Source organism: Octadecabacter sp. SW4 (genome assembly GCF_008065155.1).
GTDB lineage: Bacteria > Pseudomonadota > Alphaproteobacteria > Rhodobacterales > Rhodobacteraceae > SW4.
This window is the reverse complement of record NZ_CP042819.1, coordinates 1,019,420-1,245,056: the sequence shown is the minus strand read 5'-3', so window position 1 is coordinate 1,245,056 and position 225,637 is coordinate 1,019,420. Positions and strand designations below refer to the sequence as shown.

Sequence of the window (225,637 nt, the reverse complement as noted above, 5' to 3'; positions counted from 1 at the left end):
GTCCGCTTCCAAGGCTGGCTGCTTGAGAACCACCTGATCCACGACAACGATGTGGACCAGATCGAAGCCGAGGCCGATGCCGAGATCGCCCATGCCGTGGCCTTTGCCGAGGACGCAACATGGGAGCCGGTCGAACAGCTGGCACAGAACGTGCATGGACCGGCGCCCGCACCGCCCGAACCAACAAAGCCCGCGGGCGCGCTTGTGGAAATCACCTACCGCGAGGCGGTGAAACAGGCGATCCGCGACGCGATGATCCGTGACGACAGGGTCTTCCTCATGGGCGAGGACGTGGGGGCCTATGGCGGCTGCTACGCGGTCTCGAAAGGCTTGATGGCGGAATTCGGCGAGGACCGGATCCGCGACACGCCGCTGTCGGAAAGCGGGTTCACCGGCGCGGGCATCGGCGCGGCGACGGTCGGGATGCGGCCGATCGTCGAACTGATGACCGTCAATTTTTCGTTGCTGGCCCTCGACCAGATCATGAACACCGCGGCGACGATCCGGCACATGTCGGGCGGCCAATTCGGCGTTCCGCTGGTGATCCGCATGGCGACCGGGGCGGGCAAGCAATTGGCGGCGCAGCATTCGCATAGCCTGGAAGGTTGGTATGCGCATATTCCGGGGCTGAAGGTTCTGGCCCCTGCCACGCTGGAGGACGCGCGCGGCATGCTCTGGACAGCGCTTCAGGACCATGACCCGGTGCTGATCTTCGAGAATGTGATGCTTTACAACATGACGGGCAAGATAGACAGCAACACCGGTGCGGTCGATATCGCGAAAGCCAGATTGCGGCGCGAGGGGCGCGACCTGACCCTGATCACGTATGGCGGGTCGCTGTTCAAGACGTTGCAAGCAGCAGAGGAGTTGGCAAGTGACGGGATCGAGGCCGATGTGATCGACCTGCGCAGTCTTCGCCCGCTGGATGACGCCACGATCATGGCTTCTGTTACAAAGACGCGCCGCGCATTGATCGTGGACGAGGGCTGGCGCAGCGGATCACTGGCCGCCGAGGTGTCGGCCCGGATCATGGAGCAGGCCTTTTGGTCGCTTGATGCACCGGTGGGGCGTGTCTGCTCGGCAGAAGTTCCGATCCCCTATCCCAAACATCTGGAAGACGCGGCGATACCGCAGGTGCCCGGCATCGTGGCGGCCGCACGAGCGATGTTGGGACGGGCCTGATGGGTATTTTCACCATGCCGTCACTCGGGGCCGACATGGAGGCGGGCACGCTGGTCGAGTGGCTGGTGAAACCGGGCGACGAGGTGCATCGAGGCGACGCAGTCGCGGTGGTCGAGACCCAGAAGGGCGCCATCGAAATCGAATGCTTCGACGACGGAAAAGTGCTGGAATTGCAGGCCGATCTTGGTGCGACCCTGCCCGTGGGCGCGCCGCTGGCGCTGATCCTTGGCCCCGACGAGGCCGCCCCCGCACCCAAGCAGCCCGCAGCGCCGACTGTTGCCGCCAAGCCCGAAACCATGCCCGCACCAGCCATTGCCGACAGGCCGAAAACCGCCCCCCATCCGGTGGTTGCCGACAAGCCCGAAGCCAGGCCTGACCCTGCGGTTACGGCCCCACTGCCCGGCGGTGCCACCCCTGCCTCGCCTGCCGCGCGCGTCCGTGCCAGTGAACTTGGGATCGACCTGGCAACGATCACAGGAAGCGGACCGGCGGGCGCGGTTCTGCTGACGGATCTGGAGGCGCGCAAACCGGTCACAGCGACGGTGCAGACCGCCTCGCCGATGGTCGAGATGCGCAAGGCCATCGCCTCGGCGATGGCGCGCTCCAAACAGACGATCCCGCATTTCTACCTGTCAGAGACCATCGATGTGCAGCCCGCCCTCGACTGGATGGACGCCCGGAACGCAGATCGGGCGCCCTCGGACCGGCTGCTCTTGGGTGCGCTGTTCGTGCGGGCCACGGCGCTGGCTGCGGCAAAGGTGCCTTCGGTGAACGGGCAATTCGTCGACGGCTCCCTGCGCCCAGCCGATCAGGTAAACGTCGGCGTCGCCGTGGCCTTGCGGGGCGGCGGTTTGGTCGCCCCGGCGTTGATCGACGCGGGCGCGATGTCGATCGACAAGACGATGGCGGGTATGCGCGATCTGGTTTCCCGCGCGCGGACGGGGCGGCTCCGATCCTCGGAAATGACCGAAGGTACGATCACGCTTTCCAGCCTGGGCGAAACCGGGGCCGAGGCGATGGCCGGCGTGATCTTTCCGCCGCAGGTCGCGCTGATCGGCCTGGGGGCGCCCAAGCTGCGCCCATGGGTCGTGGGCGGCGCGGTCGAGCCACGGACCGTTGTTTCATTGACCCTGTCGGTCGATCACCGCGTGAGCGACGGTCGACAGGCGGCTCACTTTATCAAAGAGTTCCAATCCCTCATCGCTTCGCCGGAGACACTATGACCAAAGATGACATTCGCACCGCTTTCACCGAAGAACTGCTCGCCATCGCCCCCGACATCAACGCCGCGACCCTGGGCGAGGACGATCACCTGCAGGACGATCTGGAACTCGACTCGATGGATGTCCTGAACCTGGTGACCGCGCTGCATCGAAGGCTGAATATCGACATCCCGGAAACGGATTATCCCAAGATCGCCACGCTGGCGCTTGCGGTGTCCTATCTGACCGATCGGGTGACGTGATCGACAACGGTCCGCCGCGCTGGAGATTGATAGCCGTCAATGCACCGAGGGTTTTCCCAGAGCAAGGTGAATCAGGATTTTCAAAACCAAGAAGGAAAGATATCATGATTTATAATTGTGGACATTTCGCGCAAGCTTTTTCAGTGCTTGCGGTTGCGGCGTTCTCTCTTTCGGCCACGCCCGCAATATCGCAGGAAACCGGGCGGCAGGAATACATGAACTATTGCTCGTCCTGCCATGGTGACACAGCCAAGGGTGACGGCGAAGTCGCTCAGTTTTTAAGCGTCAACACCCCTTCTCTGACCTCACTTTCCGAACAGAACGATGGTGAATTTCCGCTTCTCGAGGTCATCCAGATCATCGACGGACGGTCTGGTTTGGGTCCGCACGGCACGTTGATGCCGGTTTGGGGCGACCGCTACAAGGAAGAATCGATCCGCACGTCGGGGGAGTATGGCGCAGAAGTGATCGTGCGCGGGCGGATCCTGTCGCTTGCCACCTACCTGCAATCAATACAGGAATAGGCGGGCGGAAGCGCAACAAGATGCATTGGGGCATTGTTCTGTGAAATGTCCTGAAAATCAGGTGGCAATGCCCGGTTGCCACAACAGGTAGTGGACACCCATGCGCGCGATGGTCTTGGAAAAGCAGAACGCCCCGCTGGTCGCCCGCGAGTTGCCCGACCCCGTCCCGGGGCCGGGCGAAGTGCGGCTCAGGGTAGAGGCCTGCGGCGTCTGCCGCACCGATTTGCATATTCTTGATGGCGACCTGTCCCATCCCATCCTTCCACTGATACCCGGGCACGAGATCGTCGGGCGTATCGACGCGCTTGGCGCGGGTGTGGACAGTCTGACACTGGGCCAACGGGCCGGTGTGCCTTGGCTGGGCCGCACATGCGGGACATGTCCGCATTGCCGCGCACATCGCGAGAACCTTTGCGACACGCCAGCATTCACGGGCTATACCCGAAACGGCGGCTATGCCGAACTATGCGTGGCAGACGCCGCATATGTCTTTCCTCTGCCCGACGATGCGGACCCGGTGCGGCTGGCACCACTGCTTTGCGCGGGGCTGATCGGATATCGCACGCTGAAGCGCGCTGGTTCCGCCGACCGCATCGGGCTTTACGGGTTCGGGGCGGCGGCGCATATCCTGTGCCAGCTCTGCGTCTGGCAAGGCAAAGAGGTCTATGCCTTCACCAGGCCCGGCGACAAGTCGGCGCAGGCCTTCGCCCGTCGTCTGGGCGCGGTCTGGGCAGGCACGTCTGACGCCAGCCCACCCGAACCGCTGGACGCAGCGCTGATTTTTGCGCCGGTCGGCGCGCTTATTCCAAAGGCACTGAAGGCGGTTCGCAAGGGCGGCTGTGTCGTGTCGGGCGGTATTCATATGAGTGATATCCCGACGTTCCCCTACGCCGATTTGTGGCATGAACGGGTCATCCGCTCGGTTGCGAACTTGACGCGCAGCGATGGTGACAAATTTCTGCCGCTGGCCCTCGAAGCCGGCATAGAGACCGAAACGACGGCCTATCACCTTGAACAGGCCAATCGCGCGCTGGATGACCTTCGCTCCGGGCGGGTCACCGGGGCCGCCGTTCTGGTTCCCTGACGCGGGTACATATCTATTTGTTTTCAAGGGTTTTTTACCGGCTTGATCGGTTGGAGCCAACCATAATGAACCACCAGAAGACCCAGGTGGGCCTCACGACAGCATGCGCTGCATGTCGATTTTTTCACGGAAGAATAGGCGTGCCACCGCACCAACATATTGTCAGCATTCCCTTGCTTGGTCGCCGGGTCTCGCGGATGGCTGGCGCGTATCAAACTGCCCGATGCCGTTGATCGGTGGCGGGCCGATACCGAGATGCTTGCCCTCACCCGCATCGCGCTTTCAGGACTCTGTGCCAAGACGTCGCGTGGGATCGTGCCCGGCGCCCCGCATTTATGCAAAGAGTCGGGCGCATTTCATCAGATGGCAGAGCGCGGCGCCGTGGTTCCAAGGCGCGTATACTCCGAAAACGACCTTGACGGCCTGACGAAAGCCTGAGGGTTATCTGGCCCAGTTTTAGGATGGGTCCTGCGTCTGACCGGATGCTTAGACCCAAGAAGGATCAAGGGCCATATCCACAGCAACAGTTGCCTTGACCTGCTCGAGCACTGATCGAGGGTCACCGGACGCATCGATATGCAACCAGGTCATTTCCCCGCGCCAGGCGGTCAGTTGGCGTTTCAGGACGTCGATATCCGCGTCAGAGGCGTCACCCTGCCGTGACCGCAGGCGCCCCTCAAGAAGGTGCTCGGGCGCGGCGAGCCAAAGACCGTGAAAGGGCAGGTTTGCGCGCACGGCCAGGTTTTGGGCAGCGGCGCGCAGCTGCGGGTCCACGAAGGTGGCGTCAAGAACAACCGAATGACCCGCGGCAAGCATTGTCGCGGCGCGCGCGAACAGATCACGATAGACATCGTCGCGGCGGTCCGCGGCATAGGCGCTGGGATCAAGCCGCGTTCCGGCAGGCAAGCCGGCCTTTCGTTCAAGGTCCGAACTGAGCAGGGCCGCCCCGGGCAGTGCGCCCAACGTTGATGCCAATGCGCGGGCCAGAACACTCTTGCCACTTCCCGAATATCCGCCAACGGCGATCAACCGCGGCGCCTTGGGCTGCAAGGCGGCGCAAGCAAGCTCCAGATAGGCTGCCACGTCCTCCCCCGATTTGCCCGACTGCCCGCGTGCCCGGTCGGTCTGCAACAGCACCATCGCGCGGATTGCGGCCCGAACCGACAAGAACAACGGCAGCGTCGCCAGTCCGGCATCCTCATTTCCGCGCGCCGCGCGCAGCCAGGCATCCAGCACCCTGCACCCCTGCCTGCGAAGATTGCGATGACACAGGTCCATGACGAGAAAGGCGATGTCGTAAAACACGTCACAGGTTCCGAGCGTTTCGTCGAACTCCAAGGCGTCATAAAGCACGGGCCTCCCTTCGATAACGACGAGGTTGCGCAGGTGGAGGTCCCCGTGGGCGCGGCGCACATGACCATCCCGGGCGCGGCTGTCCAGAAGCGGCCCATTGGTCGCGAGACGCGCCGCCGCTGCCTTTCCCCATTCCGCCGCCCGGGCGGTTCCCGCTGCACCAGGGAACCCGGCAAAGACACGCCCTAACTCCGCCAGGATATCCGCGATTAGAATGCGGCCCGGGTGCCGTCTCACCGGAGCTGTCGCGTGATAGTCTGCGATCGCTTCCCCGACAGCGGTGGCAAGACGGTCGTCGAGGGCGCCGCGGTCGGCAATGCGCTCAAATTCGTTTTCGGCCGGAAAGCGCCACATCCGCAGAACCCAATCGACGACCGGACCGTCGCCGTTCAGAGCAACCCCCGTGTCACTTTGCGTCACCGGTAACATGTCACGGTAAATCTCGGGGGCGGCCGGTTGGTTCAGTTCCAGTTCGCGGGCAATCAGGCTTTTTCGGAGCGCGACCGTGCTCAGATCCATGTAGTCGTATTTGACGGCACGTTTCAGCTTCAAGGCTGTGTCGCCGCAAAGAAACACATAGGCGCCATGAGTCTCAATGACCTCGACGGGGTCATCAGCGGCGAACGCACGGCCCGAGGAGAGGAATTTGATCGTTTCGGCCTGTTCCATCGAAAGCCCCCGTTGGCAGCACCAGTGTCCCCCACGACCGATCTGTGCCGCATTGACGCCGCGCAATGTTATAGCCCGGGCAACATGCAATGGTCAGACGAAATCTCGCATCAGAGAGGGAGCAAGAAGCAATGGGAGATAAAATCGTCGTAGCCACGGACGGCTCGGATACGGGACACCGCGCAGTCGACTTCGCGGCAGCACTGTCAAACAAGCTTGGTCATTCACTGTGCATTGTTCACGTGTTGATGCACGGGCGGCCCGCCAAGGAATTCGCGAAAATGGCAGAAGTCGAGGGGCTCGCCAAACCGGCCGACGACAGCGGGGGCACGGCCCGCATGATCGCGGCGCTTGGCGAACATGTGGCCGGGTCTGCCCGACAGCGGGCCGAGGAGGCCGGCGCGCGCGATGTGACGACCCGGATTTGCGTCGGTGATATCGCCGATGAAATCCTGGATGTGGCCGAGGCCGAAACGGCAGATATTCTGGTAATGGGCCGCCGGGGACTGGGCCGCGTGCGCGAAGTGCTGCTTGGCAGCGTATCACAAAAGGTACTGCACCACGCCAACTGTAAGGTGGTCATTATTCCCTGAAACAAGCACCGGAGGTAACGTCCGCATGTTTACGCACCGACGCGAGACTGGTCAGAGACTGCTGAATCGACTTGGACAGCTTGATCCCCAAAACACAGTCATTCTGGCGCTGCCGCGCGGCGGGTTACCCGTTGCCGATGTGATCGCACAAGCGCTTGGCGCTCTGCTTGATGCCGTGTTGGTCCGCAAGGTCGGCGTTCCCGGGCAGCCGGAATTCGCGGTTGCAGCGGTGACCGATGGCAAGACCCCGAAAATCACCGTCAAGGAGGATGTGGCGCGGATCGCACAGGGTAGTCCACAATCAACACGGCCCCGGCAAGCCCACGCGGCAGGATCCGGGCACCGGGACGACGACATGCAGCACGTCCGCGCAAGGCGGGCTGCCCAGATGATGCTGCATCTCGCGCAGATGGGCGCGTTGATCCGAGCATCGCGCAAAAGACGATGACAAAACCGAAGGCCGATGCCCGCAGCCCTTCGTTGCTTGCGATGAAAGGTAACCACAAGGTCACCCAAGCTGACGATTTCCGAAAGTCGGGTGACCAGACCGGCCCTCGATCGGCGATCCGGTCTTGAACAACGCCTGCTTGGCCTTCAGCGACATGTCGATAGCTGCCCATACCGTTTGAACAAGGGGCCGACCGGCAAAGACATACGGCCCGGGTCTATTCCCAAAGCTCCTGAACGGGTTTGCGCATGGCGTGCTTGACCTGTTCGAATTCGCCCCAGGATACATGCCGACGCAAAAGGTCGATGACCGCCGCCACGGCCCGATCCGGATCGTCCAACGGCTCCTTTTGAAACCGCGACGAAACCCGCTCGATCAGGTCACTCTTGTTGCGTCGCTTGGCCGGAGTTTTTGAAGGATTCCAGCCTTCGAAATAGACGCCGCGCACCAGCACCGGAAGCTGCGCCGCCAGATCCGCGGCTTCATCAACCGGTAGAAAATCACGAATGGCGTGTAACGTCTCGTGCAGAAGCACGTATGCCCGTGGCTTTGGAAACCCCAGATCGTCGCTGAGTTCGTTCAGCCATTCGGCAAAAACCTGCGGAGCATGATCGAGCGTGGCGATACCGGTTGTGGTCATGAAAACACCTGTCGCTTGAATATCGTTGGACCCCATGATCGCCGATAATCGCGAGCGGTGCATTGATGGCCGTCAATACCGCGCCCCTGCCCGTCTGCGACGAAGGGTGGGCTTTTCCTTGTGTCAACGGATCCGACAGATTGCCCGGATCACGGGATCCGATATCGCCCGACAAAAGGCGCGCGACTTGGACGGTGGGGCACCAGGCGCGACTGCCCGTGGATGTCTGCGGGCAGGATCGCCTCGTGCTGCATTCCCTGACCGGTGATCCGCAGGCATGCGCAAACGACAAGACCAGTGGTCAGGCGACCGTGTCGCCACGATCCGGTGACGACCCACTACGTCGCCCACCTGTTCAAGGCAGCAGGGGTGGTAATGGTCATGACCCGCGACAGTCACATTCTCGCGGCCTTCAAGAACGCTATTCGCCGCCGGACACTCGATCTATCAAACGACAGGCTGTTTGCGATGCGTATCGCCGCGCAAGGTTCGAAACAGCCCCCCGGCAAGCGTGCCCGGATCCCTGTGGTGTGAAACGCGCCCAACTGGTGCGCAACGCGCCGGGGATGTGACGGGGTGTGCGCTCTACGTCCTCACCCTGACCGACAGGGTCGCTGCTGTCGTGTTGGGCAGTGGCGGCCTCGGCGGCTGGACGCGCATTCTGGCCTGTGCCCTGCTGATTGCCGATGCGATCGAACGATTGCACAAGGCGCTTGACGGCAGTCAATGAAACCGAAGCCATGGAGACTATCATGCAGCCAAAGCAACGCTGAAAGGAATCTCGCAAATGGAAATTGTTGCGGCAATGCACGAGCGGGCTGACTGGGCCAGTGCCGACACGCCCGTCAGCGAGGTGGCGAAGATGATGCAAATGAATGATGTTGGCGCGATTCCGGTCGCCAAGGATGACAAACTGATCGGCATGGTCACCGACCGTGATATCGCGCTTCGGGTGGTTGCCAAGCGACGCGATCCGACAAAGACGACCGCCGAGGCGATCATGACCACGGGCATCGTCTATTGCCGGACGACCGAATCGGTGGAAGACGCCATTCATCTCATGGACCAGAAGAAGATCCGCCGTCTTCCGGTTATTGACGATGACAAACGGCTCGTGGGCATGCTGAGCCTTGGCGACATTTCTCACGCGGTCAGCCGGGAATTATCCGGCGAACTCCTGCATGCCGTGGCGGATCACCATCCATGATCCACAGTGCCCGTTTGCTCCATTTTGATGATGTCCGCTGTCCGGGGGCTCAAGATGCAGATTGAACCGATCATCTCCTATCACAATGTCGATCCCTCACCGGCGGTCGAAAATCTGGTGCACCGGCGCATCAAGGTGCTGGAACGACGCGACGACAGCCTCACCGGTTGCGAGGTGACGATGGGGGCGCCGCAGAGAAAGAAGCGGCACGGGCGCGTCTTCAAGGTTCGGCTCAACCTGCACTTGCCCGGCCCTGATGTGTCGATTTCACGGGAAATCGCCCAAGGCAGCGCGCAGGACGATTTGATCCTGGCCCTGAACCGTGCTTTCACCGCCGCCGAGAAAGCATTGAAGAAGCGCAAAAAGAAAATGGACGGCGTTGAGGTAAAGCATCATCCGCCGGTGCTTCACGGCGAAATCGCCGAACTGGAGCCCGAACTTGGATATGGCTGGGTCCAGGCCGATGATGGCCGCAGGGTATATTTCCAGCGCGACAGCCTGACCTCTGACGATTGGAAGCGTCTGAACAAGGGCACCCGGCTCAGGTTCCGCGAGATGCAGGGTGACAAGGGGGCCTACGCCGCGTCAGTGACGATCGCGAATTGAGGCAGATCAGCGGTGGAGGAAACCCAGCCCCCCGATCATCCCAAGCGATCCGGGCTGATCTCTCGACATCGGTCAGCGCTCGGGGCGATGGTTCTTCAAAAGGTCCTGGAGGGTGGCGATCGCCTCGATTTCATCTACGTCGGCCGCCAACGCCAAAGCTTTGGTGTCCCGTATCAAGATGCGGTTGGGCTCGAGAATGTCGATAACCCCCTGATCGCTAAGCGAATGCAGGGAGCGAGAGATTGATTCCGGCCGTGTGCCCAACAGATGGGCCAGATCGGCCCGACTGATCGGTATATTGACCTCGATGCCTTCCGGACTCAGTTGCAGAATATGGTCGATATTGTGAAAGCGCGAACACATCAGCAGCAGGAATCCGGCAATTCGGCCGACGATCTTCTGGTTTGACACAATGATCAACCACTCGCGCGCCCGGTCCAATTCGTTGGTGATATTCAACAGCACAGCGCGTTCAAGGTCCGGCGATTGCGTCAGCAGAGCCTCGAATTGGGCACGGGGGAACGCGCAAATTTCCGCGTCTGTCGCGGCCTCGATGGAAAACTCTGCCGCGCCGTCGAAAACCCTGCCAAACACATCTCCCTCGACAAGAAGCCCGACAATATGCTCGCGCCCATCCACCAGTGTCTTTTGTATACGCAAGATGCCCGACAGAACGCAGCATATGAAATTGGATTTCTCCTGCGCATGAACGACTGTTTGGCTGGCGCGATAGCTTTTCACGCGGCACATCGCGTCCAGCGCGTCCCGTGTTTCCGGACGAATCTGCGAAAACACCTTCTGTCCAGCCAAAGCCAGGCGCGGCCCCTCGCGGGTCTTTCTCGCCATATCTCGCGCGCCCCCAATTGTCTGGCCAAGCTAGCGAATCGCGCCACCTTCGTTTTGATCACCAACGTTTGAGGGCTACCACGCTTTCGCCAGTTCCACCACGGGCGGCAAACCGCTGAGCCGGGACCGGCGTTGACAAATATCAATGACCATCCGCTGCGGATCAGCTTTCATCCCGGGTGTGCAAAGCGTTCAACGTGGGGGATGTAATGCGTCACAAGACATGGGCTTTGGTGAGCGATGGCGTCCGAGCCCGCATTCTGCGGGATTTCGAAGGCGGCGGTTCGCAGGACCCGATAGAACTTGTCAGCAAAGCGAAATCGACCCATCTGCGCGATTATCTCTCTGACAAGGCGGGCCGCAGCTTCGCATCGGGCGCCGACGGGCGGCGCTCGGCGATGGCACCCGGATCCGACCCGATCCTGCGCGACATGCATGATTTCGCGCAGGACACCCTGAGCATTCTGGAAGGCCACTTTCGCAGGGGGCATCTGACCAGACTGGCGATTTTCGCAGCTCCAAAGATGCTGGGGGTCTTGCGCTCTGAAATACCTGCCTCGCTGACCAGGGCAGTGATCCTCGAACGCGATCTCAATCTCATCAACCTGCCCGAGGCGGATCTGCGCGACGCCGTGATCCGGGCGCTTGAACAGGAGCGATAGACATGATTCAAACTGCAAGTGGTTTGGCAGCAGATGTCCGCTGGAACGGTGCCAATGCCCGCAAACCTTTTGCCCAGTGTCACGGATGCGAGTTACGCGGGTCACAGCTCTGCCGCGTTATCCAGGATGAGCGTTTATTCGGCACGCATCCGCCAGTCCTTCGCCGCTTTGGTCGCGGAAAGCGGATCGTCGGGCAAGGCGAGGCCAGCGGCTTTCTCGGAGTGATCCGACGCGGATATGCACGACGGTCGGTGATAAAGGTGAGCGGCAATCGTATCCTGGTTGGACTGGCGATGCCCGGAGACATCGTTGGCGGGCTTGCCGAGCGAGAGCATGACCATGATTTCGAGGCCGCAACTGACGTCGAAATCTGCACTTACGACAGTGCGGCGGTCAAGCAGCAACTGGAAATCAACCCGCGCTTGCGGAGGGTGATGCTGCGAGAGATCGACCATCAGCATCATCGCACGCTAGGACTTCTCTGGCACAATGGCACCTTGACCAGCCGCGAGCGGATCATCGCCTTCCTCGTCAGGGCAGTCGCGTTCATGCCGACCGAGCCGCTCCCCGACGGAGGCCTTGTCCTGAGCATGGAAATCGACCGGGGCGACTGGGCGGACCTGACCAACACCGCCGTCGAGACGATCAGCCGGACGTTGCGATATCTCGAAGAAAAAGGTCTGGTCACCAGCCTTACACCCTACCGGTTCCGGATTCGCGATCTCGACTTGCTCGCGACCATTGCAGGTGTGGAACCGCCCGCTCGTCGCGTGGGCGAGAGTAACCGGTCAAAGCGGATGGAAAACTGCTTCGGCGCACTGAAATCTGACGACCGGATGACCGCCGTCAATGCACTGGCGCGCGGTGCACATAGATTCAACTCTGTCATGAAACCTGTGTCCGTGCAGAAGCGCGGCCTTGCCAGAAGGAGACCTGAGGATGTCCAAGAAGAAGTCCGAGATTGAAGTTCGCACAGAGACGCCACCAGCGACCGTCGAGGGGTGGCCATCGATGCTTTCGCTCAGAAACGAGATCGACCGATTGTTTGACGATTTTGGCGCAGGACTCTGGCGGCAACCGCTGTCACGCCGGGTTCATTCATTGTTCCCCGCAAGTGCTGAATGGGCGCTGCAGCCGGCGACAGAACTTGTGGAATGTGACGGCGAATACCGGATCACAGCCGAATTGCCGGGAATGACCGCCGAGGATATCGACATCAAGCTGAGTGATGGAACGATTACCATTCGCGGTGAAAAATCCGAGGAGAAGAAAGAGGAGAAGGAGGACTACCTCGTGAGTGAACGCCGCTACGGGGAATTCCAGCGGACCCTTTCCCTGCCCTCGGGCGTCAATGCCGAAGCCGTTTCTGCAGATTTCACCCACGGCGTGTTGACCGTGACATTACCCAAGACCCCGGAAGCGAAACAGAAGGAACGCAAGGTGGCGGTGAAATCCGCCGCCTGAGCCGACGGCGCGGCCCAAACCCGCGCGCCTCTACCTCATGGAGGCGCATCCTTGCCCCGGCAGCTTGTCTTTGACCTGTCCCTCAATTGCCTGCTGCCGGGTTTCTTTTGTGATCGCCGCCTTGTGTATCAGGTGGATGTCCATAGTTGCCGTTTAGCCGTGGCCACGCCGAGGTTTTTCTTCCGCAAGGACATTCAGGAAGACCGAACCACCAGATTTTCAAGACCCCCGTTCAGCAGCCAATCCAAAGCAGAGAAAGGCACGACGCATGCCCGCAGCCAACGTCTCGAACGTCAACGATCGACCCGGCAGAACATGCTCCCGTTGCGGCGGGTATGACCTCGTCGACTGCGAAACCACGACCTCGATCTGGAGCGGGGAAAAGCCTTATGTAATAGAGCGGATACCCGCGCTGCGTTGTGCAACGTGCGCGGAAGTCCTGATCGACAGCGAGACAGCAGAAACCTTGAAGCAGATCGGTCATGACGTTCTGAATGGAGGTATGAGCGAGCGCAAGATCGAGGTGCCGGTGATCACCTTCCCGGCGTCCACCTTCTAGGCGGCGCAGGTTTCCGCCACACCAACGACGTCGTTCTTGCCATAGGCTTTTGCGCAGCGCGGGCAGGTTGTGTAGAAGAAATAGACATCGCCCGGCGTTCCGCCGCGCGTGCGGACCGGGTCGTGCATCTCTTGATACCAGTTGCGGGCCTCGCGATAGGGTCCTTCGAAGACCTTGGTGATAAAATCCCCTGACAGCGTCGTCATTTCCTCGTCTTCCACCGGCTTGCCGACGGAAAAATAGTGCTCGCTGGCCCAGGGCGAAATGTCCCGGGTCAGCACGATGCAGTCGTTGGGATCAAGCGCACCGACATCCGCGATGTGGCCTTGCACACGGGACAACACCCGGCCCATGTTCAGCGGCACATGCATGGCCGACATTGTCACCGCCCGCACCATGGGCTTGTCGCGGAAATGCAGATCCTGCCCGTCCCATCCCTCGGGATTGAACCTGGGACAACACCCAGTCGTGTTGATCGACATGTCGTAGCGTGGCAATTCGTTGATCTGCACCCGCCTCTCTCCTCCACAATCTTTTGCGCGAGGGTAGACAGATCAACACGTCCGACATTGATGGCGCGCAATCGGGCGTTCATGACCCCGCGTTGGCCTGTCGCGTGCGCTCGATGCTGCCACGGCGGACTTGCAAGCGAACCTGGCGGGTCGATCCGTCGGTTGGAAACGCGACGATCGTGCCATCTTCGCCGCCCGCATCCTGTGTGTTGGCGGCACCGCCGTCACTGCAATCGACTTGCTCTACCTCAATCGCAATCGATCCGCCCTGCCCCCGCACCGTCGCGCGGTATCCCGTCCAATCGGAGGGAAGGCAGGGGGCGATACGCAAGGCGCCGCCCCGCAGTTCCAGCCCAAGGATTCCTTCGACGGCCAGACGCCACGCCCAGGCTGCCGCACCGGTATACCAGGTCCACCCGGCCCGCCCTTCGAATGGGGCCGCACCACCTACATCTGCTGGTATGACGTAGGGCTCACCGCGGTACGAGTGCATGTCCTCGGGGCGCGCCGTGCGCCGCGCGGGATTGATCAGGTCGAATATCCGGTATGCTTCATCGCCATCTCCGAGCCGCGCGAACGCCAACCCGAGCCAGGTCGCCGCGTGGGTATACTGGCCGCCGTTCTCGCGCACGCCCGGCGGATAGGCGCGGATGTAACCGGGATCGCGTGGCGTCTTGTCGAAGGTGGGTGTCAGGAGCCGCACAAGCCGGTGTTCGGGGTCAATCAGATGGGCGGCGGCCGACCGGAGCGCAGTTTCGGCGCGCGCCCGGTTCGGCGCGCCCGCCAAAACCGCCCAAGACTGGGCAATGCTGTCGATACGACACTCGTCATTCTGCGCCGAGCCCCACGGGAAACCGTCATCGTCAAAGGCGCGAAGATACCATTCGCCGTCCCAGGCGCAGGTTTCCGCAGCCTGCCGCAATTCCTCTGCACGCTTGCGCCAGAACCCCGCCTCATCCGCCCGGCCGGAAAGGTCGGCCAGATCGGCACAGGCATCACCGCAATATGCTGCAAACCATGCCAGCCAGACGCTTTCTCCGCGCCCGCGAGAGCCGACCCGGTCCATGCCATCGTTCCAGTCTCCGCTGCCGATCAGTGGCAGACCGTGTGCCCCCTTGGTCGCGCCACGCTGCATCGCGCGCAGACAGTGTTCAAGCAGCGTTGCCTCTTGCCCGGTCTCGAACGCGGCATAGCGGTCCTCCTCGTCCTCGGCCAAAGGCGGGGCGGACAGAAAGGGCACCTCTTCCTGAAGGATGGATGTGTCACCGGTCGCTCGGACATAGGCATGGGTGGCATAGACCAGCCAGAGCATGTCGTCCGAACACCGGGTTCTGACGCCGCGGTCCTCTGGCGGATGCCACCAATGCAGCACGTCGCCCTCTTCGAATTGATGGCGGGCGCAATCGAGGATGTGGGCGCGCACACGGTGCGGCTCGGACAACAGGAACGCCATCATGTCCTGCAGCTGATCGCGGAACCCGACTCCGCCGCTGGCCTGCTGGAACCCCGCGCGCGCGCGGATACGAGAGGCAAAGGACTGATAGGGCAGCCAGCGGTTTACCATAAGGTCCAAGGCCTCATCCGGTGTCTCGACCCGGATCGCACCAAGACGATGCTGCCAGCCATCCGCCACTGCCTGCGTGGCCGCAGCCGCCTGTTCCGGTGAAGCGAAGGTCTCGGCGAGCGTTTCGATCGCGGCCAGGCTGGTGGCAGCCCCGAGCACGAAGACAACCGTTTCCGTTGCGCCCGGCGCGATATCGAGATGCACCTGGTAGACCGCGCAGGCGTCTTCCACCGCGTCTGTCCGCCCCCAGGGGCTCCAACGCCGCAGGCCTTCGGGCATCGCTGTGCCGCCGGAGCCGAGGAACGCCGCACGGTCACAGGTCATCGCATGTGCCGGTCGGCTGGCAGTCAGAAACGCGATCTGGTCGGCAAATGTCGGTGACCAACTGCTTTGCGCGATCAGCGCCCGGGCCGTGCCGTGATAGCCTGTCCTGACATGTGGCTTGGCGGTCGACGGTGTCGCCCCAAGTTGCCAGTCTGCATAACAGGTCGCTGTGATGCGCCGCTGGCGTGTCGTGGTGTTCGTCAGCTCCAGGCTGATCATCTTGACCGGTGCGTCCTGTGGCACCGATATTGAAAGGCGCTGCGCAAGTCCGTGCGATGACCGCTCCCAAACCGTCTCACCCGCTCGGTGTATGATGCGGCATTGCACCCGATCGCCCCTTGGCAATGGTGTGACTGTCCAGACCTGCGCGGTTTCCTCGTCCCGCAGATAGACCGCTTCACCCTGGGTGTCCGCAACCGGATCGTTTGACCATGGCGTCAGGCGAAATTCCCCGCTGTTCAGGCTCCAGGTGAACCCCAGCCCAGATTCCGTGACGATCGTGCCGAAGTCGTCGTTGGCGATGACATTGCACCAAGGCACCGGGGTGGTCTGGCCGGGGCCAATCTGCATGAGATAATCGCCACTTTCGGGGACAAAGCCCCCGAGGCCGTTGTCGCAAACGAGGTCTTGGGGTCGTTCCAATCGCGCCAAGGCCTCGGTCATCGCTTGGCCGCCGGGATCGAAGACTGGCGGTTTGACGTCGTCTTCCTGCGATGTCGGCAACGCCGCAGCCAGCGTTCGCGCGGCACCATCAAGGGTCACCCGCGCGAGTGTCTCAAGCGCACGCACTTGGAACGGCGAGATTCGGTCAATGCTGTGCAGATGAACCCCGCCGTCGCCGCCAAGACCCTCGGCGAGCCCGGCATCGCGCAGAGCGTCGCGCAGTCTCGCCGCGATCGGCGCTTCGTAGCTTGAGGCCTTCGTGCCGAGAAGCACAAGATCGGACCGCAGGCCATTTCGTCTGAGCCAACGCTGCGCGCGCACGATGGACGGGAGCAGGTCGGCGCTGTCTGCATCTGCGATGCGGACAAGCATAATCGGGTGATCACCGGAAACGCCAAGCCCCCACAAGTCAGGCTGCCCGGGTCCCCCGGTCTCTCCGTTTGCGGCGGTCCTTGCAGGCGGCCTGAGAAGGCGGGTGGCCAGGCGCTGTGCATCGACCATATCCGATTGCGACAGGCCGACACGATTTGCCTCATCCGCTGCCGAGCGGGCTGCATCCTCGAAGGCCCAGTCCAGTGCGGCGACGGTGGCGTAGCGTTCTGCCGTGTCGATTGCCGCCTGCCGCGACCCGGCCGCGATCGTGAGATATGCGAATGTTGTGCGCTGTCCCGGCGCAAGATTGACCCGCGCCCGCAGCGCTGCCACCGGATCGAGAGTCCAGCCTGCCGCACCGGTCATATCCGCATTTGCGGCGGCGAGATACGTTCCGTGACGACCGACCAGCGCCCGCCTGTCCGTTTCGATGCCCGCGGGGGCGACGGCCCGATCCTCACATAACAGCCGGTGCAGCATCACCGGAGGCGAATCCTCTGGCCGACGTGGACGTCGGGTAAAAAGCGCTGCGTCCATATCCGGCAATATCTCGCTCCTGACGAAAAGCTTGCTGAAGGCAGGATGGCGTTCGTGCGCCGCATGTGGCGCAAGGACCGGTTCCGCATATGTCGTGACGTCAACCACCCGGTGACGGTCGTCATGGTTGACCAGCGTCACGCGCCGGATTTCCACGTCATCGGCCGCAGCGACGCAAATCTCCTGGGTTGCGGCGATGTCATGGTGCTGCAGGTGGAAGGACGCTTTTTCAGCGTGAAACATCACATCCACCCATTGTTCCGGCGTGCGTCGGAAGTCCCATGTGGCGCCATCCTCGGCATCGCGCAGCAATAGCCGCGCCGCGGTATTGTCGATGACGTTATCGCCAACCCAACTGGTTAGCGACTGCCCGTGCCGCCAGATACTCCCCGTTGCCGCGCTCGTCAGCCAGACCGAGAGATGACCGTTCCCGAGTGTGTGGACCTGAGGTGCATCCGTGTCCTCGGCAGGCCAGCCGTCCAGCGGGTGCACGCGTCGTTCAATCTGCTTGGGGAGCGTCGAGCCTGCGTCCGGCAACGGCTCGGGGATATACTCCCACGGCACCCGTTCATGCATCAGCAGATCAATGGCTGAAATGCGCGGATCGCGGTGGAAGCGACGCACGAAAACGTTGTCGTTGAGCGCATTGCCGATGGCGGACAGAAGCATGCCCTGATGGTGTGCCATATAGGTGAAAACCGGCACGTGAGTGGCTGTTTGGGGTAACCGCGAAGGTGTGAAGTCAACGGAATCGTAGAATCCGTAGCGCCCCCGGATGCCAAGCGCCTCGAGCCGGTGTAGATTTTCCACGGCTGCGCCCGGTCGGACCGACAGCGCCAGCGCACTGGCGTAGGGGGCAACCACGTAGTCATCGGCGAGTCCCTGACGCATGCCCAGCCCGGCTACGCCGAACGCGCGATACTGATAGTTCTGTGCCGTGTCCCGTGCGGCGAATGCGGCCTCCGACACACCCCAGGGCAAGCCAAGCCGGTCTCCATAGCGACGCTGGATATCGACGGCGGCCTGCTCGCTCTGGCCCAGCAACTGACCCGGGGCGCTACGGATCAGAAGCGCTGGCATCAGGAACTCGAACATCGACCCGTTCCACGACAGGATCGTCAGTGGACCGGAGGAACGCGATATCGGCCGCCCCAGGTGGAACCAGTGTTCTGCCGGAACATCGCCCTTGGCGATGGCGATATAGCTGGCCAGCCGCGCCTCGGACGCGAGCAGATCGTAGCGATGATCGTCCATCCGGTCGAAACTGAGATTGTATCCAATAAAGAACGTCCGGGTTTCCCTGTCGTAAAGGAAGGCGTAGTCCATTTCCATCGCGAGCCTGCCGGCCTTCTCGGCAAGGGCCAACAGGTTGTTGCGCAAAGCCACATGTGCCGTCTTTCCGGCGGAAATGGCAGTCTGCAGCTCCGCGCCTTTGGCCTCGGTTCTCGCGAGGCTTTCAATGTCGTCCTGCATCCGTGAGAACACATCATCAAGCTGCCCGAACGGCATGTCCGGGCACAGTCTTCTAGCGATCTCGGCGACCTGTTCCTCGACCTCAATGAAACCTTCGACTGCCAGCCATGGGCAAAGGGTGTCGAGATCACGCAAGAAACTTGCCACGTGATGGCGGCAGCGCTCGAGCCAGAAATGCAACTCGCCCGGATCGGTGCCGGGCACGGCATCAAGGGATTTCAGGATCGCGCCGGATAGCTCGGGCAGGTCTTCTTCAAGACTGCGACAAAGGGCTCTGCGCCACCCAGCCGGATCATCCCGCGCCGCTTCGGCGCTGTCGCTCAGGACGCGGATGCGCGCCCTTAGCATCTGTGAATGCTCGGTCGGCAGATCTTCCGTTGCCTCGGCCAGAATTCCAAGCGTGTCGATGAACCCGTCCCAGAGGCAACGCGACAGCGCCGGCCCATTCGCGGCCTCGATGAGGCCTTCGCGCAGCGTCAGAAGTGCCACCGCGAGGTTGCCACTGTCCACCGTCGAGATATAGCGCGGCTCGAGCGACAAAAGGGTGCGCGTATCAAACCAGTTCACGAGATGCCCTTGGTGGCGCTCGATCCGCTCCAGCGCCTCAAGTGCATAAGCGGTCCGCTGCGCGAAGTCGCGCAGCCCGATATGTCCCAGATCAAGTGCCGTCATGGACGAGAGGAATTGCATCCCGACATTCGTGGGCGACGATCGGTGGGCGATTTTCGTCTCGGGATCGGTCTGGTAGTTGTCGGGCGCCAGCCAGTTGTCCTCGGGTCCGGCGAAGGTCTCGAAATAGGCCCATGTGCGCCGCGCGATGTGGCGCAGCCACGCAACGTCGGTGTCCGAAAGACTGTCCTCCACAGGGCGCCATGGCCGACATATCAGATACGCGATTTCTGGCGACAGCATCCAGAGCACCAGCAGCGGCAGGGCTCCGGGCAAGGCGGCAGGTGCCAGCACAGCCAGTGTCGCCGTGATGGCGAGACCAAGCAGGGGTGCGCCCGCCATGTCGATCCAGAAGCGGGCCCGCGTATCGGCCCCGGTCGCGGCAACATGGGCGGCAGTCGACCATTCCAGCATGCCGCGCCGCGACACGTTAAGCCGCCACAACGCTCGTGCGATGGCGTCAAGGCTGATCACGGCCTCGTTCGCCATGAAGGCGATTTCCAGAAGCCAGCGGCCGGCGTGGTCGCGCAATTGTCGCCAGCGGTCCTGCACGGCACCGCGGCGACGCCCGCGTGAGATTCCCGTGACGATGTAGGTCACGAGATAGGAGCCGGGGGCCGCCACGGTCAGCAGCGTCCAAACCAGCGCAGCCTCGGGAATCACGAGCCAACCGCAAATGGCCAGCAACACCAGGGACGGAGCGATCAGACTGCGGCGGAGATTATCAACGACCTTCCAACGATCGAGTGCTGACAGAGGATTGCGCAGCCGAGCGCCGCCGCGCCCCGGTGCATGTCGGCCGAGCCAAGGCAGCAATTGCCAGTCCCCGCGAATCCAGCGGTGCATACGGCGTGCGAAATCCGGATAGCGCTCCGGAAATCCCTCGTAGAGCACGATATCGCTTGCGAGAGCCGCCCGCCCGTGCAGCCCCTCGAACAGGTCGTGGCTGACCAGCGCGTTTTCGGGAACCCGGTTCCCGAGGCTGCGCCGAAAGGCCATTGCATCATAAGCCCCCTTTCCGGTGAAAATCCCCTCGCCGAAAAGATCCTGATAAACGTCCGATACCGCGCGGCTGTAAATGTCGATGGCAGTATCGCCGGTGTAGAGCCGCGTGAACGGTGAAATCGCCCCCGCCTCCGGTGATATTTCAATCCTTGGCTGGATGAACGTGTAGCCCGCGATGACACGCTCTCCCTCCCCGTCGAATTCCGCCCGGTTGAGCGGATGGGCAAGCGCGCCAAGAAGGCTGTGCACCGCGCCCGGGGGCGCGATCGTGTCGGCATCGAGCGTCACGATAAACTTCGCGGCGCGCAATCCTGCGACATCCCCTTCGGTCAGGGGGAAAGCATCCGCCGCCTCTTCATGCAGGAAGTCGTTGAATGCCTCGATCTTTCCACGCTTGCGTTCCCATCCCATCCAGATGCCGTCCACCTCGTTCCAGCTGCGTCGGCGATGGAGCAGGACGAAGGGCGCGGTCTTCTCATATCGTCGGTTCAACGCGCGAATCCCATCAACGAGCGCGGCCTCAAGTGCTTCGTCCCGGGCAGTTACTTCGTGCTGGGCATCGGTCGGGTCGCTCAAAAGCGCGTAGCGAATCTGCGGATCCGGGTTCGTCAGCATGTGACGTTCAAGCTGGGCAAGAACGGGAACAACCTCATCGGGACTTCCGAAAATGGCTGGGACGATGACGGCCGCCTTGACGTCTTTGGGCAATCCATTTCGCAAGTCCATCTTTGGCTGAACCCGCGGCGGCACGATCTGCGTGACGAGCCAGTTCGTCACCGTCACCGCAATGATCGAAGCGGGCATCAGCAACAGCAGACCCCCAAGCACGAGAGCAATGCCGCTTGTGTCCCAGGCGACGAGCAGAGCAAGCGGGACGGCAAGCGCCAGTGCGCCAACGCCGACAAGACCCGTCGCGTAGACCCATCCCGGTCGGCGGAGAGCCAGACGGCGCAAGGCGCCGACGCGCTTGCCGCGATAGCCTGTCAGGGTTTCGAACTCGCCACGTCCGCCATCAACCAGCCACCATCCGACATGGCTTTGGCGCGGTGATTCCGGGTGGCCGCGCGACATACGAACCGCCTCGCGCGCGATGTTCGGCTCTGAGGCTCCAGTCCCTTCGGCGAGGTCCTCGATCGCCTGTCGATACCGATCTCGCGTGTCAAAGTCCATCCCGGGGTATAAACCGTCGGGTGACTGGCGCAGGATTGCCTCAACGTGGCTTGTCGCTTCCACGAAGGCTTTCCAGTCGATCCGTTCAATTGCGGCGAGCGCGACGATCGCCCGCGACAGGGCATCGGTTGGGTCACGGTCTTGCCAGTTCTCGGGCCTCTCCAGCCCTTGAAACGGTGGTCCGAGTTCCGGGACAAGACAGCAAAAAGTCGCCACGATTTCTTCGATCGCCACGAGGCGAAGCATCGCAGGGAACGCCCAAAGCTCGGCGAGGGCGAACCCTTCCTCGCCTTGGAACGCACTCACGAAAGCTGTGGCGGTGGCAGCGTCGACCTGCGCATGCGTTTCATCAAAGTAGCTGCATGCCGCCAAAAACGCGCGCGGACTCCCGCGCGCTTCCGGCAAAGCGGATCGGGCAAGGCGGCGATAGAAAGCCGGCGGCATATCCTCGCGCACCTGACGCACCACCCGACGCACATGATACTCGTTGTCAAGGAGCCACTCTGCCCCCTTCGAGGCTTCGGGTGGTGGCGCGCGGCAGATGCGCCGCGCCTCGTCCAGCCACGCGGGAATCCTGTCGAGGTGCTTCCATACCGGTATGGCCCTCGCTGGACCAGGGTGCACGCTATTACGCCGTTTTTGATTTTCAGACGCAGCGGGGACCGGTTCTTGCAGCTGCGCGGAGGGCGCCGTCACGGCAATTGCCGCAAGGCGGCAGGCCGTCTTGGTGCTGCACCGCCAGCGCGATGGCTGCTCGTCTCCGCATTCCGGATCAGCAGGATTGGTGTGACGGCACGGGAAAGGAGATATTCCGCAGTGCTCCCGATGGGCAGATCCGGATCGTTTCCCAGCCCGCGCGCCGAAATGACCACGAGTTCGCCCCGCTCCTCGCAAATCGCCTTCATCAGAGCCCTGCGTGGTTCATCGCCGCTGAGCCGACGGACACGGTTGCCGGGCCGGTGGACCGGGAGCAATCGACGCAAACGCTCAAGCCGATCTTCGGCGGTGCGTGCCGCCTCCTCCCTGATTTCGTGCCAGAGCACCTGATCTCCCTGTTGCGTCCGCCCAGGGTCGAACGCGCCGACATGCGAGAAAGCGTGCAGAATGACGAGTTCCGCCCCCCGGGCCCGCGCGATCGCCGCTGCGAACCGAAGCGCGGCTTCCGAAGCCGACGAACCGTCCATTGGAACTATGATACGGCGGGTCCTGGGCGGCTCGCCTGCAATGTCGTCCGGAACGAGCAGAACCGATCCGTGAAAGACCTCCGCAAGATGTCGGGCTGTGCCTCCGAGGCTCCATCGGCTTGGAGGCCCGAAAGTCCCCGTGCCCAAGACCAGAAGATCCACATCGGATCGAAGCGCCTCGTCGTGAATGCACCGCGCGGGCGAACCGCAAGCCACGATCGCACGGATGTCGGTGGTTGCCCCGACCGTGTCGGACATCCGCAAAATATCTGCAGTTTCATCCCGTTTGGTCAACTCCCAGTCGACGGGATCGGCACACTGAACCGTGGACGACCCGGCGGGCACGACCCGCATGGCCGTCAGGTCGGCCCCCGTTTGGTTCGCCAGCAATACAGCCTCGTCCAGTATGCGCGCGGCATCAGGAGACCGGTCAAGGCAAGCCATCACATGGCGAAACAGGCGCGCGTCTTTCTCGCGCCCATGAGTCCGCTCCACGATGGCCGACCCAGGATGAATATCAGGCATGGCAACCTCCCGTCCACGAGACCCACGTCGTTGCAGCGTTGTTGCTTGAAGCTTGGACCTGCATGGTATCAGCAAGGCGCTTGCGCTCATTGACGGGGCGCAATTCGGTCAGGCCTGATCACGTTCTTGTGTCGTCCAAGTGCTGGTTCAGACCGCTTTCGCTTGAAGGCGACAGCGCTTTTCCCACCCAACGCGGCATATCGGCGTCGCGGATTTCAGACGCCAATGATGTCGTCAAATACTGCCTTCTCAGCCTGTCGGCGCGTGTCGGACGATCTGCGCCTTCGGCTTTGCCTTGATGGTCCTGAGGAACATCTCACCCGCAACAATATCATAGCAGCTGTCATTGCTGCTCGTGGACACTTTGAATCCGTGTTGAGGCAGGATCATCATCATGAATACAATACTGGCTGGCACGATCGATGTGGTAGATGCGGACGTTCTGCAATCCGCCTGTGCTGGCGCCGACAATGTCACTTGGTCGCCTGGCCGCGAAATTGGCCCAGTGTTCTTCAAAAACCTAAATCTCATTGCTTTGGACCCGCAAAGCACTTGGCGGCTTTTCAACCGTGACAGGTCCATTCAATCCTCAAACACCGGATAGGCGCATAACAAAACCCGATGCCTGACCGGGGTGGTGATCTGCTTGCAAGGCCCGGACGACCCGGCAAATGGCAGCGCCATCCGATTCAAGATCGAGCCGTCACTGCACCGCCAGATGATCGATGACATTCGTCACCCCGGGGGCCGCCCACGCCGCGCGCTCCGCGCTCCTGCGTTCGCCCAGATAGCGGACTTTCCCCTCAAGCGTGACGGTCCCGTCATGAACCACCACGCGGATTCCCGAGGCATCGAGTTCGGCGTCACGCACGAGCGTCTTCTTGATCCGCTCAGATACGTCTGAAGCCTTTACCGACGGTCGGACCTTGAGATGGTTGTTGATGTCCGTGACACCTGTTAGCCGACCGATGGACCGCACCGCCGTATCAGCCTGATAGCGCCATTCCACATCACCCTCGAGCGTGACCCGGCCCTTGGCGACGGTAACGTGGATTTTGTCCTCCGGTACCGAAGTGTTCCACGTCAGCGAATTGGCGACACGTTTCGCAATCTCATCGTCAGCTGTGATGTGGGCACCAATTGGCCGGACCTCGATCTGGTCGGCGATCGCACGGACGCCCACGACGTTTTCAACGATGTCCAGCGTCGTGATCTTTTCGCTGTAGCTGCGGACATGTCCCGTCAGCGTCACGACACCCTGATCGACCGCTACGCCGATGTCGGCCGCATCAATGCTTGGCTCGAAATCGAGCTCGTCGATGATGTCCAGTCGTAGTTGCTTGTCAGTCATTTCTTCCTCCACGCTGCAAGCCACGTCAAGGACGATATCTTTGCGGATTTCCGTTGGCATTGACGGCTCGCAACGGCCATTCCAAAAGGCGTTGGACGACGGCCCGACCGATCCGGGTCAGCCTCCTCTCGAGCGCAGAACACGCAACTCTCCTGCATCACTGCTTGTTGCATCTTGGACATGGATTTCCCGAAAAATCAGGAACCCGCCCATTTTCTTTGGTCGGCTGATCTGGTGGCCCGCCACGTCCGATTGCGCCGCTGTCCTGTCACCGCGCCGATCAGACCCCGTGACTTTCTTCGGGCCAGATTGCGCTGAGCGGCAACGCGGCTGGCGCCGGATGTTTTGCGGCTTTGCTTTTCATGGCGATCGATTACAGGTTGCAGCGACTTATGCCAAAAGACGACAAGCACCTTGTGCCTGCCGTCCCCTGCCCTGTGTTGATTGATTTTGGCTCGTATGGACAGCGCCGATCCGGCGCTATCCCTATTGATCAGGCCGGTGCCGAGTCTGATGTGTTTCCCCGCTGCGCGCGGCGGTTCTGGCTGCGGACCGTGCGCACATAGGAGGTGGTGCGCAAGATGAGCACGGCGACCACCAGAATGGCGAAAGGAATTTGCAGGGGGTTTGGGTCAGGCGTTTGCCGATGGAAGCTTAGGAAATGCGCATAAAGGAAATAGGCCACATGCGCGACGGTCAGCCACCATAGTGGCAGCGCGCCCATCTGAATGAACTTCCAGCCCGAGGCGCCCAGCTTGCGCAGTGCGAAATCGCTCGAGGTGGCGGCAAGCAGGAGGGCGAGAACCAGCGCCAGGATACCAATGGCATTGCCAAGCCCAAAGCCGCTTTGGAACATCACATATCTTTGCAACTGCGGATGGAATTCAAAACCGAACAGCCGCATCAGGTCAAATTCGACCCATCCCACAAGGATGATGATGCCATGAACAAGCGCCAAGACGAAGGCGTAGATGCCCAACTCGCGGCGGTATGGAACAAGCCGGACCGAGCGGCGATAGATCCGCGACAACGGTCCGATGCCGAAACTTAACGTGACCAGCACGAGCGAGGCATCGCCAAAGGCGCGGTTCCATTTGTGCATCGCGCTCCATTGCCCGTGGACATATTGGGCGAAAATGCCAACCAGCGCGGCGGCCAGCGCGACAACAATCACATGGCGCCACAGCGTGGCACGTCGAGATACGCGCAGTTGTTGCGGCGCGGCGGTGGACGTCGTTGTGTTCACATCAGTTCTCCTCAGTCATGGCCGACTACTGCGGCGTGTTGTGTTTACCAGAACAGGTAGGTCCTGTGCCGGGTATTTAAACCTGTGTGCGAAACCAGCTTCCTGGTTCCAAAGCCTCAATTGGACGGGGACATGTCCATGTTTGAATGGTCCACCGTGCCGGCCGCGGGCGCGTCTTGGGCGACTTGTGCGGGCAAAGCGCCGGTTCCGTCCGAGTCCAGCAAGTAGGTTGCGATGGCTGTGCGATCCGCGTCCGTCAGAAAGGAAGTGCCATTGGTCACGACCTCGGCCATGCTACCGCCAAAGGCGTCACCGCTGGGAAGAATACCCAGCTTGAGCGCATAGGACAGGTTGGCAATCGTCCAGCCGTTCGCGGCCAGGTCCGGGGCCAGGATCGAGGGGGCACTGTTATCACCGGGCAGATCATCGTTCCCTGCGAAGGCCTCGCTGGCCTTGAGACCACCGGCAAGGTTTCTTCCGGTGTGACAGGCGGCGCAATGGGTCGGCCCTTCCACCAGTTGCCGCCCCCGGTTCCAACTGTCGGACATGCCCATGAGCGCGTCGTCGACCGGTGCTTCCAGATAGCGCGCGCGCCACAGCTTCAGGCCACCGCGAAAACTGAATGGAAAGCCCACATCGTGTTCCTCGGCGGCTTGGGCCACGGCCGGCACATCGCGAAACGCCTCCCAAAGGTCGGCGATTTCCTGATCGGTGAAGTTGGCGTAGAATGAATAGGTGAACACCGGATAATAGGGTTTCCCATCGGGCGAAATACCTTGCCGCACCGCCACCGCAAAATCCTGAATCGTCCAGCTTCCGATCCCGGCATCGGGGTGCGGTGTGATATTGGGGGGCGTGAATGTGCCAAAGGGCGTATCCAGCGGCGCGCCACCTGCCAGCGCCAGGCCGTCTTCTTCGAAATTGGTGTGACACGACACGCAACCGCTTGCCCGCGCAAGGTAGGCACCGCGCACGGCGTCGCCTTTGGGGAAGTATGCCGGGGCATCCTCGCCGATTGGCCAATAATGCAAACTCAGGGCGCCGGTGCCGCCCAAAACGACACCGGTCGCGATCGCCAATCGTATCAAACCCCGCATCGTTCAGTTCCTTCCCGTGCGGAACTTTGCATGGCAGGCCGAACATGTGCCGCTGATCTGGGCAAAGATATCCTCGGCCCCGCCCATCTGCTGCATCGACTGGGCCATCAGAGTATCCGTCGACATCCTGCGGGTGACGCCAACCTCGATTTCAGGGGGGGTGAACCCCATCAGGTTCGCAACCTGTTGCGCGCGCAGGCTTTCCGGTGTCGGCGCGGTTTGCGCCGTCTCGGGCGCGGTGTCGTCCATCACCATCGGCATGGTTTCCGGGGCCTGCAAACCCGTCGAGGCGGCGCTGGACAAGGCCTCTGCGTATGTCCGCAATTCCTCCGACAGGTTCGCGAATTCCTGCCAATCCGACCAGATATCCGGCTTGGCATAGGTCACGCCCATCAGGCTGTCGGTGGGAAACAGCTTTTGCATGGCCTCGCCCGAGTGGGACGCAATCACGTATCCGGCCTCCGAGACAGCCACGGCATCATAAGGCACCGCGCCCTGCATCATCGGCGTCAGGTCGCGCATGACATCGCGCAGCGCGGTCATGCCCTGCATCCGTTCGAGCACCACGCCCGTCGCCCCTGTATGCGCCAGCGCGGCGCTGGCCGCGACTGCTAGTCCTGCCGCGAATAGTCCTGTTTTTTTGTTCATTTTTCTGCCCGTATTTCGTGTTCTTGCGACTGTGGAGCCAGCCCACAGTGATAAAAACCCTCCGACGGGACGCATGGTGATCAGGTTGAATGAAGGCAGCAAAAGCCTTTGATTCACTGCACCCGCGCGCCCGCGGTGGCGATGCTCGTGAAAACTAGGCGGTGGTGCGCGGTGGCGGCAGGTCGATCTGCGGCGACATGAATCGCGGGAACGGCCTGTCGCGCGATACGGCCACAGGTGCGTTCGGCAAGGTCAGAAACGCGCTTCCGGCAAGCAATGACACGATATAGGGCGCACATGTGATGCTGTCATCACAGGCGACATGATCGTTCCGCATGTCCGCAGGTTGATCTGCCCGGGCGATTTCGTCCATTTTTGTGGAGGGCGGCTCGAGCCCGCTGGTGGCCCCGACAAGGGCAAACATCAGACCGACCAGAGCGACGATTTTCACAAGCCCGCCAAGCCCCGCCAAGGACGCGGAGAGCCTGCGACGGACCATCGCAATCGTGTCAGAGTTCGTTGCGTCCATGTCGGACCAACCTCGCCTCGCTAAAAGAACGCCTGCGCCAAGAAGGGCACGCCCACGCCGATATTTCCGCCCGATCCCCTGCCTTGAAATGGCAAGGTTTTTAATTGCGCACAAGATACACGCACAGGCCCCGCAGACAAGGAAAGAATTGACAATTGGCGGCGTGCGCCGATGATTCAGCCGTGGGACGGAGCCACTGGGCGGCTTTTCTGAAATACGCCGCGAAGATGGGGCTGGACGCGATGGAGAAATACCTTTCAACGCAGATGCCTTTTTGGCGTTTTGCCCTGCATACTTTGGTCATCAGCCTTGCCTGCGGGGCACCGCTGCTGGTGCTTTATGTGCTGATCAATCCCGGGCTTGCCAGCCATTTGGTCAGCGGCGGCCCGGCGTTGGCACGTTTTTTGCGACAAGTCGTCACAAACGGCCTGCCCGTGGTCTTTGTGACCAACTACGTCAGTTTCTTTATTTATGCTGTGCTGACAGACAGATATGGGGTGGGCAAGGTTCCGGTCCGCCTGATCCTGTCAGACTTGCCACTGCGGGTGGCGCTGTTTTTGGTGCTGCACGCGCTGACTTACGTTTTGTCCGCGCAATGGTATGGGTCGTTCGGGGGCAGCAAGTCGGTCGCGCTTGGCGTCGTTGCGCCGACCCTGGTGCGATCGGCGCTGTTTGCAAACCTGTCCGGCGTCTATTTCTATGCCGTGGTCCTGAGCGCGCTGCCGCTTTATCTTCCCGCGCTGGAACGCGGCACCGCGTGGTGTCCTGCGCAGCGCCGCTGGCGCGGGTGGCGGTTTCTTGCCACCCTAGCCATTGCGGCATCATTTGCCGCCCTGCTTGCAGGTGTTACGGCGCTGATTATCGCGCTTGGTTCTGGCTAGTTCCCCGTGACCGTCAGGCGATCCCGGTCTTCGGATACAGATAGACACGTGCGCCGATGTCGACCCGTGGATAAAGGTCCATGACATATTCGTTGGTCAGTCTGGCGCAACCGTTGGACACCGCCGTTCCAATCGTGCTGGGAACGTTGGTGCCGTGAATGCGCAGATAGGTATCGTGGCCGTCATCATCATAAAGATAGAGCGCCCGCGCCCCGAGCGGATTGTCTGGTCCACCGGGAACACCGTCGGCAAAGCGTTCGTATTTTTCCGGCTCGCGACGGATCATCGCGTTGGTTGGGCGCCACGACGGCCATTCAGCCTTGCGATTTACCGTAAAAGTGCCCGGCGTATACAGCTTGTCGCGGCCCACGCCGACGCCATAGCGGATCGCCATTCCGTCATTCATCATCAGATAAAGAAAGAAATCATCTGGCGTCACGTGGATTTCACCAGGCAACCAATCCGTGCGCCGCGTGTTGACCAACTGTGGCAGGAACCTTTCCGGCATCACGAAGGGGTGCGCAATCGCCCCGCTTGCCGGAACCAGTGCCGCAGCCCCCGCCATCAACATAAAATTTCTTCTATCTGTAACTCTTACCATCGCCCAGTAACCCCGCTTGAATCAGTGATATGAATATCTGACAGAATGATGCGGCATGTGCCGAGGCGCCCCGGCACACAAGAACGTGAATTCCCACAATATATTGTCGAGTGTTGCCAAGAGTCCGCAATTCCGCGGTGCCGTGATCCTGCGCGGCCAAGGTTAAATGCTGCGTGATTTCAACGCCCGCGGTCGGGGCCTTAGGGTCGGGCCAACCGCCACAGGCCATCAAGGCCGTCACCATTGGTATCGCCGGGTTTCGCGTCACCCGTGAACAGGTAAAGGGGCTGGCCCCGAAATGCCGCCTGCTGCGTGCCGTCGTCGCGCGTGACAAGCGTGTAGTTTTCGCCCAGCGCAGTGCCCGCATCCAACAGGGCCGGCTTCCAGACCGATGTGCAGTCGCCGGTGCAGTTGGACACCCCCGGCTGATCCATGTCGTAGGTATAAAGCGACATGTGATCCTGGAACATCACGTAGACCTGACCGTTGAACGACCGGCTATGAACAAAATCATTGCCGTGACTGCTGGCGCTGGCGGGCGCGGCAAGCATGGCCAGCCCAAAAGCAACGGCAATCGCGCGTTTCGATAGATACATTTGCCTTCCTTCACTTGCGATGATGTGCCCAAGGCACCTGTCTGTGTTCGTTTCCCTGCGATGGGATGTCAGCCCGTGCATTCACGGGCCGGTCTGCGCCATTGGCGCCGGAGCGTTCGCCATCGCCATCCGCGCGGCGATCAGGCTGCCGACCCACAAACCGATACTCGCCCCGATCAGAGCGCCCGAGACAAATTCCGAGAGCCAGTGAAATCCAAAGGTCACGCCAAGCCCTGTAAAGGCGGCAAGGCAGAGGGTGATCAGGTGAAACCTGCGCGCGCGCGGCAGGACCACCATCAGCGAGACCGTGATCGCAAAGGCAACCGTAGCATGGGATGACGGCCAGCCCCCCAGAATTGACAGGTTCATCCAGCCGAAGTTGAACGCATCGCTGTTGTCGGCATTGGCAAGGGCCGCACCGTAAGCGTGATGTGGCGGCGATACCCGCCCCGTAATGGCCTTGAGCGTCATTGACACCGCCAAGGCCAGCGCGACAGAAATCAGCACAGCAAATCCGGCCGCACCATAGCCCTTTTGCGGCGCCCGCCGCGCGGCAAGGAAAAGACCCGCAACATAAAGCACAGGAAAGATGTAGCCAAAGCCGTCGGCCGCAATCAAAGCGCCGAACAAGGGCAGTTTCTGGATCAACACGAAATAGGCCCAGTCCAACCCAGATCGGACAAAGACCCAGGTCAGCACGACAGAGACCGCGATTCCAAGCAGCACCATCGGCCAGCCGCGCAGCCCGGTCGGCGCTGACCAAAAACCGGCCAACAGATCGTTGACAACCTGACGGGTCACCATCGGATGCCCGCTGCGCTATCGGCAAAGGCCCTGGCCAGTGCGGCGTGGTCATCGACGCCGCCCAAGGGTCGCACAGCATCGTCGATGCGCCGCGCCGCATTATAACCGCGCGCGGCCCATTCGCTGGCCGGTTGCCCGTATGCCGCCATGTAACGCGCCGCAAAACCCTGCGCATCCAGCGCCTCATCCCCCGCCCATCGATTGGCGTCATGCAGCCGCCCGGGGCGCAGGACCACAGTGTCATCGCCGATCGTTTCGGCCTCGGCCGCCACGTCCTGTGCCGCGCCGATCACCGCAATGAAATCGGCCCCGCCAGGTGGCACCGGCCTGAGGTCGGGAAAGCGGGCGGCAACTTGCGTGGGGCGCGGCGCGATATAGACATCCAAACCGCCAAGGTGACCGTTTGAGGCCTCGTTGGCGTGGCCGTCCCTTTCGGTTGTTGCCAACAAAAAGCCGCGCAGGGCCTCTGTCAGGATCTGTGCGCGCGCGTCGCCGACCGCCCGCACTTCAACGACAAATTCATGGGCGTATGCCGCGCCGGGGGTAAGCCCGAGAAAAGACAGGGCAGCAAGCAGCGCCGCAATCGGGTGTGACACGAAACGTGAAGATTGGCGCATGGTCATCTCCTGCTGTTCGTTGCGGCCGTTACAGGCGCCGTTGAAATCCATAGTCACGCGACCCCGCCGCCTTGAAACGCGCGCTGGCCACCCCAGTGCAGCGCGTTTTGCCTAACCCAACCCCACCAGAACGGGAAGGTTTGATGGGACAACGGCGATCAAAAGCACGTGAGAGGTCAGTCCTGCTTGGCCTTGGGCCGCGCGCCGCTGACGTATCGGAAATCACAATATGCCCCGCCGCCGACCAGCGTGTGCTGGCGTTCCAGATGCCCGCCCCACATTTCGGCCAGTGGGTAATCAAGGTTGCAGGCCGTGCCCTGACAGAAATCGCGCGCGTCTTCGGGGGGCAGCAGTTTGTGGTGCAATTCCTGATAGGGGCAGCGCGTTACCAGAAATACACCACCGCGGTCGCTGTCGATCCAGCGTTTGCAATAGGACTTCGGGCCGAAGGGGAACAGATCCATGATCAGATGCGTGTCGCGCTGTAACCGTTTGGCGGGATTGCGCGTGGTCAGACGGACCAGCGCATCGGGCAGCACCATCACGCGACGGTAGATGATCCAGGCGGCATCGCCGACCAGTTCAATAGCATAATCGCGCGCCACCCCGCGATCAATTGCCGCCTGAATGGCCCCGATGATCAGCGCGCCGTTCAGCAACCACAGCCGCGCGCCGGCGTCTTTTTCATGGGGTATCTGGGCCGCGTGCGCCTCGAACCGGGTCCAGGCGTCATTCAGGAGCGTGCGGACTTCGCCCCGTGTGAACCGCCCCTTGCTCAGGTCGCCGCGCTGCCGGTTGCGCCCCCTGATGGCCGTCATGGCGGCACCACGCACAAGTGGGCGAAAGGCAAAACGATAGAGACGCTGGCCGGATGTCATTGAAAGCCTCCACCTGTCGTACTTTTCTGTGGCGATATTGACCATCTTCCATTTTGAAGTGGATTTCGGATCGCGATGGCCCGCATTTCTTGATCGGTGCATGGGTCTGTAGTATGTTTAAAATGGGCATGTCCCATTTCAGGGCTGTCCATATCAGGGAGAGACCAATGAGACTCGCACTTCTGATACTCGCCGCCGGGGGCTTGGGCGGCGCAGCGCTTGCCGATGCCGACCCGCTGGAGGCCATCCGAGCCGCAACCGCAAAATACCAGGACGTCAATGTGGCGCTGGCCGAGGGGTTCTTTCCGGCTCCACCGGGCGATTGCACCAGCGCCGCAGCCGAGGGCCTGCCGCCCGAAATGGGCGCAATGGGCATTCACTACGTCCACCCCGGCCTTCTGGGGCTGGCACCCCCGGGCGACGGGCCGGTCAACGGCAACGGCATGAACACAGACTTTGCCGCGCCGTCGGTCCTTCTGTATGAACCGCAGGCCGATGGTTCGCTGGAACTGGTCGGGGTTGAAAACCTGATTTTCCAGGCTGCCTGGGCAGAGGCTGGCAATGATGATCCGCCGATGTATGGTGATCAGCCTTGGGATAGCATGGCCGATGCGGCGGGAACGGACGCCGACGAGGCGCACGGGTTTGCCCCCCACTACGACCTGCACATCTGGGTTCAACGCGAAAACCCGGCCGGGGTTTTTGCGGCCTTCAATCCTCAGGTAATCTGTTCCTGAGCCTTGCTTTGGCCCGGCCGGGCATTCCGGCCGGACCACTTGCCCGGCCCTGATCATTTCAACCACGCGGGGCCAAACGCCTGTCCCGTGTCGGTAAAGGTCATCCAGCCCAGAACCGCGCCGCCGATGGCGGACATGGCGATGCCGTTGGCCATGAACAACAGCCCCGCGCCCTGCGCGCCGAAATAGCCGAATGTCATGTCGAGCCGCAGGCAAAGCGTGTTGCAGAACAGGCCAAGCATCACCGTTGACAGCAGCGCGCTGAGCACCACCGTAGGCCAGCCATCGACCCGGTCCAACAGGCCAAGTGCCACAACCGACCCAAAGGCCCCGCCCATGCCGAGGCCGCAATAGACAATGGTCCACATGAACTTGTTGAACCAACTGCCTTCGGGGAACAGGTAAAAGCCCCATACCAGCAGGATCACCGCCTCGCCCAGCACGGAAAACAGGATCGCCAGTTTCAGCGGGCGGGCAAAGCTTCGGTCGGGGATGATTGTCACATCTGTCATTTGGTATCTCCTCTCGGTTGGGTCAGATCACGCAACAGGCGCACAATGCGCGCCGCGGCGGGGTCTACCTTGTCTTCGGCCATGTCGTCCCAGTGGCTCGCGAACCAGCGGTCACCACCTTCAAGCATCCCAAAGGTCGCATCCAGCAACAGGTCTTGCGGCAGGTCAGTCCGCACCGCGCCCAGCGCCTGCCCCTGCGCGATCATCGCCGACAGCCATTGGCGCATCTGCCCCGCCAAAATATCCAGCGCCGGATGTGGCGTGCCATCGGCGCGGGACTGTATCGCGCTCCAGTTCAATGCCGCCAGCACCGGATCGGCCAACTGGCGGCGCAGAAATCCGCTGTAAATCCCTTCCCACATCAACCAGTATTCATCTGTATTCGTGGGCAGCGAAGGTGGCACCATCGCCGCCAAAAGCTGATCAAGGGCGCGCTGCGTGACTGCGCCGTAAAGGTCATCCTTGCCCTCGAAATAGTGATAGAAGGACGATTTGCTGAGGCCCGCAGCTGCGATCACGCGATTGATCGACGCCCCGCCCAACCCGTGTTCGGCAATCTCGGCCGCGCCCGCATCAAGGATCGCGCTGCGCCTTTCGGGCGCGACATTCTGGAATCGTCTCATTGGTGCCATAACGCATCATACCAGTGGTTGGACTAGGAGTCCACGGCCTTGCAGAACGAGTGCCACCAGACATCACGCCCAAGATGGGAGGATGACAGCTGTGTTTGACAGCGCCAACGACGTCTATAGTCGCCCCCAATCAAACACGAGGAACCCAAATTTGATTCTTTCAATTGTCCTGTCCCTGCTTGCATTTCTGGTGACCGCCGTGATGCATCTGACCGCGCTCAAGTGGTGCAGTGGCGGGATGGCGCGCGTCCCGATGTGGCCCTCGATGCGTGTTCTGGCGGTTTTGACCCTGCTGTTTGTTGTGCATATGCTGCAAGTTGGCGTGTTCGCCATTGCCTTTGCCCTGGCAGAGCGCGGGTTGAACCTGGGAACATTTGCCGGAGAGCCGATCAAGACGATGCTCGACTACTACTACTTTTCGGCAATCACCTATACGTCTCTGGGCATCGGCGACATCTTTCCCATCGGGCATCTGCGGTTTCTGACGGGGGTCGAGGCGCTGATCGGCCTATTGCTGATCGCCTGGTCGGCCTCGTTTCTTTACGCGATGATGAACCGCCTTTGGGTCTGGCAGCCCTGCATGCTTCCGGATGGAACATCGCAGGACATGTCAGGGCAAACGTCTGCGCCGCAACGCCAAGAGCGCGAAGCTGGCAAGGACAGCGGAAACGCTTGACCCCAAAATGACGGCAACCTTTGCCGGGTCGGCGCGCAGGGGATCATCAAGCGCGGCGGTGACGATAAACAGGCTCATCGTGAAACCGATGCCAGCAAAAAACGCAGCACACAGGGTATCCAGCAAGGAGGTCTTGGACGGCAGGGTGCCCAGCCCGGCCCATAGCGCAAGCCCCGTTCCCAGGGCGACACCCAGGGGCTTGCCGATCACGAGGCCCAGAACGACCCCAAGCACGACCGTGTCGGTCAACCAACTTTCGGAGGCGAATGCCAGCGGCACCCCCGCATTGAAGAACGCGAAAATCGGAACGACGACGAAGAGCGCCAAGGGTGCGATGCGATATTCAACCCGTTCGACGGTGCGCTGCTTGAATGCCGAGAGTGGCAGCGCCAGCCCGGTAATGGCCCCCGCCACGGCCCCTTCAAGGCCAGACACGACAAGACCGATCCATAGCAGGGTGCCCAAGAGCAGGTAAAAAGCACCTGTCTTGCTGCCACGCCGGTTCAATATCCCTAGCCCGACAAGCGCGATGGCGACAAGGGCAAGCGACCAGCCCAACTCTGCCTCGCCATAAAACAAGGCGATGACCAGCACCGCGCCCAGATCGTCAAAGATTGCCACGGCCGTGACGAAGGCCAGCAGACCCGGTGACACCGCCGCGCCCAGAAACGACATCAGGCCCAGCACCAGAACCACATCCGTCGCAATCGGAATCGCCCAGCCGCGCATCGCGTCGGGTTCGCCTGCGTTGAAGGCCAGAAAGATCACGGCCGGCACAACCATGCCGCCGAACGCCGCCACCGCTGGCAATATCGCCCGCCCCCGCGCGGCCAGCACACCTGTTGTCATCTCTTGTTTGGTATGAAGACCGATGTGAAAGAAAAAAACGACCAGAAGACCCTGATTGATCCAGTCGATCAGCGGCGCGTCGATCACGATGGGCGCAATGCCCAATCGCAGCGGAAAGTGGTGGATGAAGCCGTAGAGGCCCGACAGAGGCGAGTTTGCAGCGGCCATGCCAAGGGCAATGGCGACAAGCATTGCGATCCCTGCCCGCCGACCCTGATGCAGCGGCAAGCGGCGCGCCGTTGCATCAGTGGTCATGTGCGGCTTCGGGTGCCAACCAGCGCGACAGATATATACGCTCGATGATAAAAACCGCAGCGATTCCGATGGCCGCATAAAGCACAATGGCGGGATCGCGTTCCAGTTTCATCGCGGTAAAGGCCACCAGAACCACGGCGTCCAGTGCAAGCGCCGTCAGCAAGATCGCGGGCGCGGCCCCGACCTCCTTGCGCCGGTAGCGGAAGACACCCCAATGCACGGCCATATCCATGATGAGATAGAAAAACGCGCCCAGCGAAGCGATCCGGCCCAGATCGAAGAACACCGCCAGCGCCGAGGCGATCACGACCGTATAGACCAGCATGTGGCGCTGGATCGCCCCGGACATGCCAAGGTGGCTGTGCGGGATCATCTTCATGTCGGTCAGCATGGTCAGCATCCGCGACACCGCGAACACGCTGGCCAGAACGCCCGACGCGGTGGCCACGGCCGCCAGCAAGACGGTCAGGTAAAATCCGACCTGCCCAAGGGCGGGTTCGGCGGCCTGCGCCAGCGAATAGTCGCGGGCGGCGATGATTTCATCAATTGTCAGGCTCGCGCCCACACCAAAGGCCACCAGCAGATAGACCACGACGCAGATCGCGATCGAGATCATGATCGTGCGGCCCACGTTACGGTGGGGATCGGTGATTTCACCGCCGCTGTTGGTGATTGTGGTGAACCCTTTGAAGGCAAGGATCGCCAGCGCAACAGAGGCGATGAAGCCCACGACGCCAAAGGACTCGGCTGTCTCTGACGCGGCGGCGAACTGAAACCCGCTTGTCCAGAGTGCTGCGACACCAAAAAGCGCGATGCCGCCAATCTTGATCGCCGCCATGATCAGCGAAAACAGCCCGACAGAGCGGTTCCCGGCGATATTGACGAGGAACGCAAACACGATCACCAAGACCGCCAGAACGGGGATCAGCAGCCCCGAGGTGATATCGAACGGGCGCAGGACGTAGGTGGCGAAGGTCCGCGCCACAAGGCTTTGTGCGATCACCATGCTCAGCGCCATCAACACCGCCGCGCCTGCCGCAACCGCCCCCGATCCATAGCATTTCTGCAAGATCATCGCGATGCCCCCGCCGAGGGCCAGGCATTGGACATCTTGATGTAGCTGTAGGCGCTGAAGCTCGTCACGATCGCCCCCAGCACGAAGGCCATGGGAAAGAGCGGCCCGGCAAGCTGCGCGATCTGGCCGGTCAGCGCAAAAATTCCGGCGCCAATCATCACACCCGTGCCCATCGCCACCGCACCGCCAAGGCTGATCGAGCCTTCGCGGTAGTCACTTTTCATTTGGTCTTGTTGCACCGCGATCTGTCCTGCCTGTTTCGGAATTCCGTTTTTGTTGGCCAATGGCCCCTGACGCGAGGCCACCAGCTAACGACAGGCCCTAGTCGTGATCGTCGTCCTCTTCTTCCTCGGCGTGAACCATCATTGCTTCGATTTCTTCGGGAATATCGGCCTCGGAGAATATTGCCTGCTCCTCGGGATCGTGCACGAATGCGATGATGGACGCCAGTTCCTCACCGGTCAGGTAGATCACGTCGCCCAGCTCGTCACGCTGCAATTCCACCATCGATTCCGCACCGGCCCACATCCGCGCCGCAAATTCAAACGGGTTCATCGGCAGGTCCATGTATTCTGCATCCAGCGGCGGGGCATCCACGCCACCGACCCCGTTGATCGCGTGGCACACGACGCAGCCTTTGGATGCAAAAAGCGCGCGCCCTTCGACGGCATCGAACTGCGGTATCACAAGACCGGTCGCAATAGCTATTCCCGTATTCGTGCCGTCGCTATCAGCAATTGCGGGAACCGCGCCGAACAGTGCGGCTGTGGTTGCAAGAATTTGTACGGATAGTCTCATTGGATTCTCCTTCAAGGTGTTTGTTCAATTATCACGCGCACCGCTTTGGCCCTGCGCCTTTTTTCAAGCTTGGGAAGAATTCCAGCGCCGATTGCGTGGGCCGAGTATAGGCCACACGCGATCTGGCGCAACCGTCTGCCTTTACGCAGGAAGGGCGATCACGCCCGCACGCCCCGGGCCGCGAAGGCGTTGTAAAGCCCGCCAAAGATCAGCGCGGCATACCAGCCATAAAGGAAGCTTTCGACCAGCCCAATGAGAAAGCCCGCCGGTGTCAACCAAACGAAACCGGGCAGCAGACCGGACCATGTCTGATACATCGCGTAGCCCGGAAAGATCAGATCGAAGGCGACGCAGACAAGGTAGGTCGCCAACAGGAACAGGCTGAGCGCCCAGCCCAGCGGCACAACGGGGATGCGTGGATGGGTTGATCCGGTATCTGCGCCCATCACGCAGGCGCCGCAGGTCATGCGCAGGGCCAAAAAAAGGATCGCCGCAATGGCTGTGAAATAGAGGAGAGGCAACATGGCTTTTTCCTTTCTTGCCGCCGATCAACCCAGAGCGCGACCGCGCTCTGGGCATTTGCAATTCAGGATGAACGCCCGATCGGCGCAGGACACCCATCCTGCAGTCGCGTCGCCCTAATTCTGGCTACAGCAACAGCCCGACTTTACGGGTTCGCGGTCGTCGTCCTGGGCAACGGGCGGTGTGGCGGTGGCTTGCGGTTGCGCCTCGGCTTTGCCGCCACAGCATCCCGATCCGGCGTGCGTGGTTGTGTCTTGTGTCTGCAACGTTGAACGGTCGTCCATCTGGACCTCCCTTTTGTGGTTTCACTCTATAGACGTGCGCCGGCGCAAAACGTTACAGGGTCTGGAAAAATGGCGGGTATCGCGGCTGGCAAGTGCCGGGTATCGCAGGTTACAGCAGCCGCCGCGCGGCCCATCCGACGGCCTCGAACAGCCGCGCGCGCCAGCCCCGGCGGTGCCAGTCCGCAAGGGTGATTTCCCTGGCAGCCGCAAGGTCGGTCACATATTGCGCCTGCAATTTCCCGGCCAGAACGTGGTCGCGCGCGACCAGAACCAGCTCCTGGTTCACGAAAAGGCTGCGGTAATCAAGGTTCGCCGATCCGACAATCGACCAGGCCGCATCAACCACCGATGTCTTGGCATGCAGGGGGCGGGGCAGATATTCGTAAATCCGCACGCCCGCTGACAATAGCTGCCCATAGGCCGCCCGCGTCGCCCATCCCGCGACCAAGGGATCGCTCTTGCGCGGAACAAGCAGACGGACGTCCACGCCACGGCGCGCGGCAACCTGAAGTGCACGGTCAACCACGCTGCCCGGACCGAAATAGGGGGAGGTCAGATAAACCTCGCTTTGGGCCATGTCGATCAGCCCCGCGTGCAGGCAGGCCAGCCGCTTTTGGCAGTGCCGCGAATAGCTTGGCACCAGCAACCCTTCGATCCCCTCGGCCTCTTCGGGGATGGCACTGGCGGGAAGCGGGCGTGCGTCGTGCCAAAGCCTGTCAAAGTGGCGCGTCGCAAGCGCGGCCAACGGACCCAGCACACGCAGATGCGTGTCGCGCTGACGGGCCGGGCCGTGCAATCGCCGCGAGTTCAGCCGGCGGATGTTGAACCCACCCAGAAACGCGGTCCGCCCATCCACAACCAACAGCTTGCGGTGGTTGCGTTGGAAATATCGCAGCGGATGGCGCATGTCCAAGGGCCGGAACCAGCGAAACTGCACCCCGCCCTGTTCCAGTTCCCGCCTGAATTTGCCGAATTTTCGCTGACCGGCCCCAAAGGCATCGAGATGCACCCGAACGTCCAGACCAGCGCGGGCCTTGGCCGCGAGCGCGGCAACAAAGCGCGCGCCAACCTCGTCGGCGGCAAAGATGTAGGATTCCATCGAGATCGCCTCGGTCGCCTGTTCGATCGCCGCAATCATCGCATCAAAAAGAACGTCCCCCTCGACGAACAGTTGGAACGCGCCGCGGGCGTCGCCCAGCCTTGGCACACAGATCGCCGTTCGCGCCTCTGCCAGCGATGGTCTATCTTCGGACGCTGGGTGAAAGACGTTCATGACCGTGGTTTACCGCCCTGCCCGTCCGGTCGCAATCCGCGCAACCGGGGTCAGATTCCGTAAGCCCAGGCGGGCAACCGGCCCATCTTGATCTCGACGGACTGGACGCCGGGGACATTTTCGACCGCAACGCGGATCGCGTTTTCCTCAAAGTCGCTGTCGGCAACGCCCCAGACGGCGACATGCCCCTTTTCCACGGTGTAGTTGATCAGGTTCACCGCCGCGCCGGGAACCTCTTTCAGGGCTTGGGCAATATCGGTGCGCAGCACGCGATCATCTTCTGTCGGTGTTTGCAGGGCATCATCCGGCAGCGCCGAGAGCGCATGAAGCAGGTTTGCCCGACTGACAATGCCCACCACCTGACCCGCGCGCAGCACTGGAACACGCTTGATCCGGTTCTTTTCCAGAAGGCGCGCGATCTCGCCGACTGGCGTGTTTTCCGCGATGGAAACGACGTCGCGCGTCATCACGTCGTTGACATGGTGGCTGTTGATCTGAACGAAATCCTGCGCGGTTTCGCGCATCCCGCCCAGCACCTCGAGCCACCAGGACCGGCGCTTGTCGTCGGTTTCACGCACGCGCCGCATAAGATCACCTTCGCTGATCAGCCCCTTGAGATTGCCCGCCGCATCAACCACCGGCAAGGCGCTGACGTGATGATCAAGCATCAGGCGCACCGCATCCGCGATCGTGCCATCCAGCGGAACCGAGATGACCGATGTTGTCATGATATCCTTGGCTTGCATGTTGTTCTCTCCTTATTGCGTTCGGGCAGGCCAGTGTTTCAACCGTTGATCACAAGCTGCAAATCCGCGTCCAGCGTGTAGGGCGGAATATCAAGATTGCGCGGGGCTGGCCCCTGCCTGATCCGCCCCGACGTATCATAATGCGATCCGTGACAGGGGCAGAACCATCCGCCGAAGTCACCAACCGTCGACCCATCCTGACCCAGTGGGACACAACCAAGATGGGTGCAGATGCCGATGACAACAAGCCATTCGCCAGCGGCGTCCGCCGTCCGGTTTTCATCCAGCGCCGGCAAGTCGCCGGTTTGGTTGGGATTTTCGCGTGCCCGATCGACAGGGTCGATGTAATCTTCAAGATCAAGATCGTCGGCCCGCGCCCTTTCGATGGCGCTGGCCGACCGGCGCCAGACAAAGACCGGACGGCCCTGCCAGTTTATGGTGATGCGTTGGCCGGTTTCGACCGCAGACAAATCAACCCTGACGGTCCCCGAAGCGGTCACATCGGCCGACGGGTTCATAGAATTGACCAGCGGCCAGACGGCGGCACCGACGGTCACCGTTGCCGCCCCCGCCGTCGCATAATAAATGAAATCGCGGCGCCCGTTCGCCTGGGGTGATTTGGGCGTGCTTCCTGTCTGGCTCATGATATCGCCTCCGATCTGGGCCGCGTCGCGGCCTTGGTGACAGCGCTTTCGATGTGGAGACCTGCATCGACATGCAAGACCTCGCCCGTGATCGCGCTGGTATAATCGCTGGCGAACAACAGGGCGGTCCGGCCCACCTCGTCGGCCTCGATGTTGCGGCGTAGGGGGGCGGCACGCGCCGTCGCCTCAAGGAGTGCCGCAAAGCCGGTCAGACCAGAGGCCGCACGGGTCGGCACCGGCCCTGCCGAAATGGCGTTGACGCGGATGTTGGCGGGGCCCAATTCATGCGCCAGATATCGCACCGTGGCTTCGAGCGCGGCCTTGACCGGGCCCATCACGTTGTAGTTTTCCACCACACGTTCACCGCCCAGATAGCTGAGTGTCATCAGGCTGCCACCCTTTGCCATCAGCGGTTCGGCAAGATGCGCCATGCGGATCAGGGAATGAACCGACACGGTCATCGCCTCGGCGAACCCAGCCGCAGAACAATCGGTCAGGCGGCCATGCAGGTCGGCGGGCGGCACGCTGCCCACCGCATGAAGGATGAAGTCCAGCTTTCCCCAGCGGTCCTTGATCGCATCGAATACGGTATCCAGATCGCGTGGCAGGTTCACATCGCAGGGCAGCAGGATCGGCGCATCCAGTCGCTCGGCCAAAGGGGTCACATGGGGTTTGGCGCGTTCATCGACATAGGTGATGGCAAGTTCGGCACCGGCCTGCCGGAAATGCATTGCGGCGGGCCAGGCTAGGCTGCGTTCGTTTGCAATGCCCACGACCAGCCCCTTGCGACCGGACAGATCCAGCATTTCAGCCGGATCGCAACATTCGACAAAGTCAGGCATCTTTGGGCGCTGCATCAGGGTTTGCAGGGGGGCCGCCTGGCTGGTCGTGCGCTTTATGGCGTTTGGCCGGGGCGGTGCGTTTTTGCCAACCGTAACCGAATGGGTATACGGCCAGCGCCGCGCCGATCAAAAGCAGCGGAAACCCGTTTTCAACAAGCGATTGCATATCGTTTTACTCCTTGCTTGATGCGGCGTCCGAAGGGTCCGCCTGAGTGGTTGTGAAAATGTCAAAGGGGGTGGCAAAAGCCGCGCCAAAAACAAGCGAGACCCATGCATCTCGGCCCTTGCGCCAATTGCCCAGCACCTCGCCCGTGCGGGCAAGTAGCGCGCGTTCGGCAAGAATGGCCGGATCGTCGTCGGGCAACGGCGTGCGGGTCTTGCGAATTGCCGCAGCGCTGGATTGAACCAACGCCATCCAAGGGTTCACCTGTGCGGAAAACATCGTTCGCGTCCAGCGCATCGGATGCAGCGCGCGCAGGGCAGCGGCGCTGGCCGGGGTGGTCGCGGCCTGCAACCAAGGACTGACAAAGCTTGCGTAGGCCGCTTCGTTAATTCGCGAAACGCGGGCGACCTGCTGTAGTGCCGCATCGCCGGATGCAATGCGCAGGTCATCCACCTCGCGCGCCAGAAAGCGCAGGCTGTAATCACCCGCCTTGCAGTCGGGATCACCCGATGGATTATCGATCACCATCTCGTAGAGACCGGGCGCAAGTGCGTCCACTTCATCCAGACTTTCCAGTATCGCGCGATGCTGAAGCCGGGCGACAGAACCGGACACAAAGATACCCAGATGCCCAACATGCGCGTGCGTCATATAGACGATGCGCTGTCCCGCAGCCCTGAGCGCGTTGGTATTGGGATAGAGTTTGGCAATCCAGCCCAAGGCCTGTTCGGGTGGCGTGATATTATCGCCCTCGGAGGCGAATATGATGATCGGATTGGCGATCCGTTTCAGATCGACCGTGCAATGGGCATCCAGTTGCATCTCGCCCTGTTCCAACCGGTTGCCAATAAACAGGTTTTGCGTGATCCCAAGGATTTCCGCACGGCTGAGCGTATAATAGCCATTCCACCAGCGTTCAAATTCAAGGAACCGCGCGGGTTCGGTATCGGCGTGGGCAAAGAGATTGGCATATTTGTCCCAGATCGCCTTTTCGGGTTGCAGGCTTTCGAAATTTTGCGCCAGCCAGGCGCCGTCAAAACGCCCATCGCCCAAATCGGAAATCATATGCGCGGCCCAGGCCCCGCCGGTCAGCGCCCCCATCATCCGCATCGGACTGCTTGCCGCCTCGCCCGACCAATAGCTAAGCGGCGATCCGTTCAGCACGATCGGCCCCGTGAGCCCCTCGCAATCCGCCGCCAGCAGCGTCGCCGCCCAACCGGCCTGACAGTTGCCATAAAGCACAGGCGCGGTGTTGGGGTGGCGGCGCGCGACCTCTTTGACAAAGTCGCGCAGGGCATAATGCACATCCGCAAGGGTCTGATTGGGCATCGGTTCGGGATAAAAGATTACGAAATAGACCGGGTGGCCTTCGTGCATGGCCATGCCGACCTCGCTGTCGCGCTTGAAACCGCCAATGCCGGGGCCATGCCCCGCGCGCGGATCAATGACGATCACCGGCGGTTTCGCCATGTCGACGCAATCATCCCAGCAATCCTCGCCGATCCGCGTAATCCGCAGCAGCGCATAGTTGGCGGGCCTTTCGAAATTGCGCGCATCAAGCACCTGCTCGTAGTCGAAATCCAGCAGCGGCGGCATTCCCTGCCGTTCATGCGCGATCATGTTGTCGGCACGTTCGCGCAGCACATCGGCGAACAGCACCCAGCGTTCAAAGGCATCGCGGGCATATGGCCCTGGCGCGCCCGTCTGCGCGTGATCGAATACTTTTTCGGCGGGTCGTTTCGGCGTCGCCTTTGCGCGACTGAGACTCTTAGTCATCATCTGCATCCCTGTGCGTGGTGGCTTCTTTGAAAGGTTGTGTTTCATTCAATAAAAGTATGAGTTCCTGCACGACATCCCTGCGCAATCCGGCGAGGAGATAGGCAGCATCGCCCGCAGCAATGCCCAAAGCGTCGGCCGCATCCCTGATCGGTTGGCTTTTCCCGTCCACACGCAGGAACAATGCCCGCGCCATCGGTGCGTCTGAATGCCCCGCGCTGTCTGCACAGGCGCAGCTTAGTCTTGCAAACAGTGCGGCAAGATCGGCATCGCTCGATGGTTGCCGTGGCTCGCCTGCGCGCGATTCCGTCGTAATCGGTGGCATGGGTCGGCTACTCCTGCGGTTGCGCGTTTGGGCGCAGTCACAGAACAAGACGCTGGATAGTCGAAATCGTTACAAACCGGAGCGCGCCGCGATCAGGTATTTTGGGAAACGTCTTCGCAGTCGGTTTCGTGGGTGCCGTTTTCGCAGCCCTCGGGCGGGCAGGAACAATCGTCGCGATCACCCTGACAACATGCGCCGCAATGTTGGATCAGGGCATCACGCAAGGACGCGCGGGCGCGGTGTAGCCGGACGCCAAGTGCGTTGCGGTTCAGCCCCAGATCAGCGGCCACGGCTTCGCGCTCTTCTTCGCCAAAATCAATCCGCCGGATCAGTTCTGCCTCTGCCGGGCGCAATTCTGAAATCAGGCCCGAATGGCAGTTGCAAAGGCGCGCCATCTGCGCCGGGGCATCGGCGATCCATTCTTCGGGTTCGCGCGCGGCCGCTGCGGCCAAACGGTTGCGTCTGGTCCCCTTGCGATAGTGGTCGTTCAAGGTAGAGCGCAGGATCGTATAAAGCCAGGCATCCATACGCTCGGCGTCACGCAGTTGATCCTTGCGCGCCAGCACGCGGATGCAGAAATCTTGCAGCACGTCCTCGGCATCTGCGCGATTGCCAAGCCGTTTGACCAGAAACCCCATGAACGCGCCGCGCCCGTCCAGCAGCGCACGTTCTGTAACGGCGTCCGATATCTCGGGCTTGTGTGTGCCTTGCTTTGCCATGATGGCCCAGCCCTTTCCAATAGTTTCGCGGTGGGCGCCAATGTGTCACATATCTAATCATTGACCGATGCGGGTCAATCCCTGCGCCTTCGCGGCGTCACTTGCAAGACCGGCCCTGAAAAATGCGGCAAACTTCCGCTTGGCTGTGCCACGTCCATGGTCGATCCCAAAGGTCGCGACGCACCTGACAATTCTAACAGTTTGCCGCGATTTTTCAATGTTGATCGCCCGCTGCGCCTTTCAGGTTGACAAAAACGATCCCCAGAATAACCAGCGCGATGCCGAAAAACTGAATGCCTGACAGCCGCTCTGCGAAGAACAGCGCACCAATTGTCAGACCGAAAATCGGCGCCAGAAAACTGAACACAATCGCACGATTGAGCGCCACCGCCTCGAGGACCGAAAACCAAAGCCAGTAGACCAGCGCCGACCCAAACAGCGCCAGGCCCAGCAGCGACAAGGTAAACGTCGTGTTCCACACGATCGTGCTTTGATCCTCCAGCAGGGCGGCGGCGATGGCGAGCGGCACGCTGCCCATCAGCAACTGAAGCCCCATCGCATAGATCGCGTCAACCTGACCGGCGATGGATTTGATCGCCACGTTGCTGATCGTCACCCCCGCCGCAGCCAGCACGATATAGGCAAATCCGATGGCAGACCCGTCTTGCCCACCGGCAAGCAAGCGCGGCAACGCGATCACAAGGATCCCCGCAAAGCCGATCAAAAGACCGATCCAGCCAACTCTGGCCAAACGTTCGCCCAGCCAGGCGACACCCAGCATCGCCGCAAGCAGGGGTTGGGTGTTGGCAATCACCGTGGCCAGTCCGGGCGACACGAACTCGGCCGCGTGAAACATGCCCAGAAACCCCAGACTTGTCGCCCCAAACCCCACGACAGCCAATGTCATCCACATGCGCCGCCCACGGGGAAATGGCCGCCCCAATGCCATTGCCAGCCCGACAAGGGTAGCCCCCGCCAGAACCGCGCGCAGTGTCGCAAAGGACAGATGTGGCGCGTATATCAGCCCGACGGTGATCAGCGGAAAACAGGCCGCCCACAAGAGCATGGCCAGAACGATTTTGGTGACGACTGTCGGCGACATCGGACTTTCCTTTTTAAGATCAAAAGCGGGGGGAGCGCGGGTCTTGCGATGTGCCGGCCTGGGACGGTGAATTTGCCTTTGCGTGACGCTGGCCAAGGAAAGGACGGCGCGACCGCGCAGACCTTACACTTGCCAGGACCGCTGGCCGGACGTGCCCCCACGTCAGGCATGGCACCTGTCGGTGTAACGTTTCCAGCATCAGGGCGTCTTGTTCAAAAGAGGTGTTTGATGAAACATATCCAAAGAAATTGCGTGCCCGAATCAGACCGGCCCGACCCAGCCGTCAAGGACACGGATGCTGCTGTGCGCCACGCCCTGACCGAAGGGCGGCAGAAAATCCTGAATTTTCTGCGCCGTCGGCTGGGCGATCCCGAGGCCGCGGAAGATGTCCTGCAAGCCTTCATGCTGCGTGCCATCGACCGGTCCTCGCAACTGCGCGATGTGCATGCGGTGCGTGGCTGGCTTAGCCAGATCCTTGCAACGGCAATCGCCGACCACGGCCGCAAGTCTTTGCGGCAGCGTCGCACCGAGGTGGTGATGGCCCCAACAGACCTGGACGGCATCCAGGATGGTTTTGACGAGGAAATCGATGACGCGGTGTGTGCCTGCCTTTACGCGCTTTTGCCGACACTCAGGCCGGAATATGCCGATGTGATCCGGCGCGTCGATCTAGAGGAACAACCGCGCGACGCCGTTGCCAAAGACCTTGGTATCACGCTGAACAACCTGACGGTGCGCCTTCACCGGGGCAGGCAGGCGTTGAAAACAAGGTTGGAACAGATGTGTCAGACCTGTCCCGTGCATGGCTATCTTGATTGCGACTGTGACACCGCCAAACGCCCTGACGGGTGACAGCGGCATCGTTGCGGTGCGTTGCTGCATGGGGCTTGTTTTACGGTCACGTGCTAATGTGATAAAAATGCGTCCTGTAATGAACCACATCATCGTTCGTCTTTTATGGGTAACGATGGTTTTTGCCGTCATACAAAGGAATTGAAACGGAGCAAGTAATCATGTCCAACAGTGAAACCTCTCCTGACGAAAGCCTTGAACTACAGGGCGGGCACGCGCGCAGCGGGCGTTTTGCGCCGGGCCGGGCAGCGATGTGGTTGCTCGCCAAGTTGCTGCGCCGCATTGTGCACAGCGGTCGTTTGACGGTGAACGACGCTTACGGCGAAACATGGCATTTTGGCCCCGGCGGCAACCCTGCCGTTTCTATCAGGCTGACCGACAGAAAGCTGCCCGCGCGCCTGCTTGCAAACCCCAGTCTTGCCCTTGGTGAAGCCTATATGGATGAAACACTGCGCATCGAATCCGGCAGCCTGCGCGATTTCCTTGCCATGTGCACATCCGATATGGATGCAGTCGATGCATTGCCCGGTAGCCGCCTGCTCCGCTGGCTGGACGCGATCCGCACCCGCAGCCTGCATCACAACCCGATCAAGCGGTCACATGCGAATGTGGCGCATCATTATGACATTTCGACCGCGCTTTATGACCTCTTTCTTGATGCGGACCGGCAATATTCCTGCGCCTATTTCCCCACAGGCACCGAAACGCTGGACGAGGCACAGACGCTCAAGAAAAAGCACATCGCGGCCAAACTGCTGCTGCAACCCGGGCTTGAGGTTCTCGATATCGGGTCGGGCTGGGGCGGGCTGGCGATGGAGCTTGCGCAGCAACACGGCGCCCGCGTTACCGGCCTGAGCCTGTCGCGCGAACAGATTGCCGCCGCCCGCGACCGCGCCGCGCAATCGGGCCTGTCCGATCGCGTCAGTTTCGAACAGCGGGATTATCGCCAGGAAAGCGGCCAGTATGACCGTCTGGTGTCGGTGGGCATGTTCGAACATGTGGGCCGCAGCGGTTTTGGTGCATTTTTCAAGACCGTGCAGCGGTCTCTCAAACCCGATGGCGTCGCGGTTGTCCACGCAATTGGCCGGATGGAACCCATCGGCGGCAGCGATCCGTGGATCCGCAAATACATCTTTCCCGGCGGCTATCTGCCGACACTGTCCGAAACCATCGCCGCTGCGGAACGGTCAGGGCTGTGGGTCACGGATGTCGAAGTTTTGCGCCTGCACTACGCGCAAACCCTGCGCCACTGGTCGGAACGTTTCGCCGCCGAGCGCCAGGCGGCGCGCGCGCTTTATGACGAGCGGTTCTGCCGCATGTGGGAATTCTATCTGGCGGTCTGCGAAATGGCGTTCAGGAATGGGCGCCTGATGGTCTTCCAGATCCAGCTTGCCAAACGCCGCGACACCGTTCCCCTGACCCGCGACTACATCAGCGAAGCCGAAAGCATAACATCCCAAACAGATAGCGAACCCACATCATGACAGACAAAAAACCTATCAAAGTGGCCGTGAACGGCTATGGCGTGATCGGCAAACGGGTGGCAAACGCGGTTGCGGCCCAGGATGACATGGACCTGATCGGCGTGGCGGACGTCACCGCCGACTGGCGCGCCCGGATGGCCACCACCAAGGGTTTCGCGCTTTATGCCGCCGCCCCGGACCGCGCACCGGCGATGAAGGCCGCCGGTCTCGACATCGCAGGCGGGCTTGATGATCTGCTTGCAGCGGCCGATATCGTCATTGATTGCACACCGAAAAAGATTGCCGCGCAAAATGTCGCAACCTATCGGGACAAGGGCATCCGGTTCATCGTTCATGGCGGCGAAAAACATGGCGTGACCGGCCATTCCTTTGTGTCCGAAGCAAATTATGCCAGTGCGGTTGGTCGTGACAGCACCCGCGTCGTGTCGTGCAACACGACCTCGATTGTGCGCACCCTCACTGCCCTGAAAGTTGCTGGATTACTTGGCTCGGCGCGCGGAACGCTGCTGCGCCGTGCCACTGACCCGTGGGAAAGCCATTTGGGCGGGATCATGAATACCCTTGTTCCCGAACCCGAAATCCCCAGCCACCAAGGCCCCGATGCACAAAGCGTCGATCCCGGCCTTGACGTGATCACGATGGCAGTGAAGGTGCCGCAAACGCTTGCGCACCTGCACTACTGGTCGGTCAAGATGCCGCGCAAGGCCACCAAGGACGAGGTGCTGGAGGCGTTCCGCGCATCGTCGCGCATTGCCCTGATACGGATGGCGGACGGGCTGGGCGCGATCAACGCAGTCAAGGAAATGATGGCCGATTTCGGACGCCCCAACGACAGTCTCTATGAGGTCGCCCTATGGGAGGACATGCTGAAAGTCGAGGGCGACGAGTTGTTCTATGCCTACATGGTCGATAATCAGGCCATCGTGATCCCCGAAACCATCGACGCGATCCGCGCCCTGACCAAGGCGGAAGCCGACGGGGCCGCATCAATTTCGCGCACCAACGCCGCACTTGGGATCGGGGCGTTTCTGCAGGGCTGATCGGGATTTGGGGCGCAGGGCAGACCCTGCGCCCTTGCTACAACCGTCCATCGTCGGCGATCGTCGTGCCAGCGCGCCCGTCCAGCATGGCCAGTGCATCATCCAGCCTGCCCACGCAGGCGAAACGGTCCCCACCTGACGCGAATGACGCGGCGGCGGCCACTTTGGGCGCCATCGACCCGTCGGGCAGGTTCAGGCGCGTGGCATCCTCGGGTGTCAGCCGCGCTATTGGCGCCTGCGCATCCGTGCCGAAATCGCGAAACACGGCCTCGACATCCGTCAGCAAGAGCAAAGCGTCGGCATGAAGCTTGTGCGCCAGAAGGGCCGTCGCGTGATCCTTGTCAATCACCGCCTCGATCCCGATCAGCGATCCATCGGCGCGCCGGACGACCGGAATGCCGCCACCGCCCGCGCAGATCAGCGTCACGTCATGACCGATCAGCAGCTCCAGCACCCGCAAATCGGGAATGTCGCTGGGCATCGGTGATGGCACCACGCGCCGCCAATGCGGCCCATCGGCGGCGATGTTCCAGCCGCGCGCCTGCGCCAGCCGTTCTGCTTCGGCCTTGTCATAGACCGGGCCGATGAACTTGGTCGGGGTGTCAAAGGCGGGATCTTTGGGATCGACCTCGACCTGCGTCAGCAAGGTCGCGACCGGGCGGTCATGGCCCAGCGCGTTTTCTAGCGCCTGTTCGATCATATAGCCGATCATGCCGTCGGTTTCCGCCCCCAGCACGTCCAGCGGGAACACCTCATCGGGTTTATAGGCCGCACCCTGCAATGCAAGCAGGCCGATCTGCGGGCCATTGCCGTGGGTGACTACCAATCGATGACCCGCCCTGATGATCTGCGCCAGCGCCTGCGCGGCGGCGGCCACGTTGGCGCGCTGTGCCTGCGCCGTAAGCGGCTCACCCCGGCGCAACAATGCATTTCCCCCCAAAGCTGCAACGACCAGCATGGGTTAGCTCCCCAGCGTGGCGACGAGCACCGCCTTGATGGTGTGCAACCGGTTTTCGGCCTGATCAAACACGATCGAGGCCGGGCTTTCGAACACCTCCTCGGTCACTTCCATCGCCGTGATGTCGAAATGCTTGGCGATTTCGGCGCCGGTTTCGGTCTCGGCGTTGTGGAAAGCGGGCAGACAATGCATGAACTTCGTGCGCGGGTTGCCGGTTTTCGCCATCACGTCGGCATTCACCTGATAGGGTAGCAACTGGCGGATGCGCTCGTCCCACTTGTCCTTGGATTCGCCCATCGACAGCCAGACATCGGTATAGATGAAATCGACGCCTGCTACGGCGGCGTCCACGTCCTCGGTGAGCATAATACGCGCGCCGGTCTGCGCGGCGATGGCATCGGCTTCGTCCCGGATCGCTTGCGCGGGCCACAGGCTTTTGGGTGCACAAAGGCGCACATCCATGCCCATCTTGGCCCCGCCGATCAGCAGGCTGTCGCCCATATTGTTGCCCGCGTCGCCCATGAAGCAATAGGCGATCTCGCGCAGCGGCTTGTCGGAATGTTCCTGCATGGTCAGGAAATCGGCAAGGATCTGGGTCGGGTGAAATTCATCCGTCAGCCCGTTGTAAACCGGCACACCGGCATATTGCGCCAGCGTTTCGACAATCGGGTGCCCAAATCCGCGATATTCGATCGCGTCATAGACCCGGCCCAGCACGCGCGCGGTGTCCTTGACGGTTTCCTTCTTGCCCAGATGTGACCCCGATGGCCCGAGGTAAGTGACATGTGCGCCCTGATCGTGGGCCGCCACCTCAAAGCCGACGCGGGTGCGGGTGCTGTCTTTTTCAAAGATCAGGGCGATTTCCTTGCCGGTCAGGCGCGGCACTTCGGTGCCGGCGTATTTCGCCGCCTTCAGGTCGGCGGAAAGTTTCAGCAAAAAGCCGATTTCCTGCGGCGTGAAGTCACGCAGGGCCAGAAAATGGCGGTTTCTCAGGTTGTAGGACATGGGATTTCCTTGTCGTCGGGTGTTTCAGATTGCGTCGCGGATCGTCGGGCAGCTCATGCAGTGGCTGCCGCCCCTGCCCCGGCCCAGTTCGGCGCCGGGAATGGCCAGCACCTCGATCCCGGCTTGCCTGAGGGCGGCGTTGGTGTCGTCGTTGCGGTCGTAACCGATGACGACGCCGGGGCGCAGCGCCAGCACGTTGTTGCCGTCATTCCACTGCTCGCGCGATTGCTCGGCGGCATCGGCCCCGCCCGTTGGCACCAGATGCAGTTTCTTGTGGCCCAGAATTTCCGCGGTGATCTCGAACAGGTGGCGGGCATCGCGGCGGATATCGAGCGCCGCCTTGCCCTGACCGGGGCGCAGGTCGTAGCAGGTGATGGCATCCGCCACCTCCTTGAACGTGGTCACGACATCGCCGCCGCAATGGGTAAACACCGTGTCCAGATGCATCGCTGCGCGCGAGCTGGGCATCTGGCAGGCGATGACGCGCGTCACATCGCCACCCTCGAACAGCGCTTCGGCCAACTGGCCCACCGCCTGCGGGGTCGTTCGTTCGCCCATGCCGACCATGACGACACCGTGCCCGATGGGCATGATGTCGCCGCCCTCCAGCGTGGCGGTGCCGAACTCGCGCGTCGGATCGCCGAACCAAACGCGCGCCTGACCGGCAAATTTCGGATGAAATCGATAGACGGCCGCCATTAACAGCGTCTCGGGCCGCCGTGCCGCAAAATGCATCGGGTTCAGGCTGACCCCGCCATAAACCCAGGCCGAATTGTCGCGGGTAAAGATGAAATTCGGCAGCGGCGGCAACACGAAACCGTGCGGGCCAAGGTAGCTGCCGAACATGCCGGAGGGCGTGAAGGGCAGATCGTCCACCCGGATGCCGCCGACCAGCAAGCGGGCCAGTTCCGCACCGGGCAGGCCCTCCATCCAGGCACGCAGGTCGTCCCGCATCCCCACGCCGACGTCATTGCGGGTGATGCGGTGGTCAAGAACCCATTTGCACGCGTCGGATATGTCCAGCGTCTCGCCCAGCAGCGTCATCGCGTCCAACACCTCGATCCCTTCGCCGCGCATGATGTCGGAAAAGACGGCGTGATCCTTGATCGCCTGTTTGACCCAGAACACATCGTCAAACAGCAGATGCTCGCGGTTGTCAGGTGTCAGGCGGCGATGCGCCAGACCGGGTGGAGAGACGATCACCTGCCGCAATGTGCCGGTTTCGGAATGAACGCCCAATTTCAGTTCAGACATCTGGGATGCCTCCTTTTTAAGTCAGAGAATGGCGGCCAGGCTGATCCCGGCCGAAATGAAGACGACGAGGATCAGCAGCAGAGGCCAGACGAAGACGACCCAGCGGTCAAACGACACGCGCCCGATGGCCAAACCGCCGATCACCACCGCAGAGGTGGGCGTGATCAGGTTCACGAGGCCACTTGCGGATTGATAAGCTGTCACCACAAGGTCACGGTTGACCCCCGCGAAATCGCCCAAGGGTGCAAGGATCGGCATCGACAGGACGGCAAGGCCGGACGACGAGGGCACAAGAAAACTCATCCCGATTTCAATCCAGAGCATCAGGTTGATGAACGCGATCTGGGGCAGGCCACCCAGCGTGTCGGCGGCACTGTTCAGGATCGTGTCCGCAATCAGGCCCTGTTCCATGATCACAACGATGCCGCGCGCCAGACCGATGACCAACGCCACACCAAGCAGATCCTTGGCGCCATCCACAAAGGTCGACGTCAGCTTCTTTTCACCCATACGCGCGACCAGCCCGACGACGATGGCCATGCCAAAGAACAGCGCGCCCATCCGGGCCATCCACCATCCCTGGCTGGACACGCCCCAGATCATCACGGCAAAGGTCGCGAAAAACAGGACCAGAACCAGTTTCTGTGTGCCGCTCAGCTTTGGTTCGCTGGCCTCCGCATCCGTGTCGTTCAGGAAAAACTGCCGGTCGCTGTCGCGTTGCGCGGCGACGACGGACCGGGCCGGGTCGGCCTTGACCTTCGCCGCATAGCGCATGACGTAGGCGACGCAGATCGCAAGGCCGCCCAGCAGGAGCACCAGACGCAATGCCATACCATCCGTGAACGGGATGCCCGCCGCGTCCGACGCGATCACCGTGGCAAAGGGATTGATCGTCGATCCCAGCGTGCCGATCCCGGCACCGATCAGGATGATCGCCACGCCGGTCACGGAATCATAACCGGCGGCGATCACCACAGGGATCAGCAGCGCATAAAACGCCAGCGTTTCCTCGGCCATGCCATAGGTCGTGCCGCCCAGCGCGAAGAGCGACATCAGGATCGGGATCATCCATATCTCGCGCCCCTTGAGGCGCACCATCGTGGTCTTGATGCCGGTGTCGATTGCACCAGTCGCGTTCACCACGCCCAGAAACCCGCCCAACAGAAGCACGAACAGCGCGACGTCGATGGCATTGGCGCCGTAGCTGTCGGGATCATAGAACCCCGCCACCGGGGCCAGCATCACGTCGATGAACCCCTGCGGATTGGCCTCGACCGTCTGATAGGTGCCCGGCACGGCAATCTCGCGGCCGACCTCTTCGTTCATCGCGCGATCATATTGACCTGCCGGGATGATCCAGGTCAGCGCGGCGACGATGATGATCAGACCGAACAGGATGGAATAGGCGGTGGGAAACCGCGCCGCCATACCCTGCCCGTCCGGTGTTTTGGTTGATGTATCAGACATCTCGAGTCCCCCTCGTTCGATGTGATTTCTATGAATGTGACGCGTGAATCGGGTTCTGGCCCGTCGGTGCAGCGCTGGCACCGCCCTTGACGGCGCCAAGACCTTCGAGCCGTGTGCGTTTCAGCAACAGCGCGTTGACCGCCACCAGCGCCGAGCTGCCCGACATGGCAAGGGCTGCCACCGCGGGGCTGATGATCAACGGATAGAACACGCCCGCCGCCATCGGGAAGGCGATCACGTTGTAGGCCACGGCCCAGAACAGGTTCTGGTGCATCTTGCGCAGGGTGGCGCGCGACAGCTCGATCGCGCCCACGACGTCGTAGGGATCACTTTTCATCAGCACGACGTCGGCGCTTTCCATTGCCACATCCGTGCCCGCACCGATGGCAAAGCCGACATCGGCCTGGGTCAGCGCGGGTGCATCATTGACGCCGTCGCCGACCATGCCGACCTTCTTGCCCTGCGCCTGAAGTTCTTTCACCTTCTCGGCCTTCTGGCCCGGCAGCACATCAGCCAGCACCATGTCGATGCCCAACTCGCCCGCGATGCGGCGCGCGGTGCCTTCGTTGTCGCCGGTCAGCATCGCCACCTCGACGCCGCGTTCGCGCAGCTTGGCCACGGCGGCCATCGCGCTTGGGCGCGGTGCATCGGCAATGGCGATCAGGCCCAGCATCCGGCCCGCCTGCGCCACATGCACCACGGTGCGACCCTCGCCCTTGAGGCGCTCTGCCTCGGCGGTCAGGGGGCCGATGTCGATACCCTCCTCGTCCATCAGACGCCGGTTACCGACCAGCACGGTCTTGCCTGCGATCTCGGCGCGCGCGCCCCGGCCTTCGAGGTTCAGGAACGTCGTGGTCTTTGGCACGTCAAGGTCAACGGCGCGCTCGACAATGGCCAGTGCCAGCGGGTGATCGGAACCGCGATCGACCGCTGCCGCGGCCCGCAGCGCATCATCCTCCACGCTGCCCTCACCGGCCACCACCTCGACCACGCGCGGCTGACCCATGGTCAGCGTGCCGGTCTTGTCGAAGACGATCACATCAAGTTTGGTCGCGTCTTCCAAAGCACCCGCGTTCTTGAACAGGATACCGTTCTGCGCCCCCAGGCCGGTGCCAACCATCACCGCCATCGGCGTGGCCAGCCCCAGCGCATCGGGACAGGCGATGACGAAAACGGTGATCGTCAGCGTCAGCGCAAACAAAAGCGGCGAGCCAATCCACCAGAACCAGACCGCGAAAGTGGCAAGCCCGATCACGATGGCGATCAGCACCAGCCATTGCGACGCCTTGTCAGCCAGAAGCTGCGCGGGTGCCTTGGAGTTCTGCGCCTCCTGCACCAGCTTGACGATCTGCGCCAGCGCGGTATCGGCCCCGACCTTGGTGGCGCGGTAGCGGAAACTGCCGCTCTTGTTGATCGTGGCGCCGATCACGGTATCGCCCACGGCCTTGTTCACCGGCATGGATTCACCCGTCAGCATGGATTCATCCACCAGCGACGTGCCCTCGACCACCTCGCCGTCGACGGGGATCTTGTTGCCGGGGCGGATCAGCACGATCTCGCCCTCCAGCACTTCAGAGGTAGGCACCTCGACCTCCTGCCCGTCACGGATGACAATCGCCATCGGCGGTGCCAGATCAAGCAGCGCCCGGATCGCGGCGGACGCACCAGCGCGCGCGCGCATCTCAAGCCAATGGCCCAGCAGGATGAAGACCAGCAACACCGCCACGGCTTCGTAGAACTGCACGCCAGGAAAAAAGAAGGTCGATCCGACACTGAAGAAATAGCCGGTGCCGACCGATAGCACGACCAGCACCGCCATGTTCAGGATGCCGTTGCGCAAGGCCCGCCAGGCGGCTACAAAGAACGGCCAGCTTGGCCAGACAATCGCGGCACTGCCCAGGATAAACAGCCACAGATCCAGTTCCAGCCCGAAGGGCGGCGCGGGCGGTGTGAACAACCCGCCCATCGGCGAATAGGTGAAGATCGGGATGGTGAAGAGCAGCGCCACCCAGAACCGGTTGCGCATGTCGCGGACCATGCCGGCCATGTCCATGCCGCCGCCGTGGCCCATCTCGTGCGCCATCGCGTCGTGGCCGGCGGGCGCATCCGCGCCGTGCATCTGATGGTCCGTATGGCAGACGTGGTTCGGAACCCGCTCGCCGCCACAGTGGAAACCGCAGGCTTCGACCGCCTTGCGCAATGCGTCTTCGTTCACCGCGGTTTCATCGAAGTGCACGGTCACGCTGGCGGATGCGGGGTTTGCCTCGGCGCGATGCACGCCGTCCAAAGCCGATATATGGCGTTCAACCGCAAGATGATCGAGTTCCTCGAACAATCCACGGACTTCAAGTGTCAGGGTTTTCAATGTAGGCTCCTATCGATTTTCCACGCGATCGGGAACGACCGTTTGGCTTGTAGACGCCAGCGGTCGGTTGACATTACAGCTTTGGAGGTCTGAAATTGTCTCGGCTGAATTGACTGGCGCGCGATGTCTTTGGTGGCGCAGCGACCGCACGCAAAACACGCAGCGATGTAACGAAGTCGGCCATTCGGCGTCCCTAGTGTCGCGGGATGCGCCAGGATGGTTCATCCGCTCTTGAAACACGCGCACCCAACCACGAGACGGAGGCGGACCATTGACAGGCCCAGCAATACCCAGCCGCAACGCACACAAATCTTTTGCTCTGGTGCTCAGCGGCGGCGGCGCGCGGGGTCTTTCACATGCCGGTGTGCTGAAGGCACTGATCACCCGCGGCTATGTCCCCAGCGCTATCGTCGGCATATCGATGGGTGCGGTCGTTGGCTCCACCTATGCGCTGAACGATAACTGGTTCGACGAATTGGTGGGCATGGATACCAGCGGATTTCCCGTCGCACCCGACTTTCGGATGCCGGGTTTCGCGGCGCGGGCACGGGGGCTTCGCACCGCCCTGCTCGCGGCGCGGGACATGTATTTCGGCTGGGGGGTTGGCGCGCGCACCGAAACCTGGGGTCGGCGCGTCCTGACGGGCATGAACCTGGGCAAGAACCTTGAAGATGGCCGTATCCCGATTTTTGTCTGCGCAACCGATATGCTGAGCGGGTCGCGCGTGGTCTTCAGCAAGGGGCGTGCCACGGACTACGTCTATGCCAGCGCGGCGCTTGCCGGAATATTACCGCCGCTGGTCGATGGACCGCACGTGCTGATGGATGGAGCCTATGCCGATATCGCGCCGGTTGATATTGCAAGGGCGACAGGCGTCGAGGCCGTGATTGCCGTAGACCCAAGCCAGCGCGAAAACGCCACCGGCCCGAAAAACGGCATACAGGCGATGATGCGATCCATCGAAGTCTGCCAATATGAACATGCGCGACTGCGGTTCGCGCAGGCGGATCTGGTGATCCGGCCCGCGTTTCGCCAATCCATCGGCACGCTTGAATTTGCGCTGAAACGGCACTGCATTGCGGCGGGGGCCGTGGCCACACGCCGCGCCTACGATGACATCAAAGCTCTGCTTGACCCCGCGTAGCACGATGTGAGCGCTGGTTTGCGACAGCCGCCGCGGATGCACTGTGCGGCCGCTGTCAGGCCTATGTCAGCGTGCAGCCGATATCTTCAAGGGCGGGGCCAAGATCATCGAAGGTGACGATATCCGTCAAGGCGACAACGCCGCGCGGCGTGTTTTGCGGCTGTTCCACCAGCCGTGCCGCGGTCATCGCTGCGACCCGCCCCGTAACGCGCGATTGGTTTTGACCGCGCAGGTGCAACACCGCGCTGCGGTCTTGCGCCCGGGCCCGCACCACGAGGTTGAAACTGTCAAACGGCAAGCGCAGGACACGGGACATGGCATCGACCGGACCCGCGATTTTCGCAAGCAGGCGCGGGTGCCTTGCCAGAAACGGGGCCACGTAAGGCAATACCCGCGACGACCACGCGGGCATCAGCGCCAGGGAGGATGTGACCGTTTCGACTTTCAGGTCGCCAGCCATCTTTTCACGATCCACGAAATCAACCGGGATGACCCAGCGACCGATCTTGGGCAGCGCGGGCGCAAGGGCAATCGCGCGCCCTGCCTCATTGCTGCGCGCAATGGTCCACGCCATCGCCTCGGCGCCATGATCCCCTGCCATCGCAAGCTGTATGACAAGGTCCAGGAACCGCGCATCCGGCTGATCCGCCATGATCCGATGCGCCATCAGATTGAGCAGACCGGGCGCAAGTCCGACCTCGGTCACCAGCGCAACATCGCCCGCGCGTGCGGCCCGGTGCATCGTCGCAATGGCGCGTATGAGCGGGACACTGGCGGCCACGGTAATCAGGGATATCCCCTGTTCAATGCAAATACGTGCCGCAGTTTCGGCCCCCGCCTCGGTATTGAGGATAACCAGTGACGATTGCGCAAAAGCGGCACTGGTCGAACTTTCAGATGTCACATCGACAGTGGCCGCCGTGACGCGATCATCAAAGGTGTCGGCAAATGACTGGGCCTTGGGCAGCGATCGACCCGCGACAATGATCCGGGCCTTGGGCAGCATGTGATGCAGATCAGCGACGATATAGCGTCCAACGGCCCCATATCCGCCGACGACGATGATTGGTTTTTGCGTCTTCATTGCGGACTTCCCTTGTTTTTTTTGAAAGGTCGTAGTGGCTCCAGCAGGGGGCATGTCAACGACAAACTGACCATTTGGAATCGTCGTGGAACCACGCGGACCGTGCATGATATATCCAAGGGCGCGGGTGCAAGACACCTCTGCGGTGCCCGCGCCGAGCCCTGGCGCGATCAACACGCACCGCCTTGCCTTTGGCCATGGTCTTCCTAGCTCAACGCCCAATGACGATCATCGGGCCGGTCATCGCGGCCCGATCAAATCAATACCCGGTGAACCACGCCCAAATTGGACCGGCAGGCGCGGTTTTTGCTTTACACTTTGGCTCTTGGCCCCGAGGTTCGCAAAATGGACGGAAAAGGCACTGCAACGATGAACGGATTTGCGCCACAGGACGATCCGCGGGCCTACCGCGACGCGCTTGGTGCCTTTGCCACAGGCGTGACCGTGGTCACGACCGACAGCGGTGATGGCCCCATCGGGATCACCGCCAACAGCTTTGCCAGTGTGTCGCTTGATCCGCCTTTGGTGCTTTGGTCACCGGCCAAATCCAGCAAGCGCTTTGACTATTTCGCCACTGCCCCGCATTTCGCCATTCACGTCCTTGACGGGCATCAACGCGAGGTTTGCGATGGGTTTACCCGTGACAAGGCGGCCTTTGACGGGCTGGATTGGGATCTGGATGACAACAACACCCCGCTGATCAGCGGCTGCCTTGCGCGCTTTGAATGCACGCTCGAAGCATCCCATGACGCCGGTGATCATGTGATCCTGATCGGGCGGGTCAAACGGGCGGCCTTTCGCAGCGGCATGCCCCTGTTGTTTCAGGCCGGACGGTTTGTCAGCTTCAAGGGATGATGCGCGCAGGGCAATGTCGCCCCGCGCTTATTTCATCTGCGACAAGGACACATTCACCGCCGCGCCACCATATGCAACCTGTGCATCCGCGACCAGCCGTTGCGACACGCCGTTGGAATTTGACGCCTCCGCAGCGGCATTGCCATCAATCAACCCCTGAACAAGCGCCTGGGCATCGGCCCCGCTGATCCGGTTGACGGATGGTGGTGGCGGGCCGGTTTCAGCCTCGCGTGCGGCCGGTTGTGGCGGGCCGTCAGCATCTTGGTGGGGCGGCGACGGGCGTGTAGGTGCGCTGGCCTGCGAGACGAGACCCGCGCCGGGAGGAATCGTAAGCATTCTGCTTGTCCTTCTGGTTGTTTACGGCCCCAACCTGCGGCCAAAACCTTACCAAAAGCCCAACGCCCCTGCTTATTTACGCTTGCGCAGTTTGCGATAAAGCCGGGCATTGCGCGCGATGAACTGCTCGATCATGGCACCAAGCCCGCCAAACTGCCGCCCCCTGAGGTAAAAATACCCCGCCAAGGCCCCCAGAGCGGCCCCGAAAGTATCGATTATCAGATCATACATCGTGTCCATCAGGCCCGATTTCTGCATGTTCAGCCCGAAAATCTGATCCATCGCGAACTCGAAAATTTCCCATTGCACGCCAATCGCGATGGCTACACAGAATGACAGAACCGCGATTGCGGCAGGCGGGGCGGCATATCTGTCGCCTGCGAAAAGCATGAAAATGAACAGGAATCCCAGCAAGCCAAACCCCATCGCACTGCCAAAATGCAGCGCGATATCCCACCAGAAATAACGCTCGTAAAAATCGAACACCTCGCCCAGAAACAGCGTGGCAAAGACAAAGAACACGATGGCCACCACAAAGCTGGCCGGCAATTCGACCCCAAGCCAGCGCGCAAAGCGCCGTGGCGTAAAGGTCAGCACCAGCGTGGCGAGCGCGATAAAGACCATCGACCAGCGCCCTTCGTAGACGCCGCCCGCCATCGCGAGGATCAGAATACCCTGCAACAGGCGGACAACGCGTGGATCACGAGATTGCGGCATGCGCCCCTCTACAACTGGCTGGCACTGCCCCCTATATAGGGTGCATGGATGATGAATTTCAAACAGCCCTGCGCATTGCAAGCTATAACATCCGCGCTGGCTTGGGTACGGATTTGCGCCGCGATCCGGCGCGGACGCTACGTGCAATTGCGACACTCAAGGCCGATATCGTCACCCTGCAAGAGGCTGATTTTCGGATGGGCGCGCGCCCCTCTGCCCTGCCCCGCGATCTACTGCAGGATATAACCGGCCTTGTGCCTGTGGCGGGCGATGACCGCTCGCTTGGCTGGCACGGGATTGCGCTGCTCGTGCGCCCCGAGATCACCGCAGGGGACGTTCACCGTCTTGATCTGCCCAGTGCGGAACCACGCGGCGCGATCGTCGTTGATCTGCAAAGCCCGCTTGGGCCGCTGCGTGTCGTCGGGCTGCATCTGGGGCTGCTGCGCCGCTCGCGCCGCCGCCAGCTTGATTATATCCGCGACTTCATCGCCACGCTGGCGCCGATGCCAACCGTCATCGCCGGTGATTTCAACGAACGGTCGGTCCGTGTCGGGCTGGGCCGGATCGCGCAGGACTTTACGATATTGCCCGCCGCGCGCACCTTTCCATCGGTACTGCCGCTTTTGCCGCTGGACCGGATCGCGCATTGCGACCGGTTACAGGTCCGCATGGAGCCGACACCAAAGATGCCCGCCCCGCATCCGTCCGACCACCGCCCGATTGTCGCAGCGGTATCGCCGCAGCCTAACCCCTGATCAACACGCCAAGATCAGCAACATTCGTCCCTGTCGCCCCGGTGATCAACAGATCACCCGCCTGCGCCAGCGCGGTGTAACTGTCGTTATTGGCCAGCAAGCCCGCCACGTCGCTGATCCGATCCAGAGTTCCGCTGTCGACCAATCCACCTGCCGCATCCGTTGGCCCGTCGCGCCCGTCCGTGCCCCCCTGAAGGCAGACCCAAGGTCCGGTCCAGCCCCGCGCGCGCGCCTCAAGCGCGATCCGCAGCGCCAGTTCCTGATTGCGCCCGCCACGCCCCGTGCCGCGCAACTGCACCGTGGTTTCGCCGCCCCACAGGGTGATGCCTTGACCGGCGGCGTCACAGATCCTGCGGGCGGCAGCGGCGACATCACCCGTGACGGGGTCGGCGATGACACGAGCGTCTGGCGCATGGTCCGCCATCGCACGCAGGCTGATCGGGTTCGCGCCAATCAGGCGATTGTCGGCCTTTGGAGCGGTTACTGTGGTCTCGGCGCGCGACAGGTGGGCGCGCACGGACGCAGGGCATTTTTCCCAGATATCAAGGGATTGCAGTATGGTGCGCGCCTGCGCTCTCGTGCCAAGGGGCGCAACCGTCGGCCCCGACGCCACTGCGCGCAGATCGTCGCCCATGACGTCCGACAGGATCAGCGCCGTCACCACCACAGGGGCCGCGCTGCGCAAGAAACCACCGCCCTTGAGGCGCGACAGGTGCTGACGCACGAGGTTCATTTGCATAATGTCGGCGCCCGACCCCAGCAACAGATCGTTCACCGCCGCCTTTTCCGCCAGCGACACGCCTGCCACTGGCGCGGGCAACAACGCCGACCCACCCCCGGAAATCAGCGCCAGCACATGATCTTGCACGCCCAGATTGCCAAGCGCGGCAATCACCGCATCCGCAGCGCGGGCACCGTTTTCATCGGGCACGGGGTGGCCCGCGGCAAAGACCTGCGCGCCTGCCAGCGGGGTGGCGTTTTCGTAATTCGTCACGATCAGGCAGGGCACATCGGAGCTGGCCGCCATCGCCGCCTGCGCCATGCCACGCGCCGCCTTGCCGACAGCCACGATCAGGGTCGCGGCAACAGGCGATTGTGCCAAGGCGCGCGTTGTCGCGGCAACCGGATCGGCGGCGGCCACACCTGCATCGAACAGGGCGCGGGCTTGTGCACGTTGCGCGGCGATCGTCACAAGATCACCTCTGCCAAGGGCCGTCTTGCGCGCGGTGGAGCCGCCCCCCCTGCCCGCCCGAAACGAATTGCCTGTATAAGTCGTCGATCCGGCCCGATCCCGAAACGCGCGCAGGTTTCGGCCCGCGTGGCATCATCATCGCTGATCGCCGCCATCGGCCAACCCGCCATGCCCAGGCTTGCCGCCTCAAGGCACATCCGCAGATAGGCACGTCCGCTGGTCACAGGGCTTTCGGCGACGGGGCGGTGAAACAGCGCGATAACGGGGGCCGTGTTTGTCGCCTCGGCTTCGGCTGTCAGGGTCTTGGTGCGCCCAAGCAGGTTCAGCAGCGGCCAAAGCGGACCAAGCGCCAGACCGGCACCGCGCCCCTCGGCGGGTGTCATGCGCAGGGCGGCAAGGCTCATCCCGTCATGGGGCGCGCGCGGGTGATTGGGGCGCAGGCGCATCCACTTGCGCAACTCGCGGCGAAACGGGCCCGACTGCATGATCGCAAGGCTGGCGCGGTCGTTGATATCGGCCAAAAAGGCGCGGCCGGGCACATCAGTGACCAAACGCGTGTCCGCACGGGTCCAGCCAAACAGCGCGACAGGGACCGCATCAAACAGCCCGCGCCAGGTAAAGCGGCGTTCAAGCTGGGCGTGCAAGCCGTCCTCGGCCCCCTTGCCCGTCAGGTCCAGGCGGGCAATCAGGCGCAAATGATCGGCCCCGTCATGGCCCAGATGCCAAAGGTCCGTGACCGTTGCGCCGATCTTGTGGGCCGATAGCGCCAGCACCGCCGCCTCGATCGCCGCGCCGCACGACAGCGCGGCCCCGTGGCCAGAGGGATCGGCGCGGGGCAGGATCAGGCGCGTGTCGCAATAGACGTCGGCACCGGTTTGGGTAAACATCCAACGGGTCGGCTGGGTGTTATGGACCGAGGGCGCAAGACTGGCACGGGTCACGACCTGATCAATGACTGCACCGTCAAGCATCCGCCTGCCCCATCAGCCAGGCCATGCGCTGCAGCGCTGCCAGTTCCAGTTCGGTGCGCGGTGCTGCGGTGATAGCGGGCAAGGAGAGCGCGAGCAGGCGCAGGGGCGCATCACCAACCAACAGGAAGTGGCTTGCGCCGAAGCGGGCGAAAAGATGGGCGATATGTTCCGCCTCGGCGCCCGCGTGATTGCCATCAATGCGACGCAGGACGGGTGCGCGGGCAAAGATGCGGGCCAGCACCGGGCCATCCAGATCGTCATGGGCGCTGATGTCGATAAAGGCAGCCCCCTGCACCAGCGGATGCGCGGCCAGCCCGCGCAAGAATTCGGTGGCTGTGCCGCCTTCGCCCTGGGCCATATGGCGCAGCAACGTCTGGCTTTGCAGGTCGCTGTGCAGGCTGCGGGTATCGACGTAGATCATCACCAGCAACATGGTCGCGCCGATAATCGCCAGCGTCAACAGCGCGCCCTGCCAGCCCATACCGGCAGCAATGGCAATGGCCCCCGCCGCAAAGCCCGCGCCAAGCAGTGCCGCGCCAAATCCCAGCAGAGGGGCGCCGTGGCCGGTTTGCGCCCGCGCAAGGCTTATCGCCAGCCAGCATAGAAACAATACCGCAAGGGGCGAGACCTGCACAGGCTGCCCCAGATAATCAATCAGGAAATCCGTCGCCCCCAGGGGCACCAGCAACACCAGCGACAGTGCCAGACGATCAACGGCGCGGTTTTCCGGCACGCTGAGGGTGGTGCGATCGCGTGTCAGCACCAGCCAGCCACCGATGGCAAAGCCGATCAGTTGAAAGGCCAACAGCCCGGCAAGGCGCGCCGGATCGATGCTGTCGCCAACCCAAAAAGCCAATACGGCAAAAAGCGCCGTGCCCGTGCCCACGATCAGCTTGGCCCAACGCGGCGCATGCCAACGCAGCAGCCCTTCGCTCAACAGCAGCACCGCAAGCGGCACCAGCGCAGCACCCAGCAGCACGACAAAGCGAAACGCCTCGATGCCCGTCAAAATGATCAGGGCACGACCCGCAAAGATCAGCATAAGCACACGCAAGGCAAACAGAAACCGGCGGTTCAGTGGATCAAACGGGGCGCGCGCGCGCAGCACAGCGTAAACCAGCACAATCCCGCCAAGGGCCGCCACAGACAGAAACACCTGCCCGATCATGGGGGCGACAGGGGTCATGCGCGCGCCCGCAGGATACCATAGTCCCGCTTGCTATCGGACCAGTAAATCAGTGGCAAAACAAGGCGTTGCAAAGCGACAAGCGCGCCCGCACCCAGCAGGCGGAACCGGGCGGCACGCGGCACTTCGCGTGCCAGAAAGCGGCGCATGGCGGCTGTGTCCATCCGGCCCAGTTGCAGCAGATCATCGCCGCGCCCATAGTCCAGTTGGTCGGCACAAAATGTGTTATAGCTGTCGTCGCGGTGTTTGGGAGCCACATCCCAGGTCTTTTGCAGATCATCGGACCCGCCCGTATAGGCGCGCGCGATCACAAAGCGGGATTCGTCAAAGGCGGCTTCTTTGCCCACGCCAAAAACCGGGCGATGGGAGGCCATGATCGCGCGGGCCAAGAGCAGATGCTGCAAGGGGCAACGCCCGCCATCGGGACGCGGCCAGACATCGGAAAAGACGGTGCTGACCATGCCGACGACCGCAGGCACCTGCGTGACGTTGGACACCCAAAGCGGGCGCATCTGGTTGCGGATAAAGATCAGAAAACAGGTCAGCCCATATAGCACCCAACCCAGACCCTCCTGACGCGCATCAGGGTCGATCATCACAAGACCAAGGTGCAATACCTCGCGCGGGCGCGGGCGGGTCTGGACCTGCATGATGGCAAGGGCATTGAAAGCGACAGGGGTGCCATCCGCACCGTAAACAACTGTAATAACGACATCTTTCATGACATCGGCGTCACCCGAAAACACGCCGTAGGTCAGCGCGCCGGTCAGGGTCCGCGCCGCCACATGGCGCAGATCGGCGCTTAGGTCGGACAGCGCGCCTGGCGGCATCCATGCACCGGGACGTTCAACAATACGCACGTTGCGCGCGCCTGCACGCAGGGTCACATCCATATAGCGCCGCGCGGCGGATTTCAGCAAAGGTCGGAGCATCGGGCCTCGGATCAGCTTTGGCGAACGGTAGGGCGCACGCGGGTGGCATACAAGGGCGTGATGATATGGGGAAACCCGGGTTTTAACCCACCCTATGCGGTGGCGCGCAACTTCTGTGCACCTTCCAGCGCCAATGGCGACAACCCCGCGCCGCCCGCATCCACATGGGCATAAAGCTGGTCCAGCATGCGCGGTTCCCAGAATTCGCGCAGATGGTCGGCGACGCGGCTGGCCTTGTCCGCATCGGGCTGCGTGGCGAAAAAGCTGGCGATCTGGTTGGTCATCATGACCATTTTTTCAGGCGACATGTGGCGTGGCTCCGGTCTTGATACGGGCAGAATGGGTAAATATTTCAAAGGCGTCATCGCGGGCGAGCGCGGCAATGGTGATACCGGCATCCAGCGCCGTTTGCACGGCCAAAGACGTTGGCGCAGAGACCGCGATCAGCACAGGCGCGCCCGCCACGGCGCATTTCTGCACCATTTCAACCGAAACGCGGCTGGTAATGGCAATGGCGCCACCCGCACCGCTGACACCAGCTCGGGCCATCGCGCCGATCACCTTGTCCAGCGCATTGTGGCGCCCCACATCCTCGCGCGCGGCGACGATCCCCTGCCCCGCCACATAAAACCCGGCCGCATGCACCGCGCGGGTCTGGTCATGCAATGGCTGGGCGGCACGCAGGGCTGCCATCGCCGCTGGAATATCATCGGCGGCAAGGGTCAGATCGCTGGTGACAGCGGGCAAGTCGCGCAGCGCCTGATCCAATGAATCGATCCCGCACAGGCCACATCCCACCGGCCCCGCCATAAAACGGCGGCGCGCGGCCAAAGCATCGGCACGATCATCCGACAGCCACATTTGCGCCTCAAGCCCTTGACCATGCTTGACAATTTCAAACTTCTCGATCTGGGTCAGGTCGGTGATGATCCCCTCGCTTAGGCTAAAGCCCAGGGCGAAATCATGCAGATCGTCGGGTGTGGCCATCATCACCGCCTGGGTGCTGCCGTTGTAAACCAGCGCCACCGGCACTTCGTCAGGAAGGGCGCGCGTCACCGCCTGTTCGCGGCCCTTGCGGACCGCGACGCCAGCGACGCTATGGGCGCCCTTTGTCATTCGGCGGCAGGCAGGATACGGCGCGACTTTTCGGCCTGCGCATTGTAATCTTCCTGCCAGTCCGTTGGACCGTTGGATTTCCCGACCTGCACCGCCGTGACCTTGTATTCGGGGCAGTTCGTCGCCCAATCGCTGTAGTCGGTGGTGATCACATTGGCCTGTGTATCGGGGTGGTGGAACGTCGTGTAAACCACACCCGGTGACACGCGGTCCGTGATATGCGCGCGCAGCGACGTATCCCCCGACCGGCTGGCCAGCTTCACCCAATCGCCCTCGGTCACGCCGCGCACCTCGGCGTCATGGGGATGGATTTCCAACACATCCTCGGCGTGCCAGACCACGTTTTGCGTGCGCCGCGTTTGCGCCCCCACATTATACTGCGACAAGATGCGCCCGGTGGTTAACAACAGCGGGAAACGCGCACCTGTGCGTTCCTCGGTGGCGATATATTCGGTGATGATGAACTGCCCCTTGCCGCGCGCGAAACTGTCGATGTGCATGATTGGTGCACCATCTGGGTTGGCATCATTGCAAGGCCATTGCACCGATCCGCGTTCTTCCAGCAACTCATAGGAAACATTGGCAAAACTTGGGGTCGTCGCGGCGATTTCATCCATCACTTGACTGGGGTGCGTATAGGTCCATCCGGCCCCCATCGCATTGGCCAGCAGCATGGTCACTTCCCAATCCGCATAGCCGTTCAGCGGGGCCATGACACGGCGCACACGGTTAATGCGACGTTCAGCATTGGTAAAGGTTCCGTCCTTTTCAAGAAAGGTCGAACCGGGCAGGAACACATGCGCATAATTGGCGGTTTCATTCAGGAACAGGTCGTGGACGATCACGCACTCCATCGCTTCAAGGCCCGCCATGACGTGTTTGGTATCGGGGTCGGACTGCAAGATATCCTCGCCCTGCACATACAGCCCCTTGAAGGTGCCATCGACGGCGGCGTCCAGCATATTGGGGATGCGCAGCCCGGGTTTTGCATCCAGTTCAACCCCCCAAAGTTTTTCGAACACCTCGCGGGTCGCATCATCAGAGACATGCCGATAGCCGGGCAGTTCATGCGGGAATGACCCCATATCGCAGGCCCCCTGCACGTTGTTTTGCCCGCGCAAGGGGTTCACGCCCACACCGGGACGGCCCAGATTGCCGGTCATCATCGCAAGATTCGCAATCGCCATGACGGTGGTTGACCCCTGGCTGTGCTCTGTCACGCCAAGGCCATAGTAAATCGCGCCATTGCCGCCCTTGGCAAAAAGCCGCGCCGCGCCGCGCAGCTCATCAGCGTCGACGCCGCTCAGCAGCGCGGTCGCCTCGGGGGAATGGCGCGGGTCGCTGACAAATTCGGCGTATTCGGCGAATTCATCCCAGTCACAGCGGTCGCGAATAAACGCCTCGTCCATCAAACCTTCGGTCACGATCACATGGGCGATGCTGGTCAACACGGCCACGTTTGTGCCCGGGCGCAGGGGCAGATGATGGCTGGCCGCCACATGCGGTGTTTTCACCAGATCAATCCGGCGCGGGTCAATCACGATCAATTTCGCGCCCGCGCGCAGACGCTTTTTCAGGCGGCTGGCAAAGACGGGGTGACCATCGGTGGGGTTCGCGCCGATGACGATTGCAACGTCAGTATGTTCAACAGAATCAAAGTCTTGCGTGCCAGCGGATGTGCCAAATGTGGTCTTCAACCCATAGCCCGTCGGCGAATGGCAGACCCGCGCGCAGGTGTCGGTGTTGTTGTTGCCGAATGTCGCGCGGATCATCTTTTGCACCAGGAAGGTTTCTTCGTTGGTGCAGCGGCTTGACGTGATGCCGCCAATCGCCTGTTGCCCGTGTCTGGCCTGCAGATCACGCAGCTTTTGGGCGGTGAAACCAATCGCCTCCTCCCAGGATACTTCGCGCCAAGGATCGGTGATCTTGTCGCGGATCATCGGTGATGTGATGCGGTCGGCGTGATTGGCATAACCATAGGCAAAGCGGCCCTTGACGCAGGAATGGCCGCGATTGGCCTTGCCGTTCTTGTAAGGCACCATGCGCACCAATTCGTCGCCATTCAGTTCCGCCTTGAACGAACAGCCGACCCCGCAATAGGCACAGGTCGTGATGACGGACCGTTCCGGCGTGCCCAGTTCAATCACCGATTTTTCCTGCAAGGTCGCCGTCGGGCAGGCCTGCACGCAAGCGCCGCAGGACACACAATCAGAGGCCAGAAAATCATCCGACGCCGTGCCAGCGGCCACGCGCGAATTGAACCCCATGCCTTCGATGGTCAGTGCGAATGTTCCCTGCACTTCCTCGCAGGCGCGCACGCAGCGGCTACAGACAATGCATTTGGCCGGATCATACGTGAAATAGGGGTTGCTATCATCCTTGGGGATGAATTGCGGATTGATGTCGCCACCGGCGTTGCGTGCCTCGAAATGCGTCGCCACAGCCTCGTAGCGCACATCGCGCAACCCGACCATTCCGGCCATATCCTGCAATTCGCAGTCGCCATTGGCTGCACAGGTCAGGCAATCCAGCGGATGATCGGAAATATACAATTCCATAACGCCTTTTCGGATCTTCTTGACCTTGGAAGATTGCGTTTTGACAATCATTCCCTCAGCCACCGGGGTGGTGCAAGACGCCGGCGTGCCCCGTCGCCCCTCGATTTCGACCACACAAAGGCGGCAAGACCCGAAGGCCTCAAGACTATCTGTCGCACAAAGCTTCGGCACGGCAATGCCCGCCTCGGCCGATGCCCGCATGACACTCGTGCCCTCGGGCACCGTCACATCAAAGCCGTCAATCGTCAGCGTGATCACCTTGGTGGATCGCGACGCAGGCGTGCCCATATCTGTGGGGATGATGAAATCTCTCATGGCAAATCCTTCCAAACTTCATCTTGGCCAAAAAACTCTGCGGGGGTCTGGGGGTGCAAAACCCCCAGCCGGTCGGATTTGCGCAGCAAATTCGAAAACATCATTCCGCGGCCTCCTTCTTGGTGGCGAAATCATCGGGGAAATGCGTTAGCGCCGACATGACGGGGAACGGGGTGAACCCGCCCAGCGCGCACAGGCTCCCGTCACGCATTGTATCACAAAGATCGGTCAAAATCTCGACGGCGGCACTGTCGCCGCGCCCGATCCGGTCAATGGTTTCAACGCCGCGCACCGCACCGATCCGGCAGGGCGTGCACTTTCCGCAAGATTCCACGGCGCAAAATTCCATCGCGAACCGCGCCATGCCGAGCATATCGGCGCTGTCGTCAAACACGACAATACCGGCATGACCGATCAAGCCGCCCTGCCCGTCAAATTCCTCATACCCGAAGGGCGTGTCGAATTTGGCGCGTGGGAAATAGGCCCCCAAAGGCCCGCCGACCTGCACCGCCTTGACGGGGCGGCCCGTGGCGGTGCCACCGGCGATCTCGTCAACCAGCTCACCCAGGGGCATGCCAAAGGCGGCCTCGAACAGCCCGCCATGGGCCACGTTTCCGGCAATCTGGATCGGGATCGTCCCGCGCGAGCGGCCAAGGCCGAAATCCTTGTAATGCTGCGCGCCTTTCTCCAAAATCACCGGCACCGTGGCCAGCGAAATCACGTTGTTCACCACCGTTGGCTTACCCATGAACCCTTCGAGCGCGGGCAGTGGCGGCTTGGCGCGCACAACACCGCGCTTGCCCTCCAGCGAGTTCAACAGCGACGTTTCCTCGCCGCATACATAGGCCCCGGCACCAACGCGGATTTCCATATCGAACGCATGATCGCTGCCCAGAACAGCCGCGCCCAAAACGCCGCTTTCACGCGCGATTTCAACGGCCTGCGACATGATCTTAATAGCGTCTGGATATTCGCTGCGCAGGTAGACATAGCCCTTGGTCGCGCCAACGGCGATACCGGCAATCACCATCCCTTCGATCAAGGTGAACGGATCGCCCTCCATGATCATCCGGTCGGCAAAGGTGCCGCTGTCGCCCTCATCGGCGTTGCAGACGATGTATTTCTGATCCGCTCGCGCACCTGCCACCGTGTTCCATTTGATCCCTGTCGGGAACCCCGCGCCACCACGGCCACGCAGCCCGCTTTCGGTGACTTCGGTCACGATCTCAGTGCCCGTCATACCCACCGCGCGGCGCAGGCCAACCAGCCCGCCATGCGCGCGGTAGTCGTCCAGATCAAGCGGGTCGATCACGCCACAGCGGGCGAATGTCAGGCGGGTTTGCTTTGCAAAAAACGGGATATCGGTGGCCGTGCCGTGGCCTTTTAGTTTGCCATCCAGCAGGGCCGGCACATCGGCGACCGAAACCGGCCCAAAGGCCGCGCGGTCCTCGCCGACTTCGACCAGCGGTTCCAGCCAGACCATGCCCCGCGACCCGGTGCGCACTACCTGCACGTCCATGCCGCGCTTTGCTGCCTCGCGCGTAATCGCATCGGCAACCGCGTCCGCGCCCAGCGCCCTGGCCGCGCTATCAAGGGGAACGTAGATTTTCATGCGCCCGCCTCCGCCAGAAGTTCATCCATTTTCGCCCCGTCCACCCGACCCAGAACGCGGTCATCAACCATCGCGGCGGGGCCGCAAGCGCATAGACCTAGGCAGTAGACCGGTTCGACCGTCACCGCGCCATTGGCCGTGGTGCCGTGCCAGTCCACGCCCAGTTTCGCAAGTGTCGCCTCAGCCAATCCATTGGCCCCCATCGCCTGACAGGCCTCGGCACGGCAGATTTTAACGATATGGCGGCCTGCGGGGGCATCGCGGAAATCGTGGTAAAACGTCACCACCCCATGCACTTCGGCCTTCGAAATATTAAGGTGATTGGCGATGATCGGCTGCACGTCTTCCGGGATGAAACCCATCTCGGCCTGCACCGCGTGCAGGATCGGCAAAAGCGGCCCTTCCAGCCCGTCATGTGCGGCCAGAATACGGGCCATTGTATCTTTGGTGGCTTGGCTGGCGGACATGATAGACTCCCTTGCGTGCGCCCGCGAGGTATCGCGCAGGTCACGCCGGTAATCAATATCGCAATTCCGTTGTTTGATAGGAGTAACCTATCATGGCACCCTGTGGTCTGAAATCGACTGGGCTTGCGCCAAAAGCGCCGCCAACACGGGCGTATGCGGTTCGCGATAGGGTGCGATCAGGCCCACGGCGTGGCTGGCGTCGCTGCCAGTCAGCGGCACAGCGGCCAAATCACCGGCTTTCAGGAATATCTGCGCTGCGCGCAGGGGCAGAACGGTTGCCCAATTGGCCTGCAAGACATGGCTGATCAGCACAACGGTCGATGAGGCTTCGACCTTGGGGGCGATGTCGACGCCCGCCTCCGTCAAATGCGCATTGATGATCCGGCGGTTTTGCATATCAGGCGTCAGCAGGCCCAGCGGCAGATCGCCCAGCGCGGCCCAAGCCACCCCCGCCTGCCCGGCCAGCGGATGATCGGCGCGCACAACCAGCACGTAGCGTTCGGCATAAATCGGCACGGTTGTGACGCGCCCAAGTGGTTCGTTTTCCAGATAGGTCACGCCCGCGTCGATCTGCAAATTCTCCAGCATTGTCAGGATCTCGGCCGATGTCCGTGACAGCACCGTAAAACGCACACCGGGGTGTTTCACCGTGAACCCCGCTGTCAGATCCGACACGACCGTCAGTGCCGTGGGGATGACCGCAAGGCGCAGGTTGCCCGACAGGCCTTGACGCGCGGCGCGCATTTCCTCGCGCATGGTGCGCGCATCGCCAACGATCTGGCGCGCCCATTCCAGCACGCGCTGGCCTTCGGGTGTCAGCCCCTGAAACCGCGATCCACGCCAGACCAGCATCACCCCAAGGCTATCCTCAAGCTGCTTGATGGCGGCTGACAGGGTGGGCTGGGTCACACCCATGCTTTGGGCAGCGCGGCCAAAGTGTTCTTCGCGTGCAAGGGCGATGAACATGTCCAGTTTGTCGATCATCAGGGGTGCACCTTTGGCTGTGGTCATGCCAGCCTAGCAGGGCACAGGCGGGCGCACCACTAGATCAATCGCGGTCGGGCATCCGCGATTCCGTCAAGCGCAGCGCGCGCAAGATCGTCGTTCAGGCGCGCGTGATCCTTGGTCGTATCAACCGCCCGCCAAATACCGCGGTGGCGCAGGGCCACCGCCTGTTCGGCCGCGATCAGGCGTGCCATCGGTTCACGCTCCAGCATTTCGTGCGGGGCGTGGATATGGGGCAGAATCGCGGCTGAAACCGCAAAGATACCACCATTCACCCAGCCACGATCGAGCGGGGGTTTTTCTGTGAAATCAGTGATTTTATCACCCTGCAACCTGGCAATTCCCCAGGGCATATCCGGCTGCACCGCCAGCATGGCAAGAGCGGCCTGGCGGGACCGGCGCAGGGCCAGCAGATCGGCCAGGGGTGCATCGCTCAGCACATCTGTGTAAGCCAACAACGCCCCCTCGCCCAGCATGGCGGCGGGCAGGGTTGCCAAACGGCCAGCGGTCCCCAGATCGGGGGCGGATTGGCGCAGGGTGATGTGCGTGGGTGCATGGCCGCGGACCTGCAATTGCCCAGTTCCCAGACCTGCGCAAATTGCAGCGTGAGCGGCACCGGTCAGCACGGTAATCGCGCCCGCACCGCCACGCACCAGCATCGCGGCCACATGCAGAATCAAGGGCGCATCCGCGATGGGTGCAAGTGACTTGTGCAATCCCGTTGCCCCCGCAAACCGCAGGCTGTCGCCGCCCGCAAGGATAATGCCGTGGGGCTTGCTCATGTGGTTGAGCCCCTGTCGGGTGATACGGACGCAAGGGCGCGCAACATCCCCGCGCCGCGCCGCGCAAGCCAGCGCAGAGGGCCAAAGCCGCGGCCCGCTAGTCCTTGCTGGGTATGCAGCAGTTGAAAGCTGGTCAGCGCAAGGCGCGCGCGCAGGGGCCGCGTGTCAAATGCCGGATCATCGCGAAACAACGCCGCCACGTGACGCATGAAAAAGACCCGCCGCCACGGGCCGCGTTCCTGAGTATACATCAGCGCGCGATAGGTCGCGACGGGCGTTTGTCCGCGCGTCATGGCCGGCACGTCAATCCGCGCGCAGTTGCCGCGCAGCGCCAACTTGGCCACGCTGTAATGGTCCCAGCCTTCGGGGGCGGTGGCAGGGATCAACCCGTCAAGGCAATCGGCCCGCAGCAGCCCGTAAATACGACTTGCGTCGTAGCTGCGCATCAATGCCCTGGTCCAGCGCGACAGCGGCTTGCCCGCAATTGGCACCGTGCCCTTGGACAGGCGCCCGCGGCCTTCGCCGTCAACCATCGTGATCTGGCCGCAACAGACCGCAAGCGTCGGATCGGCCTGCATGACGCGCACGGCTTCGTCAATGAACGCCCGGTCCCAGCGATCATCGGCGGGGGCAAACATGAAATAGGCAGTATCGCAGCACATGAGCGCACGCCTGTAACTATCTTGAATACCTACGGAATTTTCGAAACGATGCAGGGTCACCCGGCGGTCGCGGGCTGCGATATCCGCCACGATCGCGGCGGTGTCATCGGTGCTCGCATTATCACATACATGAATATGCAGATGCGGATAGGTTTGCGCCAAAAGGCTTTTCAGGGCCTTGGCGATACCCGCGCCACCGTTGCGCACGGGCATGCCGATACTGACCACGGGCGGGGCAAGGGCGGGGTCCGATTGCGCCGCAAGCACGGCGCGTTCCGCGACCAGATCCAGCCGCCCCGAGGCCGCAACAGCACGCTCCGCCCCTGCCATGGTGATCCCATCATCCACGGCGGCGGCGTTGCGCTGTTTGGGCAAGGGCAAAGCGACGGCGGGAAGGTCAAGCCAGTGCAGCACCCGCGCCATCGTGGCCTGGGGTGCATAGGTGAGCGCATCATGGGTGATCACGTGCAAGCGGTCGCCAAATACGGCCTGCCAGGCGGCCAGGGGTGCCGCGACTTCGCTGTAGCGCAGGTAATCCCAGGTCGGGGCCCAGCCCTTGGCCAGGCGATCGGGTCCAAGCGACAAGGCGGCGGCGAAATCGGTGCTGTCTTCCCATCCGAGCTGGCGAAACAGGCGCATCTGTGACAAGGCGCGCGCCACCGGATCGCGCAGCATGACGATCACGCGAATATCGGGGCCAAGCCGATCGCGCAGGCGCGTGGCCATAGCGGCGCCTTCGGCAAAATAGTTTGGTGTTGCTTCCAACCTGTAGCGCGCGGTCAGTCCGGGCGCGTAAAGTGCGGCATAATCCTGCGGATCGCTCATCAATCCGCCCCAGACCTGCGCCTTTTTGCCTGCCAGATACTGCGCAAGGGGCGCTGTAAATGCTTCGGCTTCGGGGCCACCCAGTGGCCATCGGTCTGCCAGGTGGTAATGCGGCTCTTTCACGGGCGGGGCGAAGATATCAGGATGCTGCCCCAGCCAGCCCCATAAAAACGTTGTGCCAGCACGCGGCGCACCGATGATCAACAGGTTCGGACCAGCCGTGGTGATTTTTGCTTCCGTCATTGTGATCAAGTGGTTAGCATGGTTTTCACAGGGAGCGGAGTTTTTTTGCTGTGAAAGTCATCGTAACTGGGGCGGCCGGTTTTGTCGGTGCCTGCGTTATCGCGGCCTTGCGCGCGCGGGGCCATCAGGTTGTCGCCTGTGATATCGGCTGGTTCAGTGCGGCGCGCACGGATCGGGCCGCATATGTGCCGTGTGATTTTCGCCAACTGCGCAGCGTGCAGCTGGAAGGCGTTGCCGCGATCATCCATCTGGCGGGCTTTTCCAACGATCCGCTGGGTGCGCTGGCCCCTGACGTAACACATGCGTTGAACACCGCTGCGACCCTTGATCTTGCGCGGCGCGCCCGTGCAGCCGGGGTTGGCGCATTTGTCTTTGCCTCAAGTTGCAGCGTTTACGGCGATAGCGGTGCTGCCGCGCTTGACGAGGGTGCGCCGATCGCACCGTTGACCCCCTATGCGCAGGCCAAGACCGATGCGGAAACCGGATTGTTGGCGCTGGTCACACCGCAGTTTCGCGTGGCGGCCCTGCGCGGCGCAACTGCCTTTGGCCCCTCGGCCTGCCCGCGCACCGACTTGTTATTGAACGAACTTTGCGCGCTTGCCGCCTGCGGCAAACCGCTGACGCTGACATCGGATGGCCAAAGCTGGCGCCCCTTCATGCCGGTGCAGGATTTCGCCCGCGCCTTTGTCGCGGCATTGCACCCGCCTGCCCTGCCAACGCCCCGCCCGATCTGGAATATCGCCCCGCCGCAGATGCAGATGACCGTGGCACAGGCGGCCCAGCGCGCAGCCCGGGTCGCGGGCGCTGCCCCGCCCGTGCTCGGCGCGAATGCCGGGCGCGATTTGCGCTCTTATCAGGTTCTTGGATCCGCATTTTCGCGCGCCTATCCGGCGTTTGCCTATAGCGATGATTTTGATGCCGCGGTGCGCGAAACCGTCGCCAGTTTCCGCGCCCTGCCCAATCTTGCAGGCGACCTTGCGGCGCGGCGGTTCGTGCGCCTTGCCAACCTGCCCGCAAGCGCGACCAGACAGGCGCGCGATGCCCTTTAAGCTACGCCAGTGTCGCGCCTGTGGTGGTGCGGTGACGGATATCCTTGATCTGGGGGCCAGTCCGATCGCCAATGCCTTGCTATCTGAGCCCGATGCCGATCCCCCCCGCTACCCGCTTGGGCTGGTGGATTGCGCTGAATGTGGGTTGGTTCAAAACCGCACAGCCCTGCCCGATGATCTGCTTTTTGCACCGGATTATCCCTATTTTGCATCGGTTTCCGCGGCCGTGCGCGCCCACGCGGATGATATCGCCACCGCCCTTGCCAGCCATCTGCCCAAAGGCGCGACCACGCTTGAGGTCGGCAGCAATGACGGGGCGGTGCAAGCGGCGCTGGCCCAGCGCGGAATCACAGCCATCGGCATTGATCCGGCAACCGGCCCGGCACTGGCGGCGCGCGCCAAGGGGCTGACCGTGATCAACGCGGGCTTTGACGCCCGCGTTGTTGATCAGGTGTTAACAGACCACGGCCCCGTCACGGCGGTGCACATGTGCAATGTGTTGGCCCATGTAAATACTCCCAAACAATTGATTAAAAATGCGAAATCCGTGCTGGCGCCGGGTGGTTTCATCATGATCGAGGTGCAGTCATGGCGCGCACTTGTCACGGCGGGCGCGTTCGACATGGTATATCATGAACACCACGCGCATTTCTCGCTGGGCTCCCTGGCGGCCCTGTTGCGCGATGCCGGATTGGGCATCAAAGCCGTCGAAGATATCGCCATGCAGGGCGGTAGTTTGCGGGTCTGGTGTCAGCCTGACACGGCTCACAGCGCTGATATTGCCCCCGCGATCAAGGCCGAGGCCGCCGCCCTTGCCGATGCCCCCGCCCGGTTGGACGCCGCCCTCAAGCGGTTTCGCGGTGATGTGGCGCGCTTCTTGCATGACCTCGGGGATCGCCCGCTTTATGGCTACGGTGCTGCGGCCAAAACGGTGACACTGATCGCCGCATCGGGCTGTGACTGGCCGCTGCAAGCGGTGGCGGATGCTGCGCCGTCCAAGATCGGGCGGTATCTGCCCATGGGCGGCGTGCCAATCATTGCGCCCGCCGCGCTTGAAGCCCGCGCGCCCGCCACCCTGTTCCTGTTTGCCTGGAACATTGCGCGCGAAATCGCGCCCCGTTTTGCGGGCAGCCGGATCATGGTGCCCGTCCCCCATCTGCACGAGTTGACATGACCGCCTGTCCCTGCTGCGCATCGCGCGAGACCGCGCACCTGCTATCCACGCCGCCCGTGCCGGTGCACTCTTGCGTTCTGGTGCGTGATGCACGTGAATCCCTTGCGACGCCGCGCCGCCCGATCGATCTGTGGCACTGTGCAACTTGCGGATTTCTTTGGAACATTTCCTTTGATTCCAGTTTGATCCACTATGGCCCCGACTATGAGGGGACACAGATTTTTTCGCCCGTCTTTCGCGCCTATCTGGCGCAGCTTGGGCGCGACTGGATCGCCAGATATGCGCCCAAGGCGCGCCAGATTGTCGAAGCGGGTTGTGGTCAAGGCGAGTTTCTGGAGGTGCTGGCCAAGGTCACAACAGCCGATCTGCAGGGCTTTGATCCCGCCGCCCGCACCCTAGCGGGGGCGCGTTTTCGCATCACCGCGACGGAGCTGCCCCAGGGCGGCGAGCAGGCCGATCTGGTGATCAACCGCATGACGCTGGAACATGTCCCCGATCCGCTGGCGTTTACTCGGGTGCAGGCGACATGGCTGGCCAAGGGTCGCACGCTGATCAGCCAGGTGCCACACGCGGCGCGGATGATTGCCGATCATCTGACCTGCGATCTGCTTTATGAACACGTCAACTATTTCACGCCCACCGCGTTGTCAGCCCTGATGATCCGCGCCCGATTGGCACCGCTGGCGCCCGAGATCACGTTTGATGGCCAGCATCTGGGGATGGCAGCAACCAAAGATACCCCACCCGCGCGCGCGCAAACCCGCGCACCTGTGCCCACCGATTTTGCCAGTGCCGTCGCCGCATTTGGACCAGAGTGGCGCGCCAGACTGACCGGTTTGCATTCTCAGGGTCGCGCCATATGGCTCTGGGGTGCAGGCTCGCGGGCGACGGCGTTTCTGGCGCATCTGGGCACACCCGGGCTGGTGGCAGGGGTCATCGATATCAACCCCAACCGTGCGGGCAGCTATGTTTTGGGCACTGAAGTGATGACACACACGCCCCAAGCGATTTCAGGCAAAAGTGATATCGCCTTGATTGTAATGAACCCGATTTATAGTGACGAAATCGCCCGAAACCTGCAGGAAATCGGGACAAAAGCCGAAATTTTCGCCATTTAGTTAAATTTTTCTTTCTTTTTCATTTCACGCAACGCAGGCTGACTAACGAGTTGAGATCACTCATTTTTAGCAATCAGACGATATTTCATGACCCCGATTCCAAGCTGTTCCATTGTCATCCCCACGCAAAACCGGCCCAAGCTATTGCCGATCGCTGTTGCCTCGGCCCTTGCTGCGGCCCCGCCCGATGGCGAGGTGTTGATCGTGGATGACAACAGTGCGCCTGCCGCCGCCGCGAACCTGTCCGACATCACCGATCCACGTTTACGCATCATCTTGAACCCGGGCGCGCCGGGCGTGGCAAGGGCGCGTAATCTGGGGCTGCGCAATGCCCGCGCGGATGTGGTGTTCTTTCTGGATGATGACGACCGGATGCACCCTCATTATTGCGCCCATCTCCTGGGCGATATCCTGCCCCGCCATGCCGTCGATTACGGTCACGCGGCTTATGCCCTGATCAAGGATGGTGCCAGGCTGCGCCGGGTGACCAGGGGGCGCACCGACGGGGTAATTGCGAAAGGGGCCAGCTTTCGCCAGCAGGCCTGCGGCTTTGGCATGGGGTTCTGGATCAGGAAATCAACCTATCTGGCCGTTGGCCCGATCGATGAAACGCTCGATACCAACGAGGATACCGAATACCTCCTGCGCTTGCAGGCGGCGGGCAAACGCGCGTGGTTTTCGCGCCGCGTGGCCGTGGATGTCTGCCTGCACAGCGGCGGCACCGATCAGGGCCACCTGACTGAGCGGACCTCGGATTTGCGGCGCGCACGCGGGTTTGCCCATATCCTGACGCGCCACCACGACTATCTCGCGACACAGCCAGCCATGCGGCGCTTCATGCGCAAGCGGATCATCAAAAAGGCGGTGCGCGCACGTTTTCCCGAAATGGCGGAGACAACAATCCGGCAAGAGGCGCTGGCATTGGAGCGGTTGCGCCTGCGCGCCTATTTCATTGTGCATTGCGCGCGTGCCGGGGCCAGTTGGACAAGGCTGTGGCGCCGCGTGATGGCACGCACCTAGGACACCCGAAACCCGGTGCGCTTGATCCAGACATCGCGCCAGTAGCCGGGGCGCAGGAACCGTGGTGACCGCCGCCCTGCCGGCCGTGCCGCCCGCGCCGTCGCCAGCGTTGATCCCGCGTCAGTCGCCGGATGATCAACGATGCGTGGCACCAAGGCAAAAGCCCCAAAAGCAACGATATCGCAGGGCCAGTCGGCAGGACCTCGCAGGGGCAGGCTATCGGCAGCCATGCGCGCGGCCCGTTCAGGCCTGATCATGTAGCCCGTCGTTAGATAGGCGGGTATGCGCAACCGATACGCGCGCGCCTGCCCTACGGTTACACCGGTGCGCCGCACAATCGCGCGCTGATGATCCAGCAGCAACAGGCCGATATCGGGTGGCGTGGCACGGGCAAAGGCGGCCAGGGGCGCGCCAACAATGGCGTCATCTTCCAGGACGATCACCGCAGATTGCGTCACCCCGCGCCAGATTGCGATATGTGACAGCGCGCAGGCGATTTCTCCATCTGTCAGATCGCGGAACAGGGCGGCGCGGATGGCTGCGCGATCGATCGGCGGGTCGTCAACCCCGGCGCGCCCGTCGATGCCGTAATGCAGCTCATAGCGCAGCCCGAGCGCGTCAAGCTGCGCCAAAAGCGGCGCGCGGCGCGCAGCATCACCCTTCAGCGTCAGCACGACAATCGGTATCTGCGTTGTCACAATTCACCCCGTTACCCGGTCAGACCACTAGACTACGGATCAGCGGATCAATTCAACCGCGCCGGTATGATCAACTAAAAAACGCCTTGATTGAAACAGGTTGACGCCCTTTTCCCCTCCGGCCTGCCCAACATCGCAGCATCGCTGTCGCCATAGCAAGCATCCACCAACCGCGACCAAACCCGCCCCACACGCTACTTGTGATAAATGGTGCCCCCACACGGACTCGAACCGCGGACCTACTGATTACAAATCAGTTGCTCTACCAGCTGAGCTATAGGGGCACTGCGCGCGTTGCTACCCAAGCGGCGCGCGGCGCGCAAGCCCTTTTGCGCCAGTGCGCGCGTCATTTTTACGCCAGCCTAAACGAACTGAATATCAGCGCCCAGCGTCAGGATACTCAACCCGCCGCCGTTGATCAGCACAAGTTCATCTGCGCCAAAGTCCAGGGTGATGATATTACCAGTCCCGTTGATCGATCCATAGGTGTCGACGACCTCTTGTTCGCTCAGCCCATTGGTGAAAAGGGTCGCGCTGATCTGGATAACATCGAGCCCCTGTTGATACCCATTCACCTGATCAACCTCGTTCCCGTCAAGGAAAACAAAGGTATCGCTTTGCGCCCCGCCGCTGAGCACATCAAAACCCGCGCCGCCGTTCAGCGTATCCGCGCCAGTGCCGCCATTCAGCGTATCGGCACCATCGCCGCCATAAAGGTCATCGCTGCCCGCAGCCCCTGACAGGAAATCGTCGCCATCCCCGCCATAAAGGGTGTCGTTGTTGCCCTGCCCAAAAAGCCGGTCGTTTTCGACCCCGCCATCAAGCGTATCATCACCCGAACCGCCATAGACCGTGTCGTCACCCTGGCCGCCAAAGATCATGTCATTGTTACCCTGCCCACGGATCACATCGTCGTCGTCTTCGCCAAAGATGCTGTCGTTGCCGATACCGCCGGAAATGTCATCCGCGCCAGTGCCACCGACAATCCAGTCGGTGCCGCCCTGCCCGCGAATGACATCATCGCCATCTTCACCAAATATGGAATCGTTATCGGCGCCGCCATCGACGATGTCATCGCCAATACCGGCATGAATGGAATCGGCACCGGCACCGCCTTGAATGTTGTCATTGCCCGAAAGGCCCCGCAATTCGTCCGCGCCACCATTGCCGGTCAAAAAGTTCTTGGCATCATTGCCCACCAGCAGATCGTCCCCCGACCCACCCGTTGCGTTTTCGATCACCACACCATTGGCGATCGTGTAACCACCCGCGATCCCGTCTGCCGCCGAGACGTATCCGCCGCCACCCGTTTCATAAAGCAGGGTCGCTTCAAGCAGGATAATCTCGATGTCCCTGGTCCCGCCGTAGGTGATCGCGTCGATCCCGCCGGTATCCCAGATCGACATCCAATAGGTGCCGGCCAGGTTCGCATCGGGCAAGACGTAGGTGTCATTGCCTGCGGCCGTTGTGGTGTTGGCTCCGTAAAGCGCCTGCAGCACGGCCATATCCAGCGCCATCGGTCCGGCCTCGTAACCCCAGTTGTTACCGCTATCACCCGTGCTGCCCGATGTGCCTGTAGAATAGCCGCTGTTGTAGGACATCGTGGTGAAGATACCCTGGTTTAGGTCAAAATCGCCGTAGTCGCCAAACGGGCTGGACACACCGTCAAAGATATCCGATGTGCCGCCGCCATCATGCGGGTGTGCCATCCCAAGGCCGTGCAGCACTTCGTGCACGATCGTGATAAAGTCGAAACCGCCCGCATCGGTCGAACCACCACTGGTCCGATCCCAGGCGTCGATATTGAAGACGCCAACGCCTTCGTTCACTTCACCCGGCGGGTTAAAGTAACCAAGATATCCATCGATATCGGCATTGTTTGAGGCAACCAGTTGAAAATCGGTGCCCGCGGCCGTCGTCGCTTCGGTGAACGTCAGCCCCGCGACGGAGGCGATCATGTCAAAGATTACTTCGAATTGGCTCTTTTCGTAGGCGTTGAACCCCTGCGAGGTAATCCCGTCAAACGCCTCACCGCTCGGCGCGAAATAGTAACTGATCGAACTGGTGGGGTTGCCCGTGCCATCATCGACAAAGCTGCCCCATTCAAGGCCGGGCAGGATTGATCCGGGCGGCGGTGGCAGGGCGGCGATCACCGAAAGGGTGTAATCGCCCGCGTAGCTGTCAAGATACGACCCCGCTTCGATGTAGTAGGTGCCTGCGACAGTGGCCGTAAACACCAGTTCGGAGTTCATGCCCGGGCCGCTGTCATTGTCCACATCAAGCTGAGACCCCAACCCGTCATAGATTCGCACATATGGGTCATCGACCGGATTTGCCCCTGTCGCATCAAGATTGATCTGGATCGTTTCGCCCGCCGATAACGTGATTGCAAACCAGTCCCAATCGCCCGCCGTTTCAAGGGAGTCACTAACCGACCCGCCAACGGTGATCGTTGCGCTTGTGGTTGTATCACCAGGAATATCAGGCATCTGAACCTCATCTAGAACGGGCGCTTGGCGCGCGGGATAACACAAACTTTTCGTGAATTAGCACATCAGAAAAGCAGGCCAAAGTGCCAATCGCCCATCGCGGGCGTATTTCAACGATTGGCGCGTGCAAGCAATGCCACTGCCGCAAGTCCCACCAGCGTGATCATCAGTGCTGCGGGCGCGGCCTCGGCGATGTTTTCAAGGCTCGCCTTTTCGTGCACGCGCGTTGCCAGCGTATCATAGTTGAACGGGCGCAAAAGCAGGGTGGCGGGCAGTTCCTTGACGCTATCGACAAACACCAGCAACAGGGCCGACCCGACAGATGCGCGCACCAGCGGGATATACACCGCCCGCAGCGTCCCCCCCGCCGTGCGCCCCAGGGACCGTGCCGCCATCGGCAGGCTGGGGGATACACGGCCAAGGGCGGCATCAGCCGTGCCTTGGGCGATTGCGAAAAACCGCACCACATAGGCCAGAACGAGGGCTGCCGCCGTGCCGGTAAAAATCAGGCCCGGGTCACGGCCCGTGATGGCCAGGACCATATCCGCCAGCGCATTGTCAAACGCGGCCAGCGGGATCAGGATACCCAGTGCCAGCACCGCGCCCGGCGCCGCATATCCGATTGCCGTGACCGGCATCAACAGGGCCGGCAAGCGCCGCCCCGACAGGCGCACGCCGTAAACCATGAACACGCCCCCCGCGACCGTGAGCACCGCTGCGATGCCGCCCACGCCCAAGCTATGCATCAAGGCGCGCAACAATCCTGGTGCGGCCCATTCACGCGCATCCGTCGCATGCTCCAACAGTACCCCGACAGGCAACAGGAACCCCAGCGCAAAGGGTAGCACGCAGGCCAGCGTGGCCAACCACGCAAGTGCTCCGCGCAACTGCTGCCCTTCGATCGGGCGCGGGCCACGCGCGGTGCCAAAAAAGCGGCTTTTGCGGCGGCTGAACTTCTCCAGCGTCACCAAAAGCACCACCAACAGCAGCACGCTGGTGGCGATCTGCGCGGCACCTCCAAGGTTACCGCTTTGTAGCCAGACCGAGAAAATTCCCGTGGTCAGCGTCTGCACCGCGAAATAATCCACCGTGCCAAAATCGTTGACGGTCTCCATCATCACAACGGCGACACCTGCGGCGATTGCCGGACGTGCCAGCGGCAGGCCAACGCGCCAGAACCGCCCGATTGCGCCGACGCCCAGCGCGCGCGCCACATCATAGCCCGCGCTTGACTGTTCGCGAAATGCCGCGCGGGCAAGGATATAGACGTAAGGATAAAGCGAGGCGCTCAGCACCAGAACGGCGGCGCTGCGCGTGCGGATTGCGGGGAACCAGTAATCCTGCGCCGATTGCCAGCCGGTGACATCGCGCAGCAAGGTCTGCACCGGCCCCGCATATTCCAGAAAGTCCACCAGGGCATAGGCGCCCACATAGGCCGGCACCGCCAGCGGCATCAGCAAGGCCCACTGCAACCAGCGCCGCCCGGGAAAGCGATACATTACCACCAGCCAGGCCGCACCCGTGCCGACAGCCGCCGTCAACGCGCCCGTGCCCGCCATCAGGATCAGCGTATTGCGCAGGTAACGCGGCAGGGTCGTGGACAGCAGATGCGGCCAGATATTGTCTTCAGGTGTCAGGGCAAACCAGATCACCGCAACGATCGGCAGCACCACCAAGACGGCAATCACCAAAGCCCCGACGGACCACGGATTCAACCGCAGACGGGGCCATTTGGGAGCACTTATCTGACCAGAAGACTCGGACATATCTTTGGCGTTACCCGATTGCGGTTTCGCTGTCCAGAAAAGCCCCTATAATGCGCCAGAACACACACGGAACGGCGGGCCTACCTTGCAGATTGCCTATCACATCGGAGCTAGCTGCACGGACGGCGAGCGGCTTTTGAAATCCCTTCTCAAGAATGCCGACGCCTTTTCCCAGCAAGGGATCAAGGTGCCGGGCCCCGGCAAATACCGCCGCCTGTTGCGAGAAACCATCCAGAACCTTGGCGATAACGACCCCGCCCCCGATACCCGCGACATCCTGATCGACGCCATTTTGGACGAAGATACCGCGACCCGCCTTGTGATGAGCCATGCAGATTTCATCTGTGTGCCGCGCCGCATTTTCGACAACGGCAATTTCTTTGAACTCATCGAGATGAAGATTACACGCCTGCGCAAGTTGTTTCCCGGAGACGAGATCGAATTGCATCTGGCCCTGCGCGATCCCGCGACATTTGTTCCTGCGGTCTTTCAAAAGGTCAAAGGCGCAACGCTGGCCGAGTTTCTGAACGGCATGGACCCGCGCGATATCCTATGGTCGGATGTGGTGCGCCGTATACAGGCCGTTGCGCCGGAAATGCCGCTGACGGTTTGGTGCAACGAGGACACGCCGCTGCTTTGGGCGCAGTTGATCCGCGAAATTTCGGGCGTTGATCCGCTGACCAAGATCACCGGCGGCTTTGATCTGCTAAGCGCGATCATGAGCGCGGAAGGCATGAAGCGCTTTGTCAGCTACCTCAAGACCCATCCGCCCCAGACCGAAGTGCAAAAACGCCGGATCATCGCCGCGTTTCTGGACAAATACGCCCTTGAGGACGAAATCGAGGAAGAGATCGACCTGCCCGGCTGGACCGCCGAACTGATGGACGAGTTGACCCAGATCTACGAGGATGACGTTTTTGAAATCGCCCGTATGTCGGGCGTGAATTTCATCGCGCCATGATCAGGCCTTTCATGCAGTGCGATGTGTTCAGCACCCATCCGACGGGGGGTAACGGGCTGATCAGGGGCGTGCGGATGCGCCCTACGTGGTGGCGCAGGGCACCTGCATCGGGCGGACGGGGCGCGTGCATGTGGCGCAGGACAGCGCCAAAAACATGCGGATCGGCGGGCACACCAACATCCTGATCAGGGGTGATGTGATCCTTTAGGGATCACATGCCCAGCGCTTCTTTATACATCTCCAATACCGCTTCTTCTTCGGCGATATCGTTCTGGTCGCGCTTGCGCAGGGCGATCACCTTGCGCAACACCTTTGTGTCATAACCACGGCCCTTGGCCTCGGCCATGACCTCTTTTTGTTGCTCTGCGATGTCCTTTTTCTCGGCGTCCAGACGCTCCATACGTTCGACAAACTGACGCAATTCGTCGGCGGTAACACGGTAGCTGGTATCGGTGGAATCGGACATGGGGGCGGCCTTTGTGCAAACGTGACTAAGGCCCCTTCCCTACCCGTGCGCCTGATGCGCTGCAAGGGCCGCCAGCTTGCAATTGCGCACCCGAGCCGTTAGGGCAGCGCCAGTTAGTAAATGGAGCGACGAATGGACTGGTTGATCTGGGGTGGTGCGGGCATTTCGGTGCTGGGATTGATCGGCATTCTGGTGTCGATCGTTCGGGTATCGCAAGCCAAACGCGCAGGGCTGGATGACGCCGCGTTGCGCGCACGCGTGCAGGCGGTCCTGCCGCTGAACCTTGGCGCGCTGTTCCTGTCGGTGATCGGGCTGATGGCCGTGATCGTCGGGATTATACTGGGCTGAAATCGCGCGCTGGCAGGGCATCAAAGCCGTCAGCATATTTGATTGCCTCGTCCACCAGCGCGGGGGTTTGCCAGATTGCGTTGTCCTGCGCCAAAGGGGCCAGCGCGCGGCGCAAATGCAACAGGCCGAGGCTTTGGGCGGCCCGCATCGGTCCGCCGTGACGGCGCGGAAAGCCCATGCCATGCACCGCAATCGCATCTACATCGGCGCTGGTGCGGGCCAGCCCGCTTTCGATGATGCGGGCACCTTCGGCCATCAATGCACCGATCATGGCCTGCTGCACATAGCCTGCCTTGCCGGTCGGCCCGCCGCCGTCGCGCATCCCGAACGGACCTTTGCGAAAGCCGTAATCGACCATGATGCGGCCAATGTCGTCCTGGCTCAGGTCATCGGTGACCAGGGCTTCGGCGGCGCCATGCCAGACCGGGCGCAAGCGATTGAGGATCGCCAGACCGGCAGGATTGACCGGTTTGAAGCTGGCCCCCTCGCGGGTCAAAAACAGCGGTGTGGCGCGGCGTTCGGCCTTGAAAATATGGCGAAAGGCCACAGATTGTGGATGGCGCAGGCAGCTATCAAAGGCGTCCGCCTCTTGGGCTAATCCGGCGGCAAAGGGCAGCAGGGCCGCGCCTTCGACACAGTCGATAATCCGGTGCGGCGCGTATTGCGGATTGCCGTCAAGGGCGGCGCGCGCCTTGGCCAGGATCGCCATATAGGCGCGCCCATCTGCCATGTGATGGCGGCGGCCCGATGTCGGGCGCGGCCCCTGTCCAGCGGCCACCAGCGCCTTGGTGAATGCATAGGCCCCGTCAATCACCGGCGCGTCCACCACGGCGTCAAGCAGTCCGAACCGCTGCGCCAACCCCGCATCAGCCGATTGCGCGGTAATCATCATGTTCAATGCAGCCTCGGCGCCGATCAGCCGCGGCAGACGCTGGGTGCCGCCCGCGCCCGGGATCAGGCCCAGCGTGACTTCGGGCAGGCCGATCATCGCCGTGCTTTCGCCCACGCGGTAATGGGCGGCCAGCGCCAGCTCGGCCCCGCCCCCCAAGGCGCGCCCCTGAATGCCGACGACAACCGGCAGGGCGCAGTCTTCGATCTGCGTGCAAATCTGCGCCAGCGTCGGGGCTTTTTGGACTGGTCGCCCAAATTCGGAAATATCCGCCCCTGCCGAAAACATATCGCCCGTGGCAACCAGCAGCACAGCGGCACCATCCGCCCGTTCGGCAATACGCGAAAAGACCGCGCCCAATCCCGCGCGCGTTGCCGCGTCAAGTGCGTTCACCGGCGGGCGGTCCAGGGTAACGATCGCAATACCGTCACGCACGCGGAATTTAACCGGTCTTGCCATATCGCCCCACTCTACTCACCTGCATAGCATTGGCATACCGGCAGGATAACGCAAGGGCGCAGGGGGCTGATGCGCGCCCGATGACCCGTTAAGCCGGTGCCGCGTCAGGGCAGAATACCTCGTAGAGGCGTTCAAGGATCGGGCCGATGCGCGGGTCTGCAAGGCGATAGCGGATCGTGCGACCATCGCGATCACAGGCGACGAACCCTTCGGCGCGCAGGCGGGCAAGCTGGCCGGATACATAGGACTGGCTCGCGCCCAGCGCCTCTTCCAGGTCGCCGACGCAGCGCTCTCCGGGCAACAGCGCGCAGAGCAGGCGCAACCGCTGCGGGTTGGACAAAGCCTTGAGAACATCAGCCGCTTCGCCAGCGGCAGCGTCCATTGCGGCCAGATCGACTTGGGGTGTGGTCATGGCTGTCATTCGCGCCTTTCATCCGATCGAAGGTCACATTTCAATCTTGCAATGTTTGCGCGTTAACGCGGGACTGTCAAGGGTTCTGGACCTGCCCGCACGGCTGGATTATGACGGCATTATGGATATTCGCCCCCTCAGCCCTACCTATGCCGTGTCCCCCCAGATTGCGCCCGAAGATGTGGCGGCAATCGCAGCGGCGGGATACACCACCATCATCTGCAATCGCCCCGACAGCGAAGTGCCCCCCGCCCTGCAGGCTGCGGCCCTTGGCGCGGCGGCACAGGCGGCGGGCCTTGCCTTTGTCACAATCCCCGTGACCCACCAGACGCTGAACGCCGATATGGTCACCGCCCAGCGCGCGGCGATGGATGCCTCAAGCGGGCCGGTGCTGGCCTATTGCGCATCGGGGACACGCAGTTCGATTGTCTGGTCCCTGGGTCAGGCTGGCGAAATGTCGGCCGATGCCATCCTGAGTGCCACCGCCGAAGCCGGATATGATCTTGGCGGTATGCGCCCTCAGCTCGCGGCGCTTTCCAGGTCCTGACCCGGTGCCGCTGCGTCTTGGGTCATCGCCATGCCCGCTGCGTCTTGGGTCGCCGCCATGCCCGGTGCATCTTGGGTCACCGGCATGCCCGGTGCATCTTGGGTCACCGGCAAGTCCGGTGCATCTTGGGTCACCGGCAAGTCCGGCGCAACGATCACATCGACAGGTGGCGGCACAGGTGCTTCGGCCTGATCGGGGGGCATATCAAGCATGTCGGCGTGTCCGGTTTCCACCCGCACCGCCCGCTGCCCCGCCATTTTGCCAAGGCGCGCGGTGGTAATGACCCGCCCGTCCGGCCCGACCAGCTTGATGGATGTGACCCGTGTTCCCGACAGTGGAATGACCTGCCCCAGCACGAGATTTTCCACCTGCGCCATCGGCATGCGCATCTTGTGCAGCACCGCATTCAGATTGGCCTGCGCGCCCAGCACCTGATCATGAAAGGTGTCGCGCCAGCCCACATTGCCCGGATCATCCTTGGGCACGGCGCGCGGATGGCGGTGTTCGGGTAGCGCCAGGCACAGCTCGCCCTGCCGTTCGCCAATGCCGAAATCAAGTGACAGCCGCACCAGCCGATATGCGCCATCAGGCAACACAAGCCCCGCCGCGCGCGGGCATTCCAGTGGCGCGCCAACCCGCGTTTCGGACGCCCAACCCGCCAGTTGCGTCCCCACCGCCGTTTCATTCAGCATCGCCAGAAAGGCGTCAGCGACAGGCGCCGCTAGGGCGGCATCCGCCGAGGTGACCCTGCGCGGTTCGGCGGCGACGGCTGACAGGTTGCCCATCGTCTGCATTTCAATCAGGCAGGCGCGCAATTCGGGGTCGATGGCCATCAGCCCAAGCAGATCATCGCCCGATGTGACGGAAATCAGCATCTGATCGGCGTTGAGTTCGTCAATCACGCCGTCCAGCGTCAGCACATCGTCCGATTGGCCGAACACGGTCAGGCGCAACCCGACAGTGCGGTCCGCCGCACGGCTGATCGCCAGACGCAGGGCACGCCCCGGCGACATATCGGCGGCGGGGGCCGCCGTTGGTTCACCCTGACGCAGTTTGCGCCGCAGCACTGAATGATCGTCGGTTTCGGGCATTTACGGCCTGATCCTGCACCCGTTTGATTTACAAGATCACTTTACCCCCACAGGGCTTACCAAGACCCTAACGGCGGACCGTGGCAGGCAGTGTCACCCGAAATGCCGCGCCCCCCTGGCCGGGCAGATAGGCAATGGCGCCGCCCAGACGCTCCATGACCTCGCGGCAGATGGCCAGCCCGAGGCCCGCACCGCCAGCCTTGCCCGCGTCCGTAAGGCGCGAGAATTTCTCGAAGATCAGGGTTTGGTATTCCGCCGCGATGCCGCTACCATTATCTGTGAAATCAATGACTTGCACACCATCCACCTGCCGCACCTTGATGCTGAGTTCGGGCTCGGCGGCATCGCAGTATTTTTGCGCATTGGCGATCAGATTGATAAAGACCTGCGTCAGGCGATCAAGGTCGGTGGTCAGGGTCAGATCTTCGTCGCTCAGGCGGCGGTGAATGCGCAGCTTGGCCATATCGCCGCCCACCGCCGATACGGCGCGATCCAGCAGCGTATGCAGATTTCCCGCGCTCGTGTTCAGCTGCACCTGTCCATTTTCAAGCACGCTCAGGTCCAGCAGATCATCCAGCAGGCGGGTCAGGCGCCGGGCTTCGTCATGAATAATTCCGGCATAACGGGCCTGATCATCGGCGCGTATTTTGTCATCACGCAGGATTTCGGAAAACGACCGGATCGAGGTCATGGGCGTGCGCAGCTCATGGCTGATCTGGGACAGGAAAGCGTCCTTCTGGATCGACAGGGCGGTCAGTTTTTCGTTGGCATCACGCAGGGCGCGCGCGGTGCGATCCTGTTCGGCTGACTTGGCCTCAAGCTGGCTGGAATATTCGAGGATTTGCGCGGCTTCATCGGCCACGGCGATCAGATCCTGCACCGACACATTCGCGCCCTGGGTCAGTTGCCCGACCATCGCGTGGGCGGTGGCTGCCCCGACGGACCCGGCCAGTTCCCGTTCCAGTTTTTCCAGAAATTCCGGTGTAACATCAGGCAGGTATCCGTCCTTTCCCTGATTTTTCGCCGCCCCCATGAACAGCGCCTGCGCCTGACCCGCGCCGATGATGCGCTGCGCCATGATCAACAGATCCTCGGCCCCTGCGGCACTTTGCGCAAACCCGCGCCGCGATGTGGAATGGGCAAAGACATTGACAAACTGCGCGCCCTGCAGCCGTTCAATCGGCGTTGGAAAGGTGAAAATCGACACCGTGAAAAACACGACCATATTCAACAGCATCGACCAGACCAGCGCATGCAGCAACGGATCGATCCCGTCCACGCCAAACAGGGCCTGCGGGCGCAACCACCCGATGCCGTAGGGGCCCTGGGCCATGACCGTTTGCGTCATTATCCCGCCATCGCCGAAGCTGGGCAGAAACAGAGTCCAGGCCCAGATCGAAAAACCGGTGATCAGGCCCGCGACAGCCCCGATACGGGTGGCACCACGCCAGAAAATCCCACCCAGCAGCACCGGCAAGACCTGCGCCACCCCCGCAAACGAAATCAGCCCGATTGCCGCCAGCGCCGTGCCCCCGCCCGACAGCCGAAAATAGCCGTAGCCCAGCGCCAGCACGCCCGCAATCGACATGCGCCGCGCCAGCAAGACCACATAGCGCACATCACCTGAAACCGAAGCGCCGCGCGCGGTTGACGACAACCAAAGCGGCACGACGATATGGTTGGACACCATCGTTGCCAGCGCAATCGTCGCCACGATCACCATCGAGGTCGCCGAGGAAAATCCGCCAAGGAACGACAGGACGGCAAGGCCGTTCTGGCCCTGCGACAAGGGCAGCGTCAGCACGAACAGGTCGGGGTTTGACCCGGGCGGCATCAGGTTCAGCCCGACAACGGCGATGGGAACGACAAACAGGCTCATCAGCATCAGATATCCGGGAAAGGCCCATGACGCGGTCGCGAGGTGCTTTTCATCTGCGTTTTCGACCACCAGCACCTGAAACATCCGTGGCAGGCACAAGAACGCAGCCGCCGACAGAAAGGTCAGGCCGAACCAGCGCCCGCCCACCGGTTCCCATTGGGCAATTGCGGATTGGTCGATCAGATCAAGGGTGGCGCTGGGGCCGCCCGCGATGCCCCAAACCACGAAAATGCCCACCGCCAAAAGGGCGCAGAGTTTCACCACGGCCTCGACCGCGATGGCCATGACGACACCGTGGTGGCGTTCGTTGACGTCCAGATTACGGGTGCCGAACAGGATCGTGAAGACAGCCAGACCGGCGGCGATCCAGATCGCGGACGCATTCAGGTTCTCGGATACCCAGGTCTGGCCGCTGCCCTGGGCAAAGACCGCGAACGACAGCGTGACCGATTGCAGCTGCAACGCAATATAGGGTGTTGTGCCGACAACGGCGATCAGGGTCACGATCACGCCCAGCGAGGTGGATTTGCCAAAGCGCGACGAGATCAGATCGGCAATCGAGGTAATCCGCTGCGCCCGCCCGATCCGCACCAGTTTGCGCACAATCCACCACCAGCCGATCATCACCAGGGTCGGCCCCAGATAAATCGTCATGAATTCAAGACCCGAGCGCGCCGCATAGCCGACGGCACCGTAAAAGGTCCAGGCGGTGCTGTAGATCGACAGCGACAGCGTGTAGATCATCGGTGAACGCAGCCAGTTGTCGCCCCCGCGCGCGGCGTGTCGTTCGGCAACAAAAGCCACCGTAAACAGCAGCGCCACATAACAAAGTGCGACGAAAATCAGCAGGTTAAAGGAAATCACTTGAGATCCTCGATATTCGTGGCACCGGGTTCGTGATCGGGGTCGATCAGGCGCGACAGCAGCGCGGCCAAGGCAATCACGACCACCCAAAGCACAAAGAGATAGATCAGCACCACCGAGGTGGGCAGCCCGCTACCATCGCTGCGCGACCACAGCAGCGGCAGCATCATCAACACCCCCGCCACCATCGGCAGCAGCCGCGCGGCGTCACGCAGGCGGCGCTGGCGGTAACTGGCGCGCGCCAGAAAAACGGGTGGTTTGCTGGGGCGGGCCATCTGCCGTTACCCGGCAAGGGCGCGGACGTTCTCCAGCACCTCGGCGTTCGAAAAGGGTTTGGTCATAAAGCGCGTGACGCCAAGGCGTTCGGCCAATTCGCGGTCCTTGGACTGGCCGCGCGCGGTCAGCATCATCACCGGCAACGCTTGGGTGCCTTCATGCGCGCGCAGGTCACGCAGGATATCGTATCCGCTGCGCCCGGGCAGCATCACGTCAAGAATGATCAGATCGGGGGCCACGCTTTGCACCTTGTCCAGTGCGGTGGTGCCATCGGAATGGGTCGCGACGCTCCAGCCGTCGCGCGACAGGATAAAGCGGATCGCCTCAATGATATTGGGTTCGTCCTCGATCAGCAGAACCTGCTTGCCAGTCATCGACCCCTCCCAAGATCAGTGCCCACCCCTATCAGCAAACTATTGCCCGATTGGCGGCGATAGTCAAAGGGGCGCGCCGACCTCGGACAAAATCGACGGCGCGCGCCGCGCCGCGCAGTTTTCGCGCGGACAAATCCGGCAACTTGTGCCCGCAGGCGTGCCTTTGGCGGCCGCCTGATCAGGCGGGGGGCAGACCAGCATCACGGCCTCGGTCACGGGGGGCGTGTCGAAATCGGGCGGGCGAACATGCTGGGCGATTGCGTAGCATTGAAACCGTAGCCCTTCGGGGCGGGGCAGATCGACGATCTGGCGCAGGGGTTGGCCAATCTGGGCGAGGGACTGAAACACCGGCCACATCGGACAGGCGGCGGCACGCGGAAAGGCAAAGCCTGTGACCGGTTTGATCAGGCGCACAACACCGGCACCGTCGGCAATCACCAGACCAAAGGGCGGATGATCGGCATCAGCGGGCAGGCTTGCCAAGCGGCGCAAGACCTGCGGCAGGGACGCACCGGTCTGCTGCACGATCTGCGCCGGATCATAAGCGCAGGCGCGCGCGGTCCGCGAAAATCCATCAAGGGGCAGTGCCTGTGCATCCGCGACATACCGGGTCAGGTGGTCGCGCATCAGGAACGCGGTGCCCGGGTCACGCCCCTGCACCAGCGCATCGATCGCCGCGCCGTCACCGCCTTCCAGCGCGGCCACGTGATAGCCCTGCCCCTCGAGCCACGCCTCGAGCTGTTCCTGCGGCGAGCGCACGGCATTGGCATCCGCGCCCGACAGATCCAGAAACCCGACCAGTGCGCGGCTGCTTTCGGCCAAACGCTGGCTGTCCTCGTAAAGGTTGCGGTGGAAGCGGCGCTGCCAGTCGGCGTCGATCTCGCCGCCGTCCGCCAGAATTGACGAGGTGGCGCGAATCGCAGTGACCGCAGTGATCACCTCATGCAGCGAAGTGGCAATCTGGGGATCGTGAGTCAGCCGGTCGGTCAGGGTTTCGATGCGGGACTTGAGCGTGCCAAGCTGATCATGCTGCGCCGCCAGCACCGCCGCCCAGCCGGGAAAGCGGCCGGCGAATTCTTCGGTGCGGGCCAGTTCGGCGCCGGTGTCGGGCAGGTCGGCTGCGGCACCGCGCAGGCCTTCCAGCAGCCCGCTTTCGGCCCCTTCGGTCAGCAGGGTCGGATCAATCCCCAACACACGGCTGATGTCGTTGACCAGCTTACCGCCGATTCTGCGGCGGTTATGTTCGATCAGATTCAGATACGAGGGCGATATCCCCGCAGCACGCGCCAGATCGGCCTGCCGCATCCCCTGATCCATGCGCCGATCCCTGATCCGGGTGCCGGTAAGCTGACTTTGGGGCATTCAGATTCCGCTAACGATTCCAGTTGGTTTCTGCATCTGCAAGAAAACTGATTTACAACCTAACGGTATTTCCTGTGTAAGTCTTTACAAAAATATTGTTTTAACAAAAGCACTTGTTGCGAAATTTACGGTCTCGACCCGATAATGTAAGAGCATTGTAAAATGCGTGCGACTGCTGGCGAGGAGGCCAGCACCGCGTTTCAAGAAATTGGGAGGATTAAATGTCCAAGAGTAACTTCACACGCCGCGGCCTGCTTAAGACAAGCGCCGTTGCCGGTGCAGGCCTTGCTGTTCCGACGATCTTTACGGCTTCGTCCGCAGCAGCCTTTACCAACGAACCAACCGGCAGCACTGTCACGCTGGGCTTCAACGTGCCACAATCCGGTGCCTATGCCGACGAGGGCGCAGACGAACTGCGCGCCTACCAACTTGCTGTCGAGCACCTGAACGGTGGCGGCGATGGCGGCATGATGAACACCTTTTCGTCCAAGGCCTTGGATGGCACGGGTATCATGGGCAAAGAGGTCCTCTTTGTGACCGGCGACACGCAGACGAAATCTGACGCCGCCCGCGCATCGGCCAAGTCGATGATCGAAAAAGACGGCGCAATCATGATCACCGGCGGGTCTTCCTCGGGTGTGGCGATTGCCGTGCAGGGTCTGTGCCAAGAGGCAGGCGTTATCTTCATGGCCGGCCTGACACACTCCAACGACACAACCGGCAAGGACAAGAAAGCCAACGGCTTCCGTCACTTCTTTAACGGTTACATGTCGGCGGCCGCTCTGGCACCGGTTCTCAAGAACCTTTATGGCGAAGACCGCAACGCATACCACCTGACAGCCGACTACACATGGGGCTGGACACAGGAAGAATCGATCGCCGCTGCAACCGAAGCGATCGGTTGGAACACGGTCGAAAAGGTCCGCACGCCGCTGGGCGCCGGTGACTTCTCGTCCTATATCGCGCCTGTGCTGAATTCGGGCGCCGACGTTCTGGTTCTGAACCACTACGGCGGGGACATGGTCAACTCGCTTACCAATGCCGTGCAGTTCGGTCTGCGCGAAAAGATGGTGAACGGCAAGCAGTTCGAAATCGTTGTTCCGCTGTTCTCGCGCCTGATGGCCCGTGGTGCCGGCGAAAACATCAAGGGTATCCCAGGGTCCACGAACTGGCACTGGTCGCTGCAGGATGAGGGCTCGCAAGCCTTTGTGCGCTCGTTCGGCGAAAAGTATGGCTTCCCGCCATCACAGGCTGCCCACACGGTTTACTGCCAGACACTGCTTTATGCGGATGCTGTGCAGCGTGCCGGTTCGTTCAACCCATGCGCGGTTGTCGAAGCCCTCGAAGGGTTCGAATTCGACGGTCTGGGCAACGGTGCCACACTTTACCGTGCCGAAGACCACCAGTGCTTCAAGGACGTTCTGGTTGTGCGCGGCAAGGAAAACCCAGAGTCCGAGTTCGACCTTCTGGAAGTTGTCGAAGTCACGCCACGTGCGCAGGTCGAATATGCGCCCGATCACCCCATGTTCGCCGGTGGCGCACTGGGCGAGTGTAACGACGGCACCTAAGTCGTGCCCGGGGGCCGCGCCACGCGCGGCCCTCACCCCCACCCCTTTCGATGATGTCTTGCGCAGTCTGCGCGCGCTCTCGAAAGGCACCCTACAACCTACCGCTAAGGACAGGCCGGGATCATGGATGCAATCGTTCTTCAAATTCTCAACGGGCTCGACAAGGGCTCGGCCTATGCGCTGATCGCGCTTGGGCTCACTCTCATTTTCGGCACCCTTGGTGTTGTGAACTTTGCCCACGGGGCGCTGTTCATGATCGGTGCCTTTTGCGCCGTGATCTTGCAGCGTATCTTCAAAGTCAGCTACCTGTCGGACGAACCTTCGGGCACCGATTTCCTTGGCAATCCCAAGTTCGAGGAAGTCTATTATGTGAACAAATGGTTCGGTGACGCCGCCGGAGCCTGGGTTCAGGACTGGTCGGTGCCGCTGGCCATTCTGTTTGCCGCGCCGATCATGGTCTTTGTCGGCTACGCGATGGAGCGCGGGTTGATCAAGCACTTCTACAAGCGCCCCCATGCCGACCAGATCCTTGTGACCTTCGGCCTGGCGATCGTGCTGCAAGAGGTGATCAAGTATTTCTTCGGCGCAAACCCCATTCAGGTCAGCGCCCCTGACGCGCTGGACGGGATCGTCAACATCGGCGAATGGCTGGGTCTGACGGTTGCCTATCCGGTCTGGCGGATCGTGTGGTTCTTCTTTGCCCTGACGATCATTGCCGCCGTTTTCGCCTTCTTGCAGTTCACCACCTTCGGGATGGTCGTGCGCGCCGGTATGGCGGATCGCGAAACCGTCGGCCTGCTGGGCATCAATATCGACAAACGCTTTACGCTGATGTTCGGTCTTGCGGCCGCTGTCGCGGGCCTTGCCGGGGTGATGTATACCCCCACCCTTTCGCCAAACTATAACATCGGCATGGACTTCCTTGTGCTGTCCTTTGTTGTGGTGGTTGTCGGCGGGATGGGGTCACTTCCCGGAGCCGTGCTGGCAGGGTTCCTGCTGGGAATTTTGCAAAGCTTTGCATCCATGAACGAGGTCAAGTCGCTGCTTCCGGGCATTGACCAGATCATCATCTACCTCGTTGCAATTGTCATCCTGTTGACCCGGCCACGTGGCCTGATGGGTCGCAAAGGCGTGATGGAGGATTAAGACCATGAAACTCTTTGGCCTGAACCAAAAAGACACCCGCTTCCTGCTGATCGTCATTGCACTGACAATGCTTACGCCGATCCTGTTGCAACCCTTTGCCGAAGGCACCGCGCTGGCACAGTTCAACGCCGGCTACCCCGACCTGATGCAGCGTTTCGCGATCTTTGGCATCTTTGCCATCGGCTTTAACATCCTGTTCGGCCTGACCGGCTATCTGTCATTCGGACATGCCGCGTTTCTGGGTGTCGGATCATATTCCGCCGTCTGGATGTTCAAGCTGCTCAGCATGAACGTGCTGCCTGCGATCATTCTGGCGATCATCATTTCGGGCCTGTTTGCCCTGGTGATCGGCTATGTGTCGCTGCGGCGCTCGGGGATCTACTTTTCGATCCTCACGCTGGCCTTCGCGCAGATGTCGTTCAATCTGGCCTATTCGGTGCTGACACCGATCACCAACGGTGAAACCGGCCTGCAACTGGCGCTGGACGATCCGCGCATTCTGGACGCCACGCCAACGACGTCATCTCTCCCGGTGACGAACCTGTTTGGTTTGGCGATGAACAGCTCGACGCAGGTGGAATTCCTGGGCCGTGTCTGGACCTTCCAGGTGGGCTATTACTTCTGCGCCGTGATCGCCATTCTGGCCTTCTATCTGTCGCTGCGTATCTTCCGCTCGCCTTTCGGGTTGATGCTGCGCGCGGTGAAATCGAACCAACAGCGGATGAACTACACCGGGCTGAACAGCCGTCCCTATACGCTGGCCGCTTTTGTGATCTCGGGCATGTATGCCGGTCTGGCCGGTGGTTTGCTGGCCTCGATGGACCCGCTCGCCGGTGCTGAACGGATGCAGTGGACGGCCTCGGGCGAAGTTGTGCTGATGACCATCCTAGGGGGTGCTGGCACGCTGATGGGTCCGGTTCTTGGCGCAGGGTTCATCAAATACTTTGAAAACATCTTCTCCAAGATCAACGACACGATCCTGAGCCAGTGGTTCGCCTTCCTGCCCGACGGGCTCGAGGACTTCCTGATCGCGATCATCTACCCCTTCATCGGCAAGGGCTGGCACCTGACGCTGGGCATCCTGTTCATGCTGGTGGTGATCTTCCTGCCCGGTGGGTTGGTCGAAGGTGGGCAGCGCATCGCCAAGATGTTCCGCCGCAAATCCAAGGACGAGGTCGAGGCATCCGCCGACACCACGCCCGCCGAATAGAGAGGACAGAAACCAATGGGTATTCTTGAAGTCAAAGGCGTCAACAAGCGCTTCGGTGGTCTGCAGGCCTTGGGTGACGTGAACCTGAGCATTCAGGAAAACAGCGTGCACGCGATTATCGGCCCGAACGGGGCCGGTAAGTCCACCCTGCTGAATGTGCTGGTCGGCAAACTGATCCCTGACAGCGGGTCGGTCATGTTTGACGGGCAGTCGGTGCTGGGGCGCAAGCCCCACGAGATTTGCCAGATGGGCATTTCCCGCGTGTTCCAGACACCCGAGATTTTCACCGATCTGACGGTGCTGGAAAACATGCTGATCCCCTGCTTTGCCAAGCGCGATGGCGCATTTGCGCTGCACCCCTTTGAAACGGTGCAGCACGAAAAGTCGGTGATCGAAACGGCCGAGGCCATGCTTGAGGAGGTCAAACTGCTCGACAAGCGGCATATGCATGCGGCGGCCATGTCGCGCGGTGATAAACGCCGCCTCGAGATGGCGATGTGCCTTGTGCAGCAACCGCGTCTGTTGCTGCTTGATGAACCTACAGCCGGCATGGCGCGGGCCGACACCAACAACACCATCGACCTGCTGAAGGAAATTCAGGACAAGCGCGATATCACCATGGCGATCATCGAACACGACATGCACGTTGTGTTTTCGCTGGCGGAACGGATCACCGTGCTGGCCCAGGGCACGCCGCTGGTCGAAGAAACACCTGAAAACATCAAAGGCCATCCAAAGGTGCGCGAAGCGTATCTTGGTGAAGCGCAGGTTTAAGGAGCGCGATCATGACAAGCGACAACACACTGCTCGGCACCGAAAAGGTGGAATTCAACAAACACGCCAACAACGCAGCCACCCTGCCCGCCTTTTTGTCGGTCTGGGACATTCAGGCCTACTACGGCGAAAGCTACATCGTTCAGGGCGTCAGCTTTGACATCCGCGAGGGCGAGATCCTGGCCCTTTTGGGCCGCAACGGGGCGGGCAAGACATCGACCTTGCGCACGATTGCCCGGCTTGACGATCCAGCCCTGCACCACGGCGAAATCTGGCTTGATCACCAGCCCTTGCACGAAATGAAGTCCTATCAGGCCTCTGCCGCCGGCATCGCGCTGGTGCCCGAGGATCGCCGGATCATTGCCGGCCTCACGGTCGAGGAAAACCTGCAACTGGCCCAGATCGCCCCGCCCAAGGGGTGGTCGCTGGATCGCGTCTATGACCTGTTTCCGCGCCTGCGCGAACGGCGCAAGCAAGAGGGCGTGACCCTGTCGGGTGGTGAACAACAGATGCTGGCGATCGCGCGCGCCCTGTGCCGTGACATCAAGGTGCTGCTGCTGGATGAACCCTACGAGGGCCTAGCCCCCGTGATCGTGCAGGAAATCGCCAAGACGCTGGGGATTATCCGCGATCAGGGCATCACCACTGTTATCGTTGAACAAAACGCCGTGGCCGCCCTGAAGCTGGCCGACCGCGCGGTGATCCTTGATACCGGTTCTGTGGTCTATGACGGGTCCGCAAAAGAGGTGCTCGAGGACGACAAGCTGCGCGCGCAGTATCTGGCCATCTGAGCCAGCCGCGCCCTGCCCGCGCGCCTGTCGCGCGGGCCAAAACAAACCCGAAATGACACTGACCAGAACGTAAGGGACAGTCATGACCAGCAAGACCTATCCACCATCCGCCAAAACCGTCGCCCGCGCGCACATCAATGCGGAAACCTACCGCGAGATGTATGCCGCCTCGGTTGCGGACCCCGATGCATTCTGGGGTGAACACGGCAAGCGGATCGACTGGATCAAGCCCTACACACGGGTCAAGGATACCACCTTTGAATTTGGCAAGGTCGATATCAACTGGTTCGCGGATGGCACGCTGAACGTGGCCGCCAACTGCGTTGACCGCCATCTGGAAACGCGCGCCGATCAGGTCGCGATCATCTGGGAACCCGATGATCCCGCCGACGAGGCGATGCATATCACCTATCGCCAGTTGCAGAACCGCGTCTGCCGCATGGCCAATATCCTCGAGGATTTGGGCGTGCGCAAAGGCGACCGTGTCGTGCTGTATTTGCCAATGATCCCCGAAGCGGCCTATGCGATGCTGGCCTGCGCGCGGATTGGTGCCGTGCATTCCATCGTCTTTGCCGGTTTCAGCCCCGACGCGCTGGGTGCGCGGATCAACGGCTGTGACGCCAAGGTGGTGATCACCGCCGACCACGCCCCGCGCGGTGGCCGGTCCACCCCGCTGAAATCCAACACCGATGCCGCCCTGCTGCACTGCAAGGACAGCGTGAAATGTCTGGTCGTCAAGCGCACCGGCGGACAGACCACATGGGTGCAGGACCGCGATTACGACTATAACGAGATGCTGCTTGAGGCGGATGACTATTGCAAACCCGCCGAGATGAACGCGGAAGACCCGCTGTTCATTCTTTACACATCCGGATCGACCGGACAGCCCAAGGGTGTTGTGCATACTTCGGGCGGGTATCTGACCTATGCGGCGATGACACACCAATACACCTTTGATTATCACGAAGGGGACGTATTCTGGTGCACCGCCGATGTGGGCTGGGTCACCGGCCACAGCTATATCATCTATGGGCCACTCGCGAACGGCGCGACAACGATCATGTTCGAAGGTGTGCCGACCTACCCCGATGCGGGTCGTTTCTGGGAGGTCTGCGCCAAGCATAAGGTCAACCAGTTCTATACCGCCCCCACCGCCATTCGTGCCCTTATGGGGGCTGGTAACGACTGGGTCGAAAAGCACGACCTGTCATCATTGCGCCTGCTGGGTTCCGTCGGCGAGCCGATCAACCCCGAAGCCTGGAACTGGTATAACGAAGTGGTCGGCAAGGGTAATTGTCCGATTGTCGATACCTTCTGGCAGACCGAAACCGGCGGCCATATGCTGACCCCCCTGCCCGGCGCGACGGCCCTGAAACCGGGGGCGGCGCAACAGCCGTTCTTTGGCGTGCAGCCGGTCGTGCTTGATCCGCAAACCGGCGAGGAAATCACCGGAAACGGCATCGAAGGCGTGCTGTGTATCAAGGATAGCTGGCCCGGTCAGATGCGCACCATCTGGGGCGATCACGAACGCTTCCAGAAAACCTATTTCGGGGACTACAAGGGCTACTACTTTTCCGGCGACGGGTGTCGGCGTGACGAAGATGGTGATTACTGGATCACTGGCCGCGTTGACGATGTGATCAACGTATCCGGCCACCGCATGGGCACCGCCGAGGTCGAAAGCGCGCTGGTCGCCCACGCCAAGGTCGCTGAAGCCGCCGTCGTCGGTTACCCGCACGACATCAAGGGCCAGGGCATCTATGCCTATGTGACCCTGATGAACGATCAGGCGCCTAGCGACGCGCTGCGCAAGGAACTCGAAGTCTGGGTGCGCACCGAAATCGGCCCGATCGCCAAGCCCGACCTGATCCAATGGGCACCGGGCCTGCCAAAAACCCGGTCCGGCAAGATCATGCGCCGCATCCTGCGCAAGATCGCCGAGGATGATTTCGGATCACTTGGCGACACTTCGACGCTGGCCGATCCCTCGGTCGTGGACGAACTGATCGAAAACCGCATGAACAAGCGCTGATCAGCGCACCAAACATCGCAAAAGGCCCGCCACTTCGCGGGCCTTTCGCCGTTAACCACGATGTGCGAAACCTGCGGATATTAACCCATTGGCAAGGGTTTCAGGGCAACACTACAGAGTGGTGGGGGCTTCGTCTGAAACGAGGCCCAAGATGGAACTTCAATCTGTAACCCAGTCATCTGCGACGGCTGCGCCGCGTCATGTGCCCGACCAACGTGCCGTGGCCGATGCGGCGGCAACACGCACCGATCCAAGCCCAGAAATTGCCCTGCCAATCCCGCCGGACAATGGCCAGCGCGGCGCCGTCAGCCAAGCCATGATGCCCGTCGAATCCGGTGTGCGCGCCGCCTTGATGCAGCCCGCTGAACGGGTGCTGAAACCCTATGGCGTGACGATCCTGCCGCAGTCGCAAACCGACGAGGCGATCACACAAACGACCGGTGATACAACGGCCGACGGGCCAGACGACCGCGCCTGACCTGCCTTTGGGTCATTTTCCCCGTCGCGGGTGCTTTCCACATGCCCGCGCTTGGCGTATAACCCGCCCACACGCGTGCGCCATCTGGCCTGCGCCAAAGGACCAAACGGGCAACAGGCCGGGGAATTTCATGACCAAAAAGACGACGCATGACGCAGATGTCAGCTTTATCGAAGCGCTTGCAGAACTGCTGCGCGCCAATGACCTTACCGAATTGCAGGTCAAACGCGACTACGGTGAAAACGACAGCCTGAATGTGCGGGTCAGCCGCCAGCAACCGCAACAGGTCGTCACACAGGTCGCCGCCGCCGCGGCACCAGCCGCCGCGGCCCCTGCCGCAGCTGCCCCTGCCGCCCCCGCCGCAGGCGAAGATCCGGCCAGCCACCCCGGCGCTGTCACATCGCCAATGGTTGGCACCTGCTATATGGCGGGCGAACCGGGGGCCGCGCCCTTTGTCTCGGTCGGCCAGTCCGTCAGCGAGGGCGACACGCTGATGATCATCGAAGCCATGAAAACCATGAACCACATCCCGGCACCAAAATCGGGCACCGTGAAACGGATCATGGTCGAAGACGGCGCACCCGTCGAATTCGGCGCCCCCTTGATGATCATCGAATAGGCGGGCGTGATGTTCGACAAAATCCTGATCGCAAACCGTGGTGAAATCGCGCTGCGCGTCATCCGCGCCTGCCGCGAAATGGGCATCCAGTCGGTCGCGGTGCATTCCACCGCCGACAGCGACGCAATGCATGTGCGTATGGCCGATGAATCGGTCTGCATCGGCCCGCCTTCGTCCACGCAGTCCTATCTGTCGATCCCGGCGATTATTTCCGCCTGCGAGATCACCGGGGCGCAGGCGATCCATCCCGGTTACGGCTTTTTGTCGGAAAACGCGAATTTCGTGCAGATCGTGCAGGATCATGACCTGACATTCATCGGCCCAACCGCCGATCACATCCGCACGATGGGCGACAAGATCACGGCCAAGGACACGATGAAGGCGCTTGGCGTGCCCTGCGTGCCCGGATCGGATGGGGGCGTTGCCTCGCTCGAGGAGGCCGAGAAGATCGGCAAGGACATCGGTTATCCGGTGATCATCAAGGCGACAGCGGGCGGCGGCGGCAAGGGCATGAAAGTGGCGCAAACCGCCAAAGACATGAAATCCGCCTTTCAGACGGCCCGCGCCGAGGGCAAGTCGAATTTTGGCAATGATGAAGTCTACATTGAAAAATACCTCACCACGCCGCGCCACATCGAAATTCAGGTTTTCGGCGATGGCAAGGGCCGCGCCGTGCACCTGGGGGAGCGCGATTGTTCCCTGCAACGGCGCCACCAAAAGGTATTCGAGGAGGCCCCCGGCCCCTCGATCACAGCCGAGGAACGCGCGCGCATCGGCAAGGTTTGCGCCGATGCGGTCGCCAAGATCAACTATATCGGTGCGGGCACGATCGAATTTCTTTACGAAAACGGCGAGTTTTACTTCATCGAGATGAACACGCGCCTGCAGGTCGAACACCCCGTGACCGAAGCCATTTTCGGTGTCGATCTTGTGCGTGAACAGATCCGCGTCGCCGAAGGGCTGCCGATGTCGTTCGGGCAAGACGACCTGACCATCAACGGGCACGCCATCGAGGTGCGGATCAACGCTGAAAAATTGCCGAATTTTTCGCCATGTCCCGGGAAAATCACCCAGTTTCACGCGCCCGGCGGCCTGGGTGTGCGGATGGATAGCGCGCTATATGATGGCTATTCCATCCCGCCCTATTACGACAGCCTGATCGGCAAGTTGATCGTGCATGGCCGCGACCGCCCCGAGGCCCTGGCCCGTCTGGCGCGCGCCCTGGGCGAATTGATCGTCGATGGGGTGGACACCACCGTGCCGCTGTTTCACGCGCTGTTGCAGGAACCGGCGGTGCTGTCAGGCGACTACAACATTCACTGGCTTGAACACTGGCTTGACGAAAACCTGCAAGCCTAGCGACATGGCGTTCGGGATATGCTGACCCCTGCGCTGCTGCTTAATGCCTATGCCAACGGGATATTCCCGATGGCCGAACATCAGGACGAAACCGAGGTGTTCTGGGTCGATCCGCGCCAACGCGGGGTGTTCGTGCTGGACCGGTTCCATATCTCGCGCTCGCTGGCCCGCGCGGTCCGACGCGGTGATTATACGGTCAGCGTCGACACCGATTTCGCAGGTGTCGTGGCCGCCTGCGCCGACCGGCCAACCACATGGATCAACCGCGAATTACTGGGGCTTTATGATGAATTGCACGCGCTTGGCCATGCGCATTCCCTCGAGGTGCATGATCTTGACGGCGCGCTGATTGGCGGCGTGTTCGGACTGACAATCGGCGGGGCCTTCTTTGGCGAAAGCATGTTTTCGCGCCGCGCGAACGGGTCAAAAATCGCGCTGGCCTATCTGGTGGATCGGCTGGTGCAGGGCGGGTTCACGCTGTTTGATACGCAATTCACCACGCCGCATCTGATCAGCCTTGGGGCGCAGGACATTCCGCGCGCGCAATATCACCGCGAACTGGCGCAAGCGATCAAACGACATGCGGATTTCACGGGCCCAAAGGTGCCTGACCCTCAGGGGGTATTGCAGCGCAACGCCCAGACGTCGTAGCGCGGATGGTCCATCGCGTTTAGCGCCGGAGCCGAGGCGATCATCCAGCCGCGAAAGGCCGGATCAGGCAGATCGCGATAGAAAACCGTCAGCAAAACAAAGGCATCACCTGACGGGTTGCCCGACGGAAAGCGGCATTCTTCCATCGTGATCTCAAGCAGGCCATGGCGCTTGGTTTCGCCCGCCATAAAGGCCAGATCACTGACAACGCCCGTGGTTTTGTCAAGCACGCGGATTTCGCCGCCATCGGCGTTGGTCGCTTGCTGGGCCGCGGCAGGCAGCGCAAACAGCGCAAAAACCAGCGCAAGGAGGCGGATCATTCCTGATTCCCCGACACGAATTTCATCAACAGCGAGATCAGGCTGACGGCCCCTTGGGTGTCTTCGATCACCGCGCCCTCGGCAAAGTAGTCAAACGACCCACCGGGCACGATTTCAACGAAGGTGCCGCCCAGCAGCCCTTCCGAGGCCACAACGGCCGCCGAGTCATCAGGCACGAGCACGTCGTTTTGCAAGGTAAACACGGTTTCGGCGCGGTAGGTGTCGGTGTTGAGGGTCATTCCCGTCACCGTGCCGATTTTCACGCCCGCAAGGCGCACATCGGTGCCAAGGCTGACCCCTTCGGCCGAACGAAAATTCGCCCGCAGGTCATAGCCAGCGGTGCTGCGCGAAAAACCGGTGGCCTGCGCGGCGTAGGCCAGGAATCCCAAGGCCAGCGCCAGAACGGCACCACCCACGATCACTTCTGTTGCATTTTCGCGCATCTCGCTCGCCTACTCGGGCCGCCAGGCCTCGTAATCGGCCCGGTCTTTTGGGGCGGCGCGGCGCAGCGACCCCGCAGGCGCATAGGCCGCATCGGTGCCGGTCATATTTGCGATATGCGGCTTTTCCCATGCCTTGTGCGGCAAGGGTTTGTCGGTGGGCGGTTCGTCCCATGTCTTGTGCAGCCAGCCATGCCAATCGGGATTGATGCGGCTACCTTCGATTTCACCGTTGAAAATGACCCACCGGCGGGAATCGTCACGGGTTTTGTAATAGATATTGCCCGCCTCATCTTCGCCCACCTTGACGCCCTTGCGCCACGTCCAGAGCTGGGTGCCAAGCGTCTGCCCGTCCCACCACGTAAAGATGCGCTTGATAAAGTTGAGAACGCCCATGCTCATGCTCCGATAAGGTTGGCTCTGTAATGCCGGATTCTACACGGAAGGTCCAGCGGTGTCGCGGGGCTGTGGCCGGTATGCCGTTACTTCGATTTCGATCAGATCCTGCGGGGTGATCAGGTTGCATTCGATCATTGTGGCCGCTGGCGGATTGTCGCCAAAGGTGGCGCGCAAGATGGGCCAGCAGGGTTCAAATGTGTCGCGGTCGGGCAGCATATAGGTAACGCGGACCACATCGGCAAAGCTGGCGTCCGCCTGCCCCAAGGCTTTTGCGATGATCCGCAAGGCATCGCGGCATTGATCAACCACGGTGTCGCCCGTGCCGCAGGTGCCGGCCACATGCACCCAATCCCCGGCCACCACGGCGCGGCAATAGCCGATTTTGTCTTCGTATTCGCCGCCCGAATGAATGCGCCTCATCGCCATTAGCCAGCGGTCGCCGCTTCCTTGGTCTTGCCTTCGTCGTGGATCATCAGCGGCGCGGCATCGGGGCCGACGGCCTCTTCGTTGACGACCACTTCGGTGACGCTGTCCATGCCGGGCAGGTCGAACATGGTATCCAGCAGGATGTCTTCCATAATTGACCGCAATCCGCGCGCGCCGGTCTTGCGTTCAATCGCGCGTTTGGCAATGGCGACCAGCGCGTCATCGGTGAACGTCAGCTTGGTGTCTTCCAGTTCGAACAGGCGCTGGTATTGCTTCACAAGTGCGTTTTTCGGCTGGGTCAGGATGGTGACAAGCGCATCTTCGTCCAGATCGGTCAGGGTCGCGATCACCGGAAGGCGGCCGACAAATTCGGGGATCAGCCCGAATTTCAACAGGTCTTCGGGCTCGAGATCGGTGAACACCTCGCCCACGCCGCGATCATCGACATCGCGCACATCCGCGCCAAAACCCATCGCGCTGCCCTTGCCGCGTGCGGAAATGATCTTGTCAAGCCCCGCAAAGGCGCCGCCGCAGACGAACAGGATATTGGTCGTGTCCACTTGCAGGAATTCCTGCTGGGGGTGCTTGCGCCCACCCTGCGGTGGCACTGAGGCAACCGTGCCTTCCATGATTTTCAGCAAGGCCTGCTGCACACCCTCGCCCGAGACATCACGGGTGATTGAGGGGTTGTCAGACTTGCGGGTGATCTTGTCGACCTCGTCGATATAGACGATGCCGCGTTGCGCGCGTTCAACGTTGTATTCCGAGGCCTGCAACAGTTTCAGGATGATGTTTTCAACGTCTTCGCCCACATAGCCGGCTTCGGTCAGCGTGGTGGCGTCGGCCATCGTGAAGGGCACGTCCAGAATCCGCGCCAGCGTTTGCGCCAGCAGCGTCTTGCCGCAGCCGGTGGGGCCGATCAGCATGATGTTGGATTTCGCCAGTTCAATGTCGGATTTTCCGGCGTGGTTCAGGCGTTTGTAGTGGTTATGCACCGCCACGGCGAGAACACGTTTCGCATGGGCCTGCCCGATCACGTAATCATCCAGCACATTGCAGATCTCAAGCGGTGTCGGCACGCCATCGGTCGCCTTGAGGCTGGATGATTTGGTTTCTTCGCGGATGATATCCATGCAAAGCTCAACGCATTCGTCACAGATGAATACGGTCGGGCCCGCGATCAGTTTGCGGACCTCGTGCTGACTCTTGCCACAAAAGCTACAGTAAAGCGTGTTTTTGCTGTCCGTGCCTGACGTATTCGCCATTGTTTAACCCCTTGGCGCTTGGCCTTTAGTGTGTCCCGCTCGCTGGTAAAACGGGCCGCTTGCCTGTGACAGTAAAACAGCCCGCCTTGGTCCACAACGCCAAAAGCGGCGCGAAGGCCTAGCTCTCGCTATCGTCAATCTTTGTGCGGTTCTCGACGATCTCGTCGATATGGCCCCAATCCTTGGCTTCTTGCGGGGTCATCCAGCTGTCACGATCCAGCGCCTTTTGCACCGCCTTCATGGTTTGGCCCGTGTGCTTGATATATAGCTTATACATCTGTTCACGGGTGCGTTCGATGTGGTTGGCACGGATCAGAATATCCGAGGCCATGCCCTGCGCCCCGCCCGAGGGCTGGTGCACCATGATTTCAGAGTTGGGCAGCGAAAAGCGCATGCCTTTTTCACCACCCACGGCAATCACCGACCCCATCGAGGCGGCCATACCACAGATCAGCGTGCTGACCTTGGGGCGGATGTATTGCATCGTGTCATAGATGCTCATCCCCGAATGCACAGCGCCGCCGGGGCTGTTGATATACATGCTGATCTCTTTTTTCGGGTTCTCCGCCTCGAGGTGCAGCAGCTGCGCCACGACAAGCTGCGACATGCCGTCATGGATCGGGCCGTTCACGAAAACGATCCGTTCCTTCAGCAAGCGCGAAAAGATGTCATAGGCGCGTTCGCCACGGCTGGTCTGTTCGACGACCATTGGCACAAGGTTCATGTAGGTTTCGACGGGGTCTTGCATATGGGCTGCCTCAATTTGGGGTGTCTTGTCGTTACGCCAGAATGGTTACCAGAGTCTTAGTGGTCCCGGTCGGGGGCTTCAAGGGCGCGCAGGCCAATCACCCCGCGCCGCGACAAGACACGCGCGTTGGCCAAACATTGGGCAGTTCAATGTGGTGCGCACCACCCATCAGGGTGCGCAACCGGTATCAGGGACAGGGGGCGACGATATAAGTGCCGTCACCGCGCGCATAGGCGCATTCCTGCGTGGCGCTGTTTTGTGCCACGATGGTCCCGGCCGCAGCACCTGTCAGTGCCGCGATCAGGCGCCAGTTGTCGTTCGCGTCAAACGCATCAGCGGTGATCAGCCCAACCGCGGCGCCCCCAGCGACCCCGACCACCGTGCGCTGTTCTGGCGTCAGGTTCTCGCAGGCTTGCAGGGACAGAAAGCCCGCACTGGCGAGCGTCAGTGTGATTGCAGTTTTCATGTCGTTTCTCCTTTGCTTTGCGCTATTTTCTGGTTGCGCTATGGGGCAGCCAACCGTGCAAGCGTCAAGCGCAGCACACGCAACGCCCGTCATGCTAGCGCGCCGACATGCGCGGGCATTGACATTGGTCAATCGGAGTTCGGCGCAGGCAAGGCACCGCGCGCGCCTTGCATCGTTGGCGCGTTGATGCGGCGCCCCTACGGTTCGCGCAGCGCCTCGCGCGAGCGATAAAGCGGCTTGGTCAGGTATTGCAGCACGGTCTTTTCGCCGGTGCGCAATTCAACGTCCGCCTGCATGCCGGGGCGGATCTCGATGCGCTGCTGGCGGGCCGACAGTTGCGATAGATTCACCCGCAGGGTCACGCGATAATGGGGCGGCAGGTTGGGGTTGTTTTCATCCTCGAAGGTATCGGCGGAAATAAACTGCACCTCACCGGGAAGACTGCCATAGATCGTGTAATCATAAGCGCTTAGCTTTATCGTCGCCTCTTGGCCCGGGATTACGTTGGCGATGTCCGAGGGTTTTACGCGCGCCTCGATGAACAGTTCCTCGTCCAGCGGGATGATCTGGAAAATCTCCTCGCCGGGGCGGATCACGCCGCCGATCGTCGTCACGCCAAGGCTGTTCACGACCCCGCGCATGGGTGCGGTGATGACGGTGCGGGCAAGCTGGTCTTGGGCAATCCGCAAATCCTGTCGCAGTTTCGCCAGTTCCTGCAAGGTCTCGGAAAACGCCGAGGCCCGTTCCAGTTCCGCTGTCGTGACCATTTCGTTATAGCGGTTCAGGGCATCCGAATGCGCCTTGCGCGCGCCGGTCACTTCGATCACGGCAACAATTTCGCGCGCCAGTAGATCTTCGAGCACGTCCAGTTCGCGGCGCGTCTCGCGCATCACGGCCTGCGCCCCTTCGGTGCGGCTCACGTAATCGGACTGACGGGCATTCAGCAGCGCGCGTTCGCTGGCAAGGATACCGGGGCTGCGCGCGGCAAGGTCGTCTGGAACTTCGAAATCAAACATACCTGCCATTTCCGCCTCAAGGCGTATGCGGCGGATGTCGCGGGCGTTGATCTGGTCTTGCAGGTCATCCACGGCCGTCACGAAACGGGTCGCATGCAGCCGTGCCAACACATCGCCAGTGTCAACAATATCGCCTGCGCTGACCAGCATTTCCGCCAGAATCCCGCCTTCCAGGTTCTGGACGATCTGCGGGCGCGACGAAGATACGACCGATCCGGGTGCGCGCACGATTTCATCAATCCACGCGAATTTGGCCCAGATCAGGAACAGCATGACGGTCGCCCCGACCAACCAGATAATCAGGCTGGGGCCGCGCATCTTGCCAGCAAATTCTGCATCGACTGTGGCCATCAGCCCGCCTTTTTCCTGGTCTGAAGATGGGCAAGCACCTGTTCGCGCGGGCCATCCACACTCAGGCGGCCGTTTTGCAGGATCAGCGTGCGTTCGGTCAGTTGCAGGATCGGCACGCGGTGGGTTGCAATGATCGCGGTGCGCCCCAGCAGCCATGTTTCAAGGCGGCTGACCAGCGTCTTTTCCAGCGTCTGGTCCAGCGCGGCGGTCGGTTCATCCAGCAGGCAAACGGCGGGGTCTTGCAGCCAAAGCCGCGCCCAACCAATGGATTGGCGCTGCCCGATCGACAACCCCTCGCCGCCATCGGCAATTTCAAGGTCCAGCCCCTTGGGGTGGTTGCGCACGAACTGGCCCAGCCCCGCAAAATCAAGCGCGGCGAACATGCGTTCATCGTCGCGTTCCAGCAAGGTCAGGTTCAGGTTTTCGCGCAGGGTTCCGCTGAACAGGCGCACCTCTTGGGACAGATAGCCGATACCACGGCGCAGATCGCGCGGCATCACCTGCCCCATGTCCACGCCATCAATCAGCACACGCCCGCTGGTCGGCTGGTAGATGCCCGACAGGATCTTCAGCAAGGTCGATTTGCCCGATCCGTTGCTGCCCAGGATCGCCACATGCTGGCCCGGCTTGATGGCCACGGCGGGAATATCAAGGGTCTGGCCGTTGTCGTCGCCATAGGAAAAGCCGATCTCGCGCAGCTCGAATGCGCCGCGTAGTTTTTCGCGGCGCAGATAGGTGCGGTCCTGCGATTGATCCTGCGGCGCGTGGGCGATGGTATCCAAAGCCTCGAGTGCGGCCTGCACATTGGACCAGCGCGCCAAGGTGGCGGCCAGTTGCGTCAGCGGCCCCAAGGTCCGACTGGTAAGAATGCCCACGGCGATGATCGTGCCAACGGTAAATGCGCCCGTGAACACCATATAGGTGCCAGCGACGACAGCGGCGACATAGGTCGCCTGCTGCACGCCTTGCGACCAGAAGGTCAGGGTGCTGGCCAGCTTGCGCTGTTCAGATGTGGCCAGCGACGACAGCGCCGTCACCTCGCCCCAGATGCGCTTGAAACGGTCCTCGCCGCGCTGCGCCTTGATGGTGTCGGCCTCGTAGATGACCTCGTGCAGTAGCTTGTTGGATTTCGCACTGGCCCCTTGGGTTTGCTGGGTCAGTGCGATCATCTTCTTTTGCAGAAAAAAACTGGGCAAAACCATCAAGACACCGCCCACGAACAGCACCCAGACGACATTGCCGCCAATGCTTGCCACAAGGGCCAGAAACAGCACGATAAATGGCAGATCGGTCAGGGTGCCGATGGTGGAGGCGGTGAAAAACTCGCGCACCGAGCCAAATTCGCGCACCGCCGAGAACAGACCCGACGGCGTTTGCCCGGGCTGGCCACGCCGCATCCCCAGCAGCCGATCCATCAACAGATTCTGCACCTGCAGCTCGATCCGCCGCCCTGCGCCATCCATCAGGCGGGCACGGGCAATGCGCAAAAACGCCTCGAGCAGCATCGCAAGGCCAGCGCCGATCGCCAGCACCCAAAGGGTCGCGGTGGACTGGTGCGGGATCACGCGGTCATAGACCTGCAGCGAAAACAGGGCCACGGCCACGGCCAGCAGGTTGGCCACGAACGACCCGAGCGCGACTTCGGCGATATGGCGGCGGAACTGGGTAATCTCGCCCCAGAACCAATGGGCCTGCTTGCCCTTTTTGGCGTGACGTTTGGCAAGGTCGGCGAGAGCCACATCGGCACGAATCACAATGCCGCTAAAGAACGGCTGGAAATCGGTGATCGGGACTTCGGCGCGGTTGTCCTTGCAGGTGGTGTCAAAGATCACGAGGCCATCGTCAGACTGCGACAGCACCAGCAGCACCTGCCCCGATGTCATTTCCGCCAAAGCGGGCCATTGATCGGGCGTCGGGTGGCTGATCGTGGCGACGCTGGTCACAAGCCCTGCCCCGCTTAGTGCCTTGGCGATGGCTTGGGGGGTGATCTTGTCATCGGCACCGACGGCCATGTCTTCCAGAAGGTCGGCGCGGATCACATCGGTGCCCAGCAACCCGGCATAGGTTGCCGCAAGATCGGCGCGGGTCTTGGACTTTTCGCTAAAGCGGTCGTCGGCCCTGGGGGCGGCGGCCACCGATGCTGACGTCACACCATTGGCCACCTCTGTGGCAGTGTCCTTTGGGGTGTCATTGCTCACACGTTTGATACGCCCGCCCTTGGTGGCGTTGATATCAAAGGCAAGGACAGGTCCGCTCATATCTGTTCCCCGTCGACCAGCGCGCCGCGCAGGGCTGCGATCTTCAGCTGAATACGGGCAATATCGTATTGCACGATCACGGCCTCGCGTTCGGTTCTGATCTTGTTTTCAAAGACGCCGACCACATCGGTGACCGGACGTCGGCCCGCGCGCATTTGTTGTTCAAACAGGTCGAAATTCGCGGCCGCCTGGGCGGCAAGGGACTGTGCCTGCGCCTGTTGGCGTTGCAGCGATGCAAGCTGGCCTTCCAGCGCGCGCAGGGCGCGGTTGCTGTCTTCACGGGCCTGACCGACGCGCGCGGCGCTGGCTTGTTCTTCGGCTGCGATGGCGCGCAGGTTCGCACCCATGCCAAAGCCGATGCCGTTGGGCGCGCCCACATTCAGACCGGCGCCGCTGCCCTCAGATCCGGCGGTGCCCGACAAGGTGACGCCGGGCAGGAAACCGGCGCGGGCGGCGCGCGCGCCCGCCAGGGCACGGATGCTTTCGGCCTCGGCCTTCATGACCGCCAGCGGATCGGCGGCGGGTTGCGGCGCGGCAATGCCAGACAGTCCGGTGACACCCGCAAGGGGCTGCGCCGACATGGCCGAAAGTTCGGACATGGCCGATTGTGCCGCCTCTTGGTCCGAGGCCAGATCGGCGCGCATCTGGTTCAGTTTTTGCTGCACAATCTGCAAATCGGCGCGATCATTGATGCCACCACGCACACGTTCGCCCATCACATATTCAAAGCGTTCCATGCGGGCCATTGCGGCGCTGTTGACGCCCGCGCGCGCCGTGGCGGCCTGCGCCGTCAGGTAAAGATCAAGCGCGGCCAGCACGCGGTCATTGGTGTCTTCGGCCAGCGCCACAGCGGCCACTTCGACATCGGCGGCGGCGAAATCGCGCTCGGCCCGTTTGCCGCCATTGTCAAACAGCACCTGATCGACGACCAGCGATGTGACGACCGCCCCAAGCGATGTCAGCGACACCTGCGGCCCAAGGGTCGGCAGCCAATTGCGCGAACGGGCCTCGGCGCGCAGGGTCGCGGCGCGCAATTCAGCCTCGGCGGCGCGGGAATTGGCAGCCAGCACCGCATCGGCAACTGACCGGAACGCACCATCTTGCAAGACCGAGCGACGGTTGAGCAGGCTTTCGATGATCTGCGACTGGCTGCCGTCCTGCATTTGCGCGTCCAGCGCGGCGTTAGGTTGGCTTGTGTTCTGGGCCGCTTCGTCAGCGCCACCAAGAAACCCGAAAGCCCCGCGCGTGACACCGGTGCCGCCATTCAGACAGGCCGGCAGTGTCAGCAGGGCCAGCAAAGCCACCGTTGTCATCCCGCCCTTTCGCACCTGTCCCACGCTTTACCCCGATACTCTTTTATTCTTGTTCTTGGGTCGTTCGGGGGGCGGTCCAGCACGCCGCCCCCGATCGTTTTAGTCACTAGTAAGTAACGTTGATGCCCTGCTCGATATAAAGCATGCCGTCCTCGTCACCCATCGTGTAGATGTCATAGGTGGTGCCTTCGACGGTGGTCGACGTGAAGGTGTTGTTCGCACCGATCGCGTTAACCTGATCGTCGCTGCCGCCGCGGACATAAAGGTCGTTGGTGTTATCGGACATCGCCTCAAGCTGGGCCGCCGTGATATTGAGCACGCTGGCCTCGTCAAAGGATAGATCAATCATGCTGATGTCATAATTGCCCAGATCACCACCCAAACTCACCGCAGCACTGCCACCGCCCTGATTGTCCACCTCGGTGACAACCAGCGTCGCGCCCGCGTTGCCGTTGGCGTCAGTTTCGGTGACGATCATATTGGTCCCATCTGACAGGGCGGTGTCAAAGCTGAACAACAGCTCGCTGCCCAGATCAAAACCCTCGCCCGCGGCGTGTGTTTGGGTCGCGTTGCCGTTGGCATCGATGGTGGCAACTGAAATCGCATTGTCACCATCCGCGACAAAGACGTTTTCCACCCCATCCGGCGTGATCGTCAGCTTGTCGATCACGGGGGCTTCGGGTGCCAGGGTGTCGACTACAAAGGTGTCGGTGATCGTGCTGGTGTTGCCCACGTGATCGGTCGCAAGGATCGACACGGTGGTTTCATATTCACCGGCGGGGATTTCGCCAGCGGCAAAGTTCACGGTCCAGTTTCCGTCAGCGGCAACTGTCGCGGCGCGCGTCCTGCCTTCAAAGGTAACCATGACGGTCGATCCCGCCTCGACCATCCCGTTGAGGGTGATGCCATCGCTGGCCTCGGCGGCGCTGACAACATCGTTGCCCTCCACAGGGCCATCGACCGTCAGCGTGCTGACGATCGTGTCGATATCGACGGTGGTGCTGATCGTTTCGACGTTGCCCGCCGGATCGGTCGCCGTGGCCGTGACGGCCACATCGCTGTATTCCCCGTTGGCAATCATCGCATCGGTAAAGGTCGCGCTCCACTGGCCGTTGCTGCCTGCCGTGACGGTGCGCGACGCGCCGCCCATCGTGACAACCACGGACGACCCCGGTTCAACTGTGCCCGTCAGGACAACACTGCCCGCCGCATCGGCAGCGCTGATGATCCCGTCGGCGGAAATGTCGCCACCGGCAAAGGCCAGATTATCGACCTGCGTATCCACTTTGACCACATCGGTGACTAGCTTGGTATTGCCTGCCGCATCGGTGATTTGCGCTGTGATATCAGCGTTATACGTGCCATTGTTAATCTCGTCGCTATAGTAGGTCGTGGACCATTGGCCGGTGGGGCCAGCAAGGGCGAAATGTTCCACCCCGTCCAGCGTCACGGTGACCATCAGGCCCGCCGTGGCGGTGCCGGAAATGACCACGCCGTCGCTTTCTTCGACAAAGTTGATGACATCATCGCCCTCGATCGGTGTCGCACTGAGCGCCAGATCGCCGGCGACGGTATCCACACGCACGCTTTCGCTCAGGCTGGATGTGTTGCCCGCCGCGTCGATGGCCGTGACGATCATTGTGGTCGTATAATCACCCGCAGGCAGGGTGCCCGCAGGATAAGTGACCGTCCAGTTGCCCGTCCCGTCAACGCTGGCGTTCATGTTCACATTGCCAAGTTTGACAGTCACGGTCGAGCCGGGCTCAACCGCCCCCGAAACAGTGATCGCCTGCCCGACTTCGTCAAAGTTGACCACACCATCGGCACCACCGATCTGATCGCCGGTGACATCAAGGGTATTGACGAATGTATCCATCGTGACGCTGCCGGTCGTGGTCGCCGTGTTGCCCGCCAGATCGGTCGCGCTGACCGAAACGGCCACGTCGGCTTCGCCCGTTGGCACGTAGCTTGCAGCGAAATCTGCCGCCCAGGCGCCACCGGCGCCCGCGACAACCGTTTGCGTCCCGGTGCCAAAGTTGACAACCACGGTCGCGCCCGGCTCGGCGGTGCCGCTCAAGGTCACGCCATCGGCATGTTCGACCGCATTGATCACGCCGTCCGCCCCTGCGTCCGGTCCACCAAAGGTAACGCTTGTTTCGGTATCAACCTCGAACGACATGGTCGTCGTGGCCGCGTTGCCATTGGCATCCGTTGCGACGGCTGTGGCTGTGGCGGTGTATTCACCGGCCGCCAATGCGCCCGCGGGCATGTCCACGCTCCAATTGCCAGCCGCGTCGACCGCCGCCGGAAGTGTGACCGCGCCAAGCGTGACCATGACGTTCGATCCGGCCTGCGCCGTGCCGTTCAGGGTAACGCCATTGCTTGCCTCGGACGCGTTGACGGTATTGTCGCCTTCGACCGCATCGCCCGAAAAGGCAACGCTGGTTTCGGTATCAATTTCGATGGTTTGCGTGATGCTGGTGGTGTTGCCATAGGGGTCGGTCGAACTCGCGGTGACCGCCAGATCATATTCGCCGCCTGCAACCACACCCGCGCCAACAACCAGTGTCCACGAGGTGCCCGTGACAACCGCGTCGTAATCGACGCCGTCGATTGTGACGACAACGCTTGAACCCGCCTCGGTCGTGCCGGTGAGGGTGAACCCATCGACCGCCTCGGCCGCATTGATGATACCGTCGCCTTCGACAGTGGATGTGTCAAAGCCAAGACCGGCAATGGTGTCCACGATCAGAACATCCGTGGCCGTGCCGCTACCGTTTTCGTTGGTGATCACGACCGAAACGTCGGTTTCATATTCCCCGGGGAGGATTTCCTGTGGGGAAAAGATCACCTCCCAGGTGCCATCATCGGCAACCGTGGTGGTTTGTGTGACGCCAGCAATCGTGACTGCGACAGTCGCGCCGACATCGCCTTCGCCGCCGATTTCAACGCCGTCGGCGTGATCCGCTTCGTTGACGAAATCGCCAGCACCCTCGGTGCCGCTCGTCAGGGTGACTGTGGGCGCAGGGTTTGACCCGCCACCGCCGCCACCCAGAATGACGCCACCACCGACGACCGCACCACCAAGACCAAGCGCCGACCCAATCCCACCGATCCCGCCCAGAAGCGGGGTCGCCAGCATGCCGACTTCGTCATCGCCGACTTCGTATACGGCTGCATCATAGGCATCTGCCAATTGCACTTCGGGGCCGCGCACGAAATACAGATCGTCGTCGGGGCTCCATTTGCCATACTCTGCCGCATCAACATACTGCGCCTGGTAAATACCGGTGCCATCAGACACCAGATCAACCTCGGCCAAGCGGCTACTGGAAGACACGAACAACCGGTTTTCAATCATGCCTTCGGGGGAAAAGAACCCCTCGATGGTGATGACCGAGCCGTCGATCAGGACCACATTCAATGCCTGCCCTTCACGGCTGTAGGACAGGATTTGACCCCGACTCAGGTTCAAGGAAACATCTTGCCCCGCCCCTACAACCACCGTCGAAGACGTGCCGCCTTCGCCGACAGAACCGCGTTCGATATTGCCCGCTGAATCACGGACAACGAAATCAATCGTTGACATATTACTCGCTCCGCCTCATCCGCGTGACTTTCCGCCACGCTTTTTTCATTACCAAGACGTTAACCGAGGTGATTCGCGTTTTCTAGGGGGAAAATCGCACCCAAACACAACAAATATGCGCCAAGGCCATATTTTGACTGTATTTTAGCCGGTCGGCGGGTCATCGGGTGGCGTTTTTTTTGCGCGCATGCGTTCCAGCGTCACGTTCATCACCGCCCCCAGCAAGATCAGATAGGCGCTGATATAAAGCCACATCAAAAGCGCGATCACCGCCCCGATTGACCCGTAGACTTCGTTATAGCTGCCGAAATTCGTGACATAGAGAGAGAACCCGGCCGAGGCCCCGAGCCATGCCAGCACCACCAGCAAGGCACCCGGTGTCAGCCACGACATGCGCGATCCTCGCCGGTTCGGTCCGTATCGGTAAAGCAGACCAAGTGCCGCCAAAAGTGACACAAGCGCAACAGTCCAGCGGATCACCTCAAGCAATTGTTCGGTTTCGGCCTGCAATGGCAGCAGCGCAATCGCGATGGGCGCGATCACCACCATGAACAGGGCGACGATGGCCATGCCGATCAGCGACACCGTCAGCAAGAGCGCCACAAGTGCGTGGCGCACCCCGCCCCGATTGGGGGTGCCAAAAATGGCGTTCAACCCCAGCACAAGCGCCGCCACACCGGCCCGCGCCGACCAGAGCGCGATCCCCAGTGATACCAAAGTGGCCCAGCCCAGCGTGCCGCTTTGGGTGTTCAGCAGGCCGGTCAACTGCGCCTCGAACAGTGAATAGGCCCCCGCGGGCATGAATTCGGCCAACAGTTCAAGCTGCGCATAAACCACCGTCGGGTCCGCCATCAGCCCGAAAATCGCGATCAACGCGGCCATCGCCGGAAACACCGCAAACAACCCGTAAAACGCGATCCCGGCAGAAATCAGCCCGACATTCTGTTCGCCCGCTGTATCCATCAGCGCGCGACCAAAGCGCCATACGCGGGGGAGCATACTAGTTTGCAAAGACCAGCAATTCCGGCAGACCGGTCAGGGGCGCCTCAAGCAGGCGCATGGCCGCGAGGCTGATCTGGCTGCCCGCGCCAACGACCCCGCCCGAGGGGCGCAGCTCGATGTTGATGGATTTTCCGTTGTCGGGATATTGAACGCGCCCTTGGATCACTTCGCCGACCAAGGGTGTTTTCAGCCAGATTCCGGGGTCGGTGGGTGATCCGAGCGATGCAATCGTGCTCCCTAACGCGCGTTCGCCCACATCTTGGGATGCGGACAGGGCCTCGGCGCGGTCCTCGGCGGTGGTGGTATCAAACTGGTCGACCGTGCGCGCCGTGGGTGGAGGGGGTGGTGTCGGATCAACGGCGGCAGGCTCAAGATCGGCGATTTCGGCGGCTGCATCGGCTACGGCGGCATCGACAGCCGCGTCGCCTGGCATCGCAAAAATCCCTTGCAACGAGGGGGAGGAACAGGCGCTTAACAGCAGCGCCAAAACGGGCACAAGTTTTTTCATGGCGCCAAGGTAGGGTGTCGCAATCGGGCTGACAATGGCTTGATGTGCCCTTGCGCGCACCCTTGCCCGGACTTAGGTTCTGCTCATGGACATGCCCCTGATTGACCCATTCGCCCGCGCGATCCGCTATTTGCGGGTCTCGGTGACGGACCGCTGTGATTTTCGCTGCGTCTATTGCATGTCCGAAAACATGACCTTCCTGCCGAAAAAAGACCTGCTGACCCTCGAAGAACTTGACCGGATGTGCAGCACCTTTATCGGCCTTGGCGTGGAAAAACTGCGCATCACCGGGGGCGAACCGCTTGTGCGGCGCGGGATCATGACGTTTTTCGACGCGATGTCGCGCCATCTGGACAGCGGCGCCCTCAAGGAACTGACGCTGACGACCAATGGCAGCCAGTTGGCGCGGTTTGCCGATGATCTGTTTGCCGCAGGGGTGCGCCGCGTGAATGTGTCGCTTGATACGCTGGATGAAGCGAAATTCGCCGAAATCACCCGCTGGGGCCGCCTGCGGCAGGTGCTGGAGGGCATTGATGCGGCGCAAAGGGCCGGTCTGCGGGTCAAGATCAATACCGTCGCGCTGAAAGGCTTTAACGAAGACGAGCTGTTTACCCTGCTAGACTGGTGCGCGACCCGCGATATGGACCTGACATTCATCGAGGTGATGCCGATGGGCGATATCGGCAACGAAGACCGGATCACGCAATACTGGTCACTTGATGACCTGCGCGCGCGTCTGGCGCAGCGGTTCGCGCTGACCGATCTGGCGCTGAATACCGGGGGGCCGGCGCGTTATATTTCGGTTGGGGAAACCGGCCAGAAAATTGGCCTGATCACCCCGATGACCCATAATTTCTGCGAAAGCTGTAACCGCGTGCGGATCACCTGCACCGGCGAGATTTATACCTGCCTTGGTCAGGACGGGCACAGCGATCTGCGCGCACCCCTGCGCGCATCGGACGACAACGCGCATCTTGAAAACGCGATCCGCGCCGCGATTGCCCTGAAACCCAAGGGCCACGACTTTGACTATTCACGCCAAAGCGTAGACGGGCAGGTCGCACGACACATGAGCCATACAGGCGGCTAGCCGCTAGCCCGGTTTTGTCGCCACGAGATCAATCAGGGCGGATTTACCGCTGTGGCCGCGCCCTTCCTGGACGTCGCGTTCATAGCTGGCGAGCCTGTCAATCCGCCAACCGGCAAAGGCATCGCGCAGCAGGGCGTCGGTATACATATTTGCTGCATGCGGCGGGCCGCCCGTGCCCAGCGCGACTTGTTCGGGGCGATAGCCGTGCAGAGCGATGCGCCCGCCTGCGCGCGTGGCCGCGCGCATATCTGCAAATTGCTGCACGCGCACGGCCGGATCGGCAAACTGGATAAAGATACCCACCACAAGATCAAATTGGCGCGACCAGTCCCATGCGGCCCAGTCCGAAACCGATGTCGCCAGCGTCACACCATGCTGCGTGGCCAAATCACGCGCCCGCGCCACAGCCGTCTGCGACAAGTCAAAGGATGTGACGGCGAGCCCAAGGCGGGCCAGGTGAACCGCATTGCGCCCCTCGCCGTCCGCGACACAGAGGGCAGTGCCACAATCAGACGCAACCCACGGATTTTCCACCAGAAATCCGGCAGGTTCGGTGCCAAACAAATAGTCGTCCTGCTGGCGATAACGATCTTCCCACATCACAAAGGCATCCGTTGTTCGGCGATGCCGACCCACCAGCTACAGCCTGCGGGGATCGCATCATCGTTGAAGTTGTATTCGGGGTGGTGGATTGGGGCGCTGTCACCGTTGCCAACCAGAATATAGGCACCGGGGCGTTCCTGCGCCATGAATGCAAAATCCTCGCCACCCATGACCAGAGGGGCATCATCGCACTGGCCCGACACGCTGCGCGCCACCTCGGCGGCAAACGCGGTCTGTTCTTCGGCGTTGACCATGACCGGATAGCCACGGCGGTAATCAACACGTGCGCGCGCGCCGAAAGCTTGCGCCGTGAGGGTCGCTATTTCCTGGACGCGGCGTTCGGCCATGTCCTGTATGTCGCTATCGAGCGTGCGCACCGTGCCGCGCAGATGCACCCGCTGGGGGATGACGTTGTGGGCTTTGGTGTCGGTCTCGAACGAAGTCACCGATACGACCAGTTGTTTCACCGGATCGGCGTTGCGGCTGGCGATGGTTTGCAGCGCGACAACGGTCTGCGCGGCGACGACCGTTGTATCAATCGCCTCATGAGGCTTGGCTGCATGGCCGCCCTTGCCCTCGATCGCGATGTCAAACTGATCGGCGGCGGCAAAGAACGGCCCCGGCCGGATTGCAAACTGCCCAAGCGGCACGCCGGGCCAGTTGTGCATGCCGTAGACCTCCGCGATGCCGAAACGCGCCATCATGCCATCATCGCACATCTCCTTGCCACCGCCGCCGCCCTCTTCGGCAGGTTGAAATATCACAATAACTGTGCCATCGAACTGCCTGGTTTCACACAAATATTTCGCAGCCCCCAGCAACATTGAGGTATGCCCGTCATGGCCGCAGGCATGCATCGCCCCGTCAACCTTGCTGGCATAATCCAGCCCCGTGGCCTCGTGGATGGGAAGCGCATCCATGTCGGCGCGCAAGCCTATGACCTTGCTCGATTTATTGCTTTTCCCCTTGATCACGCCACAGACACCCGTGCGGCCGATCCCGGTGACGATCTCGTCACAGCCAAAGGCGCGCAGTTTTTCGGCGACAATGGCGCTTGTGCGGTGGGTGTCGAACAGGATTTCGGGGTGCTCGTGCAGGTCGCGGCGCCACGCGGCGATGTCGGGCAGCAGTTCGGCAAAGCGGTTCTTGACGGGCATCTGGGGCCTCCGGTTAATTGGCATGATCCTGTCCCATTGCCGCCCCCGCCACAAGTGTCAGAGGTTGGGTCCGGTTTCCAGTTTCGATCCGTCCGAAAACCGCGACAGGCGAAAACGGCGCATGTCATGCCCCAGATCATCGCCCGCGACCATATCGGCCAGCACGCGGCCAAACCCGGGGCCAATACCAAAACCGTGGCCGCACATGCCCGTGGCAATGATCAGCCCGGGAATGGCATCGGCGCGATCCACGACAGGCACCATATCGGGCATTGAATCGATCATCCCCGCCCATGCCGATTTAATTGTGACCGCACCCGCATCGGGGAATGTCTGCGCGAACAGGCGCGCCAATTGGGCGACCTTGCGCGCGTTCGGGGCGGGATTCAGCACGCGCATTCTCTCAAATGGGGTCGCATCCGTGTCGGCCCATGTGCGCGCCGTGCCCCAGGCATCAGGGTATCCGCGCGGCGCGGCGGGGCGATAGGCGGTGCCCATTGGATCGGCCCAGATTTGCGGCAGGTAGCGGCGCAGGGCGCGAAAGGCATCCGGGCCGACGAACATCTCGTGAAAACCCTCGGGGGCAAGAGAATAGCCGCCGTCTTCGCGGCGGCGAAAGGCAAAGCGGTGATCGACCGCGCCGCCGTCATAGACCTGTGCCAGGGGTTCCGTCGCGGCCACGGTCGCGCGCACGGAAAGCTGCGGAATGTTGATCCCGTGGCGACGCAAAAACAGCGAGGACCACGCTCCACCCGCCAGCACGACCCTGTCGCAAGAAATCGTGCCCCGCTCGGTGACGACACCGCCGACCCGGCCCGCCGCCCTGTCCAGCCCGCGCGCGGCGCAGTTTTCCACGATCTGCACCCCGGCGCGGGCCGCCGCACGCGCCAAGGCCGGCACTGCGACCCAAGGTTCGGCGCGCATATCGCTGGCGGTCCACATCGCGCCCGCCCAGCTGTGCGCGGCGTCAGGAATTTTCGCGGCGACCTGCGCGCTGGTCAACAAAACGGTGTCCAGATCTTGGGCGCGGGCATGAGGCATCCATGCCGCGAACCGGTCCATTTCAGCGGCGTCTTTCGCCAGATAGAGCGTGCCGGTCTGGCGCAACCCGATTTCGGCCTGCACCTGCGGGTCAAGCGCGCGCCAGTGCTGATTGGCCTCGATCATCACCGGCAGTTCCGCCGGATCGCGCCCCTGTTGACGGATCCAGCCCCAGTTGCGGCTGGATTGTTCGCCCGCCACGCGGCCCTTCTCCAGCACAACAGCGCGCAGCCCTTTTTGTGCCGCAAACCACGCGGTCATGACCCCAATCACACCGCCACCGATCACCACAAGGTCAGCTGTGGCAGGCAGTTTCGCTGCGTGTTCAACGGGGCTGCTTTCAGAGATCGGAAAGGGTATGCACATAAGCCCGCCTAACGACGCCGGGTCGACAAAAAGAGCCAAAGCAACGCTATCAAACCAAAGGACAGACTCAACCCCAAGAGCATGGTCTTTTCGAATGGGTCAAGCGCGCTGGAATCGCCGTAATAAAACTGCGAGACGGCCGTCACGGTCGAAATAAATGACAAGCTCGTGAACAAAAGTCCAATAAAAGTAACGGAGCGGTTGAAGCGACTGGAGCGCCTTTCATTTCGTGCGCTTTGGGCGGTGCGCAGGTTCGCGATGTCGCGCTGTAGTCCTGACGTTTCCTCGTCAACGCGATAGTATACCATGTTCGCGTCGAACCATTCTTTTACATCATTGGGAAAGAAAGACCGGTATCTCGGCACACGCGCCAGATACACTCCTGTTTCCGATATGTATTTCAGCACCTCCCCGCTTGCGAGCGCAGGCGTCCCAAAATTTGAGGTCCGCAGTGCAAGGCTTGCCGCGTTTTGGCGATCGAATTCGAGCATCGTGCGTTGAACCTGCGGCAAACTAAATACCATGAGAGCGTCATAAATTTGGTCCATCGTCCGGTTCGGCGTGTCCCAGAGGTATATTGCGTTCAAAGGCTGCAGTTTGCTTACCGACACACGGGCAAGCTGATCATCAGCGTAATGGTTGAATCCACAAGTCTTGGCCTGTTTGCCCGAAACAAGGCTCGCCCATCGATTTGTATCATCAAGGATATGGGTACTACGCCATGCCATTTCCTCGCACATCAGGGATTGGTGCTGAGTCCATTCATTCAGATTGGCGTCATCTTGCGGCGATGGAACCAGGTTAAGCGGCCAAAGCGGGCCGGATTGGTAGGACACATTCGCCTCGAGCCAGCAAGCAACGGCGCGATACAACAACACATCGTTTGGTGAGGTCTGACCGACAATATGGGACAGCGAAATCAGGTCGTCCATCGTTGCGACGGGTGCGTCCGGTGCGAGTTCAAACGCCGTAAGGATTCGCAAGACGCCAAACTCGCCGATACTCGCCCAGACATCGCGCACCAATAGCCATTCAGGGATCGTGTGGCGAGTACCCAGAAACGAGCGCTGGTACTGATCCGCATCAATTGTCATGCAGATTTCCGGCTTGGGGTACCCAAAAAGATCATATGACTTTGGTGCAACATTTATGTCGAGTGCTTGGCCGACGATTTCGAATTGAGCGGGCCCCGCACGGTAGGTCTTAAGCTCCAACCCTACATATCCAAGGTCCACGGCGCGCATGGATACGATTTTGGTCGGCTTTTCCTGTGCCATAACAGTTCCTTGATTTTACAGATCGGGGCGATGAAATATGTTTGCTTGCCGTGACACAAGTCCTTTGGACAAGCCTAATGCATCGCCTTGCGAATACGCCGCACGCCCCACCAGACGGCTGCAATCACAAGCGGGGTGATCAGCGCCGTCAGCAATCCCTTGGACAGGTCCAAAGACGTGGCCAGCGGATAGATCATATAGGCCACGAGGTTCACGCCATAATAGCTGATCGCGACCACGCTCAGCCCTTCGACGGTGGTTTGCAGGCGCAACTGCATATCGGCGCGCCGGTCCATTGACGCCAGCAGCGCCTGACTTTGCGCCGAGCGTTCGACATCGACCCGCGTGCGCAACAGATCGCCCGCACGCAGGGCGCGGTCCGACATGGCTTGCAGGCGGGCCTGCGTTGACGCCACCGTGCGCATGGCCGGATCAAAGCGGCGCATCATGAATTCGGCGAATGTCTGACGCCCCATAAAGCGTTCTTCGCGCAGCACGGCGATACGCTGATTGACGATGGATTCGTAAGCCCCCGTTGCGGTAAAGCGAAAGCTTGAATTATGGACGATGCTTTCCAGCTCTGCGGCGATGCGCAGAAGGTCTGTCAACGTGTCCTCGGGGCGGGACGGTGTGCCCGACATATCACCGACCAGGGCGGTCAGACGATTGTCCATTTCACCCAGTCGCCCCCCCAGATCGCGCGCCCGCGCCAGCCCCAACATCGACATGGCCTTGTAGGTTTCAATCTCGCAGATACGCTGCACCACACGGCCCACGCGGCGGTCCCCCGCCCCGTCACGGGCAAAGACGGCGAAGCGCATGTGGCCCGCGGGATCAATCCGGAAATCCCCCGCGATAACCAGTTGGTCTTCAAGAACACGCGAAATCGCCAGGCTTTCGGGTACGAACCAATCGCGCACCTTGTCGGTGATCACGGCGTCGTCGCTTTCACGCTCGATGTGGATCAGGGCCGAGGTGATGCGCACACCGGGCGCCGCATCAAGCCAATCCGCCGGAAAAACGCCAAAGGTTGCGGCATCGAAAGGGCGGTCGCCGTTCCCCTCGCCAAACAGGGTGTAGGTCACGAATTCGGTGTGGCTTTCCCATTTCAGGAAATGCTTGCCCAATTGGCCGGAATAATGCGTGGCATCAGGCTGCGGATGGGCCGCGCCATAGCGATCCAGCAATGCCAGCAGATGCGCACGATCAAGGGCGCGATCACGCCCCGCGCCGTTTTGCGCAGGCTTGATCGCCAGATAGGCGGCGCGGCTGGGTGCCGCGACCGTCGGGAACGGGCGGGCGTGCAGTTCATTGGCCAAAAGGTAGCGCAAAGGGTGGTCGGCAATCGGCATCGGGCGTCCTGTCATGTCACGCCACCCTAGCTGAAAAGCGCGACCTGTAAACCAGAAAAACCTTTCGCGCACAAAGGGTTAGCGGCACACGATTGTATACCGCGCGCCGCCTTTTGTCAGATGACCATGACATCCAACGGCGGGAAGCCGTTGAATCCAACCGAAGAATACGCGCTGGTATAGGCACCGGTATTGCGGATCAGCACCCGATCACCGGCCTGCAATGACAGCGGCAACATCACAGGGCGCTTTTCGTAAAGCACATCGGCACTGTCGCAGGACGGGCCTGCCATGATGCAGGGGCCGGTTGCATCGCCATCACGGGACGTAATGAATTCATAGCGGATCGCCTCGCCCTCGGTTTCGGCAAGGCCGGAAAAGCGGCCGATATCCAGATAGACCCAGCGGTGCATGTCACGGGCCGACTTGCGACTGACCAGCAGGCATTCAGCCACGATCAATCCGGCTTCGGCAACCAGTCCGCGGCCGGGTTCGGCCATGACGCGGGCAACCTTGCCAAAGCGCGCATCGACCTGCGCCATCACACCGGCGGCATAGGCTGTCGGGGCCTCGATTGCTTCGCCATAAAAGGCAGGAAACCCACCGCCGATGTTCAGGACTGTCAGATCGTGACCGGCCGCAATCGCGGCGTGCCAGATCCCCGCCATCACATCCAGGGTCACGCCCCACATGGATGACTTGCGCGTCTGCGAGCCAACGTGGAACGAGAAACCCACCGGGCGCAACCCAATCGTGCGGGCATGATCCAGCAGGGCCAGCGCCATGTCGCGATCACAGCCGAATTTGCGTGACAGGGGCCAGTCGGCCTCGGAGGTCTCGACGATCAGGCGGATGTAAACCTGCGCGCCGGGGGCGTTGGCGGCGATCTTGTCCAACTCGGCCTCGGCGTCGGCGGCGAACAGGTCAATCCCTGCGGCATGGGCGAATGCGATATCGCCGGCGCGTTTCACGGTGTTGCCAAAGCTGATGTGCGCGGGGTGGGCCCCCAGCGACAGGCACAGCTCGATCTCGCCGCGCGAGGCTGCATCGAAATGGCTGCCCAGGGACACAAGGGTCGAAATGATCTCGCGGGTCGGGTTTGCCTTGACGGCATAGTGGATGTCGGCGTGGCCCAGACCGGCCTTCAACGCGCGATACTGTAACGCCACGCGGGACGCGTCGATCAACAGGGTTGGGCGATCAACCACAACAGTCGCGGCGAATGCCTCAAGACGCGAAGGAACAGGAACGGAAACGGACGCCAGGGCGTCAGCAAACTGCAGTGTCATGGTCATCTCCAATAAGACCCGGCCATATATGACCGCTCACTTCCAAAAGGAGACGTTACCGTCGCTGCATAAACACATCTAGGACCGAGGCCAGAGGCGCGTGCGTTGGCGTCTGTAGGGCGCATATCGGACCAAAGCGCGAGTCGTGCAAGAAAAAAATTCACCCCGTTTGAAAATAATCCCCGCACCCGTTTCATCTAGCCGCAAATACCTGCGGGGGTGAATTGGCGGCACGCCAAGAGGGGGCAAGGCCCCCACCCTGCCCGCCGCAGGCGTATGTCTTGCCAATATCATGCAGACCCCGCTATTTGCAGATCATGGCCACGATCCTGTTCAACAAACCCTTTGGCGTGCTGTGCCAGTTCACCGACACAGGCAGCCCGACGCAGCGCCCTACCCTGTCGGGGTTCGGGCTGCCATCCGGTGTTTACCCGGCGGGGCGGCTGGATCGCGACAGCGAAGGCCTGTTGGTGCTGACAGATGACGGGCGCGAACAGGCGCGTATCGCTGATCCCAGACACAAAATGGCGAAGACCTATCTGGTGCAGGTCGAAGGCGCGCCTGATGAGGACACCCTGGCGCCGCTGCGCAGCGGTATGACCCTCAAAGACGGTCCGACCCGCCCCGCCAAGGCCCGCCTGATCGCCCCACCCACCCTTTGGGCGCGCGACCCACCTGTGCGATTTCGCAAATCCGTGCCCGATACCTGGCTGGAAATCACCATCCGCGAAGGGCGCAACCGTCAGGTGCGGCGCATGTGCGCCGCCATTGGATTTCCCTGCCTGCGGTTGGTGCGCTGGCGGATTGGCGATTGGTCACTGGAGGGGTTAGGCCCCGGGGACTGGCGTAAGGTGGGTGAAAACCCACCCTAGTCAATCATCGGCAGCAGCTTGTCCAAACTCGCCTTGGCATCGCCATAGAACATCCGCGTGTTTTCCTTAAAGAACAGCGGGTTTTCGATGCCGGAATAGCCGGTGCCCTGCCCGCGTTTGGACACGAACACCTGCTTGGCTTTCCAACATTCCAGCACCGGCATTCCGGCGATGGGGCTGTTGGGATCATCCTGTGCGGCAGGGTTCACGATGTCGTTGGACCCGATCACGATAGCCACGTCGGTGTCGGGGAAATCAGCGTTGATTTCGTCCATTTCCATGACGATGTCATAGGGCACCTTGGCTTCGGCCAGCAGCACGTTCATGTGACCGGGCAAACGCCCCGCAACGGGGTGGATCGCAAAGCGCACGTTCTTGCCCTTGGCGCGCAGTTTGCGCACCAGTTCGGCGACGCCTTGCTGCGCTTGTGCCACGGCCATGCCGTAACCGGGGATGATGATAACGCTGTCGGCCTCGTTCAAGGCCGCGGCGACGCCGTCGGCCTCGATCGCGACCTGTTCGCCTTCGACTTCCATCTGCGGGCCGGATGTGCCGCCAAATCCGCCCAAAATCACCGACACGAAACTGCGGTTCATCGCCTTACACATGATGTAGGACAGGATCGCGCCGGACGAGCCGACAAGCGCCCCGACCACGATCAACAGGTCGTTGCCAAGGCTGAACCCGATCGCCGCCGCCGCCCAGCCCGAGTAGCTGTTGAGCATCGACACGACCACCGGCATATCAGCGCCACCAATCCCCATGATCAGGTGGTAGCCGATGAACAAGGCGGCCAACGTCATGATGAACAGCGGGAAAAATGCGCCCGTGTTGAAATACCAGATCAGGGCGAGGACCGAAATCACCGCCGCCGCCGCGTTCAGCATATGCCCGCCGGGCAGCTTTTTGGCAGCGCTGTCCACGCGGCCCGCCAGCTTGCCATAGGCGATGACAGAACCGGTGAATGTCACGGCACCGATAAAGACACCAAGGAACAATTCGACCCGCAGGATACTGATTTCCACGCCGTCCTTTTTCGCCAGCAGGGCGGCAAACCCTTCAAGCCCGGCACGTTCATCGCCACTCATCCCCAGCACGCGGGTCAGTTCGATATGGGCGATCAACCCGACAAAGACGGCCGCCAGACCGACCAGCGAGTGCATCGCCGCGACCAGTTCGGGCATTTGCGTCATCTGCACGCGGGTCGCCAGTTGATAGCCAATTGCACCGCCCCCCGCGATCAGCAGGATCGACAGCAGCCAATAGCCCGCCCCCGGACCGACCAGCGTGGCCGCCACGGCCAGCGCCATGCCAGCAATGCCATACCAGACCGCGCGTTTCGCGCTTTCCTGCCCCGAAAGACCGCCCAGCGAGAGGATGAAAAGAACCGCTGCGACCACATAAGCCGCTGTTGTGAAACCGAATTCCATTGATCCGCCCCCTTAGGATTTCTGAAACATGGCGAGCATCCGCCGTGTTACCAAGAAACCGCCAAAAATATTGATGCCCGTCATGAATACCGCCAAGGCTGCCAGCAGGATCACCAGGAACGACCCCGATCCGATCTGCATCAACGCGCCCAGAATGATGATCGAGCTGATCGCGTTGGTGACAGCCATCAGCGGGGTGTGCAGGCTGTGTGCCACGCCCCAGATGACCTGAAACCCGACGAACACGGCCAGCACGAAGACGATAAAGTGCTGCATGAAGCTGGCAGGTGCCACAAGGCCGACGCCCAGCAACAGCGCCGCGCCCACGGCCAGCAATGTGACCTGATTACGGGTTTGCGTCTTGAAGGCGGCGATTTCGTTGGCGCGCTTTTCCGCGGCGGTGAGTTCCTTTGCGGGCTCTTTCTTTTGCACCGCGATGGCCTGCACCTTGGGCGGTGGCGGCGGGAAGGTGATTTCGTTCTTATAGGCCACGGTCGCGCCGCGGATCACGTCATCTTCCATGTCGTGATTGATCTGCCCGTCCTTTTGGGGGGTCAGGTCGGTCATCATGTGGCGGATGTTCGTGGCATAAAGCGTGCTGGCCTGCGCGGCCATGCGCGAGGGGAAATCAGTGTAGCCGATAATCGTCACGCCGTTGTCGGTGACAATCTTTTCATCCGGCACGGTCAGCTTGCAATTGCCGCCCTTTTCTGCGGCCAGATCCACGATCACCGATCCGGGTTTCATCGCCTTGACCATGTCCTCGGTCCACAGCTCGGGCGCTTCGCGGTTGGGGATCAGGGCGGTGGTGATGACGATATCGACCTCGGGGGCCAGTTCGCGGAATTTAGCCAGTTGCGCTTCGCGGAACTCGGGCGACGAAACTGCGGCGTAACCGCCCGTGGCGGCGCCATCTTGCTGTTCTTCCTCGAAATCAAGGAATACGAACTGCGCGCCCATGCTTTCGACCTGTTCGGCCACTTCGGGGCGCACGTCGAACGCATAGGTGATCGCGCCAAGCGAGGTCGCGGTGCCGATCGCGGCCAGCCCGGCGACACCTGCGCCGACAACCAGAACCTTGGCCGGTGGCACCTTGCCCGCTGCGGTAATCTGGCCGGTAAAGAAACGGCCAAAGTTATTACCCGCCTCGATCACCGCGCGATAACCGGCGATATTGGCCATGCTCGACAGCGCGTCCATCTTTTGCGCGCGGCTGATGCGCGGCACCATTTCCATCGCGATGACATTGGCGCCCTTGGATTTGGCGGCCTTCATCCCGGCGTCATTGGCGGCGGGGTTGAAAAAGGAAATCAGCGTCTGCCCGTCGCGCAACCGCTTCATCTCGGTCGCATCGGGCTGGCGCACCTTGGCCACGATATCGGCGGCCTTCCACAGGGCGGCGGCGGTCTTTGCCACGGATACGCCTGCGTCCTTATAGGCCTTGTCGGAAAAACCCGCTGCGGCCCCTGCACCGGTCTCGATCACGCAGTCATAGCCGAGCTTTTGCAAATCCAGAGCCGAGGCCGGTGTCATTGCGACACGGTTCTCACCTTCATATGTTTCCTTTGGTGCACCGATTTTCACGGATCATCCCCCTTGGTGAAAGCAGTTAGGTTTGGTTAGCGGCTGGTTGGGCGATTCACAAGGCAAAGGCCGTGCAACAGGCTCCCTAAGCGCTAACAGCTGACGTTTTCCTTGCACATCCCCGCACTTAAACCCAGCGACGGGTCTTTTGGGTGTAGCGGTAAAACTCCTGGCGGAACTTGCTGCGCAGGCGGTTTTCCTCGGGGATGATAAAACGGCGCTCGATCACCCAGACAAAGACCGGCACCAGTGGCAGGGCCAATGGCGCGTCCCAGCGCAGGATCAGCCCCAGCAGGATCAGTGCATCCCCCAGATAGATCGGGTTGCGCGAGCGCTTGAATATGCCCGAAGTGACAAGGACATCCGCATCGCGGTGCGGAATGATGGTTGTGCGGCGCTTGCGCATTTCCGTGACCGCCAGCACCAGCAGGATCAGCCCACCACCGATCAGGATACCGCCCGCGAAATCGGACCAGGTGCCGCCGAATGACAAGCCCAAAGGCGCGGCCCGCCCGATGAACCACGTCACAACAGCCGCGGCCAAAAGCCAGACCGGGGGCATATCAATCCATTTCATCGCGGCATCCTATTGCGTGGGGCAAGACCCACCTTACATGGACCTCCCGTAAGGTGGGTTTCAACCCACCCCCTATTCCCATTCCATTTCTTCGTAAACACGACCGGCGTTTTTGGTCGCGAGTTCCTCGAAGGTATCCAGCATCGCCCAGTTGGACTGGTCCACATAATAGGCATCTGTCAAATCCCCGCCCGCGTCGATATGTTCGCCGATCTTGGCGCGCAGATCGACCAGATAATCAAGCGTGTAGCGACGCACCTGTGCCAGATTGGTCGGGTGCCCGTGTCCGGGGATCACATAGGTCGGGGCCAGCGGTTCAAGCGCGGTCTCCCATGTTTCGATCCAGCAGCTTGTGCAGGTATCGGCAAAGATCGGCAGCATACGTTCGTGAAAGGCGATATCGCCTGCGATCATGATATCCCATTGCGGAATCCAGACCTGCGTATCACCCGGACCATGTGCCGGGCCAAGGTGCAGGATCTCGAATGTGACCTCGCCGATGGTCACATCATAGCGGTCCTCGAAGGACAGGTTGGGAATGACGACGCGGGTGCCCTCGGCGCGATCACGGTTATAGGCCTGCATCCCCTGCAGGATAAAAGCACCGTTTTCCGTCACCTCTTGGATGGCATCGACGTGCGCCAGAATATCAACGCCCAGATCCGCCCAATAGGAATTGCCCAGGATCGCGTGCCCCTGCCCGTTTTCGTTGATCACAAGGACAACGGGCTGGTCCGTCACCCGCTTGATTTCGTCGTGGAGTGCTGCGGCCAGTCGTGCCGAAGCGCCGCCGTTCACCACGACCACGCCCGCGCCCGTCACAACAAACGACAGGTTGTTGTTGTGGCCCGCGTTTTCATAGGTCGGCGGGGCGGTCGCGCCGATGGCGGTGAACACATGCGGGATCACCTCGACGGGGCTGTCGTAAAGTTCCGACTGCGGGTATTTGTCGGCGATTTCTTCATTGGCGAATGCGGGTGCAGCGCAGACCGCCAGCGCGACCGTGGTGGCGAATTTCCTCATGACGGATCCTCCGATGTGTCTCTAAACACATTCCATCAAGTGAATACGTTGTCAAATGCCATTGCACCGCCCCCTGTCTTGGCTAGGCTGTCGCCAACACCCGAAAGGACCAAGAATGCCGAGTGATTTCGCCGCGACCAAGGCCATGTTCCACCTGCCTGACGGGGTGATCTATCTGGACGGCAATTCGCTTGGCCCCCTGCCGCGCACGGCCACCGACAAGATGGCGCGTGTCATGCAGGACGAATGGGGCGAGATGCTGATCACCGGTTGGAACAAGGCCGGATGGATGGCCCAACCCACCATCGTGGGCGACCGGATTGCGCGGCTGATCGGGGCCGAGGCAGGCCATGTGGTGATGGGCGACACCCTGTCGATCAAGGTCTATCAGGCCTTGGCTTCGGCCCTGGAGCTGAACCCCGACCGCCGCGTCATCCTGTCTGACAGTGGCAACTTTCCGTCCGATTTGTATATGGCCGAAGGGCTGATCAAATCGTTGGGCCGCGGCCACGAATTGCGCGTGGTCGCCCCCGAGGACATCGCCAATGCGATCGACGAAACTGTCGCCGTGACCCTGATTACCGAAGTCGATTACCGCACCGGCCGCCTGCACGACATGACCGCGCTGACCGCCAAGGCACATGGTGCAGGCGCGCTGACGGTCTGGGATCTGGCGCATACGGCGGGGGCCACGCCAGTTGATCTGGCGGGAGCGGGCGCGGATTTCGCAGTGGGCTGCACCTATAAATACCTCAACGGGGGACCCGGCGCGCCTGCCTTTATCTATGTTGCCCCGCGCCACGCCGATCAGGTGCGCCCGGCCCTGTCGGGCTGGCTGGGCCATGACGCGCCCTTTGCCTTTGATCTGAATTATCGCCCCGGTGCCGGGATCGAACGGATGCGGGTCGGCACCCCGCCCGTCTTGGCGCTGGCAGCGCTGGAAAGCGCGCTCGATATCTGGGACATGACGGACATGGACGACGTGCGCGCCCAGTCGATTGCGCTGTGCGAGCGGTTCATCAGGGGGGTCGAGGCCGCCTGCCCGATGCTGACACTGGCCAGCCCGCGCGATGCGGCCCAGCGTGGGTCGCAGGTGTCGTTCAAATTCGCTGATGGATACGCCGCCATGCAGGCGCTGATCGCGCGCGGCGTGATTGGTGATTTCCGCGCGCCCGATATCATGCGGTTCGGGTTCACCCCGCTTTATATCGACGCCACAGATGTTGACGCGGCGGTCGCCGTGATCGCCGATGTGATGGGCAACAAACTGTGGGACACACCGGAATTTCACGCCCGTCAGGCCGTGACATGAGCACTGACGGCCCCTCGTGGTTCAGCCTTTGGCGCCGGATGGTGAACAGTGCGCGCGACATGAAATGTGGCGGTTAACCCCCTCTCTTGCTTCACGTTTCCCAACTCAAAGGCCAAAACCATGACCATTGACCCCGCCGATCACGGTGCGCAGATGTCGTTTGACGGGCGCATGTCCTATTCGGACTATCTGGGCCTGGATGCGATCCTGACGGCCCAGCGCCCTCTGTCGCATGCCCACGACGAGATGCTGTTCATCGTGCAGCACCAGACCTCGGAACTCTGGATGCGCCTGGCCATTCACGAACTGACGGCGGCGCGCGACCTGATGCTGGCAGGCACCCTGCGCCCCGCCTTCAAGATGCTGGCGCGGGTGACGCGGATCATGGAGCAGCTCAACAGCGCCTGGGACGTGTTGCGCACCATGACGCCCAGCGATTACACCGCCTTTCGCGCGGCTTTGGGCCAGTCGTCGGGGTTTCAGTCGGCGCAGTATCGCCAGATCGAATTCATGCTGGGCAACCGCAACGCCGCGATGCTGAAACCCCATGCGCACCGTGCTGATTTGACGGCGCTGCTAACGGCGGAATTGGCGCAGCCCTCGCTATATCATGTGGCTTTGCGGCGGCTGCATCAAACGATCCCGCTGCCCGATGCGGTGCTGTCGCGCCCGCTGGAACAGCCTCACGCGGAAAATGCTGATGTCATGGCCGCCTGGACCCGCGTTTATCAGGCCCCCGAGGATCACTGGGAGCTGTATGAACTTGCCGAAAAGCTGGTCGATCTTGAGGATTACTTTCGCCGCTGGCGGTTCAACCACGTCACAACCGTGGAACGGGTGATCGGCTTCAAGCGTGGCACGGGTGGCACGGGGGGCGTAGATTACCTGCGCCGGATGCTGGCAGTGGAATTGTTCCCCGAACTTTGGCACCTGCGCACCGATCTTTAGAGGCTGCCGTAAGGTCGCGCTGGCGCGGGCGCGCGGATGATCTAGGGTCCGGGAAAGTGACGACCTGAACGAGCCTACGCCATGTCCAAGACCCTGACGATCAACGGAACCTCCCATGATATCAACCTGCCAGATGACGTGCCCCTGCTCTGGGTGCTGCGCGATGAACTGGGGCTGACAGGCACGAAATTCGGCTGTGGCGTGGCCGCTTGCGGTGCCTGCACCGTGCATATCGACGGCGAAGCGGTGCGCAGTTGCCAGATCGCGCTGGCCGATGTCTGGGGCGACGTGGCGACCATCGAAAGCCTTGGCGAGCCTGACAACCTGTCGATCCTGCAACAGGCCTGGGTCGATCATCAGGTCGCGCAATGCGGTTACTGCCAGTCGGGGCAGATCATGCAGGCGGCGGCACTGCTGGCCGAAACCCCCGCCCCCACGGATAGCGACATTGATGCGGCAATGCAGGGCAATCTGTGCCGCTGTGGCACCTACCCACGTATTCGCGCCGCGATCCATGACGCCGCTGCCAAAATGCAAAGGGCCTGATATGGGACGCGCGAAAACGATCGCACGGCGCACGTTTCTGGTCGGGTCGGTCGCAATCGCGGGCGGGGTGGCGTTTGGCGTCTACCAAGCGCGCAAGACACCTGCCAACCCCCTAAAGCCCGGCCCGGGCGCGGCAACGCTGAACCCCTTTGTCCTGATCAATCAGGACGGTGTGACGATCATCGCCCCGCGCGCCGAGATGGGACAGGGTGTGCAGACGACGCTGGCCGCCCTTGTGGCCGAAGAACTGGACGTGGCTTGGCAGGATATCACCGTGCTGCACGGTCCACCCGCGCAGGCCTATTACAACGGCGCGCTGATCAGTGCCGCCCTGCCCTATCCTGACTACGATTTGACAGGTTTTCAGCGCGGCGTGGCCGACAATCTGGCCGTGATGGGCAAGATTTTGGGGTTGCAGGTCACCGGCGGCTCGACCTCGATGCGGGACGGGTTTGAAAAGCAGCGCCGCGCCGGGGCCAGTGCGCGCGAGGCGTTGAAACAGGCGGCGGCGGATCGGTTGGGCATTAATCCGGGCGATCTGCGCACCGAAAACGGGCGCGTCATTGCGCCCGATGGCACCGCGCTGACCTATCACGAACTGGCCGAGGATGCCGCCCTTCTGGACGTGCCCAAGGTTGAATTACGCCCTGTAAGCACTTGGAAATACGTTGGTAAATCCATGCCCCGCCTCGATATGGTTGGCAAGGTGACGGGCACCGCCCAATTCGGGATCGACACGGTAGCAGAGGGCATGGTTTTCGCCACCTTGCGGATGAACCCGCGTCTGGGAGCGGGCATGGTCCGATTTGACGCGAGTGCCGCGGAACGCATGGCCGGCGTGATCAAGGTCATCGATCTTGGCGGTGGCATTGCGGTTGTGGCACGCAACACCTGGCTGGCGTTTCAGGCGGCCGAAGCGGTCAAGATCGACTGGCAAGACGCACCCTACCCGCCCGAGAATGCCGCCCTGATGGAAGCAATCGCTGCCGCATTCGAGCAAAAGCCAGACTCGACCCTGCGCGATGACGGCGATGTGGACACGGTTGTCGATGGCACTGAAATCACGGCAGAATATCGCGCGCCCTGGCTGACCCACGCCACGATGGAACCGATGAATGCAACGGCCCATTTCACGGGTGACGCGCTGGAAATCTGGGCGGGCAATCAGGCGCCGATCGTCGTGCAACAAAAGACAGCCAAGATATGCGGGCTGGATCAGGATCAGGTGACGGTGCACACCCCGTTCATGGGCGGCGGTTTTGGGCGGCGGGGCGAAAGCGACTTTGCCACCTACGCCGCGCAGATCGCCAAAGAGATGCCGGGCACCCCCGTCAAGGTCACCTGGACCCGCGAAGAGGACATGCGCCACGACTTTTATCGCCCCGCCGCGATGGCACGGTTCCGTGGCGTGGTAAAGGACGGCGAGGCGCTGGTGCTCGAGGGCAGGATTGCCGCACCATCAACGACGCGGCAGGCGGCGCTGCGTATTTCCGGCATGGTCCCGCCCGGCAAGGACAAAGGCCTTGTGGAAGGGGCATTCGATCAACCCTACGGCATCCCGAATTTCCGCATATCAGGTCATATCGCCGATTTGTCGGTACCGATCGGCTATTGGCGCTCGGTCGGGTATTCCTACAACGGGTTCTTTTTTGACAGTTTCATTGATGAAATGGCCCATGCTGCGGGGCGCGACCCGTTGGAATTTCGCTTGCAACTGATCGCGCGCGAACATGGCCCTTCGGCTGGGTGCCTTAGGGCTGTGGCGGAAATGTGCGAATGGACGGGGCAGACGGCAGGCAATGTCGGGCGCGGCGTCGGGTTCACCTATTCGTTCGGAACGCCCGTGGCGCAGGTGGTCGAAGTCGTTGATGAAGCTGGCGAAATTCGCATCCGCAAGGTCTGGATCGCCTGCGATGTCGGCACCGCACTTGATCCCCGCAATATCGCGGCGCAGATGATGGGCGGCGCGATTTTCGGCCTGTCTGCCGCAGCGGGCGAAGAAATCAGCTTTGCCGGTGGTGAAGTGCAGCAATGGAACTATCCCGATTACGATCTGCTGCGGATGCATAATGCGCCCGAGGTCGCGGTGCGCGTGCTGGAAACCAACCCCCATCTGGGTGGCGTTGGCGAACCCGGCACACCGCCTGCAATGCCCGCTTTGGCCAACGCGTTGTTCGATCTGACAGGCATGCGGGCGCGCAGCCTGCCGCTGTCCAAATCCTTCCCGCTTAAGTTGTGACAGGTCAAAAATACTACAAAAGTGCTTGAAAAAATGGCTGTGGCACCGCGAATATTCCCCGCTAATGCGTTGATAAAAATATATAAATTTACGATCTCATTGTGACCATAATCTAACCCCGATTTTCTCATTTTCGCACCGCACTCCTGCCACGCTGGCCACGTAGCAAGGCGCAAAGCGTTGTCATGGATAAAACCGTGACGGCAAGCACGAGCAGGAGATAACGAGTATGCCGACACCAATGTTTCTGAGTTGGGCATCGCAGGGAAGCGATGAACAATCTGTTGCCGGTGGTTTTACCCAAAATGCCGGCGGCGTGAACGTCACCGTCAGCTATGCCGACGACGGGCTTGGCAACCAGTTCGACATCGAAACATCGGTGACGCAATACGTTGGCGCGGGCGAACCGATGGCAACCAATTCGGCTGTGGAAATTCGCGGCGATGCCGGGACCGGTGACACCTCTACGACCACAATCGACTTTGGTTCGGTATCAGGTGCGGGATACAGCAGCGAAGTCGAGAACGTCATTTTTCGCCTGAATGACCTTGATAACAACTCATGGACCGACCTGCTGACCGTGCGCGCCTATGATGCGAACGGCAATCAGATCGACGTGACCCTGACCTATCAGGGCAGTTCGCAAACTGGCACGGACCCAAGCCTTACAGGCACCGGCGGCAATGTGACATCGGCATCGAGTGCTGGGTCGGTTCTGGTGGAAATTGCGGGCCCTGTTGCCTATTTCGAGGTAGATTACGGCAATGACGGCACCGGCGCGCAGGCGCTCTGGATGACCGATGTGCATTTCGACGCAATCGAACTGGACGGCACCGTCGAAGGATCGGCGGGCGACGACCTGATTGATGGCACCTATATTCTGGACCCTGATGGCGACAAAACCGACGATGGCGACGCGATCCTGCCCGGTCATTCCGGCGACGACGACCTGATCGAAGCCTACGGCGGCAACGACACTGTTGTTGCGGGGGCGGGCAACGACACCGTTTATGCCGGCACAGGGGCCGATACCGTATATGGCGGCACCGGCAACGATTCCGTCTTTGGCGAGGCTGGTAGTGACATCCTTGAGGGTGGCGCAGGGAACGATACCCTTTATGGCGGCGCGGGCGCGGACACCCTGACGGGCGATTCCGGCAATGACACGCTTGATGGTGGCACCGGGTCTGATCGTTTCAGCGTCAGCGACGACCACGACAGCGGCACCATCATCGGTGGCGAAGATCTGGGTGACGGCGATATCGATACAGTCGATTTTGGCAATAATACCAGCACGCAGGGCGTCACGATTACCGCCACCGGCGACGAGGCGGGCACCTATGCCTATGACGGCACCACGGCCTCGGGCACCTTTTCCGAGATTGAAGCGATCGTCGGGACCGATTATGCCGATACCATTGACATGTCCGCCGATGGCAGCGGCATGGATATCGATGGCGAAGCAGGCGCGGATACGCTGACCGGTGGTAGCGGTGACGACACCATCAGCCTTGGCGAAGACAGCCCCGGTGTCACGGATGGCGACGCCGATGTGGTCGTTCTGACAGACGGTTTCGGCAACGACACGATCACCAATATCGACGCCCCGACCCCCAATGGTGATGGCACCTTTACGGGGATCGACACATTTGATGTGACCGGCCTGACCGACGGGACCGACCCCGTCAATGTCTGGGACGTGAGTGTGACTGACGATGGCGGCGGCAATGCCGTTCTGTCTTTCCCCAACGGCGAAAGCGTCACGCTGATCGGTATCAGCCCCGTTGATGCCGATGACCCGTTCTATCTGAACGCGCTGGGTATTCCGCTGTCGGACGGCACGGTCGAAGGCACGGCAGGCGCTGATACCATCAACGCCGCCTACACCGGTGACCCGGACGGCGACTTGGTCGATGCGGGCGATGCAATCCTGCCCGGTGACACGGGCGATGACGACCTGATTTATGGCTACGGCGGCAATGACTCGATCACGTCGGGTGCGGGCGACGATGAAGTCTATGGCGGCGCGGACAGTGATATCATTTCGACAGGTGCCGGCGCGGATACCGCCTATGGCGGCGCGGGTGACGACCAAATCGACGGCGGCGCGGGCAACGACGCGCTTTATGGTGGCGACGACTCTGACAGCTTTGCCTGGACGAGTGGCGATGGGTCCGACAGCATTGATGGCGGCGCGGGTGGGGCCGACTTTGACTATCTGCTGGCCGATGGTGCGACTGATGATCTGACGCTGGACCTCAGCGCGGGCGATCCCGCCAATGGCGAGGACGGCACGCTAACCGATGGCACCGATACCGTGGATTTCAGCGAGATCGAGATTGTCGCGCTTGGATCGGGTGATGACAGCGTGATCGGGTCAAGTGGCGGCGATACGGTCGATGCCGGAAACGGGGCCGATACGCTGGACATGGGTGCGGGCGATGATCTGGTAAATCTGGGATCACAAACGCTGATGGGCACCGGCGGTCCGGTCACGACATACGATGGCGTTGCCGACACCTATGTCTTTTCAGACGGCGATGGCAACGACGACATTTATGGCTTTGAACCACCCTCGGCTGATGGCGATGGCACCTTTACCGGCACCGATCAACTGGATGTCAGCGGGCTGACCGACGCAAGCGGCAACCCTGTCAACGTCCATGATGTGACGGTCAGCGATGACGGGCTGGGCAATGCCGTTCTGACATTCCCCAACGGCGAAAGCCTGACGCTGATCGATATTCCCGCAGCCGATGCGACGGATCTGCACTACCTCAACGCGATCGGTATCCCGCTCAGCGATGGGACAGTCAGCGGCACCGCAGGTGCGGATACGATCGATGGGTCTTATGTCGGCGATCTTGATGGCGACATGGTCGATGATGGTGACGCAATTCTGGCAGGCGATACCGGTGACGACGACCTGATCGAAGCGGGCGCGGGCGACGACACCGTCATTGCGGGCGCAGGCGATGATGAAATCTATGGCGGCGCGGACAACGACCAGCTGAACGGTGGCGACGGCAATGATCTGGTCGACGGCGGAACCGGGTCTGACACGATCGTCTTGAATGACGGGTTCGGCACCGACACCATCGTCGGCGGTGAAGACACAGGCCCCGTCGATATTGACGTGGTCGATGCTGGCGCCATGACGGCTGATACCACGCTGAACTTTACCGGCGACGAAGCCGGCACGCTGAGCGACGGAACAAACACCGCCAGTTTCTCGGAAGTCGAGCTTTTCACCCTTGGGTCGGGCAACGATACGGTCGTTGGCGGGGTCGGAAACGAGATCGTCTATGGCGGTGCCGGTGACGACACCATGTCTGGCGGGCTTGGTGCGGATACGCTGTCAGGTGGCGCAGATAACGACACCATCACCTTTGCCGAAGGGGATTCAATTTCGGGCGGCGCGGGCGACGATCTGTTCGTTCTTGAGGATCTGGGCGAATTGTCCAACGGCACGATCACCATTGACGGTGGCTCGGAAACCGGTGGCGACACCTTGCAACTGGGCAGCCTCGCCAACCTGACACAGGCGGTCAAGGATACCTTCGTCGATGACGGCTCGGGCAGCTACAGCGGCTCGGTCACGCTGGATGATGGCACGATCCTGAATTTCTCGGAGATCGAGAATATCATCTGCTTTACCCCCGGCACCCGCATCGCAACACCGCATGGCGCACGTCCGATTGAAACGCTGAAAGTGGACGATATGATCGTCACGCGCGACCACGGGTTGCAGCCGATCCGCTGGATCGAGGCGCGCACCGTGCCTGCCGTGGACAGCTTGGCGCCCGTGCGCATCCGCCGCGGCGTAGTTACCGGGCTGGACCGCGATATCCTCGTGTCACCGCAGCACCGGATGATGTTTCAGGGCTACCGCGCCGAGTTGTTGTTTGGCGAAAGCGAAGTCCTGGTCGCCGCCACCCATCTGGTGGACGGTGTTGATGTCACCCGGGACGCGGGCGGCGAGGTGACCTATATCCACATGCTGTTTGATACCCACGAGGTGATCTATGCCGAAGGGGCCGCGACCGAAAGCTTCCACCCCGGCGACATGGGTATGGCAGCCGTGTCAGACGCGGCGCGCGCAGAATTATTCGCGATTTTCCCCGCGCTGCGCAGCAACATCAACGGCTATGGCCCGACCGCGCGCCGCTGCCTGAAACACCACGAGGCGAAACTGATCCGCGCCTAGGACAGCCATTTCGCGTAATCACTGACCAGCAGGTGGGTCGGGGCTTCGTCCTCGTCCACCTGCGCGAAACGGCCAATGGGTTCGCGAAAGATATTGTCGGTTTCATCGTCGTTGACGGTGCTGACCTCGCCGATCAGCACATCGCCCCCCTCGCCCCAGAATGCGTGCCAGTCACCAGGCATCAGCGTCACGCTTTCACCCGGTGCCAGTTTCAACTTTTCTCCGGGTGCGAAATCGCGGCGCAAGCCATCACACCAGACCGTGCCACCGGCGGTTTCGTCAAAATTTCCATCCGTGTCCGAGCCATAAAGCGCGACCACAAGGGTTGCACCGCCACGATTGATGATATCCTCGGCCTTGATCACGTGGGTGTGCATCGGCGAGAGCTGATCCTGCTTTGAAATCAACAGCTTTTCAGCATAGCACATGCCGCCACCCCGTTGCAGATCGGCCAGGCGACCGTTGCGCAGGGTGAACAGGAACAGCCCCATTTCATCATAGCGCCCTGCCCCGTAATCGGTGATATCCCAGCCATTGCGCGCGCTGATCACAGCCTGCGCCTGTTCTGCGCGGGCCTTGAATTCATCCGGCGTCCAATAGGCCCAAGGTGGGAGGACAAACCCGTAAGAGCGGATCATCGCATCCGCTTCGGCCATGATGGCATTGATACGTGAACGTTTCATTGCAGCCCCCGAAGTGTTTGCGCAAACATGCCCGCCAGCGCGCGCAACCGCAAGAGCGGATCAGGCAACAAGGCGGGCCATTTCGCGCGCAAGAGCGGCCCAGTCAGTGTATTCCTTGTCCGCGCTCGTATCGACGGTTTCGTCTCTTTCGGCGGCAATCCGGCGCATGGCCCAGGCGCGAAAGAAATCGTATTCGCTGAACCGGAAGGCACCGGCGACGTTCAGGGTGCGCGCAGGGGTCCAGCCGGTTTCCTCCTCGAAGCGGGCGATGCATTTGTGCAGGCCTTTCCAGTCTTCTTCGTCGTTGCCCGCCGCCGTCAGGGACACGGCCAGAAACACCGCGTCCATTTCCCCAAGCTTTTCCGCGTGGGCTTCGGCCAGATCGTGCAGGTCTTTCTGAAAGCCGCCCGCGTGCAGCGACCCAGCCAGAACCGCGCGATCGAAACGGGCCAAATCCAATGGTTCGGCGTCTTGTGCGGGGATCAGTTCAACGCTGTGACCCTTGTTGACAAGGTAGTCACTGCAATAACGGGCGATCTTGCGGGTTTGCCCGTCGGTGGTTGCGTAAGCGATGAGGATTTTCATTGTGGCACTCCTTTTCGGTGCCAATGTATCCGCGCGCGGATGTAGTGACTTTGCGCGCAATCAATGAACCTAAAAAAGCGCATCTTCCTAAATTGATTCTAACAAAGATATCCTCGCGTAACGACATAGACCCCCTATCATAAAGCGGTGGTTCGCACCTGACGCGGTTTGATGCCGCTCCTTTGATAGCATTTACTGCAACAAAGGAGATGAACTATGGGACTGAAACGAACGGATGAATTCCGGCAAGATGCGGTGCGGATTGCGCTCACCAGCGGGCTGACGCGGAAACAGGTTGCTGATGATCTGGGTGTTGGGCTGTCGACGCTGAACAAGTGGATCACGGCGCACCGGGACACTGATGTGGTGTCGAAAGAGGATTTGAACCTCGCCCAAGAGAATGACCGACTTCGGCGTGAGAACCGCATTCTCAAGGAGGAGAGGGAGATCTTAAAAAAAGCAACGCAGTTCTTCGCGGGCCAAAAGCCATGAGGTTTAGGTTCATCGAAGAACACACTGGGGCTTTCGAAACGGCGCGTCTCTGCAAAGTCATGGATGTCAGTTCACGTGGTTTGCGTGCGTTCCGCAACCGCCCTGCCAGCCGCAGGCAACGGTCTGATATGGTGACGTTGGCGCACATCAAGGAACAGTCCCGTCTCAGTCTTGGAAGCTATGGTCGCCCACGAATGACAGAAGAGCTGAAGGAGATCGGCTTGGATGTTGGCCACCGCCGTGTTGGCAGATTGATGCGCCAGAACGGCATATCAGTGGTGAGAACCCGCAAACACAAGGTCACGACCGATAGCGACCACAAGTTCAACATTGCGCCGAACCTGCTGGATCGTGACTTCGCAGCGGATCAACCAAACCAGAAATGGGCAGGCGACATCAGCTACGTCTGGACCCGTGAGGGCTGGTTGTATCTGGCATTCGACCATTGTCCTCGGACCAATGGCGGACAAGGTCTCATTCCTGGACCTGCATTCAAGGCGCGTCATTGGCTGGGCGGTCAGCAATCGGATGAAGCGTGACCTGGCGATCCGGGCACTGAAGATGGCGATTGCGTTCCGGTCACCACCCGAAGGTTGCACCCACCACACAGACCGCGGCAGCCAATATTGTTCTCACGATTACCAGAAGATTCTGCGCCAGCATGGCTTCAAAGTGTCCATGAGCGGCAAGGGTAATTGTTACGACAACGCTGCCGTCGAAACGTTCTTCAAAACCATCAAGGCTGAACTGATCTGGCGGCATCCTTGGGAGACAAGACGAAAAGCTGAGATGGCAATCTTTGAATACATCAATGGCTTCTACAATCCGCGCCGCCGTCACTCAGCACTGGGTTGGAAAAGTCCGGTCGCCTTCGAACGGAAGGTGGCTTAAACGAGCACCGGGGGCGGCATCAAACCGTGACAGGTCCAGTTGCCCTATCTGACATCCACGGGTGGCTATGTCCTCGATAAGGTCGAAGGTCTGGCCATCGCAGAAAATGGCACGATGTGGGTTTCCACGGACAACGACGGTGTAGATGACCATTCGGGTGAGACGATGTTCTTCCCTGTCACCATGGAATAACGTTTCGCGCTACGACGTCGTCGGGCCCCGCCGCACTTTGCGCGCGGGGCTCGTTGTTTTCGCCTTTGAAGGCTCGCACCCCTCTTGGAAAAAGGGACCCCAACCGCTGAACAGAGCACGTCGGGTTTGAGGCATCCAAGTGCAAGCAGCTTCGGCAGACTGAGATCGGCATTTTTTGGGGCTGCGGTAAATATACTCTATCCACCAGATACCGCGATTCGCTGCCCAAACGGCAAAATGAGAGCAGCCATAGATTGGAAAGGATTTGACATCCGCCAAGCTGGTACCCTGCGAGATTAGTCCCCAGCACTGAAATGGCAGTTTTGTTTGTCGGCTTGACAGTCAATTTGAATGGCCGTTTTGGTGAAACCTGTTGCGCTAAGTGACCTTCGGCGCATCAACCGCGAGCAAATGCTGCATCAGCAATAGCCGCAGCTGCAAAAGGCCGCATTGTCGCGCGCACCGGACACTGATCCAGACCACACCCAAGGTTTGGGATGGGTGACAGTTGCATGCGGTTTGATCCAGTATCGCGCGACACCGCCCGATTGTGGGTTTCAAAAGATTCTACCGCATAGAGGACATCGTCTTCGACGTTCTTCGACGTTCTTCGGGGCGGTTAATGTTACCGCGCAGCCCAAGCCCGCGCCGCATCGCCAAAGGCCGCGAACAACGGGCGCGATACCGGATCATTGGCCGCGTTCCATTCCGGATGCCATTGCACGGAGAGGGTGAAACCCGGTGCGTCCTTGACATAGATCGCCTCGGGGGTGCCATCGGGCGCGTAACCGTCGATCACGACCCCTGCTCCAGCGGTCTTGATGCCCTGCCCATGCAGGGTATTGGTCATCACCTTTTGCGCGCCCAGAAGGCGGTGAAACGGGCCGTTTTCAGCCAAAGTCACCACGTGGCGCAGGGCAAATTTTTCCGCGAGCGTGCCATCGGGCGGCATACGATGGTTGTCGCGTCCGGGCAGGTCACGGATTTCGGGATAAAGGGTGCCGCCCATCGCGACATTGACCTCTTGAAACCCGCGGCAGACACCGAAAATCGGCTGACCGCGAGCCACGCAGGCGCGCACCAGTGGCAGGACAACTGCATCGCGACCACGATCAAAATCGCCGTGGGCCGGTGTTTCGACCTCGCCGTATTCTTCGGGATGCACATTCGGGCGCCCGCCGGTCAGCAGGAACCCGTCGCAAACCGAAAGCAATTCATCAACGCTCACCAGCGACGGATCGGATGGCACAAGCAGCGGGAGGCAATCCGCGACCTGCGCAATTGCACAGGAATTCATCGTGCCGCCGACATGGGTCGGATAGTCGTCGTTGATCAGATAGCTGTTGGAAATAATGCCGATGACGGGGCGGGACATGCTGGGCCTCATTGTTGGAACCTGTCGTAACCGCAGTTTGATGCGGTGAAAAGCCCCTCAGATTTCGCCGACCAGACCTGCTGCGGCGATCCCCGCCATGGCGGCGACCGCGTCATTGTCGCTTGTGTCACCCGTCACCCCGACGGCGCCAATCACTGCGCCGCGCTTGTCGCGCACCAATACGCCGCCCGGCACGGGGATCACCTGACCGCCATAGACCCCGTTCACGGCGGCCATGAAGTAGGGTTGCTGTTCGGCCCGCGCCATCTGCGCTGTCCCCGCCATGCCCAGCATCACTGCGCCATATGCCTTGCCGTGGGCAATCGCAAAACGGCCCGGTGCGGCGCCATCTTCGCGCTCGAACCCCTTGACGTGGCCACCGGCGTCAAGCACGACAACCGACAGGGGTTTCAGCCCCATCTCGCGCCCTTTTGCCAGCGCCTTTCGCAGGATCATGCGGGTCTTGGTGAGCGAAATTTCGGCCATGAGGTCTCCTTTGCGGCGTGGGTCAAGACCCACCTTACGAAGGAAACCCGCAACTTGTAAGGTGGGTTTTAACCCACCCCCTCCGAGGCCTTGAGCGCCAAGCGATGCTTGTGCAGCAGCGGTTCGGTGTAACCAGACGGCTGGTTGCGCCCTTCAAGAACCAGATCAAGCGCCGCCCTGAAGGCATGTCCATCAAACCCGGGGGCCATCGGCTGATAGGCCGGATCGCCCGCGTTCTGCGCATCGACAACAGCAGCCATTTTCTGCATAGCGTCCGTGATCTGGTCGCGCGTCACAACCCCGTGGTGCAGCCAATTTGCGAGCGCCTGCGCCGAAATCCGGCAGGTCGCACGGTCTTCCATCAGCCCCACGTCGTGGATGTCGGGCACCTTGGAGCACCCCACCCCGCTATCAATCCAGCGCACCACATAGCCAAGGATGCCTTGGGCATTGTTTTCAAGCTCTTGTGTGATCTCAGCGGTCGAAAAATTACGCCCTGTCGCCACCGGAATCGTCAACAAATCAGCCAATGTGCCCCGTGCGCCGCCCGCCGTGATGTCGTCCTGACGGGCAAAAACATCGACCTTGTGATAATGTGTCGCATGCAGCGTCGCGGCGGTGGGTGACGGCACCCATGCACAATTCGCACCCGCCTTGGGGTGCGCGATTTTCGCGGCCAGCATATCGTGCATCAGGTCTGGCATGGCCCACATCCCCTTGCCGATCTGCGCTCGCCCCTGCAAACCGCAGGCCAACCCGATATCGACGTTGCGGTCCTCATAGGCGGCGATCCACGCGGCGTTCTTCATTTCGCCCTTGGGCACCATCGGGCCCGCTTCCATGCTGGTGTGGATTTCATCGCCCGTGCGATCAAGAAAGCCGGTGTTGATGAACGCCACGCGCGATTTCGCCGCGCGGATGCATTCGCGCAGGTTCACGGATGTGCGCCGTTCCTCGTCCATGATACCCAGCTTGACGGTATTGGCAGGCAGACCAAGAGCGATTTCGACAGCCGTGAAAATCTCGTCGGCAAAGGCGACTTCCTCGGGCCCGTGCATCTTGGGTTTAACGACATAAACCGAGCCTTTTGCGGAATTTCCGCCGTCGCGCTGCAAATCATGCATTGCGATCAGGGTGGTGACCATCGCATCCATCAGCCCCTCGCCAATCTCCAGACCCTCCCGGTCGAGAATGGCCGGGTTGGTCATCAGATGGCCAACGTTGCGCACCAGCATCAGGGCGCGGGTCTTGACCCGCATTACGCTGCCGTCGGGGGCGGTAATGTCGCGGTCCTCGTGCAGGGCGCGGGTAAAGGTCTTGCCGTTCTTGGTGACCTCTTCGGCGAGATCACCCTTCATCAGGCCCAGCCAGTTGCCATAGGCCAGCACCTTGTCGGCGGCGTCGACGGCGGCCACGGAATCCTCGCAGTCCATGATTGCGGACATGGCCGATTCAACGCGAATGTCGGAAATGCCGGCGCGGTCCTGTTTCGCGATCGGAGCATCGGCGTCCATGACGATTTCGATCAACAGATGATTGACACGCAAGAAGACTGACGAGGCTGTGGCGCCCGCAAACTGACCGGGATCTTGTAAGGTGGGTTGCAACCCACCCTTGCTGGCCGAGACAGAGGTGATATCGGCCCATGATCCGTTTGCGAGCGGGGCAACCTCATCCAGATGCGCCCGCCCCCAGGCAATCACCCGCGCGCCGCGCGCTGTGTCATAGCCCTTGCCGGTTGGCAGATCGCCCAAGGCATCCGTGCCATAAAGCGCGTCATACAGGCTCCCCCAACGGGCATTCGCGGCGTTCAGCGCAAAGCGCGCGTTCATGATCGGCACAACCAGTTGCGGGCCGGGAATGACCGCAATCTCGGGATCGACATTGGCGGTATCGATGCTGAAATCCGGGCCTTCGGGCACGATATAGTCGATCTCGCGCAGGAAATCGGTATAGGTGGCGGCGTCATGGGGCTGGCCTCGGCGGGCGACATGCCAGGCGTCAATCTTAGCCTGGATATCTTCGCGTTTGGCCAGCAAGGCGCGGTTTTTGGGGCCAAGATCATGCACGAGGTTTGACAACCCCTGCCAGAACTGATCGGGGGTCACACCGGTGCCCGGCAAGGCCTGATCGTTCACGAAGGCTGCCAATTCGCTGGCAACTTGAAGGCCAAAAAAGTCTTGCCGCCTGGTCATGTCGTTGTCCTCATGGATTCTGTATACCTTGGCACACATACTCAAACGCCCGCGCTTGGGCAACGCGATTGGGCGCGTGTATTGTTGCGTTTCGCCATCAGGTTTCTTCGGCTTTTTTGAAAGACCGGCGAGCGGCGCGACAGCGCGCACTGCAATAGCGCAGCTCGTCCCAGACCCTGGCCCATTTGCGCCGCCAGGTGAACGGCCGCCCGCAGACCGCGCAGGCCTTGGACGGAAGATCGGATTTGCGCAGGGGTTTGGCCATGATCCAGACCTAGCGCGGCACGCGGCAGGTCAACCCTTGCGGGTCAGAACGCGCCCGCCTACCGTCCGGCATGAGTAGCAAGAGGTTCCCATGAAAGACGCCGCCCCGCAGACCATTTTTCTGGCCGATTACACGCCGTTCCCCTGGCTGATCGACGCTGTGTCGCTGGAGTTTCACCTGTCGCCCGACAAGACGCGGGTAATCAGCAAAATCGTGTTTCGCCCCAACCCTGCCAGCAAAGGCGGCGAATTTTTCTTGCATGGTGAACATGTTACGCTGATCTGGGCAAAGATTGACGGTGCAACCATAACCCCGACCGTGACCGACAAGGGGCTGACCTGCGCCGTGCCGGATGGTGCCTTTACATGGGAGGCCGAGGTCGAAATTGCCCCTGCGACCAACACCGCACTCGAGGGGCTATACATGTCATCTGGCATGTATTGCACCCAATGCGAGGCCGAGGGGTTTCGCCGCATCACCTATTATCCAGACCGCCCCGATGTGATGGCCGTTTTCACGGTGCGGGTTGAAAGCGCCCTGCCGGTGCTTTTGTCCAATGGCGATCTCGTGGCGCAGGGGGACGGGTTTGCGCAATGGCACGATCCCTGGCCCAAACCGGCCTATCTGTTTGCGCTGGTGGCGGGTGACCTGATCGCCACCAGCGACAACTTCACAACGATGGAGGGACGCAACGTCGCGCTCAATATCTGGGTGCGCCCGGGGGATGAGGGGAAATGCGCCTTTGGTCTTGAGGCGCTCAAATCCGCGATGGCATGGGATGAACAGGTCTACGGGTGCGCCTATGACTTGGACATTTTCAACATCGTAGCCGTAGACGACTTCAATGCTGGCGCGATGGAGAACAAGGGATTGAACATTTTCAACTCCGCGCTGATTTTGGCCTCACCCGCGACATCGACCGATCGCGACTTCGAACGGATCGAGGCGGTGATCGCGCACGAGTATTTCCACAACTGGACCGGCAACCGGATCACCTGCCGCGACTGGTTCCAGCTTTGCCTCAAGGAAGGGCTGACGGTGTTTCGCGACCAGCAATTCACCGGCGATATGCGCGGCCATGCCGTAAAACGGATCGAGGATGCGATCTTGCTGCGCGCGCGCCAGTTCCGCGAGGATAACGGCCCGCTGGCCCATCCGGTGCGGCCTGAAAGTTTCGTCGAGATCAACAATTTTTACACCGTCACGGTCTATGAAAAAGGCGCCGAACTGATCGGTATGTTGAAACGGCTGGTGGGCGATGATGCCTATGCGCGCGCGCTTGATCTTTACTTCACCCGCCACGACGGTGACGCAGCGACGATCGAAGACTGGTTGGCGGTTTTCACAGAGGCCACAGGCCGCGATCTGACCCAGTTCAAGCGCTGGTATGCGCAGGCGGGCACGCCGCGTGTGACCGTTCTGGATGACTTTAAGGATGGCACCTATACCATTCATTTTGAACAGAAAACAAACCCAACGCCAGGGCAGGACGAAAAGCTGCCGCAGGTCATCCCGATTGCTGTGGGGCTGCTGAACCCTGACGGGTCCGAAGCTGTTGCTACGCGCATTCTGGAAATGACCCAAGACCGTCAAAGTTTTGCTTTTACCGGGCTGGATTCGCGCCCGATCCCGTCGATCCTGCGTGATTTTTCCGCCCCCGTGATCCTCGAGCGTGACACCACGATGAACGAGCGCGCCTTTCTGCTGGCCCGTGACACAGACCCGTTCAACAGATGGGACGCCGGGCGCGAACTGGCTCGCGCCGTGCTGCGGGGGATCGTTACCGCCGGCACCCCTGCGCCGCGCGCCTATCTTGATGGATTGGCTGCCGTGCTGCGCGATGACAGCCTTGATCCGGCGTTTCGCGCGCTGGTGTTGTCGCTCCCGAGTGAGGATGACACCGCGCAGGCCTTGTCAGAGGCAGGCCAGACGCCGGACCCCTTGGCGATCTACCATGCGCACGAGGCTTTGCGCGTGCAGATTGCCCAGCATCTGCAAGACATGCTACCGCGTATTTATGCGCAAAATCAGGTGGGTGGCCCCTATTCACCCGATGCCGTTGCGGCTGGCAAACGCGCGCTTGGCAATGCGGTTCTGGCATATCTGGCGCGCCTTGATGGCGGCATGCAGGCTGCACAACAATATGACAGCGCCGCTAACATGACCCAGCAACTTGCGGCTTTTTCCTGCCTTTTAGCCATTGGCAAAGGCGTGGATCAGGTGCAGGCATTCTATGATCAATGGCAGGATGACCGGCTGGTGATGGACAAGTGGTTCGCGCTACAAATCGCCAACGCCGCCCCAGAAGTAGCCGTGCAAACTGCCAAGGCGCTGACCCAACACGCGTTGTTTGACTGGCGCAATCCCAACCGATTCCGGTCGGTGTTTGGCGCGCTTGCCGGGAACGCGGCGGGGTTTCATGTGGCCAGTGGTGCAGGGTATGATCTGCTGGCCGACTGGCTGATCAGGTTGGACCCGGCCAATCCGCAAACCGCTGCCCGTATGACAGCTGCCTTCGAGACATGGCGCCGCTATGGGCCGGACCGTCAGGCCGGGATGCGCACCGCCCTTGACCGGATCAGGCAAACCAAGGGATTATCACCCGACACGGGCGAAATGGTCGCGCGTATTTTGGGTTAGATATGCCTTGTAAACATATGAAATATGGCCACTTCTTGGCGTCCCGCCGCAGCCGATCCGACGCATGACCTATACCTTCACGCGATCAGGCCGGAGCCTGCCCACCGCGCTGATCCTACTGGCGATCTGGCTGGTGGTCCTATGGGCGGTGATCGTGATCGCGCTGGCGTGGTGGATCGCGGCGGCAGTGCTTGTGTTCACCCTGCCCGCGATCTGGGATCTGGTCAGCAATCGGCAAAGCCACATCGGCCTTGATGACACGGGCTTATATTGGCAATCGGGCAAACATGGCGGGACGATCCCCTTGCGCGATATCGCCAAGGTGCGGATCGACCGCCGCCTTGATCTGTCCTACCGGATTGCAGCTGTGATGGTGGACGGGCGCAAGCGGCGACTGCCCCCCGACACGCAACCGCCCGTGGATGAATTCGAGGCCGCCTTGAACGCCAAAGGTATAAAGACCGAACGCAATCCATTTTCATTGCTGGGGGTTTAGCCGCCAAGACCCGCTGGGCGCAGGCGCGGACGAATCGATTCCAGCGGCACGCAATATGATTGTTGGCGGGTCCATGCCGACATCTCCGCGATCTTGCCACGGTTCGTCATCGGCCCCCAATCGGCTGCCACCCCGCGCCAGCGCCCGTCATTGACGGCCACGGCGCGGTCTCGCGGCACGGTCACGGCCATGATGCGGGCGGCGCATGACAGGTTGTCTTCGGGGTCGGTCAGTGCGTCACCGGTGCGGGCGCGGCAACCATAGCGGCGCGCGGTATCGGGGTAGATTTGCAACAGGCCGAACCACAGGTTTCCACCCCCCACCGCATCGGGGCGATAGGTGCTTTCGTGTTTCGCCAGCGCCGACATCATTCCGGCCCAAAAAGCGCGGCGCAATTCGGGTGGATTTTCAGCATAGGCAGGGCACCAGGCCGCAATGTCGCGCGGCACGGTTGTTTCAAGGGACTGACCGTGCATCGCGATTGCCGACATGGCCGCCCGCGTCCAGAGCGCGCCATCGGGGCGAAAATCCCAACGCGCGCGGGGCTGAAACGCGGCGCGCGCGACAGGGCGCACCGAAGGCGGCGCGGTTTCGATCACGACCGGATAGCGCAGCATATATGCGGGGCGCATGACCGGGCGGACCGCGGACAGGCGCGCACGCGCGGCTGCGATGCGTAATTCAACGGCATCGGCGCGTGACAGGGGGCGAACAGGCGCTTGCGGGGACGATTGTGCCACAGCGGACACCCCCAATAGCACTGCGAAAATCCCCCCCAGGATGATCTGCTTGGCGAACATGAGCGGCAGACTGCACTGTTTTGCCATGCGCAGGCAAGAAAAATCGCGCACTCTCGGTGGTTTGCAACCCATCCTTAAGGTTTGCAGTAGGATTGCGCAGAGATCCACGAACGCATATCTTCGCGTTTTCTGGCGCTTTGGAACGGGCCCCAATCGGCGGCCAGTCCACCGCCACCTGCCGCCACGACCCCGTCACGCGGCACCGTGACGGCGGCGATCCGAACAGCGCAGGACAGATTTGCCGCTCCGTCCTGCAGGGCTGCCCCCGATCCGGCCGCACAGCCATAGCCACGCGCCGTGGCCGGGGCGATCTGCACAAGGCCGAACCAGCGCCCGCCGCCGCCCACAGCCGCTGGATTCCAGGTGCTTTCGTGTTTGGCCAGCGTGCTGAGCATGCCCGCCCAAAAGGCTGCGCGCTGATCTTCGTCCGCGTCAGGATATGCGGGGCACCAGGCCGCAATATCGCCAGGCGCCAGCGACAAGAGCGGCGAACCATGTGTTTCCAGCGCCGCAAAGGTTGCGGCGGTCCATTCATCGCTTTGCGCCTTGTCATCCCAACGCATCGCTGCCGGGATGGGATCGACTGTCGGATCGGCGATGGGGGTCGCGGCCTCGCTACAGGCCGAGACAAGCACCGAAAGGGCCGTCAAAAGAATCAGGGAACGTGCAGAAAATGCCATGATTTCCAACCGTGGGCTGTTACTGATCCCGTCAGATGCAAAGGAATCCGGCGCTGCGTCCAGCCCACCACCTGCGCGGCGGGCCGATTTGGGCGGGTTGGCGCGCATCAACGCCTTGAAGCTCTGCGCGCGAACCCCTATTCAATCTGCGTTGACGCCCAAAGGAACGCCCCATGCTTGACCTGACTTATGACGCGCCCAAACCCAAGGTAATCGCCGGGGCAAAGCACGATTGGGAACTTGTGATCGGCCTCGAAGTTCATGCCCAGGTCGCCACCGCAGCGAAACTGTTTTCCGGTGCCTCGACCCTCTTCGGGGCCGAACCCAATTCCAACGTCGCGTTCGTGGATGCGGGCATGCCCGGAATGTTGCCCGTGATCAACGAAGGCTGCGTGGAACAGGCCGTGCGCACGGGGCTGGGGCTGAAGGCGCAGATCAACCTGTTATCGGCCTTTGACCGCAAAAACTATTTCTACCCCGACCTGCCGCAGGGCTATCAGATTTCCCAGCTTTACCAGCCAATTGTTGGCGAAGGTGAAGTGCTGGTGGAAATGGGCAACGGGCTGGCCCGCCTTGTGCGGATCGAACGCATCCACCTTGAACAGGACGCGGGCAAATCCATTCATGACATGGACCCGAATATGTCCTTTGTCGATCTGAACCGCACCGGTGTTGCCCTGATGGAGATCGTCAGCCGCCCCGATATTCGCGGCGCGGACGAGGCGGCGGCCTATGTTTTGAAACTGCGCCAGATCCTGCGTTACTTGGGCACCTGCGATGGCAACATGCAGAACGGCAACATGCGCGCGGATGTGAACGTATCGGTCTGCCGCCCCGGAGATTACGAAAAATATCAGGCGACGCAGGATTTCGGCCATCTTGGCACGCGCTGCGAGATCAAGAACATGAACTCGACCCGGTTCATCCAGATGGCGATTGATCACGAGGCACGCCGCCAGATCGCCATTCTGGAAGACGGCGGTGAAATCGTTCAGGAAACCCGCCTATATGACGCGGACAAGAACGAAACACGTTCGATGCGATCCAAGGAAGAAGCGCATGATTATCGCTATTTCCCCGATCCTGATCTGTTGCCGCTGGAAATTGAACAGGCATGGGTTGATGATATCGCCGCGTCCCTGCCCGAACTGCCGGATGCGAAAAAGGCCCGCTTCATCGCCGATTTCGGCCTGTCCGATTATGACGCAAGCGTCCTGACCGCCGAAACAGCCAATGCCGCCTTTTTTGAACAGGTGGCCGCGGGGCGCGATGGCAAGCTGGCCGCGAACTGGGTGATCAACGAATTGTTCGGTCGCCTGAAAAAGGACGACCGCGATATCACCGACAGCCCCGTGTCCCCTGACCAGTTGGGCAAGATCGTCGGGCTGATCACATCGGGCGATATTTCCGGCAAGATCGCCAAGGACCTGTTCGAAATCGTCTACACCGAAGGCGGCGACCCCGAAACGCTGGTTGCAGACCGTGGCATGAAGCAAGTGACCGACACCGGCGCGATCGAGGCGGCGGTGGACGCGGTGATTGCCGACAACCCCGCGCAGGTCGAAAAGGCCAAGGCGAACCCGAAACTCGCAGGCTGGTTCGTCGGTCAGGTGATGAAAGCCACGGGCGGCAAGGCCAATCCGGCCGCCGTCAACCAACTGATCAGCGCCAAGCTGGGTCTTTGAGCAGGCAGCCGTGACCGTTTGGCGCGCCAACTTACCCTAGACGCACCGCCCCGTGCGCCCTACATAGTTGCCCGGACCCAATGGCAGCCTGATGCTGCCGTTAACCAATTGGAGTTGAGAATGAAGATTTTGAAAACCGCCGCTGCTTTCACAGTGATCGCCGGGTCAGCCTTTGCCGATGCGCATATCTCGGGCGACGCTGCAAGCGGCGAAACCTTGTTCGCGCGCCAGTGTGTTGCCTGTCACGTTGTGGCGAATGCAGAGGGCGACGTGCTTGCTGGCCGTAACGCCAAGACGGGCCCCAACCTTTTCGGGATCGCGGGCCGCGCGCCTGGTTCGGTCGAAGGTTTCCGCTATGGTGACGCGATCATCGCTGCGGGCGAAGGCGGTGCCGTATTCGACGAGACCACATTCGTGGCCTATTCCATGGACCCCACCGGATGGCTGCGCGAAGTGACCGGCGATGCACGTGCACGGTCCAAGATGTCGTTCAGAGTGCGCAGCGACAGCGATGCGGCTGATATCTATGCCTATCTTGCCTCTTTTGAGGACGCCGAAGACGACGACGACATGGACGACGACAACGACGACGCAACCACCGAATAGGTTAGCGGATACGACATCTGGGGCCGTCCCGCATCCGGGGCGGCCTTTCTTGTGGTTTTCAGGTTTTTCCAGGCAGTCGTTGGAATTGGCTGGCGCAGTTGATAAGTTAGTGCAGCCCATCAAAGGATTCTGCCATGACCACCTATGCCTACAAAGTTGTGCCCGCCCCCACCAAGGGCCAGCGCGCCAAAGGCGTCAAGACACGCGAGGGACGCTTTGCCAATGCGCTTGAGGTGGTGATGAATGAACTTGGCGCGCAAGGGTGGGAATACCAGCGCACCGACACGCTGCCTTGCGAAGAACGTGCCGGACTGACGGGACGCACGACCACGTTTCAAAACATGCTTGTGTTTCGCCGCGCAATCGAAGCCGAGGCCGCCCCTGCGCCGCGCGAACTTGACCCCGCACCGGTCGCCCTTGCCGCGCCAGCGCCAGCGATCGCCAAGCCTGAAGAACGCGCGCCCGAGGACGCGACAGAAACTGAGTCTGGGTCCGCAGCCCAAGACGATCCGCCCAAGGACAACGTCAACGCCGACCCCACGCCCGAAAAGCAGCAAAGCACAGGCGTTGCCGCCGAATAATCAGCCGAATAATCAGATGAATTCGATGCTGAGGGCGTGAATGCGCCCGATGATCCCATCACCAAGGGCGGCGTGGACGGCGCGATGGCGGGCTATGCGCGATTTATCGGCCAGTGAGGGCACGGAAATCACGATCCGCCAATGGCTTTCGCCCGACCCGTCATCGCCCGCATGGCCCGCGTGCATGTGGCTTTCGTTAATGACCTCAAGCGTGGTTGGCGCCAGTGCACCGTTCAACGCGGTGCGAATTTCTTGTGCAAGCCCCATTATTTTTCCCTTTGCCCCTTCAATCTGCTGACACACGGCTTAAACTCATGCGTCCGAGTCGAAAAGGTAAGACATACAAATGGCCAAAAGCGATCCCTTCGGTTTCGACATGTCTGTGTCGAGCTCAAAAAAGAAAAACCCGCGTGGACGGCGTGGAATGTCGGGGGCCTCGGAAACGTCCACCCGGGTGTGCGACCATCCGGGCTGCGAGGAATCGGGCAAATACCGCGCGCCAAAATCACCGGACATTCTGGATGACTACTATTGGTTCTGTAAGGACCATGCGCGCGAGTATAATCTGAAGTGGAACTTTTTTGACGGCTCCACCGAAAAGGAATACCTGGAACAGGTCGACAAGGACCGCGTGTGGGAACGCGAAACCAAACCCTTTGGCAAGAAATCCGAAGAACAGCGCGCATGGGCCCGCCTGGGTGTTGACGACCCGCATCAGGTTCTGGGCCAGAACGCCACCCAGAACCCGGGCAAATCCGTCACCGGATCCACCCGCAAGCTGCCCCCGACGGAACGGCGCGCGATTGATATTCTGGAAGCCAAGGATCACTGGACCAAGACCGAAATTCGCAAGGCCTACAAATCGCTGATCAAGGTGCTGCACCCCGACATGAATGGCGGCGACCGCTCGCAAGAGGAACAACTGGCCGAAGTGGTCTGGGCCTGGGATCAGATCAAATCAAGCCGTCACTTTACCAATTAATTCACGCGGCCTGCCATACGCAGACGCTGTGATGACCTGCGCAGGGGCATCGGCGGCACCGGAGCGACAAAGATCGATTCCCGCTCGATGTGCCAGCGGGTCAGCAGCGCATGCACCGACAGCAGGTTGGCAAACCACAGCATCGCAAGCAACGGCGCGCTGGTCAGCGTCACCCCAAGGGTGAACGGCCCGAACATCGTGCCGTAAAACGGCAGCGCCAGCGTGCCGGCAATCAGCGCACCGACAAAACTGACCCAGATCATACCAAAGAGCGCCTGATAGATCCCGCGAAACCCTGGCTGGCCCATTCTGTCACCCGCCAGAAACAGGGCCGCAGCCGCGCCGATCCCGCCGCTGACCACGATCCAGAGGTCATACCACGTCAGCCCCGCGCCAAGCACGCGCGCGCCATACATCCGCGTCACTGTCAGGAACGCGAACCCTGCGCCAAACAGCGCGACGGCAATATAGGCAAGCGCGCGGGCGCGTTCACCTTCGGTCGGGATTTGACGATTACGCCAGCGCTTGCGCATAAGGGCTCCGTTGTGATTTCCGTCCGCAATGCCAAGCGAAGGTGGCATCAACGTGGCATCAGGGCGCTGGATGGGAAATGCTCTGTTTCCGTTCCGAGGACAGGCGCGGCAGATAAAGGCGTAAAATAAGGTGGGTGCAGGCCATCAATGCCAGCCAAACCGACAATAATAACGGGAACTGTACAAGGTAAGCGACAACCGTTGCCGCCCCCATCACCGTGCCAATCCCGGCCATCAGAAACGTCCCGCCAAGCGCCCCTCCCAAGATCGTCGTCATCACTGCGCCGCCCAACGCCCAAAACCAACCCGCAGGTCCGGCCCGACCGAAAGACCATGTGCACAACGCGCCCGCCAGTGCTGCCCCCGGGAATGCGACAAGCGGCACGAGCCACCCCTGCCCCGGCAACCATTCGGCGCGCATCGTGGGGGTTGCGCGAATGACCTCCATGACAACGCCGACGCAACCGCCCGTCAGCCCGATCAACAGCGCTGCCAGCAGCACCCGTTTCTTTTGATATGTCATACCGTCCCTTTCCATTCGCATTTTCCCTTGGCTAGCAGGGCAAATGCAAAGGGGCGGCGCACGATCTGTGCAGCCGCCCCGAAAGGTCGTGCAGGTTTTCAGTAAATCAGGCGGCGCGGAAGACCAGCGACGCCCCGTTCAGGCAGTGGCGTTTGCCCGTGGGCGCGGGGCCATCATCAAAGATATGCCCAAGGTGGCTCCCGCAACGCCGACAGTGGCATTCGGTGCGGGTGACGAAAAGCCTGCGGTCAGGCTTGGTGCCGATTGCACCCGGCAGGCTGGCGTAAAAACTGGGCCAACCGGTGCCGCTGTCGTATTTCGTTTCGCTGGAATAAAGCGGCAGATCACAGCCCCGGCAGACATAGGTGCCTGCATCATACAGTTTGTCCAACGGGCTGGAAAACGCCCGCTCGGTGGCGTCTTCGCGCATGACGCGGTATTGCAGATCGGTCAGCATCGCGCGCCATTCGGCCTCGGTGCGGGTCACCTCGAAGGATTGGGCAAATGCCGCCGCAGGCGCAAAAGGCGCGGCCAGAGCGGCAAGGGCAAATGTGCGGCGTTTCATGTATTTCTCCTCTCTTTCGGAATTTAACAAAATGCGCCGCCCCGGGGACAGACAAAGTGGGGCGGCGCACGATCATGTGATGGTCAGGTGATAGCGCCCTTGCTTATTGCTTGGGCAGCAACACGCGGTCGATCACATGGATAACACCGTTGGACTGTTTGACATCGGCGATGGTGACGGTGGCCAGACGGCCGTTTTCATCCGTCAACGTAATGTCGTCACCGTCCATTTCGGCCGTCAATGTGCAGCCGCCCAGGGTCTCGACGGGGTATGCGCCACCTTCATCGGCGATCATCCCTGCAATCGCGCCCGACATCGCGTCGCCACCAACCACATGGCAGGTCAGGATTTGCGTCAACTGCGCCTTGTTTTCATCCATCATCAAGGCCCCGAGCGTTTCATCGGAAATCATCCCGAAGGCTTCGTCGGTGGGGGCAAAGACGGTGAACGGGCCATCGCCCTGCAGCGTTTCAACCAGACCGGCCTGCGCAACGGCAGCAACGAGCGTGGTGTGGATCGGCGAATTCATCGCGTTGGCGATGATATCCATCTCGGCCATCATTTCGGCACCACCGACCATCGGATTGGCGGCGTGGGCCTCGGCAAAGGCCATACCGGCCAGTGTCAGGGATGTGGTGGCGGCAAGAACTGTTGTGCGGATCATAGTGTCTCTCCTGTGGTTGTTTCGGGCGGTTTTGCCCGAATTACCCCGAAGACACGGGGCCGCGCTGACAGGAGTTTCAGATTAGCTGATCACAGGGCCGTGATCGAGCCAACGGCCAGCACATCACCGGTAGGCGCGCCAGTGGGCGAGCCGCCCAGGGGTTCATCACTGATCGCCAGAACCCCACCATCAAGGGCGGCCACCAGATCAGCGGGCACGATGATATCGCCCGTGGCCGCATCGGGCAGAACGCCCAGCGATACCGGCGCGTTGTCCCCGGCAATCAGCCACAGTTCCAGCACGCGGCCATCGCGGGCCGCACCTGCCGCGCGATTGATGCGCAGGGTGCGCGAGGTGTCGTCAAAGCTGGCGGTGACAACCAGGCTGTGATCCTCGGCGGCGATGTCGGCCGTGTATGTCGGCCCGGGTGCGGGTGCCAAAAGCCCCAGATTGACAACGGCAAACAGGAACAACGCCGCCGCCGCAGCCCCCAGCAGGGCCGGCATCACGCCGATGCGCTGCCACAGGCTGCGCGGTTTGCCAAACAGCACCGTATCAATGGCCGTCTTGGCCGACACCGGCGGCACGACGGGCGCGATCCCATCGGTCACCGCCGAAAAGGCCGTGGCCCAATCGGCGTATTCATCGCGCAGATCGGGGTTGGTTGACATGGCCTCTTCGAACGCGCGCGCTTGAGCATCGTCAAGCAGCCCAAGGGCATACTCGGCGGCCAGAATGCGGCCTTCTTCCATGTCAAACGGTTGTGTCATGTGGACAGACATTCCCTTAGTTTCAACAGACTGCGGCGCAGCCATGTGCGGATCGTATTCAGGGGCTGGGCATAGCGATCGGCCAACTCCTGATAGGTTTCCCCTTCCAGATAGGCGCGGCGCACGGCCTCGGCCCGGTCGGGGGGCAGTTCTTTCATGCAGGCGGCCACGCGCCCGGCCTCGTCCGACGCAATCGCCAAATCCTCGGGGCCGGGCGCGGCGTCGGGTATTTCAGCGGCTTCATCCATGCCTGCTCCGCGATCACGGCGCGCGCGCAGGCGGTCTATCGCGTGGTTGCGCGACAGGGTAATCAGCCATGTCATCGGGCTGAACCCATTGATCTGATAGCGGTCGGCCTTGTTCCATATCTTGACATAAACCTCCTGCAAGGCATCCTCGGCCTCGGCGCGATTACCCAAGACACGCAGGCAAATGCCAAAAAGTTTCGCCGACGTCGCCGCATAGAGCGCATCAAAGGCCGCACGTTCGCCAAGGGCGACGCGGGCGATCAGGTGTTCGATGTCTTGCGGTGTGGTCACGCGCCGCTCCTTCAAGGGGTAACATCGCGCATCCGGCGCAAAAGGCAACACCCCCCTTCCCCTTGCAGGCCAGCGCGATATGTTGCATCCCGAAACCACGCGCATCCCGAAGATTTGAAAGGCACCTGTGATGGCCGACGGCAACACCGACATGCATGCAAAACCCACCGAGGATTTCTCGGTCCGCGAGGTGTTCGGCATCGACACCGACATGAAAATCAAAGGCTTTGCCGAACCCAGTGACCGTGTGCCCGTCATTGATCCGACCTACAAGTTCGATCCCGATACGACGTTGGCGATCCTTGCCGGCTATGGCTATAACCGCCGCGTCATGGTGCAGGGCTACCACGGCACCGGCAAATCCACGCATATCGAACAGGTCGGCGCGCGGCTGAACTGGCCCACGGTGCGCGTGAACCTTGATAGCCACATCAGCCGGATTGACCTGATCGGCAAGGACGCGATCAAGCTGCGCGATGGCAAGCAGATCACCGAATTCCACGAAGGCATCCTGCCTTGGGCGCTGCGCAACCCTGTGGCGCTGGTGTTTGATGAATATGACGCGGGCCGCGCCGATGTGATGTTCGTGATCCAGCGCGTGCTGGAAACCGATGGCAAACTGACCCTGATGGACCAGAACGAGATCATCACGCCGCACAAATACTTCCGCCTGTTCGCCACCGCCAACACCGTGGGTCTGGGCGACACTACGGGCCTTTATCACGGCACCCAGCAGATCAACCAGGCGCAGATGGACCGCTGGTCGCTGGTCGCGACGCTGAACTATCTGTCCCATGACGCCGAAACCGCGATTGTGCTGTCCAAGGCGCCGACGTTCAACACCGACAAGGGCCGCAAGACGGTATCACAGATGGTGACTGTGGCCGACCTGACGCGCACCGCGTTCATGAATGGCGATCTGTCCACCGTGATGTCGCCGCGCACCGTGATCGCATGGGCCGAAAACGCACGAATTTTCCAGGACGTCGGCTATGCCTTCCGTTTAAGCTTCCTGAACAAATGCGACGAATTGGAGCGCCAGACTGTGGCGGAATTCTACCAGCGCTGTTTTGACGAGGAACTGCCGGAAAGTGCGGCGAGCTTGAGCCTTGGTTAATCGTAAGCTGGGTCAGGACCCAGCTTACCCGTTGAATGGCGGATGATGTGAACAAACCAACCGACAACCCTGCTGATCCGTTCAAAAAGGCCCTCGCCGAGGCGACCAAGGTCATGGCGGACGATCCTGAACTGACGGTCAGCTATTCGGTTGATCCGGCGGGGCAGACGGCGGAAACGATCCGCCTGCCGCAGGTGACACGCCGTATGACCCGCGACGAGGTGCTGTTGGCCCGTGGCACCGCAGATGCATTTGCCCTGCGCCACAAATTCCACGACCCCAAGATCGCCGCGAAATACATGCCCCAGGGGCAGATGGCCCGCGACCTTTACGATGCGATGGAAACCGCGCGGGTCGAGGCCGTGGGCGCGCGCCATATGCCCGGCACGGCTGGCAATATCGACGCCAAGATCGGCAACGAGGCCGCGCGCAAGGGCTATGACCAGATCCGCGACAAGGCCGAAGCACCACTGGCCACCGCCGCTGGCTACCTGATCCGCCATCTGGCCACGGGCCGCGATCTCCCCAAGGGCGCCGACAATATCATGGGCCTGTGGCGCGACTTTATCGAGGGTCAGGCGGGCGGCACGCTGAATGCTTTGGAAGACACCCTTGGCGACCAGCAGGCCTTTGCCAAATTCGTCCGCCAGATGATCGAGGATCTGGGGTATGGCGACCAGTTGGGCGACGACCCTGACAGCGGTGACGACGAAGATCAGGCCGATCAAAGCCAAGAGGAAGAAGAACAGCCCGACAGCACCGGCGATGATGATGGCGAGGACGAAGAAGCCGAGGCCAGCCCCGAACAGTCGCAAGACGAACAGCAGGACGCATCCCAGGCGCAGGTGTCGATGGATGACCTTGCCGATGAGGAAATGGCCGACGAGACCGAAATGCCCGAGGGCGAAGCGCCTCTTGATCCGCCTGCCCCCCAGCCAGTGTCGGATGCCGACCCGAACTATGCCGTCTACAAATCTGATTTCGATGAAGAAATTGGTGCCGAGGACTTGGCCGAACCGGCAGAACTGGAACGGCTGCGCGCCTATCTGGATCAGCAGCTCGAACCCTTGAAGGGGGCCGTGTCGCGCCTTGCCAATAAGTTGCAGCGCCGCCTTCAGGCGCAGCAAAACCGGTCTTGGGAATTTGACCGCGAGGAAGGGATACTGGACGCAGGCCGCCTTGCCCGTGTGGTTGCAAACCCGACGACACCCCTGTCTTTCAAGGTCGAAAAGGACACCGAATTTCGCGATACCTGCGTGACGTTGCTGCTGGATAACTCCGGTTCGATGCGGGGTCGTCCGATTTCGATTGCAGCGATCTGTGCGGATGTTCTGGCCCGCACGCTGGAACGCTGTCAGGTCAAGGTCGAGATTTTGGGTTTCACCACCCGCGCATGGAAGGGTGGCTCAAGCCGCGAGGCGTGGTTGGCCGATGGTCGTCCGCAACAGCCCGGTCGCCTCAACGATCTGCGCCATATCATCTACAAAAGTGCCGATGCCCCGTGGCGGCGCGCCCGCGACAATCTGGGCCTGATGATGAAAGAGGGCCTGCTGAAGGAAAACATCGACGGCGAGGCGCTGGAATGGGCGCACCGGCGCATGGCTGCGCGCCGCGAGGCCCGCAAGGTGCTGATGGTGATCAGCGATGGCGCGCCGGTAGACGATTCAACTTTGTCCGTTAACCCCGCGAATTATCTGGAAAAACACCTGCGCGACGTGATCGCGCTGGTCGAGAAACGCAAGATGGTGGAACTGATCGCGATTGGCATCGGCCATGACGTGACCCGCTATTATGACCGCGCCGTGACGATCACAGATGTGGAACAACTGGCCGGCGCGATGACCGAACAACTGGCGTCACTGTTTGACAGCGACCCACGCAAACGCGCACGCGTTCTGGGAATGAAAAAGGTCGGTTAGCCGGGGTCAGATCACGCCAATGCGACAGAGTATTATCTTGAAATCAGGGCTGATTTGGCTAAATTGAATAGAAGGGGCAGAAGGAGAATTCGATGGCGACCAAAGGACAGCACGTCGTTCCCAACGGGGGACGGTGGAGTGTGCGCAAGGCTGGGTCAGACCGCGCCTCGAATACCTACGAGACACAAGGCGAGGCGATTGAAGTTGCACGCGAACGCGCCCGCAACCAACATACCGAGCTTTATATTCATGGCCGTGATGGCCGTATTCGCGCACGCGACAGCTATGGCCGAGACCCCTATCCTCCCAAAGGCTAGGGATGCATGAATTTGACCGCAACGTCTTTATCAACTGCCCATTCGATGAAGACTTTGCGCCGCTCCTTCAGGCGATCATCTTTACAGTTATGACCCTCGGCCTTGAGCCGCGACTGGCCACGGAACGGAACGACTCTGGTGAAACGCGTCTGGACAAGATCAAGGAATTGATCGAACAGAGCCGCTTTTCGATCCACGATCTTAGCCGCTGCATTGCCCAGAAAAAGGGCGAGATGTTCCGGTTGAACATGCCTTTTGAGTTGGGGATTGATTATGGCTGTCGCCAATATCTTGGCGGTGATCACCTTGGAAAACGTTTCCTGATCCTCGAAGAGGAACGCTATCGCTTTCAGGCAGCGCTGTCAGATATTTCAGGGTCGGACATCAAGGCGCATGCAGGCGACTATGAAAAGGCGATCCGAATTGTGCGCGACTGGTTGCGCAGTGAAGCCGAGATCAAAGCCCCCGGTCCTGCGGCGCTTCTTGGACAGTATGTAACCTTTCAAGAATGGCATTACGAGCGCCTGCTTGACGAAGGTTACAGCGACGACGACATTCAGGAATACCCGACCTTTGAATTGCTGGAGTCGATCCGAATCTGGATTTCCCAGGGCAAGCCAGTGCAATACCTACGCCCAAAATCACCCCACCGAGGTTAGCCATGTTCCAGACCTTTGCCGACAGCGCCTCTCCAAAACAAGGTCCGCCGCGTCTTGCGGCGTTGCGCGCGGCGATGGCGGCGCAGCGGGTGCAGGGGTTTCTGGTGCCCCGCGCCGATGCCCATCAGGGGGAATACGTTGCCCCCGGCGATGCCCGCCTTGCTTGGCTGACGGGCTTTACCGGATCGGCGGGGTTTGCCTGTGTCCTGCCTAATGTCGCGGGGGTGTTCATCGACGGGCGCTACCGTGTGCAGGTGCGCGATCAGGTGGCCGATGTGTTCACGCCCGTGCATTGGCCCGAAGTGAAGCTGGCCGACTGGCTGAGTGACCACCTGGGTGACGGTGCCAAAATCGGGTTTGATCCGTGGCTGCATACCACGCGCGAGATCGACGCCCTGCGCAAGGATCTTGCCACCACGGCCATCCAGATTGTCGCGACCACCAATCTTGTCGATGAAATCTGGGATGATCGCCCTGCCCCACCCGGTGCCGCCTTTACCGCCTACCCCGATGATCTGGCTGGAAAATCCCACGCGACCAAACGCGCCGAGATTGCAGAAGCCCTGACCAAGGCCGGGGCAACGTCGGCTGTGCTGACCCTGCCTGACAGCATCGCCTGGCTGCTCAATATTCGTGGCACGGATGTGGAGCGCAACCCGGTTCCGCAGGCCTTTGCCGTGGTTCATGCCAGTGGTCAGGTTGATCTGTTCGCGCGCGCGGGCAAGGCGGACGGGATTGCGCAACACCTTGGGCCAGACGTGAACGTGCAAGATGAGGGCGCTTTTCTAGGCGCGCTGGCGGCCCTGCAAGGCCCCGTGCAGATTGACCCGAAATCGGCGCCGCAGATCGTGGCCGATACGCTGGAACAGGCGGGGACCAAGGTGATCCACAGGGATGATCCCTGCCTTCTGCCCAAGGCGATCAAGACCGTGGCGGAAATCGCCGGGGCGCGCGCGGCCCATCTGCGTGACGGTGCGGCAATGGTAAATTTCCTGGCCTGGCTCGACGCAAAGGCGCCAAAGGGCGGCCTGACGGAAATTGATGTGGTCAAGGCACTGGAAGGGTTCCGCCGCGCCACCAACGCGCTGCTGGACATCAGTTTTGAAACGATCAGCGGCGCGGGCGAACACGGCGCGATCGTGCATTACCGTGTGACTGACTCTACGAACCGCCCTGTGCGCCCGGGCGAAGTGTTGCTGGTCGACAGCGGCGGCCAATATATCGACGGCACCACGGATATCACCCGCACAATGGCTATTGGCGCGCCCACGAAGGACCAGCGCGCCTGTTTCACACGGGTCTTGCAGGGGATGATCGCGATCAGCCGCGCGCGCTTTCCGACGGGCGTGACGGGTGCGCATCTGGACGCTTTGGCGCGCTATCCGCTGTGGCTGGCGGGGCAGGATTACGACCACGGCACCGGTCACGGCGTCGGTGCCTACCTGAGCGTTCACGAAGGTCCGCAAGGCATTTCGCGCCGCGCCGCGCCTGTGCCGCTGGAACCGGGCATGATCCTGTCAAACGAGCCGGGCTATTACCGCGAGGGTGAATTTGGCATCCGCATCGAGAACCTGATCACGGTGGTGGATGCGCCCGCCCTAAAAGGGGGCGACGACCGCGCGATGCTGGCCTTTGACACCCTCACCTATGTGCCGATTGATCGCCGTCTGATCGACGCGGCGATGCTGACGCTGGACGAGCGCGCCTGGCTTGATGACTATCACGCCAAGACACTGACCCTGATTGGCCCGCGCGTGGATGGTGCGGCATTTGCGTGGCTCGACAAGGCCTGTGCGCCCCTGTAATCAATGCGCAACAGCATTCGGGGGACCCATGAGCGACCATATCAAGATCAGGCCTGCAAAAGGCACCTTTGTCGTGCGTGCTGGCGGGGCCGTTCTGGGGGAAACCATCCGCGCGCTGGAACTGACCGAGGGCAGCTATCCCGCCGTGGTCTATATCCCGCGCGAGGATATCGCGATGGCGTTCCTTGATCCGTCAGACACCACGTCCTCCTGCCCCCATAAGGGGCTGGCAACATATTTTGATATCGAAGCCAAAAGCGGCACGATCAAGGATGCGGCCTGGTCCTACGAGGCCCCGCATGCGGACGTGGCCGCAATCGCCGGCCACCTGGCGTTTTATGGCAACAAGGTCGCGGTCGAACAGATCTAGGAATGTTCTTCGGCTGACCTGTCAGCCAAGGCGCGGTTCATTGCCCGCAGCGCATCGACCTGAAACAATGCACCCCAAAGCTCGGGCGGGCTGTCTTCGCCCCCCAGTGTCACCACCGGAATATAGGTCGCATTGGTCGCCTCAAAAATCGGCATGGCCTGTTCCAGCGTGGCGTTACCGTCGATATAGGTGCCTTCCCCGATCAAGTCCCAACAGCGGTCCTCGGGGCGGCGCGTTTGGCATCTTTGGCGCGCATGACCGATGCGACCTTGAAAGTAGCCAGCAAATAGGCCTGCGGACCAGCGGCCAGACGAATGCCCTGCCGTTCCAGCATGGTCAAAAAGAATGAACGATCCACAAGTCGCGACGACAGCGAGGTCGACATCGATACCGCCACCATCACCGCCAGCCCGGTTTGCCAATCCCCGGTCATTTCAAACACGATCAGTGTCGTGGAAATCGGCGCGCCCAACACGGCCGCCGCCACCGCCCCCATGCCCGCCAGCGCATAAAGTGTCTGTTCACCTGACACGTCGGGAAAGATCGACGTGGCGACAATGCCAAAGGCCAGCCCCGTCAGCGCCCCGACCAACAACGAGGGCGAGAATATCCCCCCGCCCATGCGCCCGCCCATGGTGATCGCCACGGCGATGATCTTGAGGCAGACAAAAATAACCGCCTCCTGGAACAGCAACTGCCCGGTCAAAGCTTCGGATGTCGTCCCGTAGCCGACGCCAATGATATGCGGGAAATAGATCGCCAACCCGCCCAGCAAGGCCCCCGCCACCGCTGGGCGCAGCCCCCGTGGCAACCCGGTGCGGTCCTGCACGTAATTGGCGATATCATCGGCCCAGAAAATCGCCCGCATCAAGATCACGGCGACCAGCCCGCACAGCAGGCCCAGTAACAAAAAGGCGGGGAGTTCGACATAGAACGACAGCGTATTGCCCACAGGCAGGATAAATTCGGTAACATCGCCAAGCGCCATGCGACTGATGATCGTGCCGGTGACGCTTGCAATCACGATGGGCGCAAAGGCGTGCACGGCAAAGTGGCGCAGGATCACCTCGAGCGCGAAAAGCGCCCCCGCGATGGGGGCGTTGAAACTGGCAGACACGGCGGCGGCCACAGCGCAGCCCAACAGATCGCGCCCGGTAATCCCGTCAGCGCGGATCAGGCGGCAGATCATCGTCGAAACCACGGCCGCGAGATGCACAACCGGACCTTCGCGCCCCGTCGATCCCCCCGATGACAGGGTGATAAAGCTGGCAAGTGCTGACACGGCACCGCGCCGCACCTCGACCCGACCATCATTCAGGGCCGCGCCTTCGATCACATCGGCAACTGAGCGCACCCGCGCATCATCGGTAAAGCGGTCCAGCAGAATACCAACCACCAGCCCGCCGCTAATCGGGATGGCCAGCACCCAATACCACTCCAGCGAGGCCGCGAAATTGTGCAGGCGGGTCACATCGTTGGTGCCGTAAAGCAGCGCTTGCAGCCTTTCGATGCCAAAACGAAACAACACCGCCGCAACGCCTGCCGCGATCCCGATGACAAGCGCGATGAACCAGAACTGTATCTGCGAGGGGCCGCGCGTGCGCACCAGGTGCCACCCATCGGACAAGGAATTGCGCAGTTCGGCCCGCGCCCGCACCATCCAGTGTTCGTTCTGCTTGGCCATTGATCCCCTTGCCCGTCCCGACGGTTTGGCGCCTAGCATGGCCGTATCACACCAAAGGGCAAGGGGGATGCGGTGTGAAACGGTCATATCTTTGCCCGATTGGCGCGGCGCAGAGATTTGTTCGCTTTTTCCGATTGCTAGCGTTAGAATGACCCTAGGGAAGTGAATGCTGCTAAAATGACTTCTGACCGCGACACACCAAAAGACGATCCCGATGATAGCGGGGTGATTGATCGCCTTTACGAGGTGGCGGTCAATCCGATGCGCTATGAGGAATTGCTGGACCACTGGGAAGCGATGATCGCCCCGCAGCGCGCCGCGACCGCCAACGATAGCGGCGCGCCAGCCCTTGGGGTTGATGCGTTCACCGGGCATTTTCTGCGCGCGGACAAGGTGCTGGACCGCTTTATCGCTGAATCACAAAACGACACGCCACAGGCGATGATTGCCCAGATCCGGCAGACGGCGGCGCTGGCTGTGGATAAGTCCCTGCGCCTGATTGCCGTCAACGCTGCGGCGGCGCAGGTGTTTGGTGTGACCAGCGGCGCGCATCTGCGTGAATTACCGCTGGCGGCGGGCGAAGCGGCGATGCTGACCGCACAGGCCGACCGGTTGATCAATGGCAACGCGCATGAACCGGTGATTCTGAGGTTGCGGATGGCCGAAACTGACCGGCTGATGGTCGTGCACCTACGGTTCGTGACCCCCGCGGACCAGCCTCCTTTCGTGATCCTGCTCAGCTCGCAAGTGCAATGGCCTGCCGCCTTTGGCGATATGCTGCACACCGCTTTTGATCTGTCGCCCGCCGAAATCGAGGTGGTGCGCGCCCTGACCCTTGGCCAATCCCTGAGCGATATCGCGGATGCGCGCGAGCGCAGCATTGATACGATCCGCGCGCAGTTGAAATCGGTGATGGGCAAGACCGAAACGCGCAGCCAGTCCGAACTGGTGCGCCTGACCCTTTCTACGATGGACATCGCCCAGTTTTCCGAGGATGCAGCGGCGCGCACGTCGGAAACATCTCAGGGCTTTGATACGCTTGAACCGCGCCCGTTCCAGACAATGAAAACGGCCGATGGGCGCCGCCTTGACTATCTGATCCTTGGCGATCCGGCGGGCAAGCCCTGTTTTTTCTTTCCGCTGGATTACGGGCTGGTGCGCTGGCCCGCCAGTGCCGAGGCCGAGGCCGCGCGCCGGGGCATCAAGATTATCGTGCCGGTGCGGCCCGGGTATGGGCAGTCGACCCCGCTGCCCAAGGGTGTGCCCTATGTGGTGCAACTGGCCGATGACATGCGCGCGCTGCTTGATCATCTGGGGATTGACCGCCTGCCGCTGGTCACTTTGGGCGGCGACAGTTTCATCGCCATCGCCTTTCACGCCGCCTATCCCGAACGGCTGACGGGATTGATCTGTTGTGCGGGTGTACTGCCCCTCACGCGGGCCGAACAATACGAACGCATGGACAAATGGCACCGCTTTATTCTGGCGGGCGCGCGCTATACGCCGCACCTGCTGCCGTTCATGGTCAAGGCGGGGTTTGCCCTTGCGCGCAAGCTGGGCAAGCGCGGTTTCGTCAATGCCGTTTACGGCAAATCGCCGGCGGATGTGGCGACCTTTGGGATCGAGGAAGTCTACGAGGCAATCGTCTGTGGTTCCGAAGTCGCGCTATCAGAGGGGCATTCGGCCCATGATGCGTTCTCGCGCGAGGTGATCGCCCATGAGACCACGAACTGGGCGGCCGAAGTCGCGGCGCTGCGCGGCTCGGTGCCGGTGATATTCCTGAACGGGTTGCAAGACCCGCAGGTGCCGCCCGCGACCCTGGCCGAGTATCAAAACGATCACGACTGGATCGATTTTCGTATCTATCCGGACGCCGGGCAGTTGCTGTTTTTCCTGAAATGGCGCGATGTCCTGCCTTTAATCGAGGAATTTCAAGAGGGTTAACCGTGGCTTACCCCAAATGGGGTAAGACGCCCCGCATGCCAATGTGGTATGATTTTTATCATAGAGACGCTGCTTTTTCCAAACCGCCGAAAGGCATCAGAATAGATTTTCACCGTGCCGCGTGAAGGTGAGTGGTCACAACGCACATTTTCAGAACAGCCGCTTGTGCGGCGCAATGACAGGCCGGATGGTGGCAATGGCACAAACGTATTCCCGTGCAAAACACCGTCCGGCCGTTCTTGTTTGTCGGCGATGGGGACGCGCTGAACTGGTCGCGATGGGCTGCGATATCCCCGTCACGGTGTTGCAGCGTTTGTCAGGCATCCATAAGGGCGCGGGCCGCCGCGCGGGCCTCGTCGGTGATGCGATCACCCGACAACATGCGCGCGATTTCGTCGATCCGCGCGGGAGCATCGAGCGCCACGACAGTTGACAGTGTGACGCTGTCGTCCTGCTGCTTTTCCACCCGCCAGTGATGCCCGCCAAAGGCCGCAACCTGCGGCGAATGGGTCACCACAAGCACCTGCCCGCCCTGCGCCAGATCGGCCAATCGCCGCCCCACCGCATCGGCCGTAGCCCCGCCAACGCCGCGGTCAATTTCATCAAAAATCAGCGTGAGGTTGCTGTCCTCGCCCGTCAGGCAGACCTTGAGGGCCAGCAAGAACCGGCTCAGTTCCCCGCCCGACGCGATTTTGCCAAGCGGCCCCGCAGGCGCGCCCGGGTTGGTGGCGACCGTGAACGACACCTCGTCGGTGCCGTCGGGTCCGGCATCGGCGGCTGTGATTTCTGTTGCGAAAACAGCGCGTTCCATCTTGAGGGGCGCGAGTTCCGTCGCCATCGCACGATCCAGACGGGATGCGGCGGCGCGGCGCGCATCGCCCAGCGTTTGCGCCGCCTTGTCGTATGTCGCCCGCGCCTGCACAACCGCCTGCGTCAATGCCGCCAGATCCGCCGCACCGCTGTCCAGGACCGTCAGGCGCGCGCGCAACCCATCGGCAAAACCGCCCAGATCGTCGGGCAACACGTCATGTTTGCGCGCCAAAGCACGGATCGCAAACAGGCGCTCTTCGCAATCTTCCAGTTCGTGCGGGTTGAAGGCCAGCGCGTCCAGACAGGCCTCGACCCCCTGCTGTGCGGCGTCCAGATCAAGCAGCACCCGTTCCAAGGCGGCCATCGGCGCGTCCAACTGTCCTTCGGCGCGATCTGCAACGCCGCCAAGCCAGCGTGAGGCATCGGTGATCATCCCTTCGGCCCCTTGCAGGCCAAGGGCCTCGCGGGCGCGGGCGATATCCTCGCGGATTTTCTCGGCCGCTTGCATCAGGCGGCGTTCGCCGTCCAGTTTTGCTTCTTCGCCCGGTTCGGGGGCCAATTTGTCCAGTTCGGCGACCGCGTGACGCAGATAATCTTCTTCGGCGCGGGCCTCGGCGAGTCTGCCTTCGGCGGCACCCAGCGCCTTTTGCGCGGCGGTCAAGGCCCGCCATGCCGTGCGCGTTGCTGCCAGCAAGGGGGCGTTGGCCGCGAAATCATCCAGCAACTGGCGATGGCCGCGCGGGTTCAGCAAGCCGCGATCATCGTTCTGGCCATGCAATTCGATCAAGGTATCGGACAAGGCGCGCAGCACCTCGCCACTTACCCTGCGGTCATTGACCCAGGCAGTCTTGCGCCCGTCAGTCGTGTTGATGCGGCGCAGGATCAGCTCAGCTTCGGCTGCGATCCCGGCGTCTTGCAGCACATCATGGGCGGCGTGACCTGCGGGCAAATCGAACACCGCTGTCACTTCACCCTGATCGGCCCCGGCGCGCACAAGTTCGGCGCGCCCGCGCCAACCCAGCACAAACCCCAATGAATCCAGTAAGATAGATTTTCCGGCCCCGGTTTCACCGGTCAGCACATTCAGCCCCGGCTGAAAGGCAAGATCCAACCGGTCAATGATCAACATGTCGCGGATTTCAAGGTGACGCAGCATAGGAAACCGTCAGCTGGAGTTTTGCCTCACCACCCGTTAAAGCCATTCGCCCCGCACCACCTGACGGTAGATCGCCGACAGCCAGTTATCGCCGATGTCGCGCGCCTCGAGGCCACGTCCGGTCAGCAGCGCATAGCCCTCCTGATACCATTCGGTCGATTGGTAGTTGTAACCCAGAATGGCCCCTGCGGTCTGCGCCTCGTCCGTCAGGCCCAGCGACAGATAACTTTCGATCAGACGATACAGCGCCTCGGCGGTGTGGGTGGTCGTCTGAAAATCCTCGACCACGATGCGGAAGCGGTTGATCGCGGCGGCATAGTGACCCCGACGCAGATAATAGCGCCCGATCTCCATTTCCTTGGCGGCCAGATGGTCAAAGGCCAGATCGAATTTCAGGATCGAGGAGCGCGCGTATTCACTGTCGGGATAGCGTTCGATCACGACGCGCAGGGCTTGTAGCGCCTGAAAGGTCAGTCCCTGGTCGCGGCCCACTTCGTCAATCTGGTCGTAATAGGACAGGGCCAGCAGATACTGGGCATATGCCGCGTCCTCATCGGCGGGATAGAAGTCGATGTAACGCTGCGCGGCGGCGCGGCTGTTGGGATAGTCGCGGTCGCGATGATACGAGAACGCCTGCATGATCAGCGCGCGTTTGGCCCATTCGCTATAGGGATAAAGCCGTTCAATTTCACCAAAGTAAAAGGCGGCATCATCGGCCTGCCCACGTTCCAGTTCATATTCGCCGCGCTGGAAAATTTCCTCGGCCGTGTAATTATCAAGGGCGCCGGGCGCGCGCGTATCAAGACCGCCACATGCCGCCACGAAAGTCATGGCAAGCAAGGCTGCACCCAAGAGAACCCGCGACTTTGACAAACTGCTGCGACCTGACATCAAGACGCCCCCGATTAGGATCCTGTGAGGGTCATGTGCCCTCCTCTTGTTATTGGTCTAGCATAGAAAAATCGGGGGCAAAATGCCTTTTGCACCCTTTGGCGCATCCAAGCCCTAGGCGACAGCGTAAAGATCGGCGCGGCTGACACCCACGCCGGGCAAACGCGCAGCACTAGCGGCGTCCACCGTGACCCAGCGCCAGGCATCAGGCGTATCGAACAACGCGCGCAACAGGCGGTTTGTCATGGCGTGACCGGCACGCACACCGGTATAGCGGCCAAGAATCGGCGCGCCGGCGGTATAAAGATCGCCCAATGCATCCAGCATCTTATGGCGCACGGCTTCGTCCTTATGGCGCAAACCGCCGGGGCTGAGGATGGCATCGCCATCCACCACGACCGCGTTTTCATAGGTGCCGCCCAGGGCCAGCCCGTTGGCATGCATCGCGTCCACATCCGCCTTGCGGCAAAAGGTGCGGCTGTCGCACAGTTCGCGCACAAAGGTGCCGTTGGCCATGTTCAGCGCCTTGGCCTGATGGCCAATGGCCGCATCGTCAAAATCGATGGCAAAGTCGATTTGCAGGCTGGTCGCGGGATCAAAGCGGGCGATGCTGCCATCGCGCACAACCTCGATCGGGGTCAGAATTTCGATGGCGCGCAGCGGGCTGGACTGCGCCAGAATGCCCGCATCGACAAAGGCGCGCACAAAGGCGGCGGCGCTGCCGTCCATGATCGGCACCTCGGCGCTGTCGATATCAATGCGCGCGTTGGTGATACCGCAGCCGGCCAGCGCGGCCATCACATGTTCGATGGTCGACACGACGACGCCGTCACCGTTTTCAATCCGTGTATTCAGCGGCGAAACGATCACATGGTGCCATAGCGCGGGTATCACGGGGTTACGCCCCAAAATATCCGTGCGGCAAAATACGACCCCGGTGCTGGCCAGCGCAGGGCGCACGGTCATCGTCACAGGACGGCCTGAATGAAGGCCGACGCCTTGAAACGTAACTGATTTGTTCAACGTAGACTGCACAGAGTCGTCCCTTAGCTTTTTGTTGACCATCAGGTAAGGCGTGGCGCGCCGATGCTCAACTCACACTTTGCAACGTTCTGAAACATCCCCGTAACAGGCGCGCGGAATGCCGCCCGCGCCTGCACAAAGCGTTGTTTTAAAAGAAAAAGGGCCGCATCACAGCGGCCCTTCCATTGTCAAAATGTGACGCGTTTTAGTTCGCCTGACGGCGCAGGAAGGCGGGAATTTCGATCCGTTCCTGTTCCGGGTCAGCGGCTGGCTCCTCGCGCAGGGCCGTGACTTGCGGCTGCGGGCGGGCCTCGGCCTGCTGTTCAGCGGCGTGGCCGGTCATGCGATTGATCAGCGAATTGATCCCGAAACGCGGCTTTTCCTCGGCGTCCAACGGTGCTGCGGCGGCAGGTGCTGCATGCGCGGGACGGGGCGCTTGGCGCTGTTCGGCCGCGGCCTTCAGGCGGGCCATTGTCTCGGGCGAGGGTGTGCCAGCGGCAGGCGCGCGGGGCGCGACAAAGGTTTCAGGCTCGGCCTCGAAGCTGGGTTCGGGGCGGGGCTGATAGGCGGGTTCAGGCAGACCGTCATCGGCAGCGACCTCTTCCTGCACGGGTTCAAAGATGTCCTCGGCCTGTTCGGCGGCGGTGTATTGCTCGTCATCAAACAGGTCTTGCGCGGGTGCCTCGGCGGCGCCTTCTTCAACCCGGGCAGCGACAGGCGCTGGCGCAGGTGTTTCAACATGGTCTTCGGCGGCGACATGCTGTGCCAGCGGCTGCGCCATCGTGCGGCGCGGCACGGGCATGGCTGTCTGGCTGGTCACAGCATCGATTCCTGTGGCCACGACGGATACGCGCATCCGGCCTTCCATGCCGGTATCCAGCGTCGAGCCGACGATGATATTGGCATCGGGATCGACCTTTTCGCGAATCTTGTTGGCGGCTTCGTCAAGTTCGAACAGCGTCAGATCGTAGCCGCCGGTGATGTTGATGAGCACGCCGCGCGCGCCTTCGAGGCTGATTTCGTCGAGAAGCGGGTTGGCGATGGCCTTTTCGGCGGCCTGCACGGCGCGGTCCTGCCCTTCGGCTTCGCCAGTGCCCATCATCGCCTTGCCCATCTCGTCCATCACGGCGCGAACATCGGCGAAATCAAGGTTGATCAGGCCGGGGCGAACCATCAGATCGGTCACACCCTTGACGCCTTGGTAAAGAACATCATCGGCCAGCGCGAATGCTTCGGTGAAGGTGGTGTTTTCCGTCGCCATCCGAAACAGGTTCTGGTTGGGAATGATGATCAGCGTATCGACGACCTTTTGCAGGGCTTCGATGCCCTCATCGGCCTGCGCCATGCGCTTGCCGCCTTCAAACTGGAACGGCTTGGTGACGACGCCGACGGTCAGCACGCCCAATTCGCGGGCGGCCTGGGCGATGATGGGCGCAGCACCTGTTCCAGTGCCCCCGCCCATGCCCGCGGTGATGAAACACATATGCGCACCGGCCAGATGATCGACGATCTGTTCGATGCTTTCTTCGGCGGCGGCGGCCCCGACTGTCGCGCGGGCGCCTGCCCCCAGACCTTCGGTGACTTTGACACCCATCTGGATTTTCGCATCCGAGCGTGACTGCTGAAGCGCCTGTGCGTCGGTGTTGGCAACGACAAACTCAACCCCCTCGAGCGCTTGCTCGATCATGTTGTTCACCGCGTTGCCACCTGCACCGCCAACACCGAATACGGTAATGCGGGGCTTCAGTTCTTCCTGCCCGGGCATGGAAAGGTTCAATGTCATTGCTCTGTCCGCCTGTTTGTTGGCCCGTCCCATTGGGCAAATTCACCTATATTTCGCCGATCCTAGCGGGATAGGTCCGGATCGTCACGGAAAAAACACAATTCAACCGCAAAATGTGGCCCTAAACTGTGCGTTTTCCGCCGGATTTCGGGCAATCGGCAATATCTTGCGTATTACCAGTTGTCCTTAAACCATTTCACCGCCCGTTTCAGCGAACGCGCGGGGTATTTTTCGGCGGGAATCTCGAAGTCCCACCATTCGTCTTGTGGATTTGCCGCAAACAGCGACAGACCGACCGCGCTGGCGAATGCCGGACCGGTCGCGGCCTGTGGCAATCCATGCACGCGCAGCGGGCGGCCAAGGCGCACCTGCTGGCCCAAAATCTTGCTCGCCAGGCCATCAAGGCCCGGGATTTGGCTGGCACCGCCCGTCAGCACGATTTGCTGGCCGGGCAGATGTTCAAACCCTGCCGCATCAAGCCGCACGCGGACTTCCTCGAAGATTTCCTCGACCCGTGGGCGCATGATGCCGATCAGTTCGGCCCGGCTTACAGTGCGACGGTCATGTTCCCAATCGCCCGTGTCGCCGCCAATCTCGATCATTTCGCGGTCGTCCATGCCAGTGGCGACAACCCCGCCGTAGAATGTCTTGATCCGCTCCGCAGTGGCCATCGGCACCTGCAGGCCCATCGAAATGTCGCTGGTCACATGTTCACCCCCCATGCGCACCGCATCGGAATAGATCATGTGTTTCTTGATAAAGACCGAAATACCGGTCGATCCACCACCCAGATCGATACAGGCCGCGCCAAGTTCCTGTTCGTCTTCGACCAGCGCGGAAATCCCCGACACATAGGCCGAGGACGCAAGGCCGGCGAGTTCAAGGTCGCAGCGGTTGATGCAATACAGAAGGTTCTGGATCGCCGAGGCTTCGACCGTCAAAAGGTGCAGGTCGGTGGACAGGCGCTGGCCGATCTGGCCACGCGGATCGCCCATGCCGGTGCGGTTATCAAGCGCGAAGTTCACAGGCTGGGCATGCAGCACCTCGCGCCCCTCGCCATAATCAGGGAGATCGCAGGCGGCGAGCACGCGACCGATGTCGCCCTCGGACACCAGGCCGCCGGCCAGGTCAATCGCGCCGTCCAACCCATATGAGCGCGGACGCGCACCCGACAGGCAGGCAATCACGTGATCCACACGCACGTTGGCCATTTTCTGCGCGGCCTGCAGGGCGGTGCGAATCGCGCGTTCGGTCTCTGACATGGCCTCGACCTCACCAAAGCGCACGCCGCGCGACCTTGTCGTGGCGGCTCCGATCACCCGGAACGACGACTGCCCGGCCATCGACCCGACACCATCGCTGTCGCGGAACCGTTCGGGACCGTCAAAGCGTAGCACAAGGCATGCGATCTTTGACGTGCCCACGTCCAGAATGGCGATCACGCCGCGTTGCATGGCTGCTTGTCGCATGTTGCGCATCGCGCGCTGGCTTTGATACAGCTCTTTCATCATTCACTCATTCCCCATCGGTCATATTAATGCGGCGCATTTCTGTCACCGCCGGTTCATTCAAGCGCACGGTCGGACGATCCGGGTTGCGCATATCCACAATGGCAACGTCCCGTTCCAGCATGTCCTGGGCCTGTGACAGCGCCACGACCCGTTCAAAGGCGCGCACAGGGTCATCCGTGGGCAAAAGTATGCGCTGATCACGGTCCAGCACGATGTCCCAGCGCCGCTCGCCCATCCGCATCACGGCCCGCATCCGCGGCGCAAGCGGACCAGCGGCGCGATAAAGCTGCAAACCCTCGGCCAGTTGTTCGCGCGCGCCGTCACCGGCGATCAGCGGCAGATCGGCGCGATCGGCGCGGAAATACAGCGGCCCGACGATCTGCCCATCGACGTCAATCAGGCGCAGCCCCTCGGACTGGCGCCAGACGGCAACCGGGATTCGCTGCACGATATCCACCTGCAAAATCCCGCCCGGGCGCACCCGTAGCGCGGTCTCGGCGACGGCGTTGAGCGCTTCGACGGTCTCGCGCATCTCTTCGAGGTCCAGATCAAAGGAAGAAATCGGAAATTCGATCGGCAAGACTTCGCGGACTTGCCGGGCAAGTGCATCATCCGCCCCGTCCACGGCCATCATCTGCACCATGAATTCAGGACGTTGTTGAATGCTGTCCACAACCTGCGCGTATTTTTCGGCAATGATTGCGCGATTGTTTTCGTGAATGACCCAGAACCCAAGCGCGAACACCACGACCCCGACCGGCAGGCCGACCTTGATCATGCGCCGGAACAGCGGTGTCAGCATCAGGCGCTGATAACGATAGCCCCAGCGCGAAGGGGCGGGATCGCGGCGAAGGCCGGGTTTCAGCGCGCGCATGAGGCGTCCTCCACCATCCAGCGGCACATATCAGGAAAGGATATCCCGCAATGGGCGGCCTGTTCGGGGGAGAGGGATGTGGGTGTCATCCCCGGTTGGGTGTTGGTTTCCAGCAGGATCAACCCGTCCAGACCACGGGCTTCATCCCAGCGGTAGTCCGTGCGGCTGACACCACGACAGCCCAAGGCGTCATGGGCGCGCAGGGCATAATCCATGCAGGCGTCAAAAATATCCTTGGGCAGGTCGGCGGGAAGAACATGGCGCGACCCGCCTTCTTTATATTTGGCGTCATAGTCATACCAGCCATCGGTCAGGATATCCGTCACCGTCAGGGCGCGGTCGCCCATCACGGTCACGGTCAACTCGCGGCCGGGCACATAGGTTTCGACCATCACCGTGTCAGGCATGGTGTCGTCCAACTGCGGCGGACCGTTGGCGGCGTCATGGACCAGATAGATGCCGACGCTGCTGCCCTCGTTATTGGGTTTGACCACATAGGGGGGTGGCATCACGTGACGCGCGCGCACATCGCCGCGCGCCGCCAGCACGCTGTTGACCACAGGCAGTCCAGCCGCACGAAACGCCGCCTTGGACCTTTCCTTGTCCATCGCCAGGGCCGAGGCCAGCACACCGGAATGGGTATAGGGGATGCACATCCACTCCAGCACGCCCTGCACACAACCGTCTTCGCCCCAGCGGCCATGCAGGGCGTTGAACACGACATCGGGTTTGATATCAGCCAGACGCATAGCAAGATCGTGGCCCGCATCGACCTCGATCACGTCACATCCTGCTTTCACCAAGGCAGCCGCACATTCGCGACCTGAACTGAGCGACACCTCGCGCTCCGCGGAAGGGCCACCCATCAATACTACCACCTTGGGATTTGTCCTGCTCGACATTCCCACTCGCGCCTTACATGCGAACCTTTTGCGGTTCGTCTTTGTTGTGCCCCTGCCTGGGCATGACCATTTTGGCCGGATTATTCGTCTTTAGTGTCTTTGCAATCAGCGGCCGGTTCTCCGACCCGCATAATTTCCCATTCTAACGTGATACCGCTTGAATCGTAAACCTTTTTTCGGACCTCTTCGCCTAATCCTTCCAGATCGGCGGCGGTCGCGCCGCCAGCGTTGGTCAGAAAATTGGAATGTTTGGTATTCATCACCGCCCCACCGCGCGCCGCGCCGCGCATTCCCGCGTCATCAATCACCTTCCAGGCCTTGAGATCGTGGGTATCATCAGCCGCGCCTGTGCTGCTGAATCCGGCGGGGTTGCGAAAGGTGCTGCCTGCCGTGCGGTCCTTGGTGGGTTGGGTTTCGTCACGTTTCGCCAGTTGGTCCGCCATGCGCTGTTCCAGCCTCGCCGGGTCGCCCGCCGGGGCGTTCAGCACGGCCCCCGTGATCACCGCGCCATCGGGCAGGGTGGACTGGCGATAGCCAAGCGCCAGCGCGTCGGCGGGCAGTTCTGTGACCGTCCCGTCACGCAAGACCACGGTCACGCTTTCCAGCACATCGGCCATATAACTGCCGTAACACCCCGCATTCATCCGCACAGCCCCGCCAATTGTGCCGGGGATCGTGCGCAGAAATGTCAAATCCAACCCTTCCGCCGCCGCCTTGCGGGCGACATGGGCGTCCAGGGCTGCCGCCCCTGCCCGCACCCGCGTGCCGTCAAACGCAATGGCGTTAAAGCCGCGGCCCATGCGCACAACCACCGCACGCACACCACCATCACGCACAATCAGGTTACTGCCGACACCCATGGCAAACACCGCGATGGCAGGATCAAGGGCGGCCAGAAACTGCGCCAGATCATCCTGATCGGCCGGCTGGAACAGCCAGTCCGCAGGCCCGCCCACACGCATCCACGTCAGATCGGCCAAGGGGCGGTTCGGGGTCAGCGTGCCGCGCACGGCCGGAAGATCAGTCGTCATTCAATCGCTCAATCATTTTGCGCTGCCTGTGATAGCCGCCAATGACGCCGCCGACCAGCGCGCCGACAAGAACAGGTGTAATGACGAACAATGCAATCAGGATTTGCGCAACGCCAGCGTATTGCCCCGTGGACTGCGTGCCGGAAACAAAGCTGATCAGATACCCCACAGCGGCCAGCCCCGCGAAAATCCAGACGCTCTTGTAGCCGATGATCCGCCCGACCCCGTAGGCCGCAAGCCCACCAATGATAAAAAAGGCGATCGGATAGACGATGGGATCCATACGGCACCCCTAGGCGTTAACGGCCGGATTGGCCCGATTTGCGCCTATGATCGCAAATCCCGCGGTCGGTGTCACGATGATCAGGGTAAAAATGAGGGTGGCCACCCCGCCAGCCACGTCGATTGCCATGCCGATCATGACGATCTGGCCCACTACGCCCCCTCGCCGTTGTTCAGTTGACGCCGCATCCAGCGCCCCAGATAGATCACCGGCCAGCGCAGCACAGAGGCACCCGCCGCCAACACCAACAGCCCCAGCCAGGGCCCGTTTTCATAGGTGACGAAGCCGACCAGCGGAACACCAATCGCGATCAGAACATAGGCGCGCCGCCAATGGTTGTCGCGGCTGGGCACCATCGCTAACAGGTTTGCGACAATGAACCAGAGAAAGGCGAGGATCATGGATATGCTCATTTCGGGATCTCCGGCCTTTCACCGCGCGCGCGGCGGAACAGGTAAATCAACGGGTTTCGAAACATCGACCCGAAAGCAGCAAAGGCCAGGGCCGAGACCCACCAGCCATGAATCAAGCCGATCCAGATGATCAACACAGGGGCCGCGATCAACAGCGCCAGCCCCGGCACCATCTGCCAGCGCATGGGCAGGAAGGCAACCACGGTCGCGGCCAGCACCCAGAACGACGACACAATGATGGCAGTGCTCATAAGAACCCCCGCAGGATCAAGCGCCGCAGCGGTGACGCAAACCCAAGACCGCCGCCCATCACGGCCAGTGCCGCCGCGCCTTCGGCCGGGTTCTGCTGCATATGGAGCAGCAAAAGAACGGTCGCGGCGAGGGCAAAGGCAAACATCATCCGGCGCAACAGTCTGGTGACGGCCAAAAGCCCGGTCAGAACGACTGCCGCAGCGATGATATAGGCCCAGCTCATGTGTTTGCCTTCAGGGCCGCAGGTAAACCGTTGGCCCAGGTGCTGATCGTGCCGGCCCCCAGGCAGACGACCATATCGCCTGGTTTGGCGGTGTCGCGGACCAGTTGCGCCAGTGCGGCCTCATCGGGGACGGCGCGGGCGTCGCGGTGGCCCGCCTGAATGAGGCCCTGCACCAGATCATCGCGGCTTGCGCCCGGAATGGGATCTTCGCCAGCGGCGTAAATATCAGCGATTCCAACCACATCTGCGTCATTGAAACAGGTGCAGAAGTCATCGAACAGGTTGTGCAAACGGCTGTAGCGGTGCGGTTGATGCACGGCGATCACCCGCCCCTCGCTCGATTGGCGCGCGGCCTTGAGCACGGCGGCAATTTCCGTCGGGTGATGGCCGTAGTCGTCAATGATCGTCACGCCGTCAACTTCGCCCACTTTGGTGAAGCGGCGGTTAACCCCGCCAAAACCGGCCAGCGCGGCACGGATTTCGTCCAGTTTCATCCCCAGATGGCGCGCCACGGCCACGGCAGACAGAGCATTGCTGACATTGTGATCGCCGGGCATGGGCAGCGTACAGCCCTTGATCACCGCCCCTTCGTTTTGCAGGACGATGTCGAAATGCGCCACGCCGCCCTTGTAGTGCACCCCTTGGGCACGCACGTCGGCCTGCGCATTGAACCCGTAAGTGACCACGCGGCGGTCGGTGATCTTGGCGACCAGCGCCTGCACATCGTGATCATCGGTGCAGCAGACGGCCAGCCCGTAGAACGGAATGTTGGACACGAAATCAAGAAAGCCGCGATGCAGGTTTTCTTCGGTGCCCCAGTGCTCCATGTGTTCGGGGTCGATATTGGTGACAATCGCGATCGTCGCGGGCAAGCGGTTGAAGGTGCCGTCGGACTCGTCCGCCTCGACCACCATCCATTCGCCCTGCCCCATCCGCGCATTGGACCCGTAAGCATGGATGATCCCGCCGTTGATCACGGTCGGGTCAAAATGCCCCGCGACCATCAGTTCGGCCATCATCGTTGTGGTGGTCGTCTTGCCGTGGGTGCCCGCAACGGCGATGTTGGATTTCAGGCGCATCAGTTCGGCAAGCATTTCGGCACGGCGCACCACCGGAAGGCCACGGCGGCGGGCCTCGTCCAGTTCGGGATTGCCCGGCTTGATGGCGCTTGAAATCACCACCACTTCGGCAGCGTCCAGATTTTCGGCGCGCTGGCCTTCGAATATCAGCGCGCCGTTCCGGGCCAGACGGTCGGTGATTTTCGAGGTCTTGAGGTCGGACCCCTGCACCACATACCCATGGTTGAGCAGCACTTCGGCGATGCCCGACATGCCAATGCCGCCGATTCCGACAAAATGGATCGGGCCAACGTCGAGGGGAAGTTTGGTTGCTGCGTTCATGCCTCGTCTTTCGTGTTTTCGGTGTCGGGGGCGGCCAGGCCAGCGACGTCATCAATCAGCGCCACAAGTCGGTCAGTTGCGTCTGGCACACCACAGGACAGGGCGGCATTCGCCATCGTTGTTGCCACATCCGGCTGGCCCAAGACGCTGGCGATCTGTTGGCTGAGGCTGTCGACCTCAAGCTGGGTTTCAGGGACCAGAATGGCCGCGTCTGCATCCGCCAGCTGGCGGGCATTGGCGGTTTGGTGATCGCCCGTCGCGGCGGCATAAGGCACAAGGATCGCGGGGCGGCCGATGATGCTGATATCGGCCACGCTGCTCGCGCCTGCGCGGCTGATCACCAGCTGCGCATCGGCCATACGGCTGGGGACATCGGTGAAAAAGGTGTCCACGTCGGCGGCGATACATTCATCGGCGTAATAGGTCGCGACACGCATCAGGTCTTCGTCGCGCGCCTGATGGGCGACACGGACGTTGCGGCGGATATTTTCGGGCAGGGCGCTGATTGCAGGCGGGACGATATCGGACAGGATACGTGCGCCCTGACTGCCACCCATCACGAGGATCGACATGGGATAATCACCCGGCGGAATATAGCCCGCGCCTGCACGGTCCAGCACCGCGGCGCGCACCGGGTTGCCGGTGTGGATGCCGGTCACCCCATCGGGCAAAGTGGTCGGCCATGTGCCACAAGCGACCGTGTTCACGCGCTTGGCGAACAGACGGTTCACGCGGCCCAACACGCCGTTTTGTTCGTGGATCATTACCGGCACGCGCAGCACCCAGGCGGCGGTGACAGCAGGGATGCTGGGGTAGCCGCCAAAGCCCACGACAACGGCGGGGCGGTCGCGAAAGGTGCGCCAGATCGCCGCAAAAACGCCGCCCAGTATCCGGAACGGCACGGCCAGTTTGGCACCCGCGCCGCCGCGCGCAAAGGTGGCGCTGCGCACCTGCTTGATGGCGACGGCACTGGGGAATGCGCCTGTGTAGCGCGCGCCGCGCTTGTCCGTGGACAGGGTCACGCGCCAGCCTTTGGCCAGCATCGCCTCGGCGACGGCCTGGGCGGGAAACATGTGACCGCCGGTGCCACCGGCGGCGATGACGATCAGGGGCGCGTCCTTCATGGTGCCATCGGCGCGTGGGTCGTGACCCACGTTACCTTGCCCCGTAAGGTGGGTCGTGACCCACGCCCGCCAGACCGCATTTTACCGCCCCCGCCGCATCAGGATATCGCCGATTTCGCCTTGCGGGCGGGTGCGGGTAAAGGCCAGCAACATGCCCACGGCAATCCCCGACGCGATCACCGAACTGCCGCCGTAGCTGACAAACGGGAGGGTCATGCCCTTGGCGGGCAAAAGACGCACGGCCACGGCCATGTTGATCATCGCCTGCACGCCAAAGATGCAGGCCAGCCCCGTTCCCGCCAGGCGGATGAACGGATCGCGTTCCTTCATCAGCCGCATCAGCGACCGCACGACAATCGTCGTATAAAGCGCGATGATCAGCAGGACGCAGATCAGCCCGTATTCTTCGGCCGCCACGGCGATGATGAAATCCGTGTGCGCATCAGGCAGCGACCATTTCACCTGCCCCTCGCCGACGCCGACGCCGAAAAAGCCGCCCTCGCGGATCGCGTCGGTGGCGTAGCCCAGCTGCGTTCTGGGGTCCAGGTCGGGCGAGAGGAACCCGTCGATACGGCGGGCAAAGTGTTCGGATGTGGCATAGAAAAACATACCCGCAAACACGACCATGCCAGCCAGCACCAACAGCAGCAAAATCGGCGCGCCAGCCACGAAATACATCACACCCCAGGCAAACAGCACAAGCGCGGCCTGTCCGAAATCAGGCTGCATCGCCAGAAATCCGACGATCACAATCACAAGGAAAAACGAATAGGACTTGCCCGGAGGGCCGCCCAATTCCTGTGACGCGGCCATGAACCACGCCGCCACGACCACAAAGCCGGGCTTGAGAAACTCCGATGGCTGGACCGAGGCGAACCCGAGCGAATACCAGCGCACAGCGCCCTTGCCATAGTCGGTGCCAAACACCGGCAAAAGAATCAATGCGACGAATGCCGCCATGAACCCCAGCACCGCCAAGCGCCGCACCAACTGCGGCGACAGCATCGAGGTGATGAACATCGCGATGATGGCAATGCCGCCGAAAAACGCCTGTCTTTGCACGTAATAGAACGGCTCCAGCCCATTTCTGGCGGCCAGGGGCGGCGACGAGGCCAGCCCCAGCAACAGCCCGATCCCGAACAGGACCAGAACACAGGACAGGGTCCAGCGATCAATTGTGCGCCACCAGCGCGGAAGAACAGGATCGCCTGCGCGAACGGGCACTGCCCCGAATACCATCTCGGTCATTTGGATACCGCCAACTTGCCTCAACATCGCCCGTTTGCCGGGTCTGATTGCAACCCTAACGGCAAATGCCCAGCGTTTCCAGAGAAATAAGGTGTAAGGTGCGTTGAAACGCACATTACCATACCTCTTGCGCTTGGGGGCGTTCCAAGGCACCCCACGCGCATGGAATGTGAAACGCTCATTATCGGGGCCGGAGCGGCAGGCATGATGGCCGCCGCCCATGCGGGGCGCGGTGTCGTGGTGATCGATCACGCCAAATCCGCAGGCGAGAAAATCCGTATTTCCGGCGGCGGGCGCTGCAACTTTACCAATATAGGCTGCGGGGCGGCGCATTTCCTATCGCGGAACCCGCATTTCGCCAAATCGGCGCTGACACGCTATAGCCAGTGGGATTTCCTTGATCTGATCGCGCGGCATGCCATTCCGTGGCACGAAAAGACGCTGGGCCAGTTGTTTTGTGATAATTCCGCCAAGGATATCATCGCGATGTTGCAGGCCGAAATGGCCGCGGTAGGCGCGCAGTTGCGACTGCGCACATCGCTGCTGGATCTTGCGAAAACCGACAGCGGGTTTCGCGCCGTGATCAAACAGGACGGCACGCTGCACACCCTGACCCCGCGCCACGTAATCGTTGCCTGCGGCGGTAAATCCATCCCCAAGATGGGCGCGACGGGCCTTGCCTATGATATCGCCCGCCAATTCGGGCTGGCAGTGACGGATACGCGCGCCGCCCTTGTGCCCTTTACCTTTTCCGACAATCCCTTCGCGCCGCTGTCGGGCCTTGCCACACCCGTGCGCGCAAGGGCCGATGGCCCGCCCTTTGACGAGGCGATGTTGTTTACCCATCGCGGGCTATCGGGCCCGGCGATGCTGCAAATCTCGAGCTACTGGACTGACGGCGCGCCGATCAATGTCAACCTGATCCCCGATGGTGCGTTGTTTGACACCCTGCGCGACCAGCGGCAGGTCGCGGGCCGCAAGGCGCTGAAAACAGTGCTGGCCCAGCATCTGCCCGCGCGGCTGGTGGACTACCTTGCCCCGGCCCTGCCCCTTGATGGCAATCTTGCCGATGCAAGTGATGCGCTGCTGCGCGACCTGTGCGACCGGCTGGAAAACTGGGAACTGCGCCCCACCGGCACCGAAGGCTATCGCACCGCCGAAGTGACCCTTGGCGGGGTGGATACCGAAGGGCTGTCATCCCAAACGATGGAGGCCAAGACCGTGCCGGGCCTTTATTTCATTGGCGAAGCTGTGGATGTGACGGGCTGGCTGGGGGGCTATAATTTCCAGTGGGCATGGTCGTCAGGCTGGGCCGTAGGCGTGGCGATTGCGGGCAACAGCAAATAGCCTTTGACTGATTGGCTGGCGACACGGCAGGCCGGATTTCTGCTTTGGGCCCACTTTGATCGATGCTACGGCAAGCGCCAATGGCTTCGATCCACAGGAAAGCCGCGATTGGTTGAAGAACGGATCGCATGTTGTCGCATCGACTGGAATTTCGCGGCGCCGCCAATGCACACCGCACCACCGGCTGGCGCTGCGCGTCCTCTGTCCCGGACCCGTTGACCTTCCGCTCCGCCGACAGAAAAGGCTTGAGCGCACGCCGCCAGATTTGCTGCAAGCCAAACGTTGCGCGCTTGGCCTTGCTCGCCATTTGACCAGCGTCACCGCAGGCGTCGTTCAACTGACCGCTTGACCGGACCCTGACGATCATCTTGACGCAAACCGTTTGAACCTGATGCCCAGGCGCAGGCCGATGCCAACGATCAAGGTCACAAGACCGCCCAGCGCCAAGCTCCATTTGGCGGTCGTCCACTGGTCGGCCGTCAACACCATCGCTGGTGTCAAAGCATCCGGCCCGGTCCGTAACATCTCGGCTATTGCGAAGTTTTCCAGGTAATCCACCACGACAAATGTCAGCGAAAGTGTGCCGATTGCAAGTCCCGAAAAACCGGGGAAAAGCCTGCGATAGGACATGAACAAGACGGCACCCAAGAGGGGAGGGAAAATCATGTCAAGCCAAAGCTGCCACCCGAGGTATAGCGAAACGCCCTCTTCGCCAATTACAACCAAGAAGCGTTGCGCTTCGTCAAAGGAATAGCCTGTGAACCGCATGTCAAGCAGGCGTAATCCCCCGGCCAATTCTTCAATCCGCGGAGCGGTCCAAAAGTTCATCGCAAACCACGCTGCAAGCATGCCGACGAAGACGACCCAGAACATCCGCGGCATCTCGGCCTCCTTTTGTGTCATGCGTCGGCGGGCGTCTCTCTGGCTTCTGGCGGCCGCCGGAAGGGCTGTTGTCACCTAGACTTCCGTGACCAGGTCACCAAACGGGAGTCGTGTCCGCGCGCTGAGCAAGCCTTCTGGTGTGCCGCGCCCCGCACAGACGACCATTGTGACCTCCGCGGTTGACGGCAGCCCCAGTAACGCAGCAATGCCACGTTTATCGACGCCACTCATCGGACAGGATTCGTATCCATGCGCCGCAAGCGACAGCATCAGGTTTTCCGCCGCAAGGGCCGCCTGGATGTGGCCGTAAATGCGGTGGTCCGCCCGTGTGACAGGCTCGTGCACGGTCGGCACACTTTTCCCTCGATACCAAAACATGAGTCGACGTTTGAGGTTGTGAAAGCCGAAGCGATCCGTCTTCATCAGCATCGGAACGATCTTTTCGTAATAGTCGCGGACCGCCCCCTGGAGCGGTTTTTGGCCATTCTCGGTCATGATGTCAGTCAGTTTTTTCAGATGGGATTTCCAAAGATCGACGCGAGAGACGATGACCACCAACTCCCCCGCCGTCGTGGCACCCGGTTGATCAAGACAGAGTTCGGCAAGTCGCGTTTGCTTACCTTTGTCGCGCACCCAGTAGAGCTCATAGCTCTGAAGGTTTGACGCACTGGGCGCCAGGATCGCGTCGCGAAGACAATCGCGCATGGTGCCTTCGGGTATTGGTTCACCGTCGAATTTGCGAATGGCCCGCCGTCCCTGAACGGTCTTCTTGAATCCAGGCAGCGCGGACGTCTCGAATGATGGGTTCGGGCGCTCATCCTTTTGGACAACTACTTTGTCCAGAGCGCCCATTTCACTAAGCGGGTTGGGCCTTCCGGGCATCGACGTTCCTCCATCCTTGGGGGCATTTGATAGTCAAATGATACACCCAACCAAGCAAGGCACATTGATCGGCGTCAACGCTGGAAATCCCGCTATCTGTTAGAATTGACTGATCAAGAAATCCTGATGGAGAAGATTTATGGAGAATTCTGAAGCCTATCGGTCAGCGAAGGAACGTGTTGAAGTCAAGATGGGATTCTACACGCATTTGTCGGTCTATGTTGCCGTCATTCTGTTCCTCGCGGTTATCAATTTCATGACCTCCGCAGGCACAATCTGGTTCCACTGGCCAATGTTTGGCTGGGGTATCGCTGTGGTAATCCATGCCGCGTTTGTCTTTGTGTTTCCAGGTCGGTTCACCGTGACCGAAAAGATGATCGAGAAAGAAATGGGCAAATCCCGAGCGCGTCCTTGACGGTATTCGTCGTCCTGATCGCCTCGCGAATTGGACGGGTCTGATCTTATCAAAGGGGCACATCATGCCCGTCACACAGACAGCAGCATCAAACCCGATCCTTCTTGTAGGCGACCTGACCTATGAAGCGGGTTTGATTGAACAGGGCGTTGTGGCCGGGATGGGCAACAAGGGAACATCGCCTGCCATATTCGAAAAAGTCCGCCGGTTGAAAGAGCCCCTGCCCGGCCTTGTGATCGTGGACTCTCATGACCCGCGCGCCGGGGCGCCCTTTTGCACGCGACGGGCCGCCTGTTTGACATCGATAAGGAAAAGCGATGACTGTGATACACCCAAATCTTGCGCTGCTGGAACAACTCGATCGTCGCAATATGGCGGCATCGGCTCATCTGTTCGCCGAAGACGCCGTCCTTCACTATTTCAATCCAAACCTGCCTGACTTGCAGGGCGACCATGTAGGGCCAGAGGGCATCCGCGCGTTCTTTGCGGCACTTGCCAAGAAGTCGCATGGCACGTTTCGGATTGAGCCGGTGTCGGCGGTGCCCGTCGGCAAGGAGTTGGTCGTCGTTCAGTCCCGAAATTCGCTGACCTTCGATGACCGAACGGTCACGGTCGATGTGGTGGTGGTTTGGCGCATCATGGACGGTCGGATTGTTGAGGTTTGGGACATCGTGCCCAGTCAGCCAACGGAGGTTAAGAATGGCACAGACTAATGACAAGGAATGGGACGCAATCGTAATCGGCTCGGGCATGGGGGGCATGACCGCGGCGGCCGCACTGTCCAAAACGGGCCACAAGGTCTTGCTCCTTGAGCAGTACAAAACCTTGGGCGGTCTCACCCACAGCTTCTCTCGTGAGGGCTTTTCCTGGGACGTCGGCATCCACTATCTTGGCTGTCTTGCCCCAGAGGACCGGGAGCGGGGGATGCTTGATTGGCTGACGCATACACCCATGGAATTCGAACCCCTGGGGGCGGTCTATGACAACTTGCATCTTGGGGATACCCCGCCGCTACGGCTTTCACGCCCGTTCGAGGCCCATGAACGCGACCTCAAGGACCGGTTTCCCGATGAGTCTGAGGCCATCGAAGCCTGGATCGCCGCGCTGCGCGAAGGCCGTGAGATCATGAATACAATCGCTTCGACGCGGGCTTTGCCCGAATTCGCTGGTGACATGATCGATTGGTGGAACCACCGCGCCATCAACAAGTGGTGCAAACGCACGACAAAAGAAGTCGCTGAAAGTCTGACACAAAACCCGGATCTGATCGCGGCATTTACCGCGCAGTGGGGAGATTTCGGCGGCCGCCCCCACAAGGCGAGCTTTGCGATGCACGCATTGATCTCCGGGTCTTATCTGCAAAGCGGTGCCTGGTATCCGGTGGGCGGTGGCAAGGCGTTTGCCGACCACCTGATCCCGACAATTACCGAAAACGGTGGCGAGGCCCGCGCGGGCGTCAGGGTTGAAACGCTGCTGGTGGAGGACGACAAGGTCGTTGGCGTACGCACATCTGATGGGGAAGACATCCGGTCGGACGTTGTCATTTCCAATATCGGTGTGCGCGAGACGATCAATAACCTGCTTCCCTCGGATTGCGGCGCCAAGGACTGGATCGACGAAATCCAGGCCTTGCCCGCCTCGATTGCCCATTTCAGCCTGTTTTTCGGTTTCCAGGGCGACATCGAGAAAGCCGGCGCCACACGGTCAAACCATTGGATTTACCCGACGCGGGAAATCGATGCGGTGTGGGCGGATGCACCCGCAGGCGATCCGCCTGGGTTCTTTGTCTCCTTTGCCTCCTTGAAAGACCCAAGCCACGATCCGGGCCCCAAGCAGAAATATGCGGGCGAAATGGTCTGCTGGACAGACTGGAGCGCGGTCGCCCGGTGGGCGGACCTTCCGTCGGGCCAGCGGGGCAAGGAATACAAAGCTTTCAAAAAGCAGGTCGAGGACAAGATGTTCGCGCTCTTCAAGGCGAACTTTCCCGAGCTGGCGGACCTGGTGGTGTTGCGCGAACTGTCGACACCCTTGGCGACGGCATCGATTACCGGCCACCACGAAGGCCGCTTCTACGGGCTGGATGGGACGCCTGAGCGAGTCTTGAGCGATGCACTGAGGGCAAAAACCCCGATAGAGGGGCTCTATCTTTCGGGGCAAGATGTGGTCAGCCAGGGCATTCAAGGCGCGCTCTGGGGCGGGATCTTGTGCGCCGCGAGCATCGACCCGAGAGTTTTCAAGCAACTGCGCGGTTGAAAACAACCACATCTACCCCGTTACATCGGCGGAAACGGCTTCCCGTCCCGGGTGCTGTTCATTGCCGCTGCGAGGTGCCAGAAAAAGCCGCTTGAGCAAGTATCGCGAACTGGCGCTATGCCCCGCATCTATCCAGTTTGTCAAAAGTGTTTGGAAAGGCAGTGTAATCCCAGATCAGCCGTCCGTGGATCGCGCGAATGCGGCTGGAGAGCCCTGCTCATTTGTCAGAGTGTGGCAAAGGTCAGTCGTGTCTCGCACTCTTGCCTGCGTTCTTCGAAAGCCTGCGCCTCGGATTTCAGCCAAGCGACCGCCCTTGGCAGCGGGTCCGCCGCTTGACTACGTTTGACCAAGAGGTAGTCGTCCCGGCCTTCAAGGACGGGCCCCGGCACACGGAGAAGACGACCGTCGGCGAGGTGTGTTTCTGCGCTGATGTTGTCCCCGACCGCTACGCCAGGCCCCTGCGCCGCAGCTTCAATGGGTAGACCGCAACGATGAAAGGCGAGGTGGCGCGCACTGTCCGGGTAGGGCAGTGATGCGGCGTTGAGCAGCGTGCGCCACCAGACATCATCGCGGTCATGCGGCAATCTGTGATCCGACGCTTCGGCAAGGCTGTCATGTTCAGGTTCGGCGACGCGACAGCGAAGACCCTTGGCCTTTAGAGCACTTGGCGCTTGTAACCCTGGAAATCCATTGCGCCCATAGGACTGCAATATCAGTATCTGCTGGCAGGCGGCGCGGAATGTCCGCGTGCCTGCCCAACTTGCGGTGGACAGCCAGGTTAGCGATCACCGCCGAAGTGACCCTTGGCGGGGTTGATACCGATGGGCTGTCATCCCAAACGATGGAGGCCAAGACCGTGCCGGGCCTTTATTTCATTGGCGAAGCTGTGGATGTAACGGGCCGGCTGGGGGGCTATAATTTCCAGTGGGCATGGTCGTCAGGCTGGGCCGCAGGCGTGGCGATTGCGGGCCGAACAGGCAACCGCACGTAATCGTTTCTTGTTCACCCGTTTTCGCTGTCGGTGAACGTCGGCATTGAGCCCATTGCGACAGATGCTGCTCAGTGCATGAATGTCCACTCCAGCGATCATGGCTGACGAAACTTCTTAACCTGATTTGGCTTCAAGTCAGAATGAATCTGAAAGCAAAGCTCACATCGACATGAAGGTTTCAGAGTTTCCTGTCCCATAGGAGCCGTTTGCCTATACTTCCGGCAAACGCTTGGATGGTTCTGCTATAAATGGGATTTGCCAATACAACAGTAGTAATCAGCGATAACGGCACAACGAGGGCGGACCGCCAATGGAGCGAGAGGGGCCCATATCTCGTAATCGCTTCTTGAAAGATCAAAACGAAAAATCCATGAATCACGAATATGGCCAGGCTATTCTGGCCGATTGTTGACAAAAAGCCTCGTTTGGTTGGAATACAGGCAAGGAAGGCTATCAAGCTTGCGAAACTGGCGATCAGTAGAGCTGCTCTGGTGAGCGTTCCAAACAAGGTATCAACCCCTAGGCGCGCGTATGTGAACGAACCGTAGAGCCATCCCTTTTCCAAGCCCCACAATTTAATAGTCACAGCTGCCACACCCAAGAACGCGACGGCCAAATACCATCGGGTTGAAAGGATTTGTGAAACTGTAATAGCACGCTGCCCGTAAAGAATGCCGCCAACAAAGAATGGCAAAAAGGTCAGAGTTCGCATGATACTAAATTGGTAGCCGTCGCCGGGGTAAAACCCACCGATGATTGCGACTGCAATCGACATGACAAACGCGTATCTCACCGTGACAATCAGTGGGGTCAACAATGTCCAAAATATGAGGGATAGTAGAAACCACAAAACCCAATATGGCTGGAACAGGCCCACCACCCTTTCACCGTTGATGATGCTAATTGGGACCACATAGGCCAACTGAAACATCACGAGTATAATACCGAATTTTAGAACGCGCGTCCGATGCCCCTCTTGTTTGGTGGTCATCCCTACCAAAAAGATGAACGCAGGCATATGAAACATATAAATTGCCGTAAGAAACAAGCTGAGATACCGGTCCCCCCAGCCATTGATCGCCTCTAGGTAATGCCCGAGCACAACTAATAAAATGAGCACGCCTTTGGCATTGTCTATTCTAGGGTCTCGCATGTAGGTGCCTAACTCGCCGCAAAGTGAAGCAGCTACATTTTTATATGAATTTTCCGTCGTGGGGTTCGCACGTGTTGCCTTCTGGTGGCTCTCAGTCGACTGCTTCGTTTTGGAAAACACCCCGTCGATACGACCCGCAAATTTTGACCAGTAGGTGCTCGGATTGTCCGTAAAGGCAACACCAAATCTAAACTGACCTTGGCGGAAGTGTAGCACACGGCCGCTTCGTCCCTCAAAGCAGACGAAGCGCTGAATCGTCTGGCTACTCCCCCAACGCTGCGCGCACCTGTGCGATGAAGTCATCGCCGCGTTTTTCGAAGCTGTCGTATTGATCAAAACTTGCCGCGGCGGGGGCCAGCAGCACGGTGTCGCCGTCCTGCGCTTCGGCCACGGCGCGGGTCACGGCTGTGCTCATATCGCCGCAAACCTCGGCCTCGACTCCACGCAGTTGCAGGGCAAAACCGGCTGCCTCGCGGCCGATCACATAGGCTTTGACGACCGACCCCACATGCGGCAACAGCCCGTCCAGCCCGCCTTCCTTTTCCAGACCACCGCAAATCCAGCGGATATTCTTGAACGCCTGCAAGGCCTTGGCGGCACTGTCCACATTCGTGGCCTTGCTGTCGTTCACATAGGCCACGCCGCCCTGTTCGGCGACGCGTTGGCTGCGGTGGGGCAAGCCGCCAAAGCTGTGCAGCGCGCTTTCAATCAGTTTTGGCCCAAGCCCCAGCGTGCGACAGGCCGCGTAGGCGGCGCAGGCATTCTGATGGTTGTGTGCGCCGGGCAGGCCGGTGATATCGCGCAGGTCAATCGCGCCGACCTGACGGCCCTTGCGCCATTCAGCCAGAAACCCCTTGCGTGCAAAGACGTTCCAGCCGCTTCCCGACAATTTTTGCCCCGATGAGATGCGGATCACCCGATCATCCCCTGCCCCTTCGGAAAGTTGGTTGGCCAGATAGCCGCCCTCGGGTTCGTCCACGCCGATCACCGCGCGATCCGGCCCGCCTTCGGCAAACAAGCGGCGTTTGGCGGCAAAATACCCCCCCGGCCCTGCGTGGCGGTCCAGATGATCCGGCGACAGGTTGGTGAACACGGCCACATCCGGTGTCAGGGCGCGGGCCAGATCGGTCTGATAGCTGGACAGCTCCAGCACGATCACCTCGCCGTCATGGGCAGGGTCGATATCAAGCACGCCGCGGCCGATATTGCCAGCGAGTTGCGCAGGGCGGCCCGCCTCGCTCAGGATGTGGTGGATCAGGGCCGAGGTGGTCGATTTGCCATTGCTGCCGGTGATGGCGATGACCTGTGGCGTGCGCTCGAAATTGTCCCACTCCTGCGTGGCAAAGCTGCGGAAAAAGAGGCCGATATCATTGTCGACCGGCACACCGGCGGCCCAGGCAGCGGCGATGGCAGGATGCGGGGCGGGATAAAGATGGGGGATGCCGGGGCTGGTGATCAGCGCGGCGACGTCGTCAAGCGCGCCATGTTTGGTCAGGTCGGCAACGGTGAACCCTTCGCCCGCGGCCGTGTCGCGCGCCTGCTGGCCATCGTCCCAGACAATCGGCCTGGCGCCCCCGGCGGCAAGCGCGCGCGCCGTGGCAAGGCCCGAACGGCCAAGGCCCAGAACTGCCACGGTCTGGCCTGAATACCCCTGCACTGGAATCATCTGAAGCGCCCCTTGATGTCAGCGGGCAGAGTGCCGTTCTTGGGCCCGCGGCGCAAGGCGGCAAGCGGGTTGAAATGGGCCGCGCACGCAAGCAAGGCCGCAGGCCGCCGCGCACCCTGGCGGTGGAATTGCCGGACAAGCCCCCGCAAGATGCGGTATCAACCCACGCCCCTAGCGCACCTTCAGCGTGGCCAGTCCGACCATCGCCAGAATAAGCGCGATGATCCAGAAACGGATCACGATCTGCGGTTCGGCCCAGCCCTTTTTCTCGTAGTGATGATGGATCGGCGCCATCAAGAACACACGCTTGCCGGTCCATTTGAAATAAAAGACCTGGATGATGACAGACAATGCCTCGACCACGAACAGACCGCCAACGATCGCCAGAACGATCTCGTGTTTCGCGGCCACGGCGATAGCACCCAATGCGCCCCCCAAGGCCAGCGAACCAGTATCGCCCATGAACACGGCGGCAGGCGGCGCGTTATACCACAGGAACCCCAGCCCGCCACCGATCAACCCGGCGGTAAAGATCAGCAACTCGCCAGTGCCCGGAACATAATGCAGACCCAGATCGTCGGTGAAATCGACGCGTCCGACCACATAGGCGATCACGCCCAGGGTGGCGGCAGCGATCATCACCGGCATGATCGCAAGACCGTCCAGACCATCGGTCAGGTTCACGGCATTGGCCGCACCGACGATCACGATAATCGAAAACGGCACGAACAGGATGCCAAGGTTCAGCAGCAAGTCCTTGAATACCGGAAAGGCGAGCTGATTGGCCAGCCCGGCGGGGTGATACTGCGCCGCCCAATACCCGGCCACCCCTGCGATCACGAAACCCAGCAAAAGCCGCACCCGCCCCGATACGCCGGCCGTGGTTTGCTTGGACACCTTTGCGTAATCATCGGCAAAACCGATCATCGCGAATGACATGGTCACAAACAGCACCATCCACATGAATGGGTTGTCCCAGCGCGCCCATAGCAAGGTCGCGCTCAGCACTGCCCCCACGATCAACAAACCGCCCATCGTCGGTGTGCCCGCCTTGACGAAGTGCCCTTCGGGGCCATCGTCGCGGATCGGCTGGCCCTTGCCCTGACGGCGGCGCAGCACATTGATCAGGGGCGGCCCAAACACGAAGCCAAACAGCAACGCGGTGATAAAGGCACCCCCCGCGCGAAAGGTGATATAACTGAAGAGGTTGAAAAAATCGCCCCCGTCGGACAGGGCGGTTAGCCAATAAAACATATGCTCAGACCTCTTTTTCGTTACGGGGTGTGCGATGCCCCAGTTTGCGGATGGCGTCAACGACCAGACTGATCTTACTGCCCTTTGATCCTTTGACGAGGACCACATCGCCCGCGTCCACCAACCCTTTTGCCATCTCGGCCAGTTCCGCCGCCGTGTCGCACCACCGCCCGCGCTTGCCCTCGGGCAGCGCATCGTGAAGGTGGCGCATCCGTGGACCGGCACAATGGATCAGATCGACCTGTGCAAGCGCTGGATCGTCAACCAATGCGGCATGCATCGCCATCTCGTCCGGCCCAAGTTCCAGCATGTCGCCAAGCACCGCAATCCGCCGCCCCTTGATAATTTGTCCAACGTTATCAACAGGGACAGAGGCGGCGAGAACTTCAAGCGCCGCGGCCATAGATGTAGGATTGGCGTTAAAAGCATCGTCAAACAGCGCCAACGTGTCGTCGGTGCTGGCTGGATCAAGCGTGACCGTTTCCAGCGTGCCGCGCCCTGCGGGTGGTGCCCATGAGGCGATATCCATCGCCGCCGCGACCGGATCAGCGCCCAGGGCTTCGGCGACGGCCAGAACGCCCAGCCCGTTCATCGCGAAATGGCGGCCTGCCGTGGTCAGCTTGAACAGGAACGCATCGCCATGCGCCTCGGCCTGGACGACGGTGCTTCCGGCGGCAAGGCGGACCTGTTTCATGTGCCAGTCAGGGGCCATTTGCCCGAAACGGATCACCTTGGCCCCGCGTTTGGCGGCGTAATGAAGCAAGATCGGCGCGGTGTCGATATCGGCGTTCAGCACGGCAACCCCATCGGCGACCAAGCCATCCATGATCGCGGCTTTTTCGCGCGCGATCCCTTCGATACTATCAAAAGCCTCGAGATGGGCGGCGGCAACGGTTGTGATCATCGCGACATGCGGGCGGGCCATCCGCGCAAGCGGGGATATTTCGCCCGGGTTGCTCATCCCGATTTCGATCACCGCGAATTGCGTGTCCTGCGGCATTCGCGCCAGTGTCAGCGGCACGCCCCAATGGTTGTTGTAGCTTGCCTCGGCGGCGTGGGTTTTTCCCTGCCGCTCCAATACGATGCGAAGCATTTCCTTGGTCGATGTCTTGCCGACCGATCCGGTGATCGCGGCGACTTTGGCGCCTGTGCGTGCGCGTGCCGCAACACCCAAGCCCACGAGGGCCGTCAGCACGTCAGGGACGATCAGCAGCGGCGCGTCGCTGGCAACACCATCGGGGCGATGCGTCACAAGGGCGGCGGCGGCCCCTTTTTCCAGCGCAGTTGCAACAAAATCATGGCCGTCTCGCACATCCCTAAGCGCCACGAACAAATCACCGGGCTGAAGGGTGCGCGTGTCGATGGATACGCCGCTCGCCTGCCAATCGCGGATCAGTTTGCCGCCCGTGGCAGCCACAGCTTCGCGCGATGTCCAAAGCGCCATCAGATTCTCCCGTCCAGGGCAGCCACGGCCACGCTGGCCTGTTCGGCATCATCAAAGGGCAGCACATCGTCACCGACGATCTGCCCGCTTTCGTGGCCCTTGCCCGCGATCAACAGCGCATCACCGGGTTGCAATGCATCGACGCCGCGCAGGATCGCTTCGGCGCGGTCGCCCACCTCGATCGCATCGGGACAGCCAAGCATCACGGCCGCACGGATCGTCGCGGGATCTTCCGAGCGGGGATTGTCATCGGTGACAAAGACCACATCGGCGTTCTCAGCCGCAGCCTGCCCCATCAAGGGGCGTTTGGTGGCATCTCGGTCCCCACCCGCACCGACGATGGCAATCAGGCGCCCCATCACATGCGGGCGCATCGCCTGCAGGGCGGTGGAAATAGCATCGGGCGTATGTGCGTAATCGACAAAAACGGACGCACCATTGTCGCGGGTTGCGGCCAGTTGCATGCGACCGCGCACAGTGCTCAGGTGCGGCAGGGTGTCGAACACTTCGGCCGGGTCGCCACCTGCGGCAATCACCAGTCCGGCGGCCAATAGCACGTTGTCAGCCTGAAAGTCGCCAATCAGGTTCAGACGGGTCACATGGGTGCGGCCCTGCCAGTCAAAGCGCACTTCCTGCCCGGTGGCGTCCATGCGCTGGCCCAACAGGCGCAGGCGGGCATCGGCGGATCGGCCAACGCCGATCACCTCTTGCCCGCGTTCTTCGGCGATTTGCGCGACAAGCGGCCCCTTGGGGTCGTCAAGGTTGATCACGGCCACGCCATCGTCAGGCAAAATGCGCGTGAACAGCCCCATCTTGGCGTCAAAATAGGCCTCGAATGTGTGGTGATAATCAAGGTGGTCCTGGGTGAAATTGGTGAAACCGGCAGCGGCCAGCACCACCCCGTCCAGACGGCGTTGTTCCAAACCGTGGCTTGAGGCTTCCATCGCCACATGGGTCACGCCCGCGCCGCTGGCCTGCGCCATGACCCGGTGCAGGGTGATCGGTTCCGGCGTGGTATGTTTCAGCGGATGGGTCCAGGCACCTTCGACGCCCGTGGTGCCAAGATTAACGGCCATCAACCCCATCTCCACCCAGATCTGGCGGGCGAATGTGCTAACGGATGTCTTGCCGTTCGTGCCCGTCACGGCGATCACGGTGTCGGGATGCGGCCCAAACCACAGCGACGCGGTTTGCGCCAACGCCTGGCGCGGGTCCTGAGCGACGATCAGGGCGGCGTCACTATTGGCCAGTTCGGCCGCGGCAATCTCGGCACCCTGCGCATCCGTAAGGATCGCGCCCGCCCCCATCTGCAAGGCAAACTTGATGAATTCACCGCCGTGGACCCGCGCACCGGGAAGGGCCGCGAACAAGACGCCGGTCCGCACCTCGCGGCTATCGACGGTCAGTCCGGTGATCTGCGCCTCGCGCCCGGCGCGCGCAGTCAGGCCCAACGCGGCCAGCGATGATGTCTTGTGATCCGGTGCCGCGCGATTGCCCATGTGTTCCCACCCTAGTTCGCGGTGAGTGTTACACCTACCGGCGAGGCGGTTTCAACGTCTGGTCGCATCCCCAGCAGCGGGGCGACGCGACGGATCATTTCCGCAGCCACGGGAACGGCTGTCCAACCGGCGGTGCGCCGCGTCTCGCCCAGCGCATCAATCGAGGGTTCGTCGAGCATCACGATCAGCACATATTGCGGATCTGCGGCGGGAAAGACGGATGCAAACGTCGCGATGACCTTGTCGTCGTAATAGCCGCCCCCCCGCTCCAGCGGTTTGTCAGCCGTGCCGGTCTTGCCACCCACCTGGTAGCCTGCGACATCGCCAAATGACGCGGTGCCACGCGTCACGACCCCGCGCAGCATATCAACGGCCTGGCGCGACACGCTTTCGCTGATCACACGCGGGCCGATTTGTGGCCTGTCCTGACGCAACAAGGTCGGGCGCACCAGCGTCCCGCCATTGACGATGGTGGAATAGGCGGCGGCCAGATTCATCGGCGACGTGGACAGCCCGTGACCATAGGAAATCGTCATCGTTGACAGTTCCGACCAGTTGGGCGGCGTGAGCGGCCTGCCGGTGCGGGCTTCCGAGAGTTCAAGAGGCGTGGCGTCCATCAGGCCAAGGCTGCGCAGGAATGGCTCCTGGCGTTCGCCACCGACCATCATGGCGATGCGCGCTGTGCCGATATTTGACGATTTCACGATCACATCTGTGGCGGATAGTTGCGCCCCGTAATTGCTGAAATCGCGGATGCTAAAGCGGCCCCATCTGAGCGGGCCACGCGTGTCGATCATCGTCGCTGGGTCGATCAGATCCAGCTCAAGGGCCTGGGCGATGGCGAATATCTTGAAGACGGAACCAAGTTCGTAGACCCCCTGCACCGCGCGGTTGAACAGCGGGCTGTCAGACTGATTTCCTTCCAGCAAGACGCGCGGGCGGTTGTTTGGATCGAAATCGGGCAGCGAAACCAGGCTGATCACCTCGCCCGTGCGAACGTCCATCAACACCGAGGTCGCGCCTTTGGCGTTCATCAACATCATGCCGCCTTGCAAGACCCGTTCACTTGCGGCCTGCACGGTCAGGTCGATCGACAGTTCCAGCGGGGCGCCTTCGTTGGCTGGATCGCGCAGGAATTCGTCAAAGGTGCGTTCGACACCGGCCACGCCGATCACCTCGGCGGAGTGGACACCTTCGCGCCCGTAAGAGGCCCCGCCCAGAATATGGGCGGCGACCGATCCGTTGGGATAAAGCCGCATTTCGCGCGGGCCAAACAGCAACCCGGGATCTCCGATATCGTGCACCGCCTGCATCTGTTCGGGACTGACCTGGCGACGAACCCACACGAAACGGCGCCCGCTTGTAAAATCCTTGAGCAGGGTTTCGCCGTCCAGATCGGGAAAGATCGCGGCCAGTTCAATGGCGGCGCGTGCAGGATCGACCATGTCGGGAACCTGCGCATATACCGAATAGGTCGCCAGGTTTGTCGCAAGTATGCGGCCATTTCTGTCAACAATATCAGCGCGCTGACCAATAATCGGGTTGCCGTTTACGGCGGTGCGGGGTTCTTCGGGCACCGAGGAGGCAAGCGCGCCCATGCGCAGACCCACCACCAGAAAGGCGCAGAAAAACAACACGCCCATCACCAGCAGGCGTCCCTCGGCACGGGTGCGGGCGCGGTCGCGCATGGCCTCGTGGCGCAGGCGCAGGTTTTCGGCCTCGATCGCGGCGGGATTTTCCCCGTTGGCGCGGGCCTTGAGAATACGGGCAAGCGGGCGCAGTGGTGTGCGGATCATTCGATGTCTCCCGGGGCATTGTCGCTGCTGACTTCAATCGGGTCGATAATCGGGCCAAGCGGCAAGGCCGGATATGCGATCTGTTCGATCCGCCCAAAGGCATCGGGCATCAGGGGCAAGAGGCCCAGCCGGTCAAAGTTAAGTTCGGTGAGATCGCGCAGACGGTCGGGGCGGTTCAGATAGGCCCATTCCGCGCGCAAGACGTTCAACCTTTCGTAGGCTGCGCCGATATCAGTATTCAGGTCGCGCACCTCGCGCAGGCTTTGCTGGGTGCGGTAGTTTTCCTGATAGGCCCAAAAGGCCAGCCCCATCACACCCAGAATGGAACACACAAACAGAAATCCACGCATCAGCCTTCCCCCTTCAACATTGGCATCCCCAGATCAGACCGATCAACCACGCCTGCGGGGGCATCGTTGCGGCGTGCAATACGCAGCTTTGCCGATCGCGCGCGCGGGTTTTCCGCCAGTTCCTGATCGTCGGGCCCGATGGCCTTGCGGTTGATCACCTCGAAAGCCGGGGCTTCGCGTTCGACGACGGGGGCGTAACGATTGGCGTTGCCACCCCCGCCAGAACGGGCCTGAAGAAACCGTTTCACCATGCGGTCCTCGACGCTGTGAAAGGTCACGACGGCCAAAAGGCCACCGGCGCGCAGGGCACGCTCGGCAGCCATCAAACCTTCGGCCAACTCGCCATACTCGTTATTCACGGCAATCCGCAGCGCCTGAAAGCTGCGGGTCGCGGGGTGGCTTTGGCCCGGTTTGGCGCGGGGCAAGCAGCCCTCCACCAGGCGGGCCAGTTTGCCGGTCGTGGTGATCGGTGCCTCGTTGCGGGCGCGGACAAAGGCGGCCGCGATCCGTCGGCTGGCGCGTTCTTCGCCATAACGGAACAGGATATCGGCGATATCGTCCTCGGCATAGGTGTTGACGATATCGGCGGCACTTGGCCCCTCTTGCGACATGCGCATGTCCAGCGGGCCGTCCTTCATGAAGGAAAAGCCGCGTTCGGCCAGATCAAGCTGCATCGAGCTGACCCCAAGATCGAGCACCACACCATCAAGGTCGTGGCCGTATTCATCCAGTTTCGAAAAGGTGCCCTGCACCATCTCAAGCCGGTCGCCGTATTGGCCCGCCCAAGGCGCGGCCATGTCAAAGGCAAGCGGATCACGGTCCACCGCAATGACCTTGTCCGCGCCATTGTCCAACAATGCGCGGGTGTAGCCGCCGGCACCGAACGTGCCATCCAGCCACACACCCGACAAGGGCGAGACGGCCTTGATAATCGGGCGCAACAGCACGGGGATGTGGGGGGTGACGGTGGCAGCCGACATCATCATTCTCCGTCCGGCCCGTCTATGAGGCTGAGCGGATCAAAATCATCAGGCAATTCCGCCAGCCAGGCATCGGTTTCAGCGTTTTCGATCGCTTCGTAGGTGGCGGCGTTCCAGATTTCGAAATATTCGCCCATCGCGACCATGACAGCCTCGCCCTCCAGCCCGATTTGCTGGCGCAGGCGCTGGGGCAAGACGATGCGCCCGTCTTTATCAACCTCTGTGTCCCATGATTTGCCAAGCAACATCCGGCTGGCCTGCTTGCGTTTGATGCTGCCGCGGGGAAGCTTGCGAATACCCTCTTCGATCTGGGCCATCGCATCGATGGTATAGGCTTGCAGGCAGTTTTTCAGGTGTGGACCATGCAAAACGACCATGCGGGGATTGGGGGCTTCGGGGCAACGCGGGTCGCCATCGGTGAGCACAGCGCGAAAATCGGCCGGGATCGACATGCGCCCCTTGCCGTCAACCTTCTGGTTGAATTCGCCTCTGAAACTCAGAACCACTGTCCCGCGGCCTCGCTACTTTCCCCCGAAAAACTCTGTTTGAAAAGGAAACGGCGGATTGATCTGCTGCCACTGATCAATCCGCCGCCCTCGTCCCGCTGCCGGGATGTCCAGCTGCGCGCGCCACCTGGGGGGATGTCTGCTCGCTCGCGCGCCGGATCTCTTTGTTCGGTATATGGGTGCCTGTATGAAACCTGACCTTGCGGTCGGTGGGGTCGTTTGGTGCCCCGTATTGTCTGCCCGTCTACCGTAGGAAGTTTGTGACATGGGAAATCATGGGAAGCAAAGGTTTTTTTGAAAAATTTGGTCCACATGTTGTTTTTAGGCCCCTCTCAACACAACAACTAGTAGATGAATATCAGCCTTTAACACGAATTGTGGCGGTAGTTATTGCGGTGAAACACAACATATAGTGCTTCTCCGGATCACCCAAAAAGTTCCAGACTTTCCCGATGTTTTCCGGATTTTTATCCTGTATTGCTCGCCTGGTGGGGCAATTAGCAGATCAGACCATGGGATTCCTGCGGAAATTTCCTGATCCTCCCAGAATCTCGGGTCTGTGATTCGCAGATCACAGGCCGGTTCCAGAGTTTCCCATCAATACCGACAGATTAGACGAAACGGGGCGGACATCCCTGCCCGCCCCCCAAACTCTCGTCTCGGAGAAAGGTGCTAGCCCATACCACCCGCGATCAGGCGGCGCGCCAATGCGCCATAGGCATCGGCCATCGCACTGTCGCCAGTGGCAATCGGTGTGCCTGCGTCCCCCGCAAGGCGGGTCTCCAGATCAATCGGCAGCGCCCCAAGGAACGGCACGCCAATCGCGGCGGCCTCTTTCTCGACCCCGCCGTGGCCAAACAGATGCGCCTCGTGCCCGCAATTGGGACATATATATGTGGACATGTTTTCGATCAGACCCAGGACAGGCGTCTTGAGCGTGTTGAACATATCAAGCGCCTTGCGGGCATCCAGCAGCGCCACGTCCTGCGGCGTGCTGACCACAATCGCGCCGGTCAGGTGGGTTTTCTGACACAGGGTCAGTTGCACATCGCCGGTGCCCGGCGGCAGATCGACAAGCAGCACATCCAGTTCGCCCCATTCGACCTGCGTGAGCATCTGCTGCAACGCGCCCATCAGCATGGGGCCACGCCAGACCACCGCCTTGGCCGGATCGACCATCAGGCCAATCGACATCATCGTGACACCATGCGCCTGCAACGGGATGATCGTTTTGCCATCGGGGGAGGCGGGGCGTTTGGTGACACCCATCATGCGCGGTTGGGACGGGCCATATATATCGGCGTCCAGCAGGCCGACACGCCGCCCTTCGCGCGCCAAAGCCACAGCCAGATTGGACGACACGGTTGATTTACCGACGCCGCCCTTGCCCGAGCCGATGGCGATGATCCGGTCCACGCCCGCGACCCGCTCCGGGCCAGCCTGCGGTTTCGGGTGGCCACCGATTTTCAGGCTGGGCGGTGCGGCGGGTTTGGCGGCGGGGCCGTGTGCGGTCAGGATCACCGAAACCGACTGAACACCATCAAGCGCAGCCACGGCCGCCTGGGCTGCCGCGCGCACGGGTTCCATGCGTTGTGCGTCTTCGGGGGTCGGCGCTTCGATGACGAATCGCACCGCCTGCCCGTCAATCGTCAGGGCGCGCAGCATGTCGCGCGACATCAAATCGCCACCATCGGGCAGGGTAACACGCGCCAGCGCCATGTGGATAAGTTTGGGGGTAACAGCCATGAGAGGCCTCCGGAGTTTTCGAACTGCTTAAACTTGCGCCACCATGTGCCAAGCGCAAGGCAAAGTGCAAGGCGACGCTGGGTCAATGCCTAAAATTTAACCAACATGCTGATTTCACAAAACTTTTACTATGCGTTCGCTGCATAGCAGCATTGACCAATCGGCGTATTGTGCAGGTGCAGCAATCGCCTATGTTTGTTCTCGAGAGCGCTAACATCGCTTGGAGCGGGAAACGCCCGCACAACCAACGCTGCCGAGCAGCAGCATGAAAGAAGAGAGATACACTATGGCACACGCTTCCGATATCCGCGTCGCCGGTTTTGACTTTGGCCGTTTCGCCGCACTGCGCGAAACACTGGCAACCCGCTTCGCAAACTACCGCACCTACCGCGCGACAATGAACGAATTGGCCGACCTGAGCGACCGCGAACTGGCCGATCTGGGTCTGGCACGCGCAAACCTGCGCGCGGTGGCCTACGAGGCCGCTTACGGCAAGTAATTCAAGGTTTTAAGCGCTCCCACCTCCTCCCTTCAGGGCGCGCTTAATCGTGGTGGTTTGGTCTTCCTCCTCCCTGACCGGCCACCAAGACTGACGCGGCGGCATCACCTCCTCCCGATGTCGCCGCATCACCCAATACCGCGGCGCTTTCTCCTCCCAGAGCGGCCCGCAAGACGAAAATGCGCTGATCCACCTCCTCCCGGAAAGGCGCGTTTGATGGTTCGGTCTTCCTCCTCCCTGACCGGATCGTCACATCTGAAGCGGCGGCATCACCTCCTCCCGATGTCGCCGCATCACCCCAATACCGTAATGGGTCGTTCGCCCTCCTCCCTGAACGATCCTGCGCTAAGAATGGCGATGCCCACCTCCTCCCGGGCGTCGCCATTTTTTTGTGGTCGATGGGAAAGCGCATCCCGGGCGGCGCCCCCATTACGCTGGTGATTGGACCGGGCTTTGCGCATAACCTCGTCGGATGACATTTGACCTTCTTTCAGCGCTGATCGTATTCGCCGTGGTCAGTTCGATCACGCCGGGCCCCAACAACCTGATGCTGATGGCATCGGGGGCCAATTTCGGCCTGCGCCGGACAATCCCGCATATGCTGGGAATATCGCTGGGGCATGGGTTCATGGGGTTCTTGCTGGGAATCGGGCTGATCGCGGTGTTTCGCGCCTATCCGGTGATCAAGCAGAGCATGCTGGTGATCTGTTCGCTGTATCTTGCTTATCTGGCGTGGAAAATCGCCAATGCCGCTGCGCCCAAGGACGCGCAGGCTGACGGGAAACCGCTGACATTCCTGCAGGCGGCGGCGTTTCAGTGGGTCAACCCCAAGGCCGTTTACATGGCGATCACGGCGCAGACCTATTATGCGCCGGGTGAATCAGGCTGGCGGGGCGCCTTGGTTGTTGCGGTGGTGTTTGCGCTGGTCAACCTGCCGTCGGTGTCGATCTGGGCCTGGGGCGGGACACAGGTGCGCCGCTGGCTGGCGACCCCGTCACGCCTGCGGGCGTTCAACTGGACGATGGCGGCGGCGTTGATGGCCACGCTGATCCCGATCCTGGCCTAGGCAGGCCGCGCCAAAGCGCGCTATTTTCCAGACGCGCCTGTCAGGCAGCCTTTTGCGCATCAAATTCGTCAGCCAGCGCAAGCAGCAACGCGCGCGAGGCGTCGGGTTCGTCCACATCCTCAAAGATCGGCTTGGTGGTAATATCGCGCAGCCGTCCGCTCATCCGCTTGTCGACAAACTTCAAGACACGTTTGGGCAGGAATCCAGCGGCAACACGGGCCCTCACCCATGCCTCGAGCAGGGACGGGATATCGCCATCCTCGGGCTTGCACCATGTGTGTTCGAACTGGGTCATGATGAAATCAAGGATCTGCGGGTCGATATGGCGGCGATCCTCTTTGAAGGGCGCGCGGAACACATCCATGATCAGTTCAAAGCTGGGCCAGTAGAACAGATGCCCGTCGTCCTTATATTCGCGCATCACTTCGTCGATGGCGACACGCAGCACCGATTTCGAGACCGAATTGGCGGTGATGCAGCTGGTATCGCGAAAGGTGGCGATCAGCGGGATCGGCGATAGCGTCATGATCACCTTGGCGTCGGGGCGATGCTTGCGGATCAACTGGTAGATCGCGGCAATATTGTCGCGGTTTTCCTCGACCGTCGAGACACGGAACAGGTGGCGTTCAGGGTCAAACGCTTCTTTCGGGACGGTGCGCCAGAACACGTTGTCGGTCTGCGCATCATACCAGATTTCGGACAGACCAAAGGTCAGGATGAACACATCCGTGTCGTCAAACAGCGCCTTGGTTTGCAGGCGCACATTTTCGTCATAGCCGTAGACTTCCTTGTCGTAGCCATGCCAGAGATCTTCGTCAAAGCTGCGATTTTCCCAAGCCCATTCAAACTGTTGGCGGATCACAAAGGAATTGACCATGCCTTCGCCGATACGCACCACATAGGCATCCTGGGCGTCGGGATCTTCGGCGCTGACGCGGTAGTTCCGCTTGCCCAGCCATTTCGAGATATTGGCGGCAAAACAAGACCCGAACGCGGTGATTTTCGTGTTTCCGTCAATCGCTGGCGTTTCTGGCGCCCAGCCGTCGATCACGTGATTGGCAGCGGCCGTATGGGCGACCATCTTGGGGTTGTCGGGGTTGCGTTTGGGGCGCGGGCCACGGAACCACGGGGAGTGGCGCGCCTTCGCATCGCCGTCCTTGTCATGATAAACCGCCTTCATCCGGTTGAACTGCTGCAGTTCCATCTGGCTTTTGGGCGTGGCGGGTTTGGTCATTTTTGCCTGCTTTTTCTTCTTGGTCATTGTGCGCCCGCGTCCCTTTCAAATCCGTGAACAGAGATTCTGGGTGATTGTTTCCATTTTGTAAATAATACGACGAATTTGGCAGAAATGGGGCATATGGCGAAAAAGTAGCGCCTTACGCGGAACTTCGGCAATTTGGCGCAAAAGCAAGGGGTGTCACGATGGGCGCGATCGCAAATTTCTGGCTATTTTGCGCGGGCATTGCCGCTGGCATCACCGCGCTGGTCCACATCATCGCCTGCGGGCGCGAAATTACCGCCCCCCCCTTCTTGCCGCGCACGAAATGCATTCCGTTGCGAAATACACCAATTATTACTGCTGGCACCTTGTGTCGATCACCCTGATCGCCATGTGCGCGGGGCTAATCTGGCCCGCCTATGACCCGACACAATCAGGGCTGGCCGTGATGTGGGTCGTGATCGCAGCGCTGTTTTGCCTGTGGAGCCTGCTGCTGATCACGTCGAAAAAACAGCCGTTCCTGCTGATGCCGCAATGGTCGCTTTTTGCAGTCATCGCGGGCTTGGGGCTGACGGGCCTATTTGCGGGTTGAACGCATGCCTTTGACCTTGGTCAAAGATAGATCCGCAACAGGCGCATTATAACTGTTTGTTGTATAAATAATCACGGCCCAGCGAGCCCCAACCCTCCAGCACTTAGTGGCACAAGCAACATTTGCTTGGTCGTTGGCTGTTGATTTCCTTCAACAAACTTCGTGCGGATTAAGTGAGTTTGATCTTCGTCACGCCAAGCATAGCGATAGCAAGTATCGTTAGCCTGTTCGCGTGCAAAAAGTGGGAGCATTTGTTGAAACACACCGTCCGTGACTCGTCGCACGTTTGAACGGTCAAACCTGAACGCCAATGTTGGGCCAGAGTAGATTTCGCGGATGCCGGCAGCGCTATTCTGCATGCATAAAAAATCTCCATCCCAGATCATCTGAACCAAAACAACCCGATGCTCGTAATCGCCAACAGGGTTGGCGAAGAGAGCAAAAACACTTTCATTTCCAAACTGGTTATAAGCTTCGCCCCACGCACACGAACCGTCTAAGGTCGTTTCTACATCCCCACAAACTGCGTTCACCGCGAAAATGGTTTCAAGTTCTTGTTTCGAAAGAAAACCATCATCTCGACAGCCCGACAAAGCCAGCAGCGACACCAATACAATTAAAAATTTCATAAACATCCCCCTAAAACGGCACATCATCCGCCTTGTCGGCGGCCACGATAAACCGCGCGACGACCTTTTTGGTGCCAGCGCGGTCAAATTCGACTTCAAGCTTGTCGGTGTCAATCGCTATGATTTCACCGTAGCCGAATTTCTGGTGGAACACGCGGTCGCCAACCGTAAAGGACGCGACGGCGTCCAGATCAATCGTGACGCCGCGCGGCGCAGGTTGGCTGCGCGTCTGGCTGCGTTCCTGCAGGCGTTTCCATCCGGGCGAATTGTAGACATTCGCACTGGCCGCGCGGTCGTGCAGGTGCGATTGCACAGGTGCGGCCGCCCCATACCCCCCACCATAAAGGCCCGGCGGGGTCAGCACCTCGACGTGCTGTTCGGGCAATTCATCAATGAAACGGCTGGGCAGCGCCGATTGCCATTGGCCATAAACGCGCCGGTTCGCGGCAAACGAAATGGTGCAGATTTCCTCGGCTCGGGTGATGCCCACATAGGCAAGACGGCGTTCTTCCTCGAGCCCCTTGAGCCCGCTTTCATCCATTGAGCGTTGACTGGGAAACAGCCCATCCTCCCAGCCGGGCAGGAACACGGCAGGAAATTCCAGACCCTTGGCCGCGTGCAGCGTCATGATGCTGACTTTTTCGCCCTGCTCTTCGGTTTCGTTGTCCATGATCAGGCTGACATGTTCCAGAAACCCTTGCAGGTTTTCAAAGTTTTCCAAGGCCTTGACCAGTTCCTTGAGGTTCTCGAGCCGCCCCGGCGCTTCGGGTGTTTTGTCGGCCTGCCAGAAACCGGTGTAGCCGGATTCATCCAGGATCATCTCGGCCAGTTCGACGTGGGTGTCAGCCTCCTCGCGCACCTGGCGGTGCCAGCGGTCCAGCCCCTGCACCAATTCGCCCAGTGCCGCGCCACCCTTGCCCTTGATCAGCCCGCCTTCGACGCACAGGCGCGCGCCGTCGACCAGATTGACGCCGTTAGATCGTGCCGTCATCTGGATCGTCTGCACGGCCTTGTCACCCAAGCCCCGTTTGGGCGTATTGACGATCCGTTCAAAGGCCAGATCGTCGTCCTGGCTGACGGCAAGGCGGAAATAGGCCATCGCATCGCGAATCTCGAGCCGTTCATAGAACCGTGGCCCGCCGATCACGCGGTAGGGCAGGCCGATGGTCAGAAAACGATCCTCGAACGCGCGCATCTGGTGGGAGGCGCGCACAAGGATCGCCATGCTATCAAGGCCCATCTGCGCACGGCCACGGGTGCCGCTTTGCATCGCCTCAATCTCGTCACCGATCCAGCGGGCCTCTTCCTCGCCATCCCAGTGGCCGATCAGGCGGACCTGTTCGCCGTCGTCGCCGTCGGTAAACAGTGTCTTGCCCAGCCGGTTCGTGTTGGCCGCAATCACCCCGCCCGCAGCGCCCAGAATATGCCCGGTCGAGCGGTAGTTCTGTTCCAGCCGGACCACATGCGCGCCCGGAAAATCCTTTTCGAACCGCAGGATATTGCCCACTTCGGCCCCGCGCCAGCCATAGATCGACTGATCATCGTCACCGACGCAACAGATGTTTTTATGCCCGCCCGCCAACAGCCGCAGCCACAAATACTGCGCCACGTTGGTATCCTGATATTCATCCACGAGGATATATCTGAACCAGCGTTGATACTGTGTCAGCAGGTCGTCGTTGGTCTGGAAAATCGTCACCACATGCAGCAGCAGATCGCCGAAATCGCAGGCATTCAGGGTTTTCAGCCGGGCCTGGTAGGCGGCGTAAATCTCGACCCCTTTGCCGTCATAGGCACTGCTTTCCGAGACAGGCACATTGGCGGGGGTCCACGCCTTGTTCTTCCAACTGTCGATGATCCCCGCCAGAAGACGCGCGGGCCAGCGTTTGTCGTCGATGTTTTCCGCCCGCACCAATTGCTTCAGCAGGCGCAGCTGGTCATCGCTGTCCAGAATGGTGAAATTGCTTTTCAACCCCACAAGTTCCGCGTGGCGGCGCAGCAGTTTGGCACAGATCGAATGAAAGGTGCCCAGCCAGGGCATTCCTTCAACGGCCTCGCCCAAAAGCGCACCGACGCGGTTTTTCATCTCGCGCGCGGCCTTGTTGGTAAAGGTCACGGCCAAAATTTCATTGGGCCGCGCGGTGCCCGTGGTCAGCAAATGCGCGATCCGGCAGGTCAGCGCCTTGGTCTTGCCCGTGCCGGCCCCTGCCAGCATCAAGACCGGGCCATCCAGCACCTGAACCGCCTCGCTTTGGGCGGGGTTCAGCCCGTCCAGATAGGGGGCCGCAGGGCGGGCCATCGCCCGTTGCGACAGGGGAATCGCGGCGGCTTCAAAGGCGTCATCATCGGAAAAACTGCTCATGACGCGCAATCTAGCGCAAGGGCGCGCTCAAGAAAAGCCAATGTTCGCCCTCTGTTCGCATCTTGCGCAAAGTGGCGTAATGGCTAGCCTGCATCTTGGATGCAACGGACGACAGGGACTATGTGAATTGGCTGATCTGCACACGAGATACCCCGCGATCAGCGACCTGAAGCGCGCCGCGCGCCGCCGGATTCCGCATTTCGTCTGGGAGTATCTGGACAGCGCGACCGGCGCGGAATCCGTGCCCCGCCGCAACCGTGCCGCCTTGGACGATGTGAGCCTGCGCCCGTCGATCCTGCATGGCGAATTGACGCCGGACACTGCCAAGACCTTTCTGGACCGCCCTTATCCGCTGCCTTTTGGGGTGGCCCCAGTGGGGATGTCGGGCCTGATCTGGCCGGATGCCGAACGGCTGTTGGCGGCGTCCGCCACGCAAGCGGGGCTGCCCTATACCCTGTCCACCGTGGCAACGCAGACACCCGAGGATGTCGGCCCGCTTGTGGCCGGGCATGGTTGGTTCCAGATCTATCCGCCGCGCGATCCGGCAATCCGTGCGGATATGTTGGAACGGGCCCGCGACGGCGGCTTTGACACGCTGGTGCTGACGGTTGATGTGCCCGCCCCCTCGCGGCGTGAACGTCAGACGCGGGGCGGTTTGGTGCAGCCGCCCCGGCTGACCCCGCGCCTTTTGGCGCAGGTCGCGCGCTGCCCCGTTTGGGCGGCAGGCACGCTTCGCCACGGCATGCCGCGGATGCGATTGATCGACGGCTATGCGGGTGACCTGGCAAAATCCGGCACCCTGCCCTCCAATGCCCATGTGGGCTATTTGCTGCGCACCTCGCCCGATTGGGATTACCTGCGGGCGCTGCGCGACGCATGGGACGGCAAGATGATCATCAAGGGCGTGCTGAACGCCGATGATGCTGCGCGGTTGGGGGATACGGGCGTCGATGCACTTTGGGTGTCCAACCATGCGGGGCGCCAGTTTGACGGCGCGCCCGCGACGATCAATGCCCTGCCCGCTATCCGCGCGGCAACCTCCCTGCCGCTGATCATGGATAGTGGCATTGCCGGCGGTCTGGACATTCTGCGCGCGCTTGCACAGGGCGCCGATTTCGTCATGCTGGGGCGGGCATGGCATTATGCCTTGGGGGCCTTGGGTGCGGATGGGCCGGCGCATCTGATCGATCTGTTGCGCGCGGACATGGTCGCCAACATGCACCAGATCGGCGCGGCGGGGCTGGCTGATCTGCCTTCATGCCTCGCCCAGCCAGACTGTTAGCGGTAACAATTCCTGCGAAGTTCCTGTTTACATGGGATAGAAAACCCTCATAAATGCTGCAACTGCACAATAAGCCGGAGAACCTGCCGTGGCCGACTTCCAGAAAATCCTGATTGCCAACCGTGGCGAAATTGCCATTCGCGTGATGCGCGCCGCCAACGAGATGGGCAAAAAGACGGTTGCCGTTTTCGCCGAGGAGGACAAGCTGGGCCTGCACCGGTTCAAGGCAGACGAGGCCTATCGCATCGGTGAAGGGCTGGGGCCGGTCGCCGCTTATCTGAGCATTGACGAGATCATCCGCGTTGCCAAGATGTCGGGCGCGGATGCGATCCACCCGGGCTATGGGTTGCTGTCGGAAAACCCCGATTTCGTGGATGCCTGCACGGCAGCCGGTATCACCTTTATCGGCCCCAAGGCGGAAACCATGCGCCAATTGGGCGACAAGGCAAGCGCGCGCCGCGTTGCAATCGCAGCGGGCGTGCCGGTGATCCCCGCCACCCAAGTGCTGGGAGATGACATGGCCGCGATCCGAAAAGAGGCGGCCGAGGTCGGCTATCCGCTGATGCTCAAGGCGTCGTGGGGCGGCGGTGGACGGGGCATGCGCCCGATCATGTCCGAGGACGAACTGGAAGAAAAAGTGCTGGAGGGGCGGCGCGAGGCCGAGGCCGCCTTTGGCAACGGCGAAGGTTACCTGGAGAAGATGATCATGCGCGCGCGCCACGTCGAGGTGCAGATCCTGGGCGACAGTTTTGGCGAGATTTACCACCTTTACGAGCGCGATTGTTCCGTCCAGCGGCGCAACCAGAAGGTCGTGGAACGCGCGCCCGCGCCGTATCTTAGCGAAACCCAGCGCGAAACGATCTGTAGTCTGGGCAGGAAAATCTGCAAGCACGTGAATTACGAATGCGCCGGCACCGTCGAATTCCTGATGGATATGGAAAGCGGCGAGTTTTACTTTATCGAGGTGAATCCCCGCGTACAGGTGGAACATACCGTCACCGAAGAAGTGACCGGCATTGACATCGTGCGGGCGCAAATCCTGATCGCCGAAGGAAAATCCCTGATCGAGGCCACCGGAGCGGCCAGCCAGTATGACGTGAAACTGGACGGCCACGCCCTGCAATGCCGTGTGACGACCGAAGACCCCAGCAACAATTTCATCCCTGACTACGGCCGCATCCAGATGTATCGCAGCGCCACGGGAATGGGCATCCGGCTTGATGGTGGCACGGCCTATAGCGGCGCGGTGATCACGCGCTATTACGACAGCTTGCTGACCAAGGTGACCGCCTGGGCCCCAACCCCGGAGGCAGCGATTGCACGTATGGATCGCGCCCTGCGCGAATTTCGCATTCGCGGGGTCAGCACCAATATCGCCTTTGTGGAAAATCTGCTCAAGCACCCAACGTTTCTGAACAACGAATACCACACCAAATTCATCGACGAGACGCCGGAGTTGTTCGATTTCAAGAAACGCCGCGACCGCGCGACGAAGATCCTGACCTATGTGGCTGATATTTCAGTCAACGGGCATCCCGAAACCGCCGGGCGCACCCTGCCCCATGCGGACCTGAAATTGCCCAAGGCGCCTGTGCCCTATGTGGAAAACACCACCCCCGGAACACGCCAGATCCTTGACCAGTTCGGCCCCGAGGCCGTGGCCGACTGGATGCGCGAGCAAAAGCAACTGTTGATTACCGACACAACCATGCGTGACGGGCACCAATCCCTGCTGGCCACGCGGATGCGCAGCATCGACATGATCCGCGTGGCCCCCACCTATGCGGCCAATATGCATCAGCTGTTCAGCGTCGAATGTTGGGGCGGGGCCACGTTTGATGTGGCGTATCGGTTCTTGCAGGAATGTCCGTGGCAGCGCCTGCGCGACATCCGCGAAAAGATGCCCAACATCATGACACAAATGCTGCTGCGCGCCAGCAACGGGGTGGGCTACACCAATTATCCCGACAACGTCGTGCAGGAATTTGTCCGTCAGGCGGCGGCATCGGGCGTTGATGTATTCCGCGTCTTTGACAGCCTGAACTGGGTGGAAAACATGCGCGTGGCGATGGACGCGGTGATTGACGCGAACAAGGTCTGCGAAGGCACGATTTGCTACACCGGTGACATGCTTGACCCCGACCGGTCCAAATATGACCTGAAATACTACATCGGCATGGCCAAGGAGATGGAAAAGGCCGGCGCGCATGTGCTGGGCCTGAAAGACATGGCCGGATTGATGAAGTCAGGCACGGCCACGGCCCTGATCACGGCGCTGAAAAACGAGGTCGGCCTGCCGATCCATTTCCACACCCACGACACCAGCGGCGCGGCGATCTCGACGGTGCTTGCGGCCTCGGCCGCCGGTGTGGATTGTGTCGATGCGGCGATGGACAGCTTTTCGGGCAACACTTCACAGCCCACGCTTGGGTCAATCGTCGAATCGCTGAAATTTTCGGACCGTGACACCGGCCTTGATATCGGCGCGATCCGCGAGATTTCCAATTATTTTGAACAGGTGCGCGGCCATTACGCCGCCTTTGAAAGCGGGCTGCAAGCCCCCGCATCCGAGGTCTATCTGCACGAAATGCCCGGCGGGCAGTTTACCAACCTCAAGGCGCAGGCGCGCAGTCTGGGGCTGGAAGAGCGCTGGCACGAGGTCGCGCAGACCTATGCGGACGTCAACCAGATGTTCGGCGATATCGTCAAGGTCACGCCCTCGTCCAAGGTGGTTGGCGACATGGCCCTGATGATGGTCGCTCAGGGGCTGACCCGCGCGCAGGTCGAAGACCCCGCCGTTGACGTCGCCTTTCCCGATAGCGTGATCGACATGATGCGCGGCAATCTGGGCCAGCCTCCGGGCGGGTTCCCCGACGGGATCGTCAAGAAGGTGCTGAAAGGCGAAAAGCCAAATCTGGACCGGCCCGGCAAACATCTGCCGCCCGCCGATCTGAATGCGGCGCGCAAAGAACTGGCGGCGAAATTCCCCGAAACCAGTTTTGATGACGAGGATCTAAACGGATATCTGATGTATCCCAAGGTCTTTACCGATTACGCCGCGCGCCACGAAACCTATGGCCCCGTGCGCACCCTGCCCACAAGGACGTTCTTTTACGGGATGGAACCGGGCGAGGAAATCACCGCCGAGATCGATCCGGGCAAGACACTGGAAATTCGTCTGCAAGCGATGAGCGAGACCAACGAGGATGGCGAGGTCAAGGTGTTCTTTGAACTGAACGGCCAGCCACGCACGATCCGCGTGCCCAACCGTCTCGTCAAAGCCACAACCGCCCAGCGCCCCAAGGCCGAAGCGGGTAACGACAACCACATCGGCGCGCCCATGCCCGGTGTCGTCGCCAGCGTGGCGGCATCCGTTGGCAAAGAGGTCAAGAAAGGCGACCTGCTGCTGACCATCGAGGCGATGAAAATGGAAACCGGCATCCACGCCGAACGCGACGCGGTGGTCAAGGCCGTGCATGTGTCAGCGGGCGGGCAGATCGACGCCAAGGATCTGTTGGTGGAGTTGGAGTGATGCGACTAGGCAAGTGGATCGCCATCTGCGGCAATCTGTTTTGCCTCGCTCAAAAGTAGTTTCAGCGAGTTCTCGTCAATCACCCATTCGAACGTGTGAATGCGCGGCCAATACCTGTCAAATAGTTGAACGGCGGTCGCTCCTTGTGTGAATTCTGCGACCAGTCGCAGGAGGAAACTTTCGTTGGTCATTAGACTTATTCCTTTGTTGGTGCCCAAGTCTGCTTCCCAACTTGGTTTCGTCCAATGCACGCACTATTCGGCCAATGCCCGCAGCCAAGTCTTGGCGAAGAAACAACATTTATTTCAATCGCTTAAGCTTAATCCTGGCACCTCGCCCGCCCCGTGGGGGCGGTTCGGGCGCTGCCATTGCCCTTGGGCAATGGAAAAGAAGGGTTAAGTGTGTCAGCGTCCGAACATGCACCTCGCGCTCCTGTCCCTCCTCGTGCCCGACTATGACGCGGGGATCTCGTTTTTTGTCGACATCATGGGCTGGGAATTGTTGGAAGACACCGACCTGGGCGGCGGCAAGCGCTGGGTCAGGGTCGCGCCCGCGGGGGCGCAGACAGCGTTCCTGCTGGCCCGCGCCGTGGGTGATCAGGCCGCGTTCATTGGCAAACAGGGCGGCGGGCGGGTCTGGCTGTTTCTCCAGACCGAGGACTTTGCCCGCGATCACGTCGCACTGCAGGCCAAGGGCGTGGCATTCGAGGAAGCGCCGCGCCAGGAACCCTATGGCACCGTCGCCGTGTTCCGCGACCCCTTTGGCAACTGCTGGGATTTGATCCAGTTCGCGCGCTAAGTCCGCCCGTCAATCATAATTGACGCCGCCCGCCCGATCCAACAGGGTGGTCCGACCAGTTCAAAGAAAGGTCTTCTCATGTCCACGCTTCCCACCCGCATGTCCGGCTTTGTGCTGACGGGCCACGGCGGCCCCGAAATGCTGGAATGGCGCGAAGATTTGCCAGTGCCACAGGCAGAGGCGGGCGAAGTGGTGATCAAGGTGGCGGCCTCGGCGGTGAACAACACCGATATCAACACGCGGATTGGCTGGTATTCGCGGGACGTGACGACGGCCACGGATGCGGTCACGGGTACCGTGGACAGCGCCGCCAGCTGGTCGGGGGCGGCGTTGAATCTCCCGCTGATCCAGGGCGCGGACTGTTGCGGCCATATCGTTGCCGTCGGTGCTGGAATCGATGCCGCGCGGATTGGCGAACGGGTGCTGGTGCGGGCCATGTCATCGCGCACCCGTGCCGACGGAACGATGACGATCGCGACGTTCGGGTCCGAATGCAACGGTGGCTTTGCGCAATTCACCAAGGCCCCGTCGCATGACGCACTCGCCGTGCAGTCGGATCTGAGCGACATTGAACTAGCCGCGCTGCCTTGCGCGTTCTCCACCGCCGAGGGCATGTTGCAGCGCGCCGCTGTGCAGGCCGAAAACGTGTTGATCACAGGGGCCTCGGGCGGCGTCGGGGCGGCCGCGGTGCAATTGGCACATCTGCGCGGGGCCAGGGTGACGGCCGTGACCCAAGGCAGCAAGGCGGAGGCGGTGATGGCACTGGGCGCGCACGCCACGCTGGACCGCGATGCGGTGCCCCCTGCCGACAGCTTTGATGTGGTGCTTGATCTTGTGGGTGGCCCGGCATTTCCGGCGCTGCTGGATGGCCTGAAAGCTGGCGGGCGTTATGTGACATCAGGCGCGATTGCGGGACCGATCGTGCCACTTGACCTGCGCACGCTTTACCTCAAGGATTTGACGCTGTTCGGGTCAACCCATCAGCCTGATAATATCTTTGAAGACCTTATCCGTATCGTCGAAAGGGGTGCATTGCGCCCCGCGATTGCCGCGACATACCGGTTGCGCGACCTGCCCGCCGCCCAGGCTGCCTTTGCCGCAAAGACCCATGTTGGCAAGATTTGCCTGACTGTCGCCGGTGCCGCCCCGTGATGGGCTGTGCTGCGCCTTGTGAGGGTTGCCCATTATGGTGACGGGCTGTGATCATGTTGCAAACAACGGAAAGGTGGTGCCGATGATCCAAGTGATGCTGAACGTTGAAGCGGCCTATTTCGCATCGCTTTTGCCCGACAACCCCGTGCCAATAGACTGGGAATAGCCATGCACAAGGTTCTTGTCATGACCGATCTGCATATCCGCAGTGCGGGCGAAACCATCATCGGCCTGGATCCGCTGACGCGTCTGCGCTGCGCGCTTGAACATGCGCTGGCCCGTCACGCGGATGCGGCGGCAATGGTGCTGATGGGCGACCTGACCCATTCGGGCAAAGCCAGCGAATATGCGCGACTGGCCGACGCCTTGAACGATCTACCCGTTCCGCTGATCCCGATGATCGGCAATCATGATGTGCGGGCCGCGTTTCGGGATGCCTTTCCCACCGCGCCTGATGCGGATGGCTTTGTGCAGGCGGTCACCGATATCGGCACGCACCGGTTGATCACGCTTGATACGCGCAACGGCCTGATGGGGCATCGCGCCCATGCGGGGCAAATCTGCGCCACGCGACTGGCGTTTCTGCGCGAAGCCCTGATCGGGGCCAACGGGCGGGTGCCGCTGGTGTTTTCCCATCATCCGCCGATGGATATCGGCCTGCCCGGCATGGATGGCATTCGCATCCTGAGCGGCGAGACGGATATGCTGGCGCTGCTTGCCACGCACCGCGCGCATCTGTTTTGCGGTCATGTGCATCGCACGATTTCCGGCAGCACGCGCGGCGTGCCCTTTACCCTGTTCAAAAGCACCTGCCATCAGGCCCCGCTTGATCTGCGCAGCCACGATTCAACGATTTCCGTCGATGAACCGGGCGCTTATGGCGTCTTGCTTTTGACCGACGAAGGGGTCGTGGCCCATTCCGAAGATGTTGGCCTGAATGGGCAGATATTCACCGGTCCCGATGCCCTGCCCGATGGCGAGCCCTTGTAAGTGGCGCAGGCGTCGATAAGTATCACGCGAACCTTGGGGCCTGCACATGATTGACCTGCTTTCCGATCCCGCCGTCTGGGCGTCGTTCCTGACGCTGACCCTGCTTGAAATCGTCTTGGGCGTTGATAACGTGATCTTTATTTCGATCGCGGCGTCCAAATTACCTAAGGGAAAACGCGCCGTCGCGCGGTTTTACGGGCTGATGGGCGCGCTGGTGCTACGCATCGCCCTGTTGTTTTCGATCACATGGATCATCGGCTTGACGGCCCCCGCCTTTACCATTTTCAGCTGGGTCGTGTCCTGGCGCGATATCATCCTGATCGCGGGCGGATTGTTCCTGATCTACAAGGCCAGCACCGAGATTTTCGACGAGGTCGAAGGCGAAGATCTGCACACCACACCCGAACGTGTCGTCGGCGCGACCCTGCTGTCGGTTGTTGTGCAAATCATGATCCTTGATCTGGTTTTTTCCTTCGATAGCGTGATTACCGCTGTGGGCATCGCCGACCACCTCGAAGTGATGATTGCCGCCGTTGTTATCGCGATCATCGTGATGATGGTGGCCGCCACGCCGATCGCCAATTTTGTCGAAAACCACCCCAGCACCAAAATGCTGGCGCTGGCATTTCTGGTCATGGTTGGCATGGCGCTGGTCGCGGACGGCTTTCAAGCCCATGTGGAACGTGGCTTTATTTACGCGGCGATGGTTTTTGCCGGAGCGGTTGAAGGGCTCAACCTGCTGCGGCAACGAAAGCGGCGGCAACAGGCGGAAAAAGTCGGCTAGAATCTGAAATAGGGTCTTGCAGTGGCCCGCGCGCAAATATAGATCAGCGGCACGAAACCGGTGCGGGCGTAGCTCAGGGGTAGAGCATAACCTTGCCAAGGTTAGGGTCGAGAGTTCGAATCTCTTCGCCCGCTCCAGTTTCGTTAATCCCCTTCGTCTTTGATCAGAACGTCCGCCGACACGCGCAAATCGCGCAATGGCCGCACGATGCGGATCGATTCCGCATAAAGCGGGTGCGCCTTGAAGGCCGCCATCTGCGCGGCATCGGCAAATTCACCGTAAACCACGAAATCGACTTGCGGCCCAGGAATGTCATCGGTCTGCAAATTGCGCCCGACATGCAGCTTTAGCGCATGGGGATTGGCACGCAGGATGTCGAGGCCGGCAAAAATCGTGTCGCGATCATCGGGGTCGCGGGCTGTGAAAAAGACCGTGTGGCGGATCATCTGTCATCGCCAATCACCGGCACATGCCCGCCTGCGGTTTCAGGCAGCACGCCAATCAGGCGCGGATCATCGGCGACTTCGATCTGGCGGCGCACCGCCTTAAACCCGCTGCGAAGATAGAACCCGAGGGCGGCATGGTGATCAATCGAACAGGTGTGCACATGTAAGCGGCTGATGCCCGCATCCCATGCCAGTGCTGTGGCCTGTTCCATCATCCAGCGCCCCGCGCCCTGCCCGATCAACGCGGGATCAATCCCGAAGTAGGCCAGCTCGCAAGCGCCACCCTCGCGAAAATCCAGTTCCAGCAGGCCCATATCCGCGCCGTCTTTGGTCAGCGCGCAAACGTGGACGTCAGGGTCTTGCAGGATCGCGGTCAGCTTTGCGTCATCCATCACAAGGCGCGAAAACCACAGCCAATCATCCGCACCGACACGGCGAAACAGCGCGCGATACCATGCCAGATCGGGGCTTGGCACGCGGCGCAGCGCCAGACCTGCCACATCGGGAATATCGCGCGGGGCAGGCCGCGCGCGCATTTCAAGGTGCGTCACGACCATCGCGATCTTGCCTGCGGGCACATCGTGGAAACCGTTTTCAAGGGCCATGCGGCGCATCTTTCGTCTGATTAAACACGCGGTAAGGCTGGCATGCACGTCACAGGGGTTCAATCGCGAAATCTGGTGGCTTGGCGTGGTGCGTTGCCGCGCCTATAAGCGGGGCAACCCACTACGGAGGATCCCATGCGGACCGCAAAAATCAGCCGCAAAACGGCAGAGACAGATATCAGCGTCGAGGTGAACCTTGACGGGACCGGCAGCTATGATTGCCAGACCGGTGTCGGGTTTTTTGACCATATGCTGGACCAACTGTCGCGCCACTCGCTGATTGATATCACCGCGCGGGCGCAGGGCGACCTGCACATCGACGATCACCACACTGTCGAAGACGTTGGCATCGCGCTGGGTCAGGCGCTGGCGCAGGCGTTGGGCGACAAAAAGGGCATCCGGCGCTATGGCGAATGCCATCTGGCGATGGATGACGCGCAGGTGCGTTGCGCGCTGGACCTGTCCGCGCGCCCCTATCTGATCTGCAATCTTGACCTCCCCACGGCCAAGATCGGCAGCTTTGACACGGAACTGGTGCAAGAGTTTTTTCAGGCGCTGGCCACGCATGGCGGCATCACGCTGCACATTGATCGGTTGCACGGGTTCAACAGCCACCACATCGCCGAGGCGGCCTTCAAGGCGGTCGCGCGGGCGTTGCGTAGCGCCGTGGAGGTTGATCCACGCAAGGGCGATGCGATTCCATCGACCAAGGGTGCCTTGTGACCCCGGGCGCAGGAAAAGCCGTATGAAAACCGTGCTTGTTGATTACGACTCCGGCAATTTGCACTCCGCGCAAAAGGCGTTTGAACGCATGGCGCGCGAGGTAGACGGCGGCGAGGTGATCGTGTCGGGCCTGCCCGAGGTGATCGCCGCCGCCGACCGGATCGTGCTGCCCGGTGACGGGGCCTTTCCCCATTGCCACGGTGAACTGCACGGTATTTCCGGCCTTGCCGAAGCGATTATCGACGCCGTGGAAAACCGCGCCGTGCCCTTTTTCGGGATTTGTGTGGGCATGCAGATGCTGGCCGAAGTGGGCCACGAATATCAGGACACCCCCGGTTTCGGCTGGATCGGCGGCTCGATCGACAAGATCACGCCGAATGATCCCGCCCTGCCCGTCCCGCATATGGGCTGGAACGATCTGGTGATTGATGCGGCCCACCCGGTGCTGGACGGGATTACATCCGGCGATCACGCCTATTTTGTGCATTCCTACGCGATGACGGTCAGTGACCCTGCCCAGCGCCTTGCCCATTGTGACTATGGCGGCGATGTCACGGCGATTGTCGGGCGCGACAACATCATCGGCGCACAGTTCCACCCCGAAAAAAGCCAGTCCGCCGGTCTGCGGATGATCGCCAATTTTCTGCGCTGGCGGCCATGAAAAAACCCGCGCCTGACCAAACAGGCGCGGGTTTGTTCTAGTCAGATCAGTGAGTTACTGGCGCGTCCAGGTGCCACCGTCACGGCAAATGCCCAGCACACAGCCCGACACCGACAGCGTGTCGCCATTCAACTGCAGACGCGAGTTGTAGGTCTTGTCGCGATCCGGCGACCAGACCTTGCCGCGATACGCGCCACCACCTTGGGCAACGGTTTCCGAGATGATCTGGCGGCCCACATTGGGTGACGCCATTTCATTGCCGCTGGAATCAAAGGCGCGGATCAGGGTGCCGCACAGGGTCGATCCACAGGGGGCCACCTGAATCAATCCGCTGTTGCCGTTGTCATCAGGCACCGTGCGCCACATGCCTTCCAGCGGGTCGGCAAATGCGGCCCCCGCCAGTGCAACTGCGGCAACCATGCCAAGGATAATCTTCTTCATCTTGGTCTCCTCCCAAAGAACTGGGGTGACATTGCGCCGCACAGGCGATTCCACGCAACACTAACGTTGGGTCGCGTTGCATCCGGCCCGCCGCCGTGCATAAACACGCACGACATAAAAAGGGCCGCCCATATGATCCTCTACCCCGCGATTGACCTCAAAGACGGCCAAGCCGTGCGCCTTGTGCATGGCGATATGAACCAGACAACGGTTTTCAACGACGATCCGGCGGCGCAGGCACGCGCCTTTGTCGCTGCGGGCTGCGAATGGCTGCATCTGGTGGACCTGAACGGCGCATTCGCGGGCGAACCCGTGAACGCCGCCCCGGTCGAGGCAATTTTGGCCGCCTGCCCCGTGCCCGCGCAACTGGGCGGTGGCATCCGCGACATGGCCACGATTGAACGCTGGCTGACCCGCGGTTTGGCGCGCGTGATCCTTGGGACGGTGGCTGTCGAAAACCCCGCGCTGGTGCGACAGGCTGCTGCGGCCTTCCCCGGTCAGGTCGCCGTGGGGATTGATGCCCGGGGCGGCTTCGTCGCCACCAAAGGCTGGGCGACCGAAACCGACGTGCAAGTGACCGACCTGGCCAAATCCTTTGAAGACGCTGGCGTGGCCGCGATCATCTACACCGACATCCTGCGTGACGGTGCGATGCAAGGCCCCAATATCACCGCGACCGAGGCATTGGCCCGCGCCGTCGATATCCCCGTGATCGCATCGGGCGGCGTGTCGTCGCTGGCCGATCTTATCGCCCTGCGCGACACAGGCGTCATTTCCGGCGCAATTTCGGGACGCGCGCTTTATGACGGGGCGATTGATCTGGGCGCGGCGCTGGCGGCGTTGCGCGGCTAGCACCGACGGATCCACGCCCGATTGCCTTAGGCGTGCGGGGCCGCTAAACCGCTGATATGTTAAAGACCCGCATCATTCCCTGTCTAGACGTCGCCGAAGGGCGCACCGTCAAAGGTGTCAATTTCGTCGATCTGATCGACGCGGGCGATCCTGTGGAACAGGCCAAGGCCTATGACGCCGCGGGTGCGGATGAACTTTGTTTTCTCGACATCAAGGCGACCCACGAAAACCGTGGCACGATGTTCGATCTGGCGACGCGCACGGCCGAACATTGCTTTATGCCGCTGACCATCGGCGGGGGCGTGCGCAGCCATCACGATGTGCGGGATCTGTTGCTTGCGGGGGCTGACAAGGTCAGCTTCAATTCTGCCGCTGTGGCCGACCCGAATGTCATCACCGAAGCCGCGCTGCGGTTCGGCTCGCAATGTATCGTCTGCGCGATTGACGCCAAAACCGTCAGTCCCGGCAAATGGGAAATCTTTACCCATGGCGGGCGTAAACCCACCGGTATCGACGCCGTGGAATTTGCCCGCACGGTGGCCGAACGCGGCGCGGGTGAAATCCTGCTGACCTCGATGGATCGGGATGGCACGAAATCCGGTTTCAACCTCGCGCTGACGCGCGCTGTGGCCGATGCAGTGAATATCCCGGTGATCGCATCGGGCGGCGTCGGCACGCTTGATCACCTTGTCGAGGGGGTGACCAAAGGCGGTGCCAGCGCCGTGCTTGCCGCCTCGATCTTTCACTTTGGCACCTACACAATCGCACAGGCCAAGGCCCATATGGCCGCCGCCGGACTCCCCATGAGGATGACATGAGCCTGACAGATCTTGCCGCCACGATCGCTGCCCGCGCTGATGCCGACCCCGATACCAGCTGGACAGCGCGCCTTTTGGCCAACCCCGACAAGGCCGCGGAAAAATTTGGCGAAGAAGCCGTTGAGGCCATCATCGAAGCCGTCAAAGGCGACCGTGCGGCGCTGACGGCCGAAGCCGCGGATGCGCTTTATCACCTGTTGGTCATGTGTGCCGCGCGCGATGTGTCACTGGCCGATATCGAAGCCGAACTGGCCAAACGCCAATCCCAAAGCGGAATCAGCGAAAAGGCATCGCGCCCCTGATTTCTTCTGTTCAAAATAACTCGGATTTTCGCCGGTTAACCCAAACGCAGTCGTGGAATTTCGATCGCCGGACAGCGATCCTGAATCACCGTGACACCGCGCGCCTGCGCCTTTTGTGCCGCCGCATCGTCGCGCACATCCAACTGCGTCCAGATCACATCCAGATCGGGCCAGCGCGCCAGTGCGGCCTCGACGATCCCAGCAACCGC

216 protein-coding genes, 2 tRNA genes and 4 pseudogenes (2 of these 222 cut by a window edge) are annotated in these 225,637 nt (G+C 61.3%); 83 read left to right on the top strand and 139 right to left on the bottom strand.

The annotated features are described in order from the left end of the window. The 5 genes from pdhA to FTO60_RS06190 form a co-directional block, all read left to right on the top strand. Nucleotides 1–1,182, top strand: the 3' portion of a protein-coding gene (pdhA, locus tag FTO60_RS06210) for a pyruvate dehydrogenase (acetyl-transferring) E1 component subunit alpha (RefSeq protein ID WP_148055144.1). It extends 816 nt beyond the left edge of the window; the window shows 1,182 of its 1,998 coding nt (coding positions 817–1,998); its start codon lies off the left edge, out of view; its stop codon occupies nucleotides 1,180–1,182. Beyond that, entirely contained in the window at nucleotides 1,182–2,405 is a 1,224-nt protein-coding gene (locus FTO60_RS06205; RefSeq protein WP_148055143.1) for a dihydrolipoamide acetyltransferase family protein, read from the top strand. The genes pdhA and FTO60_RS06205 overlap by 1 nt, the downstream gene beginning before the upstream one ends. Beyond that, the gene (locus FTO60_RS06200) at nucleotides 2,402–2,647 is read left to right on the top strand and encodes an acyl carrier protein (RefSeq protein WP_148055142.1); all 246 of its coding nucleotides are present in this window, start codon (nucleotides 2,402–2,404) and stop codon (nucleotides 2,645–2,647) included. The genes FTO60_RS06205 and FTO60_RS06200 overlap by 4 nt, the downstream gene beginning before the upstream one ends. Further along, nucleotides 2,644–3,171 (top strand): cytochrome c, encoded by a 528-nt coding sequence (locus FTO60_RS06195; RefSeq protein WP_254696911.1) that lies wholly within the window; start codon nucleotides 2,644–2,646, stop codon nucleotides 3,169–3,171. Before FTO60_RS06200 ends, FTO60_RS06195 begins: the two co-directional genes overlap by 4 nt. Before the next feature lie 100 nt (nucleotides 3,172–3,271). Continuing rightward, nucleotides 3,272–4,255, top strand: coding sequence for a zinc-dependent alcohol dehydrogenase family protein (locus tag FTO60_RS06190; RefSeq protein WP_148055141.1), 984 nt, complete (start codon nucleotides 3,272–3,274; stop codon nucleotides 4,253–4,255). A gap of 486 nt (nucleotides 4,256–4,741) precedes the next feature. Here the strand turns inward: FTO60_RS06190 and FTO60_RS06185 are convergent, their stop codons facing one another. Further along, the gene (locus FTO60_RS06185) at nucleotides 4,742–6,277 is read right to left on the bottom strand and encodes a bifunctional aminoglycoside phosphotransferase/ATP-binding protein (protein ID WP_148055140.1); all 1,536 of its coding nucleotides are present in this window, start codon (nucleotides 6,275–6,277) and stop codon (nucleotides 4,742–4,744) included. 131 nt (nucleotides 6,278–6,408) lie between these two features. Between FTO60_RS06185 and FTO60_RS06180 the strand changes: the two genes are divergently transcribed. Both FTO60_RS06180 and FTO60_RS06175 read left to right on the top strand, forming a co-directional pair. Further along, the gene (locus tag FTO60_RS06180) at nucleotides 6,409–6,870 is read left to right on the top strand and encodes a universal stress protein (protein WP_148055139.1); all 462 of its coding nucleotides are present in this window, start codon (nucleotides 6,409–6,411) and stop codon (nucleotides 6,868–6,870) included. Nucleotides 6,871–6,895: 25 nt separating this feature from the next. Next, nucleotides 6,896–7,318 carry a phosphoribosyltransferase family protein gene (locus FTO60_RS06175; protein WP_148055138.1) on the top strand — a complete coding sequence of 141 codons (423 nt, stop codon included), beginning with the start codon at nucleotides 6,896–6,898 and terminating at the stop codon, nucleotides 7,316–7,318. A gap of 217 nt (nucleotides 7,319–7,535) precedes the next feature. Here FTO60_RS06175 and FTO60_RS06170 read toward each other — a convergent pair whose 3' ends face one another. Beyond that, nucleotides 7,536–7,958: a DUF2267 domain-containing protein gene (locus FTO60_RS06170; protein WP_148055137.1), complete on the bottom strand. Its 423-nt coding sequence runs from the start codon at nucleotides 7,956–7,958 to the stop codon at nucleotides 7,536–7,538. A gap of 375 nt (nucleotides 7,959–8,333) precedes the next feature. On the opposite strand from FTO60_RS06170, the gene FTO60_RS17625 reads away from it, so the two are divergent. Genes FTO60_RS17625 through FTO60_RS06155 form a run of 4 tightly spaced genes read left to right on the top strand, consistent with a single transcriptional unit; the run spans nucleotide 8,334 to nucleotide 9,771 of the window. Next, entirely contained in the window at nucleotides 8,334–8,492 is a 159-nt protein-coding gene (locus tag FTO60_RS17625; RefSeq protein WP_172623822.1) for a hypothetical protein, read from the top strand. After that, nucleotides 8,470–8,688, top strand: a complete 219-nt coding sequence (locus tag FTO60_RS06165; RefSeq protein WP_148055136.1) for a hypothetical protein — start codon at nucleotides 8,470–8,472, stop codon at nucleotides 8,686–8,688. Before FTO60_RS17625 ends, FTO60_RS06165 begins: the two co-directional genes overlap by 23 nt. A 57-nt stretch (nucleotides 8,689–8,745) precedes the next feature. Further along, nucleotides 8,746–9,165 (top strand): CBS domain-containing protein, encoded by a 420-nt coding sequence (locus FTO60_RS06160; RefSeq protein ID WP_148055135.1) that lies wholly within the window; start codon nucleotides 8,746–8,748, stop codon nucleotides 9,163–9,165. A 54-nt stretch (nucleotides 9,166–9,219) separates the two neighbouring features. After that, nucleotides 9,220–9,771, top strand: a complete 552-nt coding sequence (locus FTO60_RS06155; RefSeq protein ID WP_148055134.1) for an HPF/RaiA family ribosome-associated protein — start codon at nucleotides 9,220–9,222, stop codon at nucleotides 9,769–9,771. Between the two features lie 72 nt (nucleotides 9,772–9,843). Here FTO60_RS06155 and FTO60_RS06150 read toward each other — a convergent pair whose 3' ends face one another. Continuing rightward, the gene (locus FTO60_RS06150) at nucleotides 9,844–10,617 is read right to left on the bottom strand and encodes a Crp/Fnr family transcriptional regulator (protein ID WP_148055133.1); all 774 of its coding nucleotides are present in this window, start codon (nucleotides 10,615–10,617) and stop codon (nucleotides 9,844–9,846) included. A gap of 209 nt (nucleotides 10,618–10,826) precedes the next feature. On the opposite strand from FTO60_RS06150, the gene FTO60_RS06145 reads away from it, so the two are divergent. From FTO60_RS06145 to FTO60_RS06130, 4 genes are all read left to right on the top strand, one after another. Continuing rightward, nucleotides 10,827–11,279 carry a host attachment protein gene (locus FTO60_RS06145; protein WP_148055132.1) on the top strand — a complete coding sequence of 151 codons (453 nt, stop codon included), beginning with the start codon at nucleotides 10,827–10,829 and terminating at the stop codon, nucleotides 11,277–11,279. 2 nt (nucleotides 11,280–11,281) lie between these two features. Continuing rightward, on the top strand, nucleotides 11,282–12,244 hold the full coding sequence (locus FTO60_RS06140; RefSeq protein WP_148055131.1) for a Crp/Fnr family transcriptional regulator: 963 nt from the start codon (nucleotides 11,282–11,284) through the stop codon (nucleotides 12,242–12,244). Then, on the top strand, nucleotides 12,219–12,743 hold the full coding sequence (locus tag FTO60_RS06135) for an Hsp20/alpha crystallin family protein (protein WP_148055130.1): 525 nt from the start codon (nucleotides 12,219–12,221) through the stop codon (nucleotides 12,741–12,743). Before FTO60_RS06140 ends, FTO60_RS06135 begins: the two co-directional genes overlap by 26 nt. A 268-nt stretch (nucleotides 12,744–13,011) precedes the next feature. After that, nucleotides 13,012–13,302 (top strand): YgiT-type zinc finger protein, encoded by a 291-nt coding sequence (locus FTO60_RS06130; RefSeq protein ID WP_148055129.1) that lies wholly within the window; start codon nucleotides 13,012–13,014, stop codon nucleotides 13,300–13,302. Here the strand turns inward: FTO60_RS06130 and FTO60_RS06125 are convergent. The 3 genes from FTO60_RS06125 to FTO60_RS06115 all read right to left on the bottom strand — a co-directional run bounded on the left by FTO60_RS06125 (nucleotide 13,299) and on the right by FTO60_RS06115 (nucleotide 23,300). Further along, complete coding sequence (locus tag FTO60_RS06125; protein WP_148055128.1) at nucleotides 13,299–13,814, bottom strand: hydrolase; 516 nt, start codon at nucleotides 13,812–13,814, stop codon at nucleotides 13,299–13,301. The genes FTO60_RS06130 and FTO60_RS06125 overlap by 4 nt on opposite strands. A gap of 79 nt (nucleotides 13,815–13,893) precedes the next feature. Further along, nucleotides 13,894–22,047, bottom strand: a complete 8,154-nt coding sequence (locus tag FTO60_RS06120) for a glucoamylase family protein (RefSeq protein ID WP_254696910.1) — start codon at nucleotides 22,045–22,047, stop codon at nucleotides 13,894–13,896. Between the two features lie 236 nt (nucleotides 22,048–22,283). After that, on the bottom strand, nucleotides 22,284–23,300 hold the full coding sequence (locus FTO60_RS06115) for a universal stress protein (RefSeq protein ID WP_172623821.1): 1,017 nt from the start codon (nucleotides 23,298–23,300) through the stop codon (nucleotides 22,284–22,286). A 394-nt stretch (nucleotides 23,301–23,694) separates the two neighbouring features. Here FTO60_RS06115 and FTO60_RS06110 point away from each other — a divergent pair, with 394 nt between their 5' ends. After that, nucleotides 23,695–23,904: a hypothetical protein gene (locus tag FTO60_RS06110; protein WP_148055126.1), complete on the top strand. Its 210-nt coding sequence runs from the start codon at nucleotides 23,695–23,697 to the stop codon at nucleotides 23,902–23,904. A 99-nt stretch (nucleotides 23,905–24,003) separates the two neighbouring features. Here the strand turns inward: FTO60_RS06110 and FTO60_RS06105 are convergent, their stop codons facing one another. The 5 genes from FTO60_RS06105 to FTO60_RS06085 all read right to left on the bottom strand — a co-directional run bounded on the left by FTO60_RS06105 (nucleotide 24,004) and on the right by FTO60_RS06085 (nucleotide 28,171). Further along, nucleotides 24,004–24,711, bottom strand: a complete 708-nt coding sequence (locus FTO60_RS06105) for a BON domain-containing protein (protein WP_254696909.1) — start codon at nucleotides 24,709–24,711, stop codon at nucleotides 24,004–24,006. A 433-nt stretch (nucleotides 24,712–25,144) separates the two neighbouring features. After that, nucleotides 25,145–25,897 (bottom strand): ferric reductase-like transmembrane domain-containing protein, encoded by a 753-nt coding sequence (locus FTO60_RS06100; RefSeq protein WP_254696908.1) that lies wholly within the window; start codon nucleotides 25,895–25,897, stop codon nucleotides 25,145–25,147. Between the two features lie 116 nt (nucleotides 25,898–26,013). Further along, nucleotides 26,014–26,994, bottom strand: a complete 981-nt coding sequence (locus FTO60_RS06095) for a cytochrome c (RefSeq protein ID WP_254696907.1) — start codon at nucleotides 26,992–26,994, stop codon at nucleotides 26,014–26,016. A gap of 3 nt (nucleotides 26,995–26,997) precedes the next feature. Then, nucleotides 26,998–27,642 (bottom strand): cytochrome c, encoded by a 645-nt coding sequence (locus tag FTO60_RS06090; RefSeq protein WP_172623820.1) that lies wholly within the window; start codon nucleotides 27,640–27,642, stop codon nucleotides 26,998–27,000. 154 nt (nucleotides 27,643–27,796) lie between these two features. Further along, a complete protein-coding gene (locus tag FTO60_RS06085; RefSeq protein ID WP_148055124.1) occupies nucleotides 27,797–28,171 on the bottom strand; it encodes a hypothetical protein in 375 nt (124 codons plus the stop codon). A 182-nt stretch (nucleotides 28,172–28,353) separates the two neighbouring features. Here FTO60_RS06085 and FTO60_RS06080 point away from each other — a divergent pair, with 182 nt between their 5' ends. Beyond that, nucleotides 28,354–29,052: a hypothetical protein gene (locus tag FTO60_RS06080; RefSeq protein ID WP_148055123.1), complete on the top strand. Its 699-nt coding sequence runs from the start codon at nucleotides 28,354–28,356 to the stop codon at nucleotides 29,050–29,052. A 13-nt stretch (nucleotides 29,053–29,065) separates the two neighbouring features. Here the strand turns inward: FTO60_RS06080 and FTO60_RS06075 are convergent, their stop codons facing one another. The 5 genes from FTO60_RS06075 to FTO60_RS06055 all read right to left on the bottom strand — a co-directional run bounded on the left by FTO60_RS06075 (nucleotide 29,066) and on the right by FTO60_RS06055 (nucleotide 32,548). Continuing rightward, a complete protein-coding gene (locus FTO60_RS06075) occupies nucleotides 29,066–29,617 on the bottom strand; it encodes a L,D-transpeptidase (RefSeq protein WP_254696906.1) in 552 nt (183 codons plus the stop codon). A gap of 236 nt (nucleotides 29,618–29,853) precedes the next feature. Continuing rightward, on the bottom strand, nucleotides 29,854–30,249 hold the full coding sequence (locus tag FTO60_RS17810; protein WP_197738515.1) for a hypothetical protein: 396 nt from the start codon (nucleotides 30,247–30,249) through the stop codon (nucleotides 29,854–29,856). 81 nt (nucleotides 30,250–30,330) lie between these two features. Continuing rightward, nucleotides 30,331–31,053, bottom strand: coding sequence for a phosphatase PAP2 family protein (locus tag FTO60_RS06065; protein ID WP_148055121.1), 723 nt, complete (start codon nucleotides 31,051–31,053; stop codon nucleotides 30,331–30,333). After that, nucleotides 31,047–31,670, bottom strand: coding sequence for a hypothetical protein (locus FTO60_RS06060; RefSeq protein ID WP_148055120.1), 624 nt, complete (start codon nucleotides 31,668–31,670; stop codon nucleotides 31,047–31,049). Before FTO60_RS06060 ends, FTO60_RS06065 begins: the two co-directional genes overlap by 7 nt. Nucleotides 31,671–31,846: 176 nt before the next feature. Next, nucleotides 31,847–32,548 carry an L-2-amino-thiazoline-4-carboxylic acid hydrolase gene (locus FTO60_RS06055; RefSeq protein ID WP_172623818.1) on the bottom strand — a complete coding sequence of 234 codons (702 nt, stop codon included), beginning with the start codon at nucleotides 32,546–32,548 and terminating at the stop codon, nucleotides 31,847–31,849. Nucleotides 32,549–32,715: 167 nt separating this feature from the next. Here FTO60_RS06055 and FTO60_RS06050 point away from each other — a divergent pair, with 167 nt between their 5' ends. Then, nucleotides 32,716–33,285 carry a hypothetical protein gene (locus tag FTO60_RS06050; protein ID WP_254696905.1) on the top strand — a complete coding sequence of 190 codons (570 nt, stop codon included), beginning with the start codon at nucleotides 32,716–32,718 and terminating at the stop codon, nucleotides 33,283–33,285. 53 nt (nucleotides 33,286–33,338) lie between these two features. Here the strand turns inward: FTO60_RS06050 and FTO60_RS06045 are convergent, their stop codons facing one another. After that, nucleotides 33,339–33,797, bottom strand: a complete 459-nt coding sequence (locus FTO60_RS06045; protein WP_148055118.1) for a hypothetical protein — start codon at nucleotides 33,795–33,797, stop codon at nucleotides 33,339–33,341. Next, complete coding sequence (locus FTO60_RS06040; protein ID WP_172623817.1) at nucleotides 33,794–34,420, bottom strand: TetR/AcrR family transcriptional regulator; 627 nt, start codon at nucleotides 34,418–34,420, stop codon at nucleotides 33,794–33,796. Before FTO60_RS06040 ends, FTO60_RS06045 begins: the two co-directional genes overlap by 4 nt. 160 nt (nucleotides 34,421–34,580) lie before the next feature. On the opposite strand from FTO60_RS06040, the gene FTO60_RS06035 reads away from it, so the two are divergent. After that, the gene (locus FTO60_RS06035; RefSeq protein WP_254696904.1) at nucleotides 34,581–35,105 is read left to right on the top strand and encodes a potassium channel family protein; all 525 of its coding nucleotides are present in this window, start codon (nucleotides 34,581–34,583) and stop codon (nucleotides 35,103–35,105) included. Here the strand turns inward: FTO60_RS06035 and nhaA are convergent. From nhaA to FTO60_RS05975, 13 genes and pseudogenes are all read right to left on the bottom strand, one after another. Continuing rightward, a complete protein-coding gene (nhaA, locus tag FTO60_RS06030) occupies nucleotides 35,040–36,209 on the bottom strand; it encodes a Na+/H+ antiporter NhaA (RefSeq protein ID WP_172623816.1) in 1,170 nt (389 codons plus the stop codon). The two genes, FTO60_RS06035 and nhaA, sit on opposite strands and share 66 nt — an antisense overlap. Continuing rightward, nucleotides 36,199–37,508, bottom strand: a pseudogene (locus FTO60_RS06025) (APC family permease). Before FTO60_RS06025 ends, nhaA begins: the two are co-directional and overlap by 11 nt. A 97-nt stretch (nucleotides 37,509–37,605) precedes the next feature. Then, a complete protein-coding gene (locus FTO60_RS06020) occupies nucleotides 37,606–38,082 on the bottom strand; it encodes a c-type cytochrome (RefSeq protein ID WP_197738514.1) in 477 nt (158 codons plus the stop codon). 158 nt (nucleotides 38,083–38,240) lie between these two features. Continuing rightward, nucleotides 38,241–38,606 (bottom strand): DUF5676 family membrane protein, encoded by a 366-nt coding sequence (locus tag FTO60_RS06015; RefSeq protein ID WP_148055115.1) that lies wholly within the window; start codon nucleotides 38,604–38,606, stop codon nucleotides 38,241–38,243. A 114-nt stretch (nucleotides 38,607–38,720) separates the two neighbouring features. Beyond that, nucleotides 38,721–38,888 (bottom strand): hypothetical protein, encoded by a 168-nt coding sequence (locus FTO60_RS17620; RefSeq protein WP_172623815.1) that lies wholly within the window; start codon nucleotides 38,886–38,888, stop codon nucleotides 38,721–38,723. Between the two features lie 109 nt (nucleotides 38,889–38,997). Further along, nucleotides 38,998–40,161: a phosphatidylserine/phosphatidylglycerophosphate/cardiolipin synthase family protein gene (locus tag FTO60_RS06010; protein WP_148055114.1), complete on the bottom strand. Its 1,164-nt coding sequence runs from the start codon at nucleotides 40,159–40,161 to the stop codon at nucleotides 38,998–39,000. A 50-nt stretch (nucleotides 40,162–40,211) separates the two neighbouring features. Further along, nucleotides 40,212–40,907 (bottom strand): CBS domain-containing protein, encoded by a 696-nt coding sequence (locus FTO60_RS06005; RefSeq protein ID WP_148055113.1) that lies wholly within the window; start codon nucleotides 40,905–40,907, stop codon nucleotides 40,212–40,214. 38 nt (nucleotides 40,908–40,945) lie between these two features. After that, nucleotides 40,946–41,551 carry a ubiquinol-cytochrome c reductase iron-sulfur subunit gene (petA, locus tag FTO60_RS06000; RefSeq protein ID WP_148055112.1) on the bottom strand — a complete coding sequence of 202 codons (606 nt, stop codon included), beginning with the start codon at nucleotides 41,549–41,551 and terminating at the stop codon, nucleotides 40,946–40,948. Continuing rightward, entirely contained in the window at nucleotides 41,548–42,393 is an 846-nt protein-coding gene (fabI, locus tag FTO60_RS05995) for an enoyl-ACP reductase FabI (protein ID WP_148055111.1), read from the bottom strand. Before fabI ends, petA begins: the two co-directional genes overlap by 4 nt. Before the next feature lie 172 nt (nucleotides 42,394–42,565). Further along, nucleotides 42,566–44,335: a DUF3141 domain-containing protein gene (locus FTO60_RS05990; protein ID WP_254696903.1), complete on the bottom strand. Its 1,770-nt coding sequence runs from the start codon at nucleotides 44,333–44,335 to the stop codon at nucleotides 42,566–42,568. Beyond that, on the bottom strand, nucleotides 44,325–44,657 hold the full coding sequence (locus tag FTO60_RS17890; RefSeq protein ID WP_254696902.1) for a hypothetical protein: 333 nt from the start codon (nucleotides 44,655–44,657) through the stop codon (nucleotides 44,325–44,327). Before FTO60_RS17890 ends, FTO60_RS05990 begins: the two co-directional genes overlap by 11 nt. Before the next feature lie 92 nt (nucleotides 44,658–44,749). Continuing rightward, the gene (locus FTO60_RS05980; RefSeq protein ID WP_148055109.1) at nucleotides 44,750–45,376 is read right to left on the bottom strand and encodes an RNA polymerase sigma factor; all 627 of its coding nucleotides are present in this window, start codon (nucleotides 45,374–45,376) and stop codon (nucleotides 44,750–44,752) included. 214 nt (nucleotides 45,377–45,590) lie between these two features. Beyond that, nucleotides 45,591–46,478 (bottom strand): DMT family transporter, encoded by an 888-nt coding sequence (locus tag FTO60_RS05975; protein WP_148055108.1) that lies wholly within the window; start codon nucleotides 46,476–46,478, stop codon nucleotides 45,591–45,593. Between the two features lie 228 nt (nucleotides 46,479–46,706). Between FTO60_RS05975 and FTO60_RS05970 the strand changes: the two genes are divergently transcribed. The 3 genes from FTO60_RS05970 (at nucleotide 46,707) to FTO60_RS05960 (ending at nucleotide 49,854) form a co-directional block, all read left to right on the top strand. Then, nucleotides 46,707–47,330, top strand: a complete 624-nt coding sequence (locus FTO60_RS05970) for an RNA polymerase sigma factor (protein WP_148055107.1) — start codon at nucleotides 46,707–46,709, stop codon at nucleotides 47,328–47,330. A 161-nt stretch (nucleotides 47,331–47,491) separates the two neighbouring features. Next, nucleotides 47,492–48,814, top strand: a complete 1,323-nt coding sequence (locus tag FTO60_RS05965) for a cyclopropane-fatty-acyl-phospholipid synthase family protein (RefSeq protein WP_148055106.1) — start codon at nucleotides 47,492–47,494, stop codon at nucleotides 48,812–48,814. Further along, on the top strand, nucleotides 48,811–49,854 hold the full coding sequence (locus FTO60_RS05960; RefSeq protein ID WP_148055105.1) for a type II glyceraldehyde-3-phosphate dehydrogenase: 1,044 nt from the start codon (nucleotides 48,811–48,813) through the stop codon (nucleotides 49,852–49,854). The genes FTO60_RS05965 and FTO60_RS05960 overlap by 4 nt, the downstream gene beginning before the upstream one ends. Nucleotides 49,855–49,891: 37 nt before the next feature. On the opposite strand, the gene arcC is transcribed toward FTO60_RS05960, so the two are convergent. Genes arcC through FTO60_RS05935 form a run of 5 tightly spaced genes read right to left on the bottom strand, consistent with a single transcriptional unit; the run spans nucleotide 49,892 to nucleotide 56,903 of the window. After that, nucleotides 49,892–50,812, bottom strand: a complete 921-nt coding sequence (gene arcC, locus FTO60_RS05955; protein ID WP_148055104.1) for a carbamate kinase — start codon at nucleotides 50,810–50,812, stop codon at nucleotides 49,892–49,894. 3 nt (nucleotides 50,813–50,815) lie between these two features. Beyond that, nucleotides 50,816–51,817, bottom strand: coding sequence for an ornithine carbamoyltransferase (gene argF / locus FTO60_RS05950; RefSeq protein ID WP_148055103.1), 1,002 nt, complete (start codon nucleotides 51,815–51,817; stop codon nucleotides 50,816–50,818). A gap of 24 nt (nucleotides 51,818–51,841) precedes the next feature. Further along, the gene (locus FTO60_RS05945; RefSeq protein WP_148055102.1) at nucleotides 51,842–53,071 is read right to left on the bottom strand and encodes an arginine deiminase; all 1,230 of its coding nucleotides are present in this window, start codon (nucleotides 53,069–53,071) and stop codon (nucleotides 51,842–51,844) included. Nucleotides 53,072–53,092: 21 nt separating this feature from the next. Continuing rightward, complete coding sequence (locus FTO60_RS05940) at nucleotides 53,093–54,538, bottom strand: YfcC family protein (RefSeq protein ID WP_148055101.1); 1,446 nt, start codon at nucleotides 54,536–54,538, stop codon at nucleotides 53,093–53,095. Between the two features lie 28 nt (nucleotides 54,539–54,566). Further along, nucleotides 54,567–56,903: a cation-translocating P-type ATPase gene (locus FTO60_RS05935; protein ID WP_148055100.1), complete on the bottom strand. Its 2,337-nt coding sequence runs from the start codon at nucleotides 56,901–56,903 to the stop codon at nucleotides 54,567–54,569. 322 nt (nucleotides 56,904–57,225) lie between these two features. On the opposite strand from FTO60_RS05935, the gene FTO60_RS05930 reads away from it, so the two are divergent. Beyond that, the gene (locus FTO60_RS05930) at nucleotides 57,226–58,047 is read left to right on the top strand and encodes a patatin-like phospholipase family protein (RefSeq protein ID WP_302849711.1); all 822 of its coding nucleotides are present in this window, start codon (nucleotides 57,226–57,228) and stop codon (nucleotides 58,045–58,047) included. A 61-nt stretch (nucleotides 58,048–58,108) separates the two neighbouring features. Here the strand turns inward: FTO60_RS05930 and FTO60_RS05925 are convergent, their stop codons facing one another. After that, nucleotides 58,109–59,131, bottom strand: coding sequence for a saccharopine dehydrogenase NADP-binding domain-containing protein (locus FTO60_RS05925; RefSeq protein ID WP_172623814.1), 1,023 nt, complete (start codon nucleotides 59,129–59,131; stop codon nucleotides 58,109–58,111). Nucleotides 59,132–59,476: 345 nt separating this feature from the next. On the opposite strand from FTO60_RS05925, the gene FTO60_RS05920 reads away from it, so the two are divergent. Further along, a complete protein-coding gene (locus FTO60_RS05920) occupies nucleotides 59,477–59,986 on the top strand; it encodes a flavin reductase family protein (protein WP_254696900.1) in 510 nt (169 codons plus the stop codon). Between the two features lie 27 nt (nucleotides 59,987–60,013). On the opposite strand, the gene FTO60_RS05915 is transcribed toward FTO60_RS05920, so the two are convergent. Further along, nucleotides 60,014–60,322 carry a hypothetical protein gene (locus tag FTO60_RS05915; RefSeq protein ID WP_148055097.1) on the bottom strand — a complete coding sequence of 103 codons (309 nt, stop codon included), beginning with the start codon at nucleotides 60,320–60,322 and terminating at the stop codon, nucleotides 60,014–60,016. Between the two features lie 72 nt (nucleotides 60,323–60,394). Further along, nucleotides 60,395–61,039, bottom strand: a complete 645-nt coding sequence (locus tag FTO60_RS05910) for a hypothetical protein (protein ID WP_148055096.1) — start codon at nucleotides 61,037–61,039, stop codon at nucleotides 60,395–60,397. A 44-nt stretch (nucleotides 61,040–61,083) separates the two neighbouring features. On the opposite strand from FTO60_RS05910, the gene FTO60_RS05905 reads away from it, so the two are divergent. Then, the gene (locus FTO60_RS05905) at nucleotides 61,084–61,794 is read left to right on the top strand and encodes an endonuclease/exonuclease/phosphatase family protein (RefSeq protein ID WP_148055095.1); all 711 of its coding nucleotides are present in this window, start codon (nucleotides 61,084–61,086) and stop codon (nucleotides 61,792–61,794) included. On the opposite strand, the gene FTO60_RS05900 is transcribed toward FTO60_RS05905, so the two are convergent. From FTO60_RS05900 to FTO60_RS05845, 12 genes are all read right to left on the bottom strand, one after another. Further along, a complete protein-coding gene (locus FTO60_RS05900; RefSeq protein ID WP_368074263.1) occupies nucleotides 61,784–62,986 on the bottom strand; it encodes a glycerate kinase in 1,203 nt (400 codons plus the stop codon). The two genes, FTO60_RS05905 and FTO60_RS05900, sit on opposite strands and share 11 nt — an antisense overlap. After that, nucleotides 62,983–63,957, bottom strand: coding sequence for a hypothetical protein (locus tag FTO60_RS05895; protein ID WP_148055094.1), 975 nt, complete (start codon nucleotides 63,955–63,957; stop codon nucleotides 62,983–62,985). Before FTO60_RS05895 ends, FTO60_RS05900 begins: the two co-directional genes overlap by 4 nt. Further along, nucleotides 63,950–65,143 (bottom strand): hypothetical protein, encoded by a 1,194-nt coding sequence (locus FTO60_RS05890; RefSeq protein ID WP_148055093.1) that lies wholly within the window; start codon nucleotides 65,141–65,143, stop codon nucleotides 63,950–63,952. The genes FTO60_RS05895 and FTO60_RS05890 overlap by 8 nt, the downstream gene beginning before the upstream one ends. After that, nucleotides 65,140–66,075 (bottom strand): hypothetical protein, encoded by a 936-nt coding sequence (locus tag FTO60_RS05885; protein WP_148055092.1) that lies wholly within the window; start codon nucleotides 66,073–66,075, stop codon nucleotides 65,140–65,142. Before FTO60_RS05885 ends, FTO60_RS05890 begins: the two co-directional genes overlap by 4 nt. Before the next feature lie 92 nt (nucleotides 66,076–66,167). Further along, nucleotides 66,168–66,383: a formate dehydrogenase subunit delta gene (locus FTO60_RS05880; RefSeq protein ID WP_148055091.1), complete on the bottom strand. Its 216-nt coding sequence runs from the start codon at nucleotides 66,381–66,383 to the stop codon at nucleotides 66,168–66,170. Beyond that, nucleotides 66,373–67,191 carry a formate dehydrogenase accessory sulfurtransferase FdhD gene (gene fdhD, locus FTO60_RS05875; protein ID WP_148055090.1) on the bottom strand — a complete coding sequence of 273 codons (819 nt, stop codon included), beginning with the start codon at nucleotides 67,189–67,191 and terminating at the stop codon, nucleotides 66,373–66,375. Before fdhD ends, FTO60_RS05880 begins: the two co-directional genes overlap by 11 nt. After that, nucleotides 67,188–70,064, bottom strand: a complete 2,877-nt coding sequence (fdhF, locus tag FTO60_RS05870) for a formate dehydrogenase subunit alpha (RefSeq protein WP_148055089.1) — start codon at nucleotides 70,062–70,064, stop codon at nucleotides 67,188–67,190. The genes fdhD and fdhF overlap by 4 nt, the downstream gene beginning before the upstream one ends. 100 nt (nucleotides 70,065–70,164) lie before the next feature. Further along, nucleotides 70,165–71,676 carry an NADH-quinone oxidoreductase subunit NuoF gene (locus FTO60_RS05865; protein ID WP_148055088.1) on the bottom strand — a complete coding sequence of 504 codons (1,512 nt, stop codon included), beginning with the start codon at nucleotides 71,674–71,676 and terminating at the stop codon, nucleotides 70,165–70,167. Then, the gene (locus FTO60_RS05860; RefSeq protein WP_148055087.1) at nucleotides 71,673–72,143 is read right to left on the bottom strand and encodes a formate dehydrogenase subunit gamma; all 471 of its coding nucleotides are present in this window, start codon (nucleotides 72,141–72,143) and stop codon (nucleotides 71,673–71,675) included. The genes FTO60_RS05865 and FTO60_RS05860 overlap by 4 nt, the downstream gene beginning before the upstream one ends. A 90-nt stretch (nucleotides 72,144–72,233) precedes the next feature. Next, nucleotides 72,234–73,127 carry a LysR family transcriptional regulator gene (locus FTO60_RS05855; protein ID WP_148055086.1) on the bottom strand — a complete coding sequence of 298 codons (894 nt, stop codon included), beginning with the start codon at nucleotides 73,125–73,127 and terminating at the stop codon, nucleotides 72,234–72,236. A 59-nt stretch (nucleotides 73,128–73,186) separates the two neighbouring features. Continuing rightward, entirely contained in the window at nucleotides 73,187–73,930 is a 744-nt protein-coding gene (locus tag FTO60_RS05850; protein ID WP_148055085.1) for a sugar phosphate nucleotidyltransferase, read from the bottom strand. Then, a complete protein-coding gene (locus FTO60_RS05845) occupies nucleotides 73,927–75,660 on the bottom strand; it encodes a glycosyltransferase (protein WP_148055084.1) in 1,734 nt (577 codons plus the stop codon). The genes FTO60_RS05850 and FTO60_RS05845 overlap by 4 nt, the downstream gene beginning before the upstream one ends. A gap of 50 nt (nucleotides 75,661–75,710) precedes the next feature. Between FTO60_RS05845 and FTO60_RS05840 the strand changes: the two genes are divergently transcribed. From FTO60_RS05840 to FTO60_RS05825, 4 genes are all read left to right on the top strand, one after another. After that, complete coding sequence (locus FTO60_RS05840; protein ID WP_148055083.1) at nucleotides 75,711–76,709, top strand: NAD(P)-dependent oxidoreductase; 999 nt, start codon at nucleotides 75,711–75,713, stop codon at nucleotides 76,707–76,709. Next, nucleotides 76,699–77,883, top strand: a complete 1,185-nt coding sequence (locus tag FTO60_RS05835) for a class I SAM-dependent methyltransferase (RefSeq protein ID WP_172623813.1) — start codon at nucleotides 76,699–76,701, stop codon at nucleotides 77,881–77,883. Before FTO60_RS05840 ends, FTO60_RS05835 begins: the two co-directional genes overlap by 11 nt. Further along, nucleotides 77,880–79,001: a bifunctional 2-polyprenyl-6-hydroxyphenol methylase/3-demethylubiquinol 3-O-methyltransferase UbiG gene (locus tag FTO60_RS05830; RefSeq protein WP_148055081.1), complete on the top strand. Its 1,122-nt coding sequence runs from the start codon at nucleotides 77,880–77,882 to the stop codon at nucleotides 78,999–79,001. Before FTO60_RS05835 ends, FTO60_RS05830 begins: the two co-directional genes overlap by 4 nt. Before the next feature lie 87 nt (nucleotides 79,002–79,088). Then, nucleotides 79,089–80,021 carry a glycosyltransferase family 2 protein gene (locus tag FTO60_RS05825; RefSeq protein ID WP_148055080.1) on the top strand — a complete coding sequence of 311 codons (933 nt, stop codon included), beginning with the start codon at nucleotides 79,089–79,091 and terminating at the stop codon, nucleotides 80,019–80,021. Here FTO60_RS05825 and FTO60_RS05820 read toward each other — a convergent pair. From FTO60_RS05820 to FTO60_RS05805, 4 genes are all read right to left on the bottom strand, one after another. Further along, the gene (locus tag FTO60_RS05820; RefSeq protein ID WP_172623812.1) at nucleotides 80,018–80,719 is read right to left on the bottom strand and encodes a glycosyltransferase family 25 protein; all 702 of its coding nucleotides are present in this window, start codon (nucleotides 80,717–80,719) and stop codon (nucleotides 80,018–80,020) included. The genes FTO60_RS05825 and FTO60_RS05820 overlap by 4 nt on opposite strands. 208 nt (nucleotides 80,720–80,927) lie before the next feature. Beyond that, nucleotides 80,928–81,003, bottom strand: a tRNA-Thr gene (locus FTO60_RS05815). A 78-nt stretch (nucleotides 81,004–81,081) separates the two neighbouring features. Next, nucleotides 81,082–83,208 carry a pre-peptidase C-terminal domain-containing protein gene (locus FTO60_RS05810; protein ID WP_148055078.1) on the bottom strand — a complete coding sequence of 709 codons (2,127 nt, stop codon included), beginning with the start codon at nucleotides 83,206–83,208 and terminating at the stop codon, nucleotides 81,082–81,084. A 110-nt stretch (nucleotides 83,209–83,318) separates the two neighbouring features. Continuing rightward, nucleotides 83,319–84,974: an iron ABC transporter permease gene (locus FTO60_RS05805; RefSeq protein ID WP_148055077.1), complete on the bottom strand. Its 1,656-nt coding sequence runs from the start codon at nucleotides 84,972–84,974 to the stop codon at nucleotides 83,319–83,321. Between the two features lie 85 nt (nucleotides 84,975–85,059). Between FTO60_RS05805 and FTO60_RS05800 the strand changes: the two genes are divergently transcribed. After that, the gene (locus FTO60_RS05800; protein WP_148055076.1) at nucleotides 85,060–85,935 is read left to right on the top strand and encodes a hypothetical protein; all 876 of its coding nucleotides are present in this window, start codon (nucleotides 85,060–85,062) and stop codon (nucleotides 85,933–85,935) included. Nucleotides 85,936–86,146: 211 nt separating this feature from the next. Here the strand turns inward: FTO60_RS05800 and FTO60_RS05790 are convergent, their stop codons facing one another. After that, nucleotides 86,147–86,401 carry a DUF2312 domain-containing protein gene (locus FTO60_RS05790; RefSeq protein ID WP_148055075.1) on the bottom strand — a complete coding sequence of 85 codons (255 nt, stop codon included), beginning with the start codon at nucleotides 86,399–86,401 and terminating at the stop codon, nucleotides 86,147–86,149. 132 nt (nucleotides 86,402–86,533) lie between these two features. On the opposite strand from FTO60_RS05790, the gene FTO60_RS05785 reads away from it, so the two are divergent. Then, on the top strand, nucleotides 86,534–86,749 hold the full coding sequence (locus FTO60_RS05785) for a hypothetical protein (protein ID WP_148055074.1): 216 nt from the start codon (nucleotides 86,534–86,536) through the stop codon (nucleotides 86,747–86,749). Here the strand turns inward: FTO60_RS05785 and FTO60_RS05780 are convergent. After that, a complete protein-coding gene (locus FTO60_RS05780; protein WP_148055073.1) occupies nucleotides 86,736–88,097 on the bottom strand; it encodes an enoyl-CoA hydratase-related protein in 1,362 nt (453 codons plus the stop codon). The genes FTO60_RS05785 and FTO60_RS05780 overlap by 14 nt on opposite strands. Nucleotides 88,098–88,185: 88 nt before the next feature. After that, nucleotides 88,186–88,509 (bottom strand): helix-turn-helix transcriptional regulator, encoded by a 324-nt coding sequence (locus FTO60_RS05775; protein ID WP_254696899.1) that lies wholly within the window; start codon nucleotides 88,507–88,509, stop codon nucleotides 88,186–88,188. Between the two features lie 121 nt (nucleotides 88,510–88,630). Here FTO60_RS05775 and FTO60_RS05770 point away from each other — a divergent pair, with 121 nt between their 5' ends. Further along, the gene (locus FTO60_RS05770) at nucleotides 88,631–89,056 is read left to right on the top strand and encodes a TIGR01244 family sulfur transferase (protein ID WP_148057063.1); all 426 of its coding nucleotides are present in this window, start codon (nucleotides 88,631–88,633) and stop codon (nucleotides 89,054–89,056) included. On the opposite strand, the gene FTO60_RS05765 is transcribed toward FTO60_RS05770, so the two are convergent. The 5 genes from FTO60_RS05765 to FTO60_RS05745 all read right to left on the bottom strand — a co-directional run bounded on the left by FTO60_RS05765 (nucleotide 89,029) and on the right by FTO60_RS05745 (nucleotide 94,902). Continuing rightward, the gene (locus FTO60_RS05765) at nucleotides 89,029–90,147 is read right to left on the bottom strand and encodes a FliM/FliN family flagellar motor switch protein (RefSeq protein ID WP_148055071.1); all 1,119 of its coding nucleotides are present in this window, start codon (nucleotides 90,145–90,147) and stop codon (nucleotides 89,029–89,031) included. The genes FTO60_RS05770 and FTO60_RS05765 overlap by 28 nt on opposite strands. A gap of 67 nt (nucleotides 90,148–90,214) precedes the next feature. Beyond that, nucleotides 90,215–92,890, bottom strand: a complete 2,676-nt coding sequence (locus FTO60_RS05760) for an ATP-binding protein (protein WP_148055070.1) — start codon at nucleotides 92,888–92,890, stop codon at nucleotides 90,215–90,217. After that, nucleotides 92,887–93,165, bottom strand: coding sequence for a hypothetical protein (locus FTO60_RS05755; RefSeq protein ID WP_148055069.1), 279 nt, complete (start codon nucleotides 93,163–93,165; stop codon nucleotides 92,887–92,889). Before FTO60_RS05755 ends, FTO60_RS05760 begins: the two co-directional genes overlap by 4 nt. 6 nt (nucleotides 93,166–93,171) lie before the next feature. Continuing rightward, nucleotides 93,172–93,540, bottom strand: a complete 369-nt coding sequence (locus tag FTO60_RS05750) for a response regulator transcription factor (protein WP_148055068.1) — start codon at nucleotides 93,538–93,540, stop codon at nucleotides 93,172–93,174. 63 nt (nucleotides 93,541–93,603) lie between these two features. After that, nucleotides 93,604–94,902 (bottom strand): XRE family transcriptional regulator, encoded by a 1,299-nt coding sequence (locus tag FTO60_RS05745; protein ID WP_148055067.1) that lies wholly within the window; start codon nucleotides 94,900–94,902, stop codon nucleotides 93,604–93,606. A 221-nt stretch (nucleotides 94,903–95,123) separates the two neighbouring features. On the opposite strand from FTO60_RS05745, the gene FTO60_RS05740 reads away from it, so the two are divergent. The 10 genes from FTO60_RS05740 to aat all read left to right on the top strand — a co-directional run bounded on the left by FTO60_RS05740 (nucleotide 95,124) and on the right by aat (nucleotide 105,530). Further along, nucleotides 95,124–96,470, top strand: coding sequence for a substrate-binding protein (locus FTO60_RS05740; protein WP_148055066.1), 1,347 nt, complete (start codon nucleotides 95,124–95,126; stop codon nucleotides 96,468–96,470). 123 nt (nucleotides 96,471–96,593) lie between these two features. Then, nucleotides 96,594–97,616, top strand: coding sequence for a branched-chain amino acid ABC transporter permease (locus FTO60_RS05735; RefSeq protein ID WP_148055065.1), 1,023 nt, complete (start codon nucleotides 96,594–96,596; stop codon nucleotides 97,614–97,616). A 4-nt stretch (nucleotides 97,617–97,620) separates the two neighbouring features. Next, on the top strand, nucleotides 97,621–98,826 hold the full coding sequence (locus FTO60_RS05730) for a branched-chain amino acid ABC transporter permease (RefSeq protein ID WP_148055064.1): 1,206 nt from the start codon (nucleotides 97,621–97,623) through the stop codon (nucleotides 98,824–98,826). A 15-nt stretch (nucleotides 98,827–98,841) separates the two neighbouring features. Next, nucleotides 98,842–99,600 carry an ABC transporter ATP-binding protein gene (locus FTO60_RS05725; protein ID WP_148055063.1) on the top strand — a complete coding sequence of 253 codons (759 nt, stop codon included), beginning with the start codon at nucleotides 98,842–98,844 and terminating at the stop codon, nucleotides 99,598–99,600. An 11-nt stretch (nucleotides 99,601–99,611) separates the two neighbouring features. Then, entirely contained in the window at nucleotides 99,612–100,391 is a 780-nt protein-coding gene (locus FTO60_RS05720; protein ID WP_148055062.1) for an ABC transporter ATP-binding protein, read from the top strand. 82 nt (nucleotides 100,392–100,473) lie between these two features. Beyond that, on the top strand, nucleotides 100,474–102,423 hold the full coding sequence (gene acs, locus FTO60_RS05715) for an acetate--CoA ligase (RefSeq protein WP_148055061.1): 1,950 nt from the start codon (nucleotides 100,474–100,476) through the stop codon (nucleotides 102,421–102,423). Between the two features lie 151 nt (nucleotides 102,424–102,574). Beyond that, nucleotides 102,575–102,901 carry a hypothetical protein gene (locus FTO60_RS05710; protein WP_148055060.1) on the top strand — a complete coding sequence of 109 codons (327 nt, stop codon included), beginning with the start codon at nucleotides 102,575–102,577 and terminating at the stop codon, nucleotides 102,899–102,901. 130 nt (nucleotides 102,902–103,031) lie between these two features. Next, on the top strand, nucleotides 103,032–103,520 hold the full coding sequence (gene accB, locus FTO60_RS05705) for an acetyl-CoA carboxylase biotin carboxyl carrier protein (protein WP_148055059.1): 489 nt from the start codon (nucleotides 103,032–103,034) through the stop codon (nucleotides 103,518–103,520). A 9-nt stretch (nucleotides 103,521–103,529) separates the two neighbouring features. Next, nucleotides 103,530–104,879: an acetyl-CoA carboxylase biotin carboxylase subunit gene (accC, locus tag FTO60_RS05700; protein WP_148055058.1), complete on the top strand. Its 1,350-nt coding sequence runs from the start codon at nucleotides 103,530–103,532 to the stop codon at nucleotides 104,877–104,879. Nucleotides 104,880–104,897: 18 nt separating this feature from the next. Next, nucleotides 104,898–105,530 carry a leucyl/phenylalanyl-tRNA--protein transferase gene (gene aat, locus FTO60_RS05695; protein ID WP_148055057.1) on the top strand — a complete coding sequence of 211 codons (633 nt, stop codon included), beginning with the start codon at nucleotides 104,898–104,900 and terminating at the stop codon, nucleotides 105,528–105,530. Here the strand turns inward: aat and FTO60_RS05690 are convergent. From FTO60_RS05690 to FTO60_RS05630, 13 genes are all read right to left on the bottom strand, one after another. After that, nucleotides 105,494–105,850 (bottom strand): DUF2155 domain-containing protein, encoded by a 357-nt coding sequence (locus FTO60_RS05690; protein WP_148055056.1) that lies wholly within the window; start codon nucleotides 105,848–105,850, stop codon nucleotides 105,494–105,496. The two genes, aat and FTO60_RS05690, sit on opposite strands and share 37 nt — an antisense overlap. After that, nucleotides 105,847–106,293, bottom strand: coding sequence for an outer membrane lipid asymmetry maintenance protein MlaD (gene mlaD, locus FTO60_RS05685; RefSeq protein ID WP_148055055.1), 447 nt, complete (start codon nucleotides 106,291–106,293; stop codon nucleotides 105,847–105,849). Before mlaD ends, FTO60_RS05690 begins: the two co-directional genes overlap by 4 nt. 9 nt (nucleotides 106,294–106,302) lie before the next feature. After that, the gene (locus FTO60_RS05680; protein ID WP_148055054.1) at nucleotides 106,303–106,686 is read right to left on the bottom strand and encodes an NADH:ubiquinone oxidoreductase subunit NDUFA12; all 384 of its coding nucleotides are present in this window, start codon (nucleotides 106,684–106,686) and stop codon (nucleotides 106,303–106,305) included. Between the two features lie 39 nt (nucleotides 106,687–106,725). Beyond that, a complete protein-coding gene (locus FTO60_RS05675; RefSeq protein ID WP_148055053.1) occupies nucleotides 106,726–107,115 on the bottom strand; it encodes a RidA family protein in 390 nt (129 codons plus the stop codon). Beyond that, nucleotides 107,115–108,380 (bottom strand): ATP-dependent Clp protease ATP-binding subunit ClpX, encoded by a 1,266-nt coding sequence (gene clpX / locus FTO60_RS05670; RefSeq protein WP_148055052.1) that lies wholly within the window; start codon nucleotides 108,378–108,380, stop codon nucleotides 107,115–107,117. The genes FTO60_RS05675 and clpX overlap by 1 nt, the downstream gene beginning before the upstream one ends. A gap of 118 nt (nucleotides 108,381–108,498) precedes the next feature. Further along, nucleotides 108,499–109,128 (bottom strand): ATP-dependent Clp protease proteolytic subunit, encoded by a 630-nt coding sequence (locus FTO60_RS05665; protein WP_148055051.1) that lies wholly within the window; start codon nucleotides 109,126–109,128, stop codon nucleotides 108,499–108,501. Between the two features lie 187 nt (nucleotides 109,129–109,315). Next, entirely contained in the window at nucleotides 109,316–109,594 is a 279-nt protein-coding gene (locus tag FTO60_RS05660; protein WP_148055050.1) for a glycine zipper 2TM domain-containing protein, read from the bottom strand. A 197-nt stretch (nucleotides 109,595–109,791) separates the two neighbouring features. After that, nucleotides 109,792–110,961 carry an HlyD family efflux transporter periplasmic adaptor subunit gene (locus FTO60_RS05655; RefSeq protein WP_148055049.1) on the bottom strand — a complete coding sequence of 390 codons (1,170 nt, stop codon included), beginning with the start codon at nucleotides 110,959–110,961 and terminating at the stop codon, nucleotides 109,792–109,794. After that, nucleotides 110,961–113,219, bottom strand: a complete 2,259-nt coding sequence (locus tag FTO60_RS05650) for an ATP-binding cassette domain-containing protein (RefSeq protein ID WP_148055048.1) — start codon at nucleotides 113,217–113,219, stop codon at nucleotides 110,961–110,963. Before FTO60_RS05650 ends, FTO60_RS05655 begins: the two co-directional genes overlap by 1 nt. Further along, a complete protein-coding gene (locus FTO60_RS05645; protein WP_148055047.1) occupies nucleotides 113,216–114,532 on the bottom strand; it encodes a TolC family protein in 1,317 nt (438 codons plus the stop codon). The genes FTO60_RS05650 and FTO60_RS05645 overlap by 4 nt, the downstream gene beginning before the upstream one ends. Nucleotides 114,533–114,638: 106 nt before the next feature. Beyond that, on the bottom strand, nucleotides 114,639–118,121 hold the full coding sequence (locus FTO60_RS05640) for an Ig-like domain-containing protein (protein ID WP_148055046.1): 3,483 nt from the start codon (nucleotides 118,119–118,121) through the stop codon (nucleotides 114,639–114,641). A gap of 144 nt (nucleotides 118,122–118,265) precedes the next feature. Further along, the gene (locus FTO60_RS05635; protein ID WP_148055045.1) at nucleotides 118,266–119,120 is read right to left on the bottom strand and encodes a YihY/virulence factor BrkB family protein; all 855 of its coding nucleotides are present in this window, start codon (nucleotides 119,118–119,120) and stop codon (nucleotides 118,266–118,268) included. A 1-nt stretch (nucleotide 119,121) separates the two neighbouring features. Further along, on the bottom strand, nucleotides 119,122–119,631 hold the full coding sequence (locus FTO60_RS05630) for a D-galactarate dehydratase (RefSeq protein ID WP_172623811.1): 510 nt from the start codon (nucleotides 119,629–119,631) through the stop codon (nucleotides 119,122–119,124). A gap of 85 nt (nucleotides 119,632–119,716) precedes the next feature. Here FTO60_RS05630 and moaA point away from each other — a divergent pair, with 85 nt between their 5' ends. Then, nucleotides 119,717–120,721, top strand: coding sequence for a GTP 3',8-cyclase MoaA (gene moaA, locus FTO60_RS05625; RefSeq protein ID WP_148055044.1), 1,005 nt, complete (start codon nucleotides 119,717–119,719; stop codon nucleotides 120,719–120,721). 3 nt (nucleotides 120,722–120,724) lie between these two features. Here moaA and FTO60_RS05620 read toward each other — a convergent pair whose 3' ends face one another. The 6 genes from FTO60_RS05620 to FTO60_RS05595 form a co-directional block, all read right to left on the bottom strand. Beyond that, entirely contained in the window at nucleotides 120,725–121,321 is a 597-nt protein-coding gene (locus FTO60_RS05620) for a cyclopropane-fatty-acyl-phospholipid synthase family protein (protein ID WP_148055043.1), read from the bottom strand. Beyond that, entirely contained in the window at nucleotides 121,321–122,481 is a 1,161-nt protein-coding gene (locus FTO60_RS05615; protein WP_148055042.1) for a M20 aminoacylase family protein, read from the bottom strand. The genes FTO60_RS05620 and FTO60_RS05615 overlap by 1 nt, the downstream gene beginning before the upstream one ends. A 57-nt stretch (nucleotides 122,482–122,538) precedes the next feature. Beyond that, nucleotides 122,539–123,888, bottom strand: coding sequence for an FAD-binding oxidoreductase (locus FTO60_RS05610; protein ID WP_148055041.1), 1,350 nt, complete (start codon nucleotides 123,886–123,888; stop codon nucleotides 122,539–122,541). An 8-nt stretch (nucleotides 123,889–123,896) separates the two neighbouring features. Next, nucleotides 123,897–125,165: a hypothetical protein gene (locus tag FTO60_RS05605; RefSeq protein ID WP_148055040.1), complete on the bottom strand. Its 1,269-nt coding sequence runs from the start codon at nucleotides 125,163–125,165 to the stop codon at nucleotides 123,897–123,899. 74 nt (nucleotides 125,166–125,239) lie between these two features. Further along, complete coding sequence (locus FTO60_RS05600; RefSeq protein ID WP_254696898.1) at nucleotides 125,240–126,532, bottom strand: DUF3422 family protein; 1,293 nt, start codon at nucleotides 126,530–126,532, stop codon at nucleotides 125,240–125,242. 101 nt (nucleotides 126,533–126,633) lie between these two features. Further along, nucleotides 126,634–127,812, bottom strand: a complete 1,179-nt coding sequence (locus tag FTO60_RS05595) for a type III PLP-dependent enzyme (RefSeq protein WP_148055039.1) — start codon at nucleotides 127,810–127,812, stop codon at nucleotides 126,634–126,636. 308 nt (nucleotides 127,813–128,120) lie between these two features. Between FTO60_RS05595 and FTO60_RS05590 the strand changes: the two genes are divergently transcribed. After that, nucleotides 128,121–128,678, top strand: coding sequence for a pseudouridine synthase (locus FTO60_RS05590; protein ID WP_197738517.1), 558 nt, complete (start codon nucleotides 128,121–128,123; stop codon nucleotides 128,676–128,678). On the opposite strand, the gene FTO60_RS05585 is transcribed toward FTO60_RS05590, so the two are convergent. The 4 genes from FTO60_RS05585 to FTO60_RS05570 all read right to left on the bottom strand — a co-directional run bounded on the left by FTO60_RS05585 (nucleotide 128,675) and on the right by FTO60_RS05570 (nucleotide 133,292). Continuing rightward, nucleotides 128,675–130,108, bottom strand: coding sequence for an NAD(P)(+) transhydrogenase (Re/Si-specific) subunit beta (locus tag FTO60_RS05585; RefSeq protein ID WP_148055037.1), 1,434 nt, complete (start codon nucleotides 130,106–130,108; stop codon nucleotides 128,675–128,677). The genes FTO60_RS05590 and FTO60_RS05585 overlap by 4 nt on opposite strands. 12 nt (nucleotides 130,109–130,120) lie before the next feature. Further along, on the bottom strand, nucleotides 130,121–131,692 hold the full coding sequence (locus FTO60_RS05580) for a Re/Si-specific NAD(P)(+) transhydrogenase subunit alpha (RefSeq protein ID WP_148055036.1): 1,572 nt from the start codon (nucleotides 131,690–131,692) through the stop codon (nucleotides 130,121–130,123). Between the two features lie 127 nt (nucleotides 131,693–131,819). Further along, nucleotides 131,820–132,269, bottom strand: coding sequence for an isoprenylcysteine carboxylmethyltransferase family protein (locus FTO60_RS05575; RefSeq protein ID WP_148055035.1), 450 nt, complete (start codon nucleotides 132,267–132,269; stop codon nucleotides 131,820–131,822). A gap of 72 nt (nucleotides 132,270–132,341) precedes the next feature. Next, nucleotides 132,342–133,292 carry an MBL fold metallo-hydrolase gene (locus FTO60_RS05570; RefSeq protein WP_148055034.1) on the bottom strand — a complete coding sequence of 317 codons (951 nt, stop codon included), beginning with the start codon at nucleotides 133,290–133,292 and terminating at the stop codon, nucleotides 132,342–132,344. Nucleotides 133,293–133,407: 115 nt separating this feature from the next. Here FTO60_RS05570 and kynU point away from each other — a divergent pair, with 115 nt between their 5' ends. From kynU to FTO60_RS05545, 5 genes are all read left to right on the top strand, one after another. Then, a complete protein-coding gene (kynU, locus tag FTO60_RS05565; protein ID WP_148055033.1) occupies nucleotides 133,408–134,604 on the top strand; it encodes a kynureninase in 1,197 nt (398 codons plus the stop codon). A gap of 120 nt (nucleotides 134,605–134,724) precedes the next feature. Beyond that, nucleotides 134,725–135,552, top strand: a complete 828-nt coding sequence (gene kynA, locus FTO60_RS05560) for a tryptophan 2,3-dioxygenase (protein ID WP_148055032.1) — start codon at nucleotides 134,725–134,727, stop codon at nucleotides 135,550–135,552. A gap of 81 nt (nucleotides 135,553–135,633) precedes the next feature. Continuing rightward, the gene (locus FTO60_RS05555; protein ID WP_148055031.1) at nucleotides 135,634–136,098 is read left to right on the top strand and encodes a (2Fe-2S)-binding protein; all 465 of its coding nucleotides are present in this window, start codon (nucleotides 135,634–135,636) and stop codon (nucleotides 136,096–136,098) included. A gap of 1 nt (nucleotide 136,099) precedes the next feature. Then, a complete protein-coding gene (locus FTO60_RS05550) occupies nucleotides 136,100–138,337 on the top strand; it encodes a xanthine dehydrogenase family protein molybdopterin-binding subunit (RefSeq protein ID WP_148055030.1) in 2,238 nt (745 codons plus the stop codon). A gap of 229 nt (nucleotides 138,338–138,566) precedes the next feature. After that, the gene (locus tag FTO60_RS05545) at nucleotides 138,567–142,544 is read left to right on the top strand and encodes a Hint domain-containing protein (protein ID WP_148055029.1); all 3,978 of its coding nucleotides are present in this window, start codon (nucleotides 138,567–138,569) and stop codon (nucleotides 142,542–142,544) included. Here FTO60_RS05545 and FTO60_RS05540 read toward each other — a convergent pair. Next, a complete protein-coding gene (locus FTO60_RS05540) occupies nucleotides 142,541–143,227 on the bottom strand; it encodes a D-lyxose/D-mannose family sugar isomerase (protein WP_148055028.1) in 687 nt (228 codons plus the stop codon). The two genes, FTO60_RS05545 and FTO60_RS05540, sit on opposite strands and share 4 nt — an antisense overlap. A 60-nt stretch (nucleotides 143,228–143,287) precedes the next feature. Continuing rightward, the gene (locus FTO60_RS05535) at nucleotides 143,288–143,812 is read right to left on the bottom strand and encodes a flavodoxin domain-containing protein (protein WP_148055027.1); all 525 of its coding nucleotides are present in this window, start codon (nucleotides 143,810–143,812) and stop codon (nucleotides 143,288–143,290) included. 216 nt (nucleotides 143,813–144,028) lie between these two features. Here FTO60_RS05535 and FTO60_RS05530 point away from each other — a divergent pair. Then, nucleotides 144,029–145,195 (top strand): annotated as a pseudogene (locus FTO60_RS05530) (IS3 family transposase). 817 nt (nucleotides 145,196–146,012) lie between these two features. Here FTO60_RS05530 and FTO60_RS05520 read toward each other — a convergent pair. The 4 genes from FTO60_RS05520 to FTO60_RS05505 all read right to left on the bottom strand — a co-directional run bounded on the left by FTO60_RS05520 (nucleotide 146,013) and on the right by FTO60_RS05505 (nucleotide 149,708). Continuing rightward, nucleotides 146,013–146,762, bottom strand: a complete 750-nt coding sequence (locus tag FTO60_RS05520) for a gamma-glutamyl-gamma-aminobutyrate hydrolase family protein (RefSeq protein ID WP_148055026.1) — start codon at nucleotides 146,760–146,762, stop codon at nucleotides 146,013–146,015. Nucleotides 146,763–146,819: 57 nt separating this feature from the next. After that, complete coding sequence (locus FTO60_RS05515; protein ID WP_148055025.1) at nucleotides 146,820–147,248, bottom strand: heme-binding protein; 429 nt, start codon at nucleotides 147,246–147,248, stop codon at nucleotides 146,820–146,822. A 68-nt stretch (nucleotides 147,249–147,316) separates the two neighbouring features. Next, nucleotides 147,317–149,443 (bottom strand): malate synthase G, encoded by a 2,127-nt coding sequence (locus tag FTO60_RS05510; protein WP_148055024.1) that lies wholly within the window; start codon nucleotides 149,441–149,443, stop codon nucleotides 147,317–147,319. Nucleotides 149,444–149,540: 97 nt separating this feature from the next. Then, entirely contained in the window at nucleotides 149,541–149,708 is a 168-nt protein-coding gene (locus tag FTO60_RS05505) for a DUF2256 domain-containing protein (RefSeq protein ID WP_172623810.1), read from the bottom strand. Between the two features lie 90 nt (nucleotides 149,709–149,798). On the opposite strand from FTO60_RS05505, the gene pepN reads away from it, so the two are divergent. Then, complete coding sequence (gene pepN, locus FTO60_RS05500; protein WP_148055023.1) at nucleotides 149,799–152,348, top strand: aminopeptidase N; 2,550 nt, start codon at nucleotides 149,799–149,801, stop codon at nucleotides 152,346–152,348. Nucleotides 152,349–152,412: 64 nt separating this feature from the next. Then, nucleotides 152,413–152,844: a hypothetical protein gene (locus FTO60_RS05495; RefSeq protein ID WP_148055022.1), complete on the top strand. Its 432-nt coding sequence runs from the start codon at nucleotides 152,413–152,415 to the stop codon at nucleotides 152,842–152,844. On the opposite strand, the gene FTO60_RS05490 is transcribed toward FTO60_RS05495, so the two are convergent. Beyond that, nucleotides 152,841–153,695, bottom strand: a complete 855-nt coding sequence (locus FTO60_RS05490) for a transglycosylase SLT domain-containing protein (RefSeq protein ID WP_254696897.1) — start codon at nucleotides 153,693–153,695, stop codon at nucleotides 152,841–152,843. The genes FTO60_RS05495 and FTO60_RS05490 overlap by 4 nt on opposite strands. A gap of 23 nt (nucleotides 153,696–153,718) precedes the next feature. Beyond that, on the bottom strand, nucleotides 153,719–154,432 hold the full coding sequence (locus tag FTO60_RS05485) for a transglycosylase SLT domain-containing protein (protein WP_254696896.1): 714 nt from the start codon (nucleotides 154,430–154,432) through the stop codon (nucleotides 153,719–153,721). 65 nt (nucleotides 154,433–154,497) lie between these two features. On the opposite strand from FTO60_RS05485, the gene gatB reads away from it, so the two are divergent. The 3 genes from gatB (at nucleotide 154,498) to FTO60_RS05470 (ending at nucleotide 157,196) form a co-directional block, all read left to right on the top strand. Continuing rightward, nucleotides 154,498–156,009 (top strand): Asp-tRNA(Asn)/Glu-tRNA(Gln) amidotransferase subunit GatB, encoded by a 1,512-nt coding sequence (gene gatB / locus FTO60_RS05480; protein ID WP_148055020.1) that lies wholly within the window; start codon nucleotides 154,498–154,500, stop codon nucleotides 156,007–156,009. A 120-nt stretch (nucleotides 156,010–156,129) separates the two neighbouring features. Beyond that, nucleotides 156,130–156,615 (top strand): cytochrome c family protein, encoded by a 486-nt coding sequence (locus tag FTO60_RS05475; RefSeq protein WP_148055019.1) that lies wholly within the window; start codon nucleotides 156,130–156,132, stop codon nucleotides 156,613–156,615. Between the two features lie 134 nt (nucleotides 156,616–156,749). Next, nucleotides 156,750–157,196, top strand: a complete 447-nt coding sequence (locus FTO60_RS05470; protein ID WP_148055018.1) for a DUF4177 domain-containing protein — start codon at nucleotides 156,750–156,752, stop codon at nucleotides 157,194–157,196. Between the two features lie 12 nt (nucleotides 157,197–157,208). On the opposite strand, the gene FTO60_RS05465 is transcribed toward FTO60_RS05470, so the two are convergent. Next, complete coding sequence (locus FTO60_RS05465; protein WP_148055017.1) at nucleotides 157,209–157,463, bottom strand: BolA family transcriptional regulator; 255 nt, start codon at nucleotides 157,461–157,463, stop codon at nucleotides 157,209–157,211. Between the two features lie 79 nt (nucleotides 157,464–157,542). Here FTO60_RS05465 and FTO60_RS05460 point away from each other — a divergent pair, with 79 nt between their 5' ends. Further along, the gene (locus FTO60_RS05460) at nucleotides 157,543–158,178 is read left to right on the top strand and encodes a J domain-containing protein (RefSeq protein ID WP_148055016.1); all 636 of its coding nucleotides are present in this window, start codon (nucleotides 157,543–157,545) and stop codon (nucleotides 158,176–158,178) included. Here the strand turns inward: FTO60_RS05460 and FTO60_RS05455 are convergent. From FTO60_RS05455 to FTO60_RS05430, 6 genes are all read right to left on the bottom strand, one after another. Then, nucleotides 158,175–158,711, bottom strand: a complete 537-nt coding sequence (locus FTO60_RS05455) for a hypothetical protein (RefSeq protein WP_148055015.1) — start codon at nucleotides 158,709–158,711, stop codon at nucleotides 158,175–158,177. The two genes, FTO60_RS05460 and FTO60_RS05455, sit on opposite strands and share 4 nt — an antisense overlap. 58 nt (nucleotides 158,712–158,769) lie before the next feature. Beyond that, on the bottom strand, nucleotides 158,770–159,234 hold the full coding sequence (locus tag FTO60_RS05450; RefSeq protein WP_148055014.1) for a hypothetical protein: 465 nt from the start codon (nucleotides 159,232–159,234) through the stop codon (nucleotides 158,770–158,772). Between the two features lie 106 nt (nucleotides 159,235–159,340). After that, the gene (msrB, locus tag FTO60_RS05445; protein ID WP_148055013.1) at nucleotides 159,341–159,799 is read right to left on the bottom strand and encodes a peptide-methionine (R)-S-oxide reductase MsrB; all 459 of its coding nucleotides are present in this window, start codon (nucleotides 159,797–159,799) and stop codon (nucleotides 159,341–159,343) included. Nucleotides 159,800–159,902: 103 nt separating this feature from the next. Continuing rightward, on the bottom strand, nucleotides 159,903–160,463 hold the full coding sequence (locus tag FTO60_RS05440) for a fasciclin domain-containing protein (RefSeq protein WP_148055012.1): 561 nt from the start codon (nucleotides 160,461–160,463) through the stop codon (nucleotides 159,903–159,905). An 89-nt stretch (nucleotides 160,464–160,552) separates the two neighbouring features. Then, nucleotides 160,553–161,233 carry an anti-sigma factor gene (locus FTO60_RS05435; protein WP_148055011.1) on the bottom strand — a complete coding sequence of 227 codons (681 nt, stop codon included), beginning with the start codon at nucleotides 161,231–161,233 and terminating at the stop codon, nucleotides 160,553–160,555. Further along, nucleotides 161,230–161,772, bottom strand: a complete 543-nt coding sequence (locus FTO60_RS05430; RefSeq protein ID WP_148055010.1) for a sigma-70 family RNA polymerase sigma factor — start codon at nucleotides 161,770–161,772, stop codon at nucleotides 161,230–161,232. Before FTO60_RS05430 ends, FTO60_RS05435 begins: the two co-directional genes overlap by 4 nt. A gap of 130 nt (nucleotides 161,773–161,902) precedes the next feature. On the opposite strand from FTO60_RS05430, the gene cobS reads away from it, so the two are divergent. The 6 genes from cobS to FTO60_RS05400 all read left to right on the top strand — a co-directional run bounded on the left by cobS (nucleotide 161,903) and on the right by FTO60_RS05400 (nucleotide 167,959). After that, nucleotides 161,903–162,889, top strand: a complete 987-nt coding sequence (cobS, locus tag FTO60_RS05425) for a cobaltochelatase subunit CobS (protein WP_148055009.1) — start codon at nucleotides 161,903–161,905, stop codon at nucleotides 162,887–162,889. 47 nt (nucleotides 162,890–162,936) lie between these two features. Beyond that, the gene (cobT, locus tag FTO60_RS05420) at nucleotides 162,937–164,808 is read left to right on the top strand and encodes a cobaltochelatase subunit CobT (RefSeq protein WP_148055008.1); all 1,872 of its coding nucleotides are present in this window, start codon (nucleotides 162,937–162,939) and stop codon (nucleotides 164,806–164,808) included. A gap of 92 nt (nucleotides 164,809–164,900) precedes the next feature. Continuing rightward, nucleotides 164,901–165,125, top strand: a complete 225-nt coding sequence (locus FTO60_RS05415) for a DUF2188 domain-containing protein (RefSeq protein WP_148055007.1) — start codon at nucleotides 164,901–164,903, stop codon at nucleotides 165,123–165,125. Between the two features lie 2 nt (nucleotides 165,126–165,127). Further along, a complete protein-coding gene (locus tag FTO60_RS05410; protein WP_148055006.1) occupies nucleotides 165,128–165,784 on the top strand; it encodes a hypothetical protein in 657 nt (218 codons plus the stop codon). Nucleotides 165,785–165,786: 2 nt separating this feature from the next. Continuing rightward, the gene (locus FTO60_RS05405) at nucleotides 165,787–167,589 is read left to right on the top strand and encodes an aminopeptidase P family protein (RefSeq protein ID WP_148055005.1); all 1,803 of its coding nucleotides are present in this window, start codon (nucleotides 165,787–165,789) and stop codon (nucleotides 167,587–167,589) included. Nucleotides 167,590–167,617: 28 nt separating this feature from the next. Then, nucleotides 167,618–167,959, top strand: a complete 342-nt coding sequence (locus FTO60_RS05400; protein WP_148055004.1) for a DUF427 domain-containing protein — start codon at nucleotides 167,618–167,620, stop codon at nucleotides 167,957–167,959. On the opposite strand, the pseudogene FTO60_RS05395 reads toward FTO60_RS05400, so the two are convergent. Further along, nucleotides 167,956–169,619, bottom strand: a pseudogene (locus tag FTO60_RS05395) (chloride channel protein). The gene FTO60_RS05400 and the pseudogene FTO60_RS05395 overlap by 4 nt on opposite strands. Nucleotides 169,620–169,820: 201 nt before the next feature. On the opposite strand from FTO60_RS05395, the gene FTO60_RS05390 reads away from it, so the two are divergent. Continuing rightward, the gene (locus FTO60_RS05390; RefSeq protein ID WP_148055003.1) at nucleotides 169,821–171,587 is read left to right on the top strand and encodes an alpha/beta fold hydrolase; all 1,767 of its coding nucleotides are present in this window, start codon (nucleotides 169,821–169,823) and stop codon (nucleotides 171,585–171,587) included. A gap of 316 nt (nucleotides 171,588–171,903) precedes the next feature. Here FTO60_RS05390 and recN read toward each other — a convergent pair whose 3' ends face one another. From recN to ftsW, 16 genes are all read right to left on the bottom strand, one after another. Continuing rightward, nucleotides 171,904–173,553: a DNA repair protein RecN gene (gene recN, locus FTO60_RS05385; protein WP_148055002.1), complete on the bottom strand. Its 1,650-nt coding sequence runs from the start codon at nucleotides 173,551–173,553 to the stop codon at nucleotides 171,904–171,906. Between the two features lie 36 nt (nucleotides 173,554–173,589). Continuing rightward, on the bottom strand, nucleotides 173,590–174,444 hold the full coding sequence (locus FTO60_RS05380) for an outer membrane protein assembly factor BamD (protein ID WP_148055001.1): 855 nt from the start codon (nucleotides 174,442–174,444) through the stop codon (nucleotides 173,590–173,592). A gap of 114 nt (nucleotides 174,445–174,558) precedes the next feature. Beyond that, nucleotides 174,559–175,479, bottom strand: a complete 921-nt coding sequence (gene lpxC, locus FTO60_RS05375; RefSeq protein ID WP_148055000.1) for a UDP-3-O-acyl-N-acetylglucosamine deacetylase — start codon at nucleotides 175,477–175,479, stop codon at nucleotides 174,559–174,561. A 193-nt stretch (nucleotides 175,480–175,672) separates the two neighbouring features. Further along, entirely contained in the window at nucleotides 175,673–177,250 is a 1,578-nt protein-coding gene (gene ftsZ / locus FTO60_RS05370) for a cell division protein FtsZ (RefSeq protein WP_148054999.1), read from the bottom strand. A 173-nt stretch (nucleotides 177,251–177,423) separates the two neighbouring features. Continuing rightward, nucleotides 177,424–178,758, bottom strand: a complete 1,335-nt coding sequence (gene ftsA / locus FTO60_RS05365; RefSeq protein ID WP_148057058.1) for a cell division protein FtsA — start codon at nucleotides 178,756–178,758, stop codon at nucleotides 177,424–177,426. A gap of 7 nt (nucleotides 178,759–178,765) precedes the next feature. Beyond that, complete coding sequence (locus FTO60_RS05360) at nucleotides 178,766–179,635, bottom strand: cell division protein FtsQ/DivIB (RefSeq protein ID WP_148054998.1); 870 nt, start codon at nucleotides 179,633–179,635, stop codon at nucleotides 178,766–178,768. Next, a complete protein-coding gene (locus tag FTO60_RS05355) occupies nucleotides 179,623–180,537 on the bottom strand; it encodes a D-alanine--D-alanine ligase (RefSeq protein WP_172623809.1) in 915 nt (304 codons plus the stop codon). Before FTO60_RS05355 ends, FTO60_RS05360 begins: the two co-directional genes overlap by 13 nt. 80 nt (nucleotides 180,538–180,617) lie before the next feature. Next, nucleotides 180,618–181,568 carry a UDP-N-acetylmuramate dehydrogenase gene (gene murB, locus FTO60_RS05350; protein ID WP_148054997.1) on the bottom strand — a complete coding sequence of 317 codons (951 nt, stop codon included), beginning with the start codon at nucleotides 181,566–181,568 and terminating at the stop codon, nucleotides 180,618–180,620. Next, the gene (locus FTO60_RS05345) at nucleotides 181,558–181,851 is read right to left on the bottom strand and encodes a hypothetical protein (RefSeq protein ID WP_148054996.1); all 294 of its coding nucleotides are present in this window, start codon (nucleotides 181,849–181,851) and stop codon (nucleotides 181,558–181,560) included. Before FTO60_RS05345 ends, murB begins: the two co-directional genes overlap by 11 nt. Before the next feature lie 9 nt (nucleotides 181,852–181,860). Next, nucleotides 181,861–182,004 (bottom strand): hypothetical protein, encoded by a 144-nt coding sequence (locus tag FTO60_RS17615; protein ID WP_172623808.1) that lies wholly within the window; start codon nucleotides 182,002–182,004, stop codon nucleotides 181,861–181,863. Continuing rightward, nucleotides 182,004–182,264, bottom strand: a complete 261-nt coding sequence (locus FTO60_RS05340; RefSeq protein ID WP_148054995.1) for a DUF2484 family protein — start codon at nucleotides 182,262–182,264, stop codon at nucleotides 182,004–182,006. Before FTO60_RS05340 ends, FTO60_RS17615 begins: the two co-directional genes overlap by 1 nt. Beyond that, nucleotides 182,261–182,515, bottom strand: a complete 255-nt coding sequence (locus FTO60_RS05335; RefSeq protein WP_148054994.1) for a DUF2484 family protein — start codon at nucleotides 182,513–182,515, stop codon at nucleotides 182,261–182,263. The genes FTO60_RS05340 and FTO60_RS05335 overlap by 4 nt, the downstream gene beginning before the upstream one ends. Further along, a complete protein-coding gene (locus tag FTO60_RS05330; protein ID WP_148054993.1) occupies nucleotides 182,512–182,739 on the bottom strand; it encodes a hypothetical protein in 228 nt (75 codons plus the stop codon). The genes FTO60_RS05335 and FTO60_RS05330 overlap by 4 nt, the downstream gene beginning before the upstream one ends. Beyond that, nucleotides 182,736–184,139: a UDP-N-acetylmuramate--L-alanine ligase gene (gene murC, locus FTO60_RS05325; RefSeq protein ID WP_148054992.1), complete on the bottom strand. Its 1,404-nt coding sequence runs from the start codon at nucleotides 184,137–184,139 to the stop codon at nucleotides 182,736–182,738. Before murC ends, FTO60_RS05330 begins: the two co-directional genes overlap by 4 nt. After that, the gene (gene murG, locus FTO60_RS05320; RefSeq protein ID WP_148057056.1) at nucleotides 184,136–185,263 is read right to left on the bottom strand and encodes an undecaprenyldiphospho-muramoylpentapeptide beta-N-acetylglucosaminyltransferase; all 1,128 of its coding nucleotides are present in this window, start codon (nucleotides 185,261–185,263) and stop codon (nucleotides 184,136–184,138) included. The genes murC and murG overlap by 4 nt, the downstream gene beginning before the upstream one ends. A gap of 81 nt (nucleotides 185,264–185,344) precedes the next feature. Next, entirely contained in the window at nucleotides 185,345–186,511 is a 1,167-nt protein-coding gene (gene ftsW / locus FTO60_RS05315) for a putative lipid II flippase FtsW (protein ID WP_148054991.1), read from the bottom strand. 162 nt (nucleotides 186,512–186,673) lie between these two features. On the opposite strand from ftsW, the gene FTO60_RS05310 reads away from it, so the two are divergent. Continuing rightward, nucleotides 186,674–187,858, top strand: a complete 1,185-nt coding sequence (locus FTO60_RS05310) for an NAD(P)/FAD-dependent oxidoreductase (RefSeq protein ID WP_148054990.1) — start codon at nucleotides 186,674–186,676, stop codon at nucleotides 187,856–187,858. A 363-nt stretch (nucleotides 187,859–188,221) separates the two neighbouring features. Here FTO60_RS05310 and FTO60_RS05305 read toward each other — a convergent pair whose 3' ends face one another. Together FTO60_RS05305 and FTO60_RS05300 are read right to left on the bottom strand one after the other, a co-directional pair. Continuing rightward, nucleotides 188,222–188,761 (bottom strand): hypothetical protein, encoded by a 540-nt coding sequence (locus FTO60_RS05305; RefSeq protein ID WP_148054989.1) that lies wholly within the window; start codon nucleotides 188,759–188,761, stop codon nucleotides 188,222–188,224. 54 nt (nucleotides 188,762–188,815) lie between these two features. Next, on the bottom strand, nucleotides 188,816–189,592 hold the full coding sequence (locus FTO60_RS05300; RefSeq protein WP_172623807.1) for a nitroreductase family protein: 777 nt from the start codon (nucleotides 189,590–189,592) through the stop codon (nucleotides 188,816–188,818). A gap of 169 nt (nucleotides 189,593–189,761) precedes the next feature. On the opposite strand from FTO60_RS05300, the gene FTO60_RS05295 reads away from it, so the two are divergent. From FTO60_RS05295 to FTO60_RS05285, 3 genes are all read left to right on the top strand, one after another. Then, on the top strand, nucleotides 189,762–190,037 hold the full coding sequence (locus tag FTO60_RS05295) for a 2TM domain-containing protein (protein ID WP_148054987.1): 276 nt from the start codon (nucleotides 189,762–189,764) through the stop codon (nucleotides 190,035–190,037). A gap of 317 nt (nucleotides 190,038–190,354) precedes the next feature. After that, on the top strand, nucleotides 190,355–190,750 hold the full coding sequence (locus FTO60_RS05290) for a nuclear transport factor 2 family protein (protein ID WP_148054986.1): 396 nt from the start codon (nucleotides 190,355–190,357) through the stop codon (nucleotides 190,748–190,750). After that, on the top strand, nucleotides 190,653–192,290 hold the full coding sequence (locus FTO60_RS05285; RefSeq protein WP_254696895.1) for an NAD(P)/FAD-dependent oxidoreductase: 1,638 nt from the start codon (nucleotides 190,653–190,655) through the stop codon (nucleotides 192,288–192,290). Before FTO60_RS05290 ends, FTO60_RS05285 begins: the two co-directional genes overlap by 98 nt. A gap of 224 nt (nucleotides 192,291–192,514) precedes the next feature. Here the strand turns inward: FTO60_RS05285 and FTO60_RS05280 are convergent, their stop codons facing one another. Next, on the bottom strand, nucleotides 192,515–192,874 hold the full coding sequence (locus tag FTO60_RS05280) for a hypothetical protein (RefSeq protein WP_148054985.1): 360 nt from the start codon (nucleotides 192,872–192,874) through the stop codon (nucleotides 192,515–192,517). A 203-nt stretch (nucleotides 192,875–193,077) separates the two neighbouring features. Between FTO60_RS05280 and FTO60_RS05275 the strand changes: the two are divergent. Beyond that, nucleotides 193,078–193,281 (top strand): annotated as a pseudogene (locus tag FTO60_RS05275) (NAD(P)/FAD-dependent oxidoreductase); the annotation flags it as partial. Nucleotides 193,282–193,459: 178 nt separating this feature from the next. On the opposite strand, the gene FTO60_RS05270 reads toward FTO60_RS05275, so the two are convergent. From FTO60_RS05270 to FTO60_RS05225, 10 genes are all read right to left on the bottom strand, one after another. After that, nucleotides 193,460–194,737 carry an acyltransferase family protein gene (locus FTO60_RS05270; RefSeq protein WP_148054984.1) on the bottom strand — a complete coding sequence of 426 codons (1,278 nt, stop codon included), beginning with the start codon at nucleotides 194,735–194,737 and terminating at the stop codon, nucleotides 193,460–193,462. Then, nucleotides 194,697–196,100, bottom strand: a complete 1,404-nt coding sequence (gene murD, locus FTO60_RS05265; RefSeq protein ID WP_148054983.1) for a UDP-N-acetylmuramoyl-L-alanine--D-glutamate ligase — start codon at nucleotides 196,098–196,100, stop codon at nucleotides 194,697–194,699. The genes FTO60_RS05270 and murD overlap by 41 nt, the downstream gene beginning before the upstream one ends. Before the next feature lie 171 nt (nucleotides 196,101–196,271). Beyond that, complete coding sequence (gene mraY, locus FTO60_RS05260) at nucleotides 196,272–197,354, bottom strand: phospho-N-acetylmuramoyl-pentapeptide-transferase (RefSeq protein ID WP_148054982.1); 1,083 nt, start codon at nucleotides 197,352–197,354, stop codon at nucleotides 196,272–196,274. Nucleotides 197,355–197,358: 4 nt separating this feature from the next. After that, on the bottom strand, nucleotides 197,359–198,798 hold the full coding sequence (murF, locus tag FTO60_RS05255; protein ID WP_148054981.1) for a UDP-N-acetylmuramoyl-tripeptide--D-alanyl-D-alanine ligase: 1,440 nt from the start codon (nucleotides 198,796–198,798) through the stop codon (nucleotides 197,359–197,361). Continuing rightward, the gene (locus FTO60_RS05250; RefSeq protein ID WP_148054980.1) at nucleotides 198,798–200,297 is read right to left on the bottom strand and encodes a UDP-N-acetylmuramoyl-L-alanyl-D-glutamate--2,6-diaminopimelate ligase; all 1,500 of its coding nucleotides are present in this window, start codon (nucleotides 200,295–200,297) and stop codon (nucleotides 198,798–198,800) included. Before FTO60_RS05250 ends, murF begins: the two co-directional genes overlap by 1 nt. Nucleotides 200,298–200,308: 11 nt before the next feature. Beyond that, nucleotides 200,309–202,093: a penicillin-binding protein 2 gene (locus FTO60_RS05245; RefSeq protein WP_148054979.1), complete on the bottom strand. Its 1,785-nt coding sequence runs from the start codon at nucleotides 202,091–202,093 to the stop codon at nucleotides 200,309–200,311. After that, complete coding sequence (locus FTO60_RS05240) at nucleotides 202,090–202,443, bottom strand: cell division protein FtsL (RefSeq protein ID WP_148054978.1); 354 nt, start codon at nucleotides 202,441–202,443, stop codon at nucleotides 202,090–202,092. Before FTO60_RS05240 ends, FTO60_RS05245 begins: the two co-directional genes overlap by 4 nt. Continuing rightward, complete coding sequence (gene rsmH / locus FTO60_RS05235; RefSeq protein WP_172623806.1) at nucleotides 202,443–203,429, bottom strand: 16S rRNA (cytosine(1402)-N(4))-methyltransferase RsmH; 987 nt, start codon at nucleotides 203,427–203,429, stop codon at nucleotides 202,443–202,445. Before rsmH ends, FTO60_RS05240 begins: the two co-directional genes overlap by 1 nt. Next, nucleotides 203,426–203,929 carry a division/cell wall cluster transcriptional repressor MraZ gene (gene mraZ, locus FTO60_RS05230; protein ID WP_148054977.1) on the bottom strand — a complete coding sequence of 168 codons (504 nt, stop codon included), beginning with the start codon at nucleotides 203,927–203,929 and terminating at the stop codon, nucleotides 203,426–203,428. The genes rsmH and mraZ overlap by 4 nt, the downstream gene beginning before the upstream one ends. 672 nt (nucleotides 203,930–204,601) lie before the next feature. Beyond that, entirely contained in the window at nucleotides 204,602–205,675 is a 1,074-nt protein-coding gene (locus FTO60_RS05225) for an Mrp/NBP35 family ATP-binding protein (RefSeq protein WP_148054976.1), read from the bottom strand. Nucleotides 205,676–205,961: 286 nt separating this feature from the next. Between FTO60_RS05225 and FTO60_RS05220 the strand changes: the two genes are divergently transcribed. Both FTO60_RS05220 and FTO60_RS05215 read left to right on the top strand, forming a co-directional pair. After that, complete coding sequence (locus tag FTO60_RS05220) at nucleotides 205,962–206,174, top strand: DUF1127 domain-containing protein (protein WP_148054975.1); 213 nt, start codon at nucleotides 205,962–205,964, stop codon at nucleotides 206,172–206,174. Between the two features lie 472 nt (nucleotides 206,175–206,646). Then, a complete protein-coding gene (locus FTO60_RS05215; protein WP_148054974.1) occupies nucleotides 206,647–207,240 on the top strand; it encodes a LysE family translocator in 594 nt (197 codons plus the stop codon). A gap of 40 nt (nucleotides 207,241–207,280) precedes the next feature. Here FTO60_RS05215 and FTO60_RS05210 read toward each other — a convergent pair whose 3' ends face one another. Beyond that, entirely contained in the window at nucleotides 207,281–208,501 is a 1,221-nt protein-coding gene (locus FTO60_RS05210; protein WP_148054973.1) for a GSCFA domain-containing protein, read from the bottom strand. Between the two features lie 283 nt (nucleotides 208,502–208,784). Between FTO60_RS05210 and FTO60_RS05205 the strand changes: the two genes are divergently transcribed. Beyond that, nucleotides 208,785–209,051, top strand: coding sequence for a hypothetical protein (locus FTO60_RS05205; RefSeq protein ID WP_148054972.1), 267 nt, complete (start codon nucleotides 208,785–208,787; stop codon nucleotides 209,049–209,051). 71 nt (nucleotides 209,052–209,122) lie between these two features. Here the strand turns inward: FTO60_RS05205 and FTO60_RS05200 are convergent, their stop codons facing one another. Together FTO60_RS05200 and FTO60_RS05195 are read right to left on the bottom strand one after the other, a co-directional pair. Next, entirely contained in the window at nucleotides 209,123–209,680 is a 558-nt protein-coding gene (locus FTO60_RS05200) for a hypothetical protein (protein ID WP_148054971.1), read from the bottom strand. 10 nt (nucleotides 209,681–209,690) lie between these two features. Further along, entirely contained in the window at nucleotides 209,691–212,042 is a 2,352-nt protein-coding gene (locus FTO60_RS05195; RefSeq protein WP_148054970.1) for an ATP-dependent helicase, read from the bottom strand. 127 nt (nucleotides 212,043–212,169) lie between these two features. Between FTO60_RS05195 and FTO60_RS05190 the strand changes: the two genes are divergently transcribed. Continuing rightward, nucleotides 212,170–213,324, top strand: coding sequence for an alpha-hydroxy acid oxidase (locus tag FTO60_RS05190; protein WP_254696894.1), 1,155 nt, complete (start codon nucleotides 212,170–212,172; stop codon nucleotides 213,322–213,324). An 88-nt stretch (nucleotides 213,325–213,412) separates the two neighbouring features. Next, nucleotides 213,413–216,856 (top strand): pyruvate carboxylase, encoded by a 3,444-nt coding sequence (locus FTO60_RS05185; RefSeq protein WP_148054968.1) that lies wholly within the window; start codon nucleotides 213,413–213,415, stop codon nucleotides 216,854–216,856. 5 nt (nucleotides 216,857–216,861) lie between these two features. Here the strand turns inward: FTO60_RS05185 and FTO60_RS05180 are convergent, their stop codons facing one another. Further along, nucleotides 216,862–217,047, bottom strand: coding sequence for a hypothetical protein (locus FTO60_RS05180; RefSeq protein ID WP_148054967.1), 186 nt, complete (start codon nucleotides 217,045–217,047; stop codon nucleotides 216,862–216,864). A gap of 226 nt (nucleotides 217,048–217,273) precedes the next feature. Here FTO60_RS05180 and FTO60_RS05175 point away from each other — a divergent pair, with 226 nt between their 5' ends. The 5 genes from FTO60_RS05175 (at nucleotide 217,274) to FTO60_RS05155 (ending at nucleotide 220,717) form a co-directional block, all read left to right on the top strand. Further along, nucleotides 217,274–217,654: a VOC family protein gene (locus FTO60_RS05175; RefSeq protein ID WP_148054966.1), complete on the top strand. Its 381-nt coding sequence runs from the start codon at nucleotides 217,274–217,276 to the stop codon at nucleotides 217,652–217,654. Between the two features lie 78 nt (nucleotides 217,655–217,732). Then, a complete protein-coding gene (locus FTO60_RS05170) occupies nucleotides 217,733–218,806 on the top strand; it encodes a zinc-binding dehydrogenase (protein ID WP_148054965.1) in 1,074 nt (357 codons plus the stop codon). 168 nt (nucleotides 218,807–218,974) lie between these two features. Beyond that, entirely contained in the window at nucleotides 218,975–219,796 is an 822-nt protein-coding gene (locus FTO60_RS05165; protein WP_148054964.1) for a metallophosphoesterase, read from the top strand. A gap of 46 nt (nucleotides 219,797–219,842) precedes the next feature. Then, nucleotides 219,843–220,580 carry a TerC family protein gene (locus FTO60_RS05160; protein ID WP_148054963.1) on the top strand — a complete coding sequence of 246 codons (738 nt, stop codon included), beginning with the start codon at nucleotides 219,843–219,845 and terminating at the stop codon, nucleotides 220,578–220,580. A 62-nt stretch (nucleotides 220,581–220,642) separates the two neighbouring features. Further along, nucleotides 220,643–220,717, top strand: a tRNA-Gly gene (locus FTO60_RS05155). Between the two features lie 6 nt (nucleotides 220,718–220,723). On the opposite strand, the gene FTO60_RS05150 is transcribed toward FTO60_RS05155, so the two are convergent. Both FTO60_RS05150 and FTO60_RS05145 read right to left on the bottom strand, forming a co-directional pair. Beyond that, entirely contained in the window at nucleotides 220,724–221,026 is a 303-nt protein-coding gene (locus tag FTO60_RS05150) for a Dabb family protein (protein ID WP_148054962.1), read from the bottom strand. Beyond that, entirely contained in the window at nucleotides 221,023–221,640 is a 618-nt protein-coding gene (locus FTO60_RS05145; RefSeq protein WP_254696893.1) for a GNAT family N-acetyltransferase, read from the bottom strand. The genes FTO60_RS05150 and FTO60_RS05145 overlap by 4 nt, the downstream gene beginning before the upstream one ends. A 126-nt stretch (nucleotides 221,641–221,766) precedes the next feature. On the opposite strand from FTO60_RS05145, the gene hisB reads away from it, so the two are divergent. Continuing rightward, on the top strand, nucleotides 221,767–222,354 hold the full coding sequence (gene hisB, locus FTO60_RS05140) for an imidazoleglycerol-phosphate dehydratase HisB (RefSeq protein ID WP_148054961.1): 588 nt from the start codon (nucleotides 221,767–221,769) through the stop codon (nucleotides 222,352–222,354). 22 nt (nucleotides 222,355–222,376) lie between these two features. Further along, nucleotides 222,377–223,015 (top strand): imidazole glycerol phosphate synthase subunit HisH, encoded by a 639-nt coding sequence (hisH, locus tag FTO60_RS05135; protein WP_148054960.1) that lies wholly within the window; start codon nucleotides 222,377–222,379, stop codon nucleotides 223,013–223,015. 54 nt (nucleotides 223,016–223,069) lie between these two features. Here hisH and FTO60_RS05130 read toward each other — a convergent pair whose 3' ends face one another. Next, nucleotides 223,070–223,456: a DUF2147 domain-containing protein gene (locus FTO60_RS05130; RefSeq protein WP_148054959.1), complete on the bottom strand. Its 387-nt coding sequence runs from the start codon at nucleotides 223,454–223,456 to the stop codon at nucleotides 223,070–223,072. A gap of 132 nt (nucleotides 223,457–223,588) precedes the next feature. Here FTO60_RS05130 and hisA point away from each other — a divergent pair, with 132 nt between their 5' ends. The 3 genes from hisA to FTO60_RS05115 are packed head-to-tail and all read left to right on the top strand — an operon-like array spanning nucleotide 223,589 to nucleotide 225,428. Continuing rightward, on the top strand, nucleotides 223,589–224,308 hold the full coding sequence (gene hisA / locus FTO60_RS05125; protein ID WP_148054958.1) for a 1-(5-phosphoribosyl)-5-[(5-phosphoribosylamino)methylideneamino]imidazole-4-carboxamide isomerase: 720 nt from the start codon (nucleotides 223,589–223,591) through the stop codon (nucleotides 224,306–224,308). Nucleotides 224,309–224,364: 56 nt separating this feature from the next. After that, nucleotides 224,365–225,126 carry an imidazole glycerol phosphate synthase subunit HisF gene (gene hisF, locus FTO60_RS05120; protein WP_148054957.1) on the top strand — a complete coding sequence of 254 codons (762 nt, stop codon included), beginning with the start codon at nucleotides 224,365–224,367 and terminating at the stop codon, nucleotides 225,124–225,126. After that, nucleotides 225,123–225,428 (top strand): phosphoribosyl-ATP diphosphatase, encoded by a 306-nt coding sequence (locus FTO60_RS05115; protein ID WP_148054956.1) that lies wholly within the window; start codon nucleotides 225,123–225,125, stop codon nucleotides 225,426–225,428. The genes hisF and FTO60_RS05115 overlap by 4 nt, the downstream gene beginning before the upstream one ends. A gap of 35 nt (nucleotides 225,429–225,463) precedes the next feature. On the opposite strand, the gene FTO60_RS05110 is transcribed toward FTO60_RS05115, so the two are convergent. Next, on the bottom strand, nucleotides 225,464–225,637 hold the 3' portion of the coding sequence (locus tag FTO60_RS05110) for a CoA-binding protein (RefSeq protein WP_148054955.1). The gene runs 249 nt beyond the window's last position; 174 of the gene's 423 nt are visible here — the last part of the coding sequence; its start codon lies beyond the right edge, outside the window; it ends in the stop codon at nucleotides 225,464–225,466.

What these genes read in the sequence shown, in the direction of transcription:
- FTO60_RS05245 (WP_148054979.1), bottom strand. Translation starts at nt 202,093, where the DNA reads ATGATCCGCACACCACTGCGCCCGCTTGCCCGTATTCTCAAGGCCCGC.
- FTO60_RS05720 (WP_148055062.1), top strand. Translation starts at nt 99,612, where the DNA reads ATGACAAGCGACAACACACTGCTCGGCACCGAAAAGGTGGAATTCAAC.
- FTO60_RS05290 (WP_148054986.1), top strand. Translation starts at nt 190,355, where the DNA reads ATGACTGTGATACACCCAAATCTTGCGCTGCTGGAACAACTCGATCGT.
- FTO60_RS05545 (WP_148055029.1), top strand. Translation starts at nt 138,567, where the DNA reads ATGCCGACACCAATGTTTCTGAGTTGGGCATCGCAGGGAAGCGATGAA.
- msrB (WP_148055013.1), bottom strand. Translation starts at nt 159,799, where the DNA reads ATGAAACGCCGCACATTTGCCCTTGCCGCTCTGGCCGCGCCTTTTGCG.
- FTO60_RS05475 (WP_148055019.1), top strand. Translation starts at nt 156,130, where the DNA reads ATGAAGATTTTGAAAACCGCCGCTGCTTTCACAGTGATCGCCGGGTCA.
- FTO60_RS06085 (WP_148055124.1), bottom strand. Translation starts at nt 28,171, where the DNA reads ATGGACGCAACGAACTCTGACACGATTGCGATGGTCCGTCGCAGGCTC.
- FTO60_RS05415 (WP_148055007.1), top strand. Translation starts at nt 164,901, where the DNA reads ATGGCGACCAAAGGACAGCACGTCGTTCCCAACGGGGGACGGTGGAGT.
- FTO60_RS05640 (WP_148055046.1), bottom strand. Translation starts at nt 118,121, where the DNA reads ATGTCAACGATTGATTTCGTTGTCCGTGATTCAGCGGGCAATATCGAA.
- FTO60_RS05725 (WP_148055063.1), top strand. Translation starts at nt 98,842, where the DNA reads ATGGGTATTCTTGAAGTCAAAGGCGTCAACAAGCGCTTCGGTGGTCTG.
- FTO60_RS05455 (WP_148055015.1), bottom strand. Translation starts at nt 158,711, where the DNA reads ATGCGCAAGCGCTGGCGTAATCGTCAAATCCCGACCGAAGGTGAACGC.
- FTO60_RS05540 (WP_148055028.1), bottom strand. Translation starts at nt 143,227, where the DNA reads ATGAAACGTTCACGTATCAATGCCATCATGGCCGAAGCGGATGCGATG.
- FTO60_RS05460 (WP_148055016.1), top strand. Translation starts at nt 157,543, where the DNA reads ATGGCCAAAAGCGATCCCTTCGGTTTCGACATGTCTGTGTCGAGCTCA.
- moaA (WP_148055044.1), top strand. Translation starts at nt 119,717, where the DNA reads ATGGACATGCCCCTGATTGACCCATTCGCCCGCGCGATCCGCTATTTG.
- FTO60_RS17625 (WP_172623822.1), top strand. Translation starts at nt 8,334, where the DNA reads ATGGTCATGACCCGCGACAGTCACATTCTCGCGGCCTTCAAGAACGCT.
- FTO60_RS05300 (WP_172623807.1), bottom strand. Translation starts at nt 189,592, where the DNA reads ATGGGCGCTCTGGACAAAGTAGTTGTCCAAAAGGATGAGCGCCCGAAC.
- fdhD (WP_148055090.1), bottom strand. Translation starts at nt 67,191, where the DNA reads ATGACAAAGGGCGCCCATAGCGTCGCTGGCGTCGCGGTCCGCAAGGGC.
- FTO60_RS05405 (WP_148055005.1), top strand. Translation starts at nt 165,787, where the DNA reads ATGTTCCAGACCTTTGCCGACAGCGCCTCTCCAAAACAAGGTCCGCCG.
- FTO60_RS05990 (WP_254696903.1), bottom strand. Translation starts at nt 44,335, where the DNA reads ATGATGACTAAGAGTCTCAGTCGCGCAAAGGCGACGCCGAAACGACCC.
- FTO60_RS05690 (WP_148055056.1), bottom strand. Translation starts at nt 105,850, where the DNA reads ATGATCCGCCTCCTTGCGCTGGTTTTTGCGCTGTTTGCGCTGCCTGCC.
- FTO60_RS06005 (WP_148055113.1), bottom strand. Translation starts at nt 40,907, where the DNA reads ATGCAAGCCAAGGATATCATGACAACATCGGTCATCTCGGTTCCGCTG.
- FTO60_RS05765 (WP_148055071.1), bottom strand. Translation starts at nt 90,147, where the DNA reads ATGCCCGAAACCGACGATCATTCAGTGCTGCGGCGCAAACTGCGTCAG.
- FTO60_RS05150 (WP_148054962.1), bottom strand. Translation starts at nt 221,026, where the DNA reads ATGATCCGCCACACGGTCTTTTTCACAGCCCGCGACCCCGATGATCGC.
- FTO60_RS05945 (WP_148055102.1), bottom strand. Translation starts at nt 53,071, where the DNA reads ATGTCTGAACTGAAATTGGGCGTTCATTCCGAAACCGGCACATTGCGG.
- nhaA (WP_172623816.1), bottom strand. Translation starts at nt 36,209, where the DNA reads ATGACCACTGATGCAACGGCGCGCCGCTTGCCGCTGCATCAGGGTCGG.
- FTO60_RS05980 (WP_148055109.1), bottom strand. Translation starts at nt 45,376, where the DNA reads ATGGCAAAGCAAGGCACACACAAGCCCGAGATATCGGACGCCGTTACA.
- FTO60_RS05215 (WP_148054974.1), top strand. Translation starts at nt 206,647, where the DNA reads ATGACATTTGACCTTCTTTCAGCGCTGATCGTATTCGCCGTGGTCAGT.
- FTO60_RS05115 (WP_148054956.1), top strand. Translation starts at nt 225,123, where the DNA reads ATGAGCCTGACAGATCTTGCCGCCACGATCGCTGCCCGCGCTGATGCC.
- mlaD (WP_148055055.1), bottom strand. Translation starts at nt 106,293, where the DNA reads ATGCGCGAAAATGCAACAGAAGTGATCGTGGGTGGTGCCGTTCTGGCG.
- accC (WP_148055058.1), top strand. Translation starts at nt 103,530, where the DNA reads ATGTTCGACAAAATCCTGATCGCAAACCGTGGTGAAATCGCGCTGCGC.
- FTO60_RS05740 (WP_148055066.1), top strand. Translation starts at nt 95,124, where the DNA reads ATGTCCAAGAGTAACTTCACACGCCGCGGCCTGCTTAAGACAAGCGCC.
- FTO60_RS06135 (WP_148055130.1), top strand. Translation starts at nt 12,219, where the DNA reads ATGTCCAAGAAGAAGTCCGAGATTGAAGTTCGCACAGAGACGCCACCA.
- FTO60_RS05860 (WP_148055087.1), bottom strand. Translation starts at nt 72,143, where the DNA reads ATGTCCGCCAGCCAAGCCACCAAAGATACAATGGCCCGTATTCTGGCC.
- FTO60_RS06150 (WP_148055133.1), bottom strand. Translation starts at nt 10,617, where the DNA reads ATGGCGAGAAAGACCCGCGAGGGGCCGCGCCTGGCTTTGGCTGGACAG.
- arcC (WP_148055104.1), bottom strand. Translation starts at nt 50,812, where the DNA reads ATGCTGGTCGTTGCAGCTTTGGGGGGAAATGCATTGTTGCGCCGGGGT.
- FTO60_RS05645 (WP_148055047.1), bottom strand. Translation starts at nt 114,532, where the DNA reads ATGACAACGGTGGCTTTGCTGGCCCTGCTGACACTGCCGGCCTGTCTG.
- FTO60_RS05170 (WP_148054965.1), top strand. Translation starts at nt 217,733, where the DNA reads ATGTCCACGCTTCCCACCCGCATGTCCGGCTTTGTGCTGACGGGCCAC.
- FTO60_RS05485 (WP_254696896.1), bottom strand. Translation starts at nt 154,432, where the DNA reads ATGCGCGCCAACCCGCCCAAATCGGCCCGCCGCGCAGGTGGTGGGCTG.
- FTO60_RS05355 (WP_172623809.1), bottom strand. Translation starts at nt 180,537, where the DNA reads ATGTCGAGCAGGACAAATCCCAAGGTGGTAGTATTGATGGGTGGCCCT.
- FTO60_RS06170 (WP_148055137.1), bottom strand. Translation starts at nt 7,958, where the DNA reads ATGACCACAACCGGTATCGCCACGCTCGATCATGCTCCGCAGGTTTTT.
- rsmH (WP_172623806.1), bottom strand. Translation starts at nt 203,429, where the DNA reads ATGATGATGTCGGCTGCCACCGTCACCCCCCACATCCCCGTGCTGTTG.
- mraY (WP_148054982.1), bottom strand. Translation starts at nt 197,354, where the DNA reads ATGTTTTATTGGCTAACCGCCCTGTCCGACGGGGGCGATTTTTTCAAC.
- FTO60_RS06200 (WP_148055142.1), top strand. Translation starts at nt 2,402, where the DNA reads ATGACCAAAGATGACATTCGCACCGCTTTCACCGAAGAACTGCTCGCC.
- FTO60_RS05200 (WP_148054971.1), bottom strand. Translation starts at nt 209,680, where the DNA reads ATGAAATTTTTAATTGTATTGGTGTCGCTGCTGGCTTTGTCGGGCTGT.
- FTO60_RS05755 (WP_148055069.1), bottom strand. Translation starts at nt 93,165, where the DNA reads ATGGCCCGCCCCAGCAAACCACCCGTTTTTCTGGCGCGCGCCAGTTAC.
- FTO60_RS05850 (WP_148055085.1), bottom strand. Translation starts at nt 73,930, where the DNA reads ATGAGCAAGCCCCACGGCATTATCCTTGCGGGCGGCGACAGCCTGCGG.
- kynA (WP_148055032.1), top strand. Translation starts at nt 134,725, where the DNA reads ATGACCATTGACCCCGCCGATCACGGTGCGCAGATGTCGTTTGACGGG.
- FTO60_RS05160 (WP_148054963.1), top strand. Translation starts at nt 219,843, where the DNA reads ATGATTGACCTGCTTTCCGATCCCGCCGTCTGGGCGTCGTTCCTGACG.
- FTO60_RS06105 (WP_254696909.1), bottom strand. Translation starts at nt 24,711, where the DNA reads ATGCCAACGGAAATCCGCAAAGATATCGTCCTTGACGTGGCTTGCAGC.
- FTO60_RS05920 (WP_254696900.1), top strand. Translation starts at nt 59,477, where the DNA reads ATGGACGGAAAAGGCACTGCAACGATGAACGGATTTGCGCCACAGGAC.
- FTO60_RS05905 (WP_148055095.1), top strand. Translation starts at nt 61,084, where the DNA reads ATGGATGATGAATTTCAAACAGCCCTGCGCATTGCAAGCTATAACATC.
- FTO60_RS05435 (WP_148055011.1), bottom strand. Translation starts at nt 161,233, where the DNA reads ATGACACAACCGTTTGACATGGAAGAAGGCCGCATTCTGGCCGCCGAG.
- FTO60_RS05970 (WP_148055107.1), top strand. Translation starts at nt 46,707, where the DNA reads ATGAAACATATCCAAAGAAATTGCGTGCCCGAATCAGACCGGCCCGAC.
- FTO60_RS05510 (WP_148055024.1), bottom strand. Translation starts at nt 149,443, where the DNA reads ATGACCAGGCGGCAAGACTTTTTTGGCCTTCAAGTTGCCAGCGAATTG.
- murD (WP_148054983.1), bottom strand. Translation starts at nt 196,100, where the DNA reads ATGATTCCAGTGCAGGGGTATTCAGGCCAGACCGTGGCAGTTCTGGGC.
- FTO60_RS05210 (WP_148054973.1), bottom strand. Translation starts at nt 208,501, where the DNA reads ATGACCAAGAAGAAAAAGCAGGCAAAAATGACCAAACCCGCCACGCCC.
- FTO60_RS05180 (WP_148054967.1), bottom strand. Translation starts at nt 217,047, where the DNA reads ATGACCAACGAAAGTTTCCTCCTGCGACTGGTCGCAGAATTCACACAA.
- FTO60_RS05450 (WP_148055014.1), bottom strand. Translation starts at nt 159,234, where the DNA reads ATGACATATCAAAAGAAACGGGTGCTGCTGGCAGCGCTGTTGATCGGG.
- FTO60_RS05830 (WP_148055081.1), top strand. Translation starts at nt 77,880, where the DNA reads ATGACCGCCTGTCCCTGCTGCGCATCGCGCGAGACCGCGCACCTGCTA.
- FTO60_RS05505 (WP_172623810.1), bottom strand. Translation starts at nt 149,708, where the DNA reads ATGGCCAAACCCCTGCGCAAATCCGATCTTCCGTCCAAGGCCTGCGCG.
- FTO60_RS05615 (WP_148055042.1), bottom strand. Translation starts at nt 122,481, where the DNA reads ATGCCCGTCAAGAACCGCTTTGCCGAACTGCTGCCCGACATCGCCGCG.
- FTO60_RS05340 (WP_148054995.1), bottom strand. Translation starts at nt 182,264, where the DNA reads ATGAGCATATCCATGATCCTCGCCTTTCTCTGGTTCATTGTCGCAAAC.
- FTO60_RS05810 (WP_148055078.1), bottom strand. Translation starts at nt 83,208, where the DNA reads ATGCCTGATATTCCTGGTGATACAACCACAAGCGCAACGATCACCGTT.
- FTO60_RS05605 (WP_148055040.1), bottom strand. Translation starts at nt 125,165, where the DNA reads ATGGCACAGGAAAAGCCGACCAAAATCGTATCCATGCGCGCCGTGGAC.
- FTO60_RS05925 (WP_172623814.1), bottom strand. Translation starts at nt 59,131, where the DNA reads ATGAAGACGCAAAAACCAATCATCGTCGTCGGCGGATATGGGGCCGTT.
- murG (WP_148057056.1), bottom strand. Translation starts at nt 185,263, where the DNA reads ATGAAGGACGCGCCCCTGATCGTCATCGCCGCCGGTGGCACCGGCGGT.
- FTO60_RS05855 (WP_148055086.1), bottom strand. Translation starts at nt 73,127, where the DNA reads ATGATCGACAAACTGGACATGTTCATCGCCCTTGCACGCGAAGAACAC.
- hisB (WP_148054961.1), top strand. Translation starts at nt 221,767, where the DNA reads ATGCGGACCGCAAAAATCAGCCGCAAAACGGCAGAGACAGATATCAGC.
- hisF (WP_148054957.1), top strand. Translation starts at nt 224,365, where the DNA reads ATGTTAAAGACCCGCATCATTCCCTGTCTAGACGTCGCCGAAGGGCGC.
- FTO60_RS06175 (WP_148055138.1), top strand. Translation starts at nt 6,896, where the DNA reads ATGTTTACGCACCGACGCGAGACTGGTCAGAGACTGCTGAATCGACTT.
- accB (WP_148055059.1), top strand. Translation starts at nt 103,032, where the DNA reads ATGACCAAAAAGACGACGCATGACGCAGATGTCAGCTTTATCGAAGCG.
- FTO60_RS05585 (WP_148055037.1), bottom strand. Translation starts at nt 130,108, where the DNA reads ATGGAATTCGGTTTCACAACAGCGGCTTATGTGGTCGCAGCGGTTCTT.
- kynU (WP_148055033.1), top strand. Translation starts at nt 133,408, where the DNA reads ATGCCGAGTGATTTCGCCGCGACCAAGGCCATGTTCCACCTGCCTGAC.
- FTO60_RS06185 (WP_148055140.1), bottom strand. Translation starts at nt 6,277, where the DNA reads ATGGAACAGGCCGAAACGATCAAATTCCTCTCCTCGGGCCGTGCGTTC.
- FTO60_RS06060 (WP_148055120.1), bottom strand. Translation starts at nt 31,670, where the DNA reads ATGCGCCAATCTTCACGTTTCGTGTCACACCCGATTGCGGCGCTGCTT.
- FTO60_RS06055 (WP_172623818.1), bottom strand. Translation starts at nt 32,548, where the DNA reads ATGACATCCGGCCAGCGTCTCTATCGTTTTGCCTTTCGCCCACTTGTG.
- FTO60_RS06050 (WP_254696905.1), top strand. Translation starts at nt 32,716, where the DNA reads ATGAGACTCGCACTTCTGATACTCGCCGCCGGGGGCTTGGGCGGCGCA.
- FTO60_RS05165 (WP_148054964.1), top strand. Translation starts at nt 218,975, where the DNA reads ATGCACAAGGTTCTTGTCATGACCGATCTGCATATCCGCAGTGCGGGC.
- FTO60_RS05515 (WP_148055025.1), bottom strand. Translation starts at nt 147,248, where the DNA reads ATGGCCGAAATTTCGCTCACCAAGACCCGCATGATCCTGCGAAAGGCG.
- clpX (WP_148055052.1), bottom strand. Translation starts at nt 108,380, where the DNA reads ATGGCGAATACGTCAGGCACGGACAGCAAAAACACGCTTTACTGTAGC.
- ftsW (WP_148054991.1), bottom strand. Translation starts at nt 186,511, where the DNA reads ATGACCGAGATGGTATTCGGGGCAGTGCCCGTTCGCGCAGGCGATCCT.
- argF (WP_148055103.1), bottom strand. Translation starts at nt 51,817, where the DNA reads ATGTCCTACAACCTGAGAAACCGCCATTTTCTGGCCCTGCGTGACTTC.
- FTO60_RS05680 (WP_148055054.1), bottom strand. Translation starts at nt 106,686, where the DNA reads ATGGGCGTTCTCAACTTTATCAAGCGCATCTTTACGTGGTGGGACGGG.
- FTO60_RS05270 (WP_148054984.1), bottom strand. Translation starts at nt 194,737, where the DNA reads ATGACTTCATCGCACAGGTGCGCGCAGCGTTGGGGGAGTAGCCAGACG.
- FTO60_RS05630 (WP_172623811.1), bottom strand. Translation starts at nt 119,631, where the DNA reads ATGAAAAAACTTGTGCCCGTTTTGGCGCTGCTGTTAAGCGCCTGTTCC.
- FTO60_RS05745 (WP_148055067.1), bottom strand. Translation starts at nt 94,902, where the DNA reads ATGCCCCAAAGTCAGCTTACCGGCACCCGGATCAGGGATCGGCGCATG.
- FTO60_RS17620 (WP_172623815.1), bottom strand. Translation starts at nt 38,888, where the DNA reads ATGGACGACCGTTCAACGTTGCAGACACAAGACACAACCACGCACGCC.
- FTO60_RS05650 (WP_148055048.1), bottom strand. Translation starts at nt 113,219, where the DNA reads ATGAGCGGACCTGTCCTTGCCTTTGATATCAACGCCACCAAGGGCGGG.
- FTO60_RS05360 (WP_148054998.1), bottom strand. Translation starts at nt 179,635, where the DNA reads ATGCGCGCGCTGAAACCCGGCCTTCGCCGCGATCCCGCCCCTTCGCGC.
- FTO60_RS05410 (WP_148055006.1), top strand. Translation starts at nt 165,128, where the DNA reads ATGCATGAATTTGACCGCAACGTCTTTATCAACTGCCCATTCGATGAA.
- hisH (WP_148054960.1), top strand. Translation starts at nt 222,377, where the DNA reads ATGAAAACCGTGCTTGTTGATTACGACTCCGGCAATTTGCACTCCGCG.
- FTO60_RS05440 (WP_148055012.1), bottom strand. Translation starts at nt 160,463, where the DNA reads ATGATCCGCACAACAGTTCTTGCCGCCACCACATCCCTGACACTGGCC.
- FTO60_RS05535 (WP_148055027.1), bottom strand. Translation starts at nt 143,812, where the DNA reads ATGAAAATCCTCATCGCTTACGCAACCACCGACGGGCAAACCCGCAAG.
- FTO60_RS06130 (WP_148055129.1), top strand. Translation starts at nt 13,012, where the DNA reads ATGCCCGCAGCCAACGTCTCGAACGTCAACGATCGACCCGGCAGAACA.
- FTO60_RS05205 (WP_148054972.1), top strand. Translation starts at nt 208,785, where the DNA reads ATGCATTCCGTTGCGAAATACACCAATTATTACTGCTGGCACCTTGTG.
- FTO60_RS05735 (WP_148055065.1), top strand. Translation starts at nt 96,594, where the DNA reads ATGGATGCAATCGTTCTTCAAATTCTCAACGGGCTCGACAAGGGCTCG.
- fabI (WP_148055111.1), bottom strand. Translation starts at nt 42,393, where the DNA reads ATGCCTGACTTTGTCGAATGTTGCGATCCGGCTGAAATGCTGGATCTG.
- FTO60_RS05175 (WP_148054966.1), top strand. Translation starts at nt 217,274, where the DNA reads ATGCACCTCGCGCTCCTGTCCCTCCTCGTGCCCGACTATGACGCGGGG.
- FTO60_RS05520 (WP_148055026.1), bottom strand. Translation starts at nt 146,762, where the DNA reads ATGTCCCGCCCCGTCATCGGCATTATTTCCAACAGCTATCTGATCAAC.
- petA (WP_148055112.1), bottom strand. Translation starts at nt 41,551, where the DNA reads ATGAGCCAGACAGGAAGCACGCCCAAATCACCCCAGGCGAACGGGCGC.
- FTO60_RS05610 (WP_148055041.1), bottom strand. Translation starts at nt 123,888, where the DNA reads ATGTGCATACCCTTTCCGATCTCTGAAAGCAGCCCCGTTGAACACGCA.
- FTO60_RS05785 (WP_148055074.1), top strand. Translation starts at nt 86,534, where the DNA reads ATGGACTGGTTGATCTGGGGTGGTGCGGGCATTTCGGTGCTGGGATTG.
- FTO60_RS05890 (WP_148055093.1), bottom strand. Translation starts at nt 65,143, where the DNA reads ATGACCCCTGTCGCCCCCATGATCGGGCAGGTGTTTCTGTCTGTGGCG.
- FTO60_RS05635 (WP_148055045.1), bottom strand. Translation starts at nt 119,120, where the DNA reads ATGCTCCCCCGCGTATGGCGCTTTGGTCGCGCGCTGATGGATACAGCG.
- FTO60_RS05960 (WP_148055105.1), top strand. Translation starts at nt 48,811, where the DNA reads ATGACAGACAAAAAACCTATCAAAGTGGCCGTGAACGGCTATGGCGTG.
- FTO60_RS06155 (WP_148055134.1), top strand. Translation starts at nt 9,220, where the DNA reads ATGCAGATTGAACCGATCATCTCCTATCACAATGTCGATCCCTCACCG.
- FTO60_RS05940 (WP_148055101.1), bottom strand. Translation starts at nt 54,538, where the DNA reads ATGTCTGATACATCAACCAAAACACCGGACGGGCAGGGTATGGCGGCG.
- FTO60_RS06075 (WP_254696906.1), bottom strand. Translation starts at nt 29,617, where the DNA reads ATGGCGGGGGCTGCGGCACTGGTTCCGGCAAGCGGGGCGATTGCGCAC.
- FTO60_RS05195 (WP_148054970.1), bottom strand. Translation starts at nt 212,042, where the DNA reads ATGAGCAGTTTTTCCGATGATGACGCCTTTGAAGCCGCCGCGATTCCC.
- FTO60_RS05130 (WP_148054959.1), bottom strand. Translation starts at nt 223,456, where the DNA reads ATGAAGAAGATTATCCTTGGCATGGTTGCCGCAGTTGCACTGGCGGGG.
- FTO60_RS06040 (WP_172623817.1), bottom strand. Translation starts at nt 34,420, where the DNA reads ATGAGACGATTCCAGAATGTCGCGCCCGAAAGGCGCAGCGCGATCCTT.
- FTO60_RS05770 (WP_148057063.1), top strand. Translation starts at nt 88,631, where the DNA reads ATGGATATTCGCCCCCTCAGCCCTACCTATGCCGTGTCCCCCCAGATT.
- FTO60_RS05400 (WP_148055004.1), top strand. Translation starts at nt 167,618, where the DNA reads ATGAGCGACCATATCAAGATCAGGCCTGCAAAAGGCACCTTTGTCGTG.
- FTO60_RS05775 (WP_254696899.1), bottom strand. Translation starts at nt 88,509, where the DNA reads ATGACCACACCCCAAGTCGATCTGGCCGCAATGGACGCTGCCGCTGGC.
- FTO60_RS05965 (WP_148055106.1), top strand. Translation starts at nt 47,492, where the DNA reads ATGTCCAACAGTGAAACCTCTCCTGACGAAAGCCTTGAACTACAGGGC.
- FTO60_RS05220 (WP_148054975.1), top strand. Translation starts at nt 205,962, where the DNA reads ATGGCACACGCTTCCGATATCCGCGTCGCCGGTTTTGACTTTGGCCGT.
- murF (WP_148054981.1), bottom strand. Translation starts at nt 198,798, where the DNA reads ATGGCGCTTTGGACATCGCGCGAAGCTGTGGCTGCCACGGGCGGCAAA.
- FTO60_RS05885 (WP_148055092.1), bottom strand. Translation starts at nt 66,075, where the DNA reads ATGCTCCGACCTTTGCTGAAATCCGCCGCGCGGCGCTATATGGATGTG.
- FTO60_RS05655 (WP_148055049.1), bottom strand. Translation starts at nt 110,961, where the DNA reads ATGGCCACAGTCGATGCAGAATTTGCTGGCAAGATGCGCGGCCCCAGC.
- FTO60_RS05975 (WP_148055108.1), bottom strand. Translation starts at nt 46,478, where the DNA reads ATGTCGCCGACAGTCGTCACCAAAATCGTTCTGGCCATGCTCTTGTGG.
- FTO60_RS05345 (WP_148054996.1), bottom strand. Translation starts at nt 181,851, where the DNA reads ATGGATCCCATCGTCTATCCGATCGCCTTTTTTATCATTGGTGGGCTT.
- FTO60_RS05305 (WP_148054989.1), bottom strand. Translation starts at nt 188,761, where the DNA reads ATGACACAAAAGGAGGCCGAGATGCCGCGGATGTTCTGGGTCGTCTTC.
- FTO60_RS05750 (WP_148055068.1), bottom strand. Translation starts at nt 93,540, where the DNA reads ATGACTGGCAAGCAGGTTCTGCTGATCGAGGACGAACCCAATATCATT.
- gatB (WP_148055020.1), top strand. Translation starts at nt 154,498, where the DNA reads ATGCTTGACCTGACTTATGACGCGCCCAAACCCAAGGTAATCGCCGGG.
- FTO60_RS05225 (WP_148054976.1), bottom strand. Translation starts at nt 205,675, where the DNA reads ATGGCTGTTACCCCCAAACTTATCCACATGGCGCTGGCGCGTGTTACC.
- FTO60_RS05880 (WP_148055091.1), bottom strand. Translation starts at nt 66,383, where the DNA reads ATGTCGCCTGAAAAAATGGTCATGATGACCAACCAGATCGCCAGCTTT.
- FTO60_RS05730 (WP_148055064.1), top strand. Translation starts at nt 97,621, where the DNA reads ATGAAACTCTTTGGCCTGAACCAAAAAGACACCCGCTTCCTGCTGATC.
- FTO60_RS05495 (WP_148055022.1), top strand. Translation starts at nt 152,413, where the DNA reads ATGACCTATACCTTCACGCGATCAGGCCGGAGCCTGCCCACCGCGCTG.
- FTO60_RS05555 (WP_148055031.1), top strand. Translation starts at nt 135,634, where the DNA reads ATGTCCAAGACCCTGACGATCAACGGAACCTCCCATGATATCAACCTG.
- FTO60_RS06160 (WP_148055135.1), top strand. Translation starts at nt 8,746, where the DNA reads ATGGAAATTGTTGCGGCAATGCACGAGCGGGCTGACTGGGCCAGTGCC.
- FTO60_RS17890 (WP_254696902.1), bottom strand. Translation starts at nt 44,657, where the DNA reads ATGCCACCGATTACGACGGAATCGCGCGCAGGCGAGCCACGGCAACCA.
- FTO60_RS05865 (WP_148055088.1), bottom strand. Translation starts at nt 71,676, where the DNA reads ATGAAAATCTACGTTCCCCTTGATAGCGCGGCCAGGGCGCTGGGCGCG.
- FTO60_RS05380 (WP_148055001.1), bottom strand. Translation starts at nt 174,444, where the DNA reads ATGTCAGGTCGCAGCAGTTTGTCAAAGTCGCGGGTTCTCTTGGGTGCA.
- ftsZ (WP_148054999.1), bottom strand. Translation starts at nt 177,250, where the DNA reads ATGACATTGAACCTTTCCATGCCCGGGCAGGAAGAACTGAAGCCCCGC.
- acs (WP_148055061.1), top strand. Translation starts at nt 100,474, where the DNA reads ATGACCAGCAAGACCTATCCACCATCCGCCAAAACCGTCGCCCGCGCG.
- FTO60_RS06180 (WP_148055139.1), top strand. Translation starts at nt 6,409, where the DNA reads ATGGGAGATAAAATCGTCGTAGCCACGGACGGCTCGGATACGGGACAC.
- FTO60_RS05550 (WP_148055030.1), top strand. Translation starts at nt 136,100, where the DNA reads ATGGGACGCGCGAAAACGATCGCACGGCGCACGTTTCTGGTCGGGTCG.
- FTO60_RS05570 (WP_148055034.1), bottom strand. Translation starts at nt 133,292, where the DNA reads ATGAGGAAATTCGCCACCACGGTCGCGCTGGCGGTCTGCGCTGCACCC.
- FTO60_RS05790 (WP_148055075.1), bottom strand. Translation starts at nt 86,401, where the DNA reads ATGTCCGATTCCACCGATACCAGCTACCGTGTTACCGCCGACGAATTG.
- FTO60_RS17810 (WP_197738515.1), bottom strand. Translation starts at nt 30,249, where the DNA reads ATGTATCTATCGAAACGCGCGATTGCCGTTGCTTTTGGGCTGGCCATG.
- hisA (WP_148054958.1), top strand. Translation starts at nt 223,589, where the DNA reads ATGATCCTCTACCCCGCGATTGACCTCAAAGACGGCCAAGCCGTGCGC.
- FTO60_RS05660 (WP_148055050.1), bottom strand. Translation starts at nt 109,594, where the DNA reads ATGAAAACTGCAATCACACTGACGCTCGCCAGTGCGGGCTTTCTGTCC.
- FTO60_RS05295 (WP_148054987.1), top strand. Translation starts at nt 189,762, where the DNA reads ATGGAGAATTCTGAAGCCTATCGGTCAGCGAAGGAACGTGTTGAAGTC.
- FTO60_RS05470 (WP_148055018.1), top strand. Translation starts at nt 156,750, where the DNA reads ATGACCACCTATGCCTACAAAGTTGTGCCCGCCCCCACCAAGGGCCAG.
- FTO60_RS06205 (WP_148055143.1), top strand. Translation starts at nt 1,182, where the DNA reads ATGGGTATTTTCACCATGCCGTCACTCGGGGCCGACATGGAGGCGGGC.
- murC (WP_148054992.1), bottom strand. Translation starts at nt 184,139, where the DNA reads ATGAACGCAGCAACCAAACTTCCCCTCGACGTTGGCCCGATCCATTTT.
- FTO60_RS05915 (WP_148055097.1), bottom strand. Translation starts at nt 60,322, where the DNA reads ATGCTTACGATTCCTCCCGGCGCGGGTCTCGTCTCGCAGGCCAGCGCA.
- murB (WP_148054997.1), bottom strand. Translation starts at nt 181,568, where the DNA reads ATGACGACTGATCTTCCGGCCGTGCGCGGCACGCTGACCCCGAACCGC.
- FTO60_RS06110 (WP_148055126.1), top strand. Translation starts at nt 23,695, where the DNA reads ATGAATACAATACTGGCTGGCACGATCGATGTGGTAGATGCGGACGTT.
- FTO60_RS06015 (WP_148055115.1), bottom strand. Translation starts at nt 38,606, where the DNA reads ATGTTGCCTCTCCTCTATTTCACAGCCATTGCGGCGATCCTTTTTTTG.
- recN (WP_148055002.1), bottom strand. Translation starts at nt 173,553, where the DNA reads ATGCTGCGTCACCTTGAAATCCGCGACATGTTGATCATTGACCGGTTG.
- pepN (WP_148055023.1), top strand. Translation starts at nt 149,799, where the DNA reads ATGAAAGACGCCGCCCCGCAGACCATTTTTCTGGCCGATTACACGCCG.
- FTO60_RS06045 (WP_148055118.1), bottom strand. Translation starts at nt 33,797, where the DNA reads ATGACAGATGTGACAATCATCCCCGACCGAAGCTTTGCCCGCCCGCTG.
- FTO60_RS05390 (WP_148055003.1), top strand. Translation starts at nt 169,821, where the DNA reads ATGACTTCTGACCGCGACACACCAAAAGACGATCCCGATGATAGCGGG.
- FTO60_RS05845 (WP_148055084.1), bottom strand. Translation starts at nt 75,660, where the DNA reads ATGACGGAAGCAAAAATCACCACGGCTGGTCCGAACCTGTTGATCATC.
- FTO60_RS05145 (WP_254696893.1), bottom strand. Translation starts at nt 221,640, where the DNA reads ATGCGCCGCATGGCCCTTGAAAACGGTTTCCACGATGTGCCCGCAGGC.
- FTO60_RS05665 (WP_148055051.1), bottom strand. Translation starts at nt 109,128, where the DNA reads ATGCAAGACCCCGTCGAAACCTACATGAACCTTGTGCCAATGGTCGTC.
- ftsA (WP_148057058.1), bottom strand. Translation starts at nt 178,758, where the DNA reads ATGAAAGAGCTGTATCAAAGCCAGCGCGCGATGCGCAACATGCGACAA.
- FTO60_RS05240 (WP_148054978.1), bottom strand. Translation starts at nt 202,443, where the DNA reads ATGCGTGGATTTCTGTTTGTGTGTTCCATTCTGGGTGTGATGGGGCTG.
- FTO60_RS05575 (WP_148055035.1), bottom strand. Translation starts at nt 132,269, where the DNA reads ATGAAATGGATTGATATGCCCCCGGTCTGGCTTTTGGCCGCGGCTGTT.
- FTO60_RS05600 (WP_254696898.1), bottom strand. Translation starts at nt 126,532, where the DNA reads ATGACAGGACGCCCGATGCCGATTGCCGACCACCCTTTGCGCTACCTT.
- FTO60_RS06090 (WP_172623820.1), bottom strand. Translation starts at nt 27,642, where the DNA reads ATGAACAAAAAAACAGGACTATTCGCGGCAGGACTAGCAGTCGCGGCC.
- FTO60_RS05825 (WP_148055080.1), top strand. Translation starts at nt 79,089, where the DNA reads ATGACCCCGATTCCAAGCTGTTCCATTGTCATCCCCACGCAAAACCGG.
- FTO60_RS06115 (WP_172623821.1), bottom strand. Translation starts at nt 23,300, where the DNA reads ATGCCTGATATTCATCCTGGGTCGGCCATCGTGGAGCGGACTCATGGG.
- FTO60_RS05465 (WP_148055017.1), bottom strand. Translation starts at nt 157,463, where the DNA reads ATGGGGCTTGCACAAGAAATTCGCACCGCGTTGAACGGTGCACTGGCG.
- FTO60_RS06065 (WP_148055121.1), bottom strand. Translation starts at nt 31,053, where the DNA reads ATGGTGACCCGTCAGGTTGTCAACGATCTGTTGGCCGGTTTTTGGTCA.
- FTO60_RS05895 (WP_148055094.1), bottom strand. Translation starts at nt 63,957, where the DNA reads ATGCTTGACGGTGCAGTCATTGATCAGGTCGTGACCCGTGCCAGTCTT.
- FTO60_RS05910 (WP_148055096.1), bottom strand. Translation starts at nt 61,039, where the DNA reads ATGCCGCAATCTCGTGATCCACGCGTTGTCCGCCTGTTGCAGGGTATT.
- FTO60_RS06190 (WP_148055141.1), top strand. Translation starts at nt 3,272, where the DNA reads ATGCGCGCGATGGTCTTGGAAAAGCAGAACGCCCCGCTGGTCGCCCGC.
- FTO60_RS06140 (WP_148055131.1), top strand. Translation starts at nt 11,282, where the DNA reads ATGATTCAAACTGCAAGTGGTTTGGCAGCAGATGTCCGCTGGAACGGT.
- FTO60_RS06010 (WP_148055114.1), bottom strand. Translation starts at nt 40,161, where the DNA reads ATGAACGTCTTTCACCCAGCGTCCGAAGATAGACCATCGCTGGCAGAG.
- FTO60_RS06145 (WP_148055132.1), top strand. Translation starts at nt 10,827, where the DNA reads ATGCGTCACAAGACATGGGCTTTGGTGAGCGATGGCGTCCGAGCCCGC.
- FTO60_RS05805 (WP_148055077.1), bottom strand. Translation starts at nt 84,974, where the DNA reads ATGTCCGAGTCTTCTGGTCAGATAAGTGCTCCCAAATGGCCCCGTCTG.
- FTO60_RS05675 (WP_148055053.1), bottom strand. Translation starts at nt 107,115, where the DNA reads ATGGCGATGAGGCGCATTCATTCGGGCGGCGAATACGAAGACAAAATC.
- FTO60_RS05780 (WP_148055073.1), bottom strand. Translation starts at nt 88,097, where the DNA reads ATGGCAAGACCGGTTAAATTCCGCGTGCGTGACGGTATTGCGATCGTT.
- FTO60_RS05250 (WP_148054980.1), bottom strand. Translation starts at nt 200,297, where the DNA reads ATGGGCAATCGCGCGGCACCGGATCACAAGACATCATCGCTGGCCGCG.
- cobS (WP_148055009.1), top strand. Translation starts at nt 161,903, where the DNA reads ATGGCCGACGGCAACACCGACATGCATGCAAAACCCACCGAGGATTTC.
- FTO60_RS06020 (WP_197738514.1), bottom strand. Translation starts at nt 38,082, where the DNA reads ATGAGACTATCCGTACAAATTCTTGCAACCACAGCCGCACTGTTCGGC.
- FTO60_RS05620 (WP_148055043.1), bottom strand. Translation starts at nt 121,321, where the DNA reads ATGTGGGAAGATCGTTATCGCCAGCAGGACGACTATTTGTTTGGCACC.
- FTO60_RS05835 (WP_172623813.1), top strand. Translation starts at nt 76,699, where the DNA reads ATGCCCTTTAAGCTACGCCAGTGTCGCGCCTGTGGTGGTGCGGTGACG.
- FTO60_RS06095 (WP_254696907.1), bottom strand. Translation starts at nt 26,994, where the DNA reads ATGCGGGGTTTGATACGATTGGCGATCGCGACCGGTGTCGTTTTGGGC.
- fdhF (WP_148055089.1), bottom strand. Translation starts at nt 70,064, where the DNA reads ATGAGAGATTTCATCATCCCCACAGATATGGGCACGCCTGCGTCGCGA.
- aat (WP_148055057.1), top strand. Translation starts at nt 104,898, where the DNA reads ATGCTGACCCCTGCGCTGCTGCTTAATGCCTATGCCAACGGGATATTC.
- FTO60_RS05710 (WP_148055060.1), top strand. Translation starts at nt 102,575, where the DNA reads ATGGAACTTCAATCTGTAACCCAGTCATCTGCGACGGCTGCGCCGCGT.
- FTO60_RS05335 (WP_148054994.1), bottom strand. Translation starts at nt 182,515, where the DNA reads ATGAGCACTGCCATCATTGTGTCGTCGTTCTGGGTGCTGGCCGCGACC.
- FTO60_RS05595 (WP_148055039.1), bottom strand. Translation starts at nt 127,812, where the DNA reads ATGACCATGACACTGCAGTTTGCTGACGCCCTGGCGTCCGTTTCCGTT.
- FTO60_RS05330 (WP_148054993.1), bottom strand. Translation starts at nt 182,739, where the DNA reads ATGAGCTGGGCCTATATCATCGCTGCGGCAGTCGTTCTGACCGGGCTT.
- FTO60_RS05285 (WP_254696895.1), top strand. Translation starts at nt 190,653, where the DNA reads ATGTGGTGGTGGTTTGGCGCATCATGGACGGTCGGATTGTTGAGGTTT.
- FTO60_RS05310 (WP_148054990.1), top strand. Translation starts at nt 186,674, where the DNA reads ATGGAATGTGAAACGCTCATTATCGGGGCCGGAGCGGCAGGCATGATG.